General features: G+C 70.7%; 205 protein-coding genes, 4 tRNA genes and 3 pseudogenes (2 of these 212 only partly in view). 112 read left to right on the forward strand and 100 right to left on the reverse strand.

The features are described from left to right. On the forward strand, window positions 1-151 hold the 3' portion of the coding sequence (gene bioD / locus EDC02_RS03935) for a dethiobiotin synthase (protein ID WP_123600773.1). 584 nt of this gene lie to the left of the window's left edge; 151 of the gene's 735 nt are visible here — the last part of the coding sequence; the start codon falls outside the window, past its left edge; the stop codon is at window positions 149-151. 25 nt (window positions 152-176) lie between these two features. Here the strand turns inward: bioD and EDC02_RS03940 are convergent, their stop codons facing one another. Next, the gene (locus EDC02_RS03940) at window positions 177-1,379 is read right to left on the reverse strand and encodes a cytochrome P450 (protein WP_123600774.1); all 1,203 of its coding nucleotides are present in this window, start codon (window positions 1,377-1,379) and stop codon (window positions 177-179) included. A 4-nt stretch (window positions 1,380-1,383) separates the two neighbouring features. After that, the gene (locus EDC02_RS03945) at window positions 1,384-2,076 is read right to left on the reverse strand and encodes a methyltransferase (RefSeq protein WP_233605724.1); all 693 of its coding nucleotides are present in this window, start codon (window positions 2,074-2,076) and stop codon (window positions 1,384-1,386) included. 201 nt (window positions 2,077-2,277) lie between these two features. On the opposite strand from EDC02_RS03945, the gene EDC02_RS03950 reads away from it, so the two are divergent. Beyond that, window positions 2,278-3,228, forward strand: a complete 951-nt coding sequence (locus tag EDC02_RS03950) for a hypothetical protein (protein WP_148083320.1) — start codon at window positions 2,278-2,280, stop codon at window positions 3,226-3,228. On the opposite strand, the gene EDC02_RS03955 is transcribed toward EDC02_RS03950, so the two are convergent. From EDC02_RS03955 to EDC02_RS03975, 5 genes are all read right to left on the reverse strand, one after another. Continuing rightward, entirely contained in the window at window positions 3,151-4,632 is a 1,482-nt protein-coding gene (locus tag EDC02_RS03955; protein ID WP_123600777.1) for a rhamnulokinase family protein, read from the reverse strand. The genes EDC02_RS03950 and EDC02_RS03955 overlap by 78 nt on opposite strands. After that, complete coding sequence (locus EDC02_RS03960; protein WP_123600778.1) at window positions 4,629-6,728, reverse strand: bifunctional aldolase/short-chain dehydrogenase; 2,100 nt, start codon at window positions 6,726-6,728, stop codon at window positions 4,629-4,631. Before EDC02_RS03960 ends, EDC02_RS03955 begins: the two co-directional genes overlap by 4 nt. 1 nt (window position 6,729) lies before the next feature. Then, on the reverse strand, window positions 6,730-7,890 hold the full coding sequence (rhaI, locus tag EDC02_RS03965) for an L-rhamnose isomerase (RefSeq protein ID WP_123600779.1): 1,161 nt from the start codon (window positions 7,888-7,890) through the stop codon (window positions 6,730-6,732). Between the two features lie 162 nt (window positions 7,891-8,052). After that, window positions 8,053-9,096 (reverse strand): LacI family DNA-binding transcriptional regulator, encoded by a 1,044-nt coding sequence (locus tag EDC02_RS03970; RefSeq protein ID WP_199757491.1) that lies wholly within the window; start codon window positions 9,094-9,096, stop codon window positions 8,053-8,055. Between the two features lie 195 nt (window positions 9,097-9,291). Further along, a complete protein-coding gene (locus tag EDC02_RS03975) occupies window positions 9,292-9,894 on the reverse strand; it encodes a TetR/AcrR family transcriptional regulator (protein WP_123604477.1) in 603 nt (200 codons plus the stop codon). Window positions 9,895-10,148: 254 nt separating this feature from the next. On the opposite strand from EDC02_RS03975, the gene EDC02_RS03980 reads away from it, so the two are divergent. The 5 genes from EDC02_RS03980 (at window position 10,149) to EDC02_RS04000 (ending at window position 12,342) form a co-directional block, all read left to right on the forward strand. Next, a tRNA-Gly gene (locus EDC02_RS03980) sits at window positions 10,149-10,221 on the forward strand. A gap of 35 nt (window positions 10,222-10,256) precedes the next feature. Continuing rightward, a tRNA-Cys gene (locus EDC02_RS03985) sits at window positions 10,257-10,327 on the forward strand. An 11-nt stretch (window positions 10,328-10,338) separates the two neighbouring features. Next, window positions 10,339-10,413 (forward strand) — tRNA-Val (locus tag EDC02_RS03990). A 565-nt stretch (window positions 10,414-10,978) separates the two neighbouring features. Next, window positions 10,979-11,875 carry a 5'-3' exonuclease H3TH domain-containing protein gene (locus EDC02_RS03995; protein WP_199757492.1) on the forward strand — a complete coding sequence of 299 codons (897 nt, stop codon included), beginning with the start codon at window positions 10,979-10,981 and terminating at the stop codon, window positions 11,873-11,875. A gap of 29 nt (window positions 11,876-11,904) precedes the next feature. Further along, window positions 11,905-12,342, forward strand: a complete 438-nt coding sequence (locus tag EDC02_RS04000; RefSeq protein WP_148083321.1) for a PIG-L deacetylase family protein — start codon at window positions 11,905-11,907, stop codon at window positions 12,340-12,342. A gap of 84 nt (window positions 12,343-12,426) precedes the next feature. On the opposite strand, the gene EDC02_RS04005 is transcribed toward EDC02_RS04000, so the two are convergent. Continuing rightward, window positions 12,427-13,416: an IS30 family transposase gene (locus EDC02_RS04005; protein WP_199757493.1), complete on the reverse strand. Its 990-nt coding sequence runs from the start codon at window positions 13,414-13,416 to the stop codon at window positions 12,427-12,429. A 691-nt stretch (window positions 13,417-14,107) separates the two neighbouring features. On the opposite strand from EDC02_RS04005, the gene ltrA (EDC02_RS04010) reads away from it, so the two are divergent. After that, window positions 14,108-15,370: a group II intron reverse transcriptase/maturase gene (gene ltrA / locus EDC02_RS04010; protein WP_123600782.1), complete on the forward strand. Its 1,263-nt coding sequence runs from the start codon at window positions 14,108-14,110 to the stop codon at window positions 15,368-15,370. Window positions 15,371-15,534: 164 nt separating this feature from the next. Here the strand turns inward: ltrA (EDC02_RS04010) and EDC02_RS04015 are convergent, their stop codons facing one another. The 3 genes from EDC02_RS04015 to EDC02_RS04025 are packed head-to-tail and all read right to left on the reverse strand — an operon-like array spanning window position 15,535 to window position 19,420. Beyond that, window positions 15,535-17,544 carry a hypothetical protein gene (locus EDC02_RS04015; RefSeq protein WP_123600783.1) on the reverse strand — a complete coding sequence of 670 codons (2,010 nt, stop codon included), beginning with the start codon at window positions 17,542-17,544 and terminating at the stop codon, window positions 15,535-15,537. Next, window positions 17,541-18,692, reverse strand: a complete 1,152-nt coding sequence (locus EDC02_RS04020; RefSeq protein ID WP_123600784.1) for a 5'-methylthioadenosine/S-adenosylhomocysteine nucleosidase — start codon at window positions 18,690-18,692, stop codon at window positions 17,541-17,543. Before EDC02_RS04020 ends, EDC02_RS04015 begins: the two co-directional genes overlap by 4 nt. Beyond that, on the reverse strand, window positions 18,689-19,420 hold the full coding sequence (locus EDC02_RS04025) for an NUDIX domain-containing protein (RefSeq protein ID WP_123604479.1): 732 nt from the start codon (window positions 19,418-19,420) through the stop codon (window positions 18,689-18,691). Before EDC02_RS04025 ends, EDC02_RS04020 begins: the two co-directional genes overlap by 4 nt. Before the next feature lie 992 nt (window positions 19,421-20,412). Here EDC02_RS04025 and EDC02_RS04035 point away from each other — a divergent pair. Next, entirely contained in the window at window positions 20,413-21,984 is a 1,572-nt protein-coding gene (locus EDC02_RS04035) for a nucleotidyl transferase AbiEii/AbiGii toxin family protein (RefSeq protein WP_123600786.1), read from the forward strand. Between the two features lie 133 nt (window positions 21,985-22,117). Here the strand turns inward: EDC02_RS04035 and EDC02_RS04040 are convergent, their stop codons facing one another. Together EDC02_RS04040 and EDC02_RS04045 are read right to left on the reverse strand one after the other, a co-directional pair. Next, window positions 22,118-25,276, reverse strand: coding sequence for a WD40 repeat domain-containing protein (locus EDC02_RS04040; protein ID WP_148083322.1), 3,159 nt, complete (start codon window positions 25,274-25,276; stop codon window positions 22,118-22,120). A gap of 431 nt (window positions 25,277-25,707) precedes the next feature. After that, a complete protein-coding gene (locus EDC02_RS04045) occupies window positions 25,708-26,004 on the reverse strand; it encodes a hypothetical protein (RefSeq protein ID WP_123600788.1) in 297 nt (98 codons plus the stop codon). Between the two features lie 76 nt (window positions 26,005-26,080). Between EDC02_RS04045 and EDC02_RS04050 the strand changes: the two genes are divergently transcribed. The 3 genes from EDC02_RS04050 (at window position 26,081) to EDC02_RS42645 (ending at window position 27,518) form a co-directional block, all read left to right on the forward strand. Further along, entirely contained in the window at window positions 26,081-26,374 is a 294-nt protein-coding gene (locus tag EDC02_RS04050; protein WP_123600789.1) for a transposase, read from the forward strand. 5 nt (window positions 26,375-26,379) lie between these two features. Further along, window positions 26,380-26,985: an IS3 family transposase gene (locus EDC02_RS04055; RefSeq protein WP_199757494.1), complete on the forward strand. Its 606-nt coding sequence runs from the start codon at window positions 26,380-26,382 to the stop codon at window positions 26,983-26,985. Between the two features lie 74 nt (window positions 26,986-27,059). Continuing rightward, window positions 27,060-27,518: an IS630 family transposase gene (locus tag EDC02_RS42645; protein WP_148083323.1), complete on the forward strand. Its 459-nt coding sequence runs from the start codon at window positions 27,060-27,062 to the stop codon at window positions 27,516-27,518. A 21-nt stretch (window positions 27,519-27,539) separates the two neighbouring features. Here EDC02_RS42645 and EDC02_RS04065 read toward each other — a convergent pair whose 3' ends face one another. Continuing rightward, window positions 27,540-27,956, reverse strand: a complete 417-nt coding sequence (locus tag EDC02_RS04065) for a hypothetical protein (RefSeq protein WP_123604480.1) — start codon at window positions 27,954-27,956, stop codon at window positions 27,540-27,542. Window positions 27,957-27,998: 42 nt separating this feature from the next. Between EDC02_RS04065 and EDC02_RS04070 the strand changes: the two genes are divergently transcribed. The 3 genes from EDC02_RS04070 (at window position 27,999) to EDC02_RS04080 (ending at window position 31,613) form a co-directional block, all read left to right on the forward strand. After that, on the forward strand, window positions 27,999-28,964 hold the full coding sequence (locus EDC02_RS04070; RefSeq protein ID WP_233605725.1) for an IS630 family transposase: 966 nt from the start codon (window positions 27,999-28,001) through the stop codon (window positions 28,962-28,964). A gap of 625 nt (window positions 28,965-29,589) precedes the next feature. After that, window positions 29,590-31,377, forward strand: coding sequence for a group II intron reverse transcriptase/maturase (gene ltrA / locus EDC02_RS04075; RefSeq protein ID WP_123600792.1), 1,788 nt, complete (start codon window positions 29,590-29,592; stop codon window positions 31,375-31,377). Further along, window positions 31,374-31,613: a hypothetical protein gene (locus tag EDC02_RS04080; RefSeq protein ID WP_233605726.1), complete on the forward strand. Its 240-nt coding sequence runs from the start codon at window positions 31,374-31,376 to the stop codon at window positions 31,611-31,613. The genes ltrA (EDC02_RS04075) and EDC02_RS04080 overlap by 4 nt, the downstream gene beginning before the upstream one ends. A 4-nt stretch (window positions 31,614-31,617) precedes the next feature. Here the strand turns inward: EDC02_RS04080 and EDC02_RS04085 are convergent, their stop codons facing one another. The 6 genes from EDC02_RS04085 to EDC02_RS04110 form a co-directional block, all read right to left on the reverse strand. Beyond that, a complete protein-coding gene (locus EDC02_RS04085) occupies window positions 31,618-32,799 on the reverse strand; it encodes a CHAT domain-containing protein (RefSeq protein WP_158632044.1) in 1,182 nt (393 codons plus the stop codon). A 26-nt stretch (window positions 32,800-32,825) separates the two neighbouring features. Further along, a complete protein-coding gene (locus EDC02_RS04090; protein WP_305036219.1) occupies window positions 32,826-34,289 on the reverse strand; it encodes an NF041680 family putative transposase in 1,464 nt (487 codons plus the stop codon). Window positions 34,290-34,481: 192 nt separating this feature from the next. Then, a complete protein-coding gene (locus tag EDC02_RS04095) occupies window positions 34,482-34,868 on the reverse strand; it encodes a hypothetical protein (protein ID WP_123600794.1) in 387 nt (128 codons plus the stop codon). Between the two features lie 218 nt (window positions 34,869-35,086). Then, window positions 35,087-35,752 (reverse strand): hypothetical protein, encoded by a 666-nt coding sequence (locus tag EDC02_RS04100; protein ID WP_123600795.1) that lies wholly within the window; start codon window positions 35,750-35,752, stop codon window positions 35,087-35,089. Window positions 35,753-36,004: 252 nt separating this feature from the next. Then, window positions 36,005-36,682, reverse strand: a complete 678-nt coding sequence (locus EDC02_RS04105; protein ID WP_233605727.1) for a response regulator transcription factor — start codon at window positions 36,680-36,682, stop codon at window positions 36,005-36,007. Continuing rightward, window positions 36,679-37,761 (reverse strand): sensor histidine kinase, encoded by a 1,083-nt coding sequence (locus tag EDC02_RS04110; protein ID WP_123600796.1) that lies wholly within the window; start codon window positions 37,759-37,761, stop codon window positions 36,679-36,681. The genes EDC02_RS04105 and EDC02_RS04110 overlap by 4 nt, the downstream gene beginning before the upstream one ends. Window positions 37,762-38,309: 548 nt before the next feature. Here EDC02_RS04110 and EDC02_RS04115 point away from each other — a divergent pair. The 6 genes from EDC02_RS04115 to EDC02_RS04140 all read left to right on the forward strand — a co-directional run bounded on the left by EDC02_RS04115 (window position 38,310) and on the right by EDC02_RS04140 (window position 45,232). Beyond that, a complete protein-coding gene (locus tag EDC02_RS04115; RefSeq protein WP_158632045.1) occupies window positions 38,310-39,344 on the forward strand; it encodes a lysylphosphatidylglycerol synthase domain-containing protein in 1,035 nt (344 codons plus the stop codon). Between the two features lie 174 nt (window positions 39,345-39,518). After that, window positions 39,519-40,847 carry an aspartate aminotransferase family protein gene (locus EDC02_RS04120; protein ID WP_233606338.1) on the forward strand — a complete coding sequence of 443 codons (1,329 nt, stop codon included), beginning with the start codon at window positions 39,519-39,521 and terminating at the stop codon, window positions 40,845-40,847. After that, complete coding sequence (locus EDC02_RS04125; protein ID WP_123604482.1) at window positions 40,844-41,902, forward strand: NAD(P)-dependent oxidoreductase; 1,059 nt, start codon at window positions 40,844-40,846, stop codon at window positions 41,900-41,902. Before EDC02_RS04120 ends, EDC02_RS04125 begins: the two co-directional genes overlap by 4 nt. Before the next feature lie 47 nt (window positions 41,903-41,949). Continuing rightward, entirely contained in the window at window positions 41,950-42,939 is a 990-nt protein-coding gene (locus EDC02_RS04130; protein WP_123600799.1) for a decaprenyl-phosphate phosphoribosyltransferase, read from the forward strand. A gap of 41 nt (window positions 42,940-42,980) precedes the next feature. Continuing rightward, window positions 42,981-44,027, forward strand: coding sequence for a glycosyltransferase family 2 protein (locus tag EDC02_RS04135; RefSeq protein ID WP_123600800.1), 1,047 nt, complete (start codon window positions 42,981-42,983; stop codon window positions 44,025-44,027). Continuing rightward, entirely contained in the window at window positions 43,973-45,232 is a 1,260-nt protein-coding gene (locus tag EDC02_RS04140) for an endonuclease/exonuclease/phosphatase family protein (RefSeq protein ID WP_123600801.1), read from the forward strand. Before EDC02_RS04135 ends, EDC02_RS04140 begins: the two co-directional genes overlap by 55 nt. A 293-nt stretch (window positions 45,233-45,525) precedes the next feature. On the opposite strand, the gene EDC02_RS04145 is transcribed toward EDC02_RS04140, so the two are convergent. The 8 genes from EDC02_RS04145 to EDC02_RS04180 form a co-directional block, all read right to left on the reverse strand. After that, window positions 45,526-46,257: a glycoside hydrolase family 11 protein gene (locus tag EDC02_RS04145; protein ID WP_123600802.1), complete on the reverse strand. Its 732-nt coding sequence runs from the start codon at window positions 46,255-46,257 to the stop codon at window positions 45,526-45,528. Between the two features lie 150 nt (window positions 46,258-46,407). After that, complete coding sequence (locus EDC02_RS04150) at window positions 46,408-47,292, reverse strand: SMP-30/gluconolactonase/LRE family protein (RefSeq protein ID WP_123600803.1); 885 nt, start codon at window positions 47,290-47,292, stop codon at window positions 46,408-46,410. Between the two features lie 26 nt (window positions 47,293-47,318). Then, entirely contained in the window at window positions 47,319-48,056 is a 738-nt protein-coding gene (locus EDC02_RS04155; RefSeq protein ID WP_123600804.1) for an SDR family oxidoreductase, read from the reverse strand. Next, window positions 48,056-49,282, reverse strand: coding sequence for an acetyl-CoA C-acetyltransferase (locus EDC02_RS04160; RefSeq protein ID WP_123600805.1), 1,227 nt, complete (start codon window positions 49,280-49,282; stop codon window positions 48,056-48,058). Before EDC02_RS04160 ends, EDC02_RS04155 begins: the two co-directional genes overlap by 1 nt. After that, window positions 49,267-50,187, reverse strand: coding sequence for an ABC transporter permease (locus EDC02_RS04165; protein WP_158632046.1), 921 nt, complete (start codon window positions 50,185-50,187; stop codon window positions 49,267-49,269). Before EDC02_RS04165 ends, EDC02_RS04160 begins: the two co-directional genes overlap by 16 nt. Before the next feature lie 100 nt (window positions 50,188-50,287). Further along, complete coding sequence (locus EDC02_RS04170) at window positions 50,288-51,304, reverse strand: ABC transporter permease (protein WP_123600807.1); 1,017 nt, start codon at window positions 51,302-51,304, stop codon at window positions 50,288-50,290. Further along, a complete protein-coding gene (locus tag EDC02_RS04175; protein ID WP_123600808.1) occupies window positions 51,301-52,830 on the reverse strand; it encodes a sugar ABC transporter ATP-binding protein in 1,530 nt (509 codons plus the stop codon). The genes EDC02_RS04170 and EDC02_RS04175 overlap by 4 nt, the downstream gene beginning before the upstream one ends. Then, window positions 52,827-53,888, reverse strand: a complete 1,062-nt coding sequence (locus tag EDC02_RS04180; protein WP_158632047.1) for a sugar ABC transporter substrate-binding protein — start codon at window positions 53,886-53,888, stop codon at window positions 52,827-52,829. Before EDC02_RS04180 ends, EDC02_RS04175 begins: the two co-directional genes overlap by 4 nt. A 238-nt stretch (window positions 53,889-54,126) precedes the next feature. On the opposite strand from EDC02_RS04180, the gene EDC02_RS04185 reads away from it, so the two are divergent. From EDC02_RS04185 to EDC02_RS04200, 4 genes are all read left to right on the forward strand, one after another. Beyond that, window positions 54,127-54,852 (forward strand): TetR/AcrR family transcriptional regulator, encoded by a 726-nt coding sequence (locus EDC02_RS04185; protein ID WP_123600810.1) that lies wholly within the window; start codon window positions 54,127-54,129, stop codon window positions 54,850-54,852. Window positions 54,853-54,866: 14 nt separating this feature from the next. Continuing rightward, window positions 54,867-56,486 carry a long-chain fatty acid--CoA ligase gene (locus EDC02_RS04190; RefSeq protein ID WP_123604483.1) on the forward strand — a complete coding sequence of 540 codons (1,620 nt, stop codon included), beginning with the start codon at window positions 54,867-54,869 and terminating at the stop codon, window positions 56,484-56,486. Window positions 56,487-56,526: 40 nt separating this feature from the next. Further along, window positions 56,527-58,062 carry a PQQ-dependent sugar dehydrogenase gene (locus EDC02_RS04195; protein WP_123600811.1) on the forward strand — a complete coding sequence of 512 codons (1,536 nt, stop codon included), beginning with the start codon at window positions 56,527-56,529 and terminating at the stop codon, window positions 58,060-58,062. A gap of 118 nt (window positions 58,063-58,180) precedes the next feature. After that, on the forward strand, window positions 58,181-59,713 hold the full coding sequence (locus EDC02_RS04200) for a family 43 glycosylhydrolase (protein WP_123600812.1): 1,533 nt from the start codon (window positions 58,181-58,183) through the stop codon (window positions 59,711-59,713). Between the two features lie 25 nt (window positions 59,714-59,738). Here EDC02_RS04200 and ribA read toward each other — a convergent pair whose 3' ends face one another. Then, complete coding sequence (ribA, locus tag EDC02_RS04205) at window positions 59,739-60,446, reverse strand: GTP cyclohydrolase II (RefSeq protein WP_123600813.1); 708 nt, start codon at window positions 60,444-60,446, stop codon at window positions 59,739-59,741. A 134-nt stretch (window positions 60,447-60,580) separates the two neighbouring features. Here ribA and EDC02_RS04210 point away from each other — a divergent pair, with 134 nt between their 5' ends. Then, window positions 60,581-61,273, forward strand: coding sequence for a dihydrofolate reductase family protein (locus EDC02_RS04210; protein ID WP_123600814.1), 693 nt, complete (start codon window positions 60,581-60,583; stop codon window positions 61,271-61,273). A 20-nt stretch (window positions 61,274-61,293) separates the two neighbouring features. Here EDC02_RS04210 and EDC02_RS04215 read toward each other — a convergent pair whose 3' ends face one another. From EDC02_RS04215 to EDC02_RS04235, 5 genes are all read right to left on the reverse strand, one after another. Then, the gene (locus EDC02_RS04215) at window positions 61,294-62,319 is read right to left on the reverse strand and encodes a lysylphosphatidylglycerol synthase transmembrane domain-containing protein (protein ID WP_123600815.1); all 1,026 of its coding nucleotides are present in this window, start codon (window positions 62,317-62,319) and stop codon (window positions 61,294-61,296) included. A 146-nt stretch (window positions 62,320-62,465) separates the two neighbouring features. Next, window positions 62,466-63,293 (reverse strand): class I SAM-dependent methyltransferase, encoded by an 828-nt coding sequence (locus tag EDC02_RS04220; RefSeq protein ID WP_123600816.1) that lies wholly within the window; start codon window positions 63,291-63,293, stop codon window positions 62,466-62,468. Between the two features lie 46 nt (window positions 63,294-63,339). Next, complete coding sequence (locus EDC02_RS04225) at window positions 63,340-64,416, reverse strand: glycosyltransferase family 4 protein (RefSeq protein WP_370461516.1); 1,077 nt, start codon at window positions 64,414-64,416, stop codon at window positions 63,340-63,342. Beyond that, window positions 64,413-64,811: a 6-carboxytetrahydropterin synthase gene (locus EDC02_RS04230; protein ID WP_123600818.1), complete on the reverse strand. Its 399-nt coding sequence runs from the start codon at window positions 64,809-64,811 to the stop codon at window positions 64,413-64,415. Before EDC02_RS04230 ends, EDC02_RS04225 begins: the two co-directional genes overlap by 4 nt. Window positions 64,812-64,814: 3 nt before the next feature. Further along, window positions 64,815-65,798, reverse strand: coding sequence for a zinc-binding alcohol dehydrogenase (locus tag EDC02_RS04235; protein ID WP_123600819.1), 984 nt, complete (start codon window positions 65,796-65,798; stop codon window positions 64,815-64,817). Window positions 65,799-65,986: 188 nt separating this feature from the next. On the opposite strand from EDC02_RS04235, the gene EDC02_RS04240 reads away from it, so the two are divergent. Both EDC02_RS04240 and EDC02_RS04245 read left to right on the forward strand, forming a co-directional pair. Beyond that, window positions 65,987-67,720 (forward strand): Ig-like domain-containing protein, encoded by a 1,734-nt coding sequence (locus tag EDC02_RS04240; protein ID WP_123600820.1) that lies wholly within the window; start codon window positions 65,987-65,989, stop codon window positions 67,718-67,720. A 184-nt stretch (window positions 67,721-67,904) separates the two neighbouring features. Continuing rightward, window positions 67,905-68,138 (forward strand): TM2 domain-containing protein, encoded by a 234-nt coding sequence (locus tag EDC02_RS04245; protein WP_123600821.1) that lies wholly within the window; start codon window positions 67,905-67,907, stop codon window positions 68,136-68,138. A 55-nt stretch (window positions 68,139-68,193) separates the two neighbouring features. Here EDC02_RS04245 and EDC02_RS04250 read toward each other — a convergent pair whose 3' ends face one another. Continuing rightward, on the reverse strand, window positions 68,194-73,017 hold the full coding sequence (locus EDC02_RS04250; protein WP_123600822.1) for a family 43 glycosylhydrolase: 4,824 nt from the start codon (window positions 73,015-73,017) through the stop codon (window positions 68,194-68,196). A gap of 260 nt (window positions 73,018-73,277) precedes the next feature. Between EDC02_RS04250 and EDC02_RS42510 the strand changes: the two genes are divergently transcribed. The 3 genes from EDC02_RS42510 to EDC02_RS04265 are packed head-to-tail and all read left to right on the forward strand — an operon-like array spanning window position 73,278 to window position 76,070. After that, window positions 73,278-74,798 (forward strand): hypothetical protein, encoded by a 1,521-nt coding sequence (locus EDC02_RS42510; protein ID WP_123600823.1) that lies wholly within the window; start codon window positions 73,278-73,280, stop codon window positions 74,796-74,798. Between the two features lie 45 nt (window positions 74,799-74,843). Next, a complete protein-coding gene (locus tag EDC02_RS04260) occupies window positions 74,844-75,314 on the forward strand; it encodes a DUF4878 domain-containing protein (RefSeq protein WP_123600824.1) in 471 nt (156 codons plus the stop codon). Between the two features lie 42 nt (window positions 75,315-75,356). Further along, entirely contained in the window at window positions 75,357-76,070 is a 714-nt protein-coding gene (locus tag EDC02_RS04265; RefSeq protein ID WP_123600825.1) for a 4'-phosphopantetheinyl transferase, read from the forward strand. Here EDC02_RS04265 and EDC02_RS04270 read toward each other — a convergent pair. Both EDC02_RS04270 and EDC02_RS04275 read right to left on the reverse strand, forming a co-directional pair. Then, window positions 76,042-76,641: a DUF1707 domain-containing protein gene (locus tag EDC02_RS04270; protein WP_233605728.1), complete on the reverse strand. Its 600-nt coding sequence runs from the start codon at window positions 76,639-76,641 to the stop codon at window positions 76,042-76,044. The genes EDC02_RS04265 and EDC02_RS04270 overlap by 29 nt on opposite strands. Further along, complete coding sequence (locus tag EDC02_RS04275; RefSeq protein ID WP_123600826.1) at window positions 76,638-77,177, reverse strand: NUDIX domain-containing protein; 540 nt, start codon at window positions 77,175-77,177, stop codon at window positions 76,638-76,640. The genes EDC02_RS04270 and EDC02_RS04275 overlap by 4 nt, the downstream gene beginning before the upstream one ends. Window positions 77,178-77,301: 124 nt before the next feature. Between EDC02_RS04275 and EDC02_RS04280 the strand changes: the two genes are divergently transcribed. Continuing rightward, window positions 77,302-78,021 (forward strand): hypothetical protein, encoded by a 720-nt coding sequence (locus EDC02_RS04280; protein WP_148083324.1) that lies wholly within the window; start codon window positions 77,302-77,304, stop codon window positions 78,019-78,021. A 9-nt stretch (window positions 78,022-78,030) separates the two neighbouring features. After that, window positions 78,031-78,957 carry an acetamidase/formamidase family protein gene (locus tag EDC02_RS04285; protein WP_123600828.1) on the forward strand — a complete coding sequence of 309 codons (927 nt, stop codon included), beginning with the start codon at window positions 78,031-78,033 and terminating at the stop codon, window positions 78,955-78,957. A gap of 16 nt (window positions 78,958-78,973) precedes the next feature. Here the strand turns inward: EDC02_RS04285 and EDC02_RS04290 are convergent, their stop codons facing one another. After that, window positions 78,974-81,709: a beta-L-arabinofuranosidase domain-containing protein gene (locus tag EDC02_RS04290; protein ID WP_123600829.1), complete on the reverse strand. Its 2,736-nt coding sequence runs from the start codon at window positions 81,707-81,709 to the stop codon at window positions 78,974-78,976. A gap of 204 nt (window positions 81,710-81,913) precedes the next feature. Beyond that, on the reverse strand, window positions 81,914-82,438 hold the full coding sequence (locus EDC02_RS40705) for a hypothetical protein (RefSeq protein WP_199757915.1): 525 nt from the start codon (window positions 82,436-82,438) through the stop codon (window positions 81,914-81,916). Between the two features lie 16 nt (window positions 82,439-82,454). On the opposite strand from EDC02_RS40705, the gene EDC02_RS04300 reads away from it, so the two are divergent. Continuing rightward, on the forward strand, window positions 82,455-82,808 hold the full coding sequence (locus EDC02_RS04300) for a transposase (RefSeq protein WP_233605729.1): 354 nt from the start codon (window positions 82,455-82,457) through the stop codon (window positions 82,806-82,808). A gap of 141 nt (window positions 82,809-82,949) precedes the next feature. Here the strand turns inward: EDC02_RS04300 and EDC02_RS04305 are convergent, their stop codons facing one another. Further along, complete coding sequence (locus EDC02_RS04305; protein WP_123600830.1) at window positions 82,950-83,264, reverse strand: MTH1187 family thiamine-binding protein; 315 nt, start codon at window positions 83,262-83,264, stop codon at window positions 82,950-82,952. Window positions 83,265-83,517: 253 nt separating this feature from the next. Between EDC02_RS04305 and EDC02_RS04310 the strand changes: the two genes are divergently transcribed. From EDC02_RS04310 to EDC02_RS42650, 3 genes are all read left to right on the forward strand, one after another. Continuing rightward, entirely contained in the window at window positions 83,518-84,906 is a 1,389-nt protein-coding gene (locus EDC02_RS04310; protein ID WP_199757495.1) for an IS1380 family transposase, read from the forward strand. A 492-nt stretch (window positions 84,907-85,398) separates the two neighbouring features. Beyond that, entirely contained in the window at window positions 85,399-86,121 is a 723-nt protein-coding gene (locus EDC02_RS04315) for a helix-turn-helix domain-containing protein (RefSeq protein WP_123600831.1), read from the forward strand. Continuing rightward, complete coding sequence (locus EDC02_RS42650; RefSeq protein WP_123600832.1) at window positions 86,118-86,639, forward strand: UTRA domain-containing protein; 522 nt, start codon at window positions 86,118-86,120, stop codon at window positions 86,637-86,639. The genes EDC02_RS04315 and EDC02_RS42650 overlap by 4 nt, the downstream gene beginning before the upstream one ends. Before the next feature lie 2 nt (window positions 86,640-86,641). Here EDC02_RS42650 and EDC02_RS04325 read toward each other — a convergent pair whose 3' ends face one another. Beyond that, a complete protein-coding gene (locus EDC02_RS04325; protein WP_123600833.1) occupies window positions 86,642-87,532 on the reverse strand; it encodes a cyclopropane-fatty-acyl-phospholipid synthase family protein in 891 nt (296 codons plus the stop codon). Window positions 87,533-87,719: 187 nt separating this feature from the next. Between EDC02_RS04325 and cpt the strand changes: the two genes are divergently transcribed. Beyond that, window positions 87,720-88,235: a chloramphenicol phosphotransferase CPT gene (gene cpt, locus EDC02_RS04330; RefSeq protein ID WP_123600834.1), complete on the forward strand. Its 516-nt coding sequence runs from the start codon at window positions 87,720-87,722 to the stop codon at window positions 88,233-88,235. A gap of 5 nt (window positions 88,236-88,240) precedes the next feature. Here the strand turns inward: cpt and EDC02_RS04335 are convergent, their stop codons facing one another. After that, the gene (locus EDC02_RS04335; RefSeq protein ID WP_123600835.1) at window positions 88,241-89,485 is read right to left on the reverse strand and encodes an erythromycin esterase family protein; all 1,245 of its coding nucleotides are present in this window, start codon (window positions 89,483-89,485) and stop codon (window positions 88,241-88,243) included. Further along, the gene (locus EDC02_RS04340; RefSeq protein ID WP_123600836.1) at window positions 89,482-90,075 is read right to left on the reverse strand and encodes an NADPH-dependent FMN reductase; all 594 of its coding nucleotides are present in this window, start codon (window positions 90,073-90,075) and stop codon (window positions 89,482-89,484) included. The genes EDC02_RS04335 and EDC02_RS04340 overlap by 4 nt, the downstream gene beginning before the upstream one ends. A gap of 53 nt (window positions 90,076-90,128) precedes the next feature. Between EDC02_RS04340 and EDC02_RS04345 the strand changes: the two genes are divergently transcribed. Further along, window positions 90,129-90,518: a MerR family DNA-binding transcriptional regulator gene (locus tag EDC02_RS04345; RefSeq protein WP_123600837.1), complete on the forward strand. Its 390-nt coding sequence runs from the start codon at window positions 90,129-90,131 to the stop codon at window positions 90,516-90,518. Between the two features lie 13 nt (window positions 90,519-90,531). Here EDC02_RS04345 and EDC02_RS04350 read toward each other — a convergent pair whose 3' ends face one another. After that, window positions 90,532-90,993, reverse strand: a complete 462-nt coding sequence (locus EDC02_RS04350) for a winged helix-turn-helix domain-containing protein (RefSeq protein WP_370461517.1) — start codon at window positions 90,991-90,993, stop codon at window positions 90,532-90,534. Between the two features lie 224 nt (window positions 90,994-91,217). Here EDC02_RS04350 and EDC02_RS04355 point away from each other — a divergent pair, with 224 nt between their 5' ends. After that, window positions 91,218-95,237: a S8 family serine peptidase gene (locus tag EDC02_RS04355; RefSeq protein WP_158632048.1), complete on the forward strand. Its 4,020-nt coding sequence runs from the start codon at window positions 91,218-91,220 to the stop codon at window positions 95,235-95,237. A 193-nt stretch (window positions 95,238-95,430) separates the two neighbouring features. Further along, entirely contained in the window at window positions 95,431-96,498 is a 1,068-nt protein-coding gene (locus EDC02_RS04360; protein ID WP_123600840.1) for an acyltransferase, read from the forward strand. A 146-nt stretch (window positions 96,499-96,644) separates the two neighbouring features. On the opposite strand, the gene EDC02_RS04365 is transcribed toward EDC02_RS04360, so the two are convergent. The 7 genes from EDC02_RS04365 to EDC02_RS04395 form a co-directional block, all read right to left on the reverse strand. Then, the gene (locus EDC02_RS04365) at window positions 96,645-96,845 is read right to left on the reverse strand and encodes a hypothetical protein (RefSeq protein ID WP_123600841.1); all 201 of its coding nucleotides are present in this window, start codon (window positions 96,843-96,845) and stop codon (window positions 96,645-96,647) included. A gap of 51 nt (window positions 96,846-96,896) precedes the next feature. Then, on the reverse strand, window positions 96,897-97,121 hold the full coding sequence (locus EDC02_RS41280; RefSeq protein ID WP_123600842.1) for a helix-turn-helix domain-containing protein: 225 nt from the start codon (window positions 97,119-97,121) through the stop codon (window positions 96,897-96,899). A 597-nt stretch (window positions 97,122-97,718) separates the two neighbouring features. Then, on the reverse strand, window positions 97,719-98,201 hold the full coding sequence (locus tag EDC02_RS04375) for a hypothetical protein (RefSeq protein WP_123600843.1): 483 nt from the start codon (window positions 98,199-98,201) through the stop codon (window positions 97,719-97,721). Beyond that, window positions 98,198-98,596: a hypothetical protein gene (locus EDC02_RS04380; RefSeq protein WP_123600844.1), complete on the reverse strand. Its 399-nt coding sequence runs from the start codon at window positions 98,594-98,596 to the stop codon at window positions 98,198-98,200. The genes EDC02_RS04375 and EDC02_RS04380 overlap by 4 nt, the downstream gene beginning before the upstream one ends. Continuing rightward, the gene (locus EDC02_RS04385; RefSeq protein WP_123600845.1) at window positions 98,596-98,997 is read right to left on the reverse strand and encodes a DUF6262 family protein; all 402 of its coding nucleotides are present in this window, start codon (window positions 98,995-98,997) and stop codon (window positions 98,596-98,598) included. Before EDC02_RS04385 ends, EDC02_RS04380 begins: the two co-directional genes overlap by 1 nt. Continuing rightward, window positions 98,984-101,293: a tyrosine-type recombinase/integrase gene (locus EDC02_RS04390; RefSeq protein ID WP_199757496.1), complete on the reverse strand. Its 2,310-nt coding sequence runs from the start codon at window positions 101,291-101,293 to the stop codon at window positions 98,984-98,986. Before EDC02_RS04390 ends, EDC02_RS04385 begins: the two co-directional genes overlap by 14 nt. Continuing rightward, window positions 101,290-102,276: a tyrosine-type recombinase/integrase gene (locus EDC02_RS04395; RefSeq protein ID WP_199757497.1), complete on the reverse strand. Its 987-nt coding sequence runs from the start codon at window positions 102,274-102,276 to the stop codon at window positions 101,290-101,292. The genes EDC02_RS04390 and EDC02_RS04395 overlap by 4 nt, the downstream gene beginning before the upstream one ends. 127 nt (window positions 102,277-102,403) lie before the next feature. Between EDC02_RS04395 and EDC02_RS04400 the strand changes: the two genes are divergently transcribed. The 3 genes from EDC02_RS04400 to EDC02_RS04405 all read left to right on the forward strand — a co-directional run bounded on the left by EDC02_RS04400 (window position 102,404) and on the right by EDC02_RS04405 (window position 105,253). Beyond that, the gene (locus EDC02_RS04400; RefSeq protein ID WP_199757495.1) at window positions 102,404-103,792 is read left to right on the forward strand and encodes an IS1380 family transposase; all 1,389 of its coding nucleotides are present in this window, start codon (window positions 102,404-102,406) and stop codon (window positions 103,790-103,792) included. Between the two features lie 277 nt (window positions 103,793-104,069). After that, window positions 104,070-104,363, forward strand: coding sequence for a transposase (locus EDC02_RS42655; RefSeq protein ID WP_370461403.1), 294 nt, complete (start codon window positions 104,070-104,072; stop codon window positions 104,361-104,363). Between the two features lie 5 nt (window positions 104,364-104,368). Beyond that, window positions 104,369-105,253 carry an IS3 family transposase gene (locus tag EDC02_RS04405; protein WP_199757918.1) on the forward strand — a complete coding sequence of 295 codons (885 nt, stop codon included), beginning with the start codon at window positions 104,369-104,371 and terminating at the stop codon, window positions 105,251-105,253. 329 nt (window positions 105,254-105,582) lie between these two features. Here the strand turns inward: EDC02_RS04405 and EDC02_RS04410 are convergent, their stop codons facing one another. Then, window positions 105,583-106,092, reverse strand: a complete 510-nt coding sequence (locus tag EDC02_RS04410; protein ID WP_123600847.1) for a hypothetical protein — start codon at window positions 106,090-106,092, stop codon at window positions 105,583-105,585. Next, a complete protein-coding gene (locus tag EDC02_RS04415; RefSeq protein WP_199757498.1) occupies window positions 106,089-106,847 on the reverse strand; it encodes a GntR family transcriptional regulator in 759 nt (252 codons plus the stop codon). Before EDC02_RS04415 ends, EDC02_RS04410 begins: the two co-directional genes overlap by 4 nt. A gap of 201 nt (window positions 106,848-107,048) precedes the next feature. On the opposite strand from EDC02_RS04415, the gene EDC02_RS04420 reads away from it, so the two are divergent. Next, a complete protein-coding gene (locus EDC02_RS04420; RefSeq protein ID WP_123600849.1) occupies window positions 107,049-108,713 on the forward strand; it encodes a tetratricopeptide repeat protein in 1,665 nt (554 codons plus the stop codon). 128 nt (window positions 108,714-108,841) lie between these two features. On the opposite strand, the gene EDC02_RS04425 is transcribed toward EDC02_RS04420, so the two are convergent. The 8 genes from EDC02_RS04425 to EDC02_RS04460 form a co-directional block, all read right to left on the reverse strand. Further along, window positions 108,842-109,981, reverse strand: a complete 1,140-nt coding sequence (locus EDC02_RS04425; protein WP_123600850.1) for an ABC transporter substrate-binding protein — start codon at window positions 109,979-109,981, stop codon at window positions 108,842-108,844. A 67-nt stretch (window positions 109,982-110,048) separates the two neighbouring features. Then, a complete protein-coding gene (locus EDC02_RS04430) occupies window positions 110,049-110,813 on the reverse strand; it encodes an ABC transporter permease (protein WP_233605732.1) in 765 nt (254 codons plus the stop codon). After that, window positions 110,810-111,610 (reverse strand): ABC transporter ATP-binding protein, encoded by an 801-nt coding sequence (locus EDC02_RS04435; RefSeq protein ID WP_123600851.1) that lies wholly within the window; start codon window positions 111,608-111,610, stop codon window positions 110,810-110,812. The genes EDC02_RS04430 and EDC02_RS04435 overlap by 4 nt, the downstream gene beginning before the upstream one ends. After that, window positions 111,607-112,500: an ABC transporter permease gene (locus tag EDC02_RS04440; protein ID WP_233605733.1), complete on the reverse strand. Its 894-nt coding sequence runs from the start codon at window positions 112,498-112,500 to the stop codon at window positions 111,607-111,609. The genes EDC02_RS04435 and EDC02_RS04440 overlap by 4 nt, the downstream gene beginning before the upstream one ends. Next, a complete protein-coding gene (locus EDC02_RS04445) occupies window positions 112,497-113,510 on the reverse strand; it encodes a TIGR03842 family LLM class F420-dependent oxidoreductase (protein WP_123600852.1) in 1,014 nt (337 codons plus the stop codon). Before EDC02_RS04445 ends, EDC02_RS04440 begins: the two co-directional genes overlap by 4 nt. Window positions 113,511-113,523: 13 nt before the next feature. Then, the gene (gene hydA / locus EDC02_RS04450) at window positions 113,524-114,930 is read right to left on the reverse strand and encodes a dihydropyrimidinase (RefSeq protein ID WP_123600853.1); all 1,407 of its coding nucleotides are present in this window, start codon (window positions 114,928-114,930) and stop codon (window positions 113,524-113,526) included. A 16-nt stretch (window positions 114,931-114,946) separates the two neighbouring features. Next, on the reverse strand, window positions 114,947-115,789 hold the full coding sequence (locus EDC02_RS04455; RefSeq protein WP_123600854.1) for a nitrilase-related carbon-nitrogen hydrolase: 843 nt from the start codon (window positions 115,787-115,789) through the stop codon (window positions 114,947-114,949). A gap of 309 nt (window positions 115,790-116,098) precedes the next feature. Continuing rightward, window positions 116,099-117,199: a lytic polysaccharide monooxygenase gene (locus EDC02_RS04460; RefSeq protein ID WP_123600855.1), complete on the reverse strand. Its 1,101-nt coding sequence runs from the start codon at window positions 117,197-117,199 to the stop codon at window positions 116,099-116,101. A gap of 445 nt (window positions 117,200-117,644) precedes the next feature. Here EDC02_RS04460 and EDC02_RS04465 point away from each other — a divergent pair, with 445 nt between their 5' ends. Genes EDC02_RS04465 through EDC02_RS04475 form a run of 3 tightly spaced genes read left to right on the forward strand, consistent with a single transcriptional unit; the run spans window position 117,645 to window position 120,497 of the window. Next, on the forward strand, window positions 117,645-117,965 hold the full coding sequence (locus tag EDC02_RS04465) for a hypothetical protein (RefSeq protein ID WP_123600856.1): 321 nt from the start codon (window positions 117,645-117,647) through the stop codon (window positions 117,963-117,965). After that, entirely contained in the window at window positions 117,962-118,555 is a 594-nt protein-coding gene (locus EDC02_RS04470) for an RNA polymerase sigma factor (protein WP_123600857.1), read from the forward strand. The genes EDC02_RS04465 and EDC02_RS04470 overlap by 4 nt, the downstream gene beginning before the upstream one ends. Continuing rightward, complete coding sequence (locus tag EDC02_RS04475) at window positions 118,545-120,497, forward strand: EAL domain-containing protein (protein WP_123600858.1); 1,953 nt, start codon at window positions 118,545-118,547, stop codon at window positions 120,495-120,497. The genes EDC02_RS04470 and EDC02_RS04475 overlap by 11 nt, the downstream gene beginning before the upstream one ends. 92 nt (window positions 120,498-120,589) lie before the next feature. Here the strand turns inward: EDC02_RS04475 and EDC02_RS04480 are convergent, their stop codons facing one another. Further along, a complete protein-coding gene (locus tag EDC02_RS04480) occupies window positions 120,590-122,044 on the reverse strand; it encodes an RICIN domain-containing protein (RefSeq protein ID WP_370461418.1) in 1,455 nt (484 codons plus the stop codon). 243 nt (window positions 122,045-122,287) lie between these two features. Between EDC02_RS04480 and EDC02_RS04485 the strand changes: the two genes are divergently transcribed. The 4 genes from EDC02_RS04485 to EDC02_RS40040 all read left to right on the forward strand — a co-directional run bounded on the left by EDC02_RS04485 (window position 122,288) and on the right by EDC02_RS40040 (window position 125,930). Then, on the forward strand, window positions 122,288-122,665 hold the full coding sequence (locus EDC02_RS04485) for an SCP2 sterol-binding domain-containing protein (RefSeq protein WP_123600859.1): 378 nt from the start codon (window positions 122,288-122,290) through the stop codon (window positions 122,663-122,665). A gap of 35 nt (window positions 122,666-122,700) precedes the next feature. Then, entirely contained in the window at window positions 122,701-124,695 is a 1,995-nt protein-coding gene (locus tag EDC02_RS04490; RefSeq protein ID WP_123604490.1) for a glycogen debranching N-terminal domain-containing protein, read from the forward strand. 130 nt (window positions 124,696-124,825) lie between these two features. Continuing rightward, window positions 124,826-125,818, forward strand: coding sequence for a Vms1/Ankzf1 family peptidyl-tRNA hydrolase (locus EDC02_RS40035; protein WP_158632049.1), 993 nt, complete (start codon window positions 124,826-124,828; stop codon window positions 125,816-125,818). After that, entirely contained in the window at window positions 125,787-125,930 is a 144-nt protein-coding gene (locus EDC02_RS40040) for a hypothetical protein (RefSeq protein ID WP_158632050.1), read from the forward strand. The genes EDC02_RS40035 and EDC02_RS40040 overlap by 32 nt, the downstream gene beginning before the upstream one ends. Window positions 125,931-125,968: 38 nt before the next feature. Here EDC02_RS40040 and EDC02_RS04500 read toward each other — a convergent pair whose 3' ends face one another. Both EDC02_RS04500 and EDC02_RS04505 read right to left on the reverse strand, forming a co-directional pair. Then, window positions 125,969-126,844, reverse strand: a complete 876-nt coding sequence (locus tag EDC02_RS04500) for a universal stress protein (RefSeq protein WP_123600860.1) — start codon at window positions 126,842-126,844, stop codon at window positions 125,969-125,971. Next, entirely contained in the window at window positions 126,841-127,818 is a 978-nt protein-coding gene (locus EDC02_RS04505; protein WP_370461419.1) for a nitroreductase family protein, read from the reverse strand. The genes EDC02_RS04500 and EDC02_RS04505 overlap by 4 nt, the downstream gene beginning before the upstream one ends. Before the next feature lie 159 nt (window positions 127,819-127,977). Between EDC02_RS04505 and EDC02_RS04510 the strand changes: the two genes are divergently transcribed. Then, window positions 127,978-128,616, forward strand: coding sequence for a response regulator transcription factor (locus EDC02_RS04510; protein WP_123600861.1), 639 nt, complete (start codon window positions 127,978-127,980; stop codon window positions 128,614-128,616). A 58-nt stretch (window positions 128,617-128,674) separates the two neighbouring features. Here the strand turns inward: EDC02_RS04510 and EDC02_RS04515 are convergent, their stop codons facing one another. The 5 genes from EDC02_RS04515 to EDC02_RS04535 all read right to left on the reverse strand — a co-directional run bounded on the left by EDC02_RS04515 (window position 128,675) and on the right by EDC02_RS04535 (window position 136,212). Further along, the gene (locus EDC02_RS04515; protein ID WP_370461518.1) at window positions 128,675-130,351 is read right to left on the reverse strand and encodes a GAF domain-containing protein; all 1,677 of its coding nucleotides are present in this window, start codon (window positions 130,349-130,351) and stop codon (window positions 128,675-128,677) included. 108 nt (window positions 130,352-130,459) lie between these two features. Continuing rightward, window positions 130,460-131,338: a universal stress protein gene (locus EDC02_RS04520; RefSeq protein ID WP_123600862.1), complete on the reverse strand. Its 879-nt coding sequence runs from the start codon at window positions 131,336-131,338 to the stop codon at window positions 130,460-130,462. Then, on the reverse strand, window positions 131,335-132,432 hold the full coding sequence (locus EDC02_RS04525) for a nitroreductase (RefSeq protein WP_233605734.1): 1,098 nt from the start codon (window positions 132,430-132,432) through the stop codon (window positions 131,335-131,337). Before EDC02_RS04525 ends, EDC02_RS04520 begins: the two co-directional genes overlap by 4 nt. 14 nt (window positions 132,433-132,446) lie before the next feature. Next, the gene (locus EDC02_RS04530; RefSeq protein WP_123600863.1) at window positions 132,447-135,200 is read right to left on the reverse strand and encodes a cation-transporting P-type ATPase; all 2,754 of its coding nucleotides are present in this window, start codon (window positions 135,198-135,200) and stop codon (window positions 132,447-132,449) included. Next, a complete protein-coding gene (locus EDC02_RS04535; protein WP_123604494.1) occupies window positions 135,190-136,212 on the reverse strand; it encodes a nitroreductase family protein in 1,023 nt (340 codons plus the stop codon). Before EDC02_RS04535 ends, EDC02_RS04530 begins: the two co-directional genes overlap by 11 nt. A gap of 202 nt (window positions 136,213-136,414) precedes the next feature. Between EDC02_RS04535 and EDC02_RS04540 the strand changes: the two genes are divergently transcribed. Together EDC02_RS04540 and EDC02_RS04545 are read left to right on the forward strand one after the other, a co-directional pair. Then, window positions 136,415-136,948 carry a cyclic nucleotide-binding domain-containing protein gene (locus EDC02_RS04540; RefSeq protein ID WP_233605735.1) on the forward strand — a complete coding sequence of 178 codons (534 nt, stop codon included), beginning with the start codon at window positions 136,415-136,417 and terminating at the stop codon, window positions 136,946-136,948. Between the two features lie 209 nt (window positions 136,949-137,157). Continuing rightward, window positions 137,158-138,471 carry an FAD-dependent oxidoreductase gene (locus EDC02_RS04545; RefSeq protein ID WP_123600864.1) on the forward strand — a complete coding sequence of 438 codons (1,314 nt, stop codon included), beginning with the start codon at window positions 137,158-137,160 and terminating at the stop codon, window positions 138,469-138,471. Between the two features lie 40 nt (window positions 138,472-138,511). Here EDC02_RS04545 and pflA read toward each other — a convergent pair whose 3' ends face one another. From pflA to EDC02_RS04585, 8 genes and pseudogenes are all read right to left on the reverse strand, one after another. Then, entirely contained in the window at window positions 138,512-139,243 is a 732-nt protein-coding gene (gene pflA / locus EDC02_RS04550) for a pyruvate formate-lyase-activating protein (RefSeq protein ID WP_123600865.1), read from the reverse strand. Between the two features lies 1 nt (window position 139,244). Continuing rightward, entirely contained in the window at window positions 139,245-141,500 is a 2,256-nt protein-coding gene (gene pflB / locus EDC02_RS04555; protein ID WP_123600866.1) for a formate C-acetyltransferase, read from the reverse strand. Window positions 141,501-141,594: 94 nt separating this feature from the next. Continuing rightward, window positions 141,595-142,467: a universal stress protein gene (locus EDC02_RS04560; protein WP_123600867.1), complete on the reverse strand. Its 873-nt coding sequence runs from the start codon at window positions 142,465-142,467 to the stop codon at window positions 141,595-141,597. Between the two features lie 16 nt (window positions 142,468-142,483). Further along, window positions 142,484-142,933 (reverse strand): universal stress protein, encoded by a 450-nt coding sequence (locus tag EDC02_RS04565; RefSeq protein ID WP_123600868.1) that lies wholly within the window; start codon window positions 142,931-142,933, stop codon window positions 142,484-142,486. A 179-nt stretch (window positions 142,934-143,112) separates the two neighbouring features. Beyond that, window positions 143,113-143,403 (reverse strand): annotated as a pseudogene (locus EDC02_RS41285) (helix-turn-helix transcriptional regulator); the annotation flags it as partial. A 95-nt stretch (window positions 143,404-143,498) separates the two neighbouring features. Beyond that, window positions 143,499-143,936 (reverse strand): hypothetical protein, encoded by a 438-nt coding sequence (locus EDC02_RS04575; protein WP_123600869.1) that lies wholly within the window; start codon window positions 143,934-143,936, stop codon window positions 143,499-143,501. A 63-nt stretch (window positions 143,937-143,999) separates the two neighbouring features. After that, window positions 144,000-146,693 carry a pyruvate, phosphate dikinase gene (gene ppdK / locus EDC02_RS04580; protein ID WP_123604497.1) on the reverse strand — a complete coding sequence of 898 codons (2,694 nt, stop codon included), beginning with the start codon at window positions 146,691-146,693 and terminating at the stop codon, window positions 144,000-144,002. 109 nt (window positions 146,694-146,802) lie between these two features. After that, a complete protein-coding gene (locus EDC02_RS04585) occupies window positions 146,803-147,663 on the reverse strand; it encodes a universal stress protein (protein WP_123600870.1) in 861 nt (286 codons plus the stop codon). A gap of 144 nt (window positions 147,664-147,807) precedes the next feature. On the opposite strand from EDC02_RS04585, the gene EDC02_RS04590 reads away from it, so the two are divergent. The 5 genes from EDC02_RS04590 (at window position 147,808) to EDC02_RS04610 (ending at window position 152,358) form a co-directional block, all read left to right on the forward strand. Beyond that, window positions 147,808-148,473, forward strand: coding sequence for an HAD family phosphatase (locus EDC02_RS04590; protein ID WP_123600871.1), 666 nt, complete (start codon window positions 147,808-147,810; stop codon window positions 148,471-148,473). A 21-nt stretch (window positions 148,474-148,494) separates the two neighbouring features. Further along, window positions 148,495-148,731, forward strand: a complete 237-nt coding sequence (locus EDC02_RS04595; protein ID WP_199757916.1) for a hypothetical protein — start codon at window positions 148,495-148,497, stop codon at window positions 148,729-148,731. A 115-nt stretch (window positions 148,732-148,846) separates the two neighbouring features. Continuing rightward, on the forward strand, window positions 148,847-149,674 hold the full coding sequence (locus EDC02_RS04600) for an SAM-dependent methyltransferase (RefSeq protein WP_123600873.1): 828 nt from the start codon (window positions 148,847-148,849) through the stop codon (window positions 149,672-149,674). Window positions 149,675-149,862: 188 nt separating this feature from the next. Further along, window positions 149,863-151,401 (forward strand): alpha-N-arabinofuranosidase, encoded by a 1,539-nt coding sequence (locus EDC02_RS04605; protein ID WP_233605736.1) that lies wholly within the window; start codon window positions 149,863-149,865, stop codon window positions 151,399-151,401. Between the two features lie 258 nt (window positions 151,402-151,659). After that, window positions 151,660-152,358 (forward strand): DedA family protein, encoded by a 699-nt coding sequence (locus tag EDC02_RS04610; protein ID WP_199757499.1) that lies wholly within the window; start codon window positions 151,660-151,662, stop codon window positions 152,356-152,358. A gap of 33 nt (window positions 152,359-152,391) precedes the next feature. Here EDC02_RS04610 and EDC02_RS04615 read toward each other — a convergent pair whose 3' ends face one another. From EDC02_RS04615 to EDC02_RS04625, 3 genes are all read right to left on the reverse strand, one after another. Further along, window positions 152,392-152,832 carry an NUDIX hydrolase gene (locus tag EDC02_RS04615; protein WP_123600874.1) on the reverse strand — a complete coding sequence of 147 codons (441 nt, stop codon included), beginning with the start codon at window positions 152,830-152,832 and terminating at the stop codon, window positions 152,392-152,394. Between the two features lie 136 nt (window positions 152,833-152,968). Next, window positions 152,969-154,333: a cellulase family glycosylhydrolase gene (locus tag EDC02_RS04620; RefSeq protein WP_123600875.1), complete on the reverse strand. Its 1,365-nt coding sequence runs from the start codon at window positions 154,331-154,333 to the stop codon at window positions 152,969-152,971. Between the two features lie 257 nt (window positions 154,334-154,590). Beyond that, window positions 154,591-155,799, reverse strand: a complete 1,209-nt coding sequence (locus tag EDC02_RS04625; protein ID WP_123600876.1) for a hypothetical protein — start codon at window positions 155,797-155,799, stop codon at window positions 154,591-154,593. 137 nt (window positions 155,800-155,936) lie between these two features. Here EDC02_RS04625 and EDC02_RS04630 point away from each other — a divergent pair, with 137 nt between their 5' ends. Both EDC02_RS04630 and EDC02_RS04635 read left to right on the forward strand, forming a co-directional pair. Beyond that, window positions 155,937-156,593: a response regulator transcription factor gene (locus tag EDC02_RS04630; protein WP_123600877.1), complete on the forward strand. Its 657-nt coding sequence runs from the start codon at window positions 155,937-155,939 to the stop codon at window positions 156,591-156,593. Between the two features lie 41 nt (window positions 156,594-156,634). After that, entirely contained in the window at window positions 156,635-158,134 is a 1,500-nt protein-coding gene (locus tag EDC02_RS04635; protein WP_370461519.1) for an ATP-binding protein, read from the forward strand. 10 nt (window positions 158,135-158,144) lie between these two features. Here EDC02_RS04635 and EDC02_RS42660 read toward each other — a convergent pair whose 3' ends face one another. Further along, entirely contained in the window at window positions 158,145-160,691 is a 2,547-nt protein-coding gene (locus tag EDC02_RS42660) for a tetratricopeptide repeat protein (RefSeq protein WP_123600879.1), read from the reverse strand. 58 nt (window positions 160,692-160,749) lie between these two features. Next, entirely contained in the window at window positions 160,750-161,223 is a 474-nt protein-coding gene (locus EDC02_RS04645) for a MarR family winged helix-turn-helix transcriptional regulator (RefSeq protein WP_123604500.1), read from the reverse strand. 50 nt (window positions 161,224-161,273) lie between these two features. Here EDC02_RS04645 and EDC02_RS04650 point away from each other — a divergent pair, with 50 nt between their 5' ends. Together EDC02_RS04650 and EDC02_RS04655 are read left to right on the forward strand one after the other, a co-directional pair. Further along, on the forward strand, window positions 161,274-161,795 hold the full coding sequence (locus tag EDC02_RS04650; RefSeq protein WP_123600880.1) for a VOC family protein: 522 nt from the start codon (window positions 161,274-161,276) through the stop codon (window positions 161,793-161,795). Between the two features lie 73 nt (window positions 161,796-161,868). After that, complete coding sequence (locus EDC02_RS04655) at window positions 161,869-162,807, forward strand: hypothetical protein (protein ID WP_123600881.1); 939 nt, start codon at window positions 161,869-161,871, stop codon at window positions 162,805-162,807. A gap of 75 nt (window positions 162,808-162,882) precedes the next feature. Here EDC02_RS04655 and EDC02_RS41295 read toward each other — a convergent pair. The 5 genes and pseudogenes from EDC02_RS41295 to EDC02_RS04680 all read right to left on the reverse strand — a co-directional run. Beyond that, window positions 162,883-163,218 (reverse strand): annotated as a pseudogene (locus tag EDC02_RS41295) (ion channel); the annotation flags it as partial. Window positions 163,219-163,300: 82 nt separating this feature from the next. Further along, on the reverse strand, window positions 163,301-163,480 hold the full coding sequence (locus tag EDC02_RS04665; RefSeq protein WP_123600882.1) for a DUF4236 domain-containing protein: 180 nt from the start codon (window positions 163,478-163,480) through the stop codon (window positions 163,301-163,303). A gap of 88 nt (window positions 163,481-163,568) precedes the next feature. Then, window positions 163,569-164,024 (reverse strand): Rrf2 family transcriptional regulator, encoded by a 456-nt coding sequence (locus EDC02_RS04670; RefSeq protein WP_123600883.1) that lies wholly within the window; start codon window positions 164,022-164,024, stop codon window positions 163,569-163,571. After that, window positions 163,979-164,965, reverse strand: coding sequence for an AraC family transcriptional regulator (locus EDC02_RS04675; RefSeq protein ID WP_123600884.1), 987 nt, complete (start codon window positions 164,963-164,965; stop codon window positions 163,979-163,981). The genes EDC02_RS04670 and EDC02_RS04675 overlap by 46 nt, the downstream gene beginning before the upstream one ends. A 177-nt stretch (window positions 164,966-165,142) precedes the next feature. After that, entirely contained in the window at window positions 165,143-165,574 is a 432-nt protein-coding gene (locus EDC02_RS04680; RefSeq protein ID WP_123600885.1) for an SsgA family sporulation/cell division regulator, read from the reverse strand. Window positions 165,575-165,874: 300 nt separating this feature from the next. On the opposite strand from EDC02_RS04680, the gene EDC02_RS04685 reads away from it, so the two are divergent. Continuing rightward, on the forward strand, window positions 165,875-166,444 hold the full coding sequence (locus EDC02_RS04685; protein WP_123600886.1) for a TIGR02611 family protein: 570 nt from the start codon (window positions 165,875-165,877) through the stop codon (window positions 166,442-166,444). Between the two features lie 60 nt (window positions 166,445-166,504). Further along, window positions 166,505-166,579 (forward strand) — tRNA-Val (locus tag EDC02_RS04690). A 167-nt stretch (window positions 166,580-166,746) separates the two neighbouring features. Here the strand turns inward: EDC02_RS04690 and EDC02_RS42665 are convergent. The 3 genes from EDC02_RS42665 to EDC02_RS04705 all read right to left on the reverse strand — a co-directional run bounded on the left by EDC02_RS42665 (window position 166,747) and on the right by EDC02_RS04705 (window position 168,330). Then, window positions 166,747-167,028 (reverse strand): type II toxin-antitoxin system RelE/ParE family toxin, encoded by a 282-nt coding sequence (locus tag EDC02_RS42665; RefSeq protein WP_123600887.1) that lies wholly within the window; start codon window positions 167,026-167,028, stop codon window positions 166,747-166,749. Then, on the reverse strand, window positions 167,025-167,318 hold the full coding sequence (locus EDC02_RS04700) for a type II toxin-antitoxin system Phd/YefM family antitoxin (RefSeq protein WP_158632051.1): 294 nt from the start codon (window positions 167,316-167,318) through the stop codon (window positions 167,025-167,027). Before EDC02_RS04700 ends, EDC02_RS42665 begins: the two co-directional genes overlap by 4 nt. Before the next feature lie 160 nt (window positions 167,319-167,478). Continuing rightward, the gene (locus EDC02_RS04705; protein ID WP_123600889.1) at window positions 167,479-168,330 is read right to left on the reverse strand and encodes a hypothetical protein; all 852 of its coding nucleotides are present in this window, start codon (window positions 168,328-168,330) and stop codon (window positions 167,479-167,481) included. Window positions 168,331-168,814: 484 nt separating this feature from the next. Here EDC02_RS04705 and EDC02_RS04710 point away from each other — a divergent pair, with 484 nt between their 5' ends. From EDC02_RS04710 to EDC02_RS04725, 5 genes are all read left to right on the forward strand, one after another. Further along, the gene (locus tag EDC02_RS04710) at window positions 168,815-170,029 is read left to right on the forward strand and encodes a helix-turn-helix transcriptional regulator (protein WP_123600890.1); all 1,215 of its coding nucleotides are present in this window, start codon (window positions 168,815-168,817) and stop codon (window positions 170,027-170,029) included. Window positions 170,030-170,167: 138 nt separating this feature from the next. After that, a complete protein-coding gene (locus tag EDC02_RS04715; protein ID WP_123600891.1) occupies window positions 170,168-171,355 on the forward strand; it encodes a helix-turn-helix transcriptional regulator in 1,188 nt (395 codons plus the stop codon). A 184-nt stretch (window positions 171,356-171,539) separates the two neighbouring features. Beyond that, window positions 171,540-171,710 (forward strand): hypothetical protein, encoded by a 171-nt coding sequence (locus EDC02_RS40045; RefSeq protein WP_158632052.1) that lies wholly within the window; start codon window positions 171,540-171,542, stop codon window positions 171,708-171,710. Further along, window positions 171,707-172,018, forward strand: a complete 312-nt coding sequence (locus tag EDC02_RS04720) for a flavin reductase (RefSeq protein WP_233605737.1) — start codon at window positions 171,707-171,709, stop codon at window positions 172,016-172,018. The genes EDC02_RS40045 and EDC02_RS04720 overlap by 4 nt, the downstream gene beginning before the upstream one ends. Further along, window positions 172,015-173,292: a helix-turn-helix domain-containing protein gene (locus EDC02_RS04725; RefSeq protein ID WP_233605738.1), complete on the forward strand. Its 1,278-nt coding sequence runs from the start codon at window positions 172,015-172,017 to the stop codon at window positions 173,290-173,292. The genes EDC02_RS04720 and EDC02_RS04725 overlap by 4 nt, the downstream gene beginning before the upstream one ends. A 59-nt stretch (window positions 173,293-173,351) precedes the next feature. On the opposite strand, the gene EDC02_RS04730 is transcribed toward EDC02_RS04725, so the two are convergent. Further along, window positions 173,352-173,753, reverse strand: a complete 402-nt coding sequence (locus EDC02_RS04730; RefSeq protein ID WP_233605739.1) for a type II toxin-antitoxin system VapC family toxin — start codon at window positions 173,751-173,753, stop codon at window positions 173,352-173,354. 1 nt (window position 173,754) lies between these two features. Next, a complete protein-coding gene (locus tag EDC02_RS04735; RefSeq protein WP_123600893.1) occupies window positions 173,755-174,015 on the reverse strand; it encodes a type II toxin-antitoxin system Phd/YefM family antitoxin in 261 nt (86 codons plus the stop codon). Between the two features lie 180 nt (window positions 174,016-174,195). Here EDC02_RS04735 and EDC02_RS04740 point away from each other — a divergent pair, with 180 nt between their 5' ends. Genes EDC02_RS04740 through EDC02_RS04750 form a run of 3 tightly spaced genes read left to right on the forward strand, consistent with a single transcriptional unit; the run spans window position 174,196 to window position 178,872 of the window. Next, on the forward strand, window positions 174,196-174,984 hold the full coding sequence (locus tag EDC02_RS04740; protein ID WP_199757500.1) for a sugar phosphate isomerase/epimerase: 789 nt from the start codon (window positions 174,196-174,198) through the stop codon (window positions 174,982-174,984). Further along, entirely contained in the window at window positions 174,974-176,875 is a 1,902-nt protein-coding gene (locus EDC02_RS04745) for a heparinase II/III family protein (protein WP_199757501.1), read from the forward strand. Before EDC02_RS04740 ends, EDC02_RS04745 begins: the two co-directional genes overlap by 11 nt. Further along, a complete protein-coding gene (locus EDC02_RS04750) occupies window positions 176,872-178,872 on the forward strand; it encodes a DUF2264 domain-containing protein (protein WP_123600894.1) in 2,001 nt (666 codons plus the stop codon). Before EDC02_RS04745 ends, EDC02_RS04750 begins: the two co-directional genes overlap by 4 nt. 2 nt (window positions 178,873-178,874) lie before the next feature. Here EDC02_RS04750 and EDC02_RS04755 read toward each other — a convergent pair whose 3' ends face one another. Beyond that, window positions 178,875-179,972 (reverse strand): LacI family DNA-binding transcriptional regulator, encoded by a 1,098-nt coding sequence (locus EDC02_RS04755; protein ID WP_123600895.1) that lies wholly within the window; start codon window positions 179,970-179,972, stop codon window positions 178,875-178,877. Between the two features lie 165 nt (window positions 179,973-180,137). On the opposite strand from EDC02_RS04755, the gene EDC02_RS04760 reads away from it, so the two are divergent. The 10 genes from EDC02_RS04760 (at window position 180,138) to EDC02_RS04800 (ending at window position 189,221) form a co-directional block, all read left to right on the forward strand. After that, window positions 180,138-181,151: a hydroxyacid dehydrogenase gene (locus tag EDC02_RS04760; RefSeq protein ID WP_123600896.1), complete on the forward strand. Its 1,014-nt coding sequence runs from the start codon at window positions 180,138-180,140 to the stop codon at window positions 181,149-181,151. A gap of 57 nt (window positions 181,152-181,208) precedes the next feature. After that, entirely contained in the window at window positions 181,209-182,498 is a 1,290-nt protein-coding gene (locus tag EDC02_RS04765) for an ABC transporter substrate-binding protein (protein WP_233605740.1), read from the forward strand. Between the two features lie 8 nt (window positions 182,499-182,506). Then, complete coding sequence (locus EDC02_RS04770; RefSeq protein ID WP_123600898.1) at window positions 182,507-183,454, forward strand: carbohydrate ABC transporter permease; 948 nt, start codon at window positions 182,507-182,509, stop codon at window positions 183,452-183,454. Continuing rightward, window positions 183,451-184,272: a carbohydrate ABC transporter permease gene (locus tag EDC02_RS04775; RefSeq protein WP_123600899.1), complete on the forward strand. Its 822-nt coding sequence runs from the start codon at window positions 183,451-183,453 to the stop codon at window positions 184,270-184,272. The genes EDC02_RS04770 and EDC02_RS04775 overlap by 4 nt, the downstream gene beginning before the upstream one ends. Beyond that, on the forward strand, window positions 184,269-184,979 hold the full coding sequence (locus tag EDC02_RS04780) for a DUF624 domain-containing protein (RefSeq protein ID WP_123600900.1): 711 nt from the start codon (window positions 184,269-184,271) through the stop codon (window positions 184,977-184,979). Before EDC02_RS04775 ends, EDC02_RS04780 begins: the two co-directional genes overlap by 4 nt. 62 nt (window positions 184,980-185,041) lie before the next feature. After that, complete coding sequence (locus EDC02_RS04785; protein WP_123600901.1) at window positions 185,042-185,458, forward strand: prevent-host-death protein; 417 nt, start codon at window positions 185,042-185,044, stop codon at window positions 185,456-185,458. Window positions 185,459-185,520: 62 nt separating this feature from the next. Continuing rightward, window positions 185,521-185,880 carry a hypothetical protein gene (locus EDC02_RS04790; RefSeq protein WP_199757503.1) on the forward strand — a complete coding sequence of 120 codons (360 nt, stop codon included), beginning with the start codon at window positions 185,521-185,523 and terminating at the stop codon, window positions 185,878-185,880. A 380-nt stretch (window positions 185,881-186,260) separates the two neighbouring features. Beyond that, window positions 186,261-187,376, forward strand: a complete 1,116-nt coding sequence (locus EDC02_RS04795) for a helix-turn-helix transcriptional regulator (RefSeq protein ID WP_123600903.1) — start codon at window positions 186,261-186,263, stop codon at window positions 187,374-187,376. Window positions 187,377-187,908: 532 nt separating this feature from the next. Continuing rightward, on the forward strand, window positions 187,909-188,049 hold the full coding sequence (locus EDC02_RS40050; RefSeq protein ID WP_158632053.1) for a hypothetical protein: 141 nt from the start codon (window positions 187,909-187,911) through the stop codon (window positions 188,047-188,049). Next, on the forward strand, window positions 188,046-189,221 hold the full coding sequence (locus EDC02_RS04800; protein WP_123600904.1) for a helix-turn-helix domain-containing protein: 1,176 nt from the start codon (window positions 188,046-188,048) through the stop codon (window positions 189,219-189,221). The genes EDC02_RS40050 and EDC02_RS04800 overlap by 4 nt, the downstream gene beginning before the upstream one ends. A gap of 20 nt (window positions 189,222-189,241) precedes the next feature. On the opposite strand, the gene EDC02_RS04805 is transcribed toward EDC02_RS04800, so the two are convergent. After that, window positions 189,242-189,433 (reverse strand): hypothetical protein, encoded by a 192-nt coding sequence (locus EDC02_RS04805; protein WP_233605741.1) that lies wholly within the window; start codon window positions 189,431-189,433, stop codon window positions 189,242-189,244. A 101-nt stretch (window positions 189,434-189,534) separates the two neighbouring features. On the opposite strand from EDC02_RS04805, the gene EDC02_RS04810 reads away from it, so the two are divergent. Then, entirely contained in the window at window positions 189,535-191,010 is a 1,476-nt protein-coding gene (locus tag EDC02_RS04810) for an ATP-binding protein (RefSeq protein ID WP_123600905.1), read from the forward strand. Between the two features lie 10 nt (window positions 191,011-191,020). Here EDC02_RS04810 and EDC02_RS04815 read toward each other — a convergent pair whose 3' ends face one another. Continuing rightward, on the reverse strand, window positions 191,021-191,596 hold the full coding sequence (locus tag EDC02_RS04815) for a TetR/AcrR family transcriptional regulator (protein ID WP_123600906.1): 576 nt from the start codon (window positions 191,594-191,596) through the stop codon (window positions 191,021-191,023). Between the two features lie 87 nt (window positions 191,597-191,683). On the opposite strand from EDC02_RS04815, the gene EDC02_RS04820 reads away from it, so the two are divergent. The 3 genes from EDC02_RS04820 to EDC02_RS04830 all read left to right on the forward strand — a co-directional run bounded on the left by EDC02_RS04820 (window position 191,684) and on the right by EDC02_RS04830 (window position 194,462). Further along, on the forward strand, window positions 191,684-192,598 hold the full coding sequence (locus EDC02_RS04820; RefSeq protein ID WP_199757504.1) for an SDR family NAD(P)-dependent oxidoreductase: 915 nt from the start codon (window positions 191,684-191,686) through the stop codon (window positions 192,596-192,598). Between the two features lie 125 nt (window positions 192,599-192,723). Beyond that, complete coding sequence (locus EDC02_RS04825; RefSeq protein WP_123604505.1) at window positions 192,724-193,185, forward strand: GbsR/MarR family transcriptional regulator; 462 nt, start codon at window positions 192,724-192,726, stop codon at window positions 193,183-193,185. Continuing rightward, window positions 193,182-194,462 (forward strand): glycosyltransferase, encoded by a 1,281-nt coding sequence (locus EDC02_RS04830; RefSeq protein WP_199757505.1) that lies wholly within the window; start codon window positions 193,182-193,184, stop codon window positions 194,460-194,462. The genes EDC02_RS04825 and EDC02_RS04830 overlap by 4 nt, the downstream gene beginning before the upstream one ends. Window positions 194,463-194,483: 21 nt before the next feature. Here EDC02_RS04830 and EDC02_RS04835 read toward each other — a convergent pair whose 3' ends face one another. Continuing rightward, window positions 194,484-195,107: a helix-turn-helix domain-containing protein gene (locus EDC02_RS04835; RefSeq protein ID WP_148083325.1), complete on the reverse strand. Its 624-nt coding sequence runs from the start codon at window positions 195,105-195,107 to the stop codon at window positions 194,484-194,486. 225 nt (window positions 195,108-195,332) lie between these two features. Here EDC02_RS04835 and EDC02_RS04840 point away from each other — a divergent pair, with 225 nt between their 5' ends. From EDC02_RS04840 to EDC02_RS04920, 20 genes and pseudogenes are all read left to right on the forward strand, one after another. Further along, window positions 195,333-196,721 carry an amidohydrolase family protein gene (locus EDC02_RS04840; protein ID WP_123600909.1) on the forward strand — a complete coding sequence of 463 codons (1,389 nt, stop codon included), beginning with the start codon at window positions 195,333-195,335 and terminating at the stop codon, window positions 196,719-196,721. Further along, a complete protein-coding gene (locus EDC02_RS04845; protein ID WP_123600910.1) occupies window positions 196,718-197,752 on the forward strand; it encodes an ABC transporter permease in 1,035 nt (344 codons plus the stop codon). The genes EDC02_RS04840 and EDC02_RS04845 overlap by 4 nt, the downstream gene beginning before the upstream one ends. A 147-nt stretch (window positions 197,753-197,899) precedes the next feature. Then, window positions 197,900-199,078, forward strand: coding sequence for a substrate-binding domain-containing protein (locus EDC02_RS04850; protein WP_123600911.1), 1,179 nt, complete (start codon window positions 197,900-197,902; stop codon window positions 199,076-199,078). Window positions 199,079-199,083: 5 nt separating this feature from the next. Continuing rightward, complete coding sequence (locus tag EDC02_RS04855; RefSeq protein WP_123600912.1) at window positions 199,084-201,741, forward strand: ATP-binding cassette domain-containing protein; 2,658 nt, start codon at window positions 199,084-199,086, stop codon at window positions 201,739-201,741. A 57-nt stretch (window positions 201,742-201,798) separates the two neighbouring features. Beyond that, entirely contained in the window at window positions 201,799-202,797 is a 999-nt protein-coding gene (locus EDC02_RS04860) for a cupin domain-containing protein (protein WP_123600913.1), read from the forward strand. Further along, on the forward strand, window positions 202,794-203,720 hold the full coding sequence (locus EDC02_RS04865) for an NAD(P)-dependent oxidoreductase (RefSeq protein ID WP_123600914.1): 927 nt from the start codon (window positions 202,794-202,796) through the stop codon (window positions 203,718-203,720). The genes EDC02_RS04860 and EDC02_RS04865 overlap by 4 nt, the downstream gene beginning before the upstream one ends. After that, window positions 203,720-205,069 (forward strand): Xaa-Pro peptidase family protein, encoded by a 1,350-nt coding sequence (locus tag EDC02_RS04870; protein ID WP_123600915.1) that lies wholly within the window; start codon window positions 203,720-203,722, stop codon window positions 205,067-205,069. Before EDC02_RS04865 ends, EDC02_RS04870 begins: the two co-directional genes overlap by 1 nt. After that, a complete protein-coding gene (locus tag EDC02_RS04875; protein WP_123600916.1) occupies window positions 205,066-206,130 on the forward strand; it encodes a thiamine pyrophosphate-dependent dehydrogenase E1 component subunit alpha in 1,065 nt (354 codons plus the stop codon). Before EDC02_RS04870 ends, EDC02_RS04875 begins: the two co-directional genes overlap by 4 nt. Then, entirely contained in the window at window positions 206,118-207,095 is a 978-nt protein-coding gene (locus tag EDC02_RS04880; RefSeq protein WP_123600917.1) for an alpha-ketoacid dehydrogenase subunit beta, read from the forward strand. Before EDC02_RS04875 ends, EDC02_RS04880 begins: the two co-directional genes overlap by 13 nt. Next, on the forward strand, window positions 207,092-207,871 hold the full coding sequence (locus tag EDC02_RS42670) for an E3 binding domain-containing protein (protein ID WP_199757506.1): 780 nt from the start codon (window positions 207,092-207,094) through the stop codon (window positions 207,869-207,871). The genes EDC02_RS04880 and EDC02_RS42670 overlap by 4 nt, the downstream gene beginning before the upstream one ends. Before the next feature lie 2 nt (window positions 207,872-207,873). Beyond that, entirely contained in the window at window positions 207,874-209,247 is a 1,374-nt protein-coding gene (locus EDC02_RS04890) for an NADP-dependent succinic semialdehyde dehydrogenase (protein WP_123600918.1), read from the forward strand. Window positions 209,248-209,633: 386 nt separating this feature from the next. Beyond that, window positions 209,634-210,083: pseudogene (locus EDC02_RS42675) on the forward strand (IS630 family transposase); the annotation flags it as partial. A 43-nt stretch (window positions 210,084-210,126) separates the two neighbouring features. Beyond that, window positions 210,127-210,477, forward strand: coding sequence for a transposase (locus EDC02_RS41310; protein ID WP_233605742.1), 351 nt, complete (start codon window positions 210,127-210,129; stop codon window positions 210,475-210,477). Between the two features lie 625 nt (window positions 210,478-211,102). Next, complete coding sequence (gene ltrA / locus EDC02_RS04900; protein WP_123600919.1) at window positions 211,103-212,890, forward strand: group II intron reverse transcriptase/maturase; 1,788 nt, start codon at window positions 211,103-211,105, stop codon at window positions 212,888-212,890. After that, window positions 212,887-213,225 carry a hypothetical protein gene (locus tag EDC02_RS40715; protein ID WP_199757508.1) on the forward strand — a complete coding sequence of 113 codons (339 nt, stop codon included), beginning with the start codon at window positions 212,887-212,889 and terminating at the stop codon, window positions 213,223-213,225. Before ltrA (EDC02_RS04900) ends, EDC02_RS40715 begins: the two co-directional genes overlap by 4 nt. Further along, window positions 213,218-214,492, forward strand: coding sequence for an endo-1,4-beta-xylanase (locus EDC02_RS04910; RefSeq protein ID WP_123600920.1), 1,275 nt, complete (start codon window positions 213,218-213,220; stop codon window positions 214,490-214,492). The genes EDC02_RS40715 and EDC02_RS04910 overlap by 8 nt, the downstream gene beginning before the upstream one ends. A 121-nt stretch (window positions 214,493-214,613) precedes the next feature. Next, a complete protein-coding gene (locus EDC02_RS39455) occupies window positions 214,614-215,312 on the forward strand; it encodes a hypothetical protein (RefSeq protein WP_148083326.1) in 699 nt (232 codons plus the stop codon). Window positions 215,313-215,717: 405 nt separating this feature from the next. Further along, on the forward strand, window positions 215,718-216,902 hold the full coding sequence (locus tag EDC02_RS04915) for a helix-turn-helix domain-containing protein (protein WP_148083327.1): 1,185 nt from the start codon (window positions 215,718-215,720) through the stop codon (window positions 216,900-216,902). 443 nt (window positions 216,903-217,345) lie between these two features. Beyond that, window positions 217,346-217,630 carry a hypothetical protein gene (locus EDC02_RS39460; protein WP_148083328.1) on the forward strand — a complete coding sequence of 95 codons (285 nt, stop codon included), beginning with the start codon at window positions 217,346-217,348 and terminating at the stop codon, window positions 217,628-217,630. Beyond that, a complete protein-coding gene (locus tag EDC02_RS04920; RefSeq protein WP_233605743.1) occupies window positions 217,627-218,802 on the forward strand; it encodes a helix-turn-helix domain-containing protein in 1,176 nt (391 codons plus the stop codon). Before EDC02_RS39460 ends, EDC02_RS04920 begins: the two co-directional genes overlap by 4 nt. Window positions 218,803-218,822: 20 nt before the next feature. Here EDC02_RS04920 and EDC02_RS04925 read toward each other — a convergent pair whose 3' ends face one another. After that, a complete protein-coding gene (locus tag EDC02_RS04925) occupies window positions 218,823-219,461 on the reverse strand; it encodes an MOSC domain-containing protein (protein ID WP_123600922.1) in 639 nt (212 codons plus the stop codon). 94 nt (window positions 219,462-219,555) lie between these two features. Continuing rightward, window positions 219,556-221,526 carry a BTAD domain-containing putative transcriptional regulator gene (locus EDC02_RS04930; protein ID WP_123600923.1) on the reverse strand — a complete coding sequence of 657 codons (1,971 nt, stop codon included), beginning with the start codon at window positions 221,524-221,526 and terminating at the stop codon, window positions 219,556-219,558. 104 nt (window positions 221,527-221,630) lie between these two features. Between EDC02_RS04930 and EDC02_RS04935 the strand changes: the two genes are divergently transcribed. Continuing rightward, the gene (locus tag EDC02_RS04935) at window positions 221,631-222,509 is read left to right on the forward strand and encodes an alpha/beta fold hydrolase (RefSeq protein ID WP_123600924.1); all 879 of its coding nucleotides are present in this window, start codon (window positions 221,631-221,633) and stop codon (window positions 222,507-222,509) included. Window positions 222,510-222,606: 97 nt separating this feature from the next. Here the strand turns inward: EDC02_RS04935 and EDC02_RS04940 are convergent, their stop codons facing one another. After that, window positions 222,607-223,956 carry a cellulose binding domain-containing protein gene (locus EDC02_RS04940; RefSeq protein ID WP_123600925.1) on the reverse strand — a complete coding sequence of 450 codons (1,350 nt, stop codon included), beginning with the start codon at window positions 223,954-223,956 and terminating at the stop codon, window positions 222,607-222,609. Window positions 223,957-224,398: 442 nt separating this feature from the next. Here EDC02_RS04940 and trpB point away from each other — a divergent pair, with 442 nt between their 5' ends. From trpB to EDC02_RS04955, 3 genes are read left to right on the forward strand one after another with little or no spacing between them, the layout of a single operon-like run. Then, window positions 224,399-225,574, forward strand: a complete 1,176-nt coding sequence (gene trpB / locus EDC02_RS04945; RefSeq protein WP_123600926.1) for a tryptophan synthase subunit beta — start codon at window positions 224,399-224,401, stop codon at window positions 225,572-225,574. Then, a complete protein-coding gene (gene trpA / locus EDC02_RS04950; RefSeq protein WP_123600927.1) occupies window positions 225,571-226,377 on the forward strand; it encodes a tryptophan synthase subunit alpha in 807 nt (268 codons plus the stop codon). The genes trpB and trpA overlap by 4 nt, the downstream gene beginning before the upstream one ends. 21 nt (window positions 226,378-226,398) lie before the next feature. Further along, window positions 226,399-227,154, forward strand: coding sequence for a GntR family transcriptional regulator (locus EDC02_RS04955; RefSeq protein ID WP_123600928.1), 756 nt, complete (start codon window positions 226,399-226,401; stop codon window positions 227,152-227,154). An 11-nt stretch (window positions 227,155-227,165) separates the two neighbouring features. Here the strand turns inward: EDC02_RS04955 and EDC02_RS04960 are convergent, their stop codons facing one another. Further along, window positions 227,166-229,642 carry the 3' portion of a hypothetical protein gene (locus tag EDC02_RS04960; RefSeq protein WP_123600929.1) on the reverse strand. The gene runs 70 nt beyond the window's last position, so the window shows 2,477 of its 2,547 coding nt (coding positions 71-2,547); its start codon lies beyond the right edge, outside the window; the stop codon is at window positions 227,166-227,168.

Raw genomic sequence — 229,642 nt, forward strand, 5'->3', positions numbered from 1 at the left:
CGAACTGGTGCCGACCATGGTCGGCGCGGTGCCCGACGGTGCCGGCACCCTCGAACCGGGGGTGTTCCGCCGCTCCGCGCCCGGCTGGCTGACCCCGGCGCTGTACGGCGTACTGGACGACTGGCGGGCGTGGGCGGACGAGACCAGTTGACCACCCGGCCCCGCGCGGGGCAGCGTCAGCCCGCCGGGGCGGTGTCCGGCGGCGGCCGGGTGTCCGGCGGCCGCCGCCGGATCACCAGCGCGTCCGGCATCCGGAACGACAGGTTGTCCGGTGACCACGGTGCCCGGACCACCTCGGCGCTGGTGAGCAGCGGCACCGCCTGCTCGACCACTACCGCCGACTCCATCCTGGCCAGCTGTGCCCCCACGCAGCGGTGCGCCCCCGCGCCGAAGGCCAGATGCCGGCGGGAACCCGGCTGACCGGGGACGAACTGGTCGGTCCGCGCCACCACGGCCGGGTCCCGGCCGGCCGCGGCCAGCCAGAGCACGATGCTGGACCCGGCGGGCACCGGCTCGCCCGCCACCGTCGTGTCGAGCGCGGCCCGCCGCCGCCAGGTCACGATCGGCGGCACCAGACGCAGCCCCTCCTCGACCACGTCGTCGACGTCGACCGAGCCGTCGGCGAGCCCGGCGAGCACGGCCGGCTCGCCGGCCAGCCGGTGCAGCAGCAGCGTCAGGAACTGCGAGGTGGTCTCCTGCCCGGCGACCAGCAGGAAGAACAGCGCACCGACCACCGAGTCGACCGGCTGCCCGACCTCGCGCAGCGACTTCGCCAGCCCGCCGCCGGTCGCCGCGAAGTCGCGCAGCACCGTGTGGAACCGGCCCACCGTGTGAGCCAGCTCGTGCTGCCGGCCGGCGTCGACCGGGGCCCAGAACAGCTCCAGCGCGGCGCGGGCGAACCGTTTCACCGTGTCGGTCGCGGCCGGTGGCAGCTGCACCAGCCGGGCCAGCACCAGCAGCGGCAGGTCGGCGGCCAGCCCGGCGTACAGGTCGACCCGGCCGCCGGCGGCCAGCGTGGCGGCCAGCCCGGCCACCCGCTCGCGGACCAGCCCGGCCAGCCAGTCCCGTTGGGCGGCGACCCGGGTCGGGTGCAGCGCCTCGGCGACCACCGCCCGGATCGCCGGATGGCTCGCGGTGCCGTTGTTCGCCAGCGTCGGTGGCAGCCGGAAACCGTACGAGGCCAGCACCCGCAGCGCGGCGACCGGCACCGGGGTGACCGCGTCCAGTGCGTTGTCCGGCCGGAAGGTCGCCGGATCGGCGAGCACCTGACGGACCAGGGCGTGCCGGGTCACCAGCAGGTGCGGGGCACCGGTGTGGTCGGCGACCCGGACCACCGGCGGCCACCGGTCGTCGACCCTCTCCCAGTTGCGGAACAGCACCCGGTCACGCTAGCGCCCGCGCCGGCCGGCGAACCGGCGGGCGCAGCCGCCAGACCCGGGTACGCCGGACCCGCACGCTCTCCAGCGCCGGTGGCACCGGCACCTGGTAGTCGGCCAGTTCGGTGAACCGCTCCCGGGGCAGGTACGCCCGGTCCGGGTCACCGACCAGCACCAGGGCCCCGTCGGCGGCGGCGCCCAGCAGGAAGCGCAGCATCCGGGCGGCCATCGCCTCGCTGTAGAACACGTCACCGGCCAGCACCACCTGCGCGTCGCCGTGGTCGCCGTCGAGCAGGTCGGCGACGGCGACGTCCAGCCGTACCCGGTTCGCGGCGGCGTTGAGCCCGGCGGCGGCGCCGGCCACCGGGTCCACGTCGACCGCGCGTACCGTCGCCGCCCCGGCCCTGGCCGCCGCGATGGCGGCCAGCCCGGAGCCGCTGGCCAGGTCCAGCACCCGCAGGCCGGCGACGGTCTGCGGACGGTCCAGCAGGAACCGGGCCAACGCCTGGCCGCCCGCCCAGGGAAACGCCCAGAACGGCGGCGGCTGTTCGCTGCGGAACTCGCCCTCGGTCAGCTCCCACAGGCCGATCGGCTCGGCCGCCTGGTAGAGCCGCAGTTCCGGCACGTGGGCCACCGGGGCGAGCCGGGCATGGGCGCGGACGAAAGTCGACAGCTCGGCGCTCGACAGATCAGTGGTCACCATCCGGATTGTGCCCGGCCGGCCCGTAGGCGCCGGTCGCGGCCGGCGGTTACCGGTTCACCACAGGTGGTGAATTAACCCGTTTCAGTTCGCACTGGGTGAGAAGAACGGACCCTGTCCGGTCCACCGGTACGGCCGTACCGTGGCCAGTGGACACGGCGACGGATGCCGGGTGGCAACCCGGAGAAGGTGGTGAGCTGGGTGGGGCGAATCGCGGCCCGGGTCGGGGTCGGGCTGGCCGCAGCGGCCGGACTGGTGCTGACCGCGGCGACACCGGCGTTCGCCCAGGGCGGCTACCGGGCACAGGTCACCGAGTTGCCGGACGAGGCGGTCGCCGGTGCCGGGCCGGTCGAGATGACCGTGGTGATCAGCCGGAACCTCGGCGGTGAGTGTGAGAAGGTCCGCTGGTCGTTGGTGCTGCGCTCGGACGGTGTCGGCCTCGACGAGATCCGGGCGGCCCGGGTCGAGCAGGGCGCGGCGTTCGCGGTCGACGTGCAGACCGACGGTGACGACGCGCGGCTGACCGACGTGCAACTCGACCCCGGCATCCTCTGCGCCGACCGTACGGTCACCGCGCATTACCAGTTCAGCTTCGCCGACGACGCCGAGGGCAAGGTGACCTTCACCGTCGAGGCGTACGACGAGAACACGCAGCTGCTGGCCGACACTGCGGCGACCCTGCCGGTGGTCGGCGAGCCCGGTGGCTCGGATCCTGAGCCGTCCGCGCCGGCCGAAGAGCCGGTGGACAACCAACCCGGGTCTGCGGTGCCGGACGGCGACGCACCGGCCGGGACCGGTGGTGGTGGCCCGCAGCCGGTGGACGCGATCCCGGCGGGCGACGCCTCCGGTATCCCGGTCGCCTGGTTCGTCGCCGGTGGCGCGATGGTCTTCGTCGGCTTCGGCCTGCTGCTGCGGGTCCGGGCCCGGCTGATGCGCGGCCTCGCCGACCCCGACGACGCGGTGCCGGCCGGCGCCGGTGCGGGTACCGGGGCACCACAGTTCGGCGGTGCCGGTCCGGCGGCGTTCGGCGGCTGGAGCCCGCCGGGCCGGGCCGGCCGGACCGGTCGCTTCGGCTCAGGCCGGCAGGCCGACCCGGGTGGCCGCCGCCGACCAGGCTTTGGCACCGGCCGCCGTGGGCAGATACGTCCGTAGCCGACGACCGCGCCGAATCAACGCCCGCAGCTCGGCGAGCCCGCCCCGGACCGCCCCGGCCGCTCGGGCCTGCACCACGACGTTGCCGAGCGCGGTCGCCTCGACCGGGCCGGCGACCACCGGCAGCCCGCAGGCGTCCGCGGTGAGCTGGCAGAGCAGTTCGTTGCGGGCCCCACCGCCGACCAGATGCACCACGGTCACCTCGAGGTCGGCGAGTTCGGCCGCCTGACGTAGCGCCGACCGGTGGGCGAGGGCGAGGCTGTCGACGACGCAGCGGACCACGGCGGCGGGCGAGTCCGGCACCGGCTGACCGGTGCCCGCGCACGCCCGGGCCAGCCGGGCCGGCATGTCACCGGGTGGCAGGAACGCCGGGTCGTCCGGGTCGACCACCGCGGCGAGCGGCGGCTGGCGGGCGGCCTGCGCCAGCACGGCCGCCAGCCCCACCGGCCGGCCCTGCTCCCGCCAGTGCCGCAGGCATTCCTGCAGCAGCCAGAGACCCATCACGTTGCGCAGGTACCGCACGGTACCGTCGACGCCCGCCTCGTTGCTGAAGTTCGCCGCCCGGCTGCCCGCCGACAGCACCGGCGCGGCCAGTTCGAGCCCGACCAGCGACCAGGTGCCGCACGAGATGAAGGCGAACGACCCGTCCACCGCCGGTACGGCGACCACCGCCGACGCGGTGTCGTGCGAGCCGACCGTGGTCACCGGCACCGGCCGGTCGGCGCCGATCGCGGAGCGCACCTGGTGACGCAGTTCTCCGGCCGGCTCACCCGGTCGGCGCAGCGGCCCGAAGAGCCGTTGCGGGATGCCGGCGTCGGCGATCACGTCCGTCGCCCAGCGGCGGGTGTGTACGTCGAGCAGTTGGGTGGTGGAGGCGTTGGTGACCTCGGTGCCGACCTGCCCGGTCAGCCAGTAGACGAGCAGGTCGGGGATCATCAGCAGCCGGTCGGCGGCCGCCAGCGTCGGCGTGTCGGCGGCCGCGACCAGCTGGAACAGCGTGTTGAACGGCAGTTGCTGGACGCCGGTGGCCCGGTAGAGCCGGTCGGCGCCGAGCCGGGCGACCACCCGGTCGGCGACCCCGTCGGTGCGCCGGTCCCGGTAGTGCACCGGGTTGGCGAGCAGCGCACCACCGCTGTCCAACAGTCCGTAGTCGACCGCCCACGAGTCGACGCCGATGCTGGTCAGGTCGGCCCGGCGGGCCAACGCCGCCCGTAACCCGGTCAGCGTCTGTGCGTACAGCCGCAGCACGTCCCAGTGCAGGGTGTCGGCCACCTGCACCGCGTCGTTGTCGAACCGGTGCACCTCGGTCAGCGTGACACCGTCCGGGTCGACCTCGCCGAGCATCACCCGGCCGCTGGCCGCGCCGAGATCGACGGCGGCCACCGCGGCCTGGTCGGTGGTCACCGCAGGAAGGCCGCGGGCACGCCGGCGTCGACCGGCAGGTGGGTGCCGGTGGTGTGGGAGAGCTCGTCGGTGGCCAGCACGAAGACGGCGTTCGCCACGTGCTCCGGCAGCACCTCACGCTGCAGCAGCGTGCGGCGGGCGTAGAACGCGCCCAGCTCCGCCTCGGGTACGCCGTACACGGCGGCCCGCTGGGCACCCCAGCCGGCGGCGAAGATCCCCGAGCCGCGGACCACGCCGTCCGGGTTGACGCCGTTCACCCGGATGCCGTGCGCGCCCAGCTCGGCGGCGAGCAGCCGCACCTGGTGCGCCTGATCCGCCTTGGCCGCGCCGTACGCGACGTTCTCCGGCCCGGCGAACACCGAGTTCTTGCTGACCACGTAGATGATGTCGCCGCCGAGACCCTGGTCGACCATGATCCGGGCGGCGGCCCGGGACACCAGGAACGACCCCCGCGCCATCACCCGGTGCTGCCGGTCCCAGTCGTCGTCGGTGGTCTCCAGCAGCGGCCGGGACAGCGACAACCCGGCGTTGTTGACCACCAGGTCGACCCCGCCGAAAGCCCGCGCGGCACGGGCCAGCGCCGCCTCGACCGCACCGGCGTCGGTGACGTCCACGGTGACCGCCACCGCCCGGTCCGGCCCGCCGATCCCGCCGGCCACCTCGGCGGCGGCGGCGCCGTCGCGGTCGGCGACGACCACGCTGGCGCCCTCGCCGGCCAACCGACGGGCGGTGGCCGCGCCGATGCCCGACCCGCCGCCGGTGACCAGCGCGACCCGCCCGGCCAACGGCCGGGGTGCCGGCAGCCGACGCAGCTTCGCCTCCTCCAGCGCCCAGTATTCGATGCGGAACTTCTCCGCCTCGTCGATCGGCGTGTACGTCGACACCGCCTCGGCGCCCCGCATCGCCTCGACCGCGTTGCGGTAGTACTCACCGGCGATCCGGGCCGTCGCGGCGTCCCGCCCGTAGCTGAACATGCCGACCCCCGGCACCAGCACGATCGTCGGATCGGCGCCGCGCATCGGCGGCGAGTCCGGCCCGGCGTGCCGCTGGTAGTAGGCCCGGTACGCGTCCCGGTACCGCTGGTGCAGTTCACCGAGCCGGTCGCGGACCTCGGCCAGCGGGGTGTCCGCCGGCAGGTCAAACAGCAGGGGTCGGACCCGGGTCCGCAGGAAGTGGTCCGGGCAGGAGGTGCCGAGCTCGGCCAGCCGGGCCAGCGTCGTACGGGACAGGAAGTCCAGCACCGTCGGGTCGTCGCTGAACTGGCCGACCTGCCGGCCGTCGGTGCTGACCAGGCCACGGATCAGTGGGGCGAGCGCGGCGGCGCGGGCGGCCCGCTGGTCGGCGGCGAGCGCCGCGTACCCGTCCCGGACCGGCCCGAACGGCTCCGGACGGCCGTGTTCGGCCAGGAACCGGTCGATGCCGGAGATGATCTCCATTGACCGGGCTTCGCACTCGTCGCTGGTCGCCCCCCACGCGGTGATCCCGTGCCCGCCGAGGATCACGCCGATCGCCTGCGGATTGTCCCGGGCCAGTGCGGCGATGTCGACGCCCAACTGGAAGCCGGGCCGCCGCCACGGCACCCACAGCACCCGGTCGCCGAAGCAGCGCCGGGTCAGGTCGGGCCCGTCGGCCGCCGTGGCGAAGGCCAGCCCGGCCTCCGGGTGCAGGTGGTCGACGTGGGCGGCGTCGATCAGGCCGTGCATCGCGGTGTCGATCGACGGGGCCGCGCCGCCCCGACCGTGCAGGCAGTAGTCGAGCGCCGGCACCATCTCGTCCTCGCGCTGCGGCCCGACCGGCTTGCCGTGTCGCCGGCCCAGGTAGCGTCCGGCCAGCTCGTGCAGCCGGTCGACCCGCAGCACCGCCAGCCCGGCGGCGGTCAACGTGCCGATGTCGCCGCCGGAACCCTTGACCCACATCAGCTCGACCGGGTCGCCGGTGACCGGGTCGTCGGCGGTGGCCTTGGCGGAGATGTTGCCGCCACCGTAGTTCGTGGTCCGCCGGTCGGCGCCCAGCCGGTGGCCGCGGGCCAGCAGCGCGGACACCTCGGGATGCCCGGCGGCCTGCGGTTGTCCGGCGGTCTGCGGCTGTCCGGCCACGTCAGGCCCCCCAGCCGGCCGGCTGGCCGTCAACCCGTTCGGCGACGATCCGTTCGGCGTACCCGCTGCGGGCGTAGGCGGCCATCGGATCCGGGTCCAGGCCCTGCTCGGCGCGCAGCTCGCGGAGCAACGGCCGGACATCGGTGTGGTAGGCGTCCATCAGCACGGCGTTGGCGCCCAGCACGTCCCCGGTGGACTGCGCGGCGGCCAGTGCCGCCGTGTCGACCAGCAGCGCCTTGGCGGTGGCCTCCTGGACGTTGAGGATGGACCGGATCTGACCGGGGATCTTCGGCTCGATGTTGTGGCACTGGTCGAGCATGAAGTTGATGCCGCTGGCCGGGCGTAGCGCGTCCGCCGAGACGATCTCGAACATGATCCGGAAGAGCTGGAACGGGTCGGCGGCGCCGACCATCAGGTCGTCGTCGGCGTAGAACCGGGAGTTGAAGTCGAAGGCGCCGAGCCGCCCGGCCCGCAGCAGGAACGCCACAATGAACTCGATGTTGGTGCCCGGGGCGTGGTGGCCGGTGTCGATCACCACCTGGGCCCGCTCGCCGAGTCGCAGGCAGTGCGCGTACGCGGTGCCCCAGTCCGGCACGTCGGTGGTGTAGAAGGCCGGCTCGAACAGCTTGTACTCCAGCAGCAGCCGCTGCTGGTCGCCGAGCCGGGCGTAGGTGATGTCGAGCGCCTCGGCGAGCCGGTCCTGCCGGACACGAATGTTGTCCTGGCCGGGGTAGTTGGTGCCGTCGGCGAACCACAGCTTCAGGTCGGTCGACCCGGTGGCGTCCATCACGTCGACACAGTCGAGCAGGTGTGCGATGGCCTTGCGGCGGATCCGGGGGTCGGGATTGGTGACGCTGCCGAGACGGTAGTCGTCGTCGGAGAAGACGTTGGCGTTGATGGTGCCGATCCGTACCCCCAGGTTGGCGGCGTGCCGGGCGAGCCGGGCGTAGTCGTCGACCCGGTCCCACGGGATGTGCAGGGACACCGTGGGGGCGATGCCGGTGACCGCGTGCACTTGGGCCGCGTCGGCGATCTTCTCCTCGGGGGTACGGGGGACCCCGGGTTGGTTGAACACCTTGAACCGGGTGCCCGAGTTGCCGTACGCCCAGGACGGCACCTCGATGCGCTGTTCCCGCAGCGCGTCCTTGATCCGGCGGGTCATATCCCTCGTTTCTGGTACGAAGTCGGGTCGCCGGCCGATCGCGGCGGCTGGGCCGGCAGCAGCGGCTGGGCCGGCGGTGCCTGTGCGACGCCTCCCGAATGAACCGTTTCAACAGCCGGCCCAAACATACGAGCGACCAAACCGGGCTGTCAAGGTCGTGGATCAGCCGTCCAACCGGGTGCTGCGAGTGTCCTGACTGGACTCACGGACCACCAGCTCCGGCTCGAAGACCACCTGCCGGTGGCGGTGTGAGTCCGGACTGGTCGCCTCCTCCAGCAGCAGAGCCGCTGCGGTCTGCCCGAGCCGCTGTCGGGGCTGGCGTACCGAGGACAGCGGCACCGCCGCCGCTGCGGCGAACTCGATGTCGTCGTAGCCGACCAGCGCGATGTCCTCGGGCACCCGTACCTGCTGGCGGGTCAGTCCCTGCAGGACCCCCAGGGCCAGCAGGTCGTTGGCGCAGAACACGGCGGTCACCCGGGAGGTGCGAGGCATACCGAGCATCCGCGCGGCGGCGTCCCGACCGGCGGCCACGGTCAGGCTCGGCGTGTCGAACCGGCGCAGCTGCCGTTCGTCGAGCCCGGCCTCGGTCAGCGCCCGGACCGCGCCGGCGTACCGGTCCCGGACCTGCTCCAGATGCGCGGGCCCGCCGACGTACGCGATCCGCCGGTGTCCGGCGTCGATCAGATGGCGCAGCGCCAGCTCGCCGCCGAGCCGGTCGTCGACCGAGACCGAGCAGAGGTCCGGCCGGCGGGACCGCCGGTCCAGCAGAATCACCAGTACGCCGCGATCGCGCAGCCGCAGCAGCCGGTCGCTGGCGTCGTCGACCGGGGTGATCAGCACCCCCTGCACCCGCTGCTCCTCCAACAGGTCCAGGTAGGCGCTCTCCTTGCCGGCGTCACCGTCGCTGTTGCAGAAGATCACCGGCATGCCGGCACCGCTGGTGGCGTCCTCGACGCCCCGGGCCACGTCGGTGAAGAACGGGTTGGCCACGTCCAGCACCACCAGGCCCAAGGTGCGGCCCCGGCCCCGGCGTAGTTGTCGGGCCGCGTCGTTGGGGACGAAGCCGAGTTCGTTGATCGCGGCGAGCACCCGGGACCGGGTGCCGGCCGCGACGATGTCCGGCCGGTTGAGCACGTTCGACACGGTGCCGACGGAGACGCCGGCCCGCGAGGCGACGTCCCGGATGCTGATCCCTGCTCCCGGCACCCCGGCCTCCTCTCAGCGGGCGGCCACCGGTCACCGGTGTCACGTCAGAGCCGCCGCTCCCGGGTGATTATCCGCCCGCCGCCGTGGTCGGACAGCACCCGGTCAGCCGCACGCCGTTGCGGTGCGTGCCGCCGGCCCGGGCGGTCTGCCCAGCGGGTCAAGCAGCGGTGTGAAACGCTTCGACGCGGCCGACGATCAGGCCAGCTCCTCCGGCTTGCGGCCGATCTCCCGCGCGACGGCCAGCCGGATCCACTCGGTGAGCTGGCGGCGGGAGACCACCCGGTCGTGCATCGCGGCCTGCACCGCCAGACCGTCGATCAGCGCGTTGATCCGCCAGGCCGCTCCCTTCGGGTCCGGGCACTGGAAGGTGCCGTCGGCGCACCCGGTGGCGATCACCTTGATCAGCGCCTCCTTCCAGCGCAGGTCGAGGTTGCGGCACACCCGGTTCAAGGCGGGGGTACGCAGCGACTCCGACCAACCGTCGATCCACAGCGTCCACGCCTTGGACTTACCGGTCGGGGCGTACAGCCGAATGATCCTCTTCAGTTTCTCCAACGGCTCGGCGGACGACCGTACGACCGTGTCGAGCCGGGCCAGGTCCTGCTCGGCGGCGTACGCGAACGCCTCGGCGAGCAGCCGGTCCTTGGTGGAGAAGTGGTAGAAGACCAGCGCCTGACTCACCCCGGCGGCTTCCGCCACGTCCGCGGTGCGGGTGTTGGCCAGGCCACGCTCCACGATCACCTCACAGGCGGTACGCAGCAGCGAGTCAAGGCGTACTTCGGCCGAGCGTCTTGTCACGGCGAACACGGTAACGCACTATCATCGATACGATGAGTTACCAGTCAATTTCCTGACTCAGGAAGGGGCCGGGATCGGGTAAGGCGAATCGATTTCACGGTGCCCGGGGCTGGTGGCGAGGTATGTGAACTTTGTCAGATATCGTGCCTCGGACGCGCCCGGCCACCCCCCGAGTTGGCACTCTCGCGACGGCTGGGCTAAAGTTTCCATCCGTTGGCAGGAACGCCCGAGGGCGGGAAGGCCAGCTGAGACAAGCGGACGTAGCGCAGTTGGTAGCGCATCACCTTGCCAAGGTGAGGGTCGCGGGTTCGAGTCCCGTCGTCCGCTCGGAGATGCCACCACAGCACGTCGGGGGCAACCTCGGTGGAGTGGCCGAGAGGCGAGGCAACGGCCTGCAAAGCCGTGTACACGGGTTCAAATCCCGTCTCCACCTCGTCACAACGAGGGCGATTGGCGCAGTGGGAGCGCGCTTCCTTGACACGGAAGAGGTCACTGGTTCAAACCCAGTATCGCCCACCAGCTATACAAGCGTGTCACGCGGCCCGTTATCGGATATCCGGTAACGGGTTTGCTGCTGTCCTGGCCCTTGCCTGGGGACCCCTGGGGAGCGGGGCCGCTCTCCAGGAGTGACAGCTTCCGTTAACCGATTGTCCTGCTCCAACGGCGGGGTCTGCAAGAACAACAGCTGGAGGTAGCGGGCATGAAGGGCGACTGACAACGCGACGGGCGAACTCGGGTGGTGGGCGGCGCGGTCGACTCTTGCGGGAGATCGACATGGTCCCGCGCCGCCCACAGCAGGCTACTGGTCTTGAACACGGTTGATGTCGGGTTCCGGGCTGGACGCGGCCTGAGTCAGGGCTCCCGTCATCGCCCTCGACGTCGACCACCTCCCGACGCTCATCGGCGACGGCGACGGCGGCGTCATCGTCGAGCAGGCCAGCGGCCACGCCGGGCTGTGGCGCGCCGCCGACCAGCTCCTGCACGAACCGGTACGCTACGAACGCATCTCCAGGGTCGGCTACTACCGCGCGCGGGACTATCGACCCGCCCACATCGCTGGCCAACTCCTGAAGGTGGTGAGCTGATGGGCGGTCGCCCCATGCAGCCAACGCTCCCGATCCCCGCCGACACTGCAGCCGCCCCGCCGCTGCTGCTCGTCGATGGGCACAACCTCCTGTGGGGAGCCACCTTCGGCTTCCCCGCACCGATCTACTCCCGCGACAAGACCCGCCTGCTCACCGGGCTGTTCGCCTTCTTCGCTCTGCTACGGGTCGCGATCCGCAACGAGATTCCCGGCGGCAGCCCCGAGGTCATCGTCGTCTGGGACGGCGAACACGGCCCGCGGGCACGCCGGCAGGAACATGACGGGTACAAGGCCAGCCGGCCCACGGACGACGATGCCCTTCTACCGCTGCGGTTCCTGCCTGACGTCAAGCGGGACCTCGACAGCTGTGGCATCGGCTGGATCGAGCTGGAACACGCCGAAGCCGACGACGTCATCGCCACCCTCGTCCACGCCACGCCTGCGCCGCGATCCGTGATCGTCATGTCCCGCGACCGGGACTACTACCAACTCGTCACCGGCCGCGTACAGGTCCTCAACACCCGCTTCCGCGCCGGCCACCGGCTCGTCACCCCCGACGAGGTGTACGCCCGCCACCAGGTCACCCCCGACCAGTGGACCGACTTCCGCGCCCTGGCCGGCGACCCCGCCGACGAGATACCCGGCGTCCACGGCATCGGTGCCAAGACCGCCGCGCGACTCCTCGACGGCGGACTCCACCTGGAGGACCTCCCCGCCTCAGGGCGGCTCGCCACCGGCCGCGGCCGAACCGTCGCCGAGCAGTACGACCTCGCCCTCAAATGGCGCGACCTCATCCGACTCACCACCACCCTCGACCTGCCCCACCACCCGACCGGCACAGCCAGCCCCGCACTGCCCCGACCAGCCGACATCGTTGAGGAACTCGGACTGTGGTAGCCACCCCCACCGGCGGAATCCTCACCGTCATGACCCACCCCGACGACATCCACCCCGAGCACCAGCACGCCGCGCAGACGCTGTTCACCGCGCTACCCGACGTTGTTATCAGCACCGGCAGACCGCACGCCGTCTATACCTGCGACAGCTACCACAACCTCGACCGTCACGGACACCCACTCCATCTGCCCACGCTCATCGACATCACCCCCGCCTGGCGGACCAAGACCACAGCGCTCGCCGTACACCAGTCCCAGCCCATCACCGAACACTTCGGCCCCATGGCGGAAACCCTGGCCCGCCTCCACGGCGGACGCGCCGGTGTCCGGTACGCCGAAGCCTTTGCCCCCCGTACCCGTCCTCGGCAGACTCCCCACCACCCCACTCCCTACTGGGGCATTAGGTGTAGTATGCACGAATTGCCGCAATATTCACTCGACGTAGATTCACTAAGTGGACAAAGTTGATATTCCGGGTGAATGCGGGCAGCCCTGACTAGTCGCGTCGCAGTTTGCGCGCCGAAACTTGCAAGACCTGGCGGAGTCAAGTAATCATGGCGACACTGCATTCTTAACCAGATCGTTGAAAACCTCGATCGGCTTCAGCCAGTTCAACGTCTGACGCGGTCTGCCATTCAACTCTGCGGCGACTCTATCAAGATCCTCCTGAGTGTGCAAGGAAAGATCCGTACCCTTCGGGAAATACTGCCGGAGCAGACCATTCGTGTTCTCGTTGCTCCCACGCTGCCACGGCGAGTGCGGGTCACAGAAATACACCGGCATCCCCGTGCGAACCGTGAAATCAGCGTGCCGAGCCATCTCCTTCCCCTGATCCCAGGTCACACTCCCACGCATGAACTCCGGCAACGTCTCCATCTTCGCCGCGAGCAGAAAAGCGACCCGGTCAGCGGTACGGTCGAACGGAATCCGCACCAGCATGACGAAACGGGTGGTCCGCTCGACCAGCGTGGCGATCTGGGACTTGTTGCCCTTCCCGATAATCAGATCGCCCTCCCAGAAGCCGGGAACGGCCCGGTCCTCAGCCTCCACCGGCCGCTCGCTGATGTTCACCATGTCCTTGATAGAACCCCTGGCCACCGCAGGACGCGACCGGTTCACCCGCTGCGTACGACCACGCCGCAGAGCCAGCTTCAGCTGCGTCCGCAGCTCCCCACGCGCCTGGAGGTACAGGCACTCGTAGATGGTCTCGTGCGACACCCACATCTCCGGGTCATCAGGATGATCCACACGCAACCTCTCGCCGATCTGCCGCGGTGACCACTTCTCCGCGAAACCGTCGTTGACCGCGTCATGCAACCGCTGCGAAGATTCCAGCTTACGTGGCTTCGGCCGTAGCCGATTCTCGTCGCAACGCGCCCGCGCCTCGACCGCACGGTAATCCAACGATCCGCCGTTCCGCGCGATCTCCCGAGCGATCGTCGAATGGTGCCGCTCGAGCAGCCTTCCGATGGCCCGAGCTGACGTCGAATCACCGCCCCGGATCAACTCCCGCGAGATCGTTTCTCGCTCCTCAACCGTCAACGGAGAAGACCCGCTCATCTACCACCCAATCACTCGACACCCAAGATCATTTTACCGGGTGTCGCCATGACCGTTTGACTCCGCCCCCAAATAAACTGCATTGTTGTGTCCCGAACGCGAAAGGACAGGAATATGTAGGAATATCTGTCTTGCGGCGATGCTGTACGGAAGATGAAGGTTTGGCCCTTCGGAGTCGCTCTGCTGGGGGAGGCTTCAAACCACCTCATGCTGCATTAGCTGAAGACTGTTGTGGTGAACGATGGGGAAAAGGCATCCATTCGAGATGTCAGGTGGGGGTCGGGAAGGCGAGCGAAAGCGAATCGCTGATGACGTGTCGAAAATTAGAAGGCGACATCGAAACCGGGGTGTCAATGCGATCCCGGGATGAGTCTGGCGGGGACCAGTTTACTGGCCAGGCGGTGTCCGGCATACAGGCGACGCGAGCCCGACCTGCGGCTTTCGTGCGGAACGGGAGAAGGCGTGTGAGGAAACTACCCGCCGCTGCTGGGGCGGGTGAGAGGGAGCGTTCCGGGCGGCCCGAAGCCGTGAGGAACTGAGTACCGTTGCCGATCGCGCTGGCGGACCGACTCGTAGTAGTGGCGAAGCTCCTGTAATAGGGGTGGAGCGAAGGGGTCGGGTCGTTCGTGACTGGTTTACTCGATCAACCAGCCTTGTGGTTGGGAGGAGTCGCGTGGATGAGTTGAAAGCACTGGGCAAGCCGTTCATGATTTCGAAGCGGGCTGTCTGGGAGGCGTACGAGAAGGTGAAAGCGAACAAGGGTGCCCCGGGCGTGGATGCGGTGTCCCTGGCGGACTTCGAGCAGGATCTGAAGAACAATCTGTACAAGATCTGGAATCGAATGTCGTCGGGAACATACTTTCCGCCTCCGGTGCGTGCGGTGGAAATTCCCAGGACTGGGGGAGGCGTCCGGGTTTTAGGCGTGCCCACGGTCGCGGACCGGATCGCGCAGACGGTGGCAGCGCGGGAGCTGGAAGCGCGGGTCGAACCGATCTTCCACCCTGACTCGTATGGCTACCGGCCTGGGCGGTCGGCGGTCGACGCGGTAGCTGTTTGCCGTAGGCGGTGCTGGCAGAACGACTGGGTGATCGATCTGGACATCCGGAAGTTCTTCGACACGGTTCCGTGGGAACTGCTACTAAAAGCAGTCACCGCGCATACTGATAAGCCCTGGGTTCTGTTGTATGTGGGACGCTGGTTGAAGGCGCCACTGCAACTACCCGACGGCGTGCTACAGGAAAGAGATCGTGGTACCCCGCAAGGGTCCGCGATTTCACCGGTCCTGGCTAATCTGTTTCTCCATTACGCGTTCGACGCGTGGATGGCCAAGGTGTTCCCGGTCGTCCGGTTCGAGCGTTACGTGGATGACGTGGTCGTGCACTGCGTCAGTGAACGGCAAGCTAAATACGTGCTGGCCGAGATCACGAAACGGATGACTGGGGTTGGGCTTGCTCTACACCCGGAGAAGACCCGGATCGTCTACTGTCAGGACGACAACCGGCGTGCAGATTCATCCGAGCACACCGAGTTCGTTTTCCTCGGCTACAGCTTCCGGAGACGCTCCGCGCGAACAAAGGAAGGAGCGATGTTCCTGTCGTTCCTGCCGGCGATCAGTAGCCAGGCCCTGAAGAAGATCAGTGCCCAGGTGCGGTCCTGGCGGCTGCACCATCGCACATGCCTAACCGAAGCGGACCTCGCCGATTGGATGAACCCGATCGTACGGGGTTGGATGGACTATTACGGGGCGTTCTACCGATCGGCCCTGTATCCCCTCCTGGAACGTATCAACGCCTACCTGCTGCGGTGGGTCCGTCGAAAGTACAAACGGTTGCGGGGCAAGAGGAAAGCCCGGTCGGCATGGAACAGAGCCGTTCAGAAACGCCCGAGGGCTTTCGCCCACTGGGCGTGGGTCACCCACGCTCCCACGGTCTGGTGACCAGAGCGACAAGAGCCGTATAACGGGCGACTGTTACGTACGGTTCTGTGAGGGCCCGGGGGTGAGATTCCCCCGGGCTACTCGGCGGAATTCCATGTACTACGGGTGCGGTGATCGAGCCTGAGTGCTGGCCGTGACCCCTGAAGTGGCCAGCGCCGCGTGGGTCAGTCCTCCATCGCCGCGACGAGCCGTCGTAGGCCGGCGCGTTCCCGGCGGTTTTCTTGGATGATCCACTCCTTGCCTTCGGCGGCGATGCCTTCCAGTACATGCAGGGTGCGATCGAGGCCCGAGGCGTCGAGGGAGACCTGGGAGGCGATGCGGTCGTCGTCGCCGAGCTCCGGCATGCCTGGCCACTCACCATTGATCGTCAGCTCGTCCCGGGGATTGTTCGTCAGGGTCAGGGAGAGCTTTTTCTCGCCGTTGCGGGCATCGACGACGTGTGCCGCCACGACCGAGTTGTACTGGTATGTGAGGCGCTGCTGATCGCCAAATCCAGCTGCCTCGAAGTCGAGGGTGACTGTGACCTGGCGTACACCGTCCTTGGTGAGCAGGAAGAGGAGAAGTTTGTATCGCGAGTAGCGCCATGGTCCTTTGCTGACTCGGGCCCGCTTGCACCCGGGCACGGGTGCCTCGATGAAGGCGTGCGCTATCACGTCCTGCGCGGCCAAGCGGTAATGCCGCAGCGTGTCCTGGACCAGGATCTTGCGATCGCAGTCGAGCCAGTGCGCCATCTCCGCGTCGGTCGGCTTCGATTCCAACTTGCGTACCCACCTGTCGTACGCGGCGCACCGGTCCTCATAGTCGTGCCGGACCCGGACCAGGTCGTCACGGTAGCGGTGGCGCTCGAGAAGGATGGCATGCCAGCCCTGGATGGCGAGGCGAGCCCCGGCCACGACGCCGATCGTCGCGATCGCCGTCGTGAACGGTGCTTCGACGAGTGCCTGCCACAGGAGAAGTGGCCCGGCAATGACCAGGGCGAACAGGGCGGCGCCGAAGGCGGCCCAGGTCGAGGGCGGTACTCGCGAGTTGTCGGGATCCGTCGTGAGCTCACCGCTGAGCCACAGCCGTTTGACGTCGCTGGCGAGGAATCTCACTAGCCAGGCGAGCCGCTTGGCGTCGACCGATTGCTCTCGGTACAGCTCGACCAGCTCGTTGCGCAGGGACTGCCGGATGCCCGCCGTCTCCGCCAGCCACGTCTCCCGGGCCAGACCCTGCGGCAGGTAACGTCCGAAGTAGCGGTCGAACAGGGAGTCCATCGCTGAGGCGAACCGGTCGGACTGTGCGGGAACACGCTGAGGTGTGAAGGTGAGACGCTGGCGGGCCATCCGCCGTCGATGCTGAGCCAGTCTGATCGTGAATCCCGCCCGGACCGTCACGACGGCGGCTCCAAGAGCCATCATCAGGTAGCCGGCCGAGCGGGGCCACGAGTGCGCCAAAGCGTAGTTGATCACCAATAGGCCCGTGACGAGGAGCAGCGCCGAGCCGCCGATGGCGCGCAGGAAGTCCGCCGCGTCGGTGCGGAGCGGGGGCGGCGGAACCGGCCGAGGACGTACCGGCTTGGGCTGGAAGAACTTCCAGACGCGCTGCGCCCGGTCCTTGGCCGTCCTGTCGCGCCGCGCGGCCGCGAACGTCTTCTCCCAGGTCCAGTCCTGGTGCGGGCCGGCTAGGAAGACCTCGAGATGGTTGAGGATGCTTTCCTGTAGGGACGGGTCGAGCGACTCGAACTCCTTGACCACCGCACCGATCTCGGCCGGGTCGGGAGTCTCCGCCGTGGTCTGCGGCAGCGAGTCCAGCAGCGAGCCGACGACATTGATGCCCCGAGCCCAGGGATCTTCGGAGCGTTGTGTCGCCCAACGGCGCACCTGTGCCAACTGTGCGAGTTCCTGGTCCGTCAGGCTCTGCACGGTACGGCCGCTCAGCAGTGCGAGCGCCAGGTAGAAATAGGCGCGGGAGTACTTGTAGCCCCGGGCGACCGCTTTCATGATCAGCTCCCTCGCCTTGGACGGCGCGCTAATCTCCAGGTAGTGGAGGCCGACCTCGAACTGCCGCTCAGGCGGGTCGTCCTCGCTGACGTGGTACCCGCCTTCGATGTGGACCCATTGGGCCTGGAACCCGACCCGGGCATCGCCGTCGGCGACGTTGATGAACGCCTTCTCCTGCGGTCCGGCGCTCATGACAGGGCCCGCAGAGCCGCTATGAGCCCCGCGACCCGCGTGGCGAGATCCGTCCAGTCCAGCAGCAGGCCGCGCAGCTTCCGCAGGGCGGTGGTCGCACGACTGCGTGCCTCGTCGTCGGCCGGAGGAACCTCTGCGGCGGCGGCATCCATCTCCTGCTCCGCAGCGCGGTACGTGACCGTGTCCACGTCACCCGCCTCATGGCACTTACGGAGCGCGGCGCGCAAGTCTGCGAGCTGGTCGTGGAATGTCTCCCTGCCGGGGCCGCCCGGCGCGCCGTAGACGGTCGCGTGGTGAACGGTATGTGCCTGAAATCCGACGTGGGCGTTGCCCTTGGCGACGTTTCTGACAGAGCCGGACATCGACGCATCACCTGCTTCTTTCCGAGGACGGCGAGGGGAAGAGCCATACTGCGCCCCGAGCTCCTGAGCGAGCGCGAGGGCGAAGGCCGCGGCGTTGGCGGCGGCACGCGGCTGCCAGTTCTCGCCGTCGGTGTGGACCTTGGTCCCGTCGGCACGGTCGCTGATACCGCGGACGACGACGGCCGGCAGAGAGCGGTTCAGGTGGGCGGCCTGGGCGACCCCGGCGGACTCCATCTCCACCGCCAACGCATCGTTGTAGTGATCACGGATAAGCGTCGCCTCGGGCGAGGACGCCGAATCGAGGACGACCTCTCCAGCGGCGATCGGGCCGAACCGCACCTGGGGCACTCCTCCGGCGAGGCCCCGTGCCCAGCGCCGCTCCCGCTCAAGGTGCCGGGCGAGCTGATCACAGACATGGGGGATCTCCCACACACGAGGTCGAGTGCGGAACGCGTCGCTCTCACTGGTGCCGCCGTGATAGGCGTACACGTGGGTGGCCACGACGACGTCGCCGAGGCCGACGGAGGGCCAGAGCGCCCCGGCCACACCGGCGAAGATGACCGCTTCCGGATCGAACTCGGTCATGGCGCGCTCGGCGATGACGGCGGAGGGGTGGTTGCCCTTGCCGACAAGGCCGAGAATGATCTCACAGGAGCCTCCGGTCACTGTGCCACGTTCGAATCGCGTGCCCATCGGATGTACGTGGGGTTCGACTTTCGTGAGACGTTCGCGGACTGCGTTGTACTCGAGGTCCAGTGCGGTGAGCACGACCACGGGTCTGGTCATCTCTCATTTCCTCCGGGTGTGACGGCCGAAGCTGTGCGGATCATGGGTGGGTAGAGGTTCTGGCACGGACCAGCGCGGTAGACGCGGGCCGGGCGACCGGTGCCCGTGGCGCGCGGCGGGCCGGCGGGGACCACGAAGCCCTTCGTGCCCTGGACCTTGCGGTAGAAGTTGCGAGGGTCGAGCGGCGTGCCCCAGACGGCCTCGTAGACCTGCTGCAGCTCCGTGAGGGTGAAGACCTCCGGGCAGAAAGCCGTCGCGAGCCCTGTGTGCTCCAACTTGGAACGGGCACGCTCCACCCCATCGACGACGATGCGTAGGTGGTCGAAGGCAAGCGGTACCCGCGCGGCAAGTACGTCATCGGCGGGCGTCCACTCGGCGGCTGCGGCGTCGGTTCCGGCGATGGGTTCGGGAAGGCGCGGCACGACGGCGAGGTGGGCGACGGAGACTACGCGTCCACGAGGGTCACGGTCGGGGTCGCCGTATGTACCGAGCTGCTCCAGGTGCGGGATGTCGGTGAGCCCCGCCTCCTCCCGCAGCTCCCGGCGGGCAGCGCTGAGGATGTCCTCGCGCTCATCGGCGAGGAATCCACCAGGCAGCGCCGCCTGCCCAGCGAACGGCTCGACGCCGCGCCGCACGAGAAGCAGGTGTAGACGGCCATCGCGCAGGGTGAGGATCACGAGATCGACGGTGAGCAGGATCCGGGGTGGTTCCCATATGTCATCGGGCACCACTCGACCATAGCTTTTTGTCGACATGACAAGAAGTCATCCGAGCTGTCGCGTCGCCGACACTCGAAGTAGCGGCTTGATCATCAAGAAGTGAGTCCGACAGCTGGCAACGCCGCCTCAATCAGTGCGTCGTCGACACGTGGTGGCGGTGTGAGTGCTCCCGCCGGTCGAGGTGTTTGCACTGGTCAGGTGTGGTGATTCGCCTGGGTGGGGGAGCGTTCCGCGATGTTCGTCGGGGTGATCGGGAAGTCGCGGGTGCGGTGCTCCCGGCTGCCCTGCCTGGCGGGTTGGATCATGGGGTGCGGCGGCCGGGCGTGAACGGCGTCGAACGGATGTCAACGGCGCTCAAGGGACTCGCCGTGACCTGCCAAAACCGCGTTTGGGCAGGTCGCGGCCGCTGTCCGGGCAATGTTGACACGGAAGAGGTCACTGGTTCAAACCCAGTATCGCCCACCAGATATACATGTACGTCACGAGGCCCGTTGTCGGACATCCGGTAACGGGCCTGCTGCTGTCCCGGCCCTCACCTGGGGATCGGGGCCGCGCCCCAGGGGTAACAGCTTCCGTCGACCGGTTGTCCTGCTCCACGGGGCTTGGCTTGGGCGACCTCGGGGAGAGGCGGGTCAGGTGGGGCGGCGCGGTCGACTCGTGCGAAAGATCGACATGAAGATGGGCCGCACCGCCCCGGGTCGTCGCGCGCCTAGACCCGGAGAAGGGCGTTACGCAGCTGCTCGCCGCCGCCGATGGTCGCCCGTCCGGGTACGCCGTCGAGGTCGCCCTGGCCGCTGCCGGGTACGAGACCTCCACCGGAGGCCAATCTCAGCTACAGCTTCCGGGATGTCTGTTCGCCGTTGAGGTGCGGCACCCTGGGCGTCGGGCCGGGCGCGGCTGTCTGCAGCCGCTGGCGACGGTGCGACTCTACGGCGCGACGCCGCCGGTGCTGGTCCCGGAACGCGTTGGGCCGTCCGGTGGGCGTGCCATAGACTGCGCCGGTGCTGGATGTGGCGGGGGACTTCGAGATCCACATTACGGTGTACGCCCATCAGGCCGAGAAGTTGTCCGCGTTCGCTGCGCAGCACGGCCTGAAGTTCGTCCACATCGAACTCGACCGTGGCAGGTTCACGTCTCAACCGATGATCACCCTGACCGGGCAAGGGACCCTGGTCGAACAGCGTGCGTCGGTGCAGCGTTGGCAGCGCGATCTGCGTGAGGCGGGCGTGTACCCGTGCCGTTCGAAGATCGAGGCGGCGCCGTGGTGCGTCGGCGTACCGCAGTCGGATGAACAGGCGGTGGCCGAGCCGCCGGGCCGGTACTTTGAGCATCACGTCAAACTGCTGCTGACCAGGACGACGGTGGCGGATCTGGCGGCTATCACTGACCTTGTCGTGCCGTACGGGGCGCGGCTGTCACGTAACGCTCGTCGGGAGACGGCGGACGGTGCCCAGGAACGGTTCGTCAACCAGCGGTGCCACGGTGTCGGCCTCATTACGGCCAAGCAGCGGTTGGATGAGCTGCTCCAGGCGTTGAACGCTGCCGGACACGAGATTGTCAGGGTGGAGCAGGAGTACGTGGTGTTCGACAGCGACCTCCACCACGACCAGGGCTGGCTGGACCTGCCGACGCGGACTGCGAGCGGTTGGGTCCAGGCGCGTGAGGCCGAGATGCGATCTGCTCCGGCGGGTTCCCCGGGTTTCCCACCGACGTACCTGCCCGTACCGGCCAGTTCGACTGTCCGTCAGAGGGCGGTGTTCGACCCGGCACTCAAGCAGTACCCGAATGCCTACCGCACCGCTGAACCGGATTTCGCGGTGGACAGTGTCGGTCTGCGGTGGGCTGATGCCCGGCGTGCTGCGATGAACCACGTCCTGACGGCTATCGCGACAACGTCAGCGGGTGGCTGTCTGGTGCTGCGGGGGAGCGTCACCATGGCCGCCTGGTTCGGTGATGATGCCCGTGAGCCTCGCGATCTCGACTTCGTCGTCACCCCGCACACCGTCACCAGCGACAGTGCCGATGCCCGCGTGTTGCTCGACGACATCAGGAGCGCTCTCCGAGCGGACCCGGGTCCGGGGCTGCGACCAGAGCGGATCGCCGAGTCGGAGATCTGGACCTACGAACGTGCCGACGGACGCCGCCTCGTCGTTCCGTTCGTCGCGCCGGGGTTACCAGATGGTGAGGTGCAGATCGACGTCGTCTTCGGTGAGCAACTGCCCTGCCCGCCGGAAGCGGTGGCGCTTCCCGGGGTGGGCAAGCCGATCCTGGCCGCGTCCGCCTCCCTGTCGCTGGCGTGGAAGCTGCTCTGGTTGGCTACCGACATGTGGCCCCAAGGCAAGGACCTGTACGACGCGGTCCTGCTCGCCGAACACACCACCGTCGACCAGCATCTGGTCCGGCGGCTCATGAGGCCGGAGCTTGGCGTCGAAGCGGACACCTTCACGGCCGAGACGGTGCTGTCCTGGCAAGTCGACTGGACCAACTTCACCGATGAGTACCCCGCGATCACCGGCACCGCCGAGCAATGGACCAGGCGACTGGCTCTGGCACTCGAACAAGCCTGGACCTGATTCAGCAGCATGAAGCCTCGGAGGACGTACCACCGGATCCATGATCCCCGCCGGCCGAGGTGTTTGCGCTGTTCAGGTGCGGTGATCCGGGCGTGCAGCTGTTGGATCCGACGCGCGGGCGACCGTGGCTCGGTCAGCGGATCGCCCTGCCGGAGACCGCGCTCCAGATCTGTGGTGCAGTGTCCTCGAAGCCGTATCCGGCGACGATCGGTTCCCCGGCGACGACCGTCGCCGCGAGGGAGTACAGCCGCACCTCGGCGATGGGGTTCGGCGGGATCGCCTCACCGGTGCGGGGATCCCATCCCCGCAGGGTCCCGGCGCAGGAGCTGAAGACGACGGGCTGCCCCCGGTGCACCAACGAGGTAACCGCGTCCGCGTACTGCGAGTCGCCGCACTCGTGGTCGCGGAACGTCGGGCCGAGCCGCTCGCCGGTGGCGAGGTCACGCACCTGGAGACCGCGCTCCGGTTCCTCCGCCTCATCGTCGGGGTCGGAGTAGATGTCCTCGGTGAACACCGCTGCGGCTCGACCGTCCACCAAGGCCACCGCGAAGGCGGGGTGATCCTCCGCCAGGCACCCGTGGGTCGGCCCGACCCGCTGGCGGGTCTGCACGTCCCACGCCCACACGCCGCAGCCGCCCGGGGTGTCGACCACGGCATCCCTGATCAACGTCGCGGCGACGAACCTTCCGTCGACCACCGTCAGCTCCTGACGAACCAGGTACCAGTACCTGGCGAGCCGCTGCGTCTCGCCGTACGGTTCGCCGGTGCCGAGATCCCAGCAGCGGAACACGGTGAGGGGATTGGCGCTGTCGAAGAATTCGCTGTCGAATTCAACCTCGGACGAGATGCCGAAGGCGTCCTCGTCCTGGTCCTCCTCGATGCCGACGCCGATGTCGTCGCGGTGGTCCTCGTCGCTGCCGCCGGCCAGGACGAGGACGCGTCCGTCGTGCCCGGCCACGGACAGCTCGTGGACGGGGCCGGCGAACCGACCCAGCGGCGGCAGCCGTTCACCGCTGGCGGCGTCCCAGCGCAGGATTTCGCCGCTCTTGTCGCCGGCCACGACGACGCTGCGGCCGCCGGCCTCGGCCAGGGCCACACAGGTGATCGGAGCGGGGTGCGGGGTGCCCACGGTGAGCGGCTCACCGGTGAGCCGCCCCGTGGCCGCGTCCCACCGCAGCAGGCTCCCGTCCAGGCTGCCGGTGACGAAGACGGCCCGGCCGGCGACCGTTCCGGCGGCGATGCACGTGATCTCCAAGCGGTGTCCGGTCGGGGTCGGCGGGTCGTTGAGGAACCACAGCACCGGCCCGTCCGCGGCGTGTTGCCGTACCGCCCGGGCCGCCAGCGCCGGCCGCCCGTCCCAGTCGGTGACCACCACGGCATGGACCGCGTACCTACCGGCGTTGTTTATCTCCTCACCCCATCGACCGGTCTGCGGGTCGTGGACCCAGTCGGGGTTGTGTCTGACCAGGTACGGCTCGCCCAGCGGCGCTCCGCTCGCCAGGTCCCAGACCCGGGCGGTGCCGTCATGACCGCCGGTGGCGCAGACGGCGCGGGCGCCGACCCGGCCGATGCCGACGGCGGACACCGGTCCCGGATGGCCGGTGACAATGCACAGGTCGTCGCCGGTGGCCGCGTCCCACACCCGTACGCCCCGGCCCTCCTCGGCGGTCGCCACGACCGTCCGCCCGGCGACCGTTCCCACCGTGAGCGCGGTGACCTGGGTCCGATGCCGATCCTCACGGACCTCACCACTGGCCGGATCCCAGCGGATCAGGGGCTCGTCGGAGCTGGGGGCGAGCAGCACCAGCAGGCTATCGCCGACGGCGACGCAGGTCAGGTGCCCGTAGGTTCCGGCGACGGTCAGCGGCGTGCCGATCGGTGCCCAGGTGGCGAGGTCCCACAGCCGGACCCGCTGGTAGTAGGTGTCGCCCTTCCAGAACGCGTCACCGACGACCACCACTGTGCGGCCCGACCACCGGGCGGCCGCCAGGTGCGTCACGTTCTCGGTGTCGGGCAGGGGCCTGCGCGCCAGCGGTGTGCCGCTCACCGCGTCCCAGAGCCAGACCAGCCCGTCGGAGCCGCCGCCGACCAGCAACGGCCGCGAGTCGACCTCGGTCACGACCATCGGCCCGCTGGCGTCGCAGCCGTGGTAGAGGCTGGGGGACTGCACTCCCGTCGTGAGGTCGAACTGGCGCACGCCACCGTCGACGGCACCGGTGACCACGGTCGGCCTGCCTGCGGCGGCAGCGAGGACAACATGGCTGGCGTTGGACCCGAACCGGCCGACCAGTTCCGGTGCGCCGGCGGACGGGACGGTCCACACCAGCACTGGCGAGGAGTACGAGTTGTTGTAGTCCTTTGACACGACCGTGGTGTGTCCGTCGAGCTCCGTCACGAGCATCGACGCCACGTGGAGCCCGTCGACCACCGCAACCGGCGCCGGTTCGCCAGTGTCCGGGGCGAAAGCCCGCACGCTCCCTGAGTCGGTCTGGGCGAACACGGTCAGCCGACCCGCCACCGGCCCCAACCACACCTCCCAGAAGGGGTCGTCGGTCGGCGGCTCCAGGGGCGGTCCGACCGGCTCCCCGGTGCGGGCGGACCACACCCGCACACGTCCCTTTTTCAACGTCGCCACCAGGAGCCGGTCGTCGACCGTCGTCGCCGCTATCCGGAACGGCTCGTCATCGCCGAACACCGGCCCGACCGGCGAGCCGGTCTCGGGCTCGCACACGCACAGCCCGGACCCGGCAGCCTCCACCGTGACGATGCGCCCGGCGAACGTGACCAGGGCATAAATGGCGGTCTGCGCGGGCGGCCCGTCGACCAACCGGGCACGGACCGTGGCGTCCTTCGCGTCGCCGTACGCGTGCGTGCGTTCACCGGTGTCCGGATCCCACACGGTGAGCATCATCGCGGCATCCGGGCCCCACGCGCTGTCGTTGCCGGCCACGAACACGGCCGCCCGCCCCTGGTGGTCGCCGATCGCGAGGGCGGTCACCCTCCCGTCGGTGCGTAACACCTCACCGACCGGGGCGCCGGACACTCCGTCGCGGACCCAGACCGTACCCAGGCGGTCGCCGGACACCACGACGTCCCTGCCATGCAGACGACCGGCGGCCAGGGCGGTGACCTCCCAGCGATGCCGGCCCGAGCGGTCCCGGCCGGCCCGACCGGTCACCGGGTCGAGGAGTTGCCGGCCCTCGACCAGGTCAAGTCGACCGTCCCGGCCGGTCAGCAACTCGACCCAGCCGTGCGCGAAGGTGCGATGCGGCCCCGTTCGCGGACTGGCCATCCACTGGGATTCCTCGACCACCGACACCGCCTCCTGTTCTCGGGTTCGGTGATCAACCTACGGCTGCCGAATGCCCGGCACCATCGCGGACCCGAAGGTCGAATGTTCTTGCCAGACCCGGCAACGGTTCGGGCGGTACGGGTCCCCTCCCGGTCGGGTCAACGGTGGCGATCGGCTGACGGAGGTGCCACTCTGTGCCGGTCTGCTCGCGTCACCACGCTGCTTCTCTGGGTGGGGTGCGGCCAAGGTACGGCGGAACCGGCAATAGGTGGTGGCGCCGAGTCTCGGACCTGCTGCTGCGCGTCACGCAGGCCGGTCTGGTCGGAGAGAGCTACCCACGGACGGGTGGCCGGGTTCCTGGCAGCGAATCCGCCGACGCCGCCCGGCCCGGCGACAACACCCCCGGATGATCCGTACAACAGGGGGGTCAGTCATACCGAGCCGGGGCGACCGGGCAGTCCCCGGCTGGGCGTGTCGGGAGGTCGCGCATCGAGAATCTCGGTCAGATTGGTCATGGAGTCTTCGTTGACGAGAGTTCTCGCTGCGTCGGCGAAGGCTTTCCTGCCGATCCGGACCCTGATCTCATATAGCTCCTCGGCATTCTCCCGGAAGGACTCGCCTTGGGCGGAACGTTTGCTCAGCGCGACGATCTGGTGCCTGATCGCCTCGACGTAGCGGCCCTGCCGAGCCCGGAGGATACCGATGCCGGTGTGCGCGAGAGCGGACACACCTGAGGTGCCCCGAGGATTCCGGACAGGGAGCCAATAAGGTTACCCTGTTAGGAAAGTCGAGGGAAGAAGCGCGATGGCACGCATAAGCTCATACACCCCAGAGTTCCGTGAACAAGCAGTGCAACTCGTTCTACAGTCGAACAAGCCAGTGTCGCAGGTTGCCCGGGAGATCGACGTTCATCCGGAGACGCTGCGTTCCTGGGTCCGCCAGTACCGGCGGGAAAACAGCGGCGCCCAGAACAGCCCACAGATCGGCATCGACGAGCGCGCTCGACTGAAGGAACTCGAACGCCGCAACCGGGAACTCGAAATGGAGAACAGCTTCCTGAAAAAAGCCGCGGCGTACTTCGCGAAGGACCCTCGGTAACGAGCTTGTACGAGTTCATCGAGACGATGCGACTCGACACCGCGAAGTACGCCTACCCCGTCGACTTCATGTGCGAACAACTCGGCGTGTCCAGGTCCGGATACTACGAATGGCGAACCCGCCCCGACTCCGCGACCGCCACCCGCCGCGCCCACCTTCGATCGGCCATCGAGGAGGTGTTCGCCGCGTCTGACGGCACCTACGGGCATCGACGTGTCCACGCGCAACTGCGGCGCCAGGGCGTGTCCGCCGGGCCGGAACTCGTCCGCCAGCTGATGCGCGAGCTCGGGCTCGTGCCGTGCCAGCCCCGCCCGAGGCGGTGGGGACTCACCCAGTCGTCGTCCGGCACGGTGCCTGACCTCGTCGGCCGGGAGTTCACCGCCGACGCGCCTGGGGAGAAGCTCGTCGGCGACATCACGTACATCCCGACCGGCGAGGGGTGGCTGTATCTGGCGACCGTCATCGACTGCTGCACGAAGGAAGTCATCGGATACGCGATGGACGACCACTACCAGACGCCGTTGATCTCCCGCGCCATCCGTAACGCCGCCCGGAATCGCGAACTCAGAAAGAACGCCATCTTTCATTCGGACCGGGGCAGCAACTACTAACCAGTTCATAACTTACTGGAGTCAAAAGAGTGTCAGGTATTGCGGCAAGCCCTGATCTGTGATCTCCTGATTTGGTGTCGAGGAAAGATGAAAAGCGGATTCCAAGGGCTGAGCTGGAACAGACTCGGCAGATCGCTTTGCGTATGGCCGAGAACGGAGCGAGCGTTGCGCAGATAGCGGCGGCGCTGGACTGTGGCCGGTCTACGGTGTTCGGATGGATTGCAGCTTACCGTGATCGCGGGCCCGAAGCCTTGGCCGTGAGATCGGGGACAGGTAGACCACCGAAACTCTCGGGAATTCAAGAAGCGCGACTGTATGCTCTTCTGAAGAAGAACCCGCAACAGCTGGAGTTTGACTTTGGGCTGTGGACCCGCAAGATCGTGGCCGACCTTATAGAGCGAGAATTCGGTGTGTCGCTATCCCTTCCCTCGGTTGGGCGGCTGCTACACCGAATGGGAATGTCTCCCCAGCGCCCGCTAGTGCGCGCCTACGAGCAGAACCCAGATCTAGTGCAGCCCCGCAGAAGTTCTTGACGGGTTGTGCGGGCAGCGAATCTAGTCGTCTTCGTCGATGGGCTTGTCGGCGATGCCGGTGAGGTGAAGGCGTACAGCGCAGTCGAGGGCATCCTGCGGGCTGCCTTCGGGCTGTCCGTCGGGTAACAGGCTGTCGGTATAGGTGTCGGTCGCCGGGTCGTGGAGCGCGAAACCCCAGACGTCGTCGAACCCGAGGTACTCCAGGCGACACACGGGTACACCCTCGTCCTCGCTGGTCCAGGCGGTGACGTAGCCGTAGCCGCCGCGCCAGCGCACGGTGACTTCCTCCAGCCCGGGCCAGACGAGCGAGGCGTGATGGTCGAGATCGGCGGCGAGGCCGTCCTTGACACGCTTTCCGGGTACGGACACGACGTCCAGTGTGATCAAGTCCGGGTGTGTCGTCACGCGCCGACACACCCGAACCACGGCATCGTCCATGACCGCCACCTCTTGTCGATCATGGAATGGGGGGATTCGGTCATGTCCCGGCCGACCAGCACCGACCCGGTACGGCTGACCCGGCGCCGCCGCAGGGCCCTGACCCGCATCAGCCAACAGACCAGCGGACAGTTCCGGCGGGTCCGCCGCGCCCGGATCCTGCTCGCCGCAGCCGCCAAGGTCACGAACGCGCAGATCGCCCTACAGGTCGGCTGCACCCCGGCCACCGTCCGCAAGGTCCGAGCCGACTACCACACCCGCGGGATGCGGGCACTCGATGACCGTCCCCGGCAGGGACGCCCACCGGTCTACGACATCGACGTGCACCTGCTGATCATCGCGACCGCGACCAGCGAACCACCCGAGACCGACGCCCAGTGGACCCACCGGCTGATCGCCGAACACATCCGGCGGCACCACGGTGTTGCGATCTCACCGAGCCAGACCGGGCGGATCCTGGCCGCCGCCGACATCAAACCCCACCGGGTCCAGGGCTGGCTCAACCGCCCCGACGACCCCGGCTTCTTCACCCGCGCCGCCCAGATCTGCGCCCTCTACCAGGCGATACCCGCCGACACGGTCCTGCTGAGCGTGGACGAGAAGACCGGCGTCCAGGCCAGGTCCCGCAGATACGGCACCCGCCGCGCCGGACCGGGGCGTCCGGAACGCCGCGAGTTCGAGTACCGCCGCCACGGCACCGTCTCCCTGATAGCGGCGCTCAACGTCGCCGACGGCACGGTCCGGCCGAAGATCATCGACCGCAACGACTCGGAGACGTTCCTCGCGTTCCTCACCGACATCGACCGGGACACGCCCGACCACCTGCGTGTCCACCTGGTCCTGGACAACGGTTCCAGCCACACCTCGAAAGCCACCCGGGCCTGGCTGGCCGCGCACCCGCGCTTCACCGTGACCTACACCCCGAAACACGCATCCTGGCTGAATATGGTGGTGCGACACGCAAGTCGCATGAGTACAGCGACACTCATCGAAGGGGGTGCGGCGTGACGTCGCGGATGTAGTGTCCGGTCCCGTGCGCAAGGACCGTCCCCGCCTCGGCGTGCGTCGCGGGTAACCGCGGGGTGCGAAGCCCGGGGAAGGGCCCAAGGACTCCTGTTCCATCCAGGGGTTACCGGCTGGGGAAGACCGGACGGGTGAACGCAAGTGAACCCTCGATGACGCCTCGTCATAGGCACTTCCGCTCGATGGGACGCGCCAGCGGGAGACAGGGGCCAGCCGTTGCAAGGCGGCAGGTGCCGCTCGGAGGAATCTAGCCGGGCGGGAGCGCACCACCGTCCCCGGGGTTCAGAGGGCGCCCTACCCGGTCGTATCTGTCTCATGCGGAACGTGACAACCCCGATGGGGTCCAGACGGACAGTGATTCGGCTGGTAGGCCGCCTGTGAGGGCGGACGATGTCCCAGCGGGCGCAGGACGACCCGAGAAGCGAATGCCGGTGGCCGAAAGGCAGCGGGAAACCGGCGGCGGTGATGCTGGCTCCTCCGCCAGCGGTCGCCGGATAACCGGCCGGATAAGGGCATGTGCCCTGGCCTGAAAGGGCGCTGACGCGGGTCGGGTGAGCCTGCGGAGCTACTGCTGACCACAGCTTCGGAACCGAAGGGCAAGTTAGACACGATGACAGCTCATGCCTTCGCTTTGGCGATGGCGGCTCTCGACGTGAACGGACCGGAGGACGATCCTGCTGGCTGGGACGCCATCGACTGGCGGACCTGCGAGGACAACGTACGGCGGCTACGGCAGCGGATCTTCGCGGCGTCGCGGGACGGGGACCTGAAGAAGGTCCGGAACTTGCAGAAGTTGATGCTCCGCTCGCGCAGCAACGCCGTGGTGGCGGTGCGGCGGGTGACGGAGCGCAATGCTGGTCGCAGGACGGCCGGGGTGGACCGGCAGGTCGTGGTGACTGGGGAGCAGAAGGCCGAACTGGCCGACTGGATCCAGAACGACGCCAAGCCGTGGACTCCCCTGCCGGTCAAGCGCGTGTATGTGCCCAAGAGCAACGGCCGCCGTCGCGGCCTCGGGATTCCCGTGATCGCTGACCGGGCGCTGCAAGCCCTGACGGTGAACGCGTTGGAGCCCGAATGGGAGGCCCGGTTCGAGCCGAAATCCTACGGCTTCCGACCGGGTCGTGGCTGCCACGACGCCATCGTGGCCATCCACACGACGTCGAGCCGCACCGACGCCAAACGGCTGTGGGTGCTCGACGCCGACCTGGCGGCGGCGTTCGACCGGCTCGACCACGACCACATTTGCCGGTCGCTGGGCTGGTTCCCCGGACGGGGACTGGTCCGGCAGTGGCTGAAAGCGGGCGTGGTCGAGGACGGCCGGTTCACCCCCACCGGGGAGGGCGCTCCCCAGGGCGGGGTGATCAGTCCGTTGCTCATGAACGTTGCTCTGCACGGCATGGAGGTTGCGGCCGGGGTCCGCTACCACGTCACCGGCACCCGTGCCGGGAAGACGATGGACGGTTGCCCGGTCGTGGTCCGCTACGCCGACGATCTGATCGCCTTGTGTCACTCCCGTGAGCAGGCCGAACAGGTCAAGGCGGCACTGGCCGGATGGCTGGCGCCCAGGGGTCTGGTCTTCAACGAGGACAAGACCCGGATCACGCACCTGACCGAGGGCGTGGACTTCCTGGGGTTCAACATCCGCCGCTACCCCAACGGCAAGCTGCTGACCAAGCCGAGTAACGACGCGGTGCGACGGATCCGCAGACGCCTGTCCGTGGAGGTGCGGGCCCTGCGCGGGTCCAACGCCGACGCGATGATCGGCAAGCTCAACCCGATCATCAACGGATGGTGCGCCTACTACCGGATCGGGGTGTCCAAACGCGTGTTCAACGCGCTGGACGCCCACGCGTGGAAACTGGTCTACAAGTGGGCCAGGTTCACCCACGCGAACAAGCCGAGACGCTGGGTGGTAGCCCGGTACTTCGGCGAGTTCAACTCGTCCCGGCGCGACAGGTGGGTATTCGGGAGCCGGGAAACCGGCTACTACCTGCGCAAGTTCGCCTGGACTCCGATTGTCCGGCACCGGATGGTCGCAGGGACGGCATCACCCGACGACCCGACCCTGACCGACTACTGGACCCTGCGGCGTCGCCGCAGCAATCTCCCGGTGGACATCACCACGCAACGGCTCCTGCGAGCCCAGCACGGCCGGTGTCCGATCTGCCGAGACCTGCTGCTGCACGCCGACCACGAGCCGCGAAGCCCACGTGAGTGGGAACAATGGCTCACCGCCACCCGCAGAGCGGTCCGCAGACACGCGGTCACCGTCTGGGGAGCGGGAACACCGGACGAACGCGTCGCCAACCGCCTCATACACACCCACTGCCACCGCCGGACCACCAGCAACGGCAGCCCAGCACTTCCGCCCACCCGCGAGCCTCCAGGGCTTGCTTGAGCCGGTTGCCCGGAAAGCGGGCATGGCCGGTTCTGAGGGGGCCCCGGCGCAGCAATGCGCCGGGGCTACCCGACGAACTGGTCTTTTCGATCCTGACCCGGCGACTGCTACGCCGGGGAGAGTTCACCTCCCGCGAGCACCTCGCCAACAAGATCATCAAGTACTTCACCCACTACAACCGGACCGCGAAGCCCTTCCGCTGGACCTACGACGGCCGCCCTCTCAAGGCAGCATGACCCATCAAGAACTTTTGCGGGGCTGCACTAGGAGGTCGTCCAGCGACGGATCAGCGATGCGCCATAAAAGCGGGACCGAAGTGCCATCCGGCAGGGTATCGAGGGGATCGGAGCGCAGATTCTCGTCGAAATCATCAAGAATGAGAAGGGTCGGTGCCCTGTTCGCTGACTCGGTCTGCCCGGCTCCTGCCACCGCAGTGATCACGGATCCGGAATCGACGCAGCCGCTGAGGATTACCGTCCTCAGTCCGGCTCGGAGCTCGGTAGCCCGGTCGACCAGAGCAGCGGCCAGGGCACTCTTGCCGAGGCCGCCGAGGCCGTACAAGAGGATGCCATTGGCGGCAGGGGCGATATCGGCTTCGTCGCTGCCATCGCCCGCCAGGAGGCCGGGAATCTTCCGTAGTTCCCATCGCCGCCCGACGAACCTGTCGTTGGTCTGGTCGGTGCCATACACTCGACTGCCGGGAGCGGTGGTCGAGGCACCTTCGGAGAGTGGTGCCACCACCGGTTCCCCACACAGTAGGGACACCACTGACCACTCGTCGAGTCCTGCCACCACGCGATCGACCGGGTTCGTTGCGGCCTGCAGGGTCTCCTGGACGCTACGGCGGGCGACAGCGATCGCCGCGACCAGGTCAGGGTGGGAAGCCTTGGCGAGCTCAGCGTACACCTGCGCAAAGAAGTGTGTGGAGAACCGGTCGGAAAGCGTGCCCTGGGTCGCGACCACGGCCGGGACGCCGCCCGAAGACAGGGCGCTGGCGAAGGAACTGCCAAATGGCTCGGAGAATACATCGCCCTGGCAGGAGGCGAGGCTGATGATCGGAGGTAGCGGTGCCTCGGCGGCGCAAGCTTGCAGGAACACCGACGATGTCACCGCGACTGCGTCGCCCGCGTCATCTTCGAGGTGCAACAGGCCAGGGGAACCGTGTGCGTGCACATGCAGCACGTGTGGGAGGTGGTCGCGCAGGCCTGCGGCGATCGCGCCGATCGTGGCAAATCGTACCTCCTTGACCTGGGCGTCGTAGGTCCGAGCCTGCCCGACCGCTTCGATGACCGCTCGCAGTTCCCGCTCGTAGTCGAGAAGTTGGCCGCCACCGGTCAGCGGTGACGCGATAGCGATCAGGATCCTCAGCGGACCGGGCAGCGGACGGACGGAAGGCGCCCCGCTGTGCCGATAGAAGTGCACACTGCGGTGCAGCCCTAGCTTGATCTTTAACCTGTGCGGCGTGGTCTGGGATTGGCCGATTTTTTCTTTCTGGAGGTCGTCTTCCCGGTTTGGCTGCTGGTGACGGTGTGGACGTCGTAGCGGCGGGTGGGGTGACGGTTGGGTGTGCCGGGTGGTCGTCCGGGGCCTGGCCGGGTGGGTTTCGGCGCGCTGGCGGGGCAGGTGCTTGTCGGACGTAGGTGCCGAAATCCGCGGCGGACCCGGGATGGGGTGAGCCGTTCGGGTGGCGCTGGTCGTTCCCATGGGTGACGCAGGTCGGCGGCCAGTGGCCGGGCCAGCCTCAGCTGCGTGTAGGCGGCGATGATCAGCCAGGTCCACCGGTCGGCGGCGTGCGGGTCGCGCAGTTTCGGCACTGTCCAGCCGAGGGTCTGCTTGAACAGCCGGAACGTGTGCTCGATGTCGAAGCGGCGTAGGAACGCCTGCCACAACAGGTCGATCATCGCCGGATCCGGGCTGGGATCGTGGCCCGGCTCGTGGTCGATACCGGTGGACCACCACAACCATACCGGTTTCGCGGTCGCGCCCGACGGCAGCCGCCCGACGTCGAGACGGATCACGGTGCCTTCCAGGATCGGCAGTGCAGGGCAGTCGGTCCAGGCCGCGCGGCGGGTCAGTCTCGGATGCAAGCGGTGCCAGGCTCGGGCGGTGACGGTGCCGTAGAGGCGGGTATCGGTCACCGTGGTCACATCCGGGGCACCCCAACTGCGGGGGTCGCCGAAGATGAACTCGGCGCCGTGGCGGGGCAGCCGGCCCCGCCGGCCGGGCAGCGGTGGTGGCGCGGGTCGGCGCAGGACCCTGTCCGAGCGCAGCCTGGCCAGGACGCGCACCGGCAGGTCCCGCAGCAGCCAGGCCAGGCGGGCCGCGTCGTAGCCTGCGTCCATCACCACCCAGACCTGCGGATCGCCGGGCCGCCAATGGCCGGCGGCGATCAACCGGCCGACCACGTCCCGCAACTGGGCGGCGGTCACCGCCGCCAGATCCGCACCCGGAGCCAAGCGGACCGCGTCCAGCGGTGCGGTCCACGAGGTGCGGCCGGTCTCCAACGCCACAACGAACGCATACGGCCAGCCCGGAACTCCGATGTGCTGGTCCCTGCCACGGCCGTAGGTGTGACACAGGATCCGCTCCGGCGACGTGTGCGCCTCCGGCCGCAGCCAGCACGTCACATCCACGGCCAGGACGAGCCGCCCGTCAGCCGCCCGCGGCGGCGGCACCGCCGCCACCGCCGTACGCAGCCGTTGCACGTCAACCCGCCCGGCGGCCAAGGCGTCGTACAACGCGCCGTGCCCACGGCGGTACTCCGCTACCAGCGACAACCCGGGCAACGACCGCACCGGCCCATCCGCGCACAACACCGCGTCGGTCAACTCGAACAACGCATCCGACCGCCGTGACAGGGCCTGGTGGAAGTCCCGCCGAAACCCGGCCAACACCTCCGCCGGATCCCTCACCGGCCCGGTCGAGACAGAGCCGGGTAACACCAGCCCACTCAGATGGTCCAAAATCGTGGCCACGGCCACCGCCTTGATCTCGCGTCCTTGCCAGGGAACCCGAAGATCATCAACGGTGGCCGTTCCCACGTCAGCCCGACACGCCGGAATCCTCACAGGAGCAACCGGCGCCCGCCACCGACGGGTTAAAAATCAAGCTAGCGGAACGCTGGAACGTAGCTCCGGCAGCGCCTCCCACGGCAGTTGGCCTCCGCCGGCCGCAGCCAGGTCGTCCGACAACAGCAGGCCGAGCCGAAGCGCGGCTCCGTCGGACTCCGCGCCGGTGATTGCCTGCGACAGAACTGTGTTCACCTGCGCAGGCAGGAACTCCTCGGCAAGCCGTTCGGCCGCGACCTTCAACAGTTCGGTGACCGATGGTTGGTGGTCGTCGTCGACACCGGCCGTTCGCATGTGCCGAGCACGTGCTCGTCGAAGGTCGGCGACCGCGTTACGGATACCTTCGGTGATTCCGCGATGCGCGGCGGTCGTGGTGCCACGATCGGTCCGCAGCGCGACGTGGCTCTGGTCGATCTGCAGCATGGCGCTGTGGATCAGCGACGACCTCAACGGCCGTCTTTGCGGCGCGGAGGCGGCGCCGCTCCTTCATCGCGATCTCGATCCGGCCGGGGGACGGGTCTCGGGGGGTTACACACGTCGCATTTGAAGGCAACTGCTCCGTGTGGGCATTGCGGCGACAAGGGCTCATCGCCGCGGCTGGGTAGGGTCACGGACGTCTCCTATCGGGTCGGCGGGACTCGTCAGGGCTCTTGGTCGGAATGAGCCGCGCGGCGGCGCCGGTGCAGCAGGACCTCGTCGCGTACCGTCCAGATGATCTCGGCAAGGGACACGCAACCGGCCAGCCCGGTCCCGGCCCAGCGCCACGCTGCCTCCCCTGCGCTCAGCGGGGTGTTCCCGCCGTAGCTCTCGGGGGGCGCTAGAGCCAAGGCGATTGCGATGAACAACAGGGCGATTCCGGCGTTGTATGACAACTGGGTGCGCCGATGCCAGCGCCGCCACCGCAGCATGTCGTTGCGTTGCACGCGGGCGCGCAGCCTTTGCTCGGCAGGGGGAGCGAGTACGGTGGTTAGCCGTCCCCACGCCTCCACATCGGCCTTCGAGTAGAGGACGGCGCGTCCACGGAAGCCGAACTGAACGCACATCACCAGTACGGCGCAGACCACGACCAGGGTGGTGAGCGTCGCGCCCGGCCATCGAAATGAGGTGGGCGCCTGTGCGACGACGCCGAGGAGCGCTAGCGAAAAGCCGGCCAGGAGCGGTGCAGCCACTCCCGTCTTGGCGTCATAGGCGGCAGGCTGCCCGAAGTCACCGGGCCCGGTCCAGATCGTCTCAGCTTTTCCTTGATGGTCCACGACATCTGGCTTGCCTGTGCCGTCCGCGCCAGCGACCTCGGTGGAGGATGTCATCGGTACCGGTCCGTCGCCGACGATCGGAAGTCTCCCATGTCGACATTGTCACGGTCGGCCTCCGCAGAGTCCAGCGTTCGCCAGTTCGGTTGCCCCGGCCGATGTGGACGTCCGGCCCCACCGTGCTGTGACACCGTGAACGGCCGACCCGATCCGGTGTTGAGCCAATACGGAACCCGGTCCGTGCGTCGGGCGTCCGATCGGCGACGGCGACGGGGATGCGCCGAAACCCGGCGAGGCGTGCGAGCTCGGTCAGCTGACCGGTGCCTGCGGGACCGGCTTGATCAGCCGCGCCGCGGTGGCCTTGCGGACCGCGTCGACCCGCGACACCGCGTGCAGCTTCGCGTAGATGTTCGTCAGGTGCCGTTTGACGGTAGCCTCCGTGATGCCCAGCCGCCCGGCGATCTGGGCGTTGCTCAGCGCGTCCGCGGTCAACCGCAGCACCTCCAACTCCCGATCGGTCAACGGTGGCGTGGCGCGCGGTCGCTGCCGGTCGAGCCGTTCCACGGTTGCGCGGGACACCGCCAGCAGGACGTTCTGCACGGGCCGGCGTACCACCGACCGGACGGCGGCGACGAGTTCGTCCCGCAGGATCGTCTTGAGCAGGTACGCGACCGCGCCGGCCGCCAGCAGTTCGGACACGAGGTCCGGGTCGTCGTGCATGGTCACCACGACGACCCGGGTCTGCGGGGCAGCCCGGCCGACCTGGCGGACGACGGCGGCGGCGCCGAGGCCGGGCATCTCGACGTCCAGCAGCAGGACGTCGGGTCGTAACCGGACGCACACGGCTACCGCCTCCGGCCCGGTCGATGCCTCGCCGACGACCGTGAATCCGGCATCGGTGCAGAGCATCTCGCGGATGCCGTCGCGCATCAGCGTGTGGTCGTCGGCGAGACAGACCCGGATCTGCTGCCGGTCCGGGGCGGTCAAAGCCCGCTCTCCAGCAGCGGGACCCGTACCTCGACTCGGGTGCCCTTACCTGGCTCGCTGACGACGGCGAGTCGTCCTCGCAGCAGCAACGTCCGTTCCCGCATCGACGGTAGTCCGCCGCCGGCCCGGTCCGGTCCACCCGGGTCGAAGCCCCGTCCGTCGTCGGAGACCACGGCGCGCACCTCGGTGGCAGCTACGTCGACGGTGACGTCCAGTTGGCTCGGCGCTGCGTGGCGTAGCGCGTTGCGGACCGCCTCGCGCAGGATCAGGTAGAGCTCCTCGGTGGTGTCCGGCGGTAGGGCCTTGGCGTCGCCGGTGATGCGCAGCGAGGCCCGTACCGATGGTGGTGTCGTCACCTTCAGGTAGTCGCGCAGCGCGCTCGCGAGGCCCTCCTCGCCGACACAACAGCGGAGTTCGGCGGACAGTTGCTGCACGGTACGCACCGCCTCGCCGAGGTACTCGACCGCGCTGTCGAGATGGGCCCGCGCACGCGCCTGGTCGTGCTCGGCGTAGTGCCGGTTCAGGTCCAGCCGGTGCAGCGTCAGGCTCATGCCGTGCAGCACCCGGTCGTGCAACTCCCGAGCGATCCGTCTTCGCTCCTCCTGCCGGGACTCCTGCAGTTTTGCCATCAGGAACGTCACGTAGGACATGGAACCGATGGCGACCCGCGCCATGATCGCCTTATGGAACAGATTGCTGATCCGGGTCGCGCTGATGCTGTCGGAGGGGTCGAATTCGCGATTGATGATCGGCAGGCCGACCTCGAACAACGTGATGGCGGCGCGTAGCGACTCCACCGGGTGGATGCCGTGCTCGGCCCGCTGCGCACCGATTTCGACACTGGACAGCCGAGCCTCGCCCGTCAGCGCTACCCGGGGTGCGTCCGGCAGTTCGAGCTGAGCCGCCACGTCGTCGAGGACCGACGCGACCTGGCCGGCGAGCTGTTCGACGACCTCCGGCCGGCTGATCAACTGGTTGCCCTGCTGCCGTAGCGCCGTGGTGAACGCGACGAAGATTTCGTCGAGGATCCCCGTGGTGTCCGGGCTACGGGCCGCGTCCGCGTCACGCCCAGTTGTCAAGAGGCCTCCCCGTCGACGCCTGTCACGGAGACTTATGATAGCGCTCCCGACTGGAACATCCACCCCTTGCCGGGTTTTGCGTGTCGGGATTGGATAAACCCTGCTCAGGCCGCTTGGATGTGGCCTCTGGTCAAGATGTATGCAGACCATAAACATCGTTTTAGTAATTTACCGATATAAATCAACTGGAATCCTCCTCCGTCGGACTTGGTCGGCCAGTTTGTCGTGCTGCGGGGAAGGTGGCGAAACCTCGTCTGGCAGCCTGCGCCGGCCCGCGCGTCGTCCGACCCGGCGGTGCGCCTGCATCCCGGCTGCATCCGTACGCGCCGTTGGTCGAGGCGTCGCGCGTCCTTGGTCGTAGCCGGCGCCGCCACCTTCATGGAACCTGCCAGCGAATGGGGCTCTGCCACCTTGGCCGGCCCATGGGCCGGCCCCTACCGTCGATCCATCGACGGCCGTCGTTGTCGTGGGTCAGGTGGGCCCACGGTCGGCCCTCAGCGGGCAGCCCACCGACGAGTCGCCCGACGCGAGGAAGGGAGCAGTCCGTCATGGCCGAAGACGAGCCGGCCTCCGCCGGCCGAGAGCCGGCCCCCATCACTGCCCGGCGTGGTCGCCGGCTCGTAGGGCGACTGGTCGTCGGGGCGTTCGTGGCCGCCGTCTGCGTCGCCGTCGCGCTCGCACTACGTGACCAGGACTGGTCGACGCTCGGCCAGCTGACCCGCCCGCGGACGGTGCCGGTGCTGGCCGTGGCGCTGGCGGTCACCTCGGGCGGCCTGCTCTGCGCCGCCCGCGCATGGCTGCTGACCATCTCCGCGACCGGCGCACCGGTGCCGGTCACCGCCGGGGTCCGGATGTTCTTCGTCGGCTTCCTCGGCAAGTTCCTGCCTGGCCGGGTCTGGGGACTACTCGCCCTGCTCAAGCTCGGCGAGCGGGCCGGGGTGAGCCATCCCAGGATGGCGGGAATCTACCTGGTGAACGTGGTGGTGGTGCTGCTCAGCGGTGGGGCCGTCGGCCTGCTGGTCGCGCCGGCCCTGCTCGGCGTCCACTCCCTCTGGTGGTTCCCGGCTCTCGGCGCACTGCTCGTGCTGCTTTTCGTCCGGCCGGTGCTGATCGACCGGGTGGTCGCCGTGGCGGCCCGGCTGGCCCGTCGGCAGCAGCCGGCGCGGATGGCCAGGCCGGAGCACCTACGGCGGTCGATCGGCTGGCAGACGGCCTCGTGGGTGCTGTTCGGGGTGCACGTCTGGCTGGTCGCCACCCTGCTGGGTGCCGCGCCGGTCAGGGCGCTGCCAGTGGCGCTGGGAGCCTTCGCGATCGCCAGCGTGGCCGGCACCCTGGCGGTGTTCGTTCCGGACGGCGTCGGGGTGCGGGACGTGCTGCTGATCGCCGCCCTGACCACCGTATTACCGCTGCCGGCGGCGGTCACCACCGCCATCGCCAGCCGGGTGCTCTGCACTCTCGCCGAAATCCTCACCGCCGGGGCCGCCCTGCTCGGCACCGCGCTGCACGACCGGCGCGCCGCACGCGCGGCCGCCACGTCGGCGGACACCCGGGCCGAACGGTCCACGGCCCCGGCTTCGTTCTGACCCGCGACTGTCCGCCACCGCCTGCCATCGGCGCGCACCTGCTCGCCGCGATCGCAAGAGAAAGGGCCCAGCGAGATGCCACCACTGTTCTCCATCGACGACGCCGAACAGCTCAGCGTCGAGCAGGTGCACGATCTGTACCGCCGACATGTGAACAAGGGCCAGGTCAGTCTGATGACCTCGTTCGGGTTCGGCCGGGAACTCGCCGACCGGGCCGAAGGCGCCTACATCCACACCCGCGACGGCCGGCGGATTCTCGACTTCACCGGCGGCGTCGGGGTGCTCAACCACGGCCACAACCATCCGCGCATCCTGGCTGCCCGACGCCGGTTCGCCGAGCGGCAGCGGATGGAGGTGCACAAGACCTACTTCTCTCCGTACCTCGCCGCGTTGTCGCACAACCTGGCCGCGATCCTGCCCGGCGACCTCGACATGTCGTTCCTGCCGAACTCCGGCGCGGAGGCCGTCGAGGGCGCGGTGAAGCTGGCGTACAAGTACCACGGCGGGCGGCGCAACACGATCCTGCGCAGCGACATCAGCTTTCACGGCAAGCTGCTCGGCTCCGGCAGCCTCACCGGCAGCACCCAGAACCACTTCACCTTCCCCGGCATCCCCGGGGTGGTGTCGTTCGACTACGACGACCTGGCCGCCGTGCGGGCTGCGGTGCAGGCCAGCCGCGACCGCAAGGGCCGCAGCGACGTGTACGCCATCCTCATCGAACCGTTCAGCGCCTCGACGATGCGGTGGTGCTCGGAGGAGTTCCTGCGCGGCCTGCGTGAGCTGTGCACCCGTGAGGACATCGTGTTGATCTTCGACGAGATCTACACCGGCTGGGGCAAGACCGGGACCATGTTCCACTTCATGCGCTACCCCGGGCTGGTCCCCGACGTGGTGACCACCTCGAAGTCCTTCGGCGGGGGCAAGTCGTCGATCTCGGCGTACGTGGCCCGCCGGCCGATCTTCACCAAGGCGTACGGCAGCCTCAACGACGCGTTGCTGCAGAGCACCAGCACCACCTACTACGGCTTCGGCGAGGAGACCGCGACCGCGATCGAGGCGATCAACGTGGCGGTCGACGAGGACTTCCCGGCCCGGGCGCGGGCCATCGAGCGGGTGCTCGCGCCGGGACTGGACCGGATCGCCAAGGAACACCCCGACGTGGTGACCGAGGTACGGGGTGCCGGGGCGCTCTGGGGCGTCTTCCTCAACAGCGCCCGCTCGCTCGATCTGGTCGCCAAGGTCGCACCGGGCAGGCTCGCCAAGGACCCGCAGTTCGGCACCAAGCTGGTCACCTGCGCGGTGATCAACGCCCTCTACCGCGACCACGACATCTACAGCTACTACACGCTCAACGGCAGAAACCCGCTGGTGGTGGGGCCACCGCTGGTCGTCGAACCAGCTGAGGTCGAGCACTTCCTCGACTGCCTGGACCGGACTCTCTCACTCGGCATGACCCGGCTGCTGGCCCGCTTCGTGGCCGAGAAGGTGTCGTCGCTGTGGTGAGCGGGGCCGCAGCCGGGACGGTGACCGTGACCGGCGGCAGCGGCATGCTCGGCGGCAACCTGGTGCGGTCCCTGGCCGGCGACGGCTGGCAGGTACGCAGCGTCGACCTGCGGCCACCGGCCGAACCGGTGCCCGGCGTCGACTACCTGACCGCCGACGTCCGGGACGCAGCCCGGGTCCGCGCGGCGCTACGCGGTACGGACGTGGTGGTGCACACCGCCGCGGCGCTGCCCAGCTACCCGGAACCGGAGATCCGGTCGATCATCGTGGACGGCACCCGCAACGTGCTCGACGCCGCCCGAGCGGTCGGTGCCGACCGGGTCGTGCACATCTCCACCACCGCCGTGTACGGGCTACCCGCGCAGGTGCCCACCACCGAGGACCACCCACGCAGTCCGGTCGACCCGTACAGCCGGGCCAAGGCCGCCGCCGAAGAGGTCGGTGAGCGTGCACGGGCCAGCGGGATGTGCGTACCGATGCTGCGACCGAAGACCTTCCTCGGTCCCGGCCGGATGGGCCTGTTCGCGATGCTGTTCGAATGGGCCGAGGAGGGCCGGAACTTTCCGGTGCTCGGCCGAGGCGACGTGCGGATCCAGATGTTCGCCGTGGAGGATCTGGTCGACGCGGTCACCGCCGTGCTGCACGCCCCCGCCGACCGCGCCAACGACACGTTCAACCTGGGCGCGGCCGAGTTCGGCACGCTGCGGGACGACTTCCAGGCGGTGCTCGACGCGGCCGGGCACGGCGGGCGGGTGGTGCCGATCCCGGCCCGCCCGGCCGTCGCCGTCCTACGACTGCTCGAACGGCTGCGGCTGTCGCCGGTGTACGGGCGGCTCGTCCACAAGTTGTGCAACGACTCGTACGTCAGCATCGACAAGGCCGGTGAGGTCCTCGGCTGGCAGCCGCGGTACTCCAACCGCGACGCGATCCTGCGTACGTACCACTGGTGGCGGGCCACCCGCTCCGCCGCGCCCGCCGCCGGCACGTCCGCCGGTCGCACCAGCCGTGATCCGTGGAAACAGGGCGTCCTGAGCCTGGCCAAGGCCGTCTTCTGAACCGTCGGTAGCTCACCCCGCGCCTCCCACACCCACCGGAGCTCGTCGTGACCATCGCCATCGACCAGCCCGTCGGCACCGGCCCGACCGCCGGGCCCGGCCCGACCCCACCGCCCCCCGGGGCCACCCGGCCCGGCCTGCTGACCGACCTGATCACCCTGATCCGTCCGCACCAGTGGGCGAAGAACCTGCTGGTGGTACCGCTCGCTCTGATCGACGCACCTGAGTTGGGGCCGGGCCCGCTGGCCCGGATCGGCTGGGCGGTCGTGTTGTTCACCCTCGCCTCGTCCCTGGTGTACGTGGGCAACGACGTCTACGACCGGCGCCGGGACCGGGCCCACCCCGCCAAGCGCCACCGGCCGATCGCCGCCGGTCGGATCAGCGTCCCGGTCGCGTACGCCGTCGGTCTTGCCCTGGCGGTGCTGCTGGCCGCCGCGGTGCTGCTCGGGCCGGCCGTCGTCTGGTGGCCGATCGCCGGCTACCTGGTACTCAACCTGGCCTACAGCCGTGGCCTGAAGCACCTGCCGCTGGTCGACGTGTGCGTGGTCGCGGTCGGCTTCGTGCTGCGGGTCGTCCAGGGCCAGCTGGCCGTCGGCACACCGGTCGGCCGGTGGCTGCTGGTGGCGGTCTTCGCCCTGTGCCTGCTGTTCATTCTCGGCAAGCGGCGGCACGAGGTGACCGTCGCCGGCAGCGACCACCGGCCATCGCTGCGCGGGTACTCGGTTCAGTACCTGGACTACCTCATCGTCTTCTGTGCGGTGCTGGCCGTGGTCGCCTTTCTGTTCTCCCTGCAGGAGACGGTGGCCGACCCGTACACCGACCTGGCCCTGCTCGGTTCGGTGCCGTTCGCGTTCTTCGCTGTCGCCCGCTACCTGCAGGTCCTGGTGGTCAACGGGGACGGTGGGGAACCGACCCGGATTCTGCTCCGCGACCGGGTCATGTTCGTCAACGCCCTGCTGTGGGGCGTGCTGCTGGCCGGCACGCTGCTTGCCGCGCACTACGCCGTGCCGCTCGATCTCACCGCCCGGCTGCGTTGACCGTGGCCGGGCTTCCGCCCCAGAGAGAAAAGGATCAGCAGATGTCCGACCCGCTCGTCTCCGTCATCATCCCGAACTACAACTACGGCAACTCCCTCGGCCGGTGCATCGACGCGGCGCTGAACCAGACGTACCGTCCAACTGAGATCATCGTGGTTGACGACCACAGCACCGACGATTCGTTGGCGATCGCCCGACGCCGTGCCGTCACGGTGCTGCAGACTGCGCGCAACAGCGGCGTCGCGGTGGCCCGTAACATGGGCGCCGCCGCTGCCCGGGGCGAGATCCTTTTCTTCGTCGACTCGGACGTCGCGCTGCGCCCGGACGCGATCGGGACGGCGGTCGCCGAACTGCGCGCACATCCCGAGTACGGTGCGGTCTGCGGCATCTACGAGGACGATCCGCTGATCTGCGACAGTGTGGTGGAGCAGTGCCGGGTGCTCCAGGCGTACTGCTGGCGGATGGCCTCGCTCGGCGAGGTCAGTTTCCTGTTCTCGTCGCTGGCCGCGATTCCCCGGCGGGTCTTCGACGAGGTCGGTCCGTTCAACCCCAGGCTGCGCCAGACCGAGGAGGTCGACTACGGACAACGGATGTCCGCCCGTTACCGGATCCGGGTCACCGAAGCGGTCCGTGGCTGGCACGACGACGACGACAAGTTGTTGCCGCTGATGCGCAAGCTGTTCCGGCGGGCGCGGCTGCGGGTGCCGCTGTTCGCCCGGCGCCGACGGTTCGCCAAGGGTTTCGAGAGTGCCTCGCGATCGCTCAGTGCCATCGCCGCGCTCGGCGTCCTGGCCGTCCTGCCGCTGACGCTGCTGACCCCGTGGGCGTTGCCGGCCGTCGGCGCGCTTGGCGCGCTGATGGTCGCCGGTGACGCCGCGATGTACCGCTACGTGCTGCGCCGACGCGGCCCGGGCTTCCTGACGGTCTTCACCGCCGTCGCGTTCGCGACCAACGTGGCCATCTCCAGCGGCATCGCGGTCGGCGCGCTGCAGTGGCTGATCTCCGGCCGGTTCCGGCGGCTGTACGACGCACAGTGGCCGTCCACCACCGCGCCGGCCGCCCCGACGGCGACCGGGGCACCGGCATGAGCCACCTGCTCACCAGCATCACCGCCGCCGACCCGGCCGCCGACGCCGGCGCGCCGGGCCACATCCCGGCCGCCGACGTGCCCGGTGCCGGCACCCGTGGAGCCGCCGGGCGCCGGCAGCCCCGCTGGCCGCTGCGTACCCGGCTGGTGTTCGCCACCGTCGCCGGGTGGAGCCTGTTCCTCGCGGTGTTCCTGTGGCTCACCGGAACGCAGTGGTGGTGGCGTCCGTTCGAGTTGATGCCGCCGCTGTCGTTCGTCGCGGTGCCGCTGCTGCTGGTGCCGCTGGTCCTGCTCGCCCGACCGGTCCGTGCCCGGCTCGCCCTGGTGCTCGTCGGCTGCCTGGCGCTCGGCACCGACCTGGCCGGGCTGAACATGTACGCCCTGCCGGGCGGGCGCGGGGGCGCCGACGTGCCGGTCACCGCCGATGCGGTTCGGGTGTTCGCCTGGAACACCGAGTACTGGCACGACGGCGACGACCCGGAGCGGTTCTACGCCTACCTGGCCGACCAGCGGGCCGACGTCTACCTGCTCAGCGAGCACGTCGGCTGGGATCTCGCCGGGCACCGGCCGGTCCGCGTCGACCACCGGGCCGAGCTGCGCGAACGGTTCCCCGACTACGAGATCGTCGCGGTTGGCGAGCTGCTGACGATGTCCCGGTACCCGGTGGTGCGCGAACACGCGCTGGACGCCACGCCGTACCTGACCGACCGACGGCTGGGCGGTCCGCCACCCGGCTCCGACTTCGCCGACTACTACCGGCACAAGATCCTGCGGACCGACCTGCTGGTGGGCGGGTCTGTGCTGTCGGCGTACAACGTGCACATCCCGGTGCAGCTGGACGTCTCGATGGATCCGCGACAGCGCGAGTTCACCGCCTTCATGCGGGCGCAGGAGATCCGTCGGCAGGCCCATCACCGGGCGGTGGCGGCCGACCTCGCCGGCAACCCGGCACCGGTGCTCCTGGCCGGCGACTTCAACGCGACGTCGGCGATGGGCGAGTTGCGGGCCCTCGGCTGCCGGCTGCGGGACGCGCTCCCCGCCAGCCGGGAGATCCACCCGGTCTCCTGGCCGGACGGGAGTACCCCGCTGTGGCGGTTGGACTGGGCGTTCACCGCCGGTCCGGTCCGGGTCCACGACTACCGGATGGCGCCGAGCCGGGGAATGAGCGACCATCGGGGACAGCTCGTCACCCTGTCGGTGAGCTGAGCGGGTGCCACGTGTCGCCCGTCCGCCCCGGGAGTAGGCGCCCAAGCCGCGTGGCGTACGGCAACCCGTCCGTTCGTAGCAGCGGGACGAGCCCGTGTGTCTCCCTCTACCAGGGCATCCGTGGTGCCGAGAATCTGCTGAACGTGAACGTGGTGTTCGAGTGAGGGTGGACGTGAACCGTCTCCGCCACACCGGGGCCGACCGGCGTGACCTGGCGTCCCGGCCACGCTGACGGGGGTTCTCGCCGGACGGGATCATCTCCTACGAACGCCGGTAGGGGAGGTCGGGCGGCGTCACCGCGGCACCTGAGGCGCCGGAGCACACCGTCCAGTCGGAACACTGTCCACCGTGACGTGGGACCACCCGCTGCTCTGGTAACCCTCGGTTGCCATGATCATGTAGCCCATGGTGGTGCCGAGGTGCATGCCGGCGCGGGCCCACGCGTCGAAGTGGTCGCCGGTGTCGATGGTCCCGCTGGAGCGCTTCTGCTGACGGACACTGTAGTACCGGTAGTACGGCGTGCTGCCGACGCCGAGCTGGACCCGGTAGATGTCGTAGGTGCCGCCCTCGCTGACGACGGTGCCCATCGGCGTACCGCTCGGCCGGTAGGTGCCCCAGTTCTCCACCACGTAGTACTCGGTGAGCGGGTTGGTCGTGTACCCGTACAGCGCCAGATAGGAGTTGCCGCCCGGGTGGAAGGTGCCGCAGTAGTTGAAGGTCCGTCGGCCACCGGTAGCCCAGCCCTTGCCGCCGAACCAGTTGTTGATGCCGGTCCACCGGGCACCGTACTGGCCCTGCGGGCCCAGGACCATGGTGCTGTCGCCCATGTCCTTCCAGTAGGCGTAGAAGTAGCCGTCGTGGCTGCCGGTCTGGTTGGTGGTGACCACTGGGCGGGAACGGGCTTCGTCGGCGTGGGCGGCGCCGGCCGGCCCGGTCGCGGTGACCGCCAGCAGTGCGGCGCAGGCGGCGCTGGCCAGCAGCCTGATCCGGCTGCTCGTCAAGCTGGCACCGGGTGTCTCGCTCATCGATCGACCTCTTCTCCCGCTCGATCGGCACCGGCGTCGGGAACCCGCCGATTTGATCGATAACCATCAATCATTGGTTGAAGTGTCGGCCGGAGTTCGCCGGAATGTCAACAGGTGACGGAGATGGGCCACCACCACCCGTCGACCTGCTCAGCGGCCCGGGACGGTGACCCGGGCAGCGAGCATGCGCGCCTGCCGGGCGGCCGCGCGGGCCTCCTGGTGGAAGTCGGGTGCGGCGCAGGCGAACAGCGTCCGACGGTCGGCGCCGCCGAGGGCGCAGGCGTAGACGGCCGAGCCCGGGGTGAGCTCGTCGGTGATCGTCCCGCCCTCGACCACCCGGACCAGCCGGTCGCCGGTGGCGTCGGCGATCCACAGCCCACCAGCCGCGTCCAGGCAGGCGCCGTCGCCGGCGACGCGCAGTTGGGTGAGTGCCGCTTCGACCTGGCGGTCGGTCGGCAGCGGCCCGAACTCGGCCCACACCCGCCGGTCGGTGAGTGCCCCGTCGTCGCTCACGGTGAAGGCGGTGACCCGGTTGCCGAACGTCTCCACCACCAGCAGGACGCCGTCGTCGGTGAGTACGCTTCCATTGGGGAACCACAGGTCGTCCGCCACCTGGGTGACGGTGCCATCGGGATCCACCCGGTGCAGTGCGGTCGGTCTCAGCGGCTCGCCGGCCATCAGGTCGAAGCCGAAGTTGCCCACGTAGGCCCTTCCACGGTCGTCCACCGCCATGTCGTTGGCGTGCCCGGTGGCGTACCGGCTCAGATCGGCGTGCACGGACAGCGTCCCGTCCGGCTCCCGACGCAGCACCTTGCGGTCGCGCATCGAGACGACCAGCAGCCGGCCGTCGGGCAGCCAGCCGAGCCCGGAGGGCTGGTGCGGCACCTGCGCCTCCTGCCGCAGGTCCGAGCCGTCCTCGGTCATCGACAGGACCTGGTGTCCGTAGAAGTCGACGAACCAGAGCCGTCCGTCGCGCCACCGCGGTGCCTCCAGGAAGTGGAACCCGTCGGCTACGGTGCTGAACTTCGCTGCCATGTCCGTCCTCTCCGTTTCTATGGTTGCTAGAGCGACAGTCCGCCGTCGACGGGCAACACGACGCCGGTGATGTAGGACGCCTCGTCGGAGGCGAGGAACGCGGTCGCGGCGGCCATCTCGGTGGCGTCGGCGAACCGGCCCATCGGGATCGTCGCGGTGAGCTGGGCCAGCTTCTCCGGGGGAATCGCGGAGATCATCCGGGTCTGCGCGTTCGGTGAGATCGCGTTGACCGTCACCCCGAACCGGGCGAGCTCCTTCGCTGCGGTCTTCGTGAAGCCGATGATCCCCGCCTTGGCCATGGCGTAGTTCGACTGGCCGGGATTGCCGTGCAGCCCGGTGTAGGAGGTGACGTTGACGACCCGTCCCGCCCCCTGTCTCCGAAAGTGGGGGACCGCCGCCCGGGTCATCCGGAACGTCCCGCCGGCGTGCACGGCCATCACCGACTCGTAGTCGTCGTCGTCGAGTTTCCACAGCATCCCGTCCCGGAGGATCCCGGCGTTGTTGACCAGGACGTCGATCCGTCCGGTTTCCGCGACGACCCGGTGCACCACCTCGGTGACCTGACCGGTATCGGCGACGTCGGCGGCCAGCCCGGTCGCGCCGATCTCCTTGGCGGCGTCGGTCACCGTCGCCGCGTCGAGGTCGACCAGGTAGACCGCCGCCCCAGCCTGGTGGAAGTGCTCGCCGATGGCCCGCCCTACTCCGCGTGCCGCCCCGGTGACCAGGACCGTCCGGCCGGTGAAGTCGAACGTGAGGTTGGACATCAGGACAGCCTCTCCAGGATCATCGCCATGCCTTGGCCACCGCCGACGCACATCGTCTCCAGCCCGATGGCGGAGTCCGTGGCGCGCAGCCCGTTGAGCAGCGTCGTGGTGATTCGGGCCCCCGTCATGCCGTACGGATGCCCGATCGCGATGGCCCCGCCGTGGACGTTCAACTTGTCGCCGAACGGGTCGATGCCCAGGTCCCGGGCCGACGGGATCACCTGCGCCGCGAACGCCTCGTTGATCTCGACCAGGTCGACGTCGTCGATCGTCATGCCGGCCCGGCGCAGCGCCTGCTGCGACGCGCCGACCGGCCCGAGACCCATGATCTCCGGGGACAGGCCGGTGACGCCGGTGGCGACGATCCGGGCCAACGGGGTGATCCCCAGGTCGCGGGCCCGGCGGTCGGACATGACGACCAGTGCCGCGGCACCGTCGTTCAACGGGCAGCAGTTGCCGGCCGTCACCAGACCGTTGGGCCGGAACGCGGGCCGTAGCTCGGCCACGGCCTCGTAGGTGACGCCGGGGCGGGGGCCGTCGTCGGCCCGTACCACCGAACCGTCCGGCAGCGTCACGGGCGTGATCTCCCGGGCGTAGAAGCCGCTGCCGATCGCCTGTTCGGCGAGGTTCTGCGAGCGGACGGCGAACCGGTCCATCTCCTCGCGGCCGATGCCCCTGGCCCGGGCCAGGTTCTCGGCCGTCTGCCCCATCGCGATGTAGACGTCCGGGAGCAGACCCTGCTCGCGCGGGTCGGTCCACGAGATGGCACCGGCTTCGGCGGTGGTCCGGGTCCGCTCCTCGGCCGGAGCGAAGGCCGGGTTGTGCGTGTCCGGCCACGAGTCGGAGGTGCCCCGGTCGTGGCGGGACACCGTCTCCACCCCGGCCGAGACGAACACGTCGCCCTCGCCTGCCCGGATCGCGTGCAGCGCCATCCGGGTGGTTTGCACCGACGAGGCGCAGTACCGGGTGACGGTAGTACCGGGGACGTCGTCCAGCCCCAGCAGCACCGACACCACCCGGCCCATGTTGTCGCCCTGCTCGCCGCCGGGCAGCCCACACCCGAGCAGCAGGTCGTCGATCTCGACGGGGTCGAGCGCCGGTACCTGGCCGAGCGCGGCGCGCACCAGCTGCGCGGTCAGGTCGTCCGGGCGCATCCCGGCCAGTGAGCCCTTGCGAGCACGGCCGATCGGCGAGCGGGCCGCCGCGACGATCACGGCTTCGGGCATGAGAGCTCCTCGGGTCGAACGGGGTGGTTGGTGGTCGCGTCCGCCCGGCGGGCCCGGGCCCGGGCCACCGCCCGGTGCAGGCCGGGGCTTTCGACGGCGACGATGACGGCGAGCAGCGTCGCGTAGAGCAGCTGGGTGGAGAAGTCCGGCAGCGCCGTGGTCGCCACGATCTGGGCCAGCACCGCGATCGACAGCGCACCGGCCAGCAGCCCGAGCGGGGTCCCGCGTCCGCCGGCCAGGGACACCCCGCCGAGCAGCGCGGCGACCGCGGCCAGGATCAGCGGCTGCAGCCCCGGGTCCGGGTTCGCCGAGGCGAAGCTGTAGCCGAGCAGGGCACCGCCGAGCGCCGCGAGCATGCCGGAGACGGTGAAGGTCGCGACGATCCGCCGGTCGACGCGGACCCCGGCGACCCGGCTGGCCCGCCGGTCACCGCCGATCGCCCGTAGCTCACGGCCGAGCCGGGTGCAGCCGAGCACGACGGCGGCGACCACGAACGCGGCCAGCGTCAGCAGGCTGCGCGGCGAGAAGACCCCGGCGATGGTCTGGTCGACCCACAGCGTCGCCGCGCTGTTGGGGTACGTCCGGCTCAGCCCGCCGGACAGTACGTGGGTGAGCCCGAGCAGCGCGATGTAGGTGGCCAGGGTGACCGGCATGGACGGTACGCGTAACCAGGCGATGAGCCCGCCCTGCACCGCGCCGACGGCCGCGCCGACCGCCACGGCGGCCAGCGCACCGAGGGCGGGGGAGGCGACTCCCGCGCCGACGGCGACCATCCCGCCGAGGGCGTACGTCCCGACCACCGACAGGTCGAACTCGCCGACGATCATGGTGATCCCGATCGCCAGCGCCAGCAGGCCCAGCTGCGCGAAGCCCTGCAGGGCGTTGTACCCGTCGAACAGCCGCAACGGCCGGCCGCTAGCAGCGGCGCGCAGGCGAAGGCGGACAGCGCGACCAGCAGCGAGACCGCCGGCAGTAGCCGGTCCGGCCGGGACAATTGGCGGCGGATCATCGTGCCCCCCGGGTGCTGCGCAGATGCACGATGACGACGACGGCGAGCACGAGGGCTCCCTTCACGAGGGTCTGTACGCCGGTGGAGTAGCCACGTAGCAGCAGCACGTCGGAGATGACGGAGATCAGCACCGCGCCGCCGAGGGTGTGCAACGCCGAGCCGCGGCCGCCGGCGATCGCGGTGCCGCCGACGAGCACGGCCGCGATGGCGTCCAGCGTGAGGGTGCCGCCGAGGTTCACCGTGGCCGAGGTGTTGAACGACGCCAGGAACATCCCGGTCAGGCCGGTGCAGGCACCGAAGAAGGCCCAGGCGATCACGATCACCCGGCCGACCGGTAGGCCGGCCGCGTGGGCGGCGGCCCGGTTCTCCCCGATCAGGTACATCTGCCGGCCGGCTGTGGTGCGGCGCAGCGTCCACTGGGCGAGCACCGTCACCACCAGCAGCACGTACACGGCGAGCGGCAGGCCCAGCGGGGTGGCGTTGAGTAGTTCGAACGCGCGGTTCGCGGGATACACCGGAGTGCCGCCGCTGAACCAGGTCGCCGCGCCGCCGATGGCGAACCCGGCGGCGATGGTCAGCACGATCGGGTTGGCCTGCCCGAAGCCGACGGCGGCGCCCTGGGCGGCGCTCAGCGCCACGCCGCAGGCGATCGCGATCAGCACCGCGGTGGCCAGCCCGAGTCGTTGAGTGGCCAGGAAGACCATCGCCACCACGGTCGCGGTCTGCGAGGTGGCCAGCGAAACCGCCGATCCGGCGATCATCACCAGCGTCGCCCCGATGGCCGTGATGCCGACGAAAGCAGCCGAGGCGACAATGGCCCGGGCGTTGTCGACCGTCAGGAACCGGTCGGTCGTCACGGCGACGACGACGAGCAACGGCACCGCGACGGCGAGCAGCCCGGTCAGTGGCCCCGGTCGCGTCGGACGCGTCGCGGCACCGGTCCGGCCGCCGGCGGTGCCGCTGCCGCCGGTGTCGGTGGTAGCGGTGGCGGTGGCGGTGTCGGCATCCGTCATGTCTCGTCCTCCGCCCCATGGGTCATGTCCCGGACCAGCACTGTCCCGTCGACGTCGCCGTCGTAGCGGTTCACGATCCGACCGTCGCGCATCGTCACGATCACGTCGCCCAGTTCGAGCAGCTCTTCGATCTCGGTCGACGCGAAGATCACCACGAGGCCGGACTCGGCGGCCTGGCGCAGCAGCCGGTGGATCGCCGCGCGGCCGCCGATGTCCACTCCCCGGGTGGGTTCGTCGAGCAGCAGCGCGTACCCGTCGTCGCGGGCCAGGCACCGGCCGACGAAGACCTTTTGCTGGTTTCCCCCGCTGAACGCGACCGCCCGCTCCGCCAGCCGGTCCGGTGGCAGACCCGAACGTTGCGCCAGGGAACGAGCGGCGCGGCGCTCCCGTCCCGGCCGCAGGACGCCGCCGCGCCCCAGGCTCGGCAGGCGGGTCGCGACGAGGTTCCAGGTGATCGACTTGTCCAGGAACAGGCCCTCCGACTTGCGGTCGTTGGACGCGAACGCGACACCGTGGCGGGCCGATCCGACCGGATCCCGGATGGGGACGGGCCGGCCGTGCAGCTCGACCACCCCGGTCGCCGCCGGGTGCAGCCCGGCGACGGCGCGCAGTACGTCCGAGGCGCCGCTGCCGAGCTGGCCGGCCAGGGCGTAGACCCGCCCCGCCCGGGCGGTGAGCGTGAAGTCCACCACCCGGCCCGGCACCCTCAGCCGGTCGATCCGCAGCGCGTGCCCGGGATCGTCGTCGGGCGCCCGGGTGGTGGCGAGCCGGCGCGGTGCCTCGCCGAGCATCTGTACGATCAACTCGTCGACGGTCAGCTCCGCCGCCGGGGTGGTGGCGACGGTGTCGCCACCGCGCAGGACGGTGACCGTGTCGCAGAGTTGGAGCACCTCCGACAACCGGTGGGAGACGAAGACCACCGCGCAGCCCGAGGCCGCGACGCGCCGGATCGCCGCGAACACCGGCGCGCTCTCCGCGTCGCTCAGGGTGGCCGTCGGCTCGTCGAGGATCACCAGCCGGGCGTTCTGGCTCAGCGCCCGGGCGATCTCGATCAGCTGCCGTTCGCCGATGCTCAGCGAGGAGAGCAACTGGTCCGGCTCGATGTGCGCCAGGCCCATGTCGTCGAGGATCCGCCGGCAGCGGTTCACCGCCGACCGCCGCCGGTTGACGAACGGCGTGCCGATGTCGCCCAGCTGGACGTTCTCCAGCACGGTCAACGCGGGAACGACGCTCAGCTCCTGGTCGACCAGGGCCACACCCAGCCGTTGCGCGGCCTGCCTGCTGCGCAGCTCGACCGGTGTGTCGTCGACGACGATCCGACCGTTGTCCGGCGCCAGCTGTCCGGAGATCATCTTCACCACGGTGCTCTTGCCGGCACCGTTGTGGCCGCACAGGCCGAGGATCTCGCCGGGCCCGAGGACGAAGGAGACGTCCCGGACCGCGGGTACGCCGTTGAAGGACCGGGCCAGGCCCTCGACACGCAGCCGGCTGCCGCCGAGGGCCCGGTCGGTGGACGACCCGCTCATACGTGACTGCACTGCTCGGCGAACTCGTCCACGTTCTCGGCGGTGATGCGTTCCTCCTGGACGATCTCGCTCTGCGGCGGGTTCTGGCCGGTCAGGTACCGCACCACGTAGTCGGCGGTCTGCACGGCGATGGTGCCCGGATCCTCGGTGGCCGTACCGTAGAGCTCGCCGGCCCGGATGGACTCGATGCCGGCCCGGAAGCAGTTGCTGCCGGTGACGATCAGCCCGTCCTCGCCGCCGACCGGGATGCCGGCCTGCTTGGCGGCCTGGATGATCGGCAGGGCCATGTAGTCCGCCATGCCGTAGGCGGCCTGTACGCCGTCACGGCCGTACTTGGCCAGCAGTTGCTGGGCGATCGTGCCGGAGAGCTGGGGGTCCCAGTTGGCGTCCTGCTCGTCGATGACCTCGTACTGCGGGGCGTTGGCCAGGACCCGGTTGAAGCCGCGCATCCGGTGCTGGGTGACGAGCATGGACTTGGTGCCGGTCAGCACGATGATCTTGCCGGAGTCGCGTCCCTGGGCCTGGAGCCCCTCGATGATGTTCTCCGCGGCGTACTCGCCGAGTTTCTCGTTGTCCGACAGCACCGACAGCACGTCGTCGGCCACCGCAGGATCGGGTGGTCCGTCGAAGGCGAGCACCGGCACACCGGCGGACTTGGCCTTCTGGATCGGCACCACCATCGCCTGGGTGTCGAGAATCGACACCACGATGAGGTCCGGTTGCTGGGCGACGGCCTGGTTGAACTTCTGGACCTGGGTGCCCGGGTCCATCGTCGTCATGTCGGTGATCTCGACGCCGGTGGACGCCAGCTCGTCGGCGAAGACGTCGTTGAAGTAGGCGCCCCAGGGGTTGCTGTCGCCGTAGCCGAGCAGCGCGACCGTCTTGCCGGCGAGCGGTGCCGACCCGTCGGTGCCGGACGACGTACCGGCTTCGCCGCCGCAGGCGGCGACCAGCAGAGCCGAGCCGAGAGCGCTGGCGGCGAGGCCGGTGCGCAGTGTTCTGGTACGCAGGGTGTTCGCGCGGGATGTTCTGGTACGCGGGGTTCTGGTGCGGAACATGCGTTCTCCTTCGGGATGCGGGGGGCGAAGGAACTGGCGAAAGGCGTTTCTCGGAGGTATCCGGTGGATTTCTGATTCGGTCCAGCAGGTTACTAAGCGCATAGTCACCGAGTAGAGTGGCTGGTGTCAAGGCTCACACCTGGTAAGACCGGACCTGTGACCTCGGCGTCCGTACCGCTGCCGGACGCCGACCACAGCGGTGCGGCCCGACCGGGCACGAAGGAGGCGACGGTCACGCATGGCGAAACGGCAGGCCCGGTTCACCGCCCAGGACCTGGCGGATGATCCCCGGTTGCAGGACGACTCCCCGCAGCTGTGGAGCGGCGGGCTCGGCGAGGTGCCCCGTCGACTGTTGACGTCGGCGGTGCGCTGCTTCGCGTCGAACGGGTTTCACGCGACCACCACGCGGGACATCAGCGAGGGCGTCGGGCTCAGCCCGGCCGCCCTCTACGTTCATTTCCCGTCGAAGGAGCTGGTCCTGTTCGAGATCATCCGGACCGGGCACGAGCGGGTGCTCGCGTACATCCAGGAACCGGGTGTGCTCGCCGTGGAACCCTCCGCCGAGCGGCTGCGCGCGATCGTCGCGCGCTACACCGCGTGGCACGCCCGCTACCATGTGGCAGCCCGGGTCAGCCAGTACGAGCTCGCCGGGCTCACCGCCGAGCACTACGCCGAGGTGCTCGAACTGCGGCACCAGACCAACGAGTTCTTCCGCGACGCCGTCGCCCGCGGCGTCACCGACGGATCGTTCGCTCAGGTCGACGTCAAACGGGTCACCCGCGCGATGCTGTCGCTGAGCATCGACCTGGTCCGGTGGTACCGGCTCGAAGGCTCCGACTCACCCGAGCAGCTCGGCGACTTCTACGCCGACCTCGCGCTGAAACTGGTCGCCCCCGGCGGCCCGAATCCACCCCGTACGCAGACCGTCCCGGCCCTCGATGGTGCCGACGGCGGTCGCGGATAGTGCTGGAGGTCCCGATGCGCGCTCTGATGCAGGACCGACCGCTGGACATCTCGTCGCTGTCGCGCCGGGTCGAGCAGTTGTTCGCCCACAAGCGGGTCGTCACCGGCACCGTCGACGGCGAGGTCACGGCCACCTGGCGCGACGTGGTCGACCGGTCCCGGCGGCTGGCGGCCGCCCTGGACGAGATCCAGGTGCCCCGCCACGCCCGGGTCGGGACCTTCGGCTGGAACTCGCAACGGCACGTCGAGCTGTACCTGGCCGTACCGGGCAGTGGCCGGGTCCTGCACACCCTGAACCACCGCCTGTTCGCCGACGAGCTGGCGTACATCGTCACCGACGCCGCCGACGACGTCCTGTTCGTGGACCGGTCCCTGATCCCGGTGGTCTGGCCGCTGATGGACCGGCTCCGGACCGTGCGCCACGTCGTGGTGATGGACGACGGCGGCCCGGCGCCGCTGCCCGACGATCCCCGGATCCTGGACTACGAGACGTTGATCGACCGGCGCGTGGACGGCGTGCCGACGGCCGCCGTCGACGAAAGTGACGCGGCGAGCCTGTGCTACACCTCGGGTACCACCGGGCGTCCCAAAGGGGTGCTGTACAGCCACCGGTCGATCGTCCTGCACGCGCTGCTGCTGCTCGGCGTGGACAACTTCGCCATCAGCGAGCGGGACGTCGTGCTGCCCATCGTGCCGATGTTCCACGTCAACGCCTGGGGACTGCCGTACGCCGCGATGCTCGCCGGCTCCGACCTGGTGCTGCCCGGCCCGGCGATGAGCCCGCAGGCCCTCGCCGGCCAGCTGGCCCGGCACCGGGTGACCTTCGCCGCGGGCGTACCGGCGATCTGGCGTGCGCTGCTGCCGCTGGTCGACCGGGCGGAGCTCGCCGCCCTGCGGATGGTGGTGTCCGGCGGAAGCCCGGTCCCGGACACCCTCGCCCGGTCCTGGTACGAGCGCACCGGCGTGCCGATCACCAGTTCCTGGGGGATGACCGAGACCAGCCCGCTGGTCGCCTGCTCGCGGATCGCGACCGTGCACGACGGGCTCGACCCCGACGCGGAGGTGGCGCTGCTCGGTACGCCGGGACCGCCGGTGCCGTTGACCGAACTGCGGCTGGTCGACGAGGCGGGTGAGCGGGTCGGGCACGACGCGACGACCCCCGGCGAGCTGCAGGTGGCCGGGCCCACCGTCGCGTCCGGGTATTTCGGTGCCGGGGCGGGCACCGACGCGTTCACCGACGACGGCTGGTTGCGTACCGGCGACGTCGCGACGATCGACCGGTACGGCTACGTCCGGATCGTCGACCGGACCAAGGACCTGGTGAAGTCCGGCGGCGAGTGGATCTCGTCGGTGCTGCTGGAGAACGAGATCATGGCGTACCCCGGGGTGGTCGAGGCGGCGGTGATCGGTGTACCGGACGACCGGTGGGGCGAACGCCCGCTGGCCTGCGTGGTGACCACCGGTGGGGCCCGTGTCGACGTGGCCGATCTGCGGTCGCATCTGGCCGGACGGGTCGCCTCCTGGTGGATTCCCGATCAGGTTTGGCAGTTGCCGGCCATTCCCAAGACGGCGACGGGGAAGTTCGCCAAGTCGGTCCTGCGTGACCAGTTCGCCCGACGCGGGCAATCAGATTGATACATTGACATGCATCGCTCAGTTTGAGAGGTGTGTGCCCATGAAGCTCAGAACCGTGCTGGGGGCCGTACTCGCCGCCGGCCTTGTCGCGACAGGCGTCGGCGTCGCCGCGGCGGCCGGGGCCGTTCCGGCCGCCGATGACCGGGCAGCCGACCCGATCGGCACGACCGCCCTCGGTGACTTCGACTTCTCCCGCCCCGCGGTGGCCGCGACCGGACTCCAGGTGCCGTGGGGGATGGACTTCCTGCCCGACGGCAGCGCGCTGGTGGCCCAGCGCGGCACCGGTCAGGTGGTCCGGGTGCGGCCCGGGCAGCAGCCACAGCCGGTGGTTACGATCCCCGACGCGACCCCGGTCAGTGAGGGTGGTCTGCTCGGGCTCGCGGTCTCGCCGACCTTCGCGCAGGACGACTACGTCTACGTCTACTACACCACCGCGACCGACAACCGGATCGTCCGGTTCCGGCTCACCGCACCGCAGAACCGGCAGCCGATCCTCACCGGGCTGGCCCGGGCATCCATCCACAACGGCGGCCGGATCGCGTTCGGCCCCGACGGCATGCTCTACGCCGGTGTCGGCGACGCCGGGCAGACCTCGCTCGCGCAGAACCAGCAGAGCCGCAACGGCAAGATCCTGCGGATGCGCCCGGACGGCGGCGCTCCGGCCGACAACCCCTTCCCGGGGTCGCTCGTCTACAGCCTCGGCCACCGGCACGTCCAGGGGCTGGCCTGGGACGCCCAGGACCGGCTCTACGCCACCGAGTTCGGGCAGAACGCCTGGGACGAGATCAACCTGATCGTCGCCGGTGGAAACTACGGCTGGCCGATCGTCGAGGGCCGGGCCAACGATCCCCGGTTCCGCGACCCACTGCTGGTCTGGACTCCTGCCGAGGCCTCGCCGAGCGGCGCCGCGATCGTCGGCAACCGGCTGTACGTCGCCACGCTGCGCGGCAACCGGCTGTGGAACGTGCCGCTCGACGGGTCCGGCGGCGTCGGCACCCCGAGAGCCGAACTGCTCGGCAGCTACGGTCGGCTACGTACCGTGGAGTACGGCCCGGACGGCTGGCTGTGGGTGACCACCAGCAACCGGGACGGTCGCGGACTGCCGGCCGCCGACGACGACCGGATCCTGCGCTTCCCGCCCAGCGACGCCGTGACCCCGCCACCCACCACCGCCCCGCCGACCACCCCACCCGTGACGACCGCACCCCCGACCACGCCACCGCCGCCGACCACGGCCCCGCCGACCACCCCGCCGCCGAGCGGCAACTGTCAGGTCTCCTATCAGGTCAACCAGTGGGGGAGCGGGTTCACCGCAGACGTACGGATCACCAACCGCGGCGCGCCGCTGAACGGCTGGACGCTGACCTGGACCTTCGCCGGCAACCAGCAGATCACCAACGGGTGGAACAGCCAGATCAGCCAGTCCGGTCAGGCGGTGACCGCGCGCAACGCCGCCTGGAACGCCAACCTGCCGACCAACGGTACGGTCAGCTTCGGCTTCCAGGCCACCTACAGCGGCAGCAACCCCGGCCCGACCGACTTCCGACTCGACGGGACCGCGTGTCAGACCAGCTGAGCCGGCTGCCTGAGCCAGCCGGTTGAGCGTCCGGATGCGCCGGCCGCGGCGGGGGAGTCCGCCCGGCCGGCGCTCGGTCAGGGCCGACATCGCGACGGCCAGATGAAAGGAAGCTGCCATGTCCACGTTCCCCGCACCCCCGGCTTGTCCGGTGTCGACCGCAGCCCGGTCCCGGTCACGGCACACCCCTTCCCGGCGCAGGCGAGCCTCGCTCATCGCTCTCGGGCTGACCGTCGGCGTACTCCTGGCCGGCGGCGCGATCGCCGCCGCGCCGCCCGGCGCCTCCGCCGCCACCGTCGACACCACCGCCTGGTACGTGCTCGTCGCCCGGCACAGCGGCAAGGCCCTCGACGTGTACGAGCGGGCCACCGGTGACGGTGCCGGGATCGTGCAGTGGTCGCGCAACGACGGAGCCTGGCAGCAGTGGCGGTTCGTCGACGCCGGCAACGGCCACTACCGGCTCCGGTCCCGGCACAGCGGCAAGGTCCTCGACGTGCGCGACTCGTCGACGGCCGACGGCGCGGACGTCGTCCAGTGGAGCGACGTCGACCGGGCCAGCCAGCAGTGGCGGCTCGCCGACTCCGACGCCGGCCACGTACGGCTGATCAACCGCAACAGTGACAAGGCGCTCGACGTGTGGGAACGCTCGACCGCCGACGGCGCCCGGATCAGCCAGTGGACCGACTGGAGCGGCACCAACCAGCAGTGGCAGCTGGTCCGGGTCGACGCCCCCGGCACACCTACCCCCACCCCCGGCATTCCGCCCGGCTCCTACCCGGACCCGATGCGGGTCACCGGGGACACCGGGGTGCACGACCCGAGCATGATCCGCCGGCCGACCGGCGGCTACCTGATGGCGCACACCGGCAACGACGTGGCGTTGAAGACGTCCACCGACCGGGTCAGCTTCCGCAACGCCGGGTCGGTCTTCCCCGGCGGTGCGCCGTGGACCACCCCGTACACCGGTGGTAGCCGCAACCTGTGGGCCCCGGACCTGTCGTTCCACGACAACCGGTACTACCTGTACTACTCGGCGTCGACGTTCGGGTCGAACCGGTCCGCCATCTTCCTGGCCACCAGCTCCACCGGCGCCTCCGGCAGCTGGACCAACCAGGGGTTGATCGTCGAGTCACAGAGCTCGGACACCTTCAACGCCATCGACCCGAACCTGATCGTCGACGACCAGGGCCGCTGGTGGCTGAGCTTCGGATCGTTCTGGTCCGGCATCAAGATGATCGCCCTCGACCCCGACACTGGCCGGCGGTCCGGTTCGGCGATGCACAGCCTCGCCGGCCGCGGCGGCGGCGCGATCGAGGCACCGACGCTGGTCAACCGGGGCGGCCACTACTACCTGTACGTCTCCTTCGACCGGTGCTGTCAGGGTGCGGCCAGCACGTACCGGGTGATGGTCGGCCGGTCGACCAGCGTCACCGGTCCGTTCACCGACCGGTCCGGCAACCTGCTCACCGCAGGCGGCGGCACCCAGATCCTGGCCGGCCACGGCGGCGTCAACGGACCCGGTCATCAGGCGGTGCTCGCCGACGCCGACGGCGACTACCTCCTCTACCACTACTACGCCAACAACGGTGCCGCGCTGCTCGGCATCAACCGGATCGGCTACGACGCGGCCGGCTGGCCCTACCTGTACTGACCGTCCACGAGTGTCGCCGGCTCCGTCAGTCGGTCACCGACAGGTCGATGGTGTGCGCGGCGTGGTTCGCCTTGGCGGCCAGGTAGCGGACGTTCGCGGCGGAGACGTGCACACCGGTGGGGACCTGCTCGGTCACCGTGACCCCGAGCCGGGTGAGCTGCGCAGCCTTGTCCGGGTTGTTGCTGAGCAGGGCCACCCGGTGCACGCCGAGCGCGAGCAGCATCTGCGCCGCGACCGTGTAGTCGCGTTCGTCCTCGCCTCGGCCCAGTGCCACGTTCGCCTCGAACGTGTCCAGCCCGGCGTCCTGCAGCGCGTAGGCGTCGAGCTTGGCGTACAGCCCGATGCCCCGCCCTTCCTGCCGCAGATAGAGCAGGAAGCCGCCGTGGGCGGCGATCCGCTCCACCGCCTCACGCAGTTGCGGGCCGCAGTCACACCGCTGACTGCCGAACACGTCGCCGGTCAGGCACTCGCTGTGCGGGCGTACCAGTGGCGGGTCGCCGCCGTCGGCGGCCCGGTCCAACGCCCGGTCCCAGTCGCCCAGGCCCAGCGCCACGTGCTCGCGTCGGTCGGTCAGACCGTCGAAGGTGAAGACCCGGGCGCTGGCGGTGTAGCCGTCGGCGAACCGCAGCGGCACCGTCACCTGCCGGCGGACCGTCGCCGTCGGCGCGGGACCCGGCCCGTTGGTGGCGGCGAGCTTACCGTTGACCGGAGCGTGGGGCGGCGGTTCAAGCATCGTACGTCCTATCGGTGATGTGCTGCGCAGAGCGTCGGCACCGGTCCGGCCGGCACCGACACGTGAGCCGTACGGGAGAATGTGTGCCGGCCTCGCATGCAGGCTATCTTTCGGTCGTCGAGGAGGTGCCATCAGTGGTTGAGCGACCCTACGTCCTGCTCAGCTGCGGCATGTCGATCGACGGATATCTGGACACCGCGAGCGGGCGGCGCCTGCTGCTGTCCAACGACGCCGACTTCGACCGGGTCGACGAGGTACGGGCCGACTGCGACGCGATCCTGGTCGGGGCCGGCACGGTGCGCCGCGACGACCCTCGGTTGCTGGTCCGGTCGGCGGACCGTCGGCGTCGGCGGGTGGCCGCCGGCCACCCACCCACCCCGATGAAGGTCACCGTCACCGGCAGCGCCGACCTCGACCCGCAGGCGCGGTTCTTCACCGTCGGCGACGTCGACAAGGTCGTGTACTGCGCCACGGCGAGCCTGGACAGCGCCCGCGGCCGGCTCGCCGGGCTCGCCACCGTCGTCGACTGCGGTGACCCGGTCGATCTGCGACGGGTCGTCGGTGACCTGCATGTCCGGGGCGTCGGCCGGTTGATGGTCGAAGGCGGCGGACGGGTGCACACCCAGTTCCTCACCGCCGGCCTGGCCGACGAACTGCACCTGGTGGTCGCCCCGATCTTCGTCGGCGACTCCCGGGCACCCCGGTTCGTCGGCGACGGCAGCTTCCCGTGGCACGCCGACCGGCGGGCGACGCTGGTCGAGGTCCGCCAGATCGGCGACGTGGCCCTGCTGCGCTACGCCCTGTCGTCCCGGTTCGGCGAGGAGTAGCCGACCGGCCCGGCGGGTCGTCACGTCGCCGGACGTGGTCGCAGTCGCAGCCGCAGCCGTAGCCGCAGTGGCGGCCGTTGCCGGACCGCCGGCAGCCGACGCAACCAGCGGACCGCCAGCACCCCGGCACCCGGCAGGCTCGCCGTCAACGCCAGCAGGCCGTACACCACCGCGACGGTCAACCCGAGTCCCGCGCCGAGCCCGGCGGCACCGAACGCCCACGCGGTCACCCCTTCCCTGGGCCCCCAGCCGCCGACGTTCAACGGCACCGCCATCGCCAACAGCGCCAGCACCATCAACGGTGCCAGCTGGTGCAGCGGAGCCGTCGACCCGGCGGCGCGGGCCGCGACCAGGAACGTGGCGAGGTGCCCGGCCAGCGCGGCGACCGACAGCAACGCCACCCCGGGCCAGGTCCGTCGGGCCAGCAGACCGCTGCGCAGGTCGGCCACGGTCCGCCCGACCGCGCGGGTCCACCAGGACCCGCCGGACCCGGCGGCGGCCGTTCGACGGACCCGTGGCCGACGGCGGCGTACCGCCACGAACAGCACCACCACCAGCGCGGCCGCCGCGACGATGGCCACCGTCACCTGAGCCGCGGTGACCAGCCGCGCGGGTGCCGGCACCGGCAGCGTCAGCAGCACACCCGCGGCGACCGCGAACAGCACCAGCTGACCGGCGGTCCGCTCCAGCACCACCGCGCGTACCCCCCGGCCGACGTCGGCCACCTCCCGGCCGTGCCGGACCGCGCGGTGCACGTCACCCAGCACCCCACCGGGCAGCGCGGCGTTGAGGAAAATCGCCCGGTAGTAGTCGGCGACCGCCCCGGTCAGCGGCAGCGCCAGCCCCATCCCCCGGGCGACCAGGCACCATCGCCAAGCGCTGCAGACCGTGGTCAACAGCCCGATCCCGACCGCCAGCAGCAGCACCCGCGCATCGATCACCCGCATCCCGTCCAGGAACGCGTTGGTGCCGAGCCGCCAGGCCAGCAGCCCGAGGATGGTCACCCCACCGGTCAGTCGTAGCCAGGCCCAGACCTTGCCCTTCACTGTGCGTCACGGCCGGTGCCGGCCGTGCGCAGCGGGCTCTTCGCCCTGTGCATTACGTGCCCCCCTCGATGAGCCTCCGCCGACAGATACGCGGCGGTGTCGCCTCCGGTTCACCTGCCCGGCACCGGAAGTACGCTGTGCCAACCTCAGCCGGGCACGACCAAGATGTCCCGGTGTTCCACGGTGGCCCCCAGCTCACCGGCGGCGGCAGCGGCGAGCCGGCGACGCCGGTAGCCCCCCGGCCGGGCGGCCAGCTCCGGCCGCTGCTCGTACGCCGCCGCGATCCAGCCGTCCAGCCACCGTTCGGTCAGCTCGGCCTGATCGGGGCCGAGCCGCCACGGGCTGGGCCGCACCAGCACGGTGGCTCCGTGTCGGGTGAACGCCTCGGTCGCCACTTCCACCGCCGACGGGCCGAGTAGCGGCCGACCCGCGCTGTGCCGCCGCTGATGGTCGTTGAACGCGGCCGTCAGCTCCCCGTCGAGCGGGTCGGCGGGATCGAACCGTACCTCACCGACCACGGTCAGGGTCAGCAACGCCGGACAGGCGACCGCCCGGACGGTCGCCGCCAGCCGGTCCACCTCGTCGGCGGTGAGCAGGTCCAACAGGGCCGAGGCGGTGACCAGGTCGGCGCCGGCGAGGTCGTCGACGGTGAGTGCGGTGACGTCGTCGCGGCGTACCGTCGCGGTGACCGGCGCGCCGTCGGCCGCCGCCGGGGCCATCCGGGCCTCGGCATGGCGCAGCAGTTCGCGGTCGCGGTCGTGCAGCACCCAGTGCTGGACGCCGGGCAGCTGCGGGGCCAGCCACCGGCCCATCGACCCGGTGCCGCAGCCGAGGTCGTGTACTTCGGTGCGGGCAGCGCCGGTCAGCAGCCGGCGTACCTCGGCGACCAGTTCCGCCGAACGCGCCTGCGCGTCCGCAGGCTCCCGCAGCCCCAACCACGCCGGGCTGTACCCGGCCGACTCGATCGTCTCCATGAAGTCTCCCTCCGCTGGCCAGCGACGCCGCTCCGGCGCGCCGCCGTCAGCGACGACCCAGTTCGTGCAGGACCGCGCCGACCCTGGCGGCCGTGTCCGCCCAGTCGGTCAGCCCGGCCCGGCGCGCGACGGCGGCCGCCCGTAACCGCTCCCGCTCGCCGCCGTCGGTCAGCCAGCGGCGTACCGCCGCACCGAGCGCCGCCGGGTCGGCGGGCGGCACCAGCCGGCCGGGGCGCTCACCCGCCCCGGTGCGACCCAGCGCCTGCGGCACCCCGCCGACGTCGCTGGCCAGCACCGGGATGCCACAGGCCAGCGCCTCGGTGACCACCATGCCGTACGTCTCGGCGTGCGACGGCAGGATCAGCAGATCGGCGTCGGCGTACGTACCGGCCAACGTCGCCGCCGCCCGGGGCCCGGCCAGCGTGACGCGGTCCCCGAGCCGGTGGTACGCGATCCGCTGCCGGACCCGGTCGACGTACGCGGCGGCGGTCGGCGCTCCCACGCAGACACATTCCCAGTCGAGGTCGGTGACGGTGGCGAGCGCCTCGACGAGCACGTCGTGGCCTTTACGGGGGGTGACCGACGCGACGCAGAGCAGCCGTCGGCCGGCCGGGTCCCGGTTGGCCAGGGGTGCCGGTGCGACACCCGGCACCGCCACCCGGACCCGGTCGGCGGCCAGGCCGTGGCGGGCGGCGAGTTGGCGTGCCGTCGCGTCGCTGGTGGCGATCACCGCCGCCGCCGAGCCGAGCACCGCGCGTTCGGCCAGGTCCAGGGCGGCCGCTTCGGCCGGGTCCAGCCCGGTCTCGTCGGCGAGTGGCAGGTGGACCAGCACGGCCAGCCGCAGCCGGTCGGCGTGCGGTCCGATCACCTCGGGCACCCCGCAGGCGACCAGACCGTCGATCAGCACCACCGCGCCGTCGGCCAGGGTGGCGAGGAGGTCGGCGAGCGCCCTGCGGCTCGTCCGGTCCGGGCGCGGCCAGTCACCGGGAAGTGCGATCTCGCGTACCGGCCATCCGGTCGCGGCCAGACCGGCGCAGACCTGCCGGTCGTAGGCGTTGCCGCCGCTGGGGGTGGTCGGATCGGCCACGTTGCCGGGCAGTACCACGACGACCATCGACGTCAGAGCGCCCGCTCGTAGCTCGCCCAGGCGATGTGCGACTCGTGCAGGGTGACGCCGATTCCGGTCAGCCCACGGGCGCCGGCACCGAGGTCGCCGGCGTGCACCCGGTCGGCCAGCCGGTCGGCGATCAACTTGGCCAGCCATTCGGTGGAGGTGTTGACCCCGGCGAACGCCGGCTCGTCGTCGAGGTTGCGGTAGTTCAACTCGGCCAGTACGGCCTTGAGCTGCTCGGTGGCCAGGCCGATGTCGACGACGATGTTGTCGCTGTCGAGGTCGGTGCGCTTGAACGTGGCGTCGACGACGAAGGTGGCACCGTGCAGCCGTTGCGCCGGGCCGAACACGTCACCGGTGAAGCTGTGGGCGACCATGATGTGGTCACGGACGGTGACGCTGAACATTTCTCATCCTCCAGTCGGATAACGGATCACGTGGCACAACGCCGGCAACTCGCCGGCGGCGAGCCGGGGCAGCACTCCGGGCAGGTCGGTGAAGTCGCTCTCGCCGGTCAGCAGCGTGTCGAACCTCTCGTCGGTGAGCAGGTCCAGGGCGAGAGCGAGCCGTCCGGCGTACCCGTGCCGCTCGCGCCGGGCCGGGGCGACCCGGCCGACCTGGCTGCTGCGTACGGTCAACCGGCGGGAGTGGAAGTGCTCGCCGAGCGGCACGGTGACCGGGCGGTCGCCGTACCAGCTGAGGTCGACAACCGTGCCCTCGACGGCGAGCAACTCCAGCGACCGGGCCAGCCCGGCCGATGTGGCGCTGGCGTGGAACACCAGGTCGCACCCGTCGGTGGCGGTGTCCGGGTGGGCGAAGCCGACGCCGAGCGCGGCGGCGGTCGCGGCTCGTGCGGGGTCGACGTCGACCAGTTCGACCCGTACGCCGGGGAACCGGGCGGCGAGCGCCGCGACGGTGGCACCGACCATGCCGGCGCCGACCACGGCGATCCGGTCACCGAGCAGGGGAGCGGCGTCCCACAGCGCGTTGACCGCGGTCTCCACCGTGCCGGCGAGTACCGCGCGGCGGGCCGGCACGGTGTCCGGGACCACGGTGACCGCGTCGGCCGGCACGACGTAGCGGGTCTGGTGCGGGTAGAGACAGAAGACGGTACGCCCGACGAGCGCGGTCGGGCCCTGCTCGACCTGCCCGACGTTGAGGTAGCCGTACTTGACCGGGGCGGGGAAGTCGCCGTCCTGGTACGGGGCGCGCATCGCGGCGTACTGGCTGGGCGGCACCGCGCCCCGGAAGACCAGCGTCTCGGTGCCCCGGCTGAGCCCGGTGAACCGGGTCCGCACCAGGACCTCGCCGGGGCCGGGCGGGCCGACCTCGACCGGGCGGATCTCGCCGGTGCCCGGGGTACGCAGCCAGAACGCGTGAGCACGCGGCGTCATCGGCTGTCTCCCCGTCTGTCAATCGCGCCTCGTCCCGGCGGCCCTGATAACCATAGCCGGGCACGGAGGGTGATTCTTGGTGCTCACCAGCGCAATTTGCAGATAAGCGCAACAAGGTTGACAGATCGATATGCGGCGATCAATTGTGGGTGCTGTCGGCGGTTGTTTCCAAGATCCGGGGGATACCCATGCGACGTTGCATCACGGCGGCGATCGCCTGCCTGTTGACGGTCACCGGCGGGTCGCTCGGGCTCGTGTCGCGGCCCGCCCAGGCAGCGTTCTCCTGCACGGTCGACTACCAGGTGGTCAGGGAATGGTCGACCGGGTTCGTCGCCCGGATGACACTGACCAACCTGGGTCCGCCGGTCTCCACCTGGCGACTCACCTTCACCCCGGGCGCCCGACAGACCATCAACTCCGCCTACCGGCAGGTGCCGCCCGGTCTCGTCCTGAGCCCGCTCGCCTGGCCGTACGAGCTGCGCTCCGACGCCGGGGCCTACCACCTGGACACCGGCGACTCGGTGCAGGTGCAGTTCAGCGGCAGCTACTCCGTGGCCAACCCGCCACCGACGAGCTACCACCTCAACGGCCAGACCTGCAACATGGACCCCGACCTGCCGCCGAGCCCGAGCGTCCCGCCGAGCCCGAGCGTCCCGCCGGCCGATCCGTTCCCGCCGGTCGTCGCGCTGCGCAGCCCGCAGATGAACCAGATCTTCGCCACGACCGGCCCCATCCCGGTGGCGGTCGACGTCACCGCCGCCGCCGGGCGTTGGATCACCCGGGTCGAGTTCCGCTCCGCCGGCACCCTGCTGCACACCGACACCACCGCCCCGTACGCCTTCACCTGGCACGGTGCCCCGCCGACCAACGGGACACGGATCGCCGCGACCGCCTACGACGACACCGGCGCCCACGCCACCGCCGAGGTCCGCGGCGTCCGGGTGGTGAGCCCCGCACCGCCCGGTTACGCCCCGGTGCTGACCGTGGCCGGCAACCAACTGGTCACCGTCGACCAGCAGCCCAGGCCGTATCAGCTGCGCGGCGTGGTCCGCGCCGGCGCCGAGACACTGTGCCGCGACGGCTCCGGGATCTTCCACGGTCCGGTCGACGACGCCTCGGTGCGGGCGATGCGGCGGTGGCGGATCAACGCCGTGCGGATCCTGCTCGACCCCGAATGCTGGCTGGGTCGCGACCCGGTCCCGCCGGACTTCCGGGGGGCCGTCTATCGCGACGCGATCGCCGGGTATGCGCAGCGGCTCGTCCGGCACGGGATCACCCCGATCCTGGCCTGGCACGGCCCGGCGACCGCACTGCAACGGACGTTCTGGGTGGACGTCGCCGCCCACTTCGACGACGACAACAGCATCCTGTTCGACCTGCACGGCGACGCGTACCCGGCGGTCGGCGAGCTACCGCCCGACACAGCCTGGCAGGCATGGCGTGACGGCGGGCCGTCGGCCGGCCTGCCGCCCGACTGGCCGGAGTTCGGAGCGGACACCCTGATCTACAACATTCGGCACTTCGCCGGCAGCCACAACGCCCTGCTGGTCGGCGGCCTCGACGGCGGCAACGACCTGTCCGGCTGGCTGGCCTACCCGCTCGACGACCGGTACGCCGGCGGCAACCTCGTCGCAGCCTGGCACGTCGACGACGACGCGGTGTGCGCCACACCGGACTGCTGGCAGCAGCAGGTCACGCCGGTCGCCGCCGAGGTGCCGGTGGTCGCCGCCGAGGTCAGTGAGGACACCGGTGGGCACCGGTTCGTCGCCGAGGTGATCGACTGGCTCGACGACCGCAGGCTCGGCTTCCTCGGATCGGTGTGGCACACCGACGGATACGGCGACGTTCCGCCGTTGATCCGTGGCTACGATGGCCGGCCGACGCCGTACGGTGCCGGGGTGAGGGCGCAGCTGCGCCGCTGACCGTCCACGTGGGCCATCGGCGGTGCCGGCGCAGCCCGGTCGTGGCCGCCGCCCGGGACAGCCTGATGCGCCGTGCTGCGGTAACCTGCCCAGTCGTCGTCCAGATCCGACGGTCCGGACGACGACTCACCCCCACCCCGGCCCACGGTACGCAGGGCCGGGCGTCTAATTCGGAAGGAATCCGATGTCGCAGACCATGGCAGGACCGGCCACCGAGCAGAAGTCCTGGCTCGTCGCGGTGCTGCTCAGCTTCTTCCTCGGCGGGTTCGGAGCGCACCGGTTCTACGTTGGCAAGATCGGTACCGGCGTGCTGATGCTGGTCACCTTCGGTGGACTGGGCCTCTGGGCGCTGATCGACTTCATCGTCATCCTGATCGGCAAGTTCACCGACAAGCAGGGACAGCCGCTGGCCAAGTGACCGGCCGAAGCCCGCAGGCTGGGGCGCCACCCGTACGGGTGGCGCCCCAGCCGCGTTACCGGACGTCGACGACGACCGCACCGCCGCCCAGCGCGGTGGTGGCGGCGTTGATCCGGCTGTCGTAGACCACGGTCCCGGTGTCCGCCCGCCGGATTCGGATCCAGAACCGGTCCTTGCCCTGCTCCCGCAGCGCCTTGTCGTTCAACCCGACCAGGTACTCGTAGTCGCCGGCGCCATTGACCGTGCCCCGGCCGTTGAACCGCACCTGCGGGCCGTCCACCACGTACCCCCGGTGGCTGGTCGCGGCGAACTCCCACTCGCCGAGGCGTAGCCGCAGCGCCACCGGGCCCGGCCCGGTGGTCCCCGGTCCGGTCGCGTCCGGGCCGGCCGCCGCGACGAAGCCGAACTCGGCCCGCCCGGCCACCTGCTCGTCGGCGACGTACGCCCCGGCCGGTGAGGTGATCCAGCCGGAGCCGGCGACGTGCCCGCCGTCGGCCCGGCGTACCGCCAGATAGCCGCCGGCCAGGGCGTGCGCGCCATCCCGGTCGTCGATCACCGTGACCGTCGGCCGGTACACCCCCGGTTCGGCGTAGGTGTGCGTCGCGACGCAGGCCGACCCGTCGATCGTGCCGGCGTTCACGGTGTCGTCGCCCCAGACCACCACGCAGCGGTGCGTGTCGTCCGCGCCGGAGTCGGTGAAGGTCGCGGTGATCCGTACCTCAGTGCCGGCCGTCACTGGCCCGGCCGGCCCGGTGACCGCGATCAGGACCGGAGCGGTGTTGATCGGTCGGATCGGCGTGACGCTTTCCAGGGTCGGCAGCACCGGGACGATGGAGCCGTCGTCGGCGAACTCCAGCCGGTCGATGGTCGTCTCCCGGTGGGTGCCGTCGCCGTCCGGGATGGCGAACCGGTGGTACGCCACGTACCAGTCGTCGGTGCCGGGGACCCGCACCACCGAGTGGTGGCCGGTGCCCTTGATGCCCAGCGACAGGTCCTTGCGCAGGATGACGCCCTGCCGGGGACCCCACGGCCCGATCGGCGAGTCACCGACGGCGTACGCCACCTGGTAGTCCTCGCTGCGGGTGTCGTTCTCCGACCACATGAAGTAGTAGCGACCGTCACGTTCGATCACGAACGTGCCCTCGTTGTAGCCGTCCGGCCGGTAGGTGCGTACCTGGGCCGGGTCGAACGACACCATGTCGTCGTTCAGCGGCACCTGGTAGGAGGCGCCGTTGCCCCAGTACAGATAGGAGCGGCCGTCGTCGTCGGTGAAGACCGCCGGGTCGATCATCTGACCGGGGTAGGTGCCGGCCGGCACCAGCGGCTCGCCGAGCGCGTCGCGGAACGGCCCGGTCGGCGAGTCGGCGACGGCGACCCCCAGGTGCTTACCGGTGTCGCCGGTGGCCTTCCCACCACTGAAGTAGAAGTACCACTTCCCGTCGCGTTCGGCGATCGTCGGCGCCCAGGCGCTGTTGTCCGCCCAGGAGATGTCGGACTCCAGATCCAGGATGACCCCGTGGTCGGTCCAGTTCACCAGGTCCGCCGAGGAGAACACGGAGAACGTCGTGCCGCTCCAGCCGGCGAAACCGTCGGTGGTGGCGTACAGGTAGAACCGGTCGCCGAACACCGCGATGTTCGGGTCGGCGTACCGGCCGGGCAGGACCGGGCTGCGCATCAGCCGGGCCTCGACCGTCCAGGTCGCGGTGGTGCCGTCGGCCCCGGTGACGGTGTACGTCACCGGGGCGCTCAGGTCCCGTACGGTGCCCGACGCGGGTGCGACGGTGGCGCCGGGGGCGAGGGTGAACTCCGGTGCCAGGGCGGTCAGGTCGGTGTCCGGGTGGACGGGCAGGATCACCCGACGGTCGTCGGCGTCGACGATCGCGTCCACCTTCAGCTGCGCCACGGTGGCGTCGGTGATCGCCGCCGGGTCGCCGCCGAGGGCGTACACCTCGTCGGCGGTCAACGCCCGGTCGTAGATCCGGAAGTCGTCGACCTCGCCGGCGAAGTACGGGTCTGCGGCGTACAGCGAGCGTCCGATGTATCCGGCGTGGTCGCGGCTCGGGTCGTGCAGGTCAGACGGACGCACGGCCACGTCGGTGGCGCGGGCGATCTCGACGCCGTCGAGATACATCACGGCGGTACGGCTGCCCGAGTCGACGGTCACCGCCAGGTGTTTCCACTCGCCGCCGGTCAGCGTCGACGACGCGCGCAGCTGCTTCTCGGCCTGCCAACTGCCGGTGGTGATCGCCGAGAGGAGCACGCCGCCGCCGTTGCGCGGGCTGGCGAACAGGTACCGGTTGCTGTCCGGGCCGAGGCCGTAGATCCACTGGTTGGCGGTGCTGGACGCGTCCCATTTGACCCAGGTCGCCACGGTGGTGCTGGCGACCCCGGCGTACACCCCGTTGGGGATGGTGACGTATGGCGCGGTGGTCGAGCCGCTGGCCCCGCCGCTCAACTTGACCGAGCCGCCGCCGTCGACGCCGGTGCCGAACGCCGGGTTCCGCTCGTAGCGGCCGTGCCGGCCCTGTCCGGAGGAGTCGGTGGCGACACTGCCGCCGGTCTCGTCGAACTCGTAGCGCAGCAGCAGCCCGTCGGCCGGCGGTTCCGGCCCGGGGTCCGGACCGTACGCGGCGAGCAGCGCGTCGTACTCGGTCTGGGTGACCGGCAGTACGGTGCCGTGGCGTGGGCTGGTCGGGAGCGCGTAGTCACTCGACGGTGTCCACTCGCCGGAGGCGAGGTCGGTGGTCTCGAACGGGATGTAGCCGCGTCCGCCGAACTCGTCGATGAACAGGTACCACTTCTCCTCGGTGTTCGACTTGAAGATGGTGGGGCCTTCGCCCTGGGACATCGCACCCTGGCCGATGCAGTCGGCGAGGAAGTCCCAGCCGGTGTCGCGCAGCGATGTCGCCGTCTCGGCGAGGATGAACTTGCTGCACGGCGTCGACGAGGAGTTGTTGCGTTCGTCCTTGGTGTAGCGGTAGTAGACGCCGTCGTGGTCGATCACCGTGGAGTCGATGACCGAGTAGCCGGGGTCGACCCATACCTGCGGCTCGGAGAAGGTGTGGAAGTCGCGGGTGGTGGCGTACAGCATCTTGTTGTACGTGTTCCCGGTGTGGTCCGGGTCGTCGGCCGAGTAGAGCTTGGAGGCCCAGAAGACGACGTACGCGCCGATCGTCGGGTCGTAGTAGGTCTCCGGCGCCCAGGTGTTGCCGGCGGTGTCCGGGGAGACCTGCACGAGTCGCTGGTCGGTCCAGTTGACCAGGTCGGTGGACTCCCACACCATGATCGACCTACTGCCGTGGCGCTGCGCGCCGTCCCAGTCGCCGTTGCCGTGGATCCGCAGGTCGGTGGCGATCTGGTAGAACTTGTCGCCGTCCGGGGAGCGGATGATGAACGGGTCCCGCAGGCCCTGCTCGCCCAGCGTCGAGGTGAGCACCGGCCGGCCGTCGTTGAGCTGCTGCCAGTGCAGCGGGTCGTTGCCCTGGCTGAGCGCGAAGTAGACCTGCTCACCGGTGGCGGTGCCCTCGCCGGTGAAGTAGCTGAACAGGTAGCCGGTGCGGTCGGCCGGTGCCGGCAGCGCCGGCACGGTGGCGGTGAACTCGCGGGTGGCGCTGGCCGCGTTGCGGGTGACGGTGGCGGTCAGGGTGACGGTGGTGCCGGCGTCACCGGGTACCGGTCGGTTGACCACCCCGTCGGTGGCGATCACCGCCGGGTCGTCCGACGCCCAGGCCACCATGGTTCCGTCGGCGCCCGTCGTGGGCAGGGTCAGGTTTCCGCGTACGTCGTCGACGTCGTGCACGGTCAGTGCCGCGGCGGCGTCGGCGACGATCCGCGCGTCGTCGAATTCGGCCGGTACGGTCACCTCGAAGCTCCGGGTGTCGGTGACGGTGCCCCGGCGCAGGGTGGCGGTGAGCGTGGCCCGCGCGTCGGGTTCGCCGACGGCCGGTCGGGTCACCGTACCGTCGGTGGCGACCACTGTCGGGTCGCTGGAGGCCCAGTCGATGGCCGAGCCGCCCGGCCCGGTGGCCGGCAGCGTGAGGTCGGCGGTGATCCGGCTGGTGTCACCGAGGTCCAGCGCGGCCGCGTCGTGGGCGACGACCGCGGCCGCCGCGCGTGCACCGAGCTGGGCGGCCTCGTCGGCGGTGACCGCCCGGTCGTAGACGCGGAAGTCACGCACCCGGCCGGCGAGGTGGCGGTCGCCGGTGTAGACCGAGCGTCCGATGTAGTTGGCGGTGGTGGTGCCGTCACCGATCGACGCCGGGGTGATGGTGACCGCGGTGTTGCGGCCGACCTCGACGCCGTCCTCGTAGAGCACTCCGGTGCTGCCGGTCTGGGTGTAGGTGAGGTGTTTCCAGACGCCCCGGGCGAGGTTGCGGGCCGGGTTCGGCCGGGTGTTCTGCTCGGTGGACCAGTTGCCGCTGGCGATCGCGGCGCGGAACTGGTCGCCGGTGGCGAACAGGTAGCCGTCGCCGGTGCCGCCGCTGGTGTTGCCCATTCCGAAGATGAAGTACGGGGTGACCTGGGTCGGGTCGATGAACACGTCCATCGCCACGGTGACCGAGGTCAGGTCGCGCAGCACGTCGTCGGGCAGGTCCACGTACGTGTCACTGCCGTTGAGGCCCAGGCCGTCGGCGCCGGACCAGTCGGCGGCACCGTGCACGGTGCCGTGCCGGTCGTTGCCGGACGTGTCGGTGGCGACGGTTCCGGCGGTGGCGTCCAGTTCGTACCACAGGACGAGGCCGTCGGTCGGTCCGGCCGCGGTGGCGGTGGCGGTGGTCGGCCCGGCAGCCAGCAGACCCGCGGTGAGGGCGAGGGCGGCGAGCGACGCCAGGGCTGTTCGTCGCGGTCCGGCGGTACGCGGTCGAGCCCGCTGCGGCATGACTGTCTCCTCCTGGGAGGCATCCAATTTGTTGTCGGATGTTCGGTATCAGCTCTTGTTAGCGTTAACAATGCGCGGCAGGCGACGCCCGGGTCCGAGAGCGCCCGATTCGTCGCCGTGACACGGCGGTTGCGAGAGTGTTAACCGGTTCGTGCCTCGTCGTCAAGGGTGCACCTGCCCGGCGGGCCCGACCTCGGCCGACCGCGACGCCGACCCGGCCCTTCTGCCACCGGCAGCGGCGGACGGTAGGGTCGCGCGGCATGAGGACGGTCTACACGTCAGCCGAACCCGACACCTTCCACCCCGCCCGGGAACGGCTGGTCGGCCAGGTCGGGAAGTGGGCGCGTCGGCAGCGGCGCACCGGGCTCGACCCGTTCGTGATCGAGACACTGCTGGAGTACCGGTGGAGTCACGGTGACGGTCTGCTCGGACGGTGGCACCCCGACGACCTCACCGCCGCTCTGCTCGACTGGTTTCCCCGACAGGTCACCATGCACCCGAACGACTGGGACGCCGTCGTACCGAGCGTACGGGGATTCGTCGACTTCCTGTTCGACGAAGGGCTCGCCGACCGGCACTGCGCCGACCGGGACCTGCTGCACAAGACGCTCGACGAGCTGACCGGACCGGTCGCCGAGGCGCTGGCCGACGAGCGGCGCTACGGTCCGGCGAAGTACTGGGCCACCCGGATGATGCGCGACGGCGTCGACCCGACCGACAACGCGGCCGCCCAGGCGTTCATCGCCGACGTGCACGCCGGCCGGATCCCCGTCGACCGGGACCTGCTCAACCAGATCATGGCCAACCACCTGGCGGCGTCCGACCGCGCCCAACGCCCACCGACCCTGCCACTGGTGGTCGTCCCGGACGACGCCGAGCTGCGCCCGGCGGCCGAATCGTCGACGATCCTGCACCGGGTCCGGCAGTTCGTGGCCTGGGTGGGCCAGGGCCGAACCCTGACCCCGAACGGCAACCTGCGGCTGGCCGACGCCCGGGAACTGATCCCGCTGCTCGGCACCGCAGACGTGATCGACCCGGCCATCGGTGACCGGGTGTTCAAGACCCGCAGCAGCGAGGAGCTGTACGGGCTCTCGGTCGTCGTCGCCTGGGCCCGGGCCGCCCGGGTGGTCCGGCCGGTCAAGGGACGGCTCGTTCCGGTCAAGAGCGCGGCGAAGCTGCTGACCGACCCGCTCGCCCTGGCCCGGCGGCTGTACGCGGCGCTGCCCGAGATCGGGGCGGCGGTGTGCGGCAGCGGCTGGAGCGAATCGTTGATGCGGTGGCGGTTCGACGACGCCGTCGACGTCGCGGCGCTCGCCCTCTACTCGTCCGCCGGACCGCTGCCGGTCCCGGCCCTGCGTGAGCTGCTGTACCAGGCGCTGGAGGAGTCGATGCTGGTGCCGTATGGCGGCACCGAGGAGCGGCAGGGGGCGTGGCGCCGGCTCGCCCACAACGACGCCGACCGGCTGTTCGCGCAGCTGGCCGACCTCGGCGCGGTCCGGCTCACCGACGACGAGATCAGCCTGACGCCGCTCGGTGCCGCGTTGGTCGGGCACCACCTGCGCGAACAGGGCGTCGTGGTGCCGACCGTGGCGGAGCTGCTGGACGAGACAGCGGAGGTGGTGGTGGCGGTCGCCGCCGACAGCGATCCGGACAGCGCCGACCGGCTGCTGACTGCCTGGTGCGCCCACCAGCCGCAGAGCGGTCCCGCTGAGCTGCGGGCACTCGCCCGGCGTACCGACGACCAGCAGCACCGGCGTCTCGCCCGGTCCCACGCGGGGTAGCCGCCCCCGTCTGTCAGGTGGCGGGCGGCCTTTAGCATCCGGATCATGAGTTACCAACCGCCGGGGCCGCCACCACCGCCGTCACCCGCTGGGCCGAGCCGCGGCCGGCGGACGACCGTGATCATCGTCGCTGTCGTGCTCGCCGTCGTCCTGCTCTGCTGCGTCGGCGTCGCCGGGGGTGGCTTCTGGCTGTACCGGACCGTGTCAGCGGCCACCGAGCCGGCCCGCGACGCCACCACCGCCCACTTCGACGCGCTGTCCGCCGGCGACTACGCCGGCGCCTACCAGCGACTGTGCCAGGACCGGCGGGACACCCTGTCCGAGACGGAGTACGTCCGGCAGGAGTCCGCCGCCGGACAGATCGCCGGGTACGACATCGTCGGCGTCAACGTGTCGACCACCAACGGGCGGACATCCGGCACGGTCACCGTCGAAGTCACCTATGACGGTGGCGCGCAGCGGCAGGAGGCCGTCAGACTGGTCCAGGAGAACGGCGAATGGCGGGTCTGCCGGTGACAGCCGACCACCTGCCACGGCGGTGACGGAGGGCGGAGCGGGATGATCGAGGCACTGCTGCCAACCACGGCGGTCGCCCGCGAGGCGTTCGACGACAGCGTCCCGGTCACCCTGTTCCCCGAGGAGTCGGCGGTGCTCGGCAACGCGGTGGACAAGCGCCGCCGCGAGTTCGGCACCGCCCGCCGCTGCGCCCACGAAGCCCTCGCCGAGTTGGGCTTCCCCGGCGTACCGGTGCCGTCCGGCGCCCGCCGTGAACCCCGCTGGCCGGCCGGGGTGGTCGGCAGCATCACCCACTGCGCCGGCTACCGCGCGGCGGTGGTGGCCCGGTCGGTCGACCTGACCGCGGTCGGCATCGACGCCGAGCCGCACGAGCCACTGCCCTCCGGAGTGCTGAACAGCATCACCGTGCCCGACGAACTCACCTGGCTCGCCGCCCGCCGGGACACCCACCCGCAGGTGCACTGGGACCGGCTGCTGTTCTGCGCCAAGGAAGCCGTCTACAAGGCGTGGTATCCGCTGGCGGAACGCTGGCTCGGCTTCGAGCAGGCGTACGTCGAGGCGACCCCCGGGTCTGGCAGCGCGGCCACCCCCGGGTCTGGTGGCACCGTCACCGACGGGGACTTCACCGCCCGGCTGCTGGTGCCCGGCCCTCCGCTGCCCGACGGCACGCCGCTGCCCGGGTTCACCGGCCGGTGGCTGGCCCGCAACGGCCTGATCGTCGCCGCGATCAGCGTCCCGGCCGGCCCCGACGTCTGACCGTCACACCGCCCCAGAACGCCAACCCGTTGATGTGGATCCTCGGCCCGCCGGGGCCGCCCAGCCCCGCTGCCCGCTGCCCGAAGTCGCCCATTAGCCCGACACCGGAGATCGACACCTCGGCATCGTCGGGCACCACGATCTCGATGCCACCCATGATCGCCCAGGCCCGGATCCGGATGGCGTTCGCGTCGAACTGCGCCTCCCGCAGGTCGATCCGGCCGCCGCCCCAGAAGGCGAAAGCCCGCAGAATTCCCGGTGCCGCCCACCGGCCGCGCCGGTCGAAACCGCTCATCACCGCGACCGCCCACTGCGATGGACGCGACGGCGCCAGGCCGTGATCGCCCCGCCGGGCCACCGCGTCGGACACCGCACGGGGAATGTCCCGGGTCAGCGGCTCCAACTCCGCGTACGTCCGGGCGGCGTACACCCGGCCCAGCCGTTCGTCCAACTCGGGCAGATCGATCCGGCCCTCGGCGGCTGCGGCCCGCAGCACCTCCGCCACCTGCTCGCGGTCGGCGTCGGAGGCCCGCAGCCCGTCAGGAGGCAGCCGGTCAGGAAGGTCGCTCACGCCCACAGGGTACCGAGCGGCGCCGGGTCCGTCGGATCGGTCAGGTAGCGCGCCAGTACCTCGGTGTGCAACGGAAACGCCAACGTGACCGGCTCGGTCACCACCAGCCACTCGGTGGCCTCCTCGGTCGCCGCCGACACCGGCAACGCCTGCGCCGGTCGGGGCGGCAGCACCCCGAAGATCAGCAGACTGGCGCCGCTCGGCACGCTGCGTACGGCGTACAGTCGCACCTGGTCGGCCCGCCCGGTCAGGCCGGTCTCCTCGCGCAGCTCGCGGACCACCGCGGTACGCCAGTCCTCGCCGTACTCGATGAACCCGCCCGGCAACGCCAGCTCGCCGCGCGCCGGCTCGATGTCGCGTCGCTGCACCACCACGCCGATCCCCTGTGGAGTAGTCACCGGAACCACGGCGACCGCCACCGGCGTCGGGTTACGCCAGACCTGCTGCCCACAGTGGTCACAGGACCGGGGCCAGTCGGCGTCGGCCGGGTAGCGGGCACCGCAGGATGAGCAGAACGAGTAGGGCACGCCAGTCACAGCGCCCGACGATACGCCGGTGGCCGGGTCGCACCCGCTGTCGCCTATCCGACCGCCGCCGGGCACCCGCCGCCGCCCCCGGTCGGGGATCCTGACGGCAGTAACCGTACGGGGAGGTGTGCCGATGCTGTTCAGCGCGGCGTGCCCGGTCCGGGAGACCGAGCGGGACTGGATCGACGAGTCGCTGTCCTGGCTGATCCGCGAGTTCGGCGAGCCGGCGCTGCGCGGACCGGTGGTGCTGCCCACCGACGAGTTCTTTCCCGGCGCCTACCACGGCAGCGAGGCCGACGTCGCGGCCGTGCTGCACCGCGTCGCGCGACACATGGCCGTCGACCCCGACCGGATCGAGTTCGTCTACGAGCGGGTCGACGAGACCGAGGCCGCTCTGCTGGCCGGGCTGCCGGCGTACGCGTCGACCAGCTCCGGTGCCGCCGGGCACTACGTACGCCGGGGCGGCCGGGGCGTGATCACCATCGCCGGGGCGCAGGCCCGCCAGCCGACGGCGCTGGTCGCCACCATCGCCCACGAGCTGGCCCATGAACGCCTGATCGGTGAGGGTCGGCACCGGCCCGACGCCGCCGACCACGAGCCGCTCACCGACCTCACCACCGTCTTTTTCGGACTCGGCATCTTCACCGCCAACGCCGCCTTCGACTACCGGGGCCGGGCCGGCGGCTGGCAGTCGAGCCGGCTCGGCTATCTCACCGAGCCGATGTACGGCTACGCGCTGGGCCGGTACGCCTGGCTGCGCGACGACCTGCCGCCCCGCTGGGCCCGGCATCTGGACACCAACCCGCGCAGCTACCTGCGCCGGTCGCTGCGTTACCTGGACCGGCGGCGGTAACCTGCGGCGATGCGGCACACCCTGGAGCCGAACGCCCGGACCCTGCACGGCTACTTCTCACCCGACTATCCGCCGGTGCTCACCATCGACCCCGGTGACACGGTCACCTTCCGTACCCTGGACTGCTGGTGGTCGGCCGGTCCGTACGCCGGCGGGCTGCACGACCAACGGCCCCGGCACGCGGCGTACCGGCCGGGCTTCGGCCACGCCCTGGTCGGGCCGGTCGCGGTGCGCGGTGCCCGGCCCGGGACGACCCTGTCGGTACGGGTCGACGAGGTGCAGCCGGCCGAGTGGGGCACCACGCTGGCCGGCAGCGCGTTGACCCCGCACAGTGAGCGGTACGGGATCGCCGGCACCGAGACGGTGCACAGCTGGCAGCTGGATCCGACCGCCGGCACCGGCCGCAACCAGCTCGGGCACACGGTGACCCTGCGGCCCTTCCTCGGCGTGCTCGGCATGCCACCGGCGCAGCCCGGCGAGCACTCGACGATCCCGCCCCGACGCTGCGGCGGCAACCTGGACTGCAAGGACCTGGTCGCCGGCAGCACCCTGCTGCTGCCGGTCACCGTCGGCGGCGCGCTGTTCTCCGTCGGCGACGGGCACGCCGCCCAGGGCGACGGCGAGATCTGCGGTACGGCGATCGAGTGCCCGATGGACCGGGTCCAGCTCACCTTCGACCTGGTCGACGACCAGCCGTTGACCGGCCCGGTGGCCCGGGTCGACGGCGCCTGGCTGACTCTCGGCCTGGGCGACACCCTGGACGCCGCCACCGCCGACGCCCTCGACGCGATGATCACCCTGATGTCCCGCCGGCACGAGCTGTCCCGGGGCGACGCGGTCGCCCTGGCCAGCGTCGTCGTCGATGTACGGGTCACGCAGATCGTCAACGGCGTCGTCGGCGTGCACGCCCGGCTCGCCGACGACGCCATCCGTTGAACGCCGCCCCGGGCTGCTAGACGAACCGCCAGAGGTGGTCGTTGGTGCCGTTGTCGTCCCAGATGATGACCTGGGCCCCCTGAGCGGTGGACGCGCCGCTGACGCCGAGGACCCGGCCGCCGTTCGCGCACTGGATCCGGAAGTAGCCGTTGGCTCCGTACCGCAGCCGCCACCGGTGGTCGTTGGTGCCGTTGTCGGCCCACTGGAGCACCCGGGCACCGTTGGCGGTGCTGGCGTTTTCCACGCCGAGTACCTTGCCGCTGTTGGAGTTGCGCAGGCGCAGGTAGCCACCCGTGTCGATCATGGCGGTCCACAGATGATCGGCGGTGCCGGTGTCGCCCCATTGGATGACCAGGCCGCCGTCGGCGGTGGACATGTTCTGTACGCCGAGCACGAGGCCGCTGCCGAGGTTCTGGATCCGCCGGGCACCGGTGGGGAGGAACCGCCACTGGTTGTCCGCCGTGCCGTTGTCCGGATCCTGGACCGCCCGGGCACCCTGGGCGGTGGAGCCGTTCAGGATGGCCAGCAGCTTCCCGGTGTGCACGTTGCGGATCTTGTGCGAGCCGTCTCCGACATCGACGATGGTCCACCGGTGGTCGGCGGTTCCGGTGTCGCCCCACTGCAGAATCGGAGTGTTGTCGGCGGTGGACATGTTCTGTACGCCGAGCACCTTCCCGCTGTGGACGTTGCGCAACCGCAGGGCGGTCCCGTCGACGATCAACTGCCACTCGTGGTCGGCGGTGCCGTTGTCGGCCCACTGCAATGCCAGGCCGCCGTCGGCGGTCGACATGTTCTGGATGCCGAGCACCAGTCCACTGGCCGCGTTGGCCAGGCGGAAACTGGCGCTCGAATCGGTGCCCCCACCGCCGCGGTTCCAGTACACCGTGTAGTTGTGACCCTGGGCGTCGTAGAAGGGGCCGAGGTTGACCGTGGCGCCGTTGGCGGTGGCGGTGAAGGCCAGCGAACTGGTGCTGGTCCGGGTCACCGAACTGGTGTTCAACGAGGGGAGAGCGCTCAGGGTCGTGTTGCCGTAGTTTCCCGACAACACGACCGGGCCGTAGACGAGCGCCACCACGTTCTGGTTGTCGTTGGCGGGCTCTACCGCGACCTGCATCGGCAGCCGTACCGTGACCGCGTCACCGGATGTCCAGGAGCGGGTGAGCGCGGCGTAGGTGCCCGGCGTGGTGGCGATGCTCTGCGCGACACCGTTGACGCTGATGGTGGCGTTGCTGGCCCAGGCGGGGATGCGTACCCGCATGGTCCAGGAGCCGCTGACGTTGCCGGTGACGGTGAGGGTGGTGGTGTCGCTGACCGGGTAGCTGGTGGTCTGGGTGACGGTGATCCCGCGTTGGGACCAGTTGAGCACCGACGGCAGGAACAGGTTCACGGTCAGCGTGGTGCTGTTGTGGAAGTAGATGGAGTCCATCAGCTTCGTGTTCGTCTCGATGCCGGTGCCCTGGCAGCACCAGAACGAGTTGTAGTCGGTGCTGAAGGTGCCGCCGCCCCAGGCCGGGCCGACGCCACGGCGACCGCCGGGCCGCAGCGGGGTGAAGTAGGTGCCGTGCCCGTGGTTGCTGGCCGGGTTCTGCTGGCCGATGAGGTGGTTGAGCAGGGCCCGCTCGTAGTAGTCGAAGTACGCCACCCGGTTCGGGTCCAGCAGCCACAGCTCGCGGGTCAGTTTGAGCATGTTGTACGTGTTGCACGCCTCGGCGGTGTCGTTGGCGAGGTACCCGGCGATGGCGTTCGGGGGGCGGAAGTGTTCCGCCTGGCTGTTGCCGCCGATCACGTAGGTGTGCGTGTCGACGGTCATGTTCCAGGCGTTGCTGGCGATGTCGCGGTAGCGGGTGGTGCCGGTGGCCTTGTACTCCCGCGCGGCACCCACCCACTTCGGGATCTGGGTGTTCGCGTGTTTGCCGTTGAGTTGGTCCTGGTTGGCGGCGAGCGGGTTGAAGACCGAGGCGTGGTCGAACCGTTGCGCGGTGGCGAGCCAGCGAGCGTCGCCGGTCTGCTGGTAGAGGTCGGCCAGCACGGCGTTCATGCCGCCGAATTCGGTGTTCAGCACCGTCTGCATCTGGTTGTAGCTCAGCCGGCCGGTCCGCCAGTCGACCCAGCCGGCGAGCCGCAGCAGGACGTCTCGGGCCTGGTTGTTGCCCATGTAGCGCCAGACGTCGAGCAGCCCGGCCAGCGTCTTGTGGATGCAGTAGTACGACACGGCGACGAAGCCGCCCGATTCGAGAGCGGCGATGTCGGACTCGGGGAAGCCGGACAGGTATCCGGTGTTGAATCCGGCGGCGCCGTTGTTGGCCTGACACTTGGCCAACTCGCCGACCATGTAGTTGGCCTTGTCCCGGCAGGTGGTGTCGCCGGTGACGGCGTAGGCGTACGACCAGGCGGTGAGGAAGTGCCCCTGCATGTGGGAGCGGAAGGGAAAGTTCGGGGCATCCCAGCCGCCGTTGGTGGCGGCTCCGTTGGTGGAGAGTCGGTGGTTGGCCCGAAAGACGTAGAGCATCCGGTCCACGTCGACGAAGCGCAGATAGTTCAGGGTGCGGTTCTGGTTGTCCAGCCAACGGCTGCTGGTCAGCCGCACCTGACCCATCTCGAACGGATACGCGGACACCCCGATGTCCGGACGGACCGGGGCGACCTCGGCGGCGGCTGCGGACATTCCGACCATCGGACCGACCGCCGAGGCGACAGTGGCGGCACCGGCGGCTTGGAGCAGTTGGCGGCGGTTCAGATCTGGAAAAGGCATGGTGGCTCCATCGGGTGTGGGGTGGGGAGCGGGCTGGGTGGGCGCTCCCGGGGTTCCCCGAAGTCCGGCGCGTCGAGGCGGCCGAGCCGCGCGGAACCGAGTCAGACTCAATGCAGGCTGGTCTATGTTAGCGATAACATACTGGGTCCGTAACACGTCCGCAACCCCTCTGTCAGTGCAGCAGTCGCAGACTGGCTGACACGATCACACCACCGTGGTCGAGCCGGGCCGAACGATCATCAGCACCGTGACGGTCGCCCAGAGCAGGTTGAACACCCCGGTGTACGCGGCCAGCCGGGCCGGGGCGGCGGTCGCTGACGTCGTCGTTGGCTCTGGGTCGTCGCCGGGAGTGTCGGTCTCGGTCAGCAGCGCCTGCTGGCGGGGGAGCACCCGCAGCACCAGCAGCGCGGCGGCGATCGCGGTGAGCGCGATCGACACGAGCAGCCAGGCGTCGGTGAGGACCCCGAGACTGGTGGCGGTGGCCCGTTGTGCGGCGCTGTCGCGGGCTGCGGTCGCCACCGGGTACACCACACCGGCGTCGGTGAGCCGGGTGTGTAGGTGGCGTTCCCGTACGGTCGAGTGGAGCCAGAACAGCACGGGCCAGATCCGGTTGGTGACCCGGGCCAGGCTCATGTAGCCGTCGACTTTGTCGACCAGGACGGGTAGCGGTTCGCGAGGCGGATGCGCGCGGAACGCGTCGACACGCTCTGCGACGAGATCGCCGGGCATACCCGCCGGGATCAGCGTGCCGGTCCTCGCCGCGTGGAACGCCAAGGAAGACCTCCTCGACCTGCTGGCCCTGGCCCGCACCCACCCGGACCGGGAACACGTCGCCCGGCTGCTGCACCTCTTCTACCAGCGCTGCGCCGACAGCGATCTACCCGAACTCGCCCGCCTCGCGACCACGATCGAGATCTGGTGGCCCCAGATCCTCGCGTTCCTGCACACCGGCATCACCAACGCAGGCTCCGAAGGCACCAACCGGGTCATCAAGACCGTCGCCCGCGACGCCTACGGCTTCCGCAACCCGATCAACCAACGCCTACGAACCCGCTGCGCGACCACCCGGAAAAGCCGCGGCCACCTCAACCCCGCCTAACTTCGAAGAGCCTCTTTGCTGCAACCCCGAACGCAGCGCGTAACCTACCAGGACCACGAGAATGCGCAGAACTCCTGGATGGAATGTCGAATTCTTAGCGGGTGGACTGCACCGCGCTGGAGCGCCGACACTGCGGTCTTCTCACTCGCCGACGCCTTCGCTGAGGTACCGTTCCACCGCCTCGACCTTTCCGGTAAGCGCCCCAGAAACACCCGGTCGATAATCGACCTTCACTACCGTACTCACCCGTGGCGCCAACGCGGCCACAGCCTCCACCGCCTGCTTGACCACTCCCATGACCTCATCCCACGTATCCCCCTCGACCAACGTGAACATCGCATCGGTCTGGTTCGGCAAGCCCGAGGCCCGGACCACACGGATGCCCTCAGCGACGATCCGACCCACGTCCTCACCTACGCCCAACGGTGTCACCGAGAACGCCACCAGCACGGACATAGCCACTCCTTCCGCTGTGCTTCCGACTGCCGCCCAGCGGAGAGCAGCGGGTCCCTGAACCCCATAGATCACGAACAAGCTTCCCCCTGACTTCGGTCACCCGCTTCCGGTCCTCGTCTCCTGCTCTGCCCTGAGCCTCGATCCACCGATGAAGGTTTGACCGGCAGGACCCCGGCTACAGAAAGTGCCCTCTGAACTGGAAGGATAGGAGTTCTGACGCTTCTATCACTCGGTTCGAGAGGGCACCTCGCAGGTGAGAATACGCCAGGACGCGCCGGTGGTGCGCGCGACGTTCGACGATCCGAATCTGGTGTCGTGTGCCGGTCTCGTTCCGGTGATGCGCCTTGCCGAGCAGGCCGGTCTGCACGACGCGGTCGCAGACCGGGTCAGGCTACCGACGGACAAGGGCGCGAACCCGGCCGGCAAGGTCGCCACGATCGTGGCCGGGATGCTCGCGGGCGCGGACAGCATCGACGACCTCGACATCGCCCGGCACGGCGGCATGCGGTCGCTGTTCGGCGGCGTGTACGCGCCGTCGACACTCGGGTCGTTCCTGCGTACGTTCACCCACGGGCACGTACGGCAGTTACAGGCCGCCGCCCGCGACACCCTGATCGGTCTGACCGGCCGGGCACCGATCCTGACCGGCGCCGACACCCTGTGCTTCGTGGACATCGACTCCATGCTGCGGCGGGTGTACGGCAAGCAGAAGCAGGGCATCGGGTTCGGCCACGCCAAGGTCGGCGGCTACAACGTCTACCTGCGCGGCTACAACCCCCTGGTCGCGACGCTGTCCACCCCGCTGTCCGCGCCGGTGATCGCCGCCACGAGGCTGCGGTCGGGTAACGCCGGCTCGGCCCGGGGCGCCGCCACCATGATCGCCGAGGCCATCACGACCGCCCGGGCATGCGGCGCTTCGGGGGAGATCATGGTGCGAGCGGACTCGGCGTTCTACGCCAAGACGGTGATCAGCGGCTGCCGGCGTCGTGGCGTGCGGTTCTCGGTCACCTGCCGCATCGACCCGAAGATCCGCGCCGCGTGCGACGGCATCGCCGCCGACCAGTGGGTCGACATCACCTATCCGCAGGCCGTCTGGGACGAAGACGCCGGCCGGTGGATCTCCGACGCGCAGATCGCCGAAACCACGTACACCGCGTTCGCCGGCACCCGACACGAGGCGACCGCCCGGCTGATCGTGCGCCGCGTCCGCCGCGACGACCCGCAACAGATCCCCGGCCAGGACGAACTCCTGCCGACCTACCGGTACCACGCCGTGTTCACCGACAGCCCGTACACCCTCGTCCAGGCCGAAGCCCAGCACCGGCAACACGCGATCATCGAGCAGGTCAACGCCGACCTGATCGCCGGGCCCCTCGCCCACCTGCCCTCCGGACACTTCAGCGCCAACGACGCCTGGCTGACCTGCGCCGCGATCACGCACAACCTCACCCGCGCCGCCGGACACCTCGCCGCGGGCACCTGGTCGACCGCCAGACCCGCCACCATCCGGACCCGGATCATCACCGTCGCGGCCCGCCTCGCCCACCGGGCCCGCACCATCCACCTACACCTGCCCGAGTACTGGCCCTGGCAGGCGGCGTTCGACAACCTGTTCACCGCCGTCCAGCCGGCACCCGGCTGACCACACCCCACCAGCCGAAACCAGGCGGCCCGACCACAGGCCACAATCCCCGTTCCACCTCGAACCCTCACCCTCGGAGCAAGCCGATCACGTGATCGGCGACTCCCTCACGCCCGCCCCACCACCCCAATACAGAAATGTTCAACCAACATTTAGCGGCAACCGCGTCGGTGGATCGAGGCTCAGCATCCGGCGCAGGTGCCACCTCACGCGCGGCCAGCAGCCGGAACCGTGGGTCCCGCCCGATGTAAGTCTGCCCCGGCGGCCGCCGGGGCAACGGCGGCCGGTTCGGCGTCGGGCCTTCATTGCGAACGACGTACGGTGGCACGCCATACCTACTGCCGGGAGTTTGGTTCCTGGTCAAGATCTTTCCCCTTCGCACGGAGGACTGTTGAAGGATCTTCTGTGGACTCTTCCTGTGTGGAGGGGATGTCGGGACCTCTGCGTCAGGTAGCCTAGGCACGTTCATAAACGTCCCGGGAGTGATCAACCATGAACACAGCGCTGCACGTGGCGATGAGCCGGACCGGCATGACGCCCGCGACCCTGGCCGGCAAGGTGGGAGTCGACCCGAAGACCGTCGCCCGGTGGCTCGGCGGTCGCGTACCTCACCCCCGCCACCGCTCGCAGGTCGCCCAGGTGCTGAGAGAAGATGAAGACGTGATCTGGTCCGGCTTGCTCAAACGCGGATACGACCGGGAGATCCGCGCCGCATGGCCGACACGCTCAGCCGTCCCCCGGGAACTCTGGAACGACCTCATCCACCGCGCCACGTCCCGCATCTGGTGCGCCGGCTACACCTCGTACTTCCTCTGGACCGAGGTCCCCGGCATCACACCCACCCTGCGCAACAAAGCCGCATCCGGCCTCGACCTGCGCTTCCTCCTCGGACTCAAGGACTCACCCGTCACCCACGAGCGTGAACGCATCGAAGACGCCGCCCTGTCGATCTCCACCCGCATCGACATCACCACCGCCGAACTCACCAAGATCGAACCCACCCCACAGGTACGCCACACCGACCGCCACATCAGCCTGTCCGTCTGGATCTTCGACGACGAAGCCCTCGTCAGCACCCACCTCGCCGACCAACTCGGACACGCCTCCCCCACCCTGCACATCCGCCGCCGCGGCCCCGGCGGCCTGTTCGACCAGTACGCCAACCACGTCGACCACCTCTGGGAAACAGCCCACGCACCAGCACCGGCCCCATGACAGACCAGGGCTGGACCAGCAGCTCAGACCCGTACCTCGTCGCGCAGCAGCACGACGCGTGGTCCGCCGAGGCCGCCGGCCGGGGACGCGTCGGCACCCAACAGCTTCTCGGCGTCGAGACCATCGACGTGGACACACAGGTCAGACGCGCGCTCGGACTCGCCACCGGCGAACGAGCCGTCGTCCGCCGCCGCCTCATCCTCGAAGACAATCGCCCCGTCGAACTCGCCGACTCCTACTACCCGGAACCCATCGCCGCCGGCACCCCACTGGCCGACAACCGCAAGGTCAAAGGCGGCGCGCGGCCAACCCGTCGAGTACGCCGTCATGCGTACCGTGACCAGCCGCTCCACCGGCCACACCTACCAGATGCAAATCCCGCCCGCCTGACAGACCCCGGCCGACAGCGCTGCCGTTCGTCCCGCTGGCGGCGGGCCCTGGGGGTCGATCGGGGGTCGATCGCCGTCGCCGGTCGCAGGGTGGGCCTGGTGTCAAGAGAGAACGAGAACGCGGTCTGAACTCATGCCTTTTCAAGCACGATAAAGTGGTATTCCAGCCAACGCTGCGACAATCCAACTTGCGACGCCGACCCGCCAATCATGTTGGCCCAGAAGGGGATCTCAACAAGACGATTGTGAAGCCGTGGAACCATGGCTGTGGCGCCCACTGCCACCTTGACCACGCGGTCGCGTGGCCGCCCGAGGTGCAGATATGAAGTAAGATCCATGTCCTCGGCCAGGCGTAGGCCAGCGCGCTCAGACATAGCGACCAGCTCGGCCACAGTATGCAAACTTCCGATACGCCACCCGGCACGGAACTGGTCGAGACAGCGCTCGCGAGCGGCGAGCCCGCGATCCTTGTCGGTCATCCAGTCGTCGCACAGGATAAGGCGACCGCCAGGGCGCAGCCGATCCGCCAGGGACGGGAGCAGGTTCGCCAGCGACGGCGAGTGAACGACCGCCTCTACCGCGACCATGGCGTCGTAGTGTGGTTCCGCGGGCAGTTCGGCGAAATCGGCGCAGAGCACGTGACAGCGGTCGGTCAGTCCTTCGCGGGCGAACCGCTTCGCTGCGATCTCGGCCTGCACTCGGCTGATGGTCACCCCGGAAATGATCCCGTCCACCTCGCGGGCCAAGCGGACCATCGTCCCACCGACGCCGCAGCCAAGGTCAAGCACCCTTGCGCTTCCCTGAGGGACATGCCCACGCAAACGTTCGATCGTCAGGCGGTTGACGGTGTCCACGGCTTGAGCCACGTTGGCGACATCCGGCGTCCACACGCCACGGTGGATCGCGTCACTGCCTGGGCTCTCGGCAACCAGGAGGAACCGACGCGTGTTGTCCTCGTAGTAGTCAGCGACGCGATCCAAGTGTCCAGATCCAGGTGCGGCACGCTCCGATGTCGAACTCATCGACGCAAGCTATCACAGTGTATGGAACAGCTTGTACCCATTTGGCATGGCTGCGGGAGCGGTGGTAAGCGATGGGGCGTTGTGCAGGGTGGCCATGACGGCAGGGCTGTTGCCGGGCCGCTCGGTCGGACCTTCGATAGAGTCGAACACGGCACCGCACAGCCCAGCGGAGAAGGTGACCGATCACATGGCGACGCAGGTCATCGTGCTCAACGGCGGGTCCAGCTCCGGCAAGTCCGGGATCGTCCGGTGCCTCAAGCACCTGTTGCCCGACCCGTGGATCAGCCTCGGGATCGACGACCTGATCGAGCGGCTGCCGCCGGCCATGGTGACGTTCGGCGCTCATGGCGAAGTCATCCTCGGCGACGGCTTCGACGAGATGCAGCACGCCTGGCGGGTGGGTGTCGCGGCGATGGCGAGGGCCGGGGCACGGGTCATCATCGACGAGGTGTTTCTGGGCGGCGGTGCCTCCCAGGAGCAGGCCCGCCGGTACCTGGACGGCCTGTCCGTGCTGTGGGTCGGGGTGCGGTGCGCTGGGGACATCGCGGCGGCGAGGGAGATCGCCCGTGGTGACCGGGTGGTCGGGATGGCAGCGTCGCAGGCCGAGATCGTCCACCAGGGAGTCGGCTACGACATTGAGGTGGATACCAGTCACCTGGAGTCGCTGGACTGCGCCCGCATGATCGCCACGCGGACGGTCTGAGCAGCTCAGTCCTTCGTCTCTGGAAACTCGACGTACCGGACCGGGCTGATCTCCGGCAGGTGCAGCAGGATGTCCACGGATCGACCAAGGTCGTCGAGTGCGAAGTAGTGCCGCTCGTCCTCGTCGGGGTGGTACATGCCCGAGATCAGCCGTACGGCGTGCCGGCCAGCCAGCCACCGGCGGACCGCGTCGGGTTTCGGAGCGGCGGCCAGGTCGATGGCGTACCCCGTGCCCAGCCTGGCCCCGACCTGGTCGAGCGTCTGGTCCAGGCTGCCGGGGCGAGGCGCCGGCAGGCGCAGGTCCCGGATGCGGCCGGAGCCGAAGGTGGTCAGCACGCAGCGGTAGCGCGCCCCGAGGTGCTCACGGAGTCGGGAGCCGAAGCTGGTCCCCCGGGCGGCAAGATGGCCGATCCCGTCCCAGACGACGGCTCGCCGGCCGGTGGCCCGCAGGTGGTCGACCAGCTGGTCCGCTGCAGCTGCCTCCTCATCGTCGCCGTCGTGGCCCTGGCTGAGGGAGGTGGCGTGGAATCGCACGATGCGGTCGAGCGCCGCGAGCGCCCGGGTCCCGGCGTCGGAGCCGGGTCCGAGCACCGCCGCCGTCGCGGTACGGGCCTGCCGGGCCAGGTCGACGAAGGGCGCGCCGGTCCACCGGCCGTGGGCGCGTTCCACGTGTTCGCCACCGTCGTGCGCGACCCGGATCGTCGCCAGTAGTCCCGATATCTGCTCGTGGTCTCGGGTGCCCGCTGTCAGGGCGAGGACCCGGTCGTAGTCGGCGGGCACCGCCGTGGGGCGGGTGACCCCGCGGATCTCCACCGGGTCTGCCGGATGGGTGGCGTTGTGGGCACGCAGCCAGAGCAGCGCACGACGCACCGACTCGTTGCGCAACGGACCCCAGGCATCGGCCAGGATCGCCTCGGGACCGTTCGCTGACCGTTCGCCGGTCCTGGCCCAGTGGTCGAGCCGCTCGCCGATCTCGGTGGTGTCCTGCAGGACGACGGTACGCACCCCTCGGGTCACCAACGCCTGGAGCAGATCGACCTGCAGCTCGCAGACCTCGGCGCTCTCGCGGGTGGTCGACGCGAGTCCGACGACAGTCGGCGCGGCAGCCGCCTCGCAGTCCGCCTGGCTCGGGAGAAGGTCGTCGGCGAGTTCGGTCACGACGTCTCGCCACGGGGCGTCGCCGTACGGTCGCATCGGTCGGGCCTGCGTCGCCAGCCAGTCGATGGCCGCAGTCGATTCGGAGGCGCTCATCTGGTGATCCCGCCGGCACGGGCGGGCGCGGCCCGCAGCGTCCGAGCCAGCTCGGCCAGCATGCCGGCGCGGGCCTCGGCCTCGCCGGCCCTGGCCGCGTACCGGTTGTCGACGACCTGGTGCGGCGAGAGGTACAGCGACGTCGCGACGGGCTGCATCCGCAGCTCTTCGGCCACCTGGCGCAGCTGCTGCACCGCTCGGCCACCGCCGGACATCCCGTAGCCGACGAAGGCCACCGGCTTGTCGTTCCACTCGGCATACAGGTGGTCCAGCGCATTTTTCAGTACGGCCGGAAAGGAGGCGTTGTACTCGGGGACGACCATGACGTACGCGTGGTAGCCGGCGATCGCTGCGGCCCAGCGACGCGTGGTGTCGTGCTCGTAGGTGCCGAAGACGGCCGCGAGCGGCTCGCCCAGCATCGGCAGGTTGAATGTGGCCAGGTCGACCACTTCCAGGCGGAGATCCGGCTGGCTGCTGTCCGATGCCACCCACTGGGCGATGGCGGGCGACCGCCGGGTGGGCCGGGTGCTGCCCGCGATCACGCCTACCCGCAGCGGTCCGCTCGGGACAGCGACGTTGTCCGTTTCCATGCCACCGACGCTAGAACTTGAACATTGGTTGAAGTCAAGCGACGATGTGTCCCATGTCCAACACCACCGTCTCCCCGGCGACCCTGAGCGTAGGTGAGGTCGCGGCAGCCAGCGGAGTGGCGACCTCGGCTATCAGGTTCTACGAACGCCAAGGGCTGCTGACCTCGGTCCGCACCAGCGGCAACCAACGCCGCTACGACGAGTTCGCCCCGTGCGTGGTGCGGATCTGCCGGGTGGCCCAGCGGGTCGGGCTCAGCGTGCAGGAGATCGTCGCGCTGTTCGCCGCGCTGCCGGCCAACCCGACCGAGGCCGACTGGCAGGGGCTCACCCGGGCGCTCGTCGCCGAAGCGGAGCGCCGCATCACCGAACTGCACCGGGCGCTCGACGACATCGCCTCCGGGGACCCGCTCTGCAAGCTACCGACGGGCAGACCCGCGCACTGACGCCAAGAGCCGGCTACCCAGACACCAGGTGGTAGCCGACGCCCCGGACGGTGCGCACCCGCGGCCCGCTCGGCAGTGCGACAAGCTTGCGACGCAGTCGCTTCACGGTGGCGTGCAGCGCAGCCTGGTCGCCCAGGTAGGCCCCACCCCATACTGCCTCGAACAGCCGGGGGTACGTCCACAGCCGCAGCGGTGGGCTGGCCAGCCGCAGCAGGGTCTCCCGCTCCAACCGGGTGAGCGCCAGCGCCTCGCCGCGCCAGGTGACCTCGGTGGAGACCGGGTCGAGTCGCAGGTCACCGACGCGGGCCAGCCCGGCCGGCGGCGGATCGGCAGCCGTAGTCGGCTGCTCCTCGGCTGCCGGTGGCAACATGGCCCGCAGTTCGGTCAGGTTGTTGACGATCAGCACGGCGCCAAGGTCGTTGACGCGGGAAACCAGCCGCTCGCGCACCGCACGGTCCGTGGACACGCACACCACCAACGGCACCTCGCCACCCGTCACCGATTCTCCCCCCAGGTGTCCCCGGGCCAGCCAACCTGCTGAACCGCCCCACGTCAACGCCCCACGTGGGAGCCCTCCCAGCGCCGCCCACTGTCCCAGTATTGTCCGGCAATTGCCCAACTTGGTGCTTCCAGCTGGTCATCGTGACGCCGAGCATGGCCGGCAGGCGGGATCCGCCTGTCACCACTGTGAGGAGAACCATGATCCATCCACCTGGACGGACCGGCCCGCCACCAGCGGGTATCCGGTACGCCACCACGATCGTCCAGTACGTCGCCGCGATGCTGGCGGTCGTGCTCGGCGTCACCGCCGCCACCACGGCCGCGTCGGCGGCCCCGGTCGGCGGCAACGGCGACGCCCCAGCGGCGGTCAGCGCCGAACTGCTGGCCGACCTCGCCGCCGACGGCACCACCAGCTTCATGGTCTACCTGCGGGAAAAGGCGACCCTGGACGCGGCGGCACGGATCAGCGACCGGGCCCGGCGTTCCGTCGCCACGTACGAGCGGTTGACCGAGGTCGCCGAGCGCAGCCAACGGGAGTTGACCGCGGACCTGGCCCGGCGCAAGGTGCCGCAGACCAGCTTCTGGATCGCCAACGCGGTGCAGGTCACCGGCGACCGGGCGCTGGTCGACGCGATCGCCGCCCGGCCGGAGGTGGCGCGGGTGGAGCCGCTGCGCAGCCACGAGCTGATCGAGCCGGTCACGCAGCCGTCGGTCGCCGACGATCCGCGGACCACGTGGGGGGTGGAGCAGATCGGCGCGCCCCGGGTCTGGTCGGAGTTCGGCGTACGCGGCGAGACCGTGGTGATCGCCAGCATCGACACCGGAGTCCAGTTCGACCATCCGGCGCTGGCCGCCAGCTACCGGGGGAACCTCGGTGACGGCGCATTCGACCACGACTACAACTGGTTCGACCCGACCGGGATCTGCGGGGACGGGACGCCCTGCGACAACCAGGGGCACGGCACCCACACCGTGGGCACGATGGTCGGTGACGACGGCGCCGGGGCCCGGATCGGGGTGGCGCCGGGGGCGCGGTGGATCGCGGCGAAGGGCTGCGAGGCCCGGACCTGCTCCGACCCGGCACTGCTGGCCGCCGGCCAGTGGGTGCTGGCGCCGACCGACCGCAACGGCGAGAACCCGCGCCCGGACCTGCGGCCGGACATTGTGAACAACTCGTGGGGCGGTGGCCAGGCCGACCTCTGGTACGAGCAGGTGGTGACCGCGTGGCGGGCGGCCGGGATCTTCCCGGTCTTCTCGGCCGGCAACGACGGGCCGGCGTGCAACACCGCCAGCTCCCCCGGCGACTACCCGGGCGTCTACACCGTCGGCGCGCACGACGTCGACGGCACGATCGCCGGCTTCTCCAGCCGGGGCGCGTCCGGGGTGGACGGCCATATCACACCGGACATCGCCGCCCCCGGCGTGGGCACCGTCTCGGCGGTCCCGGGCAGCCAGTACGGCACCGCCGACGGCACCTCGATGGCGGCGCCGCACGTCGCCGGCACGGTCGCACTGTTGTGGTCGGCCGCGCCCGCGCTGCGTAACGACTTTGACGCGACGGTCGCCTTGCTGGACCGTACCGCGATCGACGTCGACGCGACCGAATGCGGCGGCAGCGTCGCGGACAACAATCTGGCCGGCGAGGGCCGGCTGGACGCGTACCAACTGGTGGCGCAGTCACCGCGCGCGCAGACCGGCCGGCTGACCGGCACGGTGACCGACGCGGCGGACGGCTCCCCGGTCGCCGGGGCGACCGTGACAGTCGCCGGGCGCAGTGTGCAGACCGGACCCACCGGCGGGTACGCGACGTACCTGCCGGCCGGCACCCATACCGTGACCGTGTCCGGGTTCGGCTGGGCCACCCGGTCGCTGACGGTGACCGTCGGCACCGTACCGGTGGCTCTGGACGTCGCCCTCGACGCGGTGCCGCTGGTCACCCTCTCCGGTCGGGTCACCGACGGCTCCGGGCAGGGCTGGCCGCTGTACGCACGGATCGAGATCGCCGGCCGGCCCGGCCACCCGGTCTTCACCGACCCGACCAGCGGCCGGTACGCCGTACCGGTGCCCCGGCACGGCACGTACCAGTTGACGGTGACGCCGCTGTACCCCGGCTACCGGACGGTGACCACCGAGGTGGCGGTCGGCGGCCAGGCCCGGAGGGCGAACCTGGCGGTGGCGGCGCAGATCGCCTGCACCGCCCCCGGCTACACGGCCGACACCGGCGCTACGGTCTTCACCACCGACTTCGCCACCGAGCCGGCCGGCTGGACCATCGTGGACCGCACCGACGGCGGCGGCTGGACCTTCACCGACCACCACCAGCGGGGGAACCTGACCGGCGGTGCCGGGGGGTTCGCCATCGTCGACAGCGACGGCCACGGCGTCGGCCGCAGCCAGGACACCCTGCTGCACACGCCGATGATCGACATCTCGCAGATCGCGGCACCGGTGCTGCGGTTCCACACCGACGCGCGGATCGCCGGCAACGGCGACGTCGCCGCGATCGACGTCTCCACCGACGGCACCGAATGGGTCAACGTCTCCCAGGTGACCGAGAGCGTGCGCGGGCCACGGTTGGTGGAGATTCCGCTGGCCCCGGTCGCCGGCGCCGACCAGGTGCAGGTCCGGTTCCGCTACCGGGGCGGGTACAGCTGGTGGTGGCAGATCGACGATGTGGCGATCGTCGACCGGACCTGCACGCCGGTCGACGGCGGGCTGATCGCCGGGTTCACCAGCGACGCGAACACCGGGGCGCCGGTCGTCGGGGCGCGGATCGCCGACCCGCGACAACCGGACGAGTACGGCACGTCGGCGGCCACCCCGACCGACGAGACGGTGCCGGACGGGTTCTACTGGTTCTTCGCCAGCGGGGCCGGGCAGCAGCGGTCGTTCGCCGCCGAGGCGGCCCCGTACCAGCAGCGGAAGCGGACCGCGTCGGTGATCGCCGGCGGTGCCCGGCGGGTCGACTTCGACCTGCGCAGCGGACAACTGGCGGTCTCCGGCGCACCGGTCGCGGCGGAGCTGACGGACGGCGGCAGCGGCAGCGCGGAGTTCACCGTCCGAAACACCGGGACCGCTCCGGTGACGGTGGAGGTGCTGGAGCGGCCCGCTGCGTCGGCGACGCCACCGCTGTCCGGGCAGCCGCCGTGGCAGCGGTTGGCAGACGCCCCGGACGGGTTGTCCGACAACGCCGCCGTGGTGCTCGACGGCACGGTCTACTCGATCGGCGGTGGCACACACCTGGGCACCACCCGGCAGGCGTGGGCCTACGACCTGGCCGCCGACTCGTGGCAACGGCTGCCGGACCTGCCCCGCGACCGGGGCAAGCCGGCGGTGGCGGCGGTCGACGGCAAGGTGTACGTCTTCGGCGGCTGGGACACCGAGTTCCGGCCGCAGTCGGCGGTGGAGGTGTTCGATCCGGCGACCGGGGCGTGGCAGACGCTTGCCGGGGTGACCAACCCGGCGCCTCGGGCGGCGGCCGCGGCGGTGGTCGTCGAAGGGCTGATCTACCTGGTCGGCGGCTGCCGGGACGAGCTGTGCCGGGCGTCGGCCGACGTGCTGGCGTTCGACCCGGTGACCGGCACGTTCCGGGCCCGCGCCGACTACCCGCACGAGGTGGCGTGGCATGCCTGCGGGGCGATCGACCTGCGGATCTACTGCGCGGGCGGGTTCAGCCACGACGGCGACTACGCCGACACCGTCGCCTACGACCCGGACACCGACCGCTGGTCGGCCCGCGCGGCCATGCCGGAGCACGTGACCAGCATGGCGTACTCGGTGGCGGCCGGCCGCCTGGTGCTGGCCGGCGGGATGCTCTCCGCCGGGGAGATCACCGACCGGACCATCGGGTACGACCCGGTGGCCGACGCCTGGCAGGAGCTGGCACCGACCGGGCAGGCCGCGTTCCGGGGTGCCGGTGCTTGCGGTGGGCTGGCGATCGGCGGCATGTCGCCGCAGTGGGCGGCGCTGCCGTCGATCTCCCGGTGGTCCGGGGCGGACGGTTGCGCGCCGCCGGCCGAGGTGCCCTGGCTGCGGGTACGGCCGGCCAGCTTCACGCTGGCGCCGGGCGCGTCGAAGGCCGTCACGCTGCGGTTCACCGCTGACGCCGCGACCGGGGTCGACGGGCCCGGCCGGTACACCGCCACGTTGGCGCTGCGGGCACAGACCCCGTACCCGGTGCCGACGGTGCCGGTGGAGTTGACGGTGCGACAGCGGTAGGTCGCCCGGTGGTGCGGGGCGTCCGAGCGACGCCCCGCACCACCGAGTGCCGGACCGGACCGCCGGTTGTCGGTATGGAAAGCCGCCGATTGTCGGTACGGCACGAGATGCCGCCGGGCGTTAACCGGATCGTCGCCAACCGGCAACCGGGCGTTGCGTGGGTACCGAGGTTTCCGGTCTAGCGTCGGCGCTCATGCGTGTCAGCGGGCTCCTGGGTGACCGCGACGGTGACCGGGACCCCGACGTCGCTCCCCCGACGGTCGCGTCGGCCCGCTCCGGTGAGCGCAGCCCGTACATCGACGCGCTGCGGGCGTTGGCGATCCTGCGGGTCTACCTGCTGCACACGCTCTGGCTGACCTGGCTGCCGCTGGCGTTCCCGGCGATGCCGGTGATGTTCGCGCTGGCCGGCTACCTCACGGCCGTGTCGCTGGACCGGGGTGCGCCGCTGCGGGTCGTCGGCTCCCGGCTGCGCCGGCTGCTGCCACCACTGTGGGCGCTCGCTGCGGTCGCCGTACCGCTGATGGTCCTGGTCGGTTGGCGGCCCAGCCTGCTGGACGCCGCCTGGTGGGTGGCCCCGCTGCGCAACCCACCGTCCAGCGAGTGGGGCGGGCCGTTCTCGCTCGGGCTGTGGTACATCCGCGCCTACCTCTGGCTGGTGCTGCTCTCCCCGCTGCTGTGGTGGGCGTTCCGGCGCTGGCCGGTCGGCGCGCTGCTGACCCTGTCCGCGTTCGCCGTGCTGTTCGCTTCGCCGCTGGTCGACCTGCAGATGAACCCGGTCACCGACGTGTTCTGGTCCACCGCCGCGTACGGGACCTGCTGGCTGGTCGGCTACGCACGGCACACCGGGCTGCTCGACCGGGTGCCGTTGAGGTGGTACGCGCTCGGCGTCGGCGGGCTGGCGATCGGCGCGATGATGTGGCTGGCCGAGCGGGGCGAGGACGACCGGCTCGGCGCGATGATGTGGGGCTGGGCGGTGGTGCTGCTGCTGATGCGGGCCCGACCCCGGCTGGACTGGCTCACGCAGGTGCCGTGGCTGGCCCGGTTGATCCGCATGGTCAACGCTCGGGCGGTGACCATCTACGTCTGGCACCTGCCGGTGCTGTACGCCGCCAGTGGGCTGCTCACTCTGACCGGCCTCTACGTCGGCAAGGCGGCCATTCTCGGCGTCGGCACCGTGCTGCTGGTCGCGGTGGTACTGGCCCTCGGCTGGGTCGAGGACCTCGCCGCCCGCCGCCGACCGTCGCTACTGCCACCCAGTTGAGCCCCACCGGCGAGCAGTCTCTGACTGGCAACATCCTCGACCCCTGCTACGTGGGCTCCTGCGGCTCGGCGAGGAGTTGCTTCCGCCAATCCGCGAATCGCCCGCGCATCGCTGCGATGTCTTGTGGAGGTGGACCTCTTCCACGCTCAGCCGGCCAGCGTCCGCGGCGGGGCGGCGAGTTCCGGAAACCGCGCCTGCCACACACTGTCACTGGACCAGTCCAGCCAGCGATCAAGCGTCACCACACCACCCACTGGTCCCCGCAGATCGGTCATGCGCGCGGGGACGAGGTAGTGCCGCTGGTCGACGTACCGCGAGCCAACCGGCGCACCTTCTGCTCTCGCCATTGCCGCACCTCCTGACCCGATACTACGGCCGGTCCGCCTGACAATGACGCATCATCGACCGTACGTCGCCGCGATGACGGGGCGACGGAACGCGCTGCGGTAGGCGTACGGGCTGGTGCCGACGATTCGTTTGAAGCTGTCGCGGAACGCGGTAGACGAGCCGAAGCCGACCCGGCGACCGATCCGCTCCACCCCGTCGTCGGTGGCTTCCAGCAGGTGCTGGGCCTGCCGGATCCGGGCAGTCAGTGAGCGTAAGAAGCCAGAAGAATCTTGGATCTACCGAAACCGGCCCTGACCAGCGGCATCCTGCCTGGTGTGACCGCGCCCGATGCACAGCTGATGCGGCTGCGCTGTCCGGCAAGGGCTACCGCCCCGGTGCCGCAGGGCGGCACCTATCGGCACCGGTCCGTCTCGATCTGACCACAGCGATAGCCCTCGCGCCGCAGGCCGGGGAGGCGTATCTGACGCAGGCTGTCGCCCCGTGGCCGTGCGAGACCTATCTCCACGTCCAGCACGGTGACAGCGACATCGCGATGACGGTGCGGAACGCGTCGCCGTTGTTGTCCGCGCTGCGGCTGCTCACGACCGAGGCCGAGGCTGAGAGTGGGTGGTCGTGGTGAGGAGCCGTACGGATCGGATCCTGACGGCCGTGACCGTGGTGTGTGTCGCGGGGCTGGCCGTCGTCGCGGGGACGATCTCGTTCGCGCACATGCACGAGCTGGCGATTATCTGGAGCTTGTGACCTGGTGTGCTGGGTTTACCAGGGCTTTCCTGTCGTGGACATGTCCACGACGGGCCAGGTGGGCGTCGGCAGGTTGGGCTCGCGGCGGTGGGGGTTTGATCGCGCGCCCGGAATGGGGGTGATCGCTGGGTTCAAGACGGTGGGTGAGGAGTTCGAGCGGCCCGTGCCGTCTGGAGCCAGTCGTCGCGCCAGGGGAAGTGGCCGGCGTTGGTGGGGTGTGCGACCACGGTCTCGATCAGGAAGTCGTACCAGCCGTTGCCGAGTAGCAGCTTGTAATCGGGTGGGCCGCCCGCACGGATCATCGGCATAAGGCCGTCGCCGTCGTCGATGAACTCCACGTCGACGGGGAGGCCGCCTTCGTGAACCAGTTCGCAGCGCAGCCATTTGTAGAGGATCGTCTGCACGGGCCAGGACTCGCCGCGGAACTCGATCTCAAGGTGGACGGTCATGCTGTCCTGATACAGCTTCTCGAACGCGGCCCGGTCGGATGCTGGCCTCGGGTGTAGCCGTCGGGCCGTCGCGGCGAACGCGATGAGAGCGATCGTCAGCGCGCCCTCGCGCCGGCCTGCTGCCCACAGGTGTTCGGCGTCTTCGACTCGACTGGCGATGCTCATGGATCCTGCCTCGTCTGCGGGGCGTTCGGGATGTTGATGTCGTCGAAGGTCGGGTGGGTCCAGGTGCCGATAGCACGGGGGTCGACATGCGCGGATGCGGCGGCGTGGCTGTCCAGCCATGTGGTGTCGCTGGCGGTGACGATGAAGGTGGTGCCGTTGTCGTCCTGTTTGACGACCAGGTAGGCGGTGACGGCGGGCGGGTCCGGGATGACGCCGACGGAGGGCAGGTGGCGCATGTCGCCGTGCCAGCCGATGTTGGGTGCGGCATCGGCGAGGGCGAGAACGGCTTGCAGCGCCCACTGGGTTGCGTGTGGGGAGGCGCCGTTGAGCCAGTCCGGCAGTGGAGTGAGCCCATCGAAGACGTCGATGGGTTCGGTCAGTCGGTAGATGAACATCACGGCTCCCTCGCCGGCGCGGGTGTGTGGCGCAGACGCCGGATCTCGCCGTGCGCGATTTCCAGTTGTCGGGTCAGGTCGGCGTTGTCGGCGCGGAGTTGCTTGATGCGTGCCAGCGCGGTGTCGAGCCGGTGCCGCAGAGACGCGATGCTGGCCGGTTGTGGGCCGGTGCGCTCGGGGGCGGGATGGCGTTGCTGGAGTTGCCGGATGGCGTCGATGAGGTCGGGTTGGGTGTAGAGCCAGGACCGGGACACTCCCGCGGCGTGGGCAAGGCCGGCGACGGTGGCGGTGCGGCCGGTGCGGCCGGCGGCGGCCAGAGCCTTCTCGGCGCGGGCACGGGCCTGTTCGGCCCGCAGGCGCGCGGCCCGGGTGAGGGCGGTGGCGTGGTCAGCCGGCGGCATCCAGGACCTCCCCGAGGTCTTCCACGACGCCGCCGGCCACGATCTGCCCCGGCTGCGAGGTTTCCAGCGCGTCGATGATGGCGTCGAGCTTGCCCAGGGTGCGCCGGTTGCGTTCAGCGATGCGGGCCAGGCCGGAACGCTGCGCGTCGTCGATAAGCTTGGTGGTTTCGTCGCGTTGGCGGCGGTGCTGGTCGAGGAAGTCGGTAGTGGTGATGAAGAACCGGCAGTCCAGACACGGGTTGGCGTACTCGCAGTCGGTCTGCACCGGGGCACCGCAGTAGCCGTTGGGCAGGGTCACCTTCGCCCGGACCATGGACAGCCGCATCCACGCGGCGTCGGCGAGGGGATGGTCGGCGGGGATCACGGTGGTCTGCCCGTCGGCGTTGACCTTGACGGCGTTCTCCCAGTGCCGGCGCAGGGTCTTGTTATGCAGCCGGGCGTAGACAGCGGTCATCTCCCGGGACATGTGGTCGAGTAGTTGCTGCACGATGTGCAGCGGCACGTCAGCGTTGATGAGCCTGGTGGCGACGGTGTGTCGGAACTGGTGCGGAGTCACCGAGGTGGGCCGGTCGTGCTCATCGACGAGCCGGATGCGCCGTAGCCAGGTGTTGAGGTAGTCGCGGTAGGAGATGTCCGGCATCGGCCGGCTGCCATTGAGGTTGACCTTACGGGCCGGGAACAGCCACCCGCAGCCGGCCGGATAGCGGTCCAACACCCGCCGCTGCTGGTCGGCGATCTGCCCGGCGAGGGTGTCACTGATCGGAAAGAACGCGACCCTCTCACGGATCTTGTGGTTGACCCATGCCAGGTAGCCGGCTCCGGTGTTGTCCCGCACCACGCAGTCGAACGGCAGCCGGCGGGCGTCTTTGAGCCGCAGCCCGCAATTGATGAGGATGCGGGTGACCAGGCGGGCGTCGTCGCCGTCGAACAGCGCGAGATTGGACTCAGCTTCCAACTGCCGCATCAGGTGCTCGCTGATGAAGCGGGGCTTGGCCGGTCTGGGAGGCGGGGCGTCATCGGTGAACACGAACGCGCCCGCCGGAAGGTCGGGCAGCCAGTCGTGGCGGTGCACGTCACGCAGGAACACCGACAGCGCCCCGACGTGATCTCGCACCGCCACCGTGGGCAGCCACGACTCGATACGTTCCCGGGTCAGGTCGGCCGGCCGCGCCTGCGAGCCGGCATGGGCGGCGAGGTGCCGGCCGAAACACGCCACGCCGATCGCGTTGCGGGCGACCGTGGACGCCTTGACGCCACGGGCCAGCCGCCACCGACACCACCGCTTGGCCACGCCCCGTAGCCACAGCTGCGGAATCCCTCCGAAGTGCATGAGACGCGGTTGGCCCGCAGGGATACCCAACAGCCGAAGGTCCCACGTGTCACGGGGATACTGGTCGGCCCACGGGTCGTCGGCGATGAGCAACTGGATCAGCCGCATCCGGGTGTCCAGCACGAACCGTAGCGACACTGACGCGTAATCCCGCTGCCCACACGGGATGCGCCGGCCCGCGCCGAAAACCTTCCGCCAACCCGGCTCGTCCAGATCCAGCAGACTGGTCACCCCGGCGTCGACGATGTGCTTGACCGCAGTGGTCACCTGCAACATCGGGGTGCGCTTGACCGCCTCGTCGTGACGGCACTGCAGCCCGTACTGCACCTCCAGACGCGCATGTCGACCCAGCCGACCCAGCTTCACGTGCGGGACCTGCCGCTCGACAGCCTCGCGGGCCAACCCCGCGTACCAGCCGGCCATATCCGGCCGCCCCGCCACCTTCCACCGCGCGTAGTGGTGATGGCAGTACGGCATCGCCGCGCTCTCCGCCCACCGAGGACAGCCGGGGAACTGGCAGTCGGCCTCCCCGAACTCGGTCGGCGTGTAGTCAACCTGAGCGAGCCACGCCGTCTGCTCGGGGCGACCCCGCCTCGCCCACTGGCGGTGATGCCGCTGACACAGACCATTCTGCGTCGTCGACCGGTTGCAGCCCGACACCCCGCAGACCGGCGCGACACCGCGACGCAGCAGCCGTTCGTCCTCGGCTGCCAGCCAGTCCTCCCACCCGCCCCGGTGCGGATCGTGCAGCCACCTCTGGTAGTGACTGTCGCACAGCCCTCGCACCGGATGTCCCACCATGTTGAGGCAGTTGACCAACCGGCACTCCCCACGCACGAACACCGCGTCGTCGCGGCCTGGGCGGAACACATCAGCGCGGAACTCCGGCCGCACCGCCCGCATCAGCCGCTCCAGCAGCCCAACCCGCTCCAACGCACCAGCGCCGGCCGGCTCGCGGCCCGTCACACCAGCACCCCGGCGGCGATCAAGGCCCGACGATGATCCTCTACCGTCAGGTGGCTGTAGGTCTGCGACGTGGTGGTAGCGCTGGCATGCCCGAGCAACCCGGCGACCACCTCGACCGGCACCCCAGCCCGCAGCAGCCTCGTCGCGTACCCATGCCGCAGCACATGCGGCGAGAACCCGGCAATCCCGGTCCGCGCCCGCAGCCGGGCCACCAGCTTGGCCACGCTGTCAGCGGTCATCGGCACACCCAACGGCGGGCGGAACAGATTCACGAACACGAAGTCGCAGTCCAACGTCCCGTACTCCGCCTCCATATAATCGGCGTACGCGTCGAACACCACCAGCGGCGCGGGCACCACCCGCGCCTTCAACCCCTTCACCCGCGCCCCATTGACGTTGTCCTCGCGCGGCACCACCGCGACCTCCCCAGCGCGCAACCGCAGATCCGCGTGCCGCAGCCCCAGCGCCTCACCCAGCCGCAACCCGGTCTGATCCAACAAGACCAGCAGAAACCGATCACGGCGACGCGGACAGGCAGCAACCAGCCGCGCTACCTGACCCTCCGGCAACTCCACCGGCGACTTGCGGACAAACGGAATCCGCACCGGGCTGTACGCCTCCGCGCCCAGCCGACCCCGGCGGGTATGCGCCAGCATCGGCACGAACGGACCGGTCGCCCGTGGCCCCACCAACTCGCCGAGCAACGCCGGCACCGAGCCATCCCGACGGGCGTGGAACCGGTAGAAACTCGCCAGCGCCGCCCGCTTACGCAGCAGCGTCGCCGGCTCCACCGCCGACGGCGTACCCGGCAACATGAACACCCCCGGCGTCCGCGCCGGCACCGGCCGCGCCAGCCAGCCGAAAAACCCGGTCAACTCCTCCAAACTCAGCCTCCGGAAGTCCAGCCCGGCCTGGCCCAGCCACTCCACGAAATCCCGCAAATCGTGCGCGTACGCCGCGACCGTGTTCGGCGAACGACCCACCACGCTCAGCCTCGATCCACCGATGAAGGTTTGACCGGCAGGACCCCGGCTACAGAAAGTGCCCTCTGAACTGGAAGGATAGGAGTTCTGACGCTTCTATCACTCGGTTCGAGAGGGCACCTCGCAGGTGAGAATACGCCAGGACGCGCCGGTGGTGCGCGCGACGTTCGACGATCCGAATCTGGTGTCGTGTGCCGGTCTCGTTCCGGTGATGCGCCTTGCCGAGCAGGCCGGTCTGCACGACGCGGTCGCAGACCGGGTCAGGCTACCGACGGACAAGGGCGCGAACCCGGCCGGCAAGGTCGCCACGATCGTGGCCGGGATGCTCGCGGGCGCGGACAGCATCGACGACCTCGACATCGCCCGGCACGGCGGCATGCGGTCGCTGTTCGGCGGCGTGTACGCGCCGTCGACACTCGGGTCGTTCCTGCGTACGTTCACCCACGGGCACGTACGGCAGTTACAGGCCGCCGCCCGCGACACCCTGATCGGTCTGACCGGCCGGGCACCGATCCTGACCGGCGCCGACACCCTGTGCTTCGTGGACATCGACTCCATGCTGCGGCGGGTGTACGGCAAGCAGAAGCAGGGCATCGGGTTCGGCCACGCCAAGGTCGGCGGCTACAACGTCTACCTGCGCGGCTACAACCCCCTGGTCGCGACGCTGTCCACCCCGCTGTCCGCGCCGGTGATCGCCGCCACGAGGCTGCGGTCGGGTAACGCCGGCTCGGCCCGGGGCGCCGCCACCATGATCGCCGAGGCCATCACGACCGCCCGGGCATGCGGCGCTTCGGGGGAGATCATGGTGCGAGCGGACTCGGCGTTCTACGCCAAGACGGTGATCAGCGGCTGCCGGCGTCGTGGCGTGCGGTTCTCGGTCACCTGCCGCATCGACCCGAAGATCCGCGCCGCGTGCGACGGCATCGCCGCCGACCAGTGGGTCGACATCACCTATCCGCAGGCCGTCTGGGACGAAGACGCCGGCCGGTGGATCTCCGACGCGCAGATCGCCGAAACCACGTACACCGCGTTCGCCGGCACCCGACACGAGGCGACCGCCCGGCTGATCGTGCGCCGCGTCCGCCGCGACGACCCGCAACAGATCCCCGGCCAGGACGAACTCCTGCCGACCTACCGGTACCACGCCGTGTTCACCGACAGCCCGTACACCCTCGTCCAGGCCGAAGCCCAGCACCGGCAACACGCGATCATCGAGCAGGTCAACGCCGACCTGATCGCCGGGCCCCTCGCCCACCTGCCCTCCGGACACTTCAGCGCCAACGACGCCTGGCTGACCTGCGCCGCGATCACGCACAACCTCACCCGCGCCGCCGGACACCTCGCCGCGGGCACCTGGTCGACCGCCAGACCCGCCACCATCCGGACCCGGATCATCACCGTCGCGGCCCGCCTCGCCCACCGGGCCCGCACCATCCACCTACACCTGCCCGAGTACTGGCCCTGGCAGGCGGCGTTCGACAACCTGTTCACCGCCGTCCAGCCGGCACCCGGCTGACCACACCCCACCAGCCGAAACCAGGCGGCCCGACCACAGGCCACAATCCCCGTTCCACCTCGAACCCTCACCCTCGGAGCAAGCCGATCACGTGATCGGCGACTCCCTCACGCCCGCCCCACCACCCCAATACAGAAATGTTCAACCAACATTTAGCGGCAACCGCGTCGGTGGATCGAGGCTCAGATGCGCCAGGAACACCTCTGAGGTGCCCCGAGGATTCCGGACAGGGAGCCAATAAGGTTACCCTGTTAGGAAAGTCGAGGGAAGAAGCGCGATGGCACGCATAAGCTCATACACCCCAGAGTTCCGTGAAGAAGCAGTGCAACTCGTTCTACAGTCGAACAAGCCAGTGTCGCAGGTTGCCCGGGAGATCGACGTTCACCCGGAGACGCTGCGTTCCTGGGTCCGCCAGTACCGGCGGGAAAACAGCGGCGCCCAGAACAGCCCACAGATCGGCATCGACGAGCGCGCTCGACTGAAGGAACTCGAACGCCGCAACCGGGAACTCGAAATGGAGAACAGCTTCCTGAAAAAAGCCGCGGCGTACTTCGCGAAGGACCCTCGGTAACGAGCTTGTACGAGTTCATCGAGACGATGCGACTCGACACCGCGAAGTACGCCTACCCCGTCGACTTCATGTGCGAACAACTCGGCGTGTCCAGGTCCGGATACTACGAATGGCGAACCCGCCCCGACTCCGCGACCGCCACCCGCCGCGCCCACCTTCGATCGGCCATCGAGGAGGTGTTCGCCGCGTCTGACGGCACCTACGGGCATCGACGTGTCCACGCGCAACTGCGGCGCCAGGGCGTGTCCGCCGGGCCGGAACTCGTCCGCCAGCTGATGCGCGAGCTCGGGCTCGTGCCGTGCCAGCCCCGCCCGAGGCGGTGGGGACTCACCCAGTCGTCGTCCGGCACGGTGCCTGACCTCGTCGGCCGGGAGTTCACCGCCGACGCGCCTGGGGAGAAGCTCGTCGGCGACATCACGTACATCCCGACCGGCGAGGGGTGGCTGTATCTGGCGACCGTCATCGACTGCTGCACGAAGGAAGTCATCGGGTACGCGATGGACGACCACTACCAGACGCCGTTGATCTCCCGCGCCATCCGTAACGCCGCCCGGAATCGCGAACTCAGAAAGAACGCCATCTTTCATTCGGACCGGGGCAGCAACTACATGTCGGACGACTACGGCAGAACGCTTCGGGATCTGAGGTTGCGGCGATCCGCTGGCCGGACCGGAATTTGTTTCGACAATGCGATGGCGGAATCGTTCTTCGGTGCACTGAAGAACGAACGCGTGTCGCGTGTGAAGTATCCCACGCGTGAGGCGGCACGTCGGGACGTTACTGCCTACATCGAATTCTGGTACAATCGTCAGCGTCTGCATTCAGCGGTGGGCTACCGACCTCCCCGGGAAGTCCACGCAGAGTTCGAGAACCTTCAAATCGCGGCGTGAAAGAACCCGGCCGAACCACTGTCCGGAAAACGCGAGGCCCCTCAAGTCGGTGCGACATAGCAGACCGGACATCGTGCATGCCTCGCCCCGTAGCCATCATGCTGAGTCAGTACAGTGGATTGTAACAGTGGATCGTACTGGACGGCCTTGTCCTTCCCGTGTCGCGCCCCTCTTGGTCGGTGTAGCCGCTGCCCATCTGGCCTCGATCCTGTCGCCGGTTGCGAAGATCAGTTGACGAAAAACCGGGCGACACGCCGGCACAAACCCGGTTTTACATCAACTGATCTTGGGGTGTTGGCGGGCAGATGATCGACGCTCGGTCGTCGCGCTCAGAGGCCGGCGAACGCAATGAGGCCGGCCAGTACGCCGGCGAGTCCGGTGAGGGCCTGCGTCCGGCGTATTGCCGGTGACACGTCGTATTGGGTGCCCCAGATGGCGAACACTACAAGGGCGGTCCCGCCGAGGAGGAAGCCCCATCCGAGGGGCGTCGGGCTGGTGTCTGGGCTCAGGTCGTGCAACCGGCCGGCCGCGACGGTCACCGCCATCACCAGAACCGCCGTATTGAATGCGACGTCGGACGCGTCCATCGGGTTGGTGAGACTGTCGAACACAGTGACCAGCGCGATGACCATGGCGGCGACCGGGGTCACGATCCGCGCCTGGCCGGTCAGCCAGGGCAGCACGACTCCGATGCCGCAGCACAACCCGAACGTCGCCATCGCGGCCGCCCCGATCGGCTGGCGGGCGTGGCCTCGGCGGACGAGATAGAACATGCTCAGGAAGGACGACAGTGTCACCGCGCCGAGTATCCACTGCAGCACCCACAGGATGATGTTCATCTCCGGGCGACCCTAGGAGCCGTGCTGCCGGAGCCGGCCGGGGGAGCGCTGCCGGTCCGCTGTGGAGGGAAGGCGTCCAGGAGTTGGCGTTCGGCGGCGTCGAGGTAGGCGGTCAGGACCCGATGGGCCTCGGTGAACTCGCCGGTGACGAGCAGCTGGTGAATCTGCCGGTTGTACCGGATGTAGGGTTGGTGGAACGCCTGCGCGGCGGGGACCACCAGAAACACCAGGCGTAGCTCAGCTAGCAGGCGACGCGCGGTCTGGCTGAGGCGGCTGCTGCCGGCCAGGTCGGCGATGGCCTGGTGGAACCGCATGTTCGCCGTACCCACCTGCGTCCAGTCGCTAGCGTCGGCGGCGTTCTCGGCAGCCTCGACCGCCTCGCCGACGCGGTCCAGCGCGCCCGGTGGCGCGTCGGCGGCGGCGAGGATCGCGGCACCCTCGATGATCCGGCGGAACGCGTAGATGTCTCGGACGCCGGCGGCGGTCAGCTCCCGGATGAAGACGCCCCGGTTGAACTCGTGCGTGAGTAGGCCCTCGTGCGACAGCAGCCGGAACGCTTCACGCAAGGTGTTGCGGGACACGCCGAGGGCCTCGCACAGGGCGTTCTCGCTCAGCCGTACGCCGGGCGGGAAGACGCCCTCGGTGATCCGTTCACGAAGGACGTCCGCCACCCGTTCGCCGTAGCCGCCCAGGTCGAGGCGGGTGCGGTCGTCAGTCAGCCGGGCGACCCAGTCGTCACGCATCGCAGATGTCACCACTGGAGGATACAAACGGTCGGATCGTTCAACGATCCAGTCACGCAGGACACGAGCAACCATCGATCTAGTATTGCAGGATTGTTGAACAATCCGCTACCTTCATCGTGTGTCGCATCCAGCGGAGGCTGCTATGCCCAAGCGCACGTCCCTACCTGTCGGCGTTGGTGCCCGCGCGACAGCGACCCGAGGAGGCCGACGATGAACCTGGAGGCCAGCCTCCGGGAGCAGGCGGCGCTGGATGATTCCGCCGCGATGGTGGAACTGGCGCAGTGGCTGTTGGTACGGGGTCGGCGGTCCGAAGCCCAGCAGTGGCTGCGCAACGCCGCCACCCTCGGTGATCTCGTCGCGATGACGCACCTGGGCACCCTGCTCGCCCAGGAGGGCGAGCTGCCCGCTGCGGAGGGCTGGCTCGAGCGGGCCGCCGAAGCCGGGCAGGCCACCGCGATGGTGAGTCTGGGGATGGTGCGGGCCGACATTGCCGTGCGTGGGAGTGGCCATGGTGACGGCGGTCTGCTCGCCTACCTGTTGCCGGGCGGACCGGTCCGCGACCGGCGGGCCACGGACTTGTGGCGGCGGGCGGCCGAGGCAGGGGACGGGCTGGGGATGTTCCTCTGGTCGGTTGTCTGCACGCGACGCAATAGTCCCGACGACAGCGTCCGGTGGCGGGCGGCCGCTGCTGAGTGCCGTGATCCGGCCGTGTTGCTGGCCATCGGCGACTACTGCCGGCTGCACCAGGTGGAGGATGCCGAGCCGTGGTACGACCGGGCGGTCAGCGCCGACGGTGACCCGCTCGCTCGGTCGACCGCAGCGGCGCGGCTGGGTGAGCTGCTTCCCGGTGACAAGGCCGGGCGGCGGCTTCGTGACGCGGCCACGTCGGTCGGATCGGGCGGTTGGGGGGTCCTGGCCGAGTGGTTGGAGCGGCGCGGCCAGATCGTGGAGGCCGAGAAGTGCTACCGGACCGCCGCCGAGCAAGGCAGCCACCGGGCGATGAACAACCTGGCCGCCCTCCTGCTGGAGCGGGCCGAGACCGACCCGGCCGAACACTGGTTCCGGCGGGCCGCCGATGACGGGTTCGCCGAGGCCATGAACAACCTCGCGGCCGTTCACCTGCGTCGCGGAGATCGACAAGGCGCGGCGCCCTGGCTGATCCGGGCGGTGGCCGCGGAGAACGATGCCGCATGGCCCGCACTGCAACAGATGCTGACGGGCGAGGGCTTGGACCTACTCTTCGCTGCGGTCACCGGTGACACCCACCAGATGGCACTCGCCGGTACCTGGCTGGCGGCCTCGGCGATGACGGCGGAGGCGGAACCCTGGCTGCGGCGCGCGGCCGCCGCCGGCGATCCCGACGGCATGGACAGTCTCGGCTGGATGCTCAGCCAGCGACCCGGCGGCGACGTCGAAGGGGACGTGTGGCTGGGCAAGGCGATCGACGCGGGCAGCGTCAATGCCTGCGGCAACCTCGGTGCCGTCCGCGAACACCAGCGACGGTACGCCGAAGCCGAAGAGCTCTACGCACGTGCCGCACGGGCGGGGCACGTCCAAAGCATGACGAGCCTGGCGTGGCTGCTCGCGCAACGCGACGAGGTGACCGAGGCCGAACGCTGGTACCGACAGGCCGCCGCCCACGACGATCCCCGCGCCATGTCCAACCTCGGACACTTGCAGGAACTGCGGGGCGACGACGGCGAGGCCGAGCACTGGTTCCAGCGCGCGGCCAGGACCGGCGACGCCGACGCGATGCACAACCTCGGAGCGATGTACGGACGCCGGGGCGACGAGCAACTCGCCCGCCTCTGGTATGTCAAAGCAGCCAAGGCCGGCTCCGACATCGCCAAAGCCAAGATCACCCGCCGATTCTGACCAGCACGCGGCCTGTCCACCTGCGGCAGGAAGATCAGATGACGAAAAACCGGGCGACACGCCGGTGCCGTCCCGGTTTTTCGTCATCTGATCATGGGGGAGTGGCGGGGTTGCCGACCGACTCTGGCTCAGGCGCCGCCGGGGTTGAGGGTAACGGTCAGCGGGGTGAAGTCGGCGCCGGTGACGTCGACGCCGTCCGCCTTCGCCGCTTCGAGCGCCTGGTTGATGTAGTCGTTGGTGTACGCCAACCCCTCCGGCTCGGCGGTCAGCACCGTCTGGCCGTCCTGGTTCTTCGTGGCCAGCGACAGTTCGACCGTACGCGCCCAGTCCGCCTCGTCGATCAGCCCGATCCCGCCGCTCGACGGCCAGATCAGCTTGTTGACCTCGTTGACCTGCCACAACTGGTGGCTGGCACCCAGCGTCGACCCGGCCGCGACGGACAGGTCCCGGCACTCCTCCGGGTTGTCCCGGCAGTACGCCCAGCCCTTGATCGTGCCGGTGAGGAACTTGACCGTCTGCTCCTGGTACGCCGGGTCGTCGAGTTTGGCGGTGTCGGCCCAGATGGCGTCCTGCAGCATCGCGGTGCCGACGGAGTTCCAGTCGAGCACAGTGAAGTCCTCCGGCGTGTACAGCTCACCGGTGTCCGGGTTCTCCGCCTCCAGCAGTTGCGCGTACTCGTTGTAGCTCATCGCCTGGGCGGCGTCGATGTCGCCGCGCAGCAGCGCCTGCATGTCGAACTGCTGCTGCACGAGGGTCACGTCGGCACCCGGGTCCAGCCCGGCCTGGGTCATCGCGGCGAACAGTTCGAACTCATTGCCGAAGCCCCAGTTGCCGACCTTCTTGCCGCGCAGGTCCGCCGGTCCGGTGATGCCGGAGTCGGCGAACGCCACCTGGTAGGTGCCGGAGCGGGCGAAGATCTGCCCGACGTCGGTGATCTGCGCGCCCTGTTCCCGCGACGCGAGCGCCTTCGGTACCCAGGCGATGGCGTAGTCGGCCTGCCCCTGGGCGAGCACCGTCTGCGGGACGATGTCCACCCCGCCTTCGATCAACTCGACGTCGAGGCCCTCCTCCTCGTAGAAGCCCTGCTCCACAGCGGCGATGTAGCCGGCGAACTGGGCCTGGAAGAACCACTGCAACTGCACCTTCACCGTGGTGGTGCCGTCGGTGGCACCACCACCGGCGTCCGGTTCCTCATCCGCCGTACCGCAGGCGCTGATCAGCAGCGCGGCACCCGTCAGCGCCGCCGCGGCGGCCAACCGTCTTCTCATCTCCGTCGTTCCTCCTGGTCGCGATGATGTAGCGGGGGACTACGGCGCGGGACGGAAGCGCCAGGGTTCACGGCGAGGTACGGGTGCGCCAGGGCATCGCGAGGCGTTCCAGCAGCAGGGTCGCCAGGTAGAAGACCAGGCCGAGCAGGCAGGCGCCGACGACGAACGCCCAGGCCCGGGGGTACGCGGTGAGCGACGCCGCCGAGGTGATCCGTGCCCCCAGCCCGTCCTGCAGGCCGCCGAAGTACTCGGCGACGACGGCCGCGATCACCGCCAGCGACGACGCCTGACGCAGCCCGGTGAAGACGAACGGCAGCGCGCCGGGCAGCCGGACCAGTCGGGCGAAGGTCCAGCCACCGGCGGCGTAGCTGGCCATCAGCTCTTGGTGGATCGGCTGCACCTGGCGCAGCCTGCGCAGCGTGTTGACGAAGACCGGGAAGAACGCGACCAATCCGACGACGATCCGCCGGGGCACGCTGCTGGCCGCGTCGAACATGTTGTTGAGCACCGGGGCGAGCGCGATGATCGGCAACGCGTTGACCAGCGCGGCCAGCGGTACCGACACCTCGCTGAGCAGCCGCAGCCGGCTGACCGTCAACGCCACCAGCACCCCGAGGGCCGCCCCGGCGAGCAGGCCGATCAGCGCGTTGGTGCCGCTGGCCAGCCCGGCGGTCAGCACCACCGTACGGCTGGCCCAGAACTGTTCGGCGATCGCCGACGGGGCGGGCAGCACGTAGGAGGCGACCCGGCCCAGCCGTACCGTCGCCTCCCACAGCGCCAGCCCGGCGAGCCCGACGGCGATCGGCGGCCCGGCCGCCCGCAACGCTGTCACGGCACCGCCGATTCCACAGCCGGAGTGTCGGTGCCGCGCAGCGCCCGGCGGACCTCGGTGACGGCGGCGAAGAACTCCGCCGACTGCCGGGTCTGCTCGGTGCGCTCGCCGAGGTCGACGTCGACGACGGCGGTGATCCGGCCCGGCCGGGCCGACATCACCACCACCCGGTCGGACAGGTACACCGCCTCGGAGATCGAGTGGGTGACGAAGACGGTGCTGGTGGCGGTGCGGGCGCAGATGCCGAGCAGTTCGTCCTGCAGGCGTTCGCGGGTCATCTCGTCGAGGGCACCGAACGGTTCGTCCATCAACAGCAACGGCGGGTGTACGGCGAGCGCCCGCGCGATCGCCACCCGCTGCTGCATGCCGCCGGACAGCTGGGCCGGGTAGTGGCCGGCGAAGTCGGCCAGCCCGACCAGGGCCAGCATCTCGTCGACCCGGGACCGCCGCTGCGCCCGCCGCACCCCGCGCAACTCCAGCGGCAGTTCGACGTTGCGCCGTACCGTCCGCCAGTCGAAGAGTCCGGCCTGCTGGAAGGCGATGCCGTACTCCTGGTCCAGTCTGGCCTGTCGGGCGGCCTTGCCGTTGACGGTGACCGTGCCGGCGGTCGGGGTGATCAGGTCGGCGATCAGCCGCAGCAGGGTGCTCTTGCCGCAGCCGGACGGCCCGATCAGCGACACGAACTCGCCCCGGCCGATGGTCAGCTCCACTGCGGTGAGTGCGGTGACCGCGTCGGCCCGGCCGGCGTTGAAGACCTTGTCGACCCCGCTGAGAGTCACCGCGTGCTCGGCGCTCATCCGGTCACCGCCACCCGCCGCTGGTGCCGGGTCAGTCCGACCTCCAGCAGGGTCACCGTGGCGGCGACGACCAGGCCGAGCGCGGCGGCGCCGAGGATCGCCGCGTACACCTTCGCCGGGGCGCTGGTCGCCTGCCTGGAGTACTCCAGGATCAGCCGGCCGATGCCGCCCCGGGTGCCGGTGGAGATCTCCCCGACGACCGCGCCGACCACGGCGGCGGCCCCGGCCAGCCGCAGTGCCGGGAACAGGTACGGCAGCGCGGCCGGTGCCCGCAGCTTCCACAGGGTGCGCCACCAGCCGGCGGCGTAGCTGCGCATCAGCTCGACCCCGGCGGCCGGCGGCGACTGCAGGCCGCGCAGCATGCCGACGGCGACCGGGAAGAACGCCAGGTACGCGGCGATCACCGCGACCGACATCCACGGCTGCCACGGGTAGGTGCCGACCGACAGCCGCCCGCCCCAGCCGGCGATCACCGGGGCGAGGGCGACCAACGGCACGGTCTGCGACAGCACCACGTACGGAAGCAGTCCACGTTCGACGATCCGCAACCGCTGCATCGCCACCGCCAGGATCAGCCCGATCAGGGTGCCGGCGGCGAACCCGACGCCGGTCACTCCGAGGGTGAACAGGCAGGCGTCGACGACCACCCGCCACACCGGCTGGCCGGCGGCGGCGTCGACGGTGCCGAGGCCGGCGACCACGTCGGCCAGGTGCGGCATCGCGGCGTCGTCGGCGCGCGGCAGCAGCGGTACGCCGTACACCTCGGTGCCGTCGGGGTTGCCGACCAGTTTGTAGCCTTCCCAGGCCGCCGCGGCAAGCGCGAGCGCACCCAGCGCGGTGCCGGCGACGCCCGCCCGGCGCGCCCAGCCGCTGGTCGGACCGCTGGTCAAGACGCGACCACCTGGCGGTACGCGGGGATGATCTGCTCGCCGTACGCGGCGAGGGTTTCCTGCTTGGCGTCGTGTTGCAGGTAGACGGCGAACTGGTCGACGCCGAGTTCACGCAGCTCGGCGAGCCGCCGCAGGTGCTCGTCGACCGGCCCGAGCAGGCAGAACCGGTCGATGATCTCGTCCGGTACGAAATCGGTGTGGGTGTTGCCGGCGCGGCCGTGTTCGGCGTAGTCGTAGCCCTGGCGGCCGGCGATGTAGTCGGTGAGCACCTTCGGCACGCCTGCGCCGTCGCCGCCGTAGCGGGCGACGATGTCGGCGATGTGGTTGCCGACCATTCCGCCGAACCAGCGGGTCTGTTCCCGCTGGTGGGCCAGGTCGTCGCCGACGTAGGCGGGGGCGGCGACGCAGAAGGTGACCGCGTCCGGGTCGCGGCCGGCGCGTTCGGCTGCCGTCCGGACCGCGCCGATCATCCAGGCGGCGATGTCCGGGTCGGCGAGCTGCAGGATGTAGCCGTCGCCGACCTCGCCGGCCAGGGCGAGCGCCTTCGGTCCGTACGCGGCGACCCACACCTCCAGCGCCCCGTCGTCGACCCACGGCAGGGTGATGTCCCGGTCGCGGTAGCGGATGGTGCGCCCGGCGGCCAGGTCGCGGATGACGGTGACGCATTCGCGCAGCTCGCCGAGGGTGGTGGGGCGGGCGCCGAGGACCCGGACGGCCGAGTCACCCCGGCCGATGCCGCAGACCGTACGGTTGCCGTACATCTCGTTGAGGGTGGCGAACATCGACGCGGTGACGGTCCAGTCCCGGGTGCTCGGGTTGGTCACCATCGGCCCGACCGTCACCGAGGAGGTGGCGGCGAGGATCTGGCTGTAGATGACGAACGGCTCCTGCCACAGTACGTGTGAGTCGAACGTCCACACGTGGCTGAAGCCGGCCTGCTCGGCCTGCTGGGCCAACGACACCAGCTCGCGGCCGGGCGGGTCACACTGGAACACGACGCCGAAGTCCATCTGGCGTACCCCCTTAGACCAGGTAGTCCGACAGGCCACGGCGCAGGTAGCGGCCGTGGCCGGCGCGCCCGTGGTACGCCCCGTCGCCGCTGACCAGGACGGTGCCGCGGGACAGTACGCTGTCGACCTTGCCGGTGATCTCGAACCCTTCGTACGCCGAGTGGTCCATGTTCATGTGGTGGGTGGCCGCCGAGATGGTGGTCCGCCCGGCCGGGTCGTAGACGACGATGTCGGCGTCGGAGCCGGGGGCGATGACGCCCTTGCGGGGGTAGAGGCCGAACATCCGGGCCGGGGTGGTGGCGATGGTCTCCACCCAGCGGGCCAGGGACAGTTTGCCGTCGACGACGCCCTGGTAGACCAGGTCGACCCGGTGTTCGACGCCGCCGATCCCGTTGGGGATCTTGGAGAAGTCGCCGAGGCCGAGTTCCTTCTGGTCTTTGAAGCAGAACGGGCAGTGGTCGGTGGAGACCACCGCCAGGTCGTTGGTGCGCAGGCCACGCCACAGGTCGGCGCGGTGGGGTTCGTGCTTGCTGCGTAGCGGGGTGGAGCAGACCCATTTGGCGCCTTCGAAGCCGGGCGCGCCGAGCTGGTCCTCCAGGGTCAGGTAGAGGTACTGCGGGCAGGTCTCGGCGAAGACGTTGCGGCCGGTGTCCCGGGCGGTCGCGACGGCGGCGAGGGCTTCGCTGGCGGACAGGTGCACGATGTAGAGCGGGCAGTCGGCGGCGACCCCGGCGAGCGCGATGGCCCGGCTGGTCGCCTCGGCCTCCAACGCTGCCGGGCGGGTCAGCCCGTGGTGGATCGGGTCGGTCTCACCGCGGGCCAGGGCCTGACCGATGAGCACGTCGATCGCGATGCCGTTCTCCGCGTGCATCATGATCATCGCGCCGTTGTCGCGGGCCTTCTGCATCGCCCGCAGGACCTGCCCGTCGTCGCTGTAGAAGACCCCGGGGTACGCCATGAACAGCTTGAAGCTGGTGATCCCCTCGGTGGCGACGAGGGAGTCCATCGCCTTGAGTGACTCGTCGTCCACCCCGCCGATGATCATGTGGAAGCCGTAGTCGACGTGGCAGTTGCCCTCGGCCTTGGCGTGCCAGGCGGCCAGCCCGTCGCCGACCACCTCACCGGCCCGCTGCACCGCGAAGTCGATGATCGTGGTGGTGCCGCCGTGCGCGGCGGCCCGGGTGCCGGTGTCGAAGGTGTCACTGGCAAAGGTGCCGCCGAACGGCAGCTCCATGTGGGTGTGCACGTCGACGCCGCCGGGGATGACGTACTTGCCACTGGCGTCGAGGACGTCGACGCCGTCGGCCGGCCCGGTGCCGGGGGCGAAGATCGCGGCGATCGTCTCGCCGTCGACGAGCACGTCGGCGGCGTACGGTCCGGTGGGTCCGACGACGGTGCCGCCGGTGATCAGCAGACTCATGGCTTCCTCCGCCGGGTCAGGGTTGGACCAGGTCGCCGTAGGCGTCCGGGCGGCGGTCGCGGTAGAAGGCCCAGCGGTTGCGGACCGTCTCGATCAGCCCGAGGTCAAGGTCACGGACGATCAACTCCGGCTGGTACGGGTCCCCGGTGTCGCCGACGAACTTGCCTTCCGGGTCGACGAAGTAGGAGGTGCCGTAGAAGTCGTTGTCGCCGTAGTCGGACTCGACGCCGACCCGGTTGATCGCGGCGATGAAGTACTCGTTGGCCACGGCGGCGGCCGGCTGCTCCAGCTTCCACAGGTACGACGAGAGGCTGCGGCTGGTCGCCGACGGGTTGAACACGATCTGCGCGCCGGCCAGCCCGAGCGCCCGCCAGCCCTCCGGGAAGTGCCGGTCGTAGCAGATGTAGACGCCGATGCGGCCGACTGCGGTGTCGAAGACCGGGTAGCCGAGGTTGCCGGGGCGGAAGTAGAACTTCTCCCAGAACCCTTTGACGTTGGGGATGTGGGTCTTGCGGAACTTGCCGAGGTAGCTGCCGTCGGCGTCGATCACGGCGGCGGTGTTGTAGAGCAGGCCGGCCTGCTCCCGCTCGTACATCGGCAGCACCATCACCATGCCGTACTCGGCGGCCAGGGCGGCGAAGCGTTCGGTGGTCGGCCCGGGGATCGACTCGGCGTACGCGTAGTACTCGCTCTCCTGCACCTGGCAGAAGTACGGCCCGTAGAACAGCTCCTGGAAGCAGATCACCTTGGCGCCCTGGGCGGCGGCCTGCCGGACGTACTCCTCGTGCGCTTTGATCATGGATTCCTTGTCGCCGGTCCATGCGGTCTGGACGATGGCGGCGCGGACGACTCCTGACATGGCTGATCCTCCCTGCGCTACCGGCTCCCGGCGCGGTCGGTTCCACTCCGGAGCGCACGGCTGGTCCGGACGACCGGCGGTGACCTGGTGCTTCCCGGCTTCGGGAAGCTACGACTGTATCGACGCCGGCAGTCACAGACAATCATGTCCGTGTTACCTACTGTTTCCAACGTGTAATGTGGTCAACCTCCCTCGACCGATGTCGATCTTGCCGGAAGCGCGACGACGGCGGTGCGGTGTCGCGGATCCGCGACACCGCACCGCCGTCGTGGGAGGGCCGGCCGGGCCGGCAGCCAGTTGACTGTCAGGTCAGGAGGCGGTGCAGCTCACCGACGGTGTGCCGCCGGCAGACGAGCCGATGAAGCCGAAGTTGGTGCTGGCTCCGGCGGCGAGGCTGCCGTTGTAGCTGACGTTGCGGGCGGTCACCGTCGAGCCGCTGGCCGAGACGGTGGCGTTCCACGCCTGCTGCACGGTCTGCCCACTGGGGTAGTTCAGGGTCACCGTCCAGCCACTGATCGCCGAGGAGCCGGCGGTCACCCGTACGTCGCCCTGGAAGCCACCGGACCAGGTCGAGGCGACGCTGTAGGTGGCGGTGCAGCCGGCCGAACCGGGCGGCGGCGTGGTCGGCGGTGGGGTGGTCGGCGGCGGCGTGGTCGGTGGGGCGGTGGTCGGCGGCGGCGTGGTCGGTGGGGCGGTGGTCGGCGGCGGGTTGCTGCCGCCGAAGTTCACGTCGCTGCAGAAGTAGTAGGACTGGTCGAAGTGACTGGCCTGCCAGATGGTGTAGACCATGTGCCGGCCGGAGCGTCCGGGGGCGGTCGCCGGGATGTCGATCTGCACCCCGTCGGGGGCGCTCTGCCACTGCGACGCCGGCGTGTTGCCGATCTGGGCGACGAGCTCCAGGTCGCCCCAGCCCAGTGCCTGGGTGATCGGGTTGAAGCCCTGCCGGGTCACGTACACCCGGATGTAGTCGGCACCGTGGCTGGCCCCGTCGAACAGTCGGACGTTGAACGAGTTGTTGATCGACGTGGCCTGCCAGTTGCCGATGGTGTCCATCGCGTTGTAGCGGCCGTTCTGGGTGCGTCCGGCGCTGCAGAGCTGACCGTCCGGGATGGCGCCCTGGTGGTTGCCGCCGACGCCTTCGCGGAAGAGGCCGTTCCAGTTCCACATGGCTTGGGGGTCTGCTTGCCAGGCCTGGTAACACATCGGGTCCTCGGTGGCCATTTCCGGCGCCATGTGGCGGTCGCCCCAGCGCTCGAAGCAGCCGTACGCACGGGACGCGGGGCTGACGACCGATCCGTGCGCCGAGGCGACGTTGGCCAGCGCGGTGGTGAGCAGCAGCGCGGCCGCGACAGCGACGACCAGGGCGTACAGCCCCAGTGGTCGGCGACCGGCGGTGGTGAGAGTGGGCATTACGGACTCCAACATCGGTTGGTGCGCGCCGGAGTTCGGCGCGTTAGGCAAGCACGGATAGTTGCCCGCAAGGGGCGCGTGGCCGTCGCTACTCAGCACGGTCCTGCGGAGAGTTGCCCTGCTCCCCGCCGTAGCTGTCGGCTCCCGAAGTTGTCCCACCTGAGGATCACATTGAGACTGATCTTTGTCAATGGATGTCGGATGCGAGAGCCTGTCGGATCGAGGTTGCAGGTGGCGTGACCGTTACGAGCTGTAGTTCGTCCATGACGACTTGCTTGTCACTATAAGTAATCGATATGTCACCGATCGGCTCGTCGGCTGATCTGGTGGTATCGATGGGATGATCGGATGAAGTGTCCCAGGTGGGGCGGGTCGAGTTCGGGACCTCCGAGGTTTCGTGTGATTCGGCATCCCGATTTTGCTCGCTGACGGGGAGTTATATGCAGTGAGGCGGCGGGTCGAAGAGGGGGATACGTTGATCGATCTGGTAGGCAGCGTGGACACTGAGCGTGGTGTCACCGTGGCGATGATCCTGGTGGGGGTGGCGGCGGTTGCGGGAATCCTCCGCAGCTACCTTCGGCATCGCACCCGGTTGGCGATGGAGCGGGAGGTGTCGGCGCGGACTCGGGCCCGTGCTGCCGGCCTCATCCATATTGCTGGTGGGGCGCACACCGAACTCACCATCATCGAGCGCGACCGTGATGGTGACCGTCGGATCACGACCCGTCGCGGCACCGACGATGCCGATCGGCAGGATCTCGGATGACCGGCACGGAGATGGCCGCGCGCCCGATCGAGCCGGAGCGGGACGCCGGCGCCGGTGGTGCCGATGAGGCCGAGTTGAACGCCACCTTCGGCATCTTCTGTCAAGAGAACCTCGTGAAGGTCCGCCGCTTCCTGCTCAGCTACTGCCGAGCGAGTGACCTGGTCGATGACGCGGTTCAAGAGGCGTTCCTGGCGGCCCGTGGCCGCTGGGCGGAGATCCGAAACTATGACAAACCGGTTGCATGGGTCTTCAAGGCTGCCATCATCAAGGAACGCAAGCTGCGTGAGCGCCGGAACCATCGGGAGTCGATCGGCCTCGACGACGTTCCGCCCGAACGGCTGGCCGCGCCGGCCGACGGTCACGAGGCGCGACTCGTGCTACAGCAGCTGCTGCGCCGGCTGCCGCGTCAGTTGGCGGCGATCACGCAGCTCGACGTCGACGGATGGAAGGCTGAGGAGATCGCTGGAATCCTGGGGTTGACTGTCAACACAGTGCGCACCTACAAGCGCCGCGCACACCAGCAGCTCCGGCAACTCGTCGAGACAGCAGATTCTCCAGCACGGCGGGAAGGCGGGCCCGATGGATCTTGACAGCCTCCTGCGGTTGGCCGCTCATTGTCCGCCCAGCCAACTGGAGTCGGCGCAGGCCCGGCGTACCGCACGACGAGTTTCCCAGGAATACACCCGCGCCCGGGCGGAGGGCCGTGACCCGGTCGAGGACCTCGACTGGGAGGATCCTTTGGCGACGAACGCCGACGAGCTGCGTCGGGTGCTGCGGGCCGCCCAGATCGCCAAACTCGGCACCTTTACCTGGCTTGCGTCCACAGGGCAGCTCACGTGGTCGCCGGAACTGTCCCTGATCCTCGGCCGACCGCCCGGCACGCACCATCCGGCCCGGCGCTCACTGTACGACCAGATCCACCCCGACGACCTCACCGAGTTTCAGCAGGCGCTCGACCAGGTGTGGTCCGTTCAGGAGCCCGCTTGGCATGCCTTCCGGGTGGTCAGAGCCGACCAAGTGGTCCGGTACGTAACCGTGCACCTTCAGATTGTGGCCGACCGGATCGGGACGCCGATCGGTGTGGCCGGCGAGGTAGAGGACACCACTGCGGAACACGTCGCCCGTCGTGAGCGCCGTCGCCGACAGCGTCGCGACGACGCGGTCTCGGTGATGGGCAACGACCGTGACGCCGGTACCGGACTGCTCAACCGTAGGCGGTTCCTCGACGAGGTCGATCACGCCGTCGCAGTCGGGTCCGGGGCGCTGCTGGTACTCGCGGTCGAGCCTGCCGGCTCCACCACCATCACTGAGCCTGCCGAGCAGGACCGGCTTGCCAGCGTGGTCGCCACCGTCATTACTGACACCATGCGACGCACCGATGTCTGTGCCTTGACCGCGACCAGCGAATTCGCCGTACTGATGCCGAGGACCTCGATGCGGGTGGCGCAAGCCAATGCAGCGAGTCTCATCGGCCGGTTGCGGGAGCAGGATGTCGTGGTGGGCCGTCGTCGACTCCGGCTGACCGTGCATGGCGGACTGGTGTGCTATGACGAGTTGAGCAGGACTACCGGATTCGACCTGCTGCTCGACGCAGAGAACGGGTGGCGTAAGGCGGTCCTGTCCGGCGACCCGCTCCGCGTGCGGGGCGAGCCGGTGCCCGAGGCGGAACGGCGGATCACCTCTCGTGACCGGGTGCGGACAGCGGTCACCGAGGATCGTTTCACCCTCTACGCCCAGCCGATACTTGACCTGCACCTGAACCAGGTCACCCGGCACGAGGTTCTGCTACGGGTCCTGGACGGCACTCGATGTCCCGCACCGCCGTCGGCGTTTCTCGACGTTGCCGAGCACATCGACGAGATGCTCCCGGTTGACGAGTGGGTCGTCAAGCGGGCGCTGCGTACGATCGCAGACGGCCCGCAAACTGCGCACTACCAAATCAACCTCTCCGGCCGCACGGTCGGTGATCTGGCACTGTTGGGCTGCATCGACGATCTGGTCACCCGGCTCGGCGTACGGCCGGAACAGCTGACCTTTGAGATCACTGAGACCGCATTGATCGGCAACCTGACCGCCGCCCGGCGGTTCGCAGACGGCATCAAGGAGATCGGTTGCCAGGTGGCGCTGGACGACTTCGGCGCGGGATACGGTTCGTTCACCTACCTCAAGTACTTCCCAATCGATCTTGTCAAAATCGATGGAGGTTTCATTCAGAGCATCGACACGTCGTCCACCGACCGCGCGTTGGTCAGGTCGCTGCTGGCCGCCTGTCGCGAGCTGGGCATCCTGACCGCTGCCGAGTACGTCGAGCGCGACGCTGTTCTCGACGTCCTACGCGACCTGGGGGTCGACTATGCACAAGGGCACCTTATCGGTGTGCCACAGCCGGTTGGCCGGGCGGTGAGCGGAGTCGGCCAGCCATGGAACGTCGCGCCGTCCCCTGACTCGCATCGGCTCGTGGCCGGCCAGGATTTCGCCGGTGCGACTCCGACCAGCCCTGGTGCATCCGTTCGTCTTGCGACTCCTGGATAAACCCGTCCGTCGTCGCCTGTCGTGGAGCCCTGCCGGTCGCCGGTGGCAGGGACGGTCGGTGGTGCGGACCGGCCGTCCCTGCCACCGGACGGTCAGAGACCGATCCGGCCGGTGCCGGCACCGTTGGTGACGACGGACTTGACCTGGCTCGCGGTGGTCAGCGTGTAGCCGTACGGGATGCCGGACGTGCTGCCTGCCGACTGCGGGCTGCCGGAGTTGACGAAGTGGTTGTTGCGTTGCACGAGGTCGCCGGGGTCCGAGGCGGCGTAACCGACCAGGGTCGGATCGTCGACGTTTTCGAAGTAGTTGCCTTCAACGAGGACGCCGGCATCCATGGTGGAGGCGACACCGTACTCGTTGTTGTAGTAGTAGTTGTTGAACACGTGGACGGGGTTGCCGAACCGGACCCGCGGATGACGGGTGCCGGAGCCGTCGAACCAGTTGTGGTGGTAGGTGACGCGCAGGTGGCCGACGTCCTGGCCGGCGTTGTTGTCGGAGTGGCCGAGGAGCATGGACTTGTCGTGGCCGAAGACGCGGTTCCAGGAGACGGTGATGTAGTCGGAGCCGCGTTTGATGTCGACGGCGCCGTCGTAGCCGTTGGTGAAGTTGTTGTGGTCGATCCAGATGTTGGTGGCGGATTCCTGGACGTTGATGGCGTCGTCGTTCCAGTTGCGGAAGTTGATGTTGCGGATGATGACATTGCGGTCGCCGTTGATGTTGAGGCCGCAGCCGGAGATGGTGGCGGAGTTGCCGGCGCCGAGGATGGTCTTGTTGGAGCGGACGCGGAGCATGCCGGAGCAGTTGATGGTGCCGGAGACGCGGATGACGGCGGCGGTGGAGGAGCCGACGGCGGATTCGAGGGCGGCGGCGGTGGTGACGGTGGTGGCGCCGGCGTTGCCGCCGCCGGTGGTGCCGCCGTTGTGGGTGGCCCAGCCGACCATGCCGGTCGGGGTCGGACCCGGCGGTGGGGTCGGGCCGGGGTTACCGCCGCCGACGGTGTGCAGCTGCCACTGCTGGTTCCAGCCGTTCAGGTCGCTGTATCCGGCGAGGTAGCCGCCGTCGGCGGTGGACCACTCCCAGACGTCGATCACCTTGTTGCTGTGCCGGTTGACGAACCGGACGTATCCGCTGTCGGAGTCGGCGAGGCGGAAGTGCTGGCGGGTGGTGCCGTTGTCGGAGTTCTGCACCAGCCGGGTGCCGTCGTTGGCGTCGGGTAGTTCGAGGTACTTGCCGCTGTGCACGGAGCGGATCTTGTAGTAGCCGCTGCCGGCGTCGACGAAGCGCCACTGCTGGACGGCCTGGTCGTTGCGGGTCCATTGGCGGATCTCGGCGCCGTCGTTGGTGGCCCAGTTGTAGACGTCCATCGCCTTGTTGCTGTGCCGGTTTACGAAGACGTAGGTGGTGTTGGTGTCGACGGTGGCGGCCGACGCGGTGGTGACGCCGATCGCGCCGATGGCGGCCGCGGTGATCGCGGCGGTGGCGCCGGCGACGATCGCCATCCGTCGGCGTTGGCGGGTGCCGCCGGGGGCGGCGGTGCTTCTGGTCATCTGGTGCGATACCTCCGGGGACGGACCACGGCCGGTCTGCCGTGGCAGGAGAAAGCGCTTTCCTCGGAGGGTATTGACATGAGACGATCAAGTCAACACGCTGACCGGCCGGAACTCGGTATCCGCGCGGGCCGCAGCGATGCCGTCGCCGGGCACCCTGCCGGGTGATTTCCGGCGCAACCACCCGCACCCCGCCGGCCGGGCCGGGAAGCTCGCTGAGTAGCGGACGACGGAGGTGGCGGATTGTCAGCGACCACGGAGGCCTTCTTCGCCGGTCTCGACGCAGGCGCTCCCCGGCTGCCGCCGACGATCGACGGCACGCTGCGGTTCGACGTGCGCTACCGCGACCACACCGAGCAGTGGCTGCTGCGCTTCGCGGCCGGCGGCAGAGTACAGGCCGAACAGTCCGGTGCCGACGCGGACTGCGTCGCCGTCATCGACGGCCCACTGTTCGAGCGGCTGCTGCGCGGCGAGGAACGACTCACTGCGACGTTCGTCCGGTACGCGTTCACCATCGAGGGCGACTTCACCATGGTGCCCGCCTTCGAGTGGCTGCTGCCCGACATGGTCGGTGCCCGTGACCCCCGGCAGTTGGCGCAGGGCTGGGGGAGAGCACGGTGAGAAATCTGAGCTACACCAGCATCCTCGACGGCATCATGTTCATGATCAGCGACGGTCGAGGGGACATCCTGCCGTCGGATGAACTGCCGACCGGACTCTTCGCGTTCGACACGCGGGTGCTCTCCACCTGGGACCTCACCGTCAACGGCGAGCGGCTCACCGCGCTGTCGGTCGACGACCTGCAGTACTTCGAGTCGCGGTACTTCCTGGTGCCCGGCGAGCCGACCCACTACGTGGACGCGAACCTCTCGGTGATCCGGCAGCGGTCGGTCGGCGGCGGCCTGTTCCTGGAGCAGCTCACCGTCCTCAACCACCAGGAAGTGCCGGTTGACCTGAGGATCCGCCTCGACATCGGCACCGACTTCGCGGACATCACCGAAGTCGCCGACGTACGGAAGAAGGGCAAGATCTCGGCTGCCGTCGAGGAAGGCACGCTACGCCTGCACTACCAGCGGGACAACCAGCGACGTGAAGTGGTCGTCTCCAGCAGCGCCGACGCCGCCGTCGACGACCACGGCATGACCTTCGACATCCGGGTCGGGCCGCACGACGCCTGGAACACCACATTCCAGGTGGTGCTCTGGAGCCGGGGAGCCGAAGGACGGGACATCCGGGAAGCGGTGCCGGCCTACGACACCCCCGCAAAGGTGGAGATGGGCAAGGCACTCGACGAATGGCTGGCCGCCGCGCCCACCCTCACCTGCGACTCGGCAAGTCTCGACCAGGCGTACCGCCGCAGCCTCACCGACCTGGCGGCGCTGCGTTACCGAGGCAACACCCGCGGCGAGATGACCTTCGCCGCCGGGCTGCCCTGGCTGATGGGACTGTTCGGCCGGGACGCGCTCATCACCTGTCTGCAGGCACTGCCGTTCGCTCCGCAGCTCACCCCCGGTGTGCTGCATACCCTCGCCGACGCGCAGGGCAGCCGGCTCGACGACTTCGCCGAGGAGGAGCCGGGCAAGATCATGCAGGAGTTCCGGTACGGCGAGCGCGCCGGCTACGAGGAGATCGCCGCGTGCCCCTACTTCGGTGGCGCCGACACCACCCCGCTGTTCATCATCGTGCTCGACGAGTACGAACGGTGGACCGGCGACGCGGACCTGGTCCGGGAGCTCGAGTTCCACGCCCGACTCGCCCTGGACTGGATTGATGCGTACGGCAACATCATGGGCGACGGCTACATCTGGTACGCCTGCCGCAACGAGCGCCTCGGGGTGCAGAACCAGGGGTGGAAGGACTCCGCCGACGCCATCTCCTACCGCGACGGTCGGCTGCCGGTCGGCCCCCGCGCGACCTGCGAACTTCAGGGCTACGCGTACGACGCGAAACGGCGCGGCGCCCGGCTGGCCCGCGACATCTGGGGCGACGCGGCGTACGCCGACCGGCTGGAACGCGAGGCGGCTGAGCTCAAACGGCGGTTCAACCAGGAGTTCTGGATCCCCGACGGCAGGTACTACGCGCTCGGCATGGACGCCGACGGCAACCTGATCGACGCCTACGCCTCGAACATGGGGCATCTGCTGTGGAGCGGCATCGCCGACCCGGACAAGGCCCGGCACGTCGTCGGCCACCTGATGAGCCGCCGGTTGTTCTCCGGCTGGGGCATCCGCACCCTCGCCGAAGGCGACGGACGGTACAGCCCGGTCGGCTACCACAACGGCACGATCTGGCCGTTCGACAACTCGCTGATCGCCTGCGGGATGCGTCGCTACGGCTTCGACGAGGAGGCGGCCAAGGTCGCCGGCGCGATGATCGAGGCCGCGCAGTTCTTCGACGGCCGGCTGCCCGGCGCGTTCACCGGATACGACCGGGCGTTGACCAAGTACCCGGTGCAGTTCCCGGCCGCCTGCAGCCCGCACTCCTGGTCGGCCGGGGCGGTGCTGATGTTCCTGCGCTCCATGCTCGGCCTGGACCCCAAGGGAGAACACCTGATCGTCCGCCCGCACCTGCCGCGGGACATCGGCCGGATCGAGCTGCTGGACATTCCCGGTCGCTGGGGTGTGGTCGACGCGTTCGGCCGCGGGCACTGACCGGCGCGGGCACCGACCCGTCTGGCACGCACGGTCGCCGGCGACGGGGCGGGGGAGTAGCCGGACCGGCGACCGGGTACCACGAAGTAACGACCTGCCCGAGCCCGTACGACCAAGGGAAGGACCAACGGTGACTTCGACCACGCCCCGTACCACCCTCGTCGACCTGGCCGCCGCCCCCGGCCCGTTCGTGTCGCTCTACCTGGACACCAGCGGTCGGGCCCCGGACACCGCCGAGCAGGTCCAGCTGCGCTGGCGGGCGGCGCGTCGGCGGTTGGCCGAGGCTGGCGCGCCCGACCACCTGCTTGACGTGATCGGCGGGCTGACCGGGCGGGCCTATCCCGACGGCGACACCCTGGTGGTGATCGCCGACGCCGACCAGGTACGGCTGGTACGCCAGCTGCCGGAACCACCGGAGCGGGAGATCGCCAGCTACGGTCCGGTCGCGCATCTGCTACCGCTGCTGCGTTGGGAGCAGCGGCAGCTTCCCGTGCTGGTGGTGGCGACCGACCGGGTCGGTGCCGAGATCGTCGCCCTGCAGCCGGACGGTGTGGAGGTGACCGAGACGGTCGCCGGAGAGACGTTGCACATCACCCGGTCCCATCCGGGTGGCTGGTCCCAGCGGCGGTACCAGCAGCGGGCCGAGGACCGCTGGGAGGCCAACGCGACGCTGGTGGCCGAGCGGCTCGCCGAACTGGTCGACGAGGTCCGCCCCTGGGCGGTCGTGGTCACCGGGGACGTCCGGGCGGTGCAGTTCCTGCGGGACAAGGCACCGACCCGGGTCGCCGAGCTGCTGCACGAGGTGCAGGGCGCCTACGACACCACCGACGCCGCGGTCGAACAGGCCGTCGACGTGGTGGAAGGCATCGCCGACGCCGACGTGGCCGCCGCCGTGGCGGCGTACCGGCGGGAGATCGGCCAGGCCGACCGGGCCGCCGGCGGGGCGTCGGACACGCTCGCGACGCTGGCCCGCCGCCAGGTCGACACCCTGCTGCTGGTCGACGGCCCGCAGGTGACGGCCCGTTCGGCGTACGCCGGACCCGCAGCCCGACCAGGTCGGTGCCACGGCCGGCGCGCTGGCCGTCTTCGGAGTGACGGACCCCGTCGAGGTGCCGCTGGGTGACGCCGCCGTGCGGGCCGCCCTGGCCGGCGGCGCCCGGCTGGTGGTGGTGCCGGACAAGCTCGCAGACCAGGTGTCCGACGGCATCGGCGCGATCCTGCGTTACACCGTCTGACAGGCGGCCGGGCCGTCCGACCCGGCGGGCGGGCCGGGTCAGCGGTGCGAGTGCGGGCGGGCCACCAGCACCGGGCAGTGCGCGTGGTGCACCAGTGTCTGGCTGACCGAGCCGAGTAGCAGCCCGGTGAAGCCACCCCGGCCGCGGGAACCGACCACCACCAGACCGGCCTTGCGGCTCGCCTCGACCATCACCGCGTCCGCCTCGACCCCTTCCAACGGCCGCTGCTCGATGGGCAGGTCCGGATGGCGCCGACGGACCGCGGTGACCGCGGCGTCGAGCAGTTCGCTGGCCTCCCGGCGGGCACCGTCGGCCGGTGCCGCGACCTCGGTGCTGTCCCGCATCGGACTCGGCCACCACACGTGGAGTACGGCCAGCCCGACCCGGCGCGCAGCGGCCTCGTCGGCCGCCGCGTGCAGGGCCTGCTCCGCGTGCGCCGACCCGTCGACGCCGACCAGCACCGGGCCGTCCGCCTCGACCGGCGCGTCCGGTGGGCGGACCACCAGTACCGGGCAGTGCGCGTGCCCGGCCACCTGTGAGCTGACCGAGCCGAGCAGCAGCCCGGTGAAGCCGCCGAGGCCCCGACTGCCGACCACGACGAGCTCCGCGTGCCGGGACTCCTCGATCAACGTCGGTGCCCCGCCGGCCGCCACCTGCCGGGTCTGTACCGTGATCCCGGGTCGCTCGGCACGCAGTTGCGCGGCGGTCTCGGCGAGCATCCGCTCACCTTCCTCGTTCGGCCCGGGCAGTTCGCCGTCGTACGGATTGATCGGGATCCCGTACCCGAAGGCGTGCAGATAGCCGTGGACCAGCACCAACGGCGCACCGTGCCGGACTGCGGCCTCGGCGGCGTGCCGGGCGGCGCACAGGCTGGCCGGTGATCCGTCCACCCCTGCGACGATCGGGTCACTCATCGTTCCTCCAGGACCGTGTCGATCACGTCGGCCGGATCCCGACGTGGCGTCGGTCGGCCGGGCTGACCGTATCCGATCCTGATGACCATTTGTGGTGTTCCGAACCGGCCGAGCGCCAGCCGGAGCTGCTCGCGGGCCTGAGCGACCTCGATCGGCTGGGACAGCATCGACGCCGCCAGGCCGGCGTCGGTGGCCGTCAACAGTACCCGCTGCAGCGCCTGCCCGGCGGTCAGCTGGTCGCTCGGCGTGTTGCCGGTCGCGCCGAGCACCGCCACCAGCGGTTCGGACTCGAAGTCGCGTCCCGGTGCGCGGCGGCTACTGCCGAACGGTCGTCGGGGAAGCAGGTCGTGCGGCTCCGCGACCGGTCCACCGGCGGCCGCCGGCACCCCGTCCGGTGCCGGGAAGTGCCGGGTCCAGCGCGCGACTTCCGCCCGGTACCCGGGATCCCGGTCGAGCACCCGGTTGGCGCTGGTGGCGATCTCCGCGACGGCGGTGACGGCGGTTGAGCCGACCACCAGCTCCAGCCAGCCGCCCTCGGCTCTGGCCGCCTCGATCAGCCGCCGCCGCACCGGCGGCGGCACCGGGTCCGGCCGCAACGGCAGCCGGTTGCTGTGCCGGCGTGGCACCGCGGCGTACAGCTGGGACTCGGCCGGCGTGGCCGGCCGCGGCGGTCCGGGCACCAGCCGGGCCAGCAGCCACGGGTCGGCCGGCTCGGGGCGGAGCCGGACCTCGGCCGGTGCGCCGGTGGTGGCCAGGGCGAGCCGCAGGTTGAACAGGGCGGCGCCGCAGCCGAGCCGGGCGGCCCAGCCGGTCGGATCGCAGGCGGTGAGCAGCCGGTCCGGGTCGAGGCGGAGCTCGATCGCGCCGCCGACCAGCCGGAACCGCCACGGCTGGCTGTTGTGCAGCGATGGGGCGCGGACCGCCGCGGTCACCGCGGTACGCAGCTGGGCCATGGTGAACGTGGTGGTCAGCATGACTACACGGTGCCCGGTCCGGGCCGGCACCGGCAGGGTCGTACGTCCCGGATTCCTCCGGGCCACCGGGCCCGCTCGCCCCACCGGGCCCCGACTGGCCCCGGCGCGCGGGACTTTGGTCCCTGGTCGCAACACCCCGCGACAGGGTAGAAACAGGGGATGATCCGCGTCTTCCTGCTCGACGACCATGAGGTCGTCCGCCGTGGCCTCGCCGACCTGCTGCAGAGCAGCGGTGACATCGAGGTGATCGGCGAGTCCGGGTCCGCGCAGGAGGCGGCCCGGCGCATCCCGGCGCTGCGCCCGGACGTGGCGATCCTCGACGCCCGACTGCCGGACGGCAACGGCATCGACGTCTGCCGGGATGTGCGGGCCGTCGACTCGTCCATCAACGGGCTCATCCTCACCTCGTACGAGGACGACGAAGCGCTCTTCGCCGCGATCATGGCCGGTGCCGCCGGCTACGTGCTCAAGCAGATCCGGGGCACCGATCTGGTGGACGCGGTGCGCCGGGTCGCGGCCGGCCAGTCGCTGCTCGACCCGGCGGTGACTCGCCGGGTGCTGGAGCGGATCCGCAGCGGGGTCGAGGAGCCGCACGAGCTGAAGTCGCTCACCGAGCAGGAACGCCGGATCCTGGAGTACGTCGCCGAAGGGCTGACCAACCGGGAGATCGCCGGCAAGATGTTCCTTGCCGAGAAGACCGTGAAGAACTACGTCTCCAGCCTGCTCGCCAAGCTCGGCCTGGAACGGCGGACCCAGGCGGCGGTGCTCGCCACCCGGCTGCTCGGCCCGCGTCACTGACACCGACGGGACCATTCCGGGTGGGGTCAGTCCCGTAACGGGACCATTCCGGGTGGGGTCAGTCCCGTAACGGGACCTTCCAGGTGAGGATGGTGCCGCGCGGATCCCCGGCGGCCACCGAGAAGGCTCCGCCGCGCTGTTCGGCACGTTCCCGCATGTTGACCAGCCCGCCCCGGGCCGCAGCCGGGCCCACTCCGACGCCGTCATCGGTTACCGTCAGCGCGAGTTCACCTTCGAGTGCCGACACCCGTACCACGACCTGGCCTGCTCCGGCATGCCGTACCACGTTGGACAGGGCCTCCCGCAGCACCGCCAGCAGATCCGGACGGATCTGGTCCGGCACGGCGCTGTCCACCGGCCCGTCCAGCTGCAGGGCGGGGCGGAAGCCCAACCCTTCGGCGGCCAGGTCGACCGCCTCGCGCACCTCGGTGCGCAGCGCCGCGCTCATCGGCGTACGCAGTTCGAAGATCGCCCGGCGGATGTCCCGGATGGTGGAGTCCAGATCGTCGACAGCGGTGTTGATCCGTTTGCCGATCTCCGGCCGGCCGCTGCACAGCGGCATGCTGCTCTGCAGCTGCAGCCCGGTGGCGAACAGCCGCTGGATCACCACGTCGTGCAGGTCGCGGGCGATCCGTTCCCGGTCCTCCAGCACCACCAGCAGCTCGCGTTCCTCCTGCGCCCGGGCCCGCTCGATGGCCAGCGCCGCCTGACCGGCGAAGCTGGCCAGCAGCGTCGCGTCCCCGTCGGCCGGCCCGGCCGCGTCCGCGCGGTGCGCCACCACCAGCACCCCATGCAGCGTCTCCGCGACCGTCAGCGGAGAGATCATCGCCGGTCCGGCGGTGACCGGTGCCGGCCACGGCGCCGCCTTCGCCAGGCTCTCCACCATGATCGGCTCACCGCTGGTGATCGCGCCGGCGAAGCTGGTCTCGTCGGCCGGCAGCACCGCGCCGACCAGCCCGGACGTCGATCCCTGCGGTACGTCCACCACCTCGACCGTGAACTGGGCCGCCTCGTCGTCGTTGACCAGGACCAGCACCATCTCCGCCTCGGCCACCTCGCGCGCCCGCCGGGCCACCAGGGTCAGCGCGTCGGTGCGGCGCACCGTGCCGAGCAGCACCCCGGTGATCTCCGCGGTGGCGGCCAGCCAACGTTCGCGCCGGTTGGCCAACTCGTACAGCCGGGCGTTCTCGATCGCCACACCGGCGGCGGCTGCCAGCGCCGTCACGATCTCCTCGTCGTCCTCGGTGAACTCGGCCGCACCCTGCTTCTCGGCCAGGTACAGGTCGCCGAACACCTGGTCGCGGATGCGCAGCGGCACCCCGAGGAAGCTGTGCATCGGCGGATGGTGCGGCGGGAACCCGTACGACCGGGGATGCTTGGTGATGTCCGGCATGCGGAGCGGTGCCGGATCGTCGATGAGCAGGCCGAGAACGCCCCGACCGTGCGGCAGGTCCCCGATCGCGGCGTGCGTTTGTGGGTCGATGCCGTGGGTGACGAAATCGACCAGCTGGCGGTCCGGGCCGATCACCCCGAGGGCGCCGTACCGGGCACCGGCCAGCCCGCACGCCGCCTCGATGATGCGCCGCAGGGTGCTGTGCAGCTCCAGATCGGTGCCGATGCCGACCACCGCGTCGAGCAACGCACGGAGCCGTTCCCGACTGGTGACGACTTCGCCGACCCGGTCCAGCATCTCCTGCAGCAGCTGGTCCAGTCGGACTCGGGACAGTGGGGTCAGGCCGAGCGACGGCGCGTCGCGGTGCTCGTCCGACGGGGGGTTCGCGGCGCTCACAGCGACGATGCTAACCGGCCCGTCGCCGGACCGGCTCGCTCAGACCGGCTCCGCTCAGTGCCGGGGCGGCCTGATCACGACCAGCGGACACTGGCTGCGGTACAGCAGGGCGTTGCTCACCGAGCCGAGCAGCAGCCCGGTGAAGCCACCCCGCCCGCGGGCACCGACCACCAGCAGCTGACCCCGGGCCGACTCCTCGGTCAGCACCTTGGTCGCCCGACCCTGGACCGACAGCTGCCGTACGGTCAGGTCGGGATGCCGCTCGCGGACCCCGGCCACCGACTCGGCGAGCACTGCCTCCTCCTCCGCCCGCAGCGCCGCCGCATCGTAGACCAGCGGCTGCATGTCGCCCGGGCCGATCGACGGCGGATGGGTCCAGGTGTGGACCGCGAGCAGCTCCGTACCGCGCAGGTCGGCCGCCTCGGCGGCGAACTCGACGGCCTGTGCGGACAGTTCGGAGCCGTCCACCCCGACGATCACCGGACCGCTGCGGTCGCAGTCGCCCCGGGCCACCAGCACCGGGCCGTCGGCGTGGGTCGCCACCTGGGAGGCGACCGAGCCGATCAGCGCACCGGAGATCGGTCCGAACCCGTGGTCGCCGAGGACGACCAGCGCGGCGGAGCGGGCCTCGGCGAGCAGGACCACGGTGGCGGCCCCGTCGACCACCTGGGTGGCGATCTCGATCTGCGGCGCTTCGTCGGCGGCCGCCCGGGCCGCCTCGTCGACGATCTCCCGGGTGTACCGTTCGACCTCGCCCTCCGGCGGCACCGCTGGTGCCAACGCCATCGGTGCCTGCAACGCCGGCCAGACGAAGGCGTGCACGATCCGCAGCGGGCGCCGTCGCATCTCGGCCTCCCGGGCGGCCAGCCGGGCGGCCTGCACCGCGGCCGCCGAACCGTCGACACCGACCAGTACGGGTCCCTCGGGATTCATCGCCCCTCCTCGTCCGTGGCGTGGGGTTTCGCGGTGTTCACCTCACTGGTGTCCACCAGTTGCGCCGCCGGCATCCTCGGCGGGTGCGGCGGGCCGGCGTGGTCCGGGCTGGCGATGCCGAGCCGCAGCACCAGGTACGGGTAGCCGAGCCCGGCGAGGATGTGCCGCAACGTCTGCCGGGTGGTGGCCACCTCGACCGCCCCGCTCAGCGGCACCACCGAAATGCCCAGCTCGGTCGCGGTCAGCCAGGCCGACGAGAGCGCCTCGCCGGCGGCCAGCCAGGACGCCGGCTCGTCGTCGTCACCGAAGAGCAGGGCGTAGACGGCGGCCCGGTCGTGCCCGCCGCCGACCGGCAGGGTGCCGGCCCGGCCGAAATCGCGTCCGGGCACCGTGGTCTGCGCGGCGCGTTCCGGCAGGACCTCGTCGGGCAGTCCGGTGCCGGGCGGGGTGCCCAGCCCGGTCCAGTAGTCGAGTTCGCCGCGGATCTGCGGGTCCTCCGACTCGGCTTCCTCCGCCCGGCTGGCCGCGGCGGCGAGCAGCATCACCTGGTCGGAGGAGAGGATCTGCAGCCGGACCCCGGCCCCGGCCGCGGCGGTGATCGCGGTGACCGCCGCGACCGGCAGCGGCTCGTCGCTGACCGGCCGGCGGTCGGTGTGCCGCACCTGCATCGCCTGGAACATCCGGACGGTGTCGGGCTGGACCGCGATCCGTTCGGTAGGTCGCAGCACCGCCAGCAGATCATCCTCGGCCGGGTCCGGCAACCGCTGCACCTGGGCCGTCCAGCCCTGGGCGGCGAGCGCGATCCTCGCGTGGTGCAGCGCGGCACCGCAGCTGAGGATCAGCAACCGGCGGTCCGGATCGGTGGCCGGCAACTGCCGCTCCCGGGCGGCGCGCAGCTCCAGACTGTCCGGCCGGACCCGCCAGTGCCACGGCTGGGTGTTGTGCACCGACGGCGCGTAGCCGGCGGCCGCGGCGGCCTCGGCCAGCACGGCGGCCAACGGCCGGTCGGCGGTCGCGGCGTCGACGCCGGCCGCCGCCGTGTCGACGGTGGTCCCGGTCCCGTTGCCGGTCCCGTTGGTGGTCGCCTCGTCCATCTGCTGCCTCCTGGTCAGGTCTGCTCCGCCGCCGGCTCGTGGCCGACGGGGCGCGGGGAATCCGGACCCGAACCACGTCCGTTCCCGCTCCGGGACAGATGTAACACCAGTGCGGGCAGCGCCGCGACAGCGGCACAGGCCGCCAACTCGGTCAGGGCCAGCGGCTCGGTGCCCAGCAGCGTCCGCAGCGGGCCGTGGTAGACCCCGGCGAGCTGCAGCAGACCCGCCCCGGCCACCGCGAAGACCAGCGCCGGGTTCGCCATCCGCCGCCGCGCGCCGGCCGCCGCCGTACCCCGTTGCGGGCCTTCCGCCGCCGTACCCCGGCGGGCCCGGACCGCGAGCGCGACGCCCAACTGGGCCAGCCCGAGGGTGACGAAGACCATCGTCTGCCAGGGTCGGCCCGCGTGGTACGCGGCGACACCGGCCGCCAGGGTGACCGCTGTGATCAACGCGCCGGTGGTGAGCACCCCGGCGAGCAGGCCGGCGCCGAGCACCGACTCGGTGGGCGGTCGGGGCGGCCGGCGCAGCACGTCCGGTTCGGCCGGTTCGGCGCCCAGCGCCACGCCGGGCACGCCATGGGTGAGCAGGTTGATCCAGAGGATCTGACCGGGCAGCAACGGCAGCGCCAGCCCGAACAGCGGGCCGAGCAGCATCACCGCGAGCTCGGCCGCCCCGCCGGCCAGCGCGTACCGCAGGAACCGCCGGACGTTGTCGTAGATCCGCCGCCCTTCACCGACGGCGGCCGCCACCGTACCGAGGTTGTCGTCGACCAGGACCAGGTCGGCCGCTTGGCGGGCGACGTCGGTGCCGCCGCCCATCGCCACCCCGACGTCGGCCCGGCGCAGCGCCGGGCCGTCGTTGACCCCGTCCCCGGTCATCGCCACCACGTGTCCCTGGGCCTGCAGCGCGGCGACCACGTCGAGCTTCTGCTCCGGCTGGATGCGGGCGAACACCCGCGCCTGCTCCGGGGCGGCCGGTTCGGTGGCGACCGGGTCACCGGCGGACCAGATCCCCAACCGGCCGCCGACGGCGGCGGCGGTGCCCGGATGGTCTCCGGTGACCAGCAGCAGCCGGATCCCGGCGGCGGCGAAGGTCCGGGCGGCGTCGGGGGCGTCGGCCCGTACCGGGTCACCGATTCCGAGCAGCCCCAGCGGCCGCAACCCGGTGGGACGGGCCAGGTCGGGCAAGTCCGGTTCGACCGCCGCCGCGACCGCCAGGGTCCGCAGCCCGGCGTCGGCGAGTCGACGGGCCTGGTCGAGCAGTACGGTGAGCTGCCCCGGATCGGCGGCGGTGACCTCAGGGGTCAGCACCGTCTCCGGAGCGCCCTTGCAGACGACCAGGTACCGGCCGTCACAGGTGCGGTGGGCGGTGGTCATCCGCCGGTGTGTCTGGTCGAACGGGTGCTCGGCGACCCGCGGCCAGGCCAGGCGGATCTCGTCGGCGTCAAGACCGGTCCGGCCGGCGAAGGCGACCAACGCGGCCTCCAACGGATCTCCGACCGCCCGCCAGTGCGCCGTCCGGCCGCTGTCTGTCCGGCTGCGGTCCGACCCGCCGCCGTGCTGTGGGCTGTGGTCCGCTGCGTCGTCGTCCGGGTCCGGCGCGGTCAGCTCCGCGTCGTTGCAGAGCAGCCCGGCCCGGGCCAGCCCTCGAAGGTCGTCCGGGGCGACGCCGACCGGTACGCCGGCCGTGCCGTCGGCGCTGCGGCGGACGATCCGCCCGGTCGGCCGGTAGCCAACTCCGTCCACGGTGTACTCGGCGACCGGGGTGACCACCCGCTGCACGGCCATCCGCCCCTCGGTGACGGTGCCGGTCTTGTCGGCGGCGACGACGGTCACCGAGCCGAGCGCCTCGACCGCCGGCAGCCGTCGCGGCACTGCGCGGGCCCGGGCCATCCGGTGCGCGCCGAGCGCCAGAGCGAGGGTGACGACCGCCGGCAACGACTCCGGCACCGCCGCGACGACCAGGCTCACCGCGGTCACCGCCAGGTCGGCGACTGGCCGCCCGCCGCCCAGGCCGATCAGGAACACCAGGCCGGACAACAGCACGGCGGTGGCCCCGAGTACCCGGCTCAGCCGGTTCAGCCGCAGCTGCAGCGGCGTCGGCCCGGGGTGGGTGCGCCGCATCAACGTCGCGATCCGCCCCAACGCGCTGTCGGCGCCGGTCCGGGTGACGATGCCGGTCGCCCGGCCGGCGACGACGACGGTGCCGGCGTGGGCCGGGTCACCGTCGTCGTGCCGCACCGGCACCGACTCACCGGTCAGTGTCGACTCGTCGCAGCGCAGCCGGGTCGCGGTGGTGAGGAGCAGGTCGGCGGGGACGATGTCGCCTGCGGTGATCTTGACCAGGTCGCCCGGGACCAGTTCGGCCGCCGGCACGACCCGGTCGGCTCCGTCGCGCCGCACCCGGGCCACCGGTGCCGCCAGCCGGTCCAACGCGGCGATCGCCCGGTCCGCCCGGACCTCCTGCACCACGCCGATACCGGTGTTCACCACCACGACGAGCAGGATCACCACCGTGTTCGGGTAGTCGGCGAGTGCCGTGGTGACCACCCCGGCGGCGAGCAGCAGCACGACCAGCGGGTCGCTCAGTTGACGGACCACCCGGCGGACCAGCCCGGTGCGGTCCGGCCCGCCCGGCACGACGTTCGGTCCGTACCCGGTGGCCCGCCGGGCGACCTCGGCGGCGTCGAGCCCACCCGGATCGCCCGTGGGTGTTGGATCGACGGCGGCTACGCCCGGATCGACGATCGGTCGCGTGTCAACTGGCACCGGCCACCCCCACCGTGTCGACCGCCCGGGTCGGCGCGGGTTCGAGCAACTCGGCGAGCGGCCGGCGGGGCACCGGTGGACTGAGCGGTCCGTAGCCGATCCGGATGATCGCCTGCGCCCGCCGTCCGTCCTGCTGCCGGCCGAGCAGGTCACGCAGTTCGGGAAACTCCAGCGGCTGGGTCAGCAGCGTGGTGGCCAGGCCGCGTACCGTCGCGGTGAGCAGCACCCGCTGCAGCGCCTGCCCGGCCCGCAGCCAGTCCCGCGGACTGTCGCCGACGGTGTACAGCACGGCGAGGACCGGGTCCTCCTCGAACGCGGCGACCCGCCGTCGCGGGGCCGGCCAGACCAGTCCGAAGTCGCGTACCGGCACGGTGCGGGGGACCGGCCAGGGTCCGAAGGCCTGCGGCGGTACGCCGTCGAGCCGGCCCGGTCGGTCCCGGGTCCACCGTTCCAGCTCCGCCCAGTACGCCGGGTCGACCCGGCGGCGGTCCTCGGCGGTGCCGATCAGCGCGAGCACCGACGAGCGCATCATCGGGTCGACGACGGCCAGCCGGCCGTGCTCGGTCCGGGCGGCGGCGGCGAGTTCGTCGAGCACCTCACCGGGCACCGCCAGGTCGGCGAACGGGCGTCGGTTGGTGCGCCGGTGCGCGACGGCCCGGGCGAGCAGCCGTACCGTCTCGTCCGTCTCGGTCGGCGGTCCGACCGCGATCCGGGCCAGCAGATCCGGATCGTCGGGCTCAGGCAGCAGCCGCATGACCGGTATCCGACCGTGGGCCAGCATCGCCACCCGCAGGTTGAACACGGCGGCGCCGACGCTGATGGTCAACTCCCGGCCGGCCGGGTCGACCAGGTCGACCTGTCGGCGCCGGTCGGCGAGCACCTCGATGCCGGTCGGGTGCGGCCGGAACCGCCACGGCTGGCTGTTGTGCACCGACGGTGCGGCGGCTGCGGCCTCCAGGCAGGCCGTCATCAGCGGACCGGGCCGCCCGTTCCTGATCCATCCGGCGTTCATCGCCGCCCACCACCCCTTCTGCACGTCGCGCCTCACTCGGTTCCACTCTCGTCCGGATCGGTCCCTCGGGGCAGGGGCGTTGCGCCGCTTGCCGACGGGCACTGCGTCCCACCCGGGCGGGACCTCCGACCCTGTCGCCCACGGCCGGCCGTCGGCTGCGATGGATGTCCGTGGTACGTGTCCGTGAGCGGACGGAGAAGCGATGATCCGGACCATCGATCTGCTCGACGCCCACCCGTTCCTGGCCGGGCTGCCCCGGCCCTGGCTGGAGCGGCTGTCGTACCAGGCCCGCCCCGGGGTCCGGCACAGCGGGCAGCGGATCTTCCAGCAGGGGCGCACGGCGGACCGGTTCTGGCTGCTGCGGACCGGTCAGGTGGCGCTGAACTTCCAGGTGCCGGGCCGTGGCGAGATCGACATCGAGACGGTCGCGGCCGGCAGCGTGCTGGGCTGGTCGTGGTTGTTCCCACCGTACCGCTGGGAGTTCGGGGCGGTTGCGGTGGACCAGACCCTGACGATCGAGTTCGACGCGGCAGGCATCCGCCGGCTGATCAGCCAGGACGACGCCCTGGGCCGGGAGTTGACCACCCGCTTCATGCGGGTGGTGGTCGACCGGCTGCACGCCGCCCGGACCCGGCTCACCGAGTTGTACGCCTACCCGCCGGCCACCGAGGTGGATCCGCCCCGGCCGGCCGGCGGCCGGCCCGGTAGTGGCGGGCAACGGCCATCGGCGAAGTGACCGGTCGGTAATCGGACCCGGTGTGCGAGCACCTGCGGCGGGGTGGTCGTTGGAAGCGTGTCCGCCTAGCCGGAGCTCAGGGCGCGGTACAGCATGAGGCGTTGTCTCGGCAGGCATCGATTCAGCTGATGGGGTGACGGGCCGGGCTCCCGGACGTCCCCGCTGCGTGCTGCGTCTCGGCTGGCCGCCACCACGTCGAGAGGAGACAGATGAGCATCGAGTACGCCGCCCGGCAACTGCCCGTGGTCGTGATCGGCGCCGGCCCGGTCGGACTGGCCGCCGCCGCCCACCTCGCCGGGCGCCGGGTCCCGTCGCTGCTGCTGGAAGCGGGTACCGCCGCCGGTACCGCGATCCGCAACTGGCAGCACGTACGGCTGTTCAGCAGCTGGCGGGACAACATCGACCCGGTTGCCGGCCGACTGCTCGACGCCGCCGGCTGGTCGGTGCCCGAACCCGGGCACCACCCGACCGGGGCCGAACTGATCGAGGAGTACCTGCTGCCGCTGGCGAAGCTGCCGGTGCTGGCCGACCGGATCCGCTACGGCACCCGGGTCACCGGGATCACCCGGCTCGGCATCGACCGGCTGCGTGGCCCAGGACGCGTCGGCGCGCCGTTCGTGGCCCGTCTGGCCGACGGCACCGAACAGCTCGCCCGCGCCGTCGTCGACGCGTCGGGGACCTGGGACACCCCCAACCATCTGGGTGGCGAGGGCCTGCCGGCGATCGGCGAACCGGCCGCCGCCGCGCATCTCGACTTCGCCTTGCCCGATGTGCTCGGCGTCGACCGGCCGGCACACGCCGGCCGGCACACCGTGGTGGTCGGCGCCGGACACTCGGCCGCCACCACCCTGCTCGACCTGATCGAGCTGGCCGACCAGCGGCCCGGCACCCGGATCACCTGGGCCGTCCGCCGGGTGAGCGTCGATCCGGTCTTCGCCCCGGGCGCCGCCGACGCGTTGCCGGCACGTGGCGCGATCGGCACCCGGCTGCGCCAGCTGGTCGACGCCGGTCGGATCACCCTGGAGGCCGGGTTCGTCACCCACCGGGTGGAGCAGCTGTCTGACCTCGGCCCGGTTCGGCTGTCCAGCCGCGACGGACGGATGATCGTCGCCGACCGGGTGGTCGTCGCCACCGGCTTCCGCGCCGACCACCGGGTCGCCGCCGAGCTCCGTCTCGACCTGGACCCGGTGCTCGGCACCAGCCGTGGCCTGGCCGCCCTGCTCGACCCTGGGCCGGCCCGCGGGTGGTCGGCACCAGCACCCGGAGTCGACGGGCTGCGCCATCCCGAGCCCGGCTACTTCGTCGTCGGCATCAAGAGCTACGGCCGGGCGTCGGCTTTCCTGATGGCCACCGGCTACCGCCAGGTCCGGCAGATCGCTGCCGAACTGGCCGGCGCGACAGCCGGCGGTGGCTGGTCCGGTGGTGGCTGGCGTGGCGTCACCCACCGGTTCCGCTGGTCACCGGCGTGGCGGGCCGACCGCCCGGTCGCCGTGGCCCACAGCGACCGGGTCGGTAGCCGGTGAGCCCGGCCAGAAGGTGAACCTCGTCAGGTAGGCGACCTCGTCAGTAGACGGTGAGCCCTCGGTCGCGGAACTGGCCCCGCACCCGGTCCAGCAGCGCGTCGTCCGGCGGTGCCGTCGCCGCCAGCGGATAGTCCAGCCCCAGCTCGGCGTACTTGTGCGCGCCGAGCCGGTGGAACGGCAGCACCTCGACCCGCTGCACGGTCGGCAGGCCGGCAGCCACGTCGGCCACCCCGGCCACGTTCGACTCGGCGTCGGTGAGCCCCGGCACCAGCACGAACCGGACCCAGATCGGGGTGCCCCGGTCGGCCAGCCGCCGGGCGAACCGCAGCGTCGGGTCGAGCCGTCCGGTGCGGGTCACCCGACGGTAGGTCAGTGGATCGGACGACTTGATGTCCAGCAGCACCAGATCGGTGGCGTCCAGCAGCGTGTCGTCGGCGCGGGCGCCGAGGAATCCGGAGGTGTCCAGCGCGGTGTGCAGGCCGGCGTCGTGGCACCGGCGCAGCACCGCGCGGACGAAGTCCGGCTGCATCAGCGGTTCGCCGCCGCTGAGCGTCACCCCGCCACCGGCGACCGAGATGAACCGCTGGTAGCGCTGTACCTGCGCGACCAGCGCGTCGTCGGTGGTCGGGGTGCCGGCGCGCCGGAACCAGGTGTCCGGGCTGTGGCAGAACTGGCAGCGCAGCGGACAGCCGGCGAGGAACGCGACGAACCGGGTACCGGGGCCGTCCACCCCGATCGACACGTCGTACGAGTGGACCGCCCCGGTGGTCACCTCACAGCCCTCCGTGGAACGTCCGGGAGATGACCTCGCGCTGCTGCTCGGCGGTGAGCCGCACGAAGTTCACCGCGTACCCGCTGACCCGGATGGTCAGCTGCGGGTACCGCTCCGGGTGCGCCATCGCGTCTTCCAGGGTGGCCCGGTCCAGCACGTTGACGTTGAGGTGGAAGCCGCCGGCGTCGGTGTAGCCGTCCAGCACACCGACCAGGTTGGCCACCCGCTCCGCCGGGGTGCGTCCCAGGCCGGCCGGGGTCACCGTGGTGGTCAGCGAGATGCCGTCGCGGGCGCAGTCGTACGGCAGCTTCGCCACCGACATCGCCGCGGCCACCAGCCCGTGCCGGTCCCGGCCGTTCATCGGGTTGGCACCCGGGGCGAACGGTTCGCCGGCCCGCCGGCCGTCCGGGGTGTGCCCGGTGTGCTTGCCGTACACCACGTTCGAGGTGATGGTCAGCACCGACAGGCTGTGCTCGGCCTCGCGGTAGGCCGGCTGCCGGCGCAGCTTCGCCATGAACGTCTCGACCAGCCAGACCGCGATCTCGTCCACCCGGTCGTCGTTGTTGCCGAAGGCCGGGTAGTCACCGTCGACCACGTAGTCGACCACCAGTCCGGTCTCGTCGCGCAGCACCTTGACCCGGGCGTACCGGATCGCCGACAGGCTGTCGGCGGCCACCGACAGGCCGGCGATCCCGCAGGCCAGGAACCGGTGCACCGGGTAGTCGTGCAGCGCCATCTGCAACCGTTCGTACGCGTACCGGTCGTGCATGTGGTGGATGACGTTGAGCGCGGTGACGTAGGTGGCGGCCAGCCAGTCCAACGTCCGGTCGAACGCCGCGAGGACCTCGTCGTAGTCGAGGATCTCCCCACCGACCGGCTGACTGACCGGGGCGATCTGCTCGCCGGTGACCTCGTCACGGCCGCCGTTGACCGCGTACAGCAGGGCCTTGGCCAGGTTGGCCCGGGCCCCGAAGAACTGCATGTCCCGGCCGACGCGCATGGCCGACACGCAGCAGGCGATCGCGGTGTCGTCGTCGTACCAGGACCGCAGCGTGTCGTCGTTCTCGTACTGGATGGCGCTGGTGTCCAGCGACACCTGGGCGCAGAACCTCTTGAACCCCTCGGGCAGCGTGGGCGACCAGAGCACGGTCAGGTTCGGCTCCGGCGCCGGTCCCAGGTTGTAGAGCGTCTGCAGGTAGCGGAACGTGGTCCGGGTGACCAGGGTCCGCCCGTCGGCGCCGGTCCCGCCCAGCGATTCGGTCACCCAGGTGGGGTCGCCGGAGAAGAGCTCGTCGTACTCGGGGGTGCGCAGGAACCGGATGATCCGCAACTTGATCACGAAGTCGTCGACCAGCTCCTGCGCGGCCAGCTCGGTCAGCTGTCCGGCGTCGATGTCGCGCTGCAGGTAGACGTCGAGGAACGTGGCGGTCCGGCCGAGTGACATCGCCGCGCCGTTCTGTTCCTTGCAGGCGGCCAGGTAGGCGAAGTACAGCCACTGGACGGCCTCCCGGGCGTCGGCGGCGGGCCGGGTCACGTCGTAGCCGTACGCCGCCGCCATCTCGACCAGCTCCCCGAGGGCCCGGATCTGCTCGGCCAGCTCCGCCCGGTCGCGGATCACGTCGTCGGTGGACGGGACCAGATCCAGCGCCTCACGGTGGGCCCGGCGTTCGGCGATCAACCGGTCCACCCCGTACAGGGCGACCCGCCGGTAGTCACCGATGATCCGGCCCCGCCCGTAGGCGTCCGGCAGTCCGGTGACGATGTGCGAGCGACGGGCCCGCAGCACGTCGGCCGGGTAGGCGTCGAAGACGGCGTCGTTGTGGGTCTTGCGGTACGTGGTGAAGATCTGGTGCACCTGTGGGTCGGCCGGGTAGCCGTACGCCGCGAGGGCGTTCTCCACCGTCCGCAGCCCGCCGTGCGGCATGATCGCCCGACGTAGCGGCGCGTCGGTCTGCAGGCCGACGATCAGCTCGCGGTCCTTGTCGATGTAGCCGGGGGCGTGCGCGGTGATGGTGGACGGCGTCGCGGCATCGATGTCGTAGACACCCCGGCGGCGTTCCTCGACGAACATGTCGCGCAGCCGGTCCCAGACCGCCCGGGTCCGGTCGGTCGCGCCGGTCAGGAATCCGGCGTCGCCGGTGTACGGCGTGTAGTTGGCCTGGACGAAGGCGGCCACGTCGATCGTGTCCCGCCACCGTCGTCCCTGGAAGGTCCGCCACGGATCGCGGATCTGCTCGGCGAACACGTCAGCCTCCATTGGGGTATGTGCCCGGCGGGTCGGGGACGGCCCGCCGGGCGGGGGTTGTCGTCGGCGCGGTTGTCGTCGGCGGGGTGGGCGTCGGCGCGCCCACTCAGCGGGCGTCGGCCGGGATGGAGTCGCGGATCACCGCGACCGGGCTGTGACTGTGGTGCAGCAGCTGCTGCGACACCGAGCCGAGCAGCAGGCCGGTGAAGCCACCCCGGCCGCGTGAGCCGACCACGACCAGGCTGGCGGTACGCGATGCGTCGACCAGGACCCGGCCGGGGTTGTCGACGACCGCCTCGGCGGTCATCGTGACCTCGGGGTACTTCTCCCGCCACCCGGTCAGCTCGTCGTCGAGCAGAGCACGCTCGGCGGCGACGATTTCCCGGGGGTCGAAGGCCGGCGGCTGCCACCGTGGTGCCGGCGGGTGCCAGGCACGCAGCACCCGCAGCGGCACCGCCCGGCTGGCCGCCTGCTCGACGGCGAAGCGCAGCGCGGCCAGCGACGGCTCGGAGCCGTCCACGCCGACCACCACCGGGGCGGTCGGGTGGGCCGCGCCGCGGACCACCACCACCGGGCAGTGCGCGTGCGTGGAGACGGCCACGCTGGTCGACCCGAGCAGCAGGTCCGCGAAGCCGCCGTGCCCCCGGTTGCCGACCACCAGCAACGCCGCGTCCCGGGACTTCTCCCGCAGCCGTAGGGCGGCGGGTCCGTCGAGGACGACGGTGCCGATGTCGGCGTCCGGGTGTGTCTCGGCGGCCTCGGCAGCCGCCACCCGCAGCATCGTCTCCGCGTCGCGCCGGGATGCCGCGTTCGGCCAGCTTGCCGGTACGGGGACCAGCGGCCCGGCCCCGGTCGGCCACTCGAACGCGTACGCGAGGACTACCGGGGTGGCGGTCCGGACGGCTTCGGCGACCGCCCAGCTGACTGCGGCGTCGGCGCTGGACGACCCGTCGTAGCCGACGACGATCGGCCTGACCATGGCGATTACCTCCGGCTCAGCTGGTGGTGTCGGTGGCCGAGGAGACCAGCGCGGGGACGGGGATCACCACGACCGGGCAGGTGGCCTTGCGGATGCACTCCTCGCTGACCGAGCCGAGGACGGTGTGCTGCAGGCGGCCGTGGCCGTGGCTGCCCAGGACCAGCAGATCCGCGCCGCGGGCGGCGGTGGCCAGCACGTCGGCGGCGCGGCCTTCGACCACCTCGCCGACGACCGGCGTCGCCGATCCGAGCCGGGCGGTCAGCGCGGCGATCTCCTGGTCCAGCAGTTCGCTGGCGCGTTGCCGCTCCTCGATGGGGCTGACCGCGGTTCCACCGTCCCACCGCCAGGCGACGACGGCGCGCAGCGCGCCGCCCCGCTCGGCGGCTTCCCTGGCGGCCCAGTCGAGAGCCCGGCGGCTGCCCTCGGAGCCGTCGATACCGACGACGATCAGGTGACTGGCGCTCATGATCCTCACTCCTTCAGTTGAACCTGACTACAGTCCACCTCCGTTGACGGGTGGGGGACAGGTGCGAAGGACCCGCCGTTGCGGGACTGGGGTCCCGTAGGTCGACCGGCCGGCGTCGGATGTGGTCCGGCCGGCGGCGGTACCGTCGGCGGCGGTCCGGCCGCAGCCGGCTCGCCGCCGGTGAACAGCGCGAGCAACTCGCCGACCAGGTGGTCGCATTCGGCCGGATGTCGGAACGGTACGTGTGGATTGACGGTGTACTCGTTGCGCCGGCCGACCCGGTGCCGGGTGAGGTATCCGGCTTCCTCCAGGTCGGCGACGATGGTGTGCGCCGCGCGTTCGGTTATCCCGACCCGCGCCGCCACGTCCCGCAGCCGGGCCCGTGGGTCGCGGGCGATGGCGAGCAGGACGTGTCCGTGGTTGCTGAGCAGGGTCCAGGGCGGAAGGCGCCACGTGTCGGGGGTTGTCACAGGGTAATCATATGAGTACCAATACGTGAACATCGTCCACATGGTTGCCGTCCCCGACCATGCCGGACCGCGGTGTACCGACCGTGCGGGCAACCTCACCGACTCAACCGCCGGGCCCGTAGCAGCCGGGCCCACCAGGGCCGACGGCCGTCGGCGACGACCCGTGGCGCTGGACCGGGCAGTCCCTTGAAACTGACCCAGCCGCCCGGTCCCATGGTGACCGTACCGACGGCGGCGGGACGGCGGCGAGCGACCGCCGCGACCGCCGCAGCGCCCACCGCGGCGACCGCCACCGCCGCGGCCGCAGCGGCGACCCGGTCGGCGGCGACCACCGGCCGGTAGCGGACCCGGCCGGCGGTGCACACGAACACGCCGAGCGGCCGGCCGCCGCTGCTCACCGGGATGAGCACGGCCGGATCGGTGCCGCCGGTGCCGATCACGGGGCCGAACGGACCGGACTGCGCACCGGCGGCGCGGTCCGTCGGACCGGATGCGGGCGTCGACCGGGTACGGCCGACCGGGACGGTGATCATCGTGGACCTCCTCGACGGCGCCCGGTGGGCCGGTGCCCGCACACCGACCCACCGGGCGAGCGGTCAACGGGTGTCGGACCGGTGAGCTGGGCGGACCGCCGCCCGTCCGGCCTCCAGCCGGGCCAGCGGCACCCGGTACGGCGAGCAGGAGACGTAGTCGAACCCGGCGTCGTGGAAGAACCGCACCGAGTCCGGGTCGCCGCCGTGCTCGCCGCAGACGCCGATCTCCAGGTCCGGCCGGGTCGCCCGGGCGTCCGCGACCGCGATCTGGATCAGCCGTCCGATACCGGCGGCGTCGATCGACTCGAACGGCGACACCGGGAAGATGCCGAGCTCCAGGTAGCGGCCGAAGAACACCCCTTCGACGTCGTCGCGGGAGAAGCCCCAACCCAGCTGGGTGAGGTCGTTGGTGCCGAACGAGAAGAAGTCCGCCACCTCGGCGATCGCGCTGGCCGTGAGGGCCGCTCGCGGTACCTCGATCATGGTGCCGACCGGGATCGGCGGCAGGCCGTCGAAGTCGGCGAGCAGCGCCTCGGCCTGTTCCCGTACCGCCTCCAGTTCCTGCACCGAGCCGACCAGCGGCACCATGATCTGCGGACGGGGGTCGCCGCCGGCCCGCAGCCGGACGACGGTCGCCTCCGCGATCGCCCGCACCTGGGTGGCGAACAGACCCGGCACCATCAGGCCGAGCCGGACACCGCGCAGGCCGAGCATCGGGTTGGCCTCGTGCATCCGACGGACCGCCGCGAGCAGCCGCCCGTCGTGCCCCGGGTCTTCGCCGAGCGCCTCGGCCCGGGCCACCCGGGCGGCCAACTCGTCGAGGGCGGGCAGGAACTCGTGCAGCGGCGGGTCCAGCAGCCGGATGGTGACCGGCTGGCCGTCCGTCTCGGCCAGCAACTCCTCGAAATCCTGCCGCTGCAGCGGGCGCAGCGCGGCCAGCGCGGCGTCGCGGTCGGCGTCGGTCTCGGCGAGGATCAGCCGTTCGACCAGTTCCCGGCGGTCGCCGAGGAACATGTGCTCGGTCCGGCACAGGCCGATGCCGGCGGCACCGAACGCCCGGGCCCGGCGGGCGTCGGCGGCGCTGTCCGCGTTGGCCCGCACCGCGAGCCGGCGCACCACGTCCGCGTGGCCCAGCAGCCGGTGCACCGCCGACACCAGCGGGTCCGACTCCGGTGCCAGCTCGCCCTCGATGTAGCGCAACACCGGTGACGGGTGGACCGTGACGGCGCCGGCGTAGACGGCGCCGGTCGCCCCGTCGATCGAGATCAGGTCCCCGGCGTGCAGCACGGTCGGCGCCGCCCCGGCGCCGTCGGCGACGGTGATCTCGCCGGCCACCGGGTCGACGGTCAACGCCTCGGCACCGCAGACGCAGGTACGGCCCATGCCGCGCGCCACTACGGCGGCGTGCGAGGTCTTGCCACCCCGGCTGGTCAGGATGCCGGCGGCGGCGATCATCCCGGGCAGGTCGTCCGGGTTGGTCTCCCGACGCACCAGGATGACCCGCTCGCCCCGACCGGCGGCGGCGACCGCCGCGTCGGAGTCGAACACCACCCGGCCGACGGCCGCGCCCGGAGCGGCCGGTACGCCGACCGCGAGCGGCGAGGGCGCGGCGGCCGGGTCGAACCGGGGGAACATCAGCTGACCGAGCTGGGCCCCGGTGACCCGGTCGAGTGCCTCGTCGAGGTCGATGACGCCCTCGTCGACCAGTTGCGCGGCGATGACGAAGGCGGCTTCGGCGGTCCGCTTGCCGACCCGGGTCTGCAGCATCCACAGGGTGCCACGTTCGATGGTGAACTCGACGTCACACAGGTCGCGGTAGTGGTGCTCCAGAGTGTCCATGATGGTCATCAGCCGGTGGAAGCTGCGCGGGTCGATCAGCTCCAGTTCCTGCAACGGGACCGTGTTGCGGACCCCGGACACCACGTCCTCGCCCTGGGCGTTGGCCAGGTAGTCGCCGTACACGCCGCGCGCGCCGGTCGCCGGGTCGCGGGTGAACGCCACCCCGGTGCCGGAGTCCGGGCCCCGGTTGCCGAACACCATCGCCATCACGTTCACCGCGGTGCCCAGCTCGGCCGGGATCCGTTCCTGCCGGCGGTAGAGCACCGCGCGCTCGGCGTTCCACGACTCGAAGACCGCCCGGATCGCCAGGTCGAGCTGTTCGTGCGGCGACTGCGGGAAGTCCCGGCCGGTGTGCTGGTGGAAGACCTTCTGGTACGCCTCCACCAGGGCGCGCAGGTCGTCGGCGCCGAGCGCCGAGTCCGCGGTGACCCCGGCGGTCCGTTTCACCGTCTCCAACTCGGCGGTGAACAGCTCGTCGGGCACGCCGAACACGGTCCGGCCGAACATCTGCACCAGCCGGCGGTAGGAGTCCCAGGCGAAGCGATCGTCGCCGCTCTGCGCGGCGAGGCCGTGCACGGTGGCGTCGGTCAACCCGATGTCCAGGACGGTCTCCATCATGCCGGGCATCGAGAACCGGGCACCGGACCGGACGGCGAGCAGCAGCGGGTCGTGCCGGTCGCCGAGCCGCTTGCCCAGCCGTGCCTCCATGCCCCGGAGGTGGCGGTTGACCTCGTCGAACATCCCGGCCGGCGGTGTGCCGTCGGCGAGGTAGACGCGGCAGGCGGCGGTGGTGACGGTGAAGCCGGGCGGTACCGGCAGGCCGAGCCGGGTCATCTCCGCCAGGTTGGCGCCCTTGCCGCCGAGCAGGTCGGTGAGTTCGCGGTTACCTTCGATGAAGTCGTAGACGAATTTCGGCATGGCGCCCGCCTCCTGCACTGGTTGGCGAATCTCTCTCCTTCCGTGGTAGCAGTGGTCGGTGCGGGCGGGGCAGGGCCGGTCGGGCCACCTCCCAGGGCATAGGTCCCGGTCAGTCGCCGGCGGGCGGCCGGGGGCCACCTTCGCGGACGATCGCCGTCGCGCACCCGGCGTGGTGCAGCACCGCCTGGCTGACCGCGCCGAGCGGTACCCGCAGCGGATGGTCGCCACGGGCTCCGACGACCACCAGCCCGGCCTGGGCGGAACGCTCGATCAGCACCCGGGCCGGCGGCCCGTTCACCACCTGCTGGCGGACCGCGACATCGGGATGCTTCTCCCGCCACGGGGTCACCGCCGCGGCGAGTTCGTCGGCGGTCGCCGCCGAGGCGTCGGCCCAGCTCGACTCGCTCTCCCAGCTGCGTACGACGATCAGGTCGCTGCCCCGTTGCGCGGCGGCGTCGAAGGCGAAGCCGAGCGCCCGCTCCGAGCCGGCCGAGCCGTCCACGCCGACCAGCACCGGCGCGGCCGGCTCGGGGGCCGGCTCGGAACCGGCCCGGGCGACCAGCACCGAGCAGTCCGCGCGGGCGGCGATCTGTACGGCGAGTGCGTCCAGCGGCAGGCAGGTCCACCGGGCCAGGTCCCCGTCGCCGATCACGACCAGCGACGCCATCCGGGACTCCCGGAGCAGCGCGGTCGCCGGGGCGTTCTCGGACACTTCGGTGACGACGTCGATTCCGGGGGCCGTCCGGGTGGCGATCTCCACCGCGCGTTCGACGAGCTGGTAGGCGTCCGGCTGGGGTTCGTCGCCGCCGGACAGGTCGTCCGGGATCCAGCTGAGGGCGTGCACCAGCCGCAGCGGCCGGTGCGCGGTGGCGGCTTCCCGGGCGGCCAGGGCGACGGCGGCCCAGCTGGATGCCGAGTCGTGGACGCCGGCCACGATCCGGTCGCGGGCCGGCGCGGCGTGCTCCGACATCACTGCTCCTTTCACCGCTGCTGTCCGGTGAGTGGGCCGCTGCAGCGACCCGGGTCGGATCGAGAAAAGGGAGCTCACCTGCGAGGATAGCGCTCAGTGACCCCGGTTGCGGGCGGATTCCGGTCGACCGGGCAGGATGGGATCATGATCTCCGCAGTGGTGTTCGACATGGACGGCGTACTCATCGACACCGAGCCGGTTTGGGAGCGGGTCCGGCGCGACTACGTGGCCGGGGCCGGTGGTCGGTGGTTGCCGGACGCCCAGCAGCGGTTGATGGGGATGAGCACCCCGGAGTGGGCCGGCTACCTGGACGCGGACCTCGGCGTCGGGCGCGGCGCCGACCGGGTCGCCGACGAGGTTATCGACGCCATGGCGGCGCGGTACCGGGCCGAGCTGCCGCTGATCCCGGGCGCGACCGAGGTGGTCCGCGACCTCGCCGGGCGGTTCCCGCTCGCGCTGGCCAGCTCCTCACCCCGCCGCCTGATCGAACAGGTGCTGGCCACGGCAGGGCTCACCGACGCGTTCCGGGCGACCCTGTCGACCGAGGAGTGCGCGGCCGGCAAGCCGGACCCCGAGGTCTACCAGGTGGCGGCTCGGCTGCTCGGCGTACCGCCGCAGCGGTGCCTGGCGGTGGAGGATTCGAGCAACGGGCTGCGGTCCGCCGCGGCCGCCGGCCTGGTGGTGGTCGCGGTGCCGCACCCCGGGTACCCGCCGGCGGCCGACGCCCTGGCCGGCGCGACGCTCGTCGTCGACCGCCTCGACGAGCTGACGGTCGACCGAGTGCTCGCCCTCGCCGACGAGATGCGCTAGGCCGCGCGGCATCGATGTGTGGTGGCCGTGCCCACCGCCGCAGCCGCCAGTTCCGACCGTCGGGTCGGGTTGCGGGCTGTCCGCGCGCTGCGTCGGCTGTTGGAGACCCTGGAAGTGATCCAGGTCGACGACGCGCGCCGGTACGGCTGGTCATGGCAGGAGATCGCCGTCGGTCCTGGCGAGGCCATTGTCGCCGCTCGGGTCGAGACGACTACATTGGAACGATCCGTGCTGAACGCCCTGCGGCCGGCGGCTTGACGACCCGCACCGGGCGGGCCGTCGGTGATAGTCGGCATCCTTTAGACTCCACCATGGCAGCGCTCCCAGCCGACCACGAGATCCTGGTCGGCCGCACCCCCCGGAGGTCTCCGCCGTGAGCACTGAGGAACGAGCCCCGGTCGGGGTGGACACCACCCGTCCCAGCGTCGCCCGCGTGTACGACTACATGCTCGGCGGCAAGGACAACTTCGCGGTCGATCGCCAGGCCGGCCAGATGGCGCTGCAGGTCACCCCCGATGGTCCGCTGGCGGCCCGGGCCAACCGCGGCTTCCTGCGCCGCGCGGTGCGGCATCTGGTCGCCGAGGCCGGCGTACGGCAGTTCCTCGACATCGGCTCGGGCCTGCCCACCCAGGGCAACGTGCACGAGATCGCCCACCAGATCGACCCGCAGGTGCGGGTGGTCTACGTGGACAGCGATCCGATGGTGCTGGCACATGGTCGGGCGTTGCTCGACAGCTCTCCGATGACCACCGTCGTCCAGGCGGACACCCGCGACCCGGGGCAGATCCTGGCCAATCCCGACGTACAGTCGATGATCGACCTGGATCAGCCGGTCGGCCTGCTGATGCTCGGCATCCTGCACCACCTCGGTGACGACGAGGATCCAGCCGCGGTGGCGACGGTCTACCGGGACGCGATCCCGAGCGGGAGCTACCTGGCCCTGTCTCACTTCCACAACCCGGGTGACAGCCAGCCGGAGGCCGCCCGCAAGGCGCTCGTCGTCGAGAAGATCTTCAACCAGACGTTGGGTACCGGCCGGTGGCGCCAGCGCGACGAGATCCTTGCGTACTTCGGCGACTTCGAGATGCTCGAACCCGGTCTGGTGCCCCTTGCGGAGTGGCGTCCGGCTCCTGACGACGTGCCGTCGGAGCAGACCGACACCTACCACACCTTCGTCGGTGGTGTCGCCCGCAAACCCTGAGCCCGACGCACCCGCCCCGTACTCTGCGGCAACCGCCGCGCCCGCCCCGTAGCCGAATCTGCCGGCAGACAGGGCAGCGTCGCGCATGTTAGCGTCCGACAACCTGGGGTGCCGGCGGGTGACCGTCGATGCCCGTGGCCGGTCGCCCCGCGACCGCACCCGTGCACATTCTGCGGAGGTACGTCTCGATGGCGATGGTCGACCCGGCAGTGCCCCGCCCGGTGACGGTGCACCTCGACCCGGCGTTCGCGGTCGCACCGGTCCGGCGCCGTACCTTCGGATCCTTCGTCGAACACATGGGCCGGTGCGTGTACACCGGGCTCTACGAGCCCGACCATCCGACCGCCGACGAGCGCGGATTGCGCCGTGACGTGCTCGACCTGGTCCGGGAGCAGGGCGTATCGGTGGTCCGCTACCCCGGGGGAAACTTCGTCTCGGGCTACCGCTGGGAGGACGGAGTGGGGCCCAGGGACCAGCGTCCCACCCGCCTCGACCCGGCCTGGCACAGCATCGAGACCAACGCTTTCGGGCTGGACGAGTTCGTCAGTTGGGCGCGGGCCGCCGGGGTCGAGCCGATGTTGGCGGTCAACCTGGGTACCCGGGGTCCCCGCGAGGCGATGGACCTGCTGGAGTACGCCAACCATCCGGGTGGCACCCAGCTGTCCGATCTGCGCCGGGCGCACGGCCGGCAGGTCCCGTACGACATCCGGATGTGGTGTCTCGGCAACGAGATGGACGGGCCGTGGCAGCTGGGCCATCAGACCGCCGACGAGTACGGGCGACGGGCCGCCGAGACGGCCCGGGGGATGCGGATGATCGACCCCGACCTGGAGCTGGTCGTCTGTGGCAGCTCCGGTCCCGCCATGCCGACCTTCGCGGCCTGGGAGGCGACCGTCCTGGAGCACAGCTACGACCAGGTCGACTACGTCTCCGCGCACCTCTACCACGAGGAGCAGGACGGGGACCTGGCTAGTTTCCTGGCCTCGTCGGTGGAGATGGACCGGTTCATCGGCGACATCGTCGCCACCTGTGATCACGTCCGGGCCAAGACTCGTAGCAGCAAGCGGATGCAGATCTCGTTCGACGAGTGGAACGTCTGGTACATGCGCCGGTTCCTCGCCGAGGGCGTACCGACCGAGTGGGTGCACGCACCGTCGCTCAGCGAGGACGACTACACCGTCGCCGACGCCGTGGTTGTGGGCTCCTCGCTGATCACCCTGCTGCGCAACAGCGACCGGGTGACCGCCGCCTGCCAGGCCCAGCTGGTGAACACGATCGCCGCCATCCGGGCGGAGCCGGGCGGTCCGGCCTGGCGGCAGACGATCTTCTATCCGTTCGCGTACACCGCCTGCCACGCTCGGGGGACGGTGCTGCGGGTCGAGTGCGGCACCGGGCCGGTCGTCGAGACCGCGCGGTACGGCGAGGTGCCGCTGCTGGACGTGGTGGCCACCCACGACGACGATGCGGATCAGTTGGTGATCTTCGCCGTCAACCGTGGGCAGCGGGAGTCCCTCGTGCTCGACATCGACCTGCGGGCATTCCCCGGCTACCGGGTCGTCGAGCAGTGCGTGCTGACCGACCCGGACGTGCGGGCCGCCAACACCTCGGCCCAACCGGACCGGGTCCGCCCCCAGACCCTTCCCGGCCCGGCGGTCGACCAGGGACGGCTGTCGGTGATGCTGCCGTCCGTCTCCTGGACGATGGTGCGGCTGGCGACGGCGGGCTGACCCGCCTGCCGGTCCGGTTGGCGGCGTCGGCGTTGCGCCGGCTCGCGACTGTCTGTGGTCTGACGACCACGTGTGTGCTTGACGGCGTTCGCCGGGCGCGCGTAGCGTAGTGCTTAACCGGTTAAGAATCGGGGTGTCACCTCTCTGTGGTGGGGAGTACGCCCGTGACGCCCCGGCGCCGCATCCGTCGGACCGTCACGGGCGCCGCCCCGCAACTGCTAACGTCGGGTCCGCAGCCCCCCGCGAGCGGGGGGTGCTGTGCTGAGCGACTGGCTGCAGCGGTTGCTGTCGATGGATGGTGCGCTGATCTACCTGCTGGTCGGGCTGTTGGTCTTCGCCGAGGACGCGCTGTTCGTCGGCTTCGTGTTCCCCGGCGAGACCGCCGCGGTGCTCGGCGGCGTCGCCGCCAGCCTCGGCACCATCTCGCTACCCGGCATCACCGTGGTCGTGGTCAGCGCGGCCGTGGCCGGCGACACCACCAGCTACCTGATCGGCCGGGCCCTCGGGCCGCGGCTGCTGCGGATGCGCTTCCTGCGCAAGCGGCAGGCCTGGGTGCAGCGGGCGCAACACCAGTTGGCCGTACGGGGCGGCACCGCGGTCTTCGTCGGCCGGTTCGTGACCTTCTTCCACGCGGTGATGCCCGCCCTGGCCGGCGCGGCACACATGCCGTACCGGCGGTTCTTTCTCTACAACGTCGTGGGCGCGTTGGTCTGGGGGATCGGCACGGTGCTGATCGGCTACCTGGCCGGCACCTCGTACGCCGCGATCGAGGAATTCGCCGGCCGGGCGGCCGCCGTCGTGGTCGCGGTGCTGGCGCTCGGGGCGCTCGTCATCTGGCGGCTACGGGCCGCCCGCCGCGAATGTGCACCCGACGCGGCGGGCGGCCAGCCGACATCCGGTCGGCACCGGCCCGGCCGAGGCCGTGACGGCTGCGACCGGACCGGTGACCATGCCTGACGACCAACCAGCTACGCCCCGGGCGACGAACTCCTACGCCGGCACCGGCAGCAGCTCCGCCATCCGCAGCCCGTCCGCGGTGGGCGGCGACAGCGGCAGCCGGTCGATCTCGTCGATCGGCACCCACCGGATGGCGTCCGCACTGCCGCCGACCTCGGTGACCACCGGCTCGCCCGGTCCGACCCGGGCGCTGTGCAGCAGCCCGACCACGTGCCAGTCGATGCCGTTGCGGTGCGCCAGGTACGACCGCACGTCCAGCAACCGCGACGACATCACCTCCAGCCCGGCCTCCTCCTGCAACTCCCGGGTGAGCGCCTCGCCGGGCTGCTCGCCCGGATCGAGACCACCTCCCGGCAGATGCCAGGCACCCGGCTCGAACACCGGGGACGCCTCGGACAACCGGCTCAGCAGCACCGCCGAGTCCCGGACGATCACCGCGTACGCGCCCACCCGTAGACGAGGACCTTCGCTCACCGTAAACCTCCAGCTCGTAGCGACTTGCCAGTGCGCACACCAGCCGCCAGCCGTCTCAGGTGAGTGCGCCGGGTGTGCCGGTGGCCGGACGGGTACCCGCCCGGCCACCGGTCACACCTGCGGTGGCCGGCTGCGGCTACCGCGCGGCGCAGGACAGCGTCGGCACCGGGTTGCTGCCGCTCCAACTGCCGATGAAGCCGAAGGTCGTGCTCTGCCCGGCGCCAAGGTTGCCGTTGTAGCTGACGTTGGTCGCCGAGACACTCGCCCCGTTGCCGGTGACGGTGGCGTTCCACGCCTGGTTGACCGACTGGCCGCTGGCGAACGTCCAGCTCACCCGCCAGCCGCTGAGCGCCGAACCGCCGGCGGTCACCCGTACCTCGCCCTGGAAACCGCCCTGCCACTGACCGACCACCAGGTAGGTCGCGGTGCACGCCCCAGCCGGTGGTGGAGTGGTGGGCGGTGCGGTGGTGGGTGGTGCCGTGGTGGGCGGTGCGGTGGTCGGCGGCGGCGTTGCGCCGCTGTAGACGGTCGCCTCCCGCGCGGTCTCCCGGATCCCGTTGCTGCCGTTGAACAGCCGCTGCCCCCACGTGGTCAGGCTGTTGACGTCGAAGTTGTTCACCATGTCGAGGTATTCGACGCCGCCGCTGTTGCCGCTCCACGACCAACCGAGCCAACCGATGCCATGCTGGGAGGTGTACGACAGGATCGAGTCCTCGTCCGGGTCGCCGTCGGAGTGGTTGTGCCCGAACTCGCCGACCACGATCGGCAGACCGGCCGAGCGGAACCGGCCCAGGTAGTCGCTGATCTCGGCGGCGGTGTCGAACACGCCATACATGTGGATCGAGAAGATCAGGTTGCGGGCCGGGTCGGCGGTCCACACCGACTGCGCGTTGTCGCGCATCGTGAAGGTCCAGTCCTGTCCCCAGTTCGGCGCGTCGACCATGATCGCGTGCTCGAAACCGGCGTCGCGCAGCCGCTGCACGGCGCTCGTGGTGTGACTGGCCCAGTTCTGGTAGCCGCTGTTGCCGAACGGCTCGTTGCCGATGTTGATGATGACGTAGTTCTCCTGGCCGCGCAGCACGCTGGCCAGGCTGATCCAGTAGCCGGCGGCGGACGACAGGGTCGCGGCGGCCCCCTCCTCGCCGTACCCGGTGGTGTCGTGCACCTCCAGGACGCAGATCAGCCGGTTGGCCTTGCACAGCGAAATGACGTTGGCGACGTCGCTGGCATCGTTGCGGGTCCACCGGTGGCCGTTGCTGAGCACCACCCGGACCGCGTTGGCGCCCAGGGACTTGATATTGGCGAAGGAGCTGGTCTGGCTGGGGTACCAGGTGTGTGCGTGGTTGACCCCGCGAAGGACGAACGGAGTGCCGTTCGCCTCGACCAGCCGGCCGTCGCTGACGTGCAGGCCGACGGCGGCGTGCGCGGGCTGGACCAGCACCACGACGGACGTGACCAGGGCGAGCAGCGCCGCGGCTGCGACGCTCAGACGTGTCTTCATGACCTACCTCGGGTAGCGGCCCGTGGGTGACCCACGGGGACGAAAGACACCGGCTGACCTGGCCAGCACGGTGTCGGCGACTACCCGGCCCTTCGCGCAGGCATCAGAGTAGACGGGCGCGTTCCCGCTACGCAACCGGTTAAGTTATTCCGGCCCCGGTATCGGTCGATAGCTCTAGCTGATCAGGCCCTACAAACGCCGCTACCGGCGTCGACGCCCGGTGATCCGGGGTCGACGCCGGTAGTGGACCGGTCAAGTCAGCGGGTCTCGTTCGCCACCTCGTACAGCCGCTCCGGAGTCACCGCGCCGGCGAACAGCCGGCCGTCGTCGGCGATCAACGCGGTGAACAGCGCACTGGAGAACAGTCGGCCGCTGCCCCACGGCCCGTCGACCGCCGGCAGGTCACCCAGCATCTGCATGACCTGCGCGCCCTCGGCGGAGTCCCCGGCGTGCTCTTCGGCCGCCGCTGCCGCCTCGGCCGGCGGCGTGACCACCAGGACGGTGCCCCAACCGCTGCCGACCGTACGGACCGCGTCCTCGCTGTCCGCCCAGCCCTGCGTCAGCTCCTCCAGCATGCCGTCCGTCTCGGCGTCGCCCGGCAGCTGATCCGGACCCCGGGAACCGTCACCCGGCGCCGCGACATCGTCCTCGCCCGCCTCGATCACCTCGGTGCCCGGCGGTGGGTTGAAGACGAACTGCTCCTCATCCGGTGTGTCGAAGCTGACCTGGGTGAACGCCGTCTCGATGGCGGCCCGGTCGGCACCGACCGGATAGACCGCGAGCCGCAGCGGCACGTACTCCACCGAGTCGATCGCGATCCGGATCTCCTCGACCAGCGAGTCCTCGTCGCGCGGGGTGAGCACCAGCTCGTACGCGGTCCGCCCGGCGAGCTCCGCCGAGCGGCCCACCGACACCTCGGTGCTCGGGTCGATCGCCTTGAGCACCTCGTCGGCCGCCGCCTGCGGGGTGACGGGCAGCTCCGGCGCCGGATCGGTGCCGGCCCGCTCGTCCGCCGCGTCGGCGTCGCCCTCGGCCGGCAGCTCGAAGTGGGTGGCCTGCTGCTCCTGGCTGGACCAGATCCAGACGTCCCGCCCGTTGCGGATGACATCGGTCTCGCCCAGCGTGCGGACCATCGCCAGCCGGGCCTGATCCGGACCGGCGTACCAGACGCGCAGGGTCTGCGTACCGTCGATCAGCGAACCGAGCCCGTTGCCGGCGCCGATCTGGCCGGCCAGGTTGAGCGCCGCCGGCAGGCCCAGCTCGGCGCGGTGCACGACCGTCCCGGACATGCCGTCGACCTCGGCGGTCTGCAGGTCGACCAGCAGCTGCTCGGCGCTGCGCGGCGGCAGGACCGGGTCAGCGGACGCGGCGAGCGCCCCCACGGCCACGCCGCCGCCGACGAGTACCGCCGCCGACGCGGTGGGGACCAGCCAGCGCATCGCCGGCCGGGATGTGAATACCGACATCTTCGTACCTCCTGCCACCCATCGTGCGCCGGGTGTACTGAGACGTTGCTGAGAGCCGGTGGCCAAGCTGAGAACACGCTCAGCGACGACGGTCACGGGTAACCCGCTCGCCCACCCATGATGGCACCCTTGACCGGGTGCGTGTTCTGGTGGTGGAGGACGAGGTCCGGCTGGCCGACGCCCTACGGCGTGGCCTGCAGGAGGAAGGCTTCGTCGTGGACGTCGCCGCGAGCGGGCCGGCCGGGCTGGAGCTGGCCCGGCACGGCGGTTACGACGCGATGATCCTCGACGTGATGCTGCCCGGACTGTCCGGCTACCGGGTGGTGCGCCAACTGCGTGCCGAGCGGAACTGGCTGCCGGTGCTGATTCTGTCCGCGAAGGACGGCGAGTACGACCAGGCGGACGGCCTCGACTGCGGTGCCGACGACTACCTGACCAAGCCCTTCTCGTACGTGGTGCTGCTGGCTCGGCTGCGTGCCCTGCTGCGGCGCGGCGCGCCGCAGCGGCCCGCCGTGCTCACCGCCGGTGACCTGAGCCTCGACCCGGCCCGGCGACGGGTCACCCGGGCCGACGCCGAGGTGGCGCTCACCGCCCGTGAGTACGCCCTGCTGGAGTACCTGATGCGGCGGGCCGGCGAGGTGGTCTCCAAGATCGAACTGCTCGACCACGTCTGGGAGGCCAGCGTCGACACCGCGCCGAACGCCGTCGAGGTGTACATCGGGTACCTGCGCCGCAAGATCGGCCGGGATCGGCTGGAGACCGTCCGGGGTGCCGGCTACCGGCTGGTCCCGTGACCGGGCGGCGACCTTCGGTGGCGCATCCCGGTCGGTGGCGGGTGTACCTGCGGGTCCGGCTCAGCCTGCGTACCCGGCTGACCGCGATCAGCGTGCTGGGTCTCGCCGCCGGCCTGGCAGCCGGGGCGATCGGGCTCACCGCCGTTCTCGCGCTGGCACTGGAACGCAGCGCCGACGCCGACACCCGGACCACCGCCGACGCGATCGCCCAGCTGGTGGCCGCCGACGCGGTGCCCGACCCGTTGCCGGTGGCCGGCAACGACGTACGGGTGCAGATCGTCGACGAGCGGGGACGGATACGCGCCGCGTCCATCGGCGCCGACCGGCTCGTCCCGATGCTCTACGCGGGCGAGCGGGAACAGCTTGCCGCCGACCCGACCGGGGCGGTCACCGTGCCGGGTTCCCGGCTCGGTCTGCGCGGCCCGGTCCGGGTGATCGCCCAACCGGCCGGCGGGCCGGCGCAGCCGCGTACCGTGCTGGTCGCCCGGTCGATGGCCGACCTCAACCGCAGCGTCGCCCTGGTCCGGGTGATCCTGCTGATGACGTTCCCACTGTTGGCGGCCGCGGTTACGGTGATCGTCTGGCGGGCCGTCGGGGCGACGCTGCGGCCGGTGGAGAAGCTGCGGGCCGGCGCGGCCGAGATCACCGGTGGCGACCAGGCCGGACACCTGCCGGTGCCCGGCGGTGGCGACGAGATTCACCGGCTGGCGGTCACCCTCAACGACATGCTCGACCGGTTGGAGGCCGCGCGGGCCCGGCAACGCGCTTTCGTCGCCGACGCCGCCCATGAGCTGCGCAGTCCGCTGGCCAGCCTGCGTACGCAACTTGAGGTGGCGCAGCGGCTCGGGAGCCGGACGGACTGGCCGGCGGTCGCCGACGACCTGCTGGCGGACAGTCAACGGCTCAGCCGACTGGTCGACGACCTGCTGCTGCTGGCCCGCGCCGACCAGCAGGCTGACCAGCCCGGTGTGGTGCTCGGCCCGGTCGGTCCGGTGGAACTGGGCGAGCTGGCAGCCACGGTGGCCGCCCGATATTCACGACCGCCGGTGCGGGTGGTGCCGCCGGACCGGCCGCTGTGGATCGCCGGCGACCCGGACGCGCTGGTCCGGGTGCTGGCCAACCTGCTGGACAACGCGGTCCGGCACGCCCGTTCCGAGGTGCTGGTGACCGCCCGACCGGCCGGGCCGCACTGGCACGAGCTGCTGGTCACCGATGACGGTCCGGGCGTCCCACCGGCCGACCGGCAACGGGTCTTTGACCGGTTCACCCGGCTCGACGACGCGCGGGCCCGCGACGCCGGTGGCGCCGGGCTCGGCCTGGCTATCGTCGCGCAGCTGGTCCGCCGGCACGGCGGCACCGTCGAGCTGGCCGACGCGGTGCGGGCGGACGACGCGGTGCGGGCGGACGACGCGGTGCGGGCGGACGACGCGGCGGGACGCGACGCTGCTGCGGCAGGATGCGACGGTGCCCGCCGTACCGGACTTCAGGTCCGGGTCCTGCTCCCGGCAGACCCGGTGGACGACGAGCCCGGCCCGGAATAGACCGGACAGGTCACCGGGCGTTCGCTGCCCGGTCCGTGCAGACCGGGTCGGCCTGCCCGATCACGTCGGCCGAGTAGACCACGGCGACCGTGAAGCAGTAGTCGATCGACTCGTCCAGCCCGTACGCGACGAAGCTGTCCGCACCCGCCGGCAACGTCATGAAGGCCCGGGGCTGCTGATCGCTGCTTCCCCCGGAGATCAGCACCTGTCCCTCGGCACCGGCCGGGTAGGTCCAGGTCAACGTCACGCTGTCCCGGTTGTCGCGCAGGCCCACGCCGCCGGGCGCGGTACCCGGTGCGGCCGGCGGCGTGGCGCTGGTCGGCGTACCCGTTGGGGGGTTGACCTCGGCCGGTGCCCCGGTCGGCCCGGAGGGCGTCTCGTCGACCAGGCTGACGCCGGCCACTACCGCCGCCGCGCCGAGCAGGACCACCACCACGCCGGTGAACACCAGCATCGGCCCGCGCGGGCGGGCAGCGGTCGCCACCGGCTTGGGTACCGGCACCAACTGTCCTCGTTGCCGCCGGACCGGAAGATTCCTGCGGCGGTCCGGTATCCGGCTGAGTTCGCGCCGCGGCAGCCGGGACAGCGTCCCGGTGCTTCGGCCCGTGCCGGCTCCACCGGCTGTGACGCTCGCGGCTGGTCGGTCTGTGGCTCCGGTGCCCGGCCCGTCCGCGACCTCGACGTGCCGGACCGCGGAGTCGGCATCGACCGAGGCGTCCGGGCCCGCGTAGCCCTCGTCGTGCACCGGTGGTGCCGGCTCCGGTCGAGCGCCTGCCCCGTTGGGCACCCGTGGGTTGGGTACGAAGGCAGGGGTCTCCGGTGGTGCCGGTTCGCCGGGCACGGCCGCCGGGTCGCTCATGGAACTGCCGGCTGGGGAGCTGTCGGCCGCTGACGGGCCGGTTGCTTGCCGGAACCGGACCGGCCCGAACGGGCTGACCGGGCCGGCGGCGTCCGAGGCGTCCGGGCGATCTGGTTCGTCAGCGCGATCTGGGCCGTCCGGGCGACCCGGAGCGGCTGGATCGTCGTCGCCGGCACCGGACTGCTCGGGCGGCCACCACGGTTCGTCGAAGAGCCAGATGCCAGGTGACCCGTCCTGGTCGGCGGAGCCGGACGGTGGCAGATCGATCGGCACCCGGGGCGGTGGGATGCTGGCGGGCCGGCCGTCGGCCGGGTCGGGTTCGTCCGGTTGGCGCTGTTCGCCGCCCTGCTTCTGCCCGGTCGTGTTCTGCCCGGCAGGGGAGGGGTCGTCGGCCAGCCAACCACTGGGCGACCAGAGCGGGTCGTCGGCGTCGCCGCCCGCCGGCTCCCGTTCGATCCAGCCGTGCTGGGTCCACGGCCGGCCGCTGTCCAGCTCGGCCGCCGGGTCGGGCACCGATTGGTCCAGCGGTTGGTCCAGCGGGTCGAGCCAGGGTGGGTCGGCCCGGTGCCGTCCGTCCCGATGGCCGTCCGCCTCGTCGTCGGTTGACCGGTCGGCGGGCGGCGTCGCCGACGGTGCGCTCGGTTCCGCCCAGAACGCCGCCGACCAGCGGGGGTCGGCTACCTCAGTAACCGGTGGTTCCGGCTCGATCCAGCCGGGCTCGGCCCAGGCCGGACCGGTAAGCCGGTCACGCCCGGCGGGATCGGCCGCCGGGGCAGCCGGAGCCGCCGGTCCACCGGCCGGCCTGGTGCCGGGCGGCCAGCTGTCCTGGTCCAGGGTGCCGTCGTGGCCCAGGGCGCCGTTGTCGTCCGACCGACGGATCGGGCCCAGGGCGCCATTGTCGTCCGACCGACGGATCGGGCCTGGGGCGCCGTTGTCGTCCGGACTGCGGTCCGGATCCGGGCCGTCGGTGCCGTTCGGCCCGTCGTCGACCGGCCCCTGCCCGCCACAGCGGTGCGCCGGATCCGCCGGCGCCTCGGCCAGCGCGGCGACCTGCCCGACCAGCGGATGGTCCGCCGGCAGGCGGGTGCGGCACAAATCGATGGCGAGCGACAGGCTGACGTCGGACTCGGTGAGCCGGCCACAGTCGCGTTGCATCGCGCCGAGCCGGGCGAGCATCTTGATCCCGGCCGGATGCCCCTCGCCGTACACCTCGCGGTGCAGTTCCCAGGCATCCTCCAGGCGGTCCCGGGCGATGTCGCACTCGCCACGGGCGAACTCGACGGTGGCGAGGTCCGCGTGGGCGGCCAGGACCCGGAGCGACTCGGGGCCGTCGATGGCGCAGAGTTCGTCGATCACCTCGCGGTACAGGTGCGCGGCGCGGGCGTCGCTGCCCACCCGGTGCAGGACGGCGGCGAGGGTGGCGGCGGCCCCGATGGTCCGTTCGTCCGCCGTACCGTGCAGCCGCTGGTTCGCCGAGTACGCGTACGCCGCCCACGCCCGGGCCGCCGGTGCCTCGCCGAGCGCGACCGTCACCCGGGCCAGCAGGCCGGCGGCCTCTGCCTGTTCGGTGCCGGCGTGTGTGGGACGCGGGTCGGTGTCGGCCAACGCCGTGGCCAGCAAGTTACGCGCGCCCGGCAGGTCGCCGACGCTGATCAGGCCGTGCGCCTGCGTGGTGATTTCGCCCAGGCCGAGAGACACGTCCCATCGTGCGTGTCCGACGACGGTCTGTACAAGGGTCTGATGTGGGACAGTTCGCTCATGATGGCGGATTGTTACCGGCCAGATGCTTGACTATCGCTTCGCTGATGATCCGCAGCTGATCGACCTGTTCGGGGGTCAGTTGGTCGAACAGGTGTCGCCGGACCGCGTCGACGTGGCCGGGCGCGGCGGCGGTGAGGGCGGTGAAGCCGGGATCGGTGAGCACCGCGAACTGACCGCGCCGGTCGGTCGGACACTCCTCGCGGCGGACCCAGCCGATCTGTTCCAGCCGGGACACGGCGTGCGACAGCCGACTGCGGGAGGAGTCGGTGGCGTCGGCGAGCTCGCTCATCCGCAGGGTGCGCTGGGGTGCCTCGGAGAGCCGGACCAGGATCTCGTAGTACGCGTGCGGTATTCCCGCGTTCGCCTGCAGTTCGCGGTCCAGGGTCGCGGCCAGCGTCCTGGTGGCGTAGAGGTACGCGCGCCAGGTGCGCTGTTCGTCGTCGTCGAGCCAGCGGGTCATGACCACCATCATACCGGCAATGGTTGAGCGTTGAACTAACTCGCGCTAGCCTTCATCACATGGGAATCCACCGTCTCAACCACGCCGTGCTGTACATCTCGAGCCTCGACCGGAGCCTGGCGTTCTACCGGGACGTGCTCGGGTTCTCCGTCGTGCCGATGACCCCCGACGGCTTTTCCGGCGCGGCCTTCCTGCAGGCACCCGACTCCACCAACGACCACGACCTCGGCCTGTTCGAGATCGGTGGGCACGCCGCACCGTCCGGCGCGGGTCGCGGCACCGTCGGCCTCTACCACCTGGCCTGGGAGGTGGACACGCTCGACGAGCTCGAGCTGCTCGCCACCCGGCTCGCCGCCGCCGGCGCCCTGGTCGGCACCTCCGACCACGGGACCACCAAGAGCCTGTACGGCCGGGATCCGGACGGGCTGGAGTTCGAGGTCGTCTGGCTGGTCCCCGCCGACCGCCTCGACGAGCAGGCGCTCGCCGCCCGCAAACGGATCCGGCCGCTCGACCTGACCCGGGAGAAGCAGCGGTACGGGGCCCGGACCCGCGGTGGCGTCGGCGTCTCGGTGCCGGGCTGAGCCGGCCCACATCTTGGTAGCCGGGTCGGCCCCGCCCGTGCGGGCCGTGACCCGGGCCGGTAGAACGGACGCCATGACAGCCGAGCCGGCGGGCCGGGTCCCGCGCGACCTGTTGCTCCGCCACCTGAGCACCTGGGTTCCCGCCGCGCTGCGCCAGGCCCGCCGCGCCACCTTCGTTCAGGCGTACCAGGGTCCGGCGGGCGCGACTGCGGACGCCGCGCTGCGCGCCGTCGCCGACCACCCGGAACTGGTCACCGGCCGGCACCTGACGGTCGTCACCGTAACCTCCTCCGGTGCCGAGGCGGACCCGACCGGGCTGCCGGCGGCGGTGACGGCCCATCTGCTGCCCGGCGGTCCGGAGCTACTCCCGGTGGCCGTGACCGCCGCCGCGGCCGCCAACGCGCCGCTGTTGTGCCACCTCGACCTGGCCGGTGGCCCGCTGCCCGGACCCGCCGTGTGGCGTGCGTCGACGGCCGGCCGCCCGGCCGAGCTGCTGGTGGTCGGAGCGGCTTCATCAGCTGAGCTGCACCCGGCGTTGACCGCAGCCGGCTTTCCGCTGGTCAGCGTCGTCGAGCTGGTGCCAGCCGGCGCGGCCGGGCAGGTCGACGGCGGTACGTCGTACCCGGTCGCCTTCGCCACCGGGTCCGGCAAACGGATCGAGGCGTTCAAGGAGGCACTCTGGGAGGTCGGTCCGGCGGGGTGGGGGCTGCGTACCGCCGACGATCCGCAGGCAACGGCCGTCGCCGGGCAGGAGCCGGACCACGGGCTCGCCGCGCTGCAGGACCGGCTGTACGCCCATCTCATCGAGTGCGGTTCCCGGACCGTCGCCGAGCTGCGGAGCTTCACGGTGACCGGGACGGTCCACCGGGCCGCCGACGCCAACCGGGCGCTGGCCGGTCTGCTCGCCGCCGACCAGGTGCGGCGCCGGCCGGCGGACGGACGGTTGGCCGGCGACGTGGAGATCACCCCGACCGCCCCGGCTGCCGGCGGGCGTACTCCGTCCACCGCCTGACCAGCAGCGACGCGCCGTGGCGAGTACCCCGACGCTGAACACCATCTGGACGCCCACCGCCGCGCGGGCGAGTTGGCCCTCGGCGTGCACGTCGCCGTATCCGACGGTGGTGAGCGTGCCGATCGCGAAGTGGAGCGCGTCGGTCTTCGTCGTCAAGTCGACGAACTGGTCCGGGTCGCTGAACGAGATGACCAGGTCGGCCAGCGCGAACACGATCACTCCGCCGACCAGTGCGATCGCCAGCCGGGTGAGGCGTACGTCGGACGGATCGGCGGTGATCTGGTCGCGGATCTGCCGCAGCACCAGCGCGGTCACCAGTGCCACGCCGACGACGGTGATCACGGCGCGGACCGCGAGATGCATCCCCGTCACCCCCGGCTCCACCGGGACCAGGTAGTAGAGCAGGACCATCAGCAGGCAGATGGCAGTGGTACGCCGTACCTCGGCCCGGCGGGGCGATCCCGCCGAGCCTTCGCTCGTTGTCCAGCGCCGCTCAGCTACGCGACTTGTCCTGCTTCCACGAGAACGGGCCGGGCAGGTCGTACCGGTGCCTCTTGGCCCGCGAGTTCCACGACCATCGGCCGATCCGGATGGTCCAGGACGAGAACCCGTTCTCGGTGAAGTTCAACTGGAGCGGGCCGAACCGCTTCCGCTTGCGGAACATCACGCCCATCGCTTGCGCTCCCTCCATCGGCAGTCAGCAGGTGGGCTGGTCAGTTCCCTGCCGCGTCGAGCGGCAAACCCACCGTCCACATGCTTGACTAGCGGGACTCCCAGGCGTCCGGCTTCAGGGTCAGTTTGCGGACGTGCGCCGGCATCCGGCCGGTGAGCACCTCGGCGAGGCTGACCTCGTCGACCACCTCGCGCAACGCGGCGCGTACCGCGATCCAGAGCCGGGGCAGGTTCTCCGCGGCGCCCGCGTACCGGGTCTCTTCCGGACGTAGCCCGCGTACCCCCGCCAGTGGCCCGTCCACCGCCCGCAGGATCATGCCGATGGTCACGTCCCCGGGCGGCTGGCTCAGCGTGTAGCCACCCTCCGCGCCGCGCTGTGCCCGGACCACCCCGCCTCGGCGTAGATCGGCCAGCACCGCCTCGAGGAACTTGCGCGGCATGTCCTGCTCGGCGGCGATCGCCTGGGTGGACATCAGCGTCGGGTACGCGGCAGCCAGGATCAGCGCTGCTCGTACCGCGTAGTCGCCGCGCGCGGAGATCTGCACGCCACCATCATGCCGGTTGCCGCGACCCGGTCGGTCACCGGTGGGCGTTCCCGCAGGTCGGCGCGGAAGCTCCCCGGGCTGCACCCCACCTCGCGCTGGAAGAAACGGCCGAAGTTCGTCGGCTCGGGGAAGCCGAGCCGCGCACCGATCTGGGCCACCGGCAGGTCGGTCGCCGCGAGCAACCGTTTGGCCTGCAGGGCCACCCGGTCGTCAATCACCTGTTTGGCGGTCCGCCCGGTCACGGTGAGGCTGGCCCGGGTGAGGGTGCGGACCGCGCAGGACAGCCGTTCGGCGTACTCCTCGACCCGTCGGCTGCGCGCGTGGTCCCGCTCCACCTCGGTTCGGAACCGCCGGAAGGTGTCCCACCTCGACGAGCCGGCCCCGGGTGCCTCGTCCGCCGATGCGGGATCGTCACCGGGGTGGTCATCTGCGGTGGGGGCACCGAACGCCGGCGGGGAGCCGTACGGCAGCAGAGCGATCCGCAGCAGCAGGACCCGCAGTTCATGGCGGAGGAGTTCGTCGACGAGCGCCGTCCGCTGGGGCCGCTGGCTGTCCACGACGAGTTGGCTGACCTCGTTGATGATGGCGTCGGCGTCCTCGCCGGTGAGCTGCCAGTGGGCGAGGGAGGTGGGCCGGTCCGGCATGCCTGGTGCGGCGGTCCATCGCACCAGAATCGCGTCCAGACCGTGCTGTCCGCCGGCCCGGACGACCTGCCCGGCGTGGGCCCACAGCAAGGTGCCGGGTCGGCACGGGTACGCGACGAAGTCGATCTCGTGGCTACCGTGACCGGCGGTGACCAGTAGCAGTTCGTCGTGGGGGAGCAGCCGTGGTCGGGTTGATTCGGCGGCAGTCGGACTGTCACTGAGAGTAGTCGCATTGATCGCTGGCTCCCGGGGATCCGGGTCGGACATCCGGCGGGCGAGCTGATCGGGCTGAACCATCGGTTTCGACGGTAACCGCAGCGCGCCGCAACCGCACCTCGGTGGCCGGGCGCATCCATCCCGACCTCCCGGCCTGCGCCGGGGCACACCAGCGGCGGGAGTACGGCGCATCGCCGTACTCCCGTCACGCGAAACAGCCGTGGTCCCCGCCGGGTCCGGCGGGGCCGGCCGTTCCGATCAGCGCCCGGCCAGCAGCCGGTTCACCGCGGTGTCCACGTCCAGGTGGTCGGACTCGCGACCGCGGGGCACCACGACGTAGGTGCGGCGCAGGAAACGGACCAGCACGCTGCGCGGCACCTCGAACAGCGCGTTGCCGTCCGGGGAGCTCAGCGCGAGCGCGACGAAGTCGCCCCGGGGAGTCGCCCAGGGCCAGACCCGGACGTCGCCGATCCCGGCCGGTTCGTCGAGACCGGTCACCAGAAGTTCGCGGGCGAACGACCAGCTGACCGCTTCACCGCCGGCTGACTCCGCGTGGAAGAGCACATGGACCGCGTACGGATCACTCGGTTCGTAACGCAGGCTGGCTCGTACCGGCAGCGCGGTAGCGTCAGGCGCGATGAGCCGTAGTGACGTCTCGACCTCGACGGTCGTTGGTCGGATGACACTCATGGACGTTCTCCCCCCGGCACCGCTGCGGGACGCCCGCCCCGCTTTCCCCATACTCCGGCCTTGCATTTGACTACGCTCCGTCTATCGCTGATCTCACCCAGTAGAGGGAAGCGGTTCCGGGATGCACTAAAAAAGTCCTTTTTAGATAACTTGTCCGGATCTGCTGAGGTACTGGGACGTGCCCGGCGTCGGGTGGTTCAGACGTCGACTCACTCCGGTAACGTCCAGTGGTGCCCTGTGGTGACGGGGCGGGCGACAATGAGGGGCAAAATGGCCATAAAACCCTCCTCCGCCAAGCGGATGACCGAGAATTCAACACCGGGTCATGCGCCGTACGACCCGGCGGATGAGACTGTCGGACGCGCCGAGTCGGGGGGAGACCAGGTGGGGAGTGACCCGATCGGACGTCAGGGTGGGAGCGGCGCTCCGGTCGCAGTCACCGATCGTCCCGAACCGGAGGCACCGCGTACGTTGTCCGGGTTTCGCCAACGGATCCGGGTGACCCTCGCCCTGATCCGCTCCAATCCCACCGGCCGGATCGCCTTGAAGGTCGGCGTCGGTCTGCTGGGAGCCCTGATTGTCGTCCTCGGCCTGGTGCTGATCCCGCTGCCGGGGCCGGGCTGGCTGATCGTCTTCGGCGGACTGGCGGTCTGGGGTGTGGAGTTCCACTGGGCCAAGCGGCTGCTCGCCTTCGCCCGACGCCATGTCCAAGGGTGGACCCGGTGGGCGACCCGGCAGAGTTGGCCGGTGCGGCTCGGCATCGCCGGGGTGGGCCTCGTCTTTGTCGCGGTCGTGGTCGTCGTCTCGCTGAAGATCGGCCTCGGCATCGACGTGATCGCCAGCTTCCTGCGCTACCTCGCCACCAACTGAGCCGACCGCGACCCGGATGTGCGCCCGGGCGGGACGATCGGGTACAGTCATCCGCGCTGAGGGCGATTAGCTCAGCGGGAGAGCGCTTCGTTCACACCGAAGAGGTCACTGGTTCGATCCCAGTATCGCCCACCATCTATACAGCCAGTAGAGGCACCCCGGACCGGGGTGCCTCTACTGCTGACTGGCTTACCTCGGCTCCTTGTCCGTCAGCGGATCGTCAGCGACACGTCCGGGCAGGGCGCTGGTCCGGCGGCGCGGTCCCCGGACCAGGTTTGGTCTTGGGCTCGATGTTTCGACTGCTATCGGTAGATGTTCGTGCGGTGGTCGATCCGGACGACGTTGACGATCCTGTGCTCCTCGTCGACGGAAAGGACGACACGGTATTCACCCCGACGTGCTCCTCGAAAGCCGTCTAGTTCGTCTCGTAGAGGCTTGGACACGCGCCACGGGTCCTCCCGCAGTGGCCCGTCAAGGAATTCATATACAGCGAAGGCAGCGGCCTCCGGGAGACCTCGAGGTGGTCCAACCCGCAACGCGCGGGACGCCCCTGGTGACAGCCGTACGTCATAGCGATCGCTCACAACTCGTCAGCCTCGTCGCGGCGCCGAGCCTCAAGCGCTACCCGAGCATCGGCGAGTGTGTGGTAGCGACCCTCCTCGATGTCCCTCGCGCCTTCCCTGATGTCCTCGAGCGCGCCAGGTGTCGCGAGGATCTCGCGGGTCATCTGGAGAGACTCGAACTCGTCTACGGAGATCACCATGACGTGGGGCTTGCCGTTCCGGGTCACCACGACTCGATCGTGGGTGGCCGCGACCTCGTCGGCGATCGCGGAGAACCGGGTCTTGACCTCGTTGAGCGGAAGAATCGTCATGACCTGAATTCTAGTTGACCATAATCTTGACCACAAGGCTCCGGTGCTGCTTCCGGTGCTGCGTTCCCGGTGCCGGAACCCGCCGTCCGGGCGCTGCGGCAGGTGAGGTGCGGCCGACCCGACGGGTCGGCCGCACCCGGTGATCATCGACAGTGACCGGTCAGGTCGCGCAGATCGCGTACGCGCGGGTGTACCAGTTGCCGGGGATGCCGGTCGGGTCCTCCAGCGAGATGTCGACGGCGCTGGTCAGCGCGGCGTCCGGGTAGACGCCGGCGTGGATCGCCTGGCCCACCCCGCCGGTGATCTCGGCACCCAACCCGTGCAGCCGCTTACCGGCCGGGCACGAGGCACCGACCACCTTGTCGGCCGAGTTGACCGCCGCGGTCGCGGTGACCAGTTGGAGTCCGGGCAGCGGGTTGGCGCAGACACCGTACGACCAGAGGCTCCAACTGCCGGCGTAGCCGGCCTCGTCCTCGTAGCCGGTGACCGTGGCACTGGTCAGCGCCGAGTTCGGCCGCAGGTCGTCGATCACCACGTTGCCGGCACCGTTCAGGGTGCGGGCACCGACGCTGATCAACTGCTTGCCGGCCGGGCAGCTCGCCGTCGCGGCCTTGTAGCTGTCGGAGTTGCTGGCCGTCTGGAAGCTGACGTACTGCAGCCCGGCCGGGGCCCGGCCGCAGATGCCGTACGCGTGTACCCGCCAGTTGCCGGCGTAGGCGCCGTTCTCCGCCGCACCGGCGGCGAACCGGTCGCTGCTGCCGAGCGCCTGCAGCCGGGTGAACCCGACCTGCCGGCCGCCGCCGTTGACGTAGCCGCCGCCACCGAGGATCCGGGTGCCGGCCGGGCAGACCGCGAGGGCCTCCTTGCTGCTGGTCGAGTCGAGCGCGCTGACGCCGCTGACGAAGACCAGGCCGGGCACCGCCGACGCCGGAGCGGCCACCGCCACCCCGACCAGGGTGCTGCCCGCCACCACCAGCGCGGCCAGCGCCAGGCGTACCAGTCGATTGTTCACTGTGCTCTCCCCTCTCGTGGGATCTGACACAGCTGGGAGCACGGCGCTGCCCGGCCGCCAACAACTTCCCGCTGCAGACATCCTGGTGGCGTCCGCGTCGGGCGTTGACGTTGATCCACTACGCCTGGTCGACTCGACACGCCGACGCCCAGTCAGCTGACCAGCATCCGATCCCCGCCCGTCTGGGCGTCACCGGTTGCGGTGGCGTGGCCCCAGCTGCGGCAGCCAGTCCTGCGGGGTGGTCGACCGGGTGGCTGGTCGTTGCCATCCGCTGGTCGGATCGGGATTGCGGGGTGCCCAGGTACGGGGCGGGTCCAGTCGGGCTCTTCTGATCTGGAGGAGATCGCGGTGGATCCCTTTGATAGAAAAATCGGTAACTACTCATCTTGTCGTAGCTGGTTATCCGACGCGGTGAGAACCAGTAGCGTGGCAGGAGGTGTGATCCGGGGTGTGATCGCGTTTCCGTGCGACGAGGAGGTTCGGGATGGACCCCATGCCTGGGTTGACCTTCGGGCAGCGTCTGAAGGTCTACCGCGAGCGATCCGGTAAGACCCGAGCAGTGCTTGGTGGCCTCGTCGGTCGCAGCGCCGAGTGGGTCAAGGCAGTGGAAACCGATCGGATCCTGCCGCCGCGCGTACACATGCTGGACCGCATCGCCCGTGTGTTGAAGGTGGATGTATCCGCGCTTGTCGGGGAGCTGGGCGGCCGCTCAGCTGCGGTGAATGGGCCGGAGCATCCAGCATTGGCGTCGGTCCGCGACGCCGTGAATCGCTCGGCTCTGTCCAACGACATCGCACCACTACTGTCGTTGCATCAGATCCGCGGACGTCTCGCGGCGGCGTGGCGGGCACGCCATCAGGCGGCCGACCACCGTACGGTGCTCGGTGCTCTGCTGCCGGAGCTGTTGCGGGACGCGCAGCGTGCGGCGTTGACGTACCAGGGCGACGAGCGACGGCAGGCGCAGGCGCTGCTGTCTGAGGTGCTAGGGCTGGCGCAGATGTTCCTGGCCTACCAGCCTGCGGCGGAACTCCTGTGGCGCGTCGCGGACCGTGCGATGGTCGCGGCTCAGGAGTCGGGAGATGCCGAAGCGTTGGCGTGCGCTGGCTGGTTCCTGTGCCAGGTGCACCGGGACGCGGGGGACTGGGACACCGCAATGGCGGTGACGCTGGATGTCGTTTCGACATTGGAACCGCAGGTGGCCGAGTCGAGCGCGAACCTGCTCGCGCTGTGGGGAGCGCTGAACTTCGAGGCCGCCTACACCGCCGCCCGTGCCGGCGAGGAAGGCCGTGCCTGGCGTTACTGGGACCGCGCAGACCAGGTTGCTCAGCGACTTCCACAGACCTTCTACCAGCAGCAGACATCGTTCTCCCAGATCATCATGGGCGTTCACGCGGTGACGGTGGCGGTGGAGCTGCAGAAGTCCGGCGAGGCGGTGCGGCAGTCACGACGAATCGATCCTGCGGCAATCCCGTCGCGGCCGCGTCGAGCCCGACATCTGATAGAGGTAGCCCGTGGTCATCACGGCAAGGGCCACACTGAGGCGGCTGTGGCAACTCTGCGGCAGGCGTACGAGTCGGCACCGGAGACGATTCGCTTCAACGGCTACGCCCGGCAGATCACCCTCGACCTGCTCGACGGGCCACGGGCGATGCGGGATGAGGCCCGTGACCTTGCGCTGAAGGTTGGCTTGCTCGCGTAGCTCGCCGTGAGCGCCGGCAATCACGACGAGCGGTGTTGACTGCGGCGACGCGGGACCAGGTACCGTCTGGCATGGCGGCGCGCCGGGAGGTAGAGGCCCCGACCGCGCCGCCGCCCAGCCTCTACCTGGGGAGACATCATGGATACGTTCGGATCACGGCTGCGGACATTTCGCGAACGCAGCGGTAAGACCCGGGCCGTGCTCGGCGGCCTCGTCGGCCGTAGTGCCGAGTGGGTCAAGGCCCTCGAATCCGGTCGGTTGCTTACACCCCGGCTGCCGATGCTGCTGCGGCTCGCGGAAGTCCTGGACATCGACGACCTGTCCGTGCTGACGGGAGATCAGTCTCTTCCTGTAGCCTCAGTCACCCGTGCCGGCCACCCCGCCATCGACAGCATTGCTGCGGCAATGCACCGAACCACCCTTCCGGTCGGTGATCCGTTGGCGGCCGCTGCCCTTCGTGCTCGGGTGGACCAGGCGTGGACCGCCTGGCATCACGCCAGTGCTGAGCGGACTGCGGTTGCCGCGCTGCTGCCCAGGCTCCTTGTCGATGCCCGGCTCGCGGCACGTCTTCTCGACGGCGCCGATCGTCGACAGGCTGCGACCGAACTGGCTCGGGTCTACCATCTGGTGCAGTTGTACGCGGCGCACCAGCCACAGCCACAGCTGGTCTGGTTGGCGGCCGACCGGGCGATGCTGGCTGCCCAGGATGCGGACGACCCTGGCGCGATAGCTGCTGCCGCCTGGTACTACGCCCACGTGTATCGCTCCGATGGGCAGCCCGACGCCGCCGAGCAGGTGCTCGTGGACGCTCTCGATCTGTTGGACGGCAGCGGTGGTGACGATCAACTAGCCAGGTGGGGACAGTTGCAGCTGGGCTTGGCCCTGGGCCATGCACGAGCCGGCCGGGCCGGGCAGGCCTGGCGCTACTGGGATTCGGCGGATTCCGTCGCACGTCGGCTGGGTACCGGGTACGTGCACCCGTGGTTGATGTTCGGTTCGGTGGTCGTCGACGCTTTCGGGGTGACTATCGGAATCGACCTTGCACGCCCGGGCGAGGCGGTGCGCCGGGCGACGGGGGTCGATTACTCGGCGTTGCCGTCACGGACCCGGCGGTCCGGTGGACTGATCGACGCCGCTCGGGCGCATCTGATGCGACGGGACGAGGTAGCGGTGGTGCATCTTCTGGGCCGGGCCCTGCGCGAGTCGGTAGAAACTGTCCGCCACCAGCCGCACGCCCGGGGCATGGCCATGGAATTGGTAGGGCGAACCGGCGTGGTGGGCGAGGACGCCCGGGAACTCGCGCTGGCGATGGGAATCGATTGGTAGTTGTACCTGGGGTACAGATTGTCCCTCTTGGATGACCGGCCTGCTCATAGCGTGGTGTGTGGGCCCGACGCCGTACCCGCGATCGCCCTTTTCGCGCGTCGGGCCCGCCTAGCGGCGGCGGCCCAGGGTCGACACGGAGAGCCACCCCGGGTCGCCGCCCTCCACATGCCATGAGGGGGACATCGTGCTCGGAAAATGGTTTCAGCGGCCGGACGTCGTGATCGACGTGGTCTACCCGGTGCCGGGTCGTCGCCGGTACGCCGACCGGTGCGCGCCGCCGGACCGCCGGCCCGCCACCCGTACCGATCGGGCGGAGCGCCGTGGCGGTAACGCCGGCCGGTACTACCTGCCGTGACCGCATCGGAGTCGCCGGAGCCGCTGCGGCCGCCCGGGTTGGACGAGCCGGCGCATGAGCCGTGTCGGCCTGCGTGGACGTGCGCGGTGTGCCCGGACGGCACGCCGTGGCCGTGTTCCCCGGCGCGGGTGCAGCTGACCGAGGCGTACGCCGTCGACCCGATCGGTCTGGCGGCGGACCTGGCGGCGATGATGCCGCGCGCCGCCGACGAGGCCGGCATCGTCGACCCGGCGGAGCTGCACGAACGGTTCGTCTCGTGGACGTTCGCCGGCGCGGCCGCGCCGGCATCCGAGGTGAAGCGGCGGTGACGGTCGACGGTGGCGCCGTACGGGTCCGTGACGACCTGCCGATCGGTCGCCGGGTGGCGCAGTGGCGGGCCCGGCGGCGGATGACCCAGCAGGTGTTCGCCGACCGGATCGGCAAGTCGAAAAGCTGGGTCGACAAGGTCGAACGCGGTGCCCGCCGGTTGGACAGGTTTTCGGTGATCCACCAGATCGCCGAGGTGCTGCGGGTCGACCCGGCCGAACTCGTCGGCGCGGCCGGGTCGACGACCCCGCCACCGGGAGTCGGTTCGGCGGTGCCCGGGGTGGAGGCGGTGCGCGCCGCCCTCGCCTGCTACGACATCTTCGGCGTTGCTGCCGTCGCCGACACCGGCACGGCACCGCCGGATGTCGGAGCGACCACCCGGCGGGTCGAGCATGCCTGGCTGGCGTACCGGCACGCCCACTACCCGCAGCTGCTGCGAATGCTGCCCGACCTGCTCACCGCCGCGCGGCGGCTGCACGCCGCCGACCCGGTCGGTGGCGGGCAACCGCTGGTGCAGGTGTACCGGATCGCCTCGTCGGTGCTGGTCAAGCTCGACGAAACCGACCTGGCCTGGTTGGCGGCCGACCGGGCGATGACGGTCGCGTCGACCGCCGGTGATCCGCTGCTGGCGGCGACGGCGGCGGTGCCGCTGGGGCAGACGCTGCGGGCGGTGGGCCAGGGCAGGTTGGCGATGTCGGCGACGATCGCCGCCGCGCACCGACTCGACCCGGCCGGCCCGGCCGCCACGACGGACCCGGCCGAGTCTGCCGGTGACTGGCCGCCGCCGCGGCTGTCGGTGTACGGCACGCTGCTGCTGCAGGCCGCGTTGGCCGCCGCCGAATGCGACGACGCCGCCGCCGTGCGGGAGCTGACCGGGCAGGCCGGAGACGTCGCTGACCAGATCGGCGACGGTCATGACCACCAGCGGAGCGGGTTCGGGCCGACGGCGGTCGAGCTGGCCCGGGTGGTGGCGGCCGCCGACCTCGGCGAGGCGGAAGAAGCGGTACGCCGGCATGCCGCGCTCGTGCGGCGTCCCGGCTGGCGCGGGTTGCCGGCCGAGCACCGGGCGGCGTACCTGGTCGACGTGGCGCGGGCGGCACTGCAGTCCGGTGACCTGGTCACGGCGGGCCGGTCGCTGGTCGACGCCGACCGGGTCGCGTCCGCCGAGGTCCGGCTGCGGCCGTCCGCCCGTACGGTGGTCGCCGAGGTCGCCCGGTGCGCGCCGCCGGCTGCCGGCGTGGCCGGGTTGGCCGCGACGCTCGGGCTGACCCGGTAAGACTGAGTTGCTGGTGACCAGCCCGGATCAAGGAGCAGCGGACCAGCGACGGCTGCCGTTCAGTTCGGCACTGGCACCGACACCACCGTCACCAGACCATCCAAGCCGGCGAAGTCGTCGGGGTTTGTGGTGTAGAGCGGTAGGCGGTTGCCAATGGCAATACTCGCGATCATGAGATCTGCCGTACGTGCTCTCGGCTTGCGCCCTGCGGCCAGTACGGCTGCGACAACTCTGCCGAACGCCCGGGCCGCCTCCGCATCGAACGGAAGCGGGTCGAACTCCGACTCGGCCCGCTGGAGCACGTCCAACCGGCGCGCACGCTCTACTGGGTTGTCGGTGTGATGTGGGCCTGCCGACAACTCGGCGAGGGTGACTGCGCTGATCGACATCGAATCCGGAAGTCGGGTATGGTCGATTTGTCGGCGCAGGATCAGTATGTTGGTGTCGAGCAGCCCGTGCACTTCAGAATTCATAAGGGTCCTGAAGCCCGTTGTCCATTGCGCTGTCCAGATCAGTTCGGAACCGCGCCGCGTCTATCACCGGCGCGTTCGCAGACACCCCCGCGAACTGCTCCCGCGTCACCACTCGATGCCGACGCAGTGGGATCAGCTCCCCGATCGGGGTGCCGTTGCGGGTGACGATGAACGACTCGCCATGCGCGACGGCGTCCATGATTTGTCCGGATCTTGCCCGAAGATCCCGCTGCGTCAGTTCCGCTGCCATACCCGGACCCTAACATGATGTGGCACCAGGTGCTACGTGGTGGCACGATCGGTTGGCCTCAGTACGGCGTGGCGGGGTTGGCCGCGATGCTCGGGCTGACCCGGTGAGGCTGTTGCGCTCGTCCGGACCGCTGCTCTAGGGTCGCGCGGAAAGCGCTTGCCGACCCACCGAGGAGGGCGTGTGCTGGCGACGAGCCCGAAGATCCACAGCGGCATGTGTTCGGTCACCCTGCGGCAGGAGTCGGCGCTCGCCGTACTCGACGTCGCCGCCCGCGCCGGCCTGCGTCGCATCGAGTGGGGTGCCGACGTGCACGTACCGCCGGGGGAGGTCCGGGTCGCCGCCGACGTGCGCGATGCCGGCCGGGACCGGGGTGTCACGGTCGCCTCGTACGGCTCCTACCACCGGGCCGGCGCCGACCCGGCCGACGACTTCCCGGCCGTACTCGCCAGCGCGGTCGCGCTCGGCGCCCCCCGCGTCCGGATCTGGGCCGGTGACCTCGGCTCGGCGCAGGCCAGCGCCGACCAGCGCCGCGCGGTCGTGACCGCCACCCGGGCCGCCGCCGAACAGGCCGCCGACGTCGGGGTCGAGCTCGCGTTCGAATACCACTCGGGCACGTTGACCGACACGGCCGCGTCGACGCTGCGGCTGCTCGCCGAGGTCGACCATCCGGCCGTACGCACGTACTGGCAGCCGCCGCTCGACCTGCCCGACGCCGCCGCACTCGACGACCTGCGGCAGGTGCTGCCCTGGATCAGCGCGGTGCACGTCTTCTCTTGGTGGCCCGGCTACCAGCGGCTGCCGTTGACCGCCCGCGACCGGCTCTGGCGCGACGTCTTCGGGCTGCTGCGCGGTACCGGCCGCGACTTTGATGCCCTGTTGGAGTTCGTGGTCGACGACGACCCCGCCCGGGTCGCCACCGAGGCGGCGGCACTCACCCATCTGACCACAGCGGACCGTCGTGACGGCTGAGCCGGGGCCGCTCGCCCGACGGTGGGCCGCGCTCGGGCAGTCGACCCGGATGACGGCTCTCGGCCAGGCCCGGCAGGCGTTCGACATCGGCGACACCGGTCGGGCGGCCTGGCCGCACGTCGACGACGTCACCGAGCGGGCCATCGTGGCCGCCGCCGAGGCCGACCGGGGTACCGACTGGCCCCGACTGCTGCTGTCCGACTACGCCCGCTACTGGCGCGACGGGGTCCGGACCGCGTACGAGCAGCCCGCCGGCGAGCTGCGGCGGCGTACCGCCACGGCCGCGCTGGCCGCCGCGCTGCACGGCCAGCCCTACCTCGACGAGGCCGCCGACGGGCTGCTGCAGCTGTGCGAGCAGAGCACCTGGTGCTGGGCGGCGCACGAGCAATTCGCCGCCGAGGCCGGTCGGGTGGTGCCCGACGTCGACCGGCCGTTCCTTGACCTCGGGGCGGCCGAGACGGTCGCCGTGCTGGCCTGGGCCGACCTGATCCTCGGCGCGGCGCTCGACGAGCGCACTCCGGGGCTGCGCCAACGGATCCGCCGGGAAACCCGGGCCCGGGTGGTCGAGCCGTTCCTGGGCAGCCGCGACTGGCACTGGCTCGGCCTGGACGGGCACCTGCACAACTGGAACCCGTGGATCCACGGCCACCTGCTGGCCGCCGCGTTGTTCCTGGTCGACGACCCGGACGCCCGGACCCGAACGGTCGACCTCGTGGTCGACGGACTGGACCGCTACCTCGGCTCGCTGCCCGCCGACGGCGGCTGCGACGAGGGGTACGCGTACTGGTGGAACGGCCCGGCCCGGTTGGCCGAAGCGCTCGACCTGCTCGACCGGGTCCTCGGCGGGCGGCTGGACCCGTGGGGGTGGCCGCCGCTGCCGGCGCTGGCCCGCTACCCGCACCGGGTGGCCCTCGGTGACGGCTGGTACGTCAACGTCGGCGACGGGCCGGCCCGGCCGAGCGCCGCGCAGGCGTGGCAGGTGCCGCACCGGTGGGGCCGGGCCACCGGCGACCAGCAGGTGATCGACTTCGCGGCCAGCCACCGTACCCCCGGTGAACCGGCCGTGACGGTCGCCGCCGGGCTGGGTCGGGCGGTGCTCGGGTTGGCCGACCCGCAGTGGACCTCGCAGCTGCCGACCGCGCCGCCGTTGCCGGCCACCAGCTGGCTGCCCGACCTGCAACTGCTGGTCAGCCGGGAGCGGGCCGGTAGCCCACGCGGGCTGACCGTGGCGGTCAAGGGCGGGCACAACGACGAGAACCACAACCACAACGACGTCGGCTCGTACCTCGTCGCGCTCGACGGCGCACCGGTGCTGATCGACCTCGGCCAGCCCACCTACACCGCGATCTCCTTCACCGACCGCCGCTACGAGCAGTGGGTGACCCGCAGCGAATGGCACAACCTGCCGGTCGTCGGCGGTCACGGGCAGGCCGCGGGCCGCGACTTCCGGGCCTCGTCGGTCGCCGTCGAGACCGGCGTCGACGCCGACGTGCTGCGGCTCGACCTGGCCGGCGCGTACCCGCCGGAGGCCGGCTGCCGGTCCTGGCGGCGGCAGGTACGGCTGGACCGCCGCCGGGCGGCGGTGGCCGTCACCGAGCGGTGGCAGGTCGACGACCCCACCGGCCTGCGGCTGCACCACGTTGTGGCCGGCGAGCCGCTGACCCACACCGCCGGGCGGCTCGCCGTACGGACCCTGGCCGGCGGAATCCTCGTGCTGGCCTGGGATGCGCAGCTCGGTGTCGGCCGGCTGGACCGGCAGCCGGTCGACGACCCGCTGCTGCGCGACGTCTGGGGCGACGCCGTGCACCGGCTGGTGCTCACCCTGCCGGCCCAGCGGACCGGTTCCGTCACCGTGACCGTGACCGTGACCGTCAACGGAGGCACCGAATGATTACCGACGAAGAGGTCGCCGATGACCGGCGGCTGTCGCCGTACACCGGATACACCCGGGCGCACTGGGCGGCGGCCGCCGACCGGATGCTGCTGGCGCTGCGCCCGTACGCCTCACCCGACCATGCCCGCATCGACCTGCCCGGCCGGTCCAGCGCCTACGGGCCGGACAGCGACTCGCTGGAGGCGTTCGCCCGGTCGTTCCTGCTGGCGGCGGTCCGGCTGCGCGGCGGGGCCGGCGCCGACCCGCACGGCCTGGCCGACTGGTACGCGGCCGGGCTGCGCGCCGGCACCGACCCGACCTCGCCGACCGCCTGGCCCCGGCCGGACCGGCTGGACCAGGCCAAGGTCGAAGCCTGCTCGATCGCGCTCGGGCTGCACCTGACCCGGCCCTGGCTGTGGGACCGGCTCGACGAGGCGACCCGGCAACGGACCGTCGACTGGCTGGCGACTGTCGTCGGTCAGCCGTATCCGCCGATCAACTGGGTGTGGTTCCAGATCGTCGTGGAGACGTTCCTGCGCTCGGTCGGCGGGCCGTGGTCGACTGAGGACATCGAGTCCGGGCTGCGGGTGCACGAGTCGCTGTACCGGACCGACGGCTGGTACTCCGACGGCCCGGAACGCGCCTACGACCACTATGTCGGCTGGGCGCTGCACGTGTACCCGCTGCTCTGGGCCGATCAGGCCGGTGAGCTGTGCCCCGACGGGCTGCGTCAGGCGTGGCGGCAACGGCTGGCGGCGTTCCTCGACGACGCGGTCCGGCTGATCGGGGCCGACGGGTCGCCGCTGATGCAGGGCCGCAGCCTGGCGTACCGGTTCGCGGCGGCCGCACCACTGTGGGTCGGCGCGATGACCGGTGCGACCGACGTGGCGCCGGGGGTGCTGCGGCGGGCGGCCAGCGGGTTGCTGGGTCACTTCCACGACCACGGGGCACCGGACCGGCGTGGCCTGCTGACCATCGGCTGGCACCACGAGTGGCCGGCGATGGCCCAGTCGTACTCCGGGCCCGGGTCGCCGTACTGGGCGGCGAAGGGGATGCTGGGGCTGGCCCTGCCGGCCGGTCATCCGGTGTGGACGGCGACCGAGCGGCCGTTGCCGGTCGAGCGGGCGGACCTGCTGGTGGCGCTGCCGACGCCGGGCTGGCTGGTCGCCGGCACCCGCCGCGACGGCGTGGTCCGGGTGGTCAACCACGGCACCGACCACTCGGTGCCCGGCGACGAGCGCGCCGATTCGCCGCTGTACGCCCGGCTCGGCTACTCGACGGCGACGATGCCGCCGCTGACCGGGGCCACCATCGGCGACCCGTCGGACAATTCGGTCACGGTGGTCGACGCGACCGGCCGACGCAGTCACCGCAACGGGTTCGTGACGGTCGACTGCCGGCTGGTCGACGGGGTCGGTTGGGCGGTGTCCCGGGCCGACACCCACTGGGTCGACACCGCCGACGACACCGGCCCGGACCACGGGTCCGGCCGGCGGGGCCGGCTGCGTCGGGGTCCGGTGGTCACCATGGCCTCGGCGGTGCGCGGCCCGACCGAGGTACGGCTGGCCCGGGTCGACTCCGCCGACGGTCTCGACGGCGGCACCGTGCTGGAGGTCAGCGGCTGGCCGGTCGCCGGTGACGTACCGCCGTCGGCGCGTACCGGCGACGACCCGCCGGTGTCCGTCGTGGCCGGCGCCGCGGTCACGTCCCGGCTGGTCGGCGTGGCCGGCTTCGAGCATGCGCAGGTACGCCGCGAGCAGGCCAGCTCGCCGCTGGGTGATCGGGTGGCGGTGCCGGTGTTGCGGACCGCCGCCGCGCCGGTGCCCGGCCGGGTGCACGTCGCCGCCGTGACCCTGACCGGCACCGGATCTGATCCGGCCGACCCCGGGGGAGACCCGGCCGACGCGGCGGTGCCGGTGGTTGCGGTGACGGCCGGCGGCGCGGGCGACACGATCGACATCCGCTGGCCGGACGGTCACACCTCGACGATGCTGCTGCCGGCCGCGCCGGGGTGAGATCAGCGCGGCGGCCGGGGCGTGGACGAGTCGCGGATCACCAGTTCGGGAGTGATCAGCACCCGTTGCACCGGTCGGCGTCGGCCCTCGACCAGCCGGGCCACCATCAACTCGACCGCTACCCGGCCCACCTGGTTCTTCGGCGGGCGCACGGAACTGAGCGCCGGCTCGGCCAGGTGCGCCACCTCGTCGTCGTAGGACACCAGGGCGAGCTGGTCGGGGATCGGCACGCCCTGCTCGGCGCAGTACTGCGCGACCGACATGGCGTCCGGGTCGCCGTGCACGATCAGCGCGGTGACGCCTTCGTGGCGGCACCGCCGCAGCACGTCGCCGATGATCCCCCGGTGCCCCGGGGCGTCCAACGCGACCGCCTCCCGGATCACCAGGTCGGCGGGCAGGCCGAGGTCCGCGCAGGCCAGCGCCCAGCCCTGGGCGAGGTGGGCCGAGGTGGGACTGCCCTTGGACAGCACCAGGCCGATCCGGCGGTGTCCGTGCTCGTGCAGGTGCCGTACGGCCATCTCCAGGCCGAGGGCGTGGTCGCTGCGGACCCATTCGAGCTGGCGCAGGGTCGGGGTCCACCGGGGGGCCTGCCGTTCCACCAGGATCGTCGGCACCGGCAGGTTGCCGATCCAGGCGATCATGTCGGCGGCGCCGTCGGTGTCCAGGCTGGGTGCCAGCAGCAGACCCTGCACCTGCTGTGCGTCGATCAGCCGGGTGATCTGCCGGCGGTCCTCGGCCGGGTCGTAGCTCGACCCGCGCAGCTGGATGTGAACGCCGAGCGAGGCGGCGGCGCTGCGGGCGCCGGTGACGATCTGCGGCCAGTAGTAGTCCAGTGACGGCACCACCATGCCGATGGTGAACCGGGTCGGCGCGACCCGGGGTCGTCGCGGTGCCGGCCCGAGCTGGGTGGGCAGGGTCGCTCCGCCGTGCACCCTGGTCAGCAGGTTGCTTTCGGCCAGGGCGGCGATGTCGCGGCGTACGGTCAGCTCACTCACCCCGAGCAGCGGGGCCAGGTCGGCCACCCGTACCGAGCCGTGTCGGCGCAACTCCTCCAGCAGCCGCTCCCGGCGCTGCAGGTTGAACATCCGATCCGCCGGCATGGGCACTCCCGTCCATGTTCGTTCGCGAACGTTTCCGACCGAATGAGATCGGCTGGTAGCGAGCATGTTCACTGCAGGTTAACCATGTCACATCGGCGAATCCAGCAGGTCCCCACGACGTCGGACGTCGGCCGGAGGTTCGCCACCCGAGGAGACACGTTGACGGTGCACACCCCGCCGCAGGCGCTCGTCGTGATGGACCGGGACTCCTACCGGGCCCACTTCGACGAGCCACGGCTGGAGCGCCTCGGCCGTCTCGTCGCCCTGGCCGACCCGGTCTGGGCCGACGAACTCGACTCGCCGGCGGTACGCGCCCGGCTGGCAACGGTCGAGACGCTGGTGACGTCCTGGGGGGCACCCCCGCTGACCCGGCAGCGCCTGGACACCGCGCCCGCCCTGCGCGCCGTCTTCCACGCCGCCGGCAGCGTCCGGTCACTGGTGACCGACGAGGTGTGGCGGCGCGGCATCCAGGTCAGCACCGCCGCCGACGCCAACGCCGTGCCGGTCGCCGAGTACACCCTCGCCGCGATCATCTTCGCCGGCAAGAAGGTGCCGTTCATCGCCGCCGACCCCGACCGGGCGTACCGGGGATGGAGCCACCACCACGGGCACGGCGACCTGTCCAACTACCGGCGCACCATCGGCGTCGTCGGCTTCTCCCGGATCGGCCGCCGGGTCGTCGACCTGATCGGCTGCCTCGACTCGGCCCGCTGCCTGGTCGCCGACCCGTACGCCGACCCGGCCGAGGTCACCCTGGCCGGCGGCACCCTGGTCGAGCTGGCCGACATGCTGCCGCACAGCGACATCCTCACCCTGCACGCGCCGGAACTGCCCAGCACGTACCGAATGATCGGCGCGGCCGAACTCGCGCTGCTGCCCGACCACGCGACCGTGATCAACACGGCCCGGGGCAGCCTGGTCGACCCGGCCGCGCTCGCCGCCGAATGCCGCTCCGGCCGGCTGTACGCGATCCTCGACGTCACCGACCCCGAACCGCTACCCGTCGACGCCGCCCTGCGTGGCAGCCCGAACGTCATGGTCAGCCCGCACCTGGCCGGTTCCCTCGGCACCGAGATCCACCGGCTGACCGACCACACCCTCGACGAACTGGCCCGCTGGACCGGCGGGGAACCGCTGCACGCCGAAGTCACCCCGGACGCGTTCACGCTGCACGCCTGACCGGCCGGGCTCCGCACCCCCGTGAAACCCCGCACCCTCCGCAAAAGGAGTCACCTGATGAACCGACACACCGGCAGGATGAACCGACACCTCGGCAGAGTGTTGGCCGCCGCGACCGCCGCACTGGTTCTCGTCACCGCCGGCTGCGGTGGTGGCGACGAGCCGGCCGTCGGCGACGACGGCCGCGAGATCCTCACCATCGCCCTGTGGAACTACGACAGCACCCCCGAGTTCGCCGCCCTGATCGACGGGTTCGAGGCCGCCCACCCGGACATCGACGTGCAACCGGTCGACATCCTCGCCGACGACTACGCCGAGAAGGTCACCACCATGCTCGCCGGTGGCGACCAGACCGACGTGCTCACCATGAAGAACGTCACCGACTACTCCCGCTACGCGCTGCGCGGCCAGCTGGCGTCGGTCGCCGACGAGGCCGCCGACCTCGACCAGAGCAAGTACCTCAGCCTGGAGCCGTTCAACCTCGACGGGGACTACTTCGCGCTGCCGTACCGGCAGGACTTCTGGGTCCTGTACCACAACAAGGCGCTGCTCGCCGACACCGGCGCCGACCTGACCAGCCTCACCTGGGCCGAGTACGCCGACCTGGCCAAGCAGCTGACCACCGGCAGCGGCCAGGACACCGTCTACGGCACCTACCACCACACCTGGCGCTCCATCATCCACTCGACGGCGGCGGCGCAGAGCGGCGGCGACCTGATCGGCGGCGAGTACGGCTTCCTCAAGGACCGCTACGAGATGGTGCTCGACCTGCAGGACGCCGGCGCCACCATGCCGTGGGCGACCGCGTCGACGCAGAAGGTCCAGTACCACACGATGTTCTCCACCGGGCAGGCCGCGATGCTGCCGATGGGCACCTGGTACGCGGCCCGGCTGATCGAGGAGAAGAAGGCCGGCAGCATCGACGTCGACTGGGGCATCGCCCCGCTGCCGCAGGTCACCGAGGGCGGTCCGGTCACCACCTTCGGCTCGCCGACCGCGTTCGCGGTCAACAACAAGGCCCGCAACTCCGACGCCGCCCGGGCCTTCGTCGCCTGGGCCGCCGGCCCCGACGGCGCGGCGGCGATCGCCAGCATCGGCGTCTACCCGGCCTACTCCGACGAGACGATCACCGAGACCTACTTCGGCGTCGACGGCATGACCAACGACGAGGTCGCCCAGGCGGCGTTCCAGCCCGACGAGGTCGTGCTGGAGATGCCGGTCAGCGAGAAGTCCTCCGACGTGGACGTCATCCTCACCGAGGAACACGAGCTGATCATGATCGGCGAGCGGGCCGTGGACGACGGGATCGCCGAGATGGGCAAGCGGGTCACCTCCGAGGTCGACTGACCCCTGTCATGGCGATCCACACCCCGATCGACACCGTACGCACCCCGGTGCCCGGCGGTCCGCCGCCGGGCACCGGGGCGGCCCGTCGGCTGCGCCGACGCAACACCCTGGCCGGCTGGAGCTTCATCCTGCCGAACTTCATCGGCTTCGCCGCGCTCACCCTGGTGCCCGTCGTCGCCGCGCTGGCGCTGGCCTTCATGGAGTGGAACTCCTACAGCACCCCGGAATGGGTCGGGCTGGACAACTTCCGCCGGATGGTAGGCAGCGAGACGTTCTGGACCGCGCTGTACAACACCACCTACTACGCGCTGGGGCACATCCCGTTGACCCTGGTCGCCGCGCTCGGCTTCGCCGTACTGCTCAACCGGGCGCTGCGCGGCGTACGGTTCTTCCGTACCGCGTTGTTCTTCCCCTACATCACCGCGCTGGTCGCGGTGGCCGTGGTGTGGAACATGCTGTTCAACCCCGACGCCGGGCCGGTCAACCAGCTGCTGCGGGCGATCGGCGTCGACAACCCACCCGGCTGGACCACCTCGACGACCTGGGCGATGCCGGCGGTGATCATCACCAGCGTGTGGCGGGACATGGGCTACTACATGGTGCTCTACCTGGCCGGGCTGCAGACCATCCCGGCCGAGCTGTACGAGGCGGCCCGCACCGACGGGGCGTCGGCCTGGCAGCGGTTCCGGCACATCACCGTGCCGTCGCTGCGCCCCACCACCTTCTTCGTGCTGATCATGCTGACCATCTCCAGCTTCAAGGTGTTCGACCTGATCCAGGTGATGACCGAGGGCGGTCCGGGCCGCGCCACGCTGGTGCTGTCGCAGCTGATCTTCCGGGAGGGGATCACCCAGGGCCGGTTCGGCTACTCGTCGGCGATCGCCATGGTGCTGTTCGTGGTCGTCCTGGTGATCACCGTGGTCCAGTTCCAGCTGCAGCGGAGGGGGGAACGATGAGCCTCGCCGTGCTGCGCCGGGCCGTCCTGCAGGTGCTGCTCACCGTCCTCGGCCTGGCCGTGCTGGTGCCGTTCGCCTGGATGCTGGTCTCCTCGGTCAAGCTGGACTCACAGGTGCTGACGGTGCCGATCCAGTGGATCCCGCAGGAGTTCCACTTCGACAACTACGTCCGCATCTGGGACCGGATCCCGCTCGGAACCTACCTGTACAACTCGATGTTCCTCAGCGTCACCATCACGTTCCTGCAGGTGCTCACCGGCAGCTTCGCCGCGTACGGCTTCGCGAAGATCAGTTTTCCGGGCCGCGACCTGCTGTTCCTCGCCTACATCGCCACGATCGCCGTGCCCTGGCAGGCGTACATGGTGCCGCAGTACATCATCATGGAACGGCTCGGCCTGGTGAACACCCACCTGTCGCTGATCCTGCTGCAGGCGTTCGGCGCGTTCGGCGTGTTCCTGATGCGCCAGTACTACCTGACCATCCCCGACGAGCTGACCGAGGCCGCCCGCATCGACGGCCTCAACGAGTACGGCATCTGGGCGCGTATCGTGCTGCCGCTGTCCAAGCCGGCGCTGGCCAGCCTGGCGCTGCTCACCTTCGTCAACACCTGGAACGACTACATGGGACCGTTCATCTACCTGACCAGCAACGACCTGTGGACCGTGCAGATCGGGCTGCGGACCTTCATCGGGCTCTACGAGGCCGAGTACGCCATGATCATGACCGGTTCGGTGCTGTCGATCCTGCCGATCCTGGTCGTCTTCCTGTTCGGCCAGCGCTACTTCGTGCAGGGCATCGCCACGAGTGGGTTGAAATGACGGCGGCCGGTATGCGCCAACCGGCCCGGCAGCCGCTGCGGCCGTCGCTGACCGCGCGGGTCAACGTCGGCGCGGACACCTGGTCTGTCATCTGGTCGCTGGTGCACCGGGTGCTGGTGGTCAACCTCGGGCTGGCCATCACCAACCTGCCGCTGCTGGTCGCGCTCGCCGTGGTCGCCCAGCCGTGGCGATACCCGGTCTTCTTCGGGCTGCTGTCGGTCAGCGTCGGGCCGGCGGTCGCCGCCGCGTTCGGCTACCTGCGGCAGGCCGAGAACGACGACCGGGCACCCGTACGCGAGTACTTCCGCGCGTACCGGCGGAACTTCGCCGCAGCGACGCGGCGCTGGGCGGCGGCGACAGCGCTGGTGGCGGTCCTGGTGACCGACATCGTCTGGCTGCACGACGCCGGCGCTGCGGCGGTGCTCGTACCACTACTGGTCGTCACCGCCGTCGTGGTCCTGGCCACGACGGTCCTGCTGCTGGCCCTGGTCGAGCTGGCCCCGGGCCTGGGCGTCCGTGCGGCGGTCCGGGCCGCGGCCTGGTCGGCGGTACGGCGGGCCCCGTTGAGCCTGCTCAGCCTGGTGGTGCTGCTGGCCGCCCTGCTGTCGGTCAACCAGGCGCCGCTGCTGGCGTTGGCGACGCTGCCCGGCTGCGCGCTGCTGGTCGTCTGGGTCAACAGCCGTGCCGCGCTGGCGTCGAGTACGTGACGTACTTGACGTACGCCCTTCCCTGCGGCACGCTTGTCTAGGAGCACGAGGAAGGTGGCCCGATGTCGATCACGCACTATGACAGCTACACCGAGGCTCGCGCGCACTTGAAGGATCTGCTGGATGCGGCCGAGCGGGGTCGCGTGGCTACGGTCAGGCGGGATGCGGCGCGGACAGCCGTGGTGGATGTTGAACGTCTTCGCTCCTCCCTAGCATCGCTCAGCATGCCCCGCGCGCAGGTCGTCGCTGAAGCGGGCGGATGGTCGGTTTTCATCCCTGGCCTGCCCATCGCGGCGGACGGCGCGACGTTCGACGAGGCGATCACCGAGATGATCGTGGCGCTGCGCGAGTACGCCGAGGATTGGCAGGAGCGCCTGCTCGACGCTCCGAATCACCGGAACAATTGGGCGCTGGTACAGATGATCAGTCTTAGTGACGATGATCAGTTGCGGGACTGGCTTGCGGGGGCCGGCCGGTGACCTGGCCGCCGCCCACTCGTCAGGACCACGAAAGTTTCTGTGATACCGAAGGATGGAAGCGGGTGCGTGACGCCCGCGGCCGCACGGGCACCCATCACGTCACCTACGAGTTCGCTTTGCCTGACGGTCGCATCCTGCGGACCCGGATCTCGCACCCAGTGGATCGCAGCACATACGGGTCAAGCCTTTGGAGTCACATCCTTCGAGACCAGCTTCATGTCTCAGAGCCGGAGTTTTGGAGCTGCGTCCGGGATGGGGTCAGGCCCGATCGAGGGATACCCGAGCCGCCCGCCGAGGCGCTTCCTGCCGATCTCGTCTATCTGCTGATCACCCGCGTGGGCCTCGACGAGTCAGTGGTCGCAGCGATGAGCAAGGCGGAAGCGGTCGAGCGGCTGAACCGCTACTGGACCGAGGGCGGATGACCCGACCGCGCACGGCGTGGCGAGCTGAAATGCCGCCGCCACGGGAACACGCTTCCAATCTGTCGGCTCTGCCGAGTGTGGTGTCAGTCGTCGTTTGAGCCGGAGATGATCTGCCGTGGTGCCATGGTGATCGTCTGCGGCGTGCTCATGGTGGTGGATCTCGGCTACGACGCCCGGCAGGTGCGCTCGGTCATCGACACAATACGGTGAGCCGACCTGGCCGACCCCGCTGCTGGCGCTGGCACCCGATGCGGCTCCGCTGACGTGCTCCCTGGTGAACCGTGTTTCGAAAGGGGATCGTGTCAAGAGAAGGGTACGGTCGACGTGGTGGCGCTCGGTTCGACCGCGCCCCTCCACGCCGCCGCTAGGGAGCCACGACGATGATCATCGTTGATCCGCGCTGGCCGACCACCCTGCGTGCCTTGCGTAAGCAGTCTGGTCTCTCCTATCGGGAACTTGGACGACGGGTCGCCTACTCGTCCAGCTACCTGTGCGAACTTGAGGCTGGCCGCAAGACACCGACGATCCAGGTCGCCAGGCACCTCGACGTGGCTCTCGGCGCGAGCGGCCGGCTGGCGCAACTCGTCGTCGATGATGCCGGGCAACTCGACGACGACCAGCGTTCCCGTCTCGCGGCCGGCGACACCAGCGCCGCCGCAGCAGAGGCGCTGGCAGTGATCCTCGCCCAACATCGCCATCTCGAAGATGTCGTCGGGTCGGCTGCGGTCGTTGACGCCGCAGCCGCGCACATGGCTGCGGTCGAGCAGTTGGCTTCCAGCGCCACCGGGGCTGGTCGAGCCAGGCTGCTGCATGTCGTCGCACAGTCCGCGCAACTGGTCGGATGGCTGCAGATGACCCTCGGCCGGTACGCGCAAGCCCGTCGAGTTCTCGCTCAGGCCGAAGCGGCGGCAGTGGCTTCGGGGGACGTCGACCTGACCGCTCTCGTGATCAGCTTCCAGGGACATCTGGCGGAACTGTGCGGGCGTCCGGCGGAAGCTGCGGAACTGTCCAGAGCAGCGCTTGCTGGCGGCGCCGAGGTCTATATCGGTGAGCGGGTCTATGACACACTTCAGCTCGCTCGGGCCGTGGCGCACGTGGACGGCCGGCAAGCAGCGACTGAGACAATCCGAGAAGCTGATCAACTCGGGGCGGAGTTCGAGATCAGCGGCGACGACCCGCCGCCGTGGCACTACTACCGGTCGTCTGCCTTCCTGACAATGGAACGCGGCCTCGTACACGCGATCCATTCCGGCGTTGACCGGCATGCCGCCGATGCCGCGATCGCAGACCTGACCGCTGGTCTTGCTGCCCTTCCTTACGAGCAGCGGCATGCGGAGTGGGCCGGTGACTATCTACTCGCGATGGCCGACGTGCACTCGGCGATCGGCGACCGGAAAGCGGCGACGAAGGCGTTGGACGAAGTCGCTGTGGTCGCCGACGCCACCGGGTCGGCGCGTCTGCGTCAAGCTGTTCGCAAGCGGCCGGCGAACGGCTGACCAGTAGACCTCACTGAATGTGCCGGGCAGGCTACTTGCAGAGGTTGCACCGTCGCCTCCCGCATTGGGGTGGTGAGTTCGGCGGCGGCGCGGCCTCGCGTTAGCTGGGCCCGGCGTCGCATCCCGTGATCGCCCTTTTCGCGCGTCGGGCCCGCCCGCTGGGCGGCGGCTCGGGGTTGACGTGGAGAGCCACCTCGGGTCGCCGCCCTTCCAACTCTCGTTGAGGGGGCGTTGTGTTCGGGAAGTGGTTTCAGCGTGCGGATGTGCCGGTGGATGTGGTGTATCCGGTGCCGGGTCGGCGGCGGTTTGCCGATCGGACGGTGTCGCCGTCGGATCGGCGGCCGGCGACGCGGACGGATCGGGCGCAGCGCCGGGGCGGTAACGCCGGCCGGCACTTCCTGCGGTGAAGAAGCCCCGTTCCGGCGGTGGGCCGGTGCATGAGCCAGTACGGCCGTCGTGGTGTTGCGCGGTCTGTCCGGACGGGACACCCTGGCCGTGTCCGCCGGGTCGGACGCAGTTGGCGGAGGCGTACGTGGGTGAGCCGTTGGCGTTGTCGGTCGACGTCGGTGAGCTGCTGACCGTGGCGGCCGAGGAGGCCGGGATCACCGACCCGGCCGAGTTGTACGAGCGTTTCGTGTCGTGGACCTGGATCGACGCGGGTGGCAGGCGATGAGCGTGGCCGTCGGGCGTCGGATCGCGCTGTGGCGGGTACGGCGGCGGATGACCCAGCAGGTGCTCGCCGACCGGGTCGGTCGGTCGAAGAGCTGGGTGGAGAAGGTGGAGCGTGGTGTCCGGACGTTGGACCGGTTCTCGCTGATCCGGCAGGTCGCCGAGGTGCTGCGGGTCGACCCGGCGGAGTTGGTCGGCCCGGACCGGCCAGCGGAGGCCGGTGGGGCGGTCGACGGGGTGGCGGCGGTCCGAGCGGCGCTGGCCAGCTACGAGGTGTTCACCGCCGCCGACAGCGGACCGGCAGGGGAACACGAGGTCACGCAGCGGGTGGAGCATGCGTGGTCGACGTACCAGCACGGGGATTATCCCCGGTTACTGCGGACGGTGCCGGAGTTGCTGGACGCCGCTCGCCGGGTGCACGCCACCCGGCCTGCGCCTGGGGCGGAGCTGTTGGTGGGCGCGTACCGGATCATCGCGCTCGTGCTGGTCAAGGTCGGCGAACCTGAGCTGGCCTGGTTGGCGGCCGATCGGGCGCTTGCCGTGGCCGGCAGCGATCCGGTGCTGGCCGGGTCGGCGGCGGTGCCGCTCGGGCAGGCGCTGCGTGGGTTGGGCCAGGACCGGTTGGCGATGACGACGACGGTCGCCGCCGCCGACCGCATCGCGGCGGCGTCTGTCGAGCGCGGCACGGTGTACGGGACGTTGCTGCTGCAGGCCGGGTTGGCCGCTGCCGGCTGCGGCGAGACCCACAGCGTCGACGAGCTGCTCGGCCGGGCCGCTGACGTCGCTGGCCGCATCGGCGACGGGCTGGACTACCGCACGGCGAGCTTCGGCCCGGCGGCCGTCGAGCTGGCGCACGTCGTGGCGGCCGTGGAGTCGGGCGACGCCCGGCAGGCGGTACGCCGACACGAGGCAGCCGCCGGGCGGCAGACGTGGCGCGGGCTGCCGGCGGAGCATCGGGCGGCGTACCTGGTGGACGCCGCGCGGGCGTACCTCGACGTCGGTGACTTCACGGCGGCGGGACGGTGGTTGGTCGAGGCGGACCGCGTCGTACCGGCTGAGATTCGCTGCCGGCCCTCCGCCCGTACGGTCGTGGCGGAGATTGCCCGGTGCGGGCCGGACATGGCCGGCGTCGCCCGGCTGGCGACGGCCCTCGGCCTGACGACCGGCGTTCCGTGACGAGGGAACCTGTATGACCCTCAACCCGCCGGTTTCACGACAATGCAGGTTCCCTCGTCGGCGTCAGGCGGGCGGGCTGCGTCACCGCGTTCCTCGGTGAGGTGGAAGGCACTGATCCATGCCTCGGTACGCGCGCGTTCCGTCGCCAGCGCGGCATCGTCCCCATCGTGCAGTTCGCTGCGGACGTCGTCCCAGTCGTGGAACTCGGTCATTGACTCTCCTGTCAGCGGGTCAAGGGGTGACCATACGGGCCACCCAAGATGTAAGTATAGTTATAGTAACTACACTTACATTGGTGTGACGGGGTGGTGGGGTGGAGAAGCCGGCGGAGATCTTCGACCGTGACGTCGAGTGGGACGAGTTGGTCCGGTTCGCGCGCCTGCCGCAGGGCGGGGCGACGCTGGGAGTGGTCTCCGGTCGTCGTCGTCAGGGCAAGACGTTCCTGCTCGACGCGCTGGTACGGGTAGCTGGCGGGTTCATGTTCACCGCCACGGAGTCGTCCGAGGCTGACGCGTTGCGCCAGTACGGCGAGGCGCTCGGCGGCTATCTGGGTGAGGCGACGCCGCTGCGGTTTGCGAACTGGGACGAGGCAGTCACCCGGACGATGACACTCGCCCCTGCCAGGCCACTTCCCGTGGTGATCGACGAGTTTCCGTTCCTGGCCCGAGTCAGCCCGGCGCTGCCCTCGATCATCCAGCGGGCGCTCGACCCGGCGGGACAGCGGTCGAACACCCAGGTGCGGCTGCTGCTGTGCGGTTCGGCGCTGTCGTTCATGGGCGGCCTGCTGGCCGGCACCGCGCCGCTGCGCGGACGGGCCGGCCTGGAGTTGGTGGTCCGCACGCTCGACTACCGGGCAGCGGCCCGGTTCTGGGGGATCGCCGACCCACGCACCGCCCTGCTGGTCAACGCGATCGTCGGCGGCACCCCCGCCTATCGGCACGAGTTCACGCAGGACGACTCGCCGGCCGGTCCGGATGATTTCGACGACTGGGTGGTGCGGGCCGTGTTGAACCCGGCTCGCCCGTTGTTCCGGGAGGCCCGCTACCTGTTGGCGGAGGAGCCGGACATTCGCGACCCCGCGTTGTACCACTCGGTGCTGGCGGCGATCGCGGACGGTCGTACCCGGCGTGGGGAGATCGCCAACTTCCTGGGTCGGCAGCCGTCCGACCTGGCCCATCCGCTGGGTGTGCTGGAGGACGTCGGCCTGGTCGTGCGGGAGACCGACGCGTTCAAGAGCAACCGGGGCGTCTACCGGATCGCCGAGCCGCTGCTCGTCTTCTACCACGCCGTGATGCGGCCGGCGTGGGGCGACCTGGAGCGCACGGGCCGGTCCCGGCAGGTCTGGCCCCGGCTGCAGCGCACATTCCTGAGCAAGGTCGTCGGCCCGCACTTCGAGACGATCTGCCGCGAATGGACCCGCTGGGAAGCCGATCCGGACGCACTTGGCGCTTTTCCGACCCGGGTGGCTGCCGGGGTCGTCAACGACCCCGCCGACCGCACTCGGCACGAGGTGGACGTGGCGGTGTTCGGCCGCGACGAGCAGGGCCGTGAGGAACTCCTTGCGATCGGCGAGGCCAAGTGGCACGAGACCGTCGGGACCGGGCACCTGCAACGCCTGGCGCACATCCGTAGCCTGTTGCGTGGCCGCGACAGCGTCCGGGCCGACAGGTGCCGGCTGCTGCTGTTCAACGGAGGCGGCTTCACCGACGACCTTCGCGCCGTGGCGGCCGCGGACCCCGGCATCCAGCTCGTCGACCTGGACCGCTTGTACGCCGCGAACCGATCCTGAGCGAAGAACGTCAGCTCGACCGCCCGGCCTGACGTAGCACCCGGAGCAGGTCCTCGACCAGGTCCTCGGCGCTGGCGCGGCCCTTTCCGTCGGCCGCCAGGTGGCCGCTGATGGACAGATCGGCGGCGCCGTGCGCCAGCGCGCGGACCAGAGCGGCGGCCCGTTCCGGGTCACCTGCGGGCAGGGCCCCGGCCGCCTGGGCTTCGGCGGTCAGCTCGACGAGTCGCCGCCAGGTGGCGCCGGCCCGCTCGTGCAGGTCGGCGGAGGCGTGCATCGACCACCCGTAGACCAGCGCGAACCGTCGCGGATGTTGCTGTGCCCAGCGTACGTAGTCGAGCAGGACGTGTCGCAGCAGCGCGGCGGCCTCGGTCCGTGGCGTCGGTGTCGCCGTCATGACCCGTTCGAGCCGGTCGAATTCCTGGATGGCGACGGCCTCCAACAGCGCCTGCTTGTCGGTGAAGTGCTTGTACGGCGCGTTGTGTGACACCCCGGCCCGACGTCCGACCTCCCGCAGGGTGACCCGCTCCGGGCCGCCCTCGTCGAGCAGTGCGGTCGCTGCGGCGACCAGGTCGTCCCGGGTGCTCATCGCCCGATCCTAGATCAGGTTGACGCTGTCAACCTGGGCGACGTAAGGTCAGGTTGACAATGTCAACCTGTCGAAGGGTTCACTCTGATGAGAACCGTCGTCATCACCGGGGCCACCACCGGCCTCGGGCTGCGCGTCGCCGGGCGGCTCGCCGCCCAGGGCTGGCACGTCGTGCTCGGTCACCGGGCAGAGAGCCGGGGAGAAGCGGCGGCCCGGCAGATCCGTCGCCGGACCCCTGCAGCGAGCCTCGAACTGCTCCGGATCGACCTGGCCGACCTGCGATCGGTCGCCGACGCGGCCGAGGAACTGCGCCGGTCCGGGCAGCGTCCGCCGCTGCACGCCATCGTCGGCAACGCCGGCATCCAGGTCATCGACGGGGTACGCCGGTCCGCCGACGGCTACGAGCTCACCTTCGCGACCAACCACCTCGGTCATCACCTGCTCGTCACCGGGCTGCTCGACGACCTGGCCGCCGGGGCCCGGATTGCGATCGTCAGCAGCGGCACCCACTGGCGGGAGAAGAGCATGGGCTTCCCGGAGCCGCGTTGGACGAGCGCCCGCGAACTCGCCGACCCGTCCGACGCCGACGCCACCCCGACGGCGGGCCGGGTCCGCTACTCCACCTCGAAGCTGGCGAACATCTACTTCGTCTACGAGCTCGCCCGGCGACTGGACGGGCGGCCGATCAGCGTCAACGCGTACGACCCGGGGCTGATGCCCGACACCAGCCTCTCCCGCGACTACCCGACGCTCGCTCGGACCGGTTTCCGGATGGCCGCCCCGCTGATCAGCGCGCTGCTGCCCGGTGCGCGCAGCTCCCGGGCCTCCGCCCGGCACCTGGCCGACCTGGTCAGCGACGCCCGGTTCGACGGCACCACCGGCGCCTACCTGGAGGGTCCGAAGATCGCCCCGTCCTCACCCGAGTCGTACGACGTCGCCCGGGCGCGACAGCTCTGGGCCGACAGCGAGCAACTGATCGACCAGGCACTCGCCCGCCACTGAGCTGAGTGGGACCGCTGCGGATCGCGCCACCAGCAGCCGTGTTACCGTTGACGTTCGGGAAGTCCTGAACGTTCGTGATGATGATGTCCCGTGGTGGGGCGTCCCCGGTGCCGAAGGAGATGCGCGTGGACCCGGACGCCGGGCGGCGGTACGCCGAAGAGGTCGGTGTCGCCCTCGCTCAGATGGGCACCACCCCTGCCTTCGGCAAGTTGCTCGGCTGGCTGCTCATCTGCGACCCGCCGGGCCAGACCACCGCGCAACTGTGCCAGGCGGTCGGGCTGTCCAAGGCCTCCGTCTCGGCCGGCATGCGGGCGCTGGAGCAGTCCGGCATGGTGCGCCGGGTGCCGACCAGCGGCCGGGGCCACGCGTACGAGATACAGCCGGACGCCTTCGCCCGGGCGATCGACCCCACCGACAAGATGCGCACCTTCGCCGATCTGATGCAGCGCGGGATCGACCTCGTCGGCGACGCGGACGCCCCGGAGGCGGACCGGCTCCGGAGCACCCGCGACTTCTACACGTTCATGATCGAACGGGTGCCGGCCCTGATGGAGGAGTTCCGCCGGCAGACCAAAAGGGACGTGTGACGGTGCGGGTCCTGATCGTCACCGTCGGATCCCGCGGTGATGTCCAGCCGTATCTCGCGCTCGGCACCGGGCTGCGGGCGGCCGGCCACGACGTCACCCTGGCCACCTGCGCCAGGTTCCGGTCCTTCGTCACCGACCACGGCGTGGCGTACGGCCACCTCGGCGACGAGATCCTGCAACTGCTCGACTCGGCGGCGGGCCGCGCCGCGATGGAGGACACCACCGGACTTCTCGGCTCGATCAAGACCAACATCAGACTGGCCCGGCAGGCCAACCCGATCAACCGAGGGCTGCTGGCCGACGTCTGGCAGGCGGCCCGCCAGGCCGACCCGGAGGTGATCGTCTACCATCCCAAGGCGCTGGCCGGCCCGCACGTCGCCGAGAAACTCGGCGTGCCGGCGGTGCAGGCGCTGGCCGTACCGATGTCCGTGGCGACCGGCGACTTCCCCATGATCGGCATGCCCGCGCTGCCGCTCGGTCGCCCGTACAACCGGTTCACCTACCGGCTCGCCGGTGCCGGCTACCGGATGTACGACGGCATGGTCAACACCTTCCGGGAGGAGACGTTGGGGCTGGGCAGGACCAGGGGCGCGGCCCTGGCCACCCGGCTGCCCGACGGGCGACCGATCCCGGTGCTGCACGCCATCAGCGGCCACGTCCTGCCGCGCCCCGCCGACTGGCCCGGGCACGCCCAGCTCACCGGATACTGGTTCCTCGACGGCGCCACCGGTTGGCAGCCACCGGCCGAGCTGGTCGACTTCCTCGACGCCGGCGACCCACCGGTGTACGTCGGCTTCGGCAGCATGGCCGGGCGCGACCCGCAGCGCCTCACCCGCGCCGTCGCCGAAGCGTTGCGCCTGGCCGGCGTACGCGGCATCGTCTCCACCGGCTGGGGCGGACTGGACGCGGCGGACCTGCCGGACACCGTCCTGCCCATCACCCAGGCTCCGCACGACTGGTTGTTTCCCCGGGTGTCCGTCGTGGTGCATCACGGCGGAGCCGGCACCACCGCCGCGGCGCTGCGCGCGGGCAGACCGTCGGTGATCTGCCCGTTCATCCTGGACCAGTTCTTCTGGGGTCGGCGGGTCGCCGCGCTCGGCGCGGGCAGCGCCCCGGTGCCGCAGTCCACGCTCACCGTGCAGCGGCTCGCCGCCGCGATCCGGCAGGTCACCACCGACGCCGATGTCCAGGAGGCGGCGGCGTGGTTGGGGCGGCTGATCACGGCCGAGGACGGCGTCGCGAGCGCGGTGGCGCGGATTGAAGCCGCAGTGGCGTGACCGTCGGTGGGCGTCCGACGCTCACGGTCCGGAGTCGGGCCGGGGGCGCACGATGAACCAGATCGCGTGCACGTCCTGGTCGCTGCGGTTCTCCAGCAGGTGCGGGCGGGACGAGTCGAACACCATGCTGTCCCCGGTGCCGAGCACGACCTCCTGGAAGCCGACCTGGCAGGTCAGCTCACCGTCCATGATGTAGGCGTGCTCGTGGCCGGTGTGCCGCTGGAACCGGCCGGACACACTGGACTTCGCTCCCGGCGGGTAGGTGACCCGCAGGAACTCGGTGCCGGACCCGGTCGCCGGGCCGAGTTGCTCCCAGACGACACCGCTGTCCATTTCGATCCGTCGTCCCTGGTCGCGGCGCACGATCGCCACCTCGGAGTCCAGCCGGGCCTCGATGGTGGCGGCGGCGGGAACCGGTGCGGAACCGTTCGGCGACGGCGGGGTGTCGAACAGGTCGACCATCGACATGTCGAGAGCTTCGACGATCGCGTACAGCGTGCTCACCGAGGAGCGGGACCGGCCCGTCTCCACCAGTGAGAGCATGCTCGCCGAGACGCCGACCTTCTTGGCCAGCGCCCGCAGCGACATACCGCGTGCCTGGCGGGCAGCGCGGATCCGCCCACCCAGGTCTTCCGCCTCAGACAATGTCAAGCCACCCCAAACAGCCCAATCAGTAGATCTCTGTGAATCTACCCGATCACGCCCGGTGTCGGCTAGCTGATGTCGGGATTTCGGTGAGTGTTGTTGAACGAAGTGTTGATTGAGGCTTGACACCGGCGTGGTGTGCGTCTCATCCTGGGCAGACACATTTCCTGGACGAGTCACCTGAGTTTCAAGACGTTCACGTAGTTCGACGAAGGGACGGCACCGATGACAGGCAGCGTCCTGCTCACGGGAGGAATAGTTGTCACGTGCGCCGGGTCAGACGAGGTGCTCTGGCCGGCGGACGTACTGATCGACAACGGGGTGATCACGGCCATCGGCCGTGACCTGCCCGCCGGCGACGCACAGCGGGTGGACGTGTCCGGGCGCATCGTCATGCCCGGTCTGGTCGACACCCACCGGCACACCTGGCAGGCGGTGGTCCGCAACATCGCCTCGGACTGGACCCTGGACCAGTACCTGGTCGGCCTGCACATCGGGCTGAGCCGCTACTTCCGGCCCGAGGACACCTACGCCGGAACGCTGATCGGCGCGCTGGAAGCGCTCGACGCCGGCGTCACCACCCTGCTCGACTGGTCACACAACCTGTTCACCCCCGACCACGCCGACGCCGCCGTCGACGCCCTCACCGACGCCGGACTCCGCGCGGTGTTCGCCCACGGCGGGGGCGCACAGCAGTGGGGCGGGGAGATGCCCTCACCGGTCCCGCACCCCGAGGCCGACGTACGTCGGCTGCGTGCCGGCCGGTTCGCCGACAACACCGGCCTGGTCACCATGGGGCTGGCGCTGCGCGGACCGCAGTTCAGCACCCTGGAGGTCACCAAGGGCGACTTCCAGCTCGCCCGCGAACTCGACCTGCGGATCTCGGTGCACGTCGGCGACGGACACTGGGGCAAGATCAAACCGATCCACCAGATGAACGGCGAGGGTCTGCTCAGCGACCAGGTCACCTACGTGCACTGCAACACGCTCGCCGACGACGAGCTGCGGCTGATCGCCGACACCGGCGGCACCGCGTCGATCGCCCCCGACGTGGAGATGCAGATGGGGCACGGCTGGCCGGCCACCGGGCGGCTGCTCGACCTCGGCGTACGGCCGTCACTGTCGGTCGACGTGTGCAGCTCCATCGGCGGCGACATGTTCACCACCATGCGTACCGCCCTCGCCGTGCAGCGGGCCACCGACAACAGCGCCGCGGTCGCGGCCGGCGAGGCCCCCGAGCGGGTCCGGCTGTCCTGCGCCGACGTGCTGCGCTTCGCCACCATCGAAGGCGCGCGGGCCAACGGGCTGGACGCGGTGACCGGCTCGCTGGAGGTCGGCAAGGCGGCGGACATCGTGATCCTGGCCGGCGACACGCTCGCCACGATGCCGATGAACAACCCGGTCGCCTCCATCGTCTACGCCGCCCACCCCGGAATGGTCCGCGACGTGCTGGTGGCCGGCCGGTTCGTCAAGCGCGACGGCAAACTCGTCGGGGTGGACCTCGACCGGCTGCGCGGTCTCGCCGAAGCCTCCCGCGACCACGTCATCTCCTCACTCGACGGCGCGGAGATCGGCGGCGGCTGGCAGCCCGACCCGAAGCTGCTGCTGGCATGAGCATCCAGACCGTGGCGGGCGCACCGCCGACACCGACGACACCGGCCGTGCGGCTGGCCGACCCGCTGCGGGTGCAACTCGCCGGCTGGCCCGCGAGCCGCGCCCTGGCCGCGGTCGTGGTGCTCTTCGCCGCCAGCGCGATCATCTCGCCGGCCAGTGTCGGCAGTACGGCGCTGCTGGCCATGCTGCCGTTCGCCGCGCTGACCATGGTGGTCTCACTCGGCCAGACCCTGGTCGTGCAGCAGGCCGGCCTCGACCTGTCGGTGGCCGGGGGCATCGCCCTCGGCGCGCTCGTCGTCGCCCGCTACGGCGGCGCGGACGCTCTCGGGCTCGCCCCGGCGATCGGGCTGGCACTGCTCGTCGCGGCGGTCGCCGGACTGGCCAGCGGGCTCGTGGTGACCTACCTGGGGCTGCCCGCACTGGTCGTCACCCTCGCGATGAACGCGGTGCTGCTCGGCTTCGTGCAGTACCTGTCCGGCGGCTACAGCGCCCAGGTCGCCGAGTCGTTCGCCGGCTTCGCGGTGGGCCGTACCCTCGGCCTGCCCAACCTGCTCTACCTGGCGGTGGCACTGGTCGTCGTCGCCCAACTCGTCCTCAAGACCACCGTGATCGGCCGCCGGTTCGAGCTGGTCGGCGCGAACCGGCGGGCCGCGCACGCGGCCGGCATCAACACCCGGCGCTACACGGTCGCCGCCTACCTGCTGTCCGGGCTGCTCGCCGGGGCCACCGGGGTGCTGCTCGCCGGTTTCCTGCGCACCACCACGCTCAGCGCGGGGGACAGCTACCTGCTGCCGTCGGTGGCCGCCGTCGTGCTCGGCGGCACCGCGCTCACCGGCGGCCGGGGAAGTCTCGTCGGCACCGCCCTGGGCGCGCTGTTCCTCGGCCAGCTCAGCCAACTCGTGCAGACGTACAGCCAGACCGCCGCGATCCAGAACATCGTCCAGGCCGTGATCATCGGCGTGGGTGTGGTGGTCCAACTCAGCCTCGCGGCGCGACTGCGCCAACGGGCGATCAGACGGACCAGCGGGTAGCGCGACCGGACCAGCGGACAAAGACCTACCTTGACGAACCGACCCCGTCGGTGGAGACCTCCGTCGGCCGGCCCATTGCGGCCATATCAAGATGAATTTTCACTCTATTTCATGATCCTGATCCATCATCAAGTCAGGAGAATCCCGATGATCCGAACAACCAACCTGCGCCGCCACCGGCGGTCCGCAGCCGTCACCTTGTTCGCCACCGCCTGCCTCACCGTCACCGCCTGCTCGTCGACCGCCGCCCCGAACGAGGACACCGGCACCGACGGCGGCACCGTCGCCATCGGCAACACCGGCCCGCTGTCCGACCTGATCGACATGAGCGAGGTCTGCGGCGACGAACCGGTCACCGTCGGCCTGGTCGACGGCTTCGGGACCAACTCGTGGTCGCGGATCCTGCGCGCCGAGGTCGAGGACGAGGCCCAGAAGTGCCCGGCGATCGAGGGCGTCGAGTACGCCGCCGGCCGCGGCGACCTGCAGGCAACCCTGTCGGCGATCACCGGCATGACCGCCAAGGGCGTCGACATCCTGCTCGTCGTCCCGTCCGCCGGACCGGGCGCGTCGCACCTGCCGGCGATCCAGGCCGCCCACGCCGCCGGTGTGGTCGTCGTCCCGATCGGCGCAGACCCGACCGGTACGCCCGGCACCGACTACTTCGACTACGTCGACTGGGACACCCGGCACGACGGCGTGTTGTGGGCACAGTGGATGGTCGACCGGCTGGGTGCCGAGGGCGGCAACGTCGTCCTGCTCGGCGGCCCGGCCGGCAACGCGGTCAGCCAGCAGGAACTCGAAGGCATCAACGAGGTCTTCGCCACCGCCCCGCAGATCAACGTGCTGACCCCGGAACCGGTCACCACCAACTGGGACCCGGCGATGACCCAGCAGGCGATGGCCGGCCTGCTCGCCAGGTACCCGCAGATCGACGGCGTGATCAGCGACTACGGCACCGCCACGATGGGCGCCATCCGGGCGTTCCAGAGCGCCGGCCGGCCGCTGGTGCCGATCGCCACCACCGACGACAACGAACTGAGCTGCCTGTTCGACGACGCCAAGACCGACAACCCGGACTTCGAGCTGGCCACCGTGTCGGCCCGTACCTGGATCGGCCGGGTCGGGCTGCGCAAGGCGCTCGCGCAGATCAACGGCCTGGACAACCAGGAACCGTCACTGATCCAGCTCAGCCTCTACGAGGACTCCACCGGAGCAGCCGACGGCGCGGTCACCCCCGCCGACGCCTGCCAGCCGGCGCTGCCGCCGGGCGCCTCACCCTCGTCGCAGCTGTCCGCCGACGACCTCGCCGCGCTGTTCGAGGGCTGACCGCGATGACGACGTCGGTCCGCCACGACACCGTGTTGACCCTGCGCGGGATCGTCAAGACCTATCCGGGCGTACGCGCCCTCGACGGGGTCGACCTGACCGTGCGGGCCGGCGAGGTGCACGCCGTCCTCGGTGAGAACGGGGCCGGCAAGTCCACCCTGGTCGGGGTCGCCGCCGGCGCGGTGGCCCCCGATTCGGGCACCATCACCCTGCTCGGGCGGGAGCACCGGCGGCTGACCCCGGCGCTGGCCCGTGCCGACGGCCTGGCGCTGGTCTACCAGACGCCGGTGCTCGTCGGCAGCCTCACCGTCGCCGAGTCGATGCTGATGCTGCTGCCCGAGCGGGTCCGGCCCGGCGTCGACCAGGTGGCCGCCTGGACCCGCCGCCACCTCGACGAACTCGGCCTGCCCATCGACGCCGCCACCCTGGTCGCCGACCTCACCCCACGCCAGGCGCACCTAATCGAGATCGCCGCCGCGCTCGGCAGCGAACCGCAGGTGCTCGTCCTCGACGAGCCCACCGAGGCACTCGGGCCGGACGAGACCGAATGGCTGTTCGAACAGGTCCGCCGGCTGGTCGCGGCCGGCGGAGCGGTCGTCTACATCACCCACCGGATCCCGGAGATCCGCCAGATCGCGCAGCGGCTCACCGTGCTGCGCGACGGCCGGGTGGTCGACAGCGGCGACGTCGGGGCACAGACCGACGAGGAGATCGTCGAGCTGATCGTCGGGCGCTCGCTGGAGACCACCTTCCCGCCAAAGGCCGACCTGCCCACAGCCGACCTGCCCACAGCCGACCTGCCCACAGCCGACCTGCCCACAGCCGACCTGCCCACAGCCGACCTGCCCACAGCCGACCTGCCCACAGCCGACCTGCCCACAGCCGACCTGCCCACAGCCGACCTGCCCACAGCCGGGCGGACCGACGCCAGCTCGTCGCTGCTGACCTTCGACGGTCTCACCGGCACCGGGTTCCGGGGCGTCAACGGCGGAGTACACCGCGGTGAGATCCTCGGCCTCGCCGGGGTGGAAGGCAACGGGCAGCGGCAGTTCCTGCGGGCGCTCGCCGGCCTGGTGCCGGCGAGCGGCCGGGTGGCGGTCGACGGCCGACCGGTACGGCTGACCGGGCCGGCCGCCGCTGCCCGCCACGGCATCGTCTTCCTCTCCGGCGAACGGCTCGCCGAAGCGATGTTCGGCCAGCTCAGCGTCCGGGAGAACGTGGCCGCCACACACCTGCCGGCGGTGTCGATCGGCAAGGTGCTGCCCCGGCGGGGCGCGGAGCGGCAGACCGTGGCCGCCGCGGTGACGTCGCTGCGGGTCAAGACGGCCACCCTGGACAGCCCGGTCGGCGCGCTGTCCGGCGGCAACCAGCAGAAGGCGCTGCTGGCCCGGGCGGCGCTCGGCGAGCCCGCCGTACTGCTGGTCGAGGACCCCACCCAGGGTGTCGACGCCGGCGCCCGGGTGGAGATCTACCGGGTGCTGCGCGAGCTGGCCGCGCGCGGCACCGCCGTGGTGGTGCTGTCCACCGACGCGGTCGAGCTGGAAGGGCTCTGCGACCGGGTGCTGGTCTTCTCCCGGGGTCGGGTGCAGGCCGAACTGGCCGCCGACACCCTCTCCGAACGGCACGTCACCGGCGCCGCCGTACTCGCCACCGAAGCGGCGGTCGAGCACGGCGCCAACCGGACCCGCCCGCCCCGGCGGCGGCTGTTCGGCGGCGAGACGCAGACCCTGGCGGTGCTGGCGATGACCGTCGTGGGCGCAGCGGTCACCGCCGCGTCGTCGCCGGCCTTCCTGAGCCTGATCAGCCTGCAGCAACTGCTGGTCGCCGCCGCGTCGCTGGCCCTGGTCGGTCTCGCCCAACTGGTCGTCGTCATCACCGGCGGGATCGACCTGTCGGTCGGCTCGACGGTGGCGGTCGCGGTGGTCGTCGTGTCGTTCTTCGCCGACGGCGCACCCGCCGCCTTCGCCATCGGGATCGTCGCGGCTGTCGGCGCCGGCATCCTGGTCGGCCTGATAAACGGGACCCTGGTGACCGCCGTGGGGCTGCCCCCGGTGGTGGCCACGCTGATCACCGGGATCGGCGTACTCGGGATGGCGCAGCTGCTGCGGCCGCTGCCCGGCGGGGCGGCCAGCGGCGCGCTGCGGACCCTGCTCGGCACCACGATCGCCGGCGTACCGCTGACGTTCCTGGTGGCGGTCGCCGCCGGCGTCGCCGGGCACCTGCTGCTGCGCCGCTCGCGCCTCGGCCGGGCGCTGCGGGCCACCGGCTCCGACCCGGTGCGGGCCGCGCGGATGGGCGTCGACACCATCCGGACCAAACTCACCGGGTACGCCATCGCCGGCGCGCTGGCCGCGCTCGGCGGGGTGGTGCTGTATGCGCAGACCGGGGTCGGCAACGCCGCCGTCGGCCAGGCGCTGACCCTCGCCTCCGTGGCGGCGGTGGTGCTCGGCGGGGCGAGCATCTTCGGCGGCTCCGGCTCGGCGCTGGCCACCGTCGCTGCCGCCCTGTTCCTGCAGACCGTCACCAGCGCGATCAGTTTCCTGTCGTTCAGCCTTGCCTGGCAGTTCTGGATCCAGGGCGTCCTGGTGGTGGCCGCCGCGTCGTTGCCGCTGCTGCGCAACCGGCGGCGTCGGCGGGCCGTCGTCGCGCTCGCCGCCGGCTGAGGCCGGCAGGCCCGACCGGGGCCGGCAGACCCGCGTACGAAGAAGGGGGATCAGCACATGTACGGGGATCAGCACATGTACCACGTGACCCGGATGGACGACGAGGGGGCGGTCATCCCGCCCGGGTACGCCGGGCACAGCACCGGCTTCCGCCGCCAGGACCTGATCGGCCGGGAGACCGGCTCGCACCACATGACGATGAGCACCGGCATCCTCGACCCGGGCGGCGCCATCGCGGCCACCGTCCACTCGTACGAGAAGAGTCTGTGGATCTGGTCCGGTGAACTGACCCTGACCATGCTCGGCCAGCGGCTGACCCTGCGGGCCGACGACTGCGCGTTGGTGCCGGTGGCGGTGGCGCACCGGCTCACCGCCGGGCGCGCCGGTGCCCGGTGGTTGGAGATGTCCGCGCCGGTGCGGCTGCTGCCCGGCGACCACCGCCGGGACACCTTCTTCGTCCCCGATGAGCTCACCGGCGGCGAGTTCGGCGGCGAGCCCGGCGGGGTCGACCTGCGCGACCCCCGCAACCGGCATTTCTTCCGCTTCGACAGCTCCTCGATGGACCTGAGCCGGCTGGCGCGGGGCAGCGACCCGAACGCCCCGGAGGTGTCCGCCAGCATGGCCACCGCGCTGCTCGCGTACAGCGGCATCGGTATCCGGATGCTCGCCGACCAGCGGGTCGGCGCGCAGCTGCACACCATGTTCATGGTCGAGTACCAGCCGACCGCCGTCGCCCACCCGCACGACCATCCGTTCGAGGAGGCGTACGTGTTCACCGAGGGGCGCACCGAGGCGGTGGTGGGCGGCGGCGTCGAACTCAGCCTCGAACCCGGTGACGTGCTGTGGACCGGTTCCGGCTGCGACCACGCCTTCTACAACCGTACCGACGGGCGGACCCGGTGGATCGAGACCCAGTCGCCGCAGCCGCCCGCCCAGCACTCGTACCGGTTCAACCGGGACTGGGAGTACCTCGACCGGAAACTCTGCGCCGGAGTCCGGGTCGACCCGCGCGCGGGCGGGACCGGGCCGGCCGACACCGGGACGGCTCCGCGATGAGGGTCGGCCAACTGGGCACCGGGCGGATGGGTACCGCCATCGCGCGGCGGCTGATCGACGCCGGCCACCAGGTCACCGTCTGGAACCGCACTGCGGCCAAGGCCGGCCTGCTGGTCGGGCAGGGAGCGGTACGCGCGGCGACGCTCGCCGAACTGGCCGCCTGCCCGGTGGTGTTCGTCTCGGTGTCCTCCTCCGAGGACCTGCTCGCCGTGCTCGACCCCGGCGACGGGCTGCTGTCCGCAGCCGACGGGGGACTGCGGACCGTGGTCGACTGCTCCACCGTCGCGGTCGACGCCTCCGCCGCCGCCCGCGAGCTCTGCGCCCGGGCCGGCGTGGCGTTCCTCGCCGCGCCGATCAGCGGCAACCCGGAGGTGGTCGGCTCCGGGCGGGCCTGCCTGGTCGCCTCCGGGCCGGCGGACACCTTCTCCGACGTCGAGCCGCTGCTGCGGGCCGTCGGCCGGATCGTCGTGCACGCCGGGGAGCGGGAACAGGCCCGGCTGGTGAAGCTGGCCCACAACCTCTACCTGGGCGCGCTGGCGCAGGCACTGGTGGAGGTGACCACCCTGGTCGAGAAGGCCGGCACCGACCGGCGGGCGTTCCTCGACTTCCTCGGCAACGCCGTCGTCGGCTCCGAGTGGGTGCGCCAGCGTACCCCCGATCTGGCCGACCGGGACTGGACGCCCACCTTCACCGGCGTACTGCTGCGCAAGGACCTCGACCTGGGCCTGGCCGCCGCCCGCGAGCACCAGGTGCCGATGCCGGTGGTGTCCATGGTGCACCAGCTGGTGCAGCAGGCCATCGGCCACGGGCACGGCGAGAAGGACCTGCTCGCCCTCTACGAGATCCAGGCCGCCGCCGCCGGCCTGGCCGATCACCAGTCACCGTCGCTGGACGACCCCCAGCCGCACGAGAGGAACACCTGATGAGCACCGCCACCTTCGGGTTGAACGTCGTCGACTGGGAGGCCCGGGTCGACCCGGCCCGGCTGCGCCGCGAGCGGCTGGCGCGGCTGCGCCGCCAGCTCGACGCGTCCTCGGTCGGGGCGCTGCTGACCTTCGACTTCCACAACATCCGCTACATGACCGCCACCCACATCGGCACCTGGGCGATGGACAAGCTGATCCGGTTCGCGCTGCTGCCGCGCGGCGGGGAGCCCGTTCTGTGGGACTTCGGCTCCGCCGCCCGCCACCACGAGCTGTACGCGCCGTGGCTCGACTACCGCGACGCGAGCGGCGTCGCCGCCGGCACCAGTGGCGCGCGGGCCGGCATCTCGGTGCTGCGCGGCGCCTTCCACCCCGACGCCGGCGTCGCCGAGGCGGTCGCGGACAAGATCTACACCGAACTCGACCGGTACGGACTGACCGACGCTCCGCTCGGCGTCGACCTGCTCGAACTGCCCATCCTGACCGCGTTGCAGGCCAGAGGCATCGAGGTCGTCGACGGCCAGCAGATCTTCCTGGAAGCCAGGCGGATCAAGACCCCCGACGAGATCAGCCTGCTCACCACGGCCGCGTCGATGGTCGACGCCGCCTACGACGACCTGTACGCGTTCCTGCGCCCCGGCGTACGGGAGAACGAAACCGTCGGGTTGGTCGCCAAGAAGCTGTTCGACCTCGGCTCCGAACACGTCGAAGGGGTCAACGCGATCTCCGGGGAACGCTGCTCGCCGCACCCGCACGTGTTCAGCGACCGGCTGATCCGCCCCGGCGACCCGGCGTTCTTCGACATCCTGCACAGCTTCATGGGCTACCGCACCTGCTACTACCGCACCTTCGCGGTGGGCAGCGCCTCCCGCGCGCAGGTCGACGCCTACCAGCGCTGCCGCGACTACATGGACCGGGCGATCGAGCTGGTCAAGCCGGGTGCGACCACCGCCGACATCGTCTCGGTCTGGCCGACCGCGCAGGAGTTCGGCTTCGCCGACGAGGAGGCCGCGTTCGGCCTGCAGTACGGCCACGGCGTCGGCCTGTCCATCTGGGAGAAGCCGATCTTCAGCCGGCTCGTCTCACTGGAGCACCCCGAGGTGATCGAGGAGGGCATGGTCTTCGCGCTGGAGACCTACTGGCCGGCCGCCGACGGCTGGGGCGCCGCCCGGATCGAGGAGGAGTTGGTCGTTACCGCCGACGGCGCCGAGGTGATCACCAAGTTTCCGGCTGAACAACTGCTCGTCGCCGGCCAGCGCTACTTCACCACCGGCGGTGCGCTGCCGCTGCAGCGGCACAGCCAGTCGCACGTCAACAACCGGCCCGGCGAGGACGGAGCGGACCGATGACCCTGCCACTGCAGCACCACCCGTACGGTGAGCACGACGCCGTCCTGCCGCCGGGCGACGTGACCCGGCACGACAGCGCGCCGATCGACCTGGACACCCGGCTGCACCTGTACCGGCGTCAGCAGGAGATGCGCCAGTTCGAGAAACGGGCGTACGACCTGTTCATGCAACAGTTGGTGAAGGGCACCAGCCACCTGTCGCTGGGCATGGAGGCGATCGCCGCCGGGTTCGGTGTGGCGATGCGCCCCGACGACTACAGCTTCGCCACCTACCGGGGTCACGCGCACACCCTGGCCCGGGGCGTCGGGATGACCCCGGTGCTGGCCGAACTGCTCGGCCGAGCCAACGGCCTGCTCGGCGGCAAGGGTGGCTCGATGCACCTGACCAGCGTCGAGCACGGCATGCTGGGCTCGTACGCGATCATCGGCGCGCACCTGACGATCGCCAACGGCGCGGCCTGGTCCGCCCAGTACCGGGGCTCCGGGCAGGTGGCGGTCTGCTTCTTCGGCGACGGCACCACCAACATCGGGGCGTTCCACGAGGCGCTCAACTACGCCGCCGTCTACCGGCTGCCGGTGGTGTTCGTCTGCGAGAACAACCTGTACATGGAGTACACGGTCACCAGTGACATCACCGCGGTGCGCCGGCCGGCCGCCGACCGGGCGGCGGCGTACGGGATGACACCGATCGAGATCGACGGCAACGACGCCGACGAGGTCTACCAGACGGCCGTGGCCGCCCTGGCCCGAGCCCGGTCAGGTGCGGGACCGTCGCTGGTGGAGGCGGTCACCTACCGCCACGGCGGGCACTCCCGCGCCGACCCGGGCAAGTACCGGCCGGCGGCCGAGGTAGCGGCCTGGCAGGCGTACGACCCGGTGGCGATCTACCGGGGCCGGCTGCGGCGTCTCGGCGTTGACCCGGCGCAGCTGGACCGGATCGACAAGGAGGTGGCCGACGCGGTCGACGAGGCGACCGAGCAGGCCAGCGCCGGTGAGCTGCCCCCACCGGGCAGCGCGATGACCGAGCTGTGGGCGGATGGAGGATCGTCATGGCGCAACTGAGCTACCGGGAGGCGGTCGCCCGGGGCATCGCCCAGGAGATGGACCGCGACGAGCGGGTGGTGCTGGTCGGCGAGGACGTGGCCGGTGCCGGCGGGGTGTTCAAGACGACCGCCGGGCTGCTCGACCGGTTCGGGCCGCGCCGGGTCGTCGACACCCCGATCTCCGAGCAGGCCATCCTCGGTGCGGCGATGGGTGCGGCGATGACCGGGCTGCGCCCGGTCGCCGAGATCATGTTCTCCGACTTCTTCGCGGTCTGCTGGGACATCGTGGTCAACCAGATCGCCAAGACCCGGTACATGACCAACGGCCAGGTCAGCCTGCCGTTGGTGATCAAGTCCGGCAACGGCGGTAGTCTGCGGTTCGGTGCCCAGCATTCGCAGTCGGTGGAGAACTGGGCGATGGCCGTACCCGGTCTGAAGGTGGTCAGCCCGTCCACCCCGACCGACGTGGTCGGCCTGATGGCCGCCGCCGTCCGCAGCGACGACCCGGTGCTGTTCTTCGAACACAAGGGACTGTACTCGGGGCGGGCCGAGGTGCCCGACGGGGAGATCGTCGACACCCTCGGCACCGCGAAGATCCGCCGGCCGGGCCGGGACGCCACCGTCGTCGCCCTCGGCCTGATGGTGCCCAGGGCGCTGCAGGCCGCCGACGAACTCGCCGGCCGGGGCATCGACGTCGAGGTCATCGATGTCCGGTCGCTGGTGCCGCTGGACATGACCACCATCCTGGACTCGGTGCACCGCACCGGGCGGCTGTTCACCGTCGAGGAGAACCCGCGGCTGCTCGGCTGGGGCGCGGAGATCGCCTCGATCGCCGTCGACGAGGCGTTCTGGGACCTGGACGGGCCGGTCCAGCGGATCACCACCCCGCACATTCCGCTGCCGTCCGCCGATTCGCTGGAGGACCTGGTCATTCCGTCGGTGGAGAGCATCGGGCAGACCATCGAGAAGGCGCTGCAGTCGTGACCCGCCAGCAGCACAGCCCCCGGGTGCGGCGGCTCGCCGGCGAACACGGCGTCGACCTGGCCGGCCTGCGCGGGAGCGGCCCGGCCGGTCGGGTACGCCCCGCCGACGTGCTCGCCGCCGCCGGCCGGCCGGTCACCCCGTCGGCAGCTGCGGCCGCCGCCGTACCGACCACCGCCGTCGTGCCGCCGGCCGGCTCCGGCCGTACGGTGGCAGCCGCGCTGGTCGAAGCCCAGCTCGGCGTCGTCGACGATCGTCCGGTCGGGCCGCTCGCCGCCGTCGCGCTGCTGCGGGCGCTGCGCCGCACCCCGCTGGCCGACGCCGACGGACGGCACCTGGCGGTGCTCGTCGACGGCGCGGACGGCAGGCGCGGCGTACGGGTGCTGCCCGACGCCGGGGACCTCAACCCGGCGGCCCTCGCCCGCCGCCTCGCCGACCCGGACGGCCTGACCGAGGGGCCGTCCGGCACCGCCGGCGACCAACCGGCACCGGCGGTCGCGCTGTGCGACAGCGCCGCCGCCGGCCTGCTGCACGAGGTTCCGCAGCTGCCGGCCGGGCTGGCGGCGGTGGTCAGCGTCGGAGCGCCCGTCGAGCGACCCACCGTGGTGCGCCACAGTGGTCAGCCGATGCTGGCCATCGGCGCGGTCAGCACCGTCGGCATCGTGCACGACCCGGCGCGGATCACACCGGCCGCCGCCCACGCGCTGCTCGGTGCCGTACGCGCGGAACTGGAAACCTCTCGCTCGACGACGAACCCGACGACGAACAGGAACCGTTGACTATGCCCATCGCCACCGTGAACCCAGCCACCGGCGAGACCGTACGCACGTACCCGTCGATGAGCGACGACGAGATCGAGCAGGCCCTCGCGGCGGCGGACGCCGCCCGGCCGCCGATGCGGGCCGCCAGCTTCGCCCAGCGGGCGTCCTGGCTGCGGGCCGCCGCCGACCTGCTCGACGCCGACGGCGCCGACCTGGCCGCCACCATGACCCTGGAGATGGGCAAACCCATCGGCGCGGCGCTGGCCGAGGTGCGCAAGTCGGCGGCTGGCTGCCGGTTCTACGCCGACCAGGCCGAACGGATGCTCGCCGACGAGCCGGTCGACCCGGCGGCGGTCGGCGCGCGCAGCGCGTACGTGCGTTACGAACCGCTCGGCGTGGTGCTGGCCGTGATGCCGTGGAACTTCCCGCTGTGGCAGGCGCTGCGGTTCGCCGCACCGGCGCTGATGGCCGGCAACGTCGGCCTGCTCAAGCACGCCTCCAACGTGCCGCAGACCGCGATCTACCTGGGGGAGCTGTTCACCCGGGCCGGCTTCCCGGCCGGGGCGTTCCAGAGCCTGCTGATCGGCGCGTCGGCGGTGGACCGGGTGATCCGCGACGACCGAGTGGCGGCGGTGACCCTGACCGGCAGTGAGGCGGCCGGGCGGGCGGTGGCCGCCGCCGCCGGGCAGGCGCTGAAGAAGACGGTGCTGGAGCTGGGCGGCTCGGATCCGTTCGTCGTGCTGCCGTCAGCGGACGTGCCGCAGGCGGCGGCGGTCGCCGCGCGGGCCCGCTGTCAGAACAACGGGCAGTCGTGCATCGCGGCGAAACGGTTCATCGTGCACCGGGCGGTGCTCGACGAGTTCACCGGCGAGTTCGTGGCCCGGATGGCGGCCCTGGTGGTCGGTGACCCGGCCGACCCGGCGACCGAGGTCGGGCCGCTGGCCACCGCGCAGACCCGGCAGGACGTGGCCGACCTGGTCGACGACGCGGTGGCCCGGGGAGCGACCGTGCTGACCGGCGCGAAACTGCCGGACGGGCCGGGCTGGTTCTACCCGCCGACGGTGCTGACCGGCGTCGACCCGACCATGCGGCTGTACGCCGAGGAGTCGTTCGGCCCGGTCGCGGTGATCTACCCGGTCGACTCCCTCGACGAGGCGATCGAGGTGGCCAACGGCACCGCGTTCGGGCTCGGCTCGGTGGTGTGGACCGGCGACCCGGCCGAGCAGCGCCGCTGCGTCGATGAGTTGGCGGCCGGCAGCGTCACGGTCAACGGGATGACCGTGTCCTACCCGGAGCTGCCGTTCGGCGGCATCAAGACCAGCGGGTACGGCCGGGAGCTGTCGGTGCACGGCATCCGCGAGTTCTGCAACGTCAAAGCCGTCTGGCAGGGCTGACCTCATCGCGCCAGCGGTACCGCGTTCGTCGTCAACTGCTCAACCTTTTCGGGCGCGTCTGCGTGGCGAGCTGAAACGCCTTCCTCCACGGGAACACGGTCGGTCGGTCGGTGCCGGTGCCGGTGCCTGGTGCCTGGTGGGTGTGGTGTCCAGTCGTCGTCCGGGCCGGAGATGACCCGGACGCCTTCGGCCCGCAGGTCGGCGATGGAGCGTTGGTACGGGGCACGGGCGGCCAGTGTCCTGCGCCGGAAATTCGCCTGATAAGTGGGTAGGGTGGGGGGATACCGAGAACTGGTCGTCCCACCCCGCCGCTGACGCTGACCGACGAAGAACGGGCGACGTTGACCCGCTGGTCACGGCGGGCGACGTCGTCACAGGTTCTGGCGATGCGTTCACGGATCATCCTGGCGTGCGCCGAAGGGGCGTCGAACACTGACGTCGCGTCGAGTCTCGGCGTGCATCTGTCGACTGTGGGTAAGTGGCGGCGGCGTTTCCTGAAACTACGCCTGGACGGCCTGGTGGACGAGGAACGGCCGGGCCGCCCGCCGTCGATCAGCCTTGACCGGGTCGAGGATGTGGTGGTCGCGACCCTGGAACAGACTCCACGTCACGCCACCCACTGGTCCCGCGGGTCGATGGCGGACAGGTCCGGGTTGTCGAAGTCCACGATCGGGCGGATCTGGCGCGACTTCGGCCTCAAGCCCCACCGTGCCGACACGTCCAAGCTGTCCACCGACCCGCTGTTCATCGAGAAGGTCGTCGACGTGGTCGGGCTGTACCACAACCCGCCCGAGCGGGCCGTGGTGCTCTGCGTCGACGAGAAAGAGCCAGGTCCAGGCCCTCGACAGATCCCAGCCGGTGCTGCCGATGATGCCCGGCATGCCGGAACGCCGCACCCACGACTACGCCCGCAACGGCGTCACCAGCCTGTTCGCCGCGTTCACCATCGCCGACGGCACGGTCCGGCCGAAGATCATCGACCGCAACGACTCGGAGACGTTCCTCGCGTTCCTCACCGACATCGACCGGGACACGCCCGACCACCTGCGTGTCCACCTGGTCCTGGACAACGGTTCCAGCCACACCTCGAAAGCCACCCGGGCCTGGCTGGCCGCGCACCCGCGCTTCACCGTGACCTACACCCCGAAACACGCATCCTGGCTGAATATGGTGGTGCGACACGCAAGTCGCATGAGTACAGCGACACTCATCGAAGGGGGTGCGGCGTGACGTCGCGGATGTAGTGTCCGGTCCCGTGCGCAAGGACCGTCCCCGCCTCGGCGTGCGTCGCGGGTAACCGCGGGGTGCGAAGCCCGGGGAAGGGCCCAAGGACTCCTGTTCCATCCAGGGGTTACCGGCTGGGGAAGACCGGACGGGTGAACGCAAGTGAACCCTCGATGACGCCTCGTCATAGGCACTTCCGCTCGATGGGACGCGCCAGCGGGAGACAGGGGCCAGCCGTTGCAAGGCGGCAGGTGCCGCTCGGAGGAATCTAGCCGGGCGGGAGCGCACCACCGTCCCCGGGGTTCAGAGGGCGCCCTACCCGGTCGTATCTGTCTCATGCGGAACGTGACAACCCCGATGGGGTCCAGACGGACAGTGATTCGGCTGGTAGGCCGCCTGTGAGGGCGGACGATGTCCCAGCGGGCGCAGGACGACCCGAGAAGCGAATGCCGGTGGCCGAAAGGCAGCGGGAAACCGGCGGCGGTGATGCTGGCTCCTCCGCCAGCGGTCGCCGGATAACCGGCCGGATAAGGGCATGTGCCCTGGCCTGAAAGGGCGCTGACGCGGGTCGGGTGAGCCTGCGGAGCTACTGCTGACCACAGCTTCGGAACCGAAGGGCAAGTTAGACACGATGACAGCTCATGCCTTCGCTTTGGCGATGGCGGCTCTCGACGTGAACGGACCGGAGGACGATCCTGCTGGCTGGGACGCCATCGACTGGCGGACCTGCGAGGACAACGTACGGCGGCTACGGCAGCGGATCTTCGCGGCGTCGCGGGACGGGGACCTGAAGAAGGTCCGGAACTTGCAGAAGTTGATGCTCCGCTCGCGCAGCAACGCCGTGGTGGCGGTGCGGCGGGTGACGGAGCGCAATGCTGGTCGCAGGACGGCCGGGGTGGACCGGCAGGTCGTGGTGACTGGGGAGCAGAAGGCCGAACTGGCCGACTGGATCCAGAACGACGCCAAGCCGTGGACTCCCCTGCCGGTCAAGCGCGTGTATGTGCCCAAGAGCAACGGCCGCCGTCGCGGCCTCGGGATTCCCGTGATCGCTGACCGGGCGCTGCAAGCCCTGACGGTGAACGCGTTGGAGCCCGAATGGGAGGCCCGGTTCGAGCCGAAATCCTACGGCTTCCGACCGGGTCGTGGCTGCCACGACGCCATCGTGGCCATCCACACGACGTCGAGCCGCACCGACGCCAAACGGCTGTGGGTGCTCGACGCCGACCTGGCGGCGGCGTTCGACCGGCTCGACCACGACCACATTTGCCGGTCGCTGGGCTGGTTCCCCGGACGGGGACTGGTCCGGCAGTGGCTGAAAGCGGGCGTGGTCGAGGACGGCCGGTTCACCCCCACCGGGGAGGGCGCTCCCCAGGGCGGGGTGATCAGTCCGTTGCTCATGAACGTTGCTCTGCACGGCATGGAGGTTGCGGCCGGGGTCCGCTACCACGTCACCGGCACCCGTGCCGGGAAGACGATGGACGGTTGCCCGGTCGTGGTCCGCTACGCCGACGATCTGATCGCCTTGTGTCACTCCCGTGAGCAGGCCGAACAGGTCAAGGCGGCACTGGCCGGATGGCTGGCGCCCAGGGGTCTGGTCTTCAACGAGGACAAGACCCGGATCACGCACCTGACCGAGGGCGTGGACTTCCTGGGGTTCAACATCCGCCGCTACCCCAACGGCAAGCTGCTGACCAAGCCGAGTAACGACGCGGTGCGACGGATCCGCAGACGCCTGTCCGTGGAGGTGCGGGCCCTGCGCGGGTCCAACGCCGACGCGATGATCGGCAAGCTCAACCCGATCATCAACGGATGGTGCGCCTACTACCGGATCGGGGTGTCCAAACGCGTGTTCAACGCGCTGGACGCCCACGCGTGGAAACTGGTCTACAAGTGGGCCAGGTTCACCCACGCGAACAAGCCGAGACGCTGGGTGGTAGCCCGGTACTTCGGCGAGTTCAACTCGTCCCGGCGTGACAGGTGGGTATTCGGGAGCCGGGAAACCGGCTACTACCTGCGCAAGTTCGCCTGGACTCCGATTGTCCGGCACCGGATGGTCGCAGGGACGGCGTCACCCGACGACCCGACCCTGACCGACTACTGGACCCGGCGGCGTCGCCGCAGCAATCTCCCGGTGGACATCACCACGCAACGGCTCCTGCGAGCCCAGCACGGCCGGTGTCCGATCTGCCGAGACCTGCTGCTGCACGCCGACCACGAGCCGCGAAGCCCACGTGAGTGGGAACAATGGCTCACCGCCACCCGCAGAGCGGTCCGCAGACACGCGGTCACCGTCTGGGGAGCGGGAACACCGGACGAACGCGTCGCCAACCGCCTCATACACACCCACTGCCACCGCCGGACCACCAGCAACGGCAGCCCAGCACTTCCGCCCACCCGCGAGCCTCCAGGGCTTGCTTGAGCCGGTTGCCCGGAAAGCGGGCACGGCCGGTTCTGAGGGGGCCCCGGCGCAGCAATGCGCCGGGGCTACCCGACGAACGCTGGTTCGGCCACCTCACCGAACAGAAGATCCGGCGCGGCGTCCACAAGAGCGTCCAAGCCCTGGAAGCCGACATCCGTTCCTGGATCGCCGACTGGAACACCAACCCGAGACCGTTCACCTGGACCAAGACCGCCGAGGAGATCCTCGAGTCACTCGCCCAGTTTTGTAGGCGAATTTCCGGCGCAGGACACTGGACGGTCATCGACCACCACCGCGAGCCGTACCGGCGCGATACAGTTACATGCCATGTCTGAGGGACAGATGCGACACCGTACCGGTAGCGTGACGCTCACCGTCCGCGGGCGTGACGGGCGGTTGTTGGCCGATCAAGCCGTCACGGTAGCCCAGCAGCGGCACGCGTTCGCGTTCGGAAACATTGGCGTCGACTTCGTCGAGCTGGTCGGCGGCCCCCATCCGGAGGCCGTCATGGGCCCTGGCGGCGCCGACCACACCGCCCTTGAGCAGCTGGGCGGCCTATGGCTCAACCTGTTCAACACCGCGACGCTGATGTTCTACTGGGGCAGCTACGAGCCTTGGCGCGGCGCCACGGACGCGGAACGGCTTACGAAGACGGCGCGGTGGTTCGCTGAGCGCGGCGTCACGGTCAAGGGCCATCCGTTGGTCTGGCACACCGTGCAGCCGCCGTGGCTGCTCGGCCTCGACCTCGACGAGGTCGAACGGCTGCTATGTGCCCGGATCCGCGACGTGGTCGGCGGGTTCGCCGGCACCATCGACGTCTGGGACGCCATCAACGAGGCCGTCATCATGCCGGTCTTCGAGAACGGGGAGAACGCGATTACCCCGCTCGCCCACGCCCGTGGCCGGATCTACATGGTGCGGATGGCGTTCGAGGAGGCGCGTGCGGCCAACCCTGCGGCCACGCTGGTGCTCAACGACTTCGACCTTACCTCGGCATACGAACGCCTCATCGAGGAAGTCCTCGAAGCCGGTATCCGCGTCGATGCGATCGGGCTGCAAACCCACATGCACCAGGGGTACCGTGGTGAAGAGTACATGTGCCACACGCTCGACCGGTTCGCCCGGTACGGCCTGCCGCTGCACATGACCGAAACCACGCTGGTCTCCGGCCACCTCATGCCACCCGAGATCGAAGACCTCAACGACTATCAGACCCCGGAATGGCCGACGACCCCGGAGGGCGAGGCGCGGCAGGCCGACGAGATCGTGCGGCACTACAGGTCGCTGGTCGCACACCCGGCGGTCCAGTCCGTCACCTACTGGGGCCTCACCGACAACGGCGCGTGGCTCGGCGCACCGGCGGGGCTGATCCGCGCCGATGGCAGCCGCAAGCCGTCGTACGACGCGCTCGAAGCCCTCATCAAGGGGGAGTGGTGGCTCGCGCCGACAGCGATGCGCACCGGTGCCGACGGCACCGTCGCGATCGAGGGCTTCTTCGGCGACTACACCGTCAGCGTCGGCGGCAGCACGGCGACGTTCACCATCGGCCCCACCCAAACCAGGGCGGTGGTGGACCTCGACGTCGGCGGGGAATGCCGGTGATGGACCTGGGCTAGTGTCCTGCGCCGGAAATTCGCCTACAGTCACTCGCCGGAGTCGGGGAACCGCTGCTCGCGAACTACCGTCTGGCCCCGGCCAACTTACCGAGGCGCAGGCCGCCGCGTTGACCCGCACGGCAGCTCTGATCAACGGACCCGGTGCCCCGGACTTCCTGGCTGGCTTCGTCATGGAGGCGCGTCCTCGAGTGCAACGGGAACTCATCTCGGTCTGGTCGTTCTTCGACTCAAAGGAGTACGCCCAGAATATCCTCGCCGAGGCCCCGCTCGACAATGGTCATGTGCAGGTCTTGGACTCGTCCTTGCTGCCCTGGCTTACATCTCTTAAGAATCACAAATTCACGACGATTCGTCTGCCTTACCTGGTCAAACTCGGGCAGCTACGCGATGTGCCGGGCCTCGTTTCCTTGACTCTAAATGGTGGCTTCTTGGGGGAGTTGGTTGAGCTCGTGGAGCATGGGAAACTTCATGAACTTGACCTGTCAGCATCGCCGATGAATGTCGATCTCACCCCTCTCTGTGGCCTCCCGAATTTATCTCGCCGGGTGCTCATTGATCTTTCGGGAGAGCTAGATTTTTCACCCTTGAGGCAGTTGGTGGGCCTGGCCTCCTTGCATTTGTATAAATCTGGGCTGACGGATGTAAACTTTGTTTTCGAACTTCCGTCTTTGGTTAATCTAGGCGGAGTCCTAGTCTGCATTTGCTGGGTCGAGTTGATGTCTCACCTTTCGGGGTTTAAAGAGCCTCTACGGCCTTTCTGTAACAGGTTCCCTGGAACCTGTCGGTGGACTCTCGGCGCTGACTGAAACTGTGCCGCGAGTGAAGAGTCTGGACCTGTGGGAGTGTGGTTGGCTGAGTGAAGCTTCACCCTTGCGGAATCTAGTCGAACTGGAGTATCTCTACCTCGGTGCAACTGGGGTTAAGGATTTGACATCGTTGGGTGATCTTTCTGCCCTTCGTCGATTGGAGATTGGGGTTCAAGGTGAGGCGAACGGTTTGCGCCCCCTCGCATCACTGCCAAGGTTGCGTCAGTTGGATGTGCTCTTGTCTTCCGTCGACCTCGCACCACTTGCGGGTCGAAAGCTGGCGGTAGACCTACGTGGGGGAGCCAAAGCGATCGGTACACCGCCGCCAGGGATTCGGATTAGGCGTTTCCGCTGACGCCTCGCGGGTACGTCCGGCGAGCCCCGTCGGGGGTATCGTCTGGGTTGGTGGCGGTTGTGGATATCTACTTACGGAGGCCGCCGACGTTTTCGATCTTGGTGGTGACCGTCATGCCGCGGATTGTCGATCCACGTCTGCCAGCTACCCTGCGTGCGCTTCGTGAGCAGGCTGGCCTCTCCCTGCGTGATCTTGCGAAGCGGGCGTACTCAAGCCGATCTCACCTGCATGACATCGAGCAGGGACGCAAGTCGCCGCCTCCGGATCTGATGGTGCGTCTCGATGAGGCGCTGGGCGCGGGTGGACATCTCGCCGGGATGGTGCGTGATGATCCGGCGGGTCTGTCGGGGGATGAGCAGCAGCGACTCCGCGCTGCCATCACCCAACCGCGTCGGATCGACGCGGGAACGATCGGCTCTTTGGCGGCGGTGCTTGCTCATCAGCGGCGTCTCGAAGACGTGGTCGGGTCAGTGGCCGTGGTCAGACCGGTGCTTGCGCAACTATCAGCCATCGAACAACTCGTCAACGGTGCCCGGCACGACAAGCACTGGTCGCGGCTCGTCGATGTCGCTGGACAGTGGGCTCAGTTCGGCGGCTGGCTCGCCGCGACCACTGGCGACCACGCTACCGGTCGTAGTTGGTACGTCCGGGCGATGGAGTGGTCGACGGAAGCAGGGAATCCGCACCTGACGGCCACCGTGCTGAGTATGCGTGGCCACCTTGCATGGGTCCGCGGTGAGACGGCTGCGATGGTGGAACTCTCTCGCGCTGCTGTGTGGCAACCGGCGAGTCCTGGTGTACATGCGCTTGCGACCCAGCAGGAGGCGCGTGGACTAGCGATCCTGGGTGACGCCGAAGGTACCGATCGGCAACTTGACCGTGCTGAGGAGCTGGCGCTTCGGGCTGCTGACGCACGGGATCGGGAGCCGGACTGGTTGTACTTCTACGACCCGACCTTCTTCTCGATGCAGCGTGGCTTGGCACAGCAGTACCTGCGCCGGTTCGACCGAGCGGCCGACCTGCTGACGGACGGACTCGACCAGCTCTCAGGCGATGTTCGCCGATCAGACTGGATCGGCTGGTACGTCTGCCAGTTGGCTTCGACCCATGTCGCGGCGGGCGACCGCGACGTCGCTGCATCGTGGATCGCGGAGGCGCGAGAGATTGCCGACTCAACGGGGGCGAAGCGCCTCGCCGGGGAAGTGGCACAGGTCGAGCAAGAGATCGATTGCTGACCGCTGTCTGCCGGTCTGCGGACGCCGGTAAGACGCGCACACTGTAGACCTTCACTTTGCGTGACGGGCAGGCTGCTTGCAGAGGTTGTGCCATCGCTTCCCGTACCGGGTGGTGAGTTCGGCGGTGGCGCGGCCTCGCGTTAGCTGGGCCCGACGTCGCATCCCGTGATCGCCCTTTTCGCGCGTCGGGCCCGCCTGCTGGGCGGCGGCTCGGGGTTGACGTGGAGAGCCACCTCGGGTCGCCGCCCTTCCAACGCTTGTTGAGGGGGCAGCGTGTTCGGGAAGTGGTTTCAGCGTGCGGACGTGCCGGTGGATGTGGTGTATCCGGTGCCGGGTCGGCGGCGGTTCGCCGATCGGACGGTGCCGCCGTCGGACCGGCGGCCGGCGACCCGGACCGACCGCGCGGATCGCCGGGGTGGTAACGCCGGCCGGCATTACCTGCGGTGAAGAAGCCCCGGGCCGGCGGTGGGCCGGTGCATGAGCCGGTGCGGCCGTCGTGGTGCTGCGCGGTCTGTCCGGACGGGACGCCCTGGCCGTGTCCGCCGGGCCGGACGCAATTGGCCGAGGCGTACGTCGGGGAGCCGGTCGCGTTGTCGGTCGACGTCGGTGAGCTGCTGACCCTGGCCGCCGAGGAGGCTGGGATCACCGATCCGGCCGAGTTGTACGAACGCTTCGTGTCGTGGACCTGGATCGACGGGACCTGGATCGACGCGGGTGGGCGGCGGTGAGTGTGGCGGTGGGGCGTCGGGTCGCCCTGTGGCGGGTGCGGCGGCGGATGACGCAGCAGGTGTTCGCCGATCGGATCGGCCGGTCGAAGAGCTGGGTGGAGAAGGTGGAGCGTGGTGTCCGGCGGTTGGACCGGTTTTCGTTGATCCGGCAGGTCGCCGAGGTGTTGCGGGTGGATCCGGCGGAGTTGATCGGCCCGGACCGGCCATCGGAGGCCGGTGGGGCGGTCGGCGGGGTGGCGGCGGTCCGGGCGGCGCTGGCCAGCTACGGCGTGTTCACCGCCGTCGAGAGCGGACCGGCGGGGGAGCAGGAGGTGACGCGGCGGGTGGAGCATGCGTGGTTGACGTACCAGCACGGGGACTATCCCCGGCTGCTGCGGATGACGCCGGAGCTGTTGGACGCCGCCCGCCGGTTGCACGCCGCCCGGCCTGGGCCGGGGGCGGAGTTGTTGGTGCGGGCGTACCGGATTATCGCGCTCGTGCTGGTCAAGGTCGGCGAACCCGAGCTGGCCTGGTTGGCGGCCGATCGGGCGCTTGCCACCGCCGGCAGCGATTCGGTGCTGGCCGGGTCGGCGGCGGTGCCGCTCGGGCAGGCGCTGCGCGGGTTGGGCCAGGACCGGTTGGCGATGACGACGACGGTCGCCGCCGCCGACCGCATCGCGGCGGCATCGGTCGAGTGCGGCACGGTGTACGGGACGTTGCTGCTGCAGGCCGGGTTGGCCGCCGCCGGCTGCGGCGAAACCCGCAGCGTCGACGAGCTGCTCGGCCGAGCCGCTGACGTCGCTGGCCGGATCGGCGACGGGCTGGACTACCGGCAGGCGAGTTTCGGCCCGGCGGCCGTCGACTGCGCCCGGGTGACGGCGGCCGTCGACCTCGGGGACGCCACCGACGCTGTCAACCGACACGCCACGATCGTCCGTCACGACGGCTGGCTACGGCTGCCGGCGGAGCATCGGGCGGCGTACCTGGTGGACACGGCGCGGGCGTACCTCGACGTCGCTGACTTCACCGGGGCAGGACGTTGGCTCGTCGAGGCGGACCGCGTCGCACCGGCTGAGATCCGCTGCCGGCCCTCCGCCCGTACCCTCGTGGCTGAGATCGCCCGGTGCGGGCCGGACGCTGCCGGCGTCGCCCGGCTGGCGACGGCGATCGGGCTGACGACCGGCACCTCATGACGAGGGAACCTGTATGACCCTTAAACCGGCGGGTTGAGGGTCATGGAGGTTCCCTCGGTGGCGTCGGCCGTGCCGAGTACCCGGATCTGGTCGCCGGGCCGGATGACGCCACCGACCACGACGCGGGCGTAGAGGCCACGCAGCCGGGCCTGGCGACCCTGCTCACCCCAGACCAGTTTGTGCGCGTCGCGTCCGTAGCGGTTGGCGAACTTCGCGCACCCGGTGTGCGGTTCGGCCGTCACCTCGATGACCGCCTCGTCGCCGACCGCCAGCCGGGTGCCGGCGGGCAGTGCGTCGGTGTGCAGGTCGAGGTCGGCGAAGAGCTGGTCGCCGGCCAGCCCCCAGTGCTGCGGGTCGTCGCCGGCGACCAGCCGGACGAACCGGGAGTTCATCACGGTGAGCTGCCGGTCCGGGTGGGCCGAACCGTCGCCGGTCGCCGAACTGCCGCGCTGCGCCCAGCCGTCGCCGACCAGCCCGTCGGTGATGTCGAGCGTCCCTTCGGCCAGCAGTTCCCGCTCGTCGACGGCCGGCCGGCGGACGACGAGGTCCAACGTGCCGGAGCCGCGTGGGGAGTGGGCCACCTCGGCGAGCCCGGCGGTGAGCTCGGCGGTGGGCAGGTGACGGGGTGCCGTGGTGTTCGTCGGGGGGTGGTGGTCCATGTCCGGAGTGTGGCAGAGCGTACGCACGCAGTCGATAGGATTCACCGCACGGCCGTGACCGCCATCGATGCCAGCCGGCTCAGTGGTAGCCGGCTCATCGGGTGCGGTGCAGGGCCGCGTCGAGGTCGTCGAGGTGACGGGCGACCGGGCCGACGGTGAGCATGCCGCTGCCGGCCCCGGCCAACTCGCCGACGGCCGGGGCGAGTGCGGTCCGGGCGCGGCGCATCACCGTACGGTCGTCGAGGGCGATCGCGGCCCGCGCGGTGAGGCACCACAACGCCTCGGCCAGCAGATCACGCGGTGGGTCCGGGGTCTGCCGCAGCGCCGTCGCGGCCTCGGCCGGCCGGTCCCCGGCCAGCAGCAGGAGCGGGCGCGTCCACGGTCGGTAGGGACCCCAGTCGGTGTCGTCGTCGAAGCGGATCGCCCCGCCTCGCCAGACCCGCAGGCACAGCAGCGCCAGCGGGAGCAGGCCATGCTCGACGCCGGGCATGCCGGCGGTGGCGAGCCGCGCCGCCGCGTCGCGGTAGGCGGCCTCGGCGGCGGCCGACGACGACCCGGTCGCGGCCAGCCGCAGCGCCCGGTACCACCCGGTGAACACCCCGACCAGCGGTCGGTCGTGTCGCTGCCCGAGCCGGTCCGCGGCGGTGGCGTGCTGGTCGGCGGCGGCGAAGTCGGCGAGCCCGCCGCGGGCCTGCAACCGGACGAGATGACCGAGGATCTCGTACGTCGCGAGACCGTGCCGGGTGCAGAGCGTGACCAGCTCGGCGCCGATCTCGTCCCGTTCGGTGGCCAGGCCGGTCCGGTGGAAGGTCTGCATGAACACGCCGTTGAGCGCGAACGCCAGCAGGGCCGGGTCGCCCAGCCGGCGCGCGATCCGCTCCGCCTGCCGGGCCGCCTCGGGTCCGCGTGCCGCATGCGTACCGCGTGACTCCACCGCGACCGTGGCCAGCAGCCGGGCCCGGGTGGCGTCGGACAGGCCGGGGCCAGCGGCGGCCAGGGCCCGTTCGGCGGCCGCGACGATCTGCGCCGCCTGCGCCGGGTCGTCCGAGCGGGGCCAGATCGCGGGTACGTCGTACCCGCCGATCACCTGGGCGGTGAGCTCGGGATCGGCCAACTGTTCAGCCACGGTGATGGTGGTGATCCGCTGCCGCCGCGCCGCTTCGAGGCCGCTGGCCCCGGTCACGGCGAGGCTGCGCAGCAGGCCGACCGTCGACTCCAGCCGGGTCCCGGAATCGGCCGGCACGGCACGGTCGTACGCCGCCGTGGCCTCCGCCCAGAGCCGTTCGGGTGCGGTCGGACCGGGACCGTCGTCGACCCGTTCGGTCTGGCGCAGGATGTCGGCTTCCAGCTGTCGCAGCCGAGGCCCGGGGTCGATGCCGAGCTCGTCCAGCAGTAGCCGGCGGGCCCGGCGCAGGACCGCGAGGGCGTCGCCCTGGCGGCCGGCCCGGTACAGGGCGAGTGCCAGCAGTCGCCACGCCTCCTCCCGCCACGGATGCCCGGCGACGTGGGCGTCGAGATCAGGTACGGCCTCGGCGGCCCGCCCCAGGCCCAGCAGCGCCTCGGCCCGCTGCTCGACGGCGTTGAGCCGGAGCTGGTCGAGACGGGAACGCTCGACCTGCGCCCACGGTTCGTCGTCGAAACCGGCGTACGCCGGCCCGCGCCACCAGGTCAGGGCCCGGTCGAGCTGATCGAGCGCCGGGTGCGGGGCAGCGGTGGACGCGGTAGCGACCGTGTTCTCGAACCGCCAGGCGTCGACCGCGTCCGGCGCCGGCCGCAGCGCGTACCCCGAGCCCTCGGTGACCAGCAGCCGAGCCGGCTGACGTGGTGGCCGGTGCGGCTCCAGCGCGCGCCGCAGCGCCGCGACGAAGGTTCGTACGGCGCTCACCGCGCCCGGGGCGGGCTCCGGCCACAGGTCTTCGACGAGACGGTCGACCGGGACGACCCGGCCCCGGGCGACGACGAGCCGGGCGAGCACCGCCCGGTGCTTCGGCCCTTTCAGGTCGATCGGCGCGCCGACGTCGTCCCAGGCGACGACCGGGCCGAGAACACCGAAGCTGACCTGCACTGATCGGACCGCCCTTCTGCGTCTGCGCTCAACGTATCGCGCTCATCGGTTGCTCATCCGCGCCCGGCACGCTGGATTCCGGCACCGACCAGAAAGGGACAATCATGACATTCGCCATCCCTGGCTTCGACTACCAGCGGGTCGCGGTCGACGACGACGTGGCCCTGAACGTGGCGGTCGGCGGCACCGGCCGTCCGATCGTGCTGCTGCACGGCTTTCCGCAGACCCACGCCATGTGGCGCCACGTCGCCGTCGACCTGGCCGCCGACCACACGGTGATCGCGCCTGACCTGCGCGGCTACGGCGCGAGTGACAAACCCGAGGCGGTCGACCGGGACACGTATTCGAAGCGGACCATGGCCGCCGACATCGTCGCTCTCGCCGGCGAGCTCGGCCACGAACGCTTCGCGTTGGCCGGACACGACCGTGGCGCCCTGGTCGCCATCCGCGCCGGCCTGGACCATCCCACCCGGATTAGCCACCTCGCCTCGCTCGACGTGCTGCCGACCCTGGACATGTGGGACGTACTGCACGGCTCCACCGCAGCGGTCGCGTTCCACCTGTACCTGATGGCCCAGCCGCCCGGCCTGCCCGAGCAGATGATCGGCGCCAGCGCGGACGCCTTCTTCGGGTACTTCCTCGATTTGTGGACCCGCGACCCGCAGGCCATCCCCGCTGAGCTGCGGGCGGAGTACCTGCGGGCCTCGCGCGAGGCGGTCGCCTCGATCGTCGCCGACTACCGGGCCTCGGCCGGCATCGACATCGAACACGACCAGGCCGACCGGGCGGCCGGCAACCGGTTGGTCATGCCGGTCACCGTCGTGCAGCAGGACTGGGGCGCCGCACTGGGGTTCGACGCGGCGGCGCTGTGGCGTACCTGGGCCGACAACCTGGAGCACCGCACCACCTCGGCCGGACACTTCATGGCCGAGGAGGCACCGGAGGAGATCATCAAGGTGCTGCGCTCCCTGCTTGAGCGCTAGCGCTGCTCAGGTGCCGGTGTCGCTCAGCGCCGCTCATGCGTCGGCGCCGCGCCGCTGGCCCGGCCCCGGGACGGGTCGGGGCCGGGCCAGCGGTGGTTCAGTTGGCGGAGCAGGTGGGGGTCATGCCGGTTCCGCTGCCGTTGCCCTGGAAGCCGAATTCGGTGACCTGGCCGGGGTTGAGCTGGCCGTTGTAGCTGACGTTGGTGAACCGGACGGTGCCGGTGCTACCACTGGCGCTGGCGTTCCAGGTGTTGGTGACGCTGGCGCCGCCGGGCAGGGTCATCGTGACGGTCCACCCGTTGGTGCCGGCGGAGCCGGCGGTGATCCGGACGGTGGCGACGAAGCCGCCGGTCCAGGAGTTCAGCGAGACGGTCGCGGTGCAGCCGCCGTTGCCGGGCGGCGGCGTGGTCGGGCCCGGCGGCGGCGTGGTGGGGCCGGGCGGGGGAGTGGTCGGGCCGGGTGGCGGCGTCGTCGGGTTCGGTTGGCCGCCCTGGAACTGGGAGAAGAACTGCCAGATCTCACCCTTGGTCCAGGTGTTGACGCCGCTTTCGGTGTAGGTGCCGTCGACCGGGCCCGGGGTGTGGCCGTTGTCGTACGCGGCCCACTGCACCGGGTACCCGGAGCGGCAGCCCGGGTAGGCGGTGGTGATGTGCGCCCGGCTGCCCTGCCCGGGTTCCCGAGGGCTCTGCTGCGTGCAGCCGTTGTTGCGGACGAACGTGTCGCGCAGTGACCGTCCCATGGAGATCGGCAGGACGTTGTCGGTGATGCCGTGCAGTCCGAAGTACGCGACCGGCTGGGTGCCACCGCTGCACCCGCTGATCAGCCCGCCGGAGATGACCGCCACGGCCCGGATCTCGTTCGGCCGGGCGCAGGCGAGCGCATAGCTCATCCCGCCGCCCCAGCTGAAGCCGAGGGCGAAGCGCTGGGTGGTGTCCACGCAGAGGTCGCTCTCGATCCGCTGGACCATGTCGTCGAAGAAGGTGACGTCCTGGCCACCGGGGTTCGCCCAGCCGTTGTCGATCCCCTGCGGGGCGACCAGGATCGCGCTGTTGTTCGACAGTTGCTGCTGGCCGTAGTACGCCCAGGCGGCGCCGCTGCTGCCACCTGAGTTGACGTCGTTGGCGGTGCCGCCGCGCCAGTGGTAGGCGATGATCAGCCGGTACTGGCGGGTGTTGTCGTAGTTGGCGGGCAGCCGCAGGATGAAGCTGCGACTGCGGCCGCTGCTCTGGACCGTGTGGGTGCCGTTGCCCAGCGTCGGGTTTCGGCCGCATCCGGCGCTCGCTGCGGCGATGCCGACGCCGGCGGCCGACACGGCACCTGAGTCCTGGGCTGAACCGGTGTCGCTGGGCTCGGCGCTGGCGGAACCGCCGAGTGCCACGCCGCCTGCGGTGATCGCGAGTAGCGCCGCGAGGAGCAGAGGTCCGGAGAAGGCCCGGCTTCTTGACATCGCAACTCCCTTCTGATTTCTTGCCAGGCCGGGGTGGATATGGGCGCCGGGAACGGGCGGCACCCCACAGTCCGGCTTGGGCACATTTCGATCGGGTACGGATTTCGCCCATGACGAGTGGGCAGGCTTGCACGCGAGCGTGGTGCTGCGGCGGACTCGCCCGGTGAGTCGCCGGCGCCGACCCTCGTAGGCATCGATTGTGATCGATAACATGGTGGCCGTCAAGTCGTGCCGACCGGGTCGGCCCAAGACGGTGGCTCACCGGCCGCCCGCCTGCCCGAGACGTTTGGTCCGTCGGTGGAGTCGGTGTGAGCGGTAACAGCTGCTACTGTTCTAGAACAGCGTCCAGCAGTTATAGAGCTGTCGGGGCGACCCGGACGGCTGACAGACGGAGAGGTGTGGCATCGTGACCGACGTACTGCAAAGGTCCAGGACCGCCGGGATGGGTGACCCCGGTCCGACCGGACGGTTCGGCCGCTACGGCGGCGGCTACGTGCCGGAGTCGCTGGTCGAGACCTGCCGGCGGGTGGAGGAGGCGTTCCGGCAGGCATGGTCGGACCCGGGTTTCCGGGACAGCCTCACCCGCCTGCTGACCGTGCACGTCGGGCGACCGACGCCGCTGACGCCGGCGCTACGCCTCTCCGCGGAACTCGGCGTCCACCTGATGCTCAAGCGGGAGGACCTGACCCATACCGGCTCCCACAAGATCAACAACGTGCTGGGTCAGGCGCTGCTCGCCCGTCGGATGGGCCGGTCGCACCTGATCGCCGAGACCGGTGCCGGGCAGCACGGCGTCGCCACCGCCACCGCAGCGGCGCTGCTCGGCCTGCGAGCCACCGTGTTCATGGGTGAGCGGGACATCGAACGGCAGGCGCTCAACGTGTTCCGGATGCAACTGCTCGGTGCCGACGTGGTTCCGGTCGGCACCGGCAGCCGCACTCTATCCGACGCCACCGGCGAGGCCATGCGCTACTGGGTCGGGCGTACCGACGAGGCGCACTACTGCGCCGGCTCGGTGATCGGTCCGCACCCGTATCCGTGGATGGTGCGGACCTTCCAACGGGTCATCGGCGACGAGGCGCGCGGCCAGTGCGCCCGCGAGCTGGCCAACGCGGTGCCGGACTACGTCGTGGCCTGCGTCGGCGGTGGCTCCAACGCCGCCGGCACCTTCGCCGGTTTCGTCGACACGTCCGCCCGGCTGGTCGGGGTGGAAGCGGCCGGTGGCGCCGGCGCGGCTCTCGGCCGGGTCGGCGTCCTGCACGGATGCCGCTCCCGGTTCCTGCAGGACGACGCTGGCCAGATCGTCGAGGCGCACTCCATCGCCGCCGGACTCGACTACCCGGGCGTCGGGCCCGAGCACGCCCACCTGCGCGATCTCGGTCGCGCCCGGTACGAGACGGTGTCCGACGACGAGGCGGCCGCCGCCGTGGTCCGGTTGGCCCGTACCGAGGGGATCGTGCCGGCACTGGAATCGGCGCACGCGCTCGCCTGGGTGGTCCGCGCGGCCGGCGCGGGTGAGTTGCCACCCGGCGCGACCGTCCTGCTCACCCTCTCCGGGCGCGGCGACAAGGACGTCTCGACGCTCAAGGACGGTCCGACCCCCGGTGACCCGGCATGACGCTTGAGAACCGGCTGCGGCGGCGCCGGGCCGCCGGGCGCAAACTGCTGATGCCGTACGTCACCGGTGGGATCACCACGACCTGGCTCGACCAGCTGCGGGCCTTCGTCGAGGCCGGAGCCGACGCGGTCGAGGTCGGTCTGCCGTTCTCCGACCCCACCCTGGACGGTGCCACCATCCAGGAGGCGACCCACCGGGCATTGGCGTGTGGGGCGACGACCCGGGGCATCCTCGACGACCTCGCCGGTGCCGCGACCGAGGTGCCGCTGGTTGCCAGCACCTACTACAACCTGGTCCTGCACGCCGGCTCCCAGCGGTTCTGCGCCGCGCTGCGCGACGCCGGAGTCAGCGGCCTGATCGTGCCGGACCTGCCGCTCGGCGAGGCCGACGAGTTGGCCGGGTCGGCTGCCTCCGCCGGCATCGACCTGGTCCTGCTGGCCGCGCCGACCACCCCGCCGCCCCGGTTGGCGCAGATCGCCGAGCGCAGCCGGGGCTTCGTCTACGCCGTGTCGGTGATGGGCACCACCGGCGAGCGGACCACGGTCGCCGACTCCGCCGGGGCACTTGTCGACCGGCTACGGCGTACCACGGACCGGCCGGTCATGGTGGGATTCGGCATCTCCACTCCGGAGCACGCCGCGCACGCCGCCCGATCCGCCGACGGTGTCGTCGTCGGAGCCGCGCTGATGCGTCGGGTGCTGGACGGAGCCAGCCCGTACGATGTCGGCAGCTACCTCGCCCGGATGCGCCGCGCCGTCGACCAGGACCTGCCTCCGGGCGGTGGGCGGTGGACCAGAGCGTGACCGAGCAGGAGCGTGACGACCGTGACCGCGAGCCCTGGACCCGCCCCGAGGTACCAGGCCATCGCCACCGACCTCGCGGCGAAGATCCGGGGCGGCGAGTACCCCCCGGGCGAGGCGCTGCCTCCGCAACGCGAGCTGAGCGCTGCGTACGGCGTCACCCTGATGACGTTGCGCCAGGCCCTGCGTCGGCTCAGCGACGACGGGCTGATCGTGCAACAGCCCGGCCGGGGCACCTTCGTCGCCCCGCCGCACCTGGCGTACGAACTCGGCTCGCTGCACAGTTTCGCCGACGACCTGGTCAGACAGGGCCACGCGGTACGCACGACCGTGCTCGCCCGGTCGGTGCGGCGCGCGTCGGGTCGCGCCGCAGCCCAGTTGCGGATCGCGCCGGGCGAGAGCGCGTTGCGGCTGGAGCGGCTGCGTGAGTTCGCCGGCCGCCCCGCGATCCACCAGGTCTCCTGGGTACGCCAACCGCACGCCGACCGGCTCCGCGGCCGGGACTTCACCGCCGAGTCGCTGTACGGCGCTCTCGCCGACATCGGCGTCTCGGTCGCCAGGGCGGCCGAGACGGTTCACCCCGGCCTGCTCGACTCCGTCGTCGCGCCCCTGCTGAAGGAGCCGGCCGGCAGCGCCGTGTTCGTCAGCGACCGGATCACCTACGCCGTCGACACGAGCGCCGTCGTTGTCGACCGGGCCACCATCCTCGGCAGCATGATGGAGATCCGTACCGAGCGGGCGGTCACCGGTCTGTCGCTGCGCTGGGGTGCGACCGGTTGAGTTGACCTCGGCTACACCCGATGGTCGTCGCGGTGGGCGAGGGCGAGGCACCGCAGCCGCTCGGCCGCCCCGGTGGCCCGGGTGAGCGCGGTCCTGACCTCGGCCGCCCCCCGGCCACACTTGATCATGTAGAAGAGGAAGAGGTTGATCGACGCCACGGACAGGGCGTACACGTACACGTCCTGCAGCGCGCCCTGGTAGACCGCGAGGCCGATCGTCCAGACGATCCCCGCGTAGAACAGCGAGGACGGCGTCCACTCCGCGAACGACGCGAGCCCGGTGACCTTCGCGTCGCTCGACGGCACGGTGCTCAACCCCCGTCGACGTGCATCCGTGAGGGCACGCCGGGCGAACAGGAGGACGGCGCTGTTCGTGAACAGTGACAGGGTCTGGCCGATGGCGCTGTTGATCGGCCACAGCCGGGGGTCGTAGAGCACGATCGGCAACACCAGGACGGCGCCGGTGACCGTCTGTATCCGGATGGCGAACTGGGCGACTGCTGCGCGGACGGTGAGGCCGCCGGCCCGCCAGCCGGCGGCCAGCGGATTCATGCCGGCGAAGATGTTGTGGTAGTACTTCGCCGACACCATCGCGTACGTCAGACCGACCAGCAGGGCCGGCGCGTTCGCCTCGATGTCCGGTATGGAGTACCCGGGAGCGCGCAGCGAGTCGAGGACCGGGAAGTGATCCTCCGAGCCGCCCAGCATCCGTTGCAGGGACTCCACCATCCGGTTGCCCCAGGACCAGTCGAACTGCCGGATGATCCAGATGAGGGTGATGGCGCAGGTTACCGCCCAGGCCACGGAGGAGAGCCAGGACCAGGCCAGCAACCGGGCCGCCGCGAGGGCCGACGCGCGGCCGGCGGCACCCGGCTCACCCCGGCGGGTCCGGTAGATGCGACGCAGCTGACCGGGGGCACCGGCGAGTGGCCGGAACAGTCCGAGGGTGAGTCGGGTCTGGAACAGTTCCCAGGTGCCGCGGACCAGCCGGTCGTCGGTCGGCGGCGTCCGGGCCGCCTCGGCGTCGAGTTCCGCGGTGAACGTGTCGTGGAGTCGGGCGTACCGGGAGACGTCCGGTGCCGGTTGCTGTTCTTCACCGGCTGCGGCGTGCAGCTCGCCGGGGTCGGTGTCCGGCGAGAACAGCAGCAACCGATGGTCCGGGTGCGTGTCGATGAGGTCCTCGATGAACCGGGCCAGCAGCGGCGCGTGGGCGTAGAACTCGTCCGGAACGACATCACCCGGTTCCCCGCCACCGAACATGGTCAGCAACTTGCCCAGCGAGTAGACGTCGGACTTGTCACCGGCCGTCCCGTCGGCCTTGACCTCGGGAGCGACGAACTGTCCGTCCGGGCCTTCGAGCGCACCGAAGGCGTACGTGTACAGGTAGTTCGCGCCGATGTCGATCAGCCGGAAAACGGGTCGGCCGTCCCGGTAGGTCACCATGATGTTCGACGGGGCGAGGTCGCCGTGCCCTCGCCTGGTCGGCTCGGTGGGGTGGTTGCCGGCGTTGAGAAACCGGTCGAGCTCCGCGAGCGCCAGGAAGGCGGCCGTGCCGTAGTCCCGCAGGTCGGCCAGGAGCGCGAACCGGTCGACCGAGGCCTCGCCGAGGCCCTGGTCGTCGCCGGGTGTCGCCGACCGTCCGGGGCGGACACGTCGCGCGGTGCGGCGTCGCGCGGTGCGTTCCCGCCACACCTCGTGCAGCGGACGCCCGGCGACGAAGTCCATCAGGATCCAGCTGTGCGAGCTGGCCCAGACCGCGACCAGATGTTCCGCCTGGGCACCGGCGAGATCGTAGAGCCCGGCGTACGCCTTCGTCGTGCTCGCGATGCGCGGAATCCTCAGGTACGGGTAGAGGATCAACTTGAGGGCGAAGGGTCGACGCAGCCCGCCCCGTCGCGTGCCGGACCCGCGCAGGATCACCGATGTGGTCCCGTGTTCGTGGAACTCGAGAGTGTCGAAGTCGACTCCGGCGGTCCACTCGGACCCCGCGACGGCATCCTCACCGGCCTGGTCCGGAAGCGGTCCGCCGGCCGGCCGGTACAGCTCGCGGATCGTCTCGCGTACCGGCCGCTGCCGGACGAGACGCCCGCACACGCCGGGACAGTCGTGGCCGGGTGGGGGTGCGCTCCCGTCGGTGGTACCCGCCCGGGCCGGCGCGGCGGCGGTTCGGCGGTCACTCGATTCGGCCAGGCCGGTCAGAGTGATCAACAGCAGCGCCAGGAAGCCGACCGTCTGCCGACGCGGCGCCGGCAGGTCGGCGGCACCCTCGGCGAGCCGGTCGCAGTGCCGCGCCAGTCCGTCGAGGACCGCCTTCCAGCTGCCCGGGCGGAACCGGTCGTCGAAGGACCGCTGGTCGAACGGAACGTCACGCAGCAGCGCCCGCCAGGAGATCAGGTCATCGGCCGTCGGTCGGTTCGTCGCAGTCGTCCGCCGCCCGGCGGCCGTCTCACCGCCGGCCGGCAGCAGCAGTTTCGCCAACCGGTCGAGGT

The organism is Micromonospora sp. Llam0, assembly GCF_003751085.1.
Classification (GTDB): domain Bacteria; phylum Actinomycetota; class Actinomycetes; order Mycobacteriales; family Micromonosporaceae; genus Micromonospora_E.

Coding starts and splice junctions, on each gene's coding strand:
- rhaI (WP_123600779.1), bottom strand. CDS start 7,890: ATGACCCGCCGGATCAAGGACGCGCTGCGGGAACAGCGCATCGAGGTG.
- EDC02_RS03995 (WP_199757492.1), top strand. CDS start 10,979: ATGGGCGGTCGCCCCATGCAGCCAACGCTCCCGATCCCCGCCGACACT.
- EDC02_RS04000 (WP_148083321.1), top strand. CDS start 11,905: ATGACCCACCCCGACGACATCCACCCCGAGCACCAGCACGCCGCGCAG.
- EDC02_RS04015 (WP_123600783.1), bottom strand. CDS start 17,544: ATGAGCGCCGGACCGCAGGAGAAGGCGTTCATCAACGTCGCCGACGGC.
- EDC02_RS04020 (WP_123600784.1), bottom strand. CDS start 18,692: ATGACCAGACCCGTGGTCGTGCTCACCGCACTGGACCTCGAGTACAAC.
- EDC02_RS04040 (WP_148083322.1), bottom strand. CDS start 25,276: ATGGCCAGTCCGCGAACGGGGCCGCATCGCACCTTCGCGCACGGCTGG.
- EDC02_RS04050 (WP_123600789.1), top strand. CDS start 26,081: ATGGCACGCATAAGCTCATACACCCCAGAGTTCCGTGAACAAGCAGTG.
- EDC02_RS04065 (WP_123604480.1), bottom strand. CDS start 27,956: ATGGACGATGCCGTGGTTCGGGTGTGTCGGCGCGTGACGACACACCCG.
- EDC02_RS04070 (WP_233605725.1), top strand. CDS start 27,999: ATGTCCCGGCCGACCAGCACCGACCCGGTACGGCTGACCCGGCGCCGC.
- ltrA (WP_123600792.1), top strand. CDS start 29,590: ATGACAGCTCATGCCTTCGCTTTGGCGATGGCGGCTCTCGACGTGAAC.
- EDC02_RS04095 (WP_123600794.1), bottom strand. CDS start 34,868: ATGCTGCAGATCGACCAGAGCCACGTCGCGCTGCGGACCGATCGTGGC.
- EDC02_RS04100 (WP_123600795.1), bottom strand. CDS start 35,752: ATGACATCCTCCACCGAGGTCGCTGGCGCGGACGGCACAGGCAAGCCA.
- EDC02_RS04115 (WP_158632045.1), top strand. CDS start 38,310: ATGGCCGAAGACGAGCCGGCCTCCGCCGGCCGAGAGCCGGCCCCCATC.
- EDC02_RS04120 (WP_233606338.1), top strand. CDS start 39,519: ATGACCTCGTTCGGGTTCGGCCGGGAACTCGCCGACCGGGCCGAAGGC.
- EDC02_RS04135 (WP_123600800.1), top strand. CDS start 42,981: ATGTCCGACCCGCTCGTCTCCGTCATCATCCCGAACTACAACTACGGC.
- EDC02_RS04145 (WP_123600802.1), bottom strand. CDS start 46,257: ATGAGCGAGACACCCGGTGCCAGCTTGACGAGCAGCCGGATCAGGCTG.
- EDC02_RS04150 (WP_123600803.1), bottom strand. CDS start 47,292: ATGGCAGCGAAGTTCAGCACCGTAGCCGACGGGTTCCACTTCCTGGAG.
- EDC02_RS04155 (WP_123600804.1), bottom strand. CDS start 48,056: ATGTCCAACCTCACGTTCGACTTCACCGGCCGGACGGTCCTGGTCACC.
- EDC02_RS04160 (WP_123600805.1), bottom strand. CDS start 49,282: ATGCCCGAAGCCGTGATCGTCGCGGCGGCCCGCTCGCCGATCGGCCGT.
- EDC02_RS04170 (WP_123600807.1), bottom strand. CDS start 51,304: ATGACGGATGCCGACACCGCCACCGCCACCGCTACCACCGACACCGGC.
- EDC02_RS04175 (WP_123600808.1), bottom strand. CDS start 52,830: ATGAGCGGGTCGTCCACCGACCGGGCCCTCGGCGGCAGCCGGCTGCGT.
- EDC02_RS04180 (WP_158632047.1), bottom strand. CDS start 53,888: ATGTTCCGCACCAGAACCCCGCGTACCAGAACATCCCGCGCGAACACC.
- EDC02_RS04185 (WP_123600810.1), top strand. CDS start 54,127: ATGGCGAAACGGCAGGCCCGGTTCACCGCCCAGGACCTGGCGGATGAT.
- EDC02_RS04190 (WP_123604483.1), top strand. CDS start 54,867: ATGCGCGCTCTGATGCAGGACCGACCGCTGGACATCTCGTCGCTGTCG.
- EDC02_RS04195 (WP_123600811.1), top strand. CDS start 56,527: ATGAAGCTCAGAACCGTGCTGGGGGCCGTACTCGCCGCCGGCCTTGTC.
- EDC02_RS04200 (WP_123600812.1), top strand. CDS start 58,181: ATGTCCACGTTCCCCGCACCCCCGGCTTGTCCGGTGTCGACCGCAGCC.
- ribA (WP_123600813.1), bottom strand. CDS start 60,446: ATGCTTGAACCGCCGCCCCACGCTCCGGTCAACGGTAAGCTCGCCGCC.
- EDC02_RS04220 (WP_123600816.1), bottom strand. CDS start 63,293: ATGGAGACGATCGAGTCGGCCGGGTACAGCCCGGCGTGGTTGGGGCTG.
- EDC02_RS04230 (WP_123600818.1), bottom strand. CDS start 64,811: ATGTTCAGCGTCACCGTCCGTGACCACATCATGGTCGCCCACAGCTTC.
- EDC02_RS04235 (WP_123600819.1), bottom strand. CDS start 65,798: ATGACGCCGCGTGCTCACGCGTTCTGGCTGCGTACCCCGGGCACCGGC.
- EDC02_RS04240 (WP_123600820.1), top strand. CDS start 65,987: ATGCGACGTTGCATCACGGCGGCGATCGCCTGCCTGTTGACGGTCACC.
- EDC02_RS04245 (WP_123600821.1), top strand. CDS start 67,905: ATGTCGCAGACCATGGCAGGACCGGCCACCGAGCAGAAGTCCTGGCTC.
- EDC02_RS04250 (WP_123600822.1), bottom strand. CDS start 73,017: ATGCCGCAGCGGGCTCGACCGCGTACCGCCGGACCGCGACGAACAGCC.
- EDC02_RS42510 (WP_123600823.1), top strand. CDS start 73,278: ATGAGGACGGTCTACACGTCAGCCGAACCCGACACCTTCCACCCCGCC.
- EDC02_RS04260 (WP_123600824.1), top strand. CDS start 74,844: ATGAGTTACCAACCGCCGGGGCCGCCACCACCGCCGTCACCCGCTGGG.
- EDC02_RS04265 (WP_123600825.1), top strand. CDS start 75,357: ATGATCGAGGCACTGCTGCCAACCACGGCGGTCGCCCGCGAGGCGTTC.
- EDC02_RS04280 (WP_148083324.1), top strand. CDS start 77,302: ATGCTGTTCAGCGCGGCGTGCCCGGTCCGGGAGACCGAGCGGGACTGG.
- EDC02_RS04285 (WP_123600828.1), top strand. CDS start 78,031: ATGCGGCACACCCTGGAGCCGAACGCCCGGACCCTGCACGGCTACTTC.
- EDC02_RS04290 (WP_123600829.1), bottom strand. CDS start 81,709: ATGCCTTTTCCAGATCTGAACCGCCGCCAACTGCTCCAAGCCGCCGGT.
- EDC02_RS40705 (WP_199757915.1), bottom strand. CDS start 82,438: ATGCCCGGCGATCTCGTCGCAGAGCGTGTCGACGCGTTCCGCGCGCAT.
- EDC02_RS04305 (WP_123600830.1), bottom strand. CDS start 83,264: ATGTCCGTGCTGGTGGCGTTCTCGGTGACACCGTTGGGCGTAGGTGAG.
- EDC02_RS04315 (WP_123600831.1), top strand. CDS start 85,399: ATGAACACAGCGCTGCACGTGGCGATGAGCCGGACCGGCATGACGCCC.
- EDC02_RS42650 (WP_123600832.1), top strand. CDS start 86,118: ATGACAGACCAGGGCTGGACCAGCAGCTCAGACCCGTACCTCGTCGCG.
- EDC02_RS04325 (WP_123600833.1), bottom strand. CDS start 87,532: ATGAGTTCGACATCGGAGCGTGCCGCACCTGGATCTGGACACTTGGAT.
- cpt (WP_123600834.1), top strand. CDS start 87,720: ATGGCGACGCAGGTCATCGTGCTCAACGGCGGGTCCAGCTCCGGCAAG.
- EDC02_RS04335 (WP_123600835.1), bottom strand. CDS start 89,485: ATGAGCGCCTCCGAATCGACTGCGGCCATCGACTGGCTGGCGACGCAG.
- EDC02_RS04340 (WP_123600836.1), bottom strand. CDS start 90,075: ATGGAAACGGACAACGTCGCTGTCCCGAGCGGACCGCTGCGGGTAGGC.
- EDC02_RS04345 (WP_123600837.1), top strand. CDS start 90,129: ATGTCCAACACCACCGTCTCCCCGGCGACCCTGAGCGTAGGTGAGGTC.
- EDC02_RS04355 (WP_158632048.1), top strand. CDS start 91,218: ATGATCCATCCACCTGGACGGACCGGCCCGCCACCAGCGGGTATCCGG.
- EDC02_RS04360 (WP_123600840.1), top strand. CDS start 95,431: ATGCGTGTCAGCGGGCTCCTGGGTGACCGCGACGGTGACCGGGACCCC.
- EDC02_RS04365 (WP_123600841.1), bottom strand. CDS start 96,845: ATGGCGAGAGCAGAAGGTGCGCCGGTTGGCTCGCGGTACGTCGACCAG.
- EDC02_RS04375 (WP_123600843.1), bottom strand. CDS start 98,201: ATGAGCATCGCCAGTCGAGTCGAAGACGCCGAACACCTGTGGGCAGCA.
- EDC02_RS04380 (WP_123600844.1), bottom strand. CDS start 98,596: ATGTTCATCTACCGACTGACCGAACCCATCGACGTCTTCGATGGGCTC.
- EDC02_RS04385 (WP_123600845.1), bottom strand. CDS start 98,997: ATGCCGCCGGCTGACCACGCCACCGCCCTCACCCGGGCCGCGCGCCTG.
- EDC02_RS42655 (WP_370461403.1), top strand. CDS start 104,070: ATGGCACGCATAAGCTCATACACCCCAGAGTTCCGTGAAGAAGCAGTG.
- EDC02_RS04410 (WP_123600847.1), bottom strand. CDS start 106,092: ATGAACATCATCCTGTGGGTGCTGCAGTGGATACTCGGCGCGGTGACA.
- EDC02_RS04420 (WP_123600849.1), top strand. CDS start 107,049: ATGAACCTGGAGGCCAGCCTCCGGGAGCAGGCGGCGCTGGATGATTCC.
- EDC02_RS04425 (WP_123600850.1), bottom strand. CDS start 109,981: ATGAGAAGACGGTTGGCCGCCGCGGCGGCGCTGACGGGTGCCGCGCTG.
- EDC02_RS04435 (WP_123600851.1), bottom strand. CDS start 111,610: ATGAGCGCCGAGCACGCGGTGACTCTCAGCGGGGTCGACAAGGTCTTC.
- EDC02_RS04445 (WP_123600852.1), bottom strand. CDS start 113,510: ATGGACTTCGGCGTCGTGTTCCAGTGTGACCCGCCCGGCCGCGAGCTG.
- hydA (WP_123600853.1), bottom strand. CDS start 114,930: ATGAGTCTGCTGATCACCGGCGGCACCGTCGTCGGACCCACCGGACCG.
- EDC02_RS04455 (WP_123600854.1), bottom strand. CDS start 115,789: ATGTCAGGAGTCGTCCGCGCCGCCATCGTCCAGACCGCATGGACCGGC.
- EDC02_RS04460 (WP_123600855.1), bottom strand. CDS start 117,199: ATGCCCACTCTCACCACCGCCGGTCGCCGACCACTGGGGCTGTACGCC.
- EDC02_RS04470 (WP_123600857.1), top strand. CDS start 117,962: ATGACCGGCACGGAGATGGCCGCGCGCCCGATCGAGCCGGAGCGGGAC.
- EDC02_RS04475 (WP_123600858.1), top strand. CDS start 118,545: ATGGATCTTGACAGCCTCCTGCGGTTGGCCGCTCATTGTCCGCCCAGC.
- EDC02_RS04480 (WP_370461418.1), bottom strand. CDS start 122,044: ATGACCAGAAGCACCGCCGCCCCCGGCGGCACCCGCCAACGCCGACGG.
- EDC02_RS04490 (WP_123604490.1), top strand. CDS start 122,701: ATGTTCATGATCAGCGACGGTCGAGGGGACATCCTGCCGTCGGATGAA.
- EDC02_RS04500 (WP_123600860.1), bottom strand. CDS start 126,844: ATGAGTGACCCGATCGTCGCAGGGGTGGACGGATCACCGGCCAGCCTG.
- EDC02_RS04505 (WP_370461419.1), bottom strand. CDS start 127,818: ATGCTGACCACCACGTTCACCATGGCCCAGCTGCGTACCGCGGTGACC.
- EDC02_RS04510 (WP_123600861.1), top strand. CDS start 127,978: ATGATCCGCGTCTTCCTGCTCGACGACCATGAGGTCGTCCGCCGTGGC.
- EDC02_RS04520 (WP_123600862.1), bottom strand. CDS start 131,338: ATGAATCCCGAGGGACCCGTACTGGTCGGTGTCGACGGTTCGGCGGCC.
- EDC02_RS04525 (WP_233605734.1), bottom strand. CDS start 132,432: ATGGACGAGGCGACCACCAACGGGACCGGCAACGGGACCGGGACCACC.
- EDC02_RS04535 (WP_123604494.1), bottom strand. CDS start 136,212: ATGAACGCCGGATGGATCAGGAACGGGCGGCCCGGTCCGCTGATGACG.
- EDC02_RS04540 (WP_233605735.1), top strand. CDS start 136,415: ATGATCCGGACCATCGATCTGCTCGACGCCCACCCGTTCCTGGCCGGG.
- EDC02_RS04545 (WP_123600864.1), top strand. CDS start 137,158: ATGAGCATCGAGTACGCCGCCCGGCAACTGCCCGTGGTCGTGATCGGC.
- pflB (WP_123600866.1), bottom strand. CDS start 141,500: ATGGAGGCTGACGTGTTCGCCGAGCAGATCCGCGATCCGTGGCGGACC.
- EDC02_RS04560 (WP_123600867.1), bottom strand. CDS start 142,467: ATGGTCAGGCCGATCGTCGTCGGCTACGACGGGTCGTCCAGCGCCGAC.
- EDC02_RS04565 (WP_123600868.1), bottom strand. CDS start 142,933: ATGAGCGCCAGTCACCTGATCGTCGTCGGTATCGACGGCTCCGAGGGC.
- EDC02_RS04575 (WP_123600869.1), bottom strand. CDS start 143,936: ATGATCACCGTCCCGGTCGGCCGTACCCGGTCGACGCCCGCATCCGGT.
- ppdK (WP_123604497.1), bottom strand. CDS start 146,693: ATGCCGAAATTCGTCTACGACTTCATCGAAGGTAACCGCGAACTCACC.
- EDC02_RS04585 (WP_123600870.1), bottom strand. CDS start 147,663: ATGTCGGAGCACGCCGCGCCGGCCCGCGACCGGATCGTGGCCGGCGTC.
- EDC02_RS04590 (WP_123600871.1), top strand. CDS start 147,808: ATGATCTCCGCAGTGGTGTTCGACATGGACGGCGTACTCATCGACACC.
- EDC02_RS04605 (WP_233605736.1), top strand. CDS start 149,863: ATGGCGATGGTCGACCCGGCAGTGCCCCGCCCGGTGACGGTGCACCTC.
- EDC02_RS04620 (WP_123600875.1), bottom strand. CDS start 154,333: ATGAAGACACGTCTGAGCGTCGCAGCCGCGGCGCTGCTCGCCCTGGTC.
- EDC02_RS04625 (WP_123600876.1), bottom strand. CDS start 155,799: ATGTCGGTATTCACATCCCGGCCGGCGATGCGCTGGCTGGTCCCCACC.
- EDC02_RS04645 (WP_123604500.1), bottom strand. CDS start 161,223: ATGGTGGTCATGACCCGCTGGCTCGACGACGACGAACAGCGCACCTGG.
- EDC02_RS04650 (WP_123600880.1), top strand. CDS start 161,274: ATGGGAATCCACCGTCTCAACCACGCCGTGCTGTACATCTCGAGCCTC.
- EDC02_RS04655 (WP_123600881.1), top strand. CDS start 161,869: ATGACAGCCGAGCCGGCGGGCCGGGTCCCGCGCGACCTGTTGCTCCGC.
- EDC02_RS04665 (WP_123600882.1), bottom strand. CDS start 163,480: ATGGGCGTGATGTTCCGCAAGCGGAAGCGGTTCGGCCCGCTCCAGTTG.
- EDC02_RS04675 (WP_123600884.1), bottom strand. CDS start 164,965: ATGGTTCAGCCCGATCAGCTCGCCCGCCGGATGTCCGACCCGGATCCC.
- EDC02_RS04680 (WP_123600885.1), bottom strand. CDS start 165,574: ATGAGTGTCATCCGACCAACGACCGTCGAGGTCGAGACGTCACTACGG.
- EDC02_RS04685 (WP_123600886.1), top strand. CDS start 165,875: ATGACCGAGAATTCAACACCGGGTCATGCGCCGTACGACCCGGCGGAT.
- EDC02_RS04700 (WP_158632051.1), bottom strand. CDS start 167,318: ATGACGATTCTTCCGCTCAACGAGGTCAAGACCCGGTTCTCCGCGATC.
- EDC02_RS04710 (WP_123600890.1), top strand. CDS start 168,815: ATGGACCCCATGCCTGGGTTGACCTTCGGGCAGCGTCTGAAGGTCTAC.
- EDC02_RS04715 (WP_123600891.1), top strand. CDS start 170,168: ATGGATACGTTCGGATCACGGCTGCGGACATTTCGCGAACGCAGCGGT.
- EDC02_RS04735 (WP_123600893.1), bottom strand. CDS start 174,015: ATGGCAGCGGAACTGACGCAGCGGGATCTTCGGGCAAGATCCGGACAA.
- EDC02_RS04750 (WP_123600894.1), top strand. CDS start 176,872: ATGATTACCGACGAAGAGGTCGCCGATGACCGGCGGCTGTCGCCGTAC.
- EDC02_RS04755 (WP_123600895.1), bottom strand. CDS start 179,972: ATGCCGGCGGATCGGATGTTCAACCTGCAGCGCCGGGAGCGGCTGCTG.
- EDC02_RS04765 (WP_233605740.1), top strand. CDS start 181,209: ATGAACCGACACACCGGCAGGATGAACCGACACCTCGGCAGAGTGTTG.
- EDC02_RS04770 (WP_123600898.1), top strand. CDS start 182,507: ATGGCGATCCACACCCCGATCGACACCGTACGCACCCCGGTGCCCGGC.
- EDC02_RS04775 (WP_123600899.1), top strand. CDS start 183,451: ATGAGCCTCGCCGTGCTGCGCCGGGCCGTCCTGCAGGTGCTGCTCACC.
- EDC02_RS04780 (WP_123600900.1), top strand. CDS start 184,269: ATGACGGCGGCCGGTATGCGCCAACCGGCCCGGCAGCCGCTGCGGCCG.
- EDC02_RS04785 (WP_123600901.1), top strand. CDS start 185,042: ATGTCGATCACGCACTATGACAGCTACACCGAGGCTCGCGCGCACTTG.
- EDC02_RS04795 (WP_123600903.1), top strand. CDS start 186,261: ATGATCATCGTTGATCCGCGCTGGCCGACCACCCTGCGTGCCTTGCGT.
- EDC02_RS04800 (WP_123600904.1), top strand. CDS start 188,046: ATGAGCGTGGCCGTCGGGCGTCGGATCGCGCTGTGGCGGGTACGGCGG.
- EDC02_RS04805 (WP_233605741.1), bottom strand. CDS start 189,433: ATGACCGAGTTCCACGACTGGGACGACGTCCGCAGCGAACTGCACGAT.
- EDC02_RS04815 (WP_123600906.1), bottom strand. CDS start 191,596: ATGAGCACCCGGGACGACCTGGTCGCCGCAGCGACCGCACTGCTCGAC.
- EDC02_RS04820 (WP_199757504.1), top strand. CDS start 191,684: ATGAGAACCGTCGTCATCACCGGGGCCACCACCGGCCTCGGGCTGCGC.
- EDC02_RS04840 (WP_123600909.1), top strand. CDS start 195,333: ATGACAGGCAGCGTCCTGCTCACGGGAGGAATAGTTGTCACGTGCGCC.
- EDC02_RS04845 (WP_123600910.1), top strand. CDS start 196,718: ATGAGCATCCAGACCGTGGCGGGCGCACCGCCGACACCGACGACACCG.
- EDC02_RS04850 (WP_123600911.1), top strand. CDS start 197,900: ATGATCCGAACAACCAACCTGCGCCGCCACCGGCGGTCCGCAGCCGTC.
- EDC02_RS04855 (WP_123600912.1), top strand. CDS start 199,084: ATGACGACGTCGGTCCGCCACGACACCGTGTTGACCCTGCGCGGGATC.
- EDC02_RS04860 (WP_123600913.1), top strand. CDS start 201,799: ATGTACGGGGATCAGCACATGTACCACGTGACCCGGATGGACGACGAG.
- EDC02_RS04865 (WP_123600914.1), top strand. CDS start 202,794: ATGAGGGTCGGCCAACTGGGCACCGGGCGGATGGGTACCGCCATCGCG.
- EDC02_RS04870 (WP_123600915.1), top strand. CDS start 203,720: ATGAGCACCGCCACCTTCGGGTTGAACGTCGTCGACTGGGAGGCCCGG.
- EDC02_RS04875 (WP_123600916.1), top strand. CDS start 205,066: ATGACCCTGCCACTGCAGCACCACCCGTACGGTGAGCACGACGCCGTC.
- EDC02_RS04880 (WP_123600917.1), top strand. CDS start 206,118: ATGGCGCAACTGAGCTACCGGGAGGCGGTCGCCCGGGGCATCGCCCAG.
- EDC02_RS04890 (WP_123600918.1), top strand. CDS start 207,874: ATGCCCATCGCCACCGTGAACCCAGCCACCGGCGAGACCGTACGCACG.
- EDC02_RS41310 (WP_233605742.1), top strand. CDS start 210,127: ATGCCGGAACGCCGCACCCACGACTACGCCCGCAACGGCGTCACCAGC.
- ltrA (WP_123600919.1), top strand. CDS start 211,103: ATGACAGCTCATGCCTTCGCTTTGGCGATGGCGGCTCTCGACGTGAAC.
- EDC02_RS04910 (WP_123600920.1), top strand. CDS start 213,218: ATGTCTGAGGGACAGATGCGACACCGTACCGGTAGCGTGACGCTCACC.
- EDC02_RS04925 (WP_123600922.1), bottom strand. CDS start 219,461: ATGGACCACCACCCCCCGACGAACACCACGGCACCCCGTCACCTGCCC.
- EDC02_RS04935 (WP_123600924.1), top strand. CDS start 221,631: ATGACATTCGCCATCCCTGGCTTCGACTACCAGCGGGTCGCGGTCGAC.
- EDC02_RS04940 (WP_123600925.1), bottom strand. CDS start 223,956: ATGTCAAGAAGCCGGGCCTTCTCCGGACCTCTGCTCCTCGCGGCGCTA.
- trpB (WP_123600926.1), top strand. CDS start 224,399: ATGGGTGACCCCGGTCCGACCGGACGGTTCGGCCGCTACGGCGGCGGC.
- trpA (WP_123600927.1), top strand. CDS start 225,571: ATGACGCTTGAGAACCGGCTGCGGCGGCGCCGGGCCGCCGGGCGCAAA.